This window comes from Bradyrhizobium sp. SZCCHNRI3052 (assembly GCF_032484895.1).
GTDB lineage: Bacteria > Pseudomonadota > Alphaproteobacteria > Rhizobiales > Xanthobacteraceae > Bradyrhizobium.
In genome coordinates this window covers 909806-1115803 of sequence record NZ_JAUETW010000001.1, presented here as the reverse complement: position 1 = coordinate 1115803, position 205998 = coordinate 909806, and the positions used below count along the sequence as shown (strand labels likewise).

Genomic DNA, 205998 nt, shown 5'->3' with positions numbered 1-205998 from the left:
TCCATGTCAGGATGGCATTGCTCGTGAGCTCGCTGCCGTTGTCGCTCACCACCATCTTGGGCTTGCCGCGCTCGGCGACCAGCCGGTCCAGCTCCCGAGCGACCCGGGCGCCCGAAAGTGAGGTGTCGGCCACCAGCGCCAGGCACTCGCGGGTGCAGTCGTCGACCACGGTCAGGATGCGGAAGCGCCGGCCATCGGTCATCTGATCCGACACAAAGTCGAGTGACCAGCGATCATTCGGGAGCAGCGGCACCGTCATCGGCGCTCGCGTCCCGATAGCGCGCTTGCGGCCACCTCTGCGGCGCACCGTGAGCCGTTCCTCCCGGTACAGCCGGAACAGCTTCTTGTGATTGACCAGGTAGCCCTCCCGCTTGAGCAGGACGTGCAGGCGACGATAGCCGAAGCGGCGACGCTCATGGGCGATCGCCTCATGCGCTGCCGCAGCCCGGCATCATCGGCCCGGCTCGTCCGATATCTGACCGTCATGCGGCAACATCCGATGGCTTTACACGCCCGCCGTTCGCTCATCCCGTGAACGCGCGCGAGATGTGCGACAGCTCTCCGCTTCGCCGCAGGCGTCACCACTTCTTTCCCAGGAGATCCTTCAGGGCGGCATTGTCCAGCATGGCGTCCGCCAGCAGCCGCTTGAGCCGCGTGTTCTCGTCCTCCAGCGTCTTCAGCCGCTTGGCCTCCGAGACGTCCATTCCGCCGAACTTGGCCTTCCACTTGTAAATGCTGGCGTCGCTCACGCCATGCTTGCGGCAGAGATCGGCGACCGGAACGCCGGCCTCGTGCTCCTTCAAAATCCCAATGATCTGCTCTTCCGTAAAGCGGCTGCGCTTCATGCTCTGGTCCTCGTTGGGCCAGAACGAACTTCAAACTGGATTAAGCCCCAGGGGCAAGGTCACCACGAGCAGTTTTTGTCCCGCAGTCGGACTGCGGCGGATCTCCCTCGCGATCCTCGCCTTGTGTTCTGCCGACAGCAAGGACGGCCACGTGACGGTTATCTTGCACTTGGGACAGAACACCGACAGGCGTGCATGTTCCACTGCGCTATTCACGGCCGCCTTCGCCTCGATCAGCTTCAGCCCCGCCCGCGATACGGCGCGACGCCCTGATCCGGCACCCACAATCCCTTCGGCAGTTTGCCGGTCTGCCAGAACACGTCGATCGGGATGCCGCCGCGGGGGTACCAGTAGCCGCCGATGCGCAGCCATTTCGGCTTGAGCTCGGCGGCGAGGCGCTTGCCGATCGCGACGGTGCAATCCTCGTGGAAGGCGCCGTGGTTGCGGAAGCTCGCCAGATAGAGTTTCAGCGACTTGGATTCGACCAGCCATGGGCCGGGGGCATAGTCGATCACGAGATGGGCGAAATCCGGCTGGCCCGTCACCGGGCATAGCGAGGTGAACTCCGGCACCGTGAAGCGGGCCAGGTAATCCGTGTCTTTCTGCGGATTGGGAACGCGATCGAGCTTCGCCGTTTCCGGACTGTCCGGCTGCGCGACCGGACGGCCCAGTTGGAGCTCTGCTGATGTGTCGGATTTGATGGGTCTTTTCGCCATGTGTCGCGTCGCGAGGAGATTGGCGGCCCTCTTAGCCAATCGCGGCGTCTGCGTCATCCGCTTCGTGATCCGGCTGCGACTTGATTTGGTCGCGACTTGGCCTTTTCGGCCTCCCGTCCCTGCGGTAGAAGCGGCGCAGCAACGTCCACCCAGAAACGCCCGTAAGAGGACCTCATGACCGCCATCGTCGACATCATCGGCCGCGAAATCCTGGACAGCCGCGGCAATCCCACGGTCGAGGTCGACGTCGTGCTGGAGGACGGCTCGGTCGGCCGCGCTGCCGTGCCGTCCGGCGCTTCCACCGGCGCCCACGAGGCGGTCGAGCTGCGCGACGGCGACAAGCACCGCTATCTCGGCAAGGGCGTGCTGAAGGCCGTCGAAGCCATCAACGACGAGGTCTATGAGGCGCTCAGCGACATGTCGGTGCAGGACCAGGTCCAGATCGACCAGATCCTGATCGAGCTCGACGGCACCGAGAACAAGAGCCGGATCGGCGCCAACGCCATTCTCGGCGTCTCGCTCGCCTGCGCCAAGGCGGCGGCGATCTCCTACGACATGCCGCTGTATCGCTATGTCGGCGGCACCTCGGCCCGCACCCTGCCGGTGCCGATGATGAACATCGTCAATGGCGGCGTCCACGCCGACAATCCGATCGATTTCCAGGAGTTCATGATCATGCCGGTGGGCGCGCCGAGCTTCGCGGAGGCGCTGCGCTGCGGCTCGGAGATCTTCCACACGCTCAAGGCCGAGCTGAAGAAGGCCGGTCACAACACCAATGTCGGCGACGAGGGTGGCTTCGCGCCGAACCTGCCGTCGGCGGACGCAGCCCTCGACTTCGTCATGAGCGCGATCGGCAAGGCCGGCTACACCGCCGGCGAGGACGTGATGCTGGCGCTGGACTGCGCCGCGACCGAGTTCTTCAAGGACGGCAAGTACGTCTACGAGGGCGAGAACAAGTCGCGCTCGCGCTCCGAGCAGGCCAAGTATCTTGCGGATCTGGTCGCCCGCTACCCGATCGCCTCGATCGAGGACGGCATGTCGGAGGACGACATGGACGGCTGGAAGGAGCTGACCGACCTGATCGGCCACAAGTGCCAGCTCGTTGGCGACGACCTGTTCGTCACCAATGTGAACCGTCTCGAGGACGGCATCCGCAACGGCCGCGCCAATTCGATCCTGATCAAGGTCAACCAGATCGGCACGCTCACCGAGACGCTGGCCGCGGTCGAGATGGCCTACAAGGCCGGCTACACCGCTGTCATGTCGCACCGCTCCGGCGAGACCGAGGATTCCACGATCGCCGATCTCGCCGTCGCCACCAATTGCGGGCAGATCAAGACCGGCTCGCTGGCGCGCGCCGACCGCACCGCCAAGTACAACCAGCTGCTGCGCATCGAGCAGGAGCTGGATGCCCAGGCCAAATATGCGGGCAGGGCGGCGCTGAAGGCGCTGGCCTGAGTCTGGACAAGCTAACCAAAGAAAAAAGGGAGGCACGCATGGGTGTCGAGACACAGGGCCTGCAACTGCGGACGTTGATCAGGCGCAGCGGCGAGCTCGAGCTCTCGCTGGTCGACGTGCCGACCCCCGAGCCGGGGCTGGACGAGGTGGTGGTGCGGATCGAGGCGGCGCCGATCAATCCGTCCGATCTCGGGCTCCTCGTCGGCGCGGCCGATCTGTCGACCCTGCAGGCGTCCGGCACCAAGGAGCGGCCCGTGATCACCGCCAAGGTGCCGGAGGCGGGGATGCGGGCGATGGCCGGCCGGCTCGACGAGTCCTTGGCCGTCGGCAACGAGGGCGCGGGCGTGGTGGTCAAGACCGGCTCCTCGGATGCCGCCAAGGCGCTGATGGGCCGTACCGTCGCGGCCATCGGTGGCGCGATGTACAGCCAGTATCGCTGCCTGAAGCTCTCCGAATGCCTGCCGCTGCCGGCCGGCACCACACCGGAGGAGGGCGCCTCCTGCTTCGTCAATCCGCTGACGTCGCTCGGCATGACCGAGACGATGCGGCGCGAGGGCCATACCGCGCTCGTGCATACCGCGGCCGCGTCCAACCTCGGGCAGATGCTCAACAAGATCTGCCTCAAGGACGGCATCCCGCTCGTCAACATCGTGCGCAGCGCTGATCAGGCCGAGCTGTTGCGCGGCATCGGCGCGAAATACATCGTGGATTCGACGGCGCCGACTTTCATGGACGACCTGATCGCGGCGCTGGTCGAGACCGGCGCGACCATCGCCTTCGATGCGATCGGCGGCGGCAAGCTCGCCGGCCAGATCCTCAACGCGATGGAAGCCGCGATCAACAAGTCCGGCAAGCATCCCTACAGCCGCTACGGCTCGAACGTGCACAAGCAGGTCTACATCTACGGCAGCCTGGACGTCAGGCCGACCGAGATCACGCGCGGCTTCGGCATGACCTGGAGCGTCGGCGGCTGGCTGCTGTTTCCGTTCCTGATGAAGATCGGCAAGGCGGATACCGAGCGGCTGCGCCAGCGCGTCGTCGACGAGCTGAAGACGACCTTTGCGAGCCACTACACCAAGGTCGTTTCCTTGTCCGAGGCGCTCGATCCGGCCAACCTCGCCGCGTACGCCAAACGGGCCACCGGCGAAAAATTCCTCATCGACCCCAACAAAGATAAGTGACCTAACGTCGCTCCTCGGACGTTGCTGACGGGCTTGCGTTTGGCCCGCATGCGGAGACAATCCGCCCCGTTTGTCTGGGGGCGGTGTCAGCCGCATGGAGCACTGAGGAGAGATTTGTCATGACCCGATTGGATCGCCGTCGATTTCTGGCCGGTGCGGCCCTCGCCGGAGTTGCAACCGCTTTGCCGCCGCTGGCCGGACAGGCACGCGCAGCGGTTGCACCCGCCGGCGCACAGGCGCCCGGCTTCTATCGCTACAAGGTCGGCGACTATGAATGCACCTCCGTCAATGACGGCGCGCGCACCTTCCCGATGCCCGACACGTTCGTCGTCAACACGACGAAGGACGACGCGCTCGCGGCTGCCGAAAGCGCCTACATGCCGAAGGGCATGATCACGATCCCCTTCAATCCGCAGTTGATCAACACCGGCTCCAAGCTGGTCCTGATCGACACCGGCAACGGCGCTGGCGCCTTCGAGGCCAGCAAGGGCGCGGTTGGCCGCACGCTGCAGAACCTCGCTGCCGCCGGCGTCGATCCGAAGAGCATCGATGTCGTCGTGCTCTCCCACATGCATGGGGACCACATCAACGGCCTCAAGCTCGCGGACGGCTCGCTGGCGTTCCCGAACGCCGAGCTGAAGGTGCCGGCCAAGGAGTGGGCGTTCTGGGCCAGCGACGAGAACGCCGCCAAGGCGCAGACCGACTTGATGAAGGGCAACTTCGCCAACTTCAAGAAGGTGTTCGGCGGGCTCGAGAGCAAGGTCACCCAGTACGAGTGGGACAAGGAGGTCGCGCCCGGCATCACCGCGCTCGGCACGCCCGGTCACACGCCGGGACACACCTCGTTCGCGGTCGCGTCCGGCAACGCCAGGGTCCTGATCCAGGCCGACGTCACCAACGTCCCCGAGCTGTTCCTGCGCAACCCCGACTGGCATGTGATGTTCGACACCGATGCCGAGATGGCGCAGGCCACACGGCACAAGTTCTATGACATGGCTGCCGCCGAGAAGGCCAAGGTGATCGGCTTCCACTTCTCGTTCCCTTCGGTGGGCTATGTCGAGAAGGACGGCGCCAAGTACCGACTGATTCCGGCGCCGTGGAATCCGGTGATCTGATTATCGGTTAGCGTCATTGCGAGGAGCCCCCGGGTCTCGCCTCCGGCGAGCCCGAGGACAGGCTCCGCGACGAAGCAATCCAGAGTCCCAACCGAGCCCTGGATTGCTTCGCTTCGCTCGCAATGACGGAGGAGAGAGGGGGCCGCCTTCGGGCGGCCTGAGCGTTTTTGCATATGCGAAATGCCGGGCTTTCCGGGCCTGTTGCGAACCCCTATGTCGAGCACCTCGGAAATCCCGCAGGATTCGTATGTCGACCGATCCCTCTCCCTCCAACGCCGATCTCTCCAACTGGCGCACTGCGCCGTTCAGCCGCTGGGCCTTTCACAACATCCGCGCGATCCTGCCGGTCGCCGACATCGAGAGCGCGCCGGGCAGCGCCTGGACGCTGCCGGCGAGCCTCGTGTCGTTCGACGATTTCAGCGTGCGGCTGCCCAAGGGCGGCACGCTCGATCTCGACGGTTTCCTGAAGGCGACGGCGACCGACGGGCTCCTGATCCTGCAGGACGGCCGCATCGTCTTCGAAATGTATGACGGCGGCACCGACCGCGACACGCCGCACATCCTGATGTCGGCGACCAAGTCGATCACCGGCCTCATCGTCGGCATCCTGGCCGGCCGCGGCGAGCTCGATGTCGACGCCGAGGTCACGCGCTATGTGCCGGAAGTGGCCGCCACGGCCTATCGCGGCGCCACGATCCGGCAGCTGCTCGACATGCGTGCGGGCGTCGTGTTCGATGGTGCCGGCCTGCAGGCCTATGCCGACGCCGCGGGCTGGGAGCCGGTCGCGCCGGGCACGACGCCAAACCTGCACGATTTCTTTGCGACGATGCGCGCTCAGGCGGCGCCGCATGGCGGCGCCTTCAGCTACGTCTCGTCCAACACCGATCTGCTGGGATGGGCGATCGAGCGCGCCACCGGCCGCAGCTTCGCGAGCCTCGCCGGCAGCCTGCTGTGGAAGCCGATGGGGGCGAGCGGCGAGGCCTTCATCACCCTCGACCGCGACGGCGCGCCGCGCTGCACCGGCGGCTTCTGCGCCACCTTGCGCGACGTCGCCCGGCTCGGCCAACTCGTGCTGTCAGGCGGGCGGCGGGGCTCTCACACGATCATTCCCGAAGGTTGGATCGACGACATCAGGCACAATGGCGATGTGCAGGCCTGGCGCGAGGGCCAATGGCGCGACAGTTTTGCCGCCATCAGCCGCAACATGCACTATCGCAGCGGCTGGTACGTCACAAACGACGCGCCGCAGCTGATGTTCGCGATGGGCATTCACGGCCAGAACCTGTTCGTCGATGCCGCCAACGGCATCGTGATCGCCAAGGTCTCGTCATGGGCGCAGCCGGTCGACGGGCAGGCGATCTGGCTCACACATCAGGCGGTGGCGGAATTCACGCGCTGTCTCAAGGGGACCGGCTGAGCTCCACGACGCGGGCAAGGGTCGGGAACACTCGGGCGTTGCTTGCGATGAAACGCAGTGTTTCGCGTGAGGATGGTCCATGCACTTGCATGTTCCTGCTCGCGCGCCTTAAGTGCGCTCCACACCCCGCTCCTCAAAGGATTCCCCATGCCCGCACCTTATTCGATCGTCGCCCTCGTCGGCAGTCTCCGCAAGGAGAGCTTCACCCTGAAGATCGCCAATGCGCTCGCCAAGCTGGCGCCGGCCAGCCTGAAGATCGACGTGACCACGCTCAACGGCCTGTCGTTCTTCAACCAGGATCTCGAAGCCAATCCGCCGGCCGACTGGCTCGCCCTGCGGGAGAAGCTGAAGGCCTCGAACGGCGTGCTGATCCTGACGCCGGAATACAACCGCTCGATTCCCGGCGTGCTCAAGAATGCGATCGACGTCGCCTCGCGTCCCTATGGGCAGAGTTCGTTCCTGGGCAAGCCGGTCGGCCTCATCTCCAATTCGCCGGGCCCGCTCGGTGGCGTGGCGGCGGCCAAGCATCTGCAGAACATCATGCCTGGCATCTCTGGCCCGGTCATGGGGCAGCCGGAAATCTACCTGAATGGCGTCGGCGACGCCTTCGACGCCCAGGGCGAGCTGGTCAAGGATTCGCTCAAGACGGTGTTGCAGCAATATCTGGATGCATTCGCCGCATTCGTGGCCAAGCAGAACGGCTGATCGCGTTCGCCGCCGCCGCGTCTACCTGCGGCGGTCGGCAACTGCATGACGGGTATGATGCGGGCAGGGCGTTGACGCGCCTTGCCCGATCCGTTTCAAGGCGATGCCGGACCTGCGCAAGGATGCGCGTTGCCAAGGACAGATGATGGCCCATTCGTTCACACCCGCGTCGTCGTCGAGGCCCGGCCCGAACCAGCCGGATCTCGACTCGGAGGCCGTCTGGCAGGCGCGGATCGACCTCGCGGCCTGTTTCCGGATGGCGGCGCGGCACGGGTTCGAAGAGGGCATCTGCAACCACTTCTCGGCGCTGGTCCCCGGCTATGACGACCTCTTCATCGTCAATCCCTACGGCTATGCGTTCCGCGAACTGACGGCCTCGAAGCTCCTGGTGTGCGACTTCGACGGCAACGTCGTTGCCGGCGACGGCCGCCCGGAGGCGACCGCCTTCTACATCCACGCCCGCATCCACAAGGCGCTGCCGCGCGCCAAGGTCGCGTTCCACACCCACATGCCCTACGCCACCGCGCTGTCGATGACCGAAGGCGACCCGCTGATCTTCGCCGGGCAGACGGCGCTGAAATTCTATGGGCGAACCGCGGTCGACGAGAATTACAACGGGCTGGCGCTCGACGCGCGGGAGGGGGATCGCATCGCCGGGGCTGTCGGTGATGCCGACATCGTCTTCATGAAGCATCATGGCGTCATGGTTCTGGCGCCGACCATCGCCGAGGCCTGGGACGATCTCTATTACCTCGAGCGCGCCTGCCAGGTGCAGTGCCTGGCGCTGTCGACCGGCCGCAAGGTCATCGCGGTCGAGCCTGCAATCGCGGAAGCCGCCTCTCGCCAGATGCGCGAAGGAGATGCGGAATCGGCTCGGTTGCACCTCGAGGCCGTCAAGCGCATGCTCGACCTCGAAGAGCCGGTCTACCGGAGCTGAGGACGGATCGTCTGGAGGCTGGTTCGATGTCCAAATTGGAGCTTTCTGCCGAGCAGCACGCAGCGCTGGATCGCCCCGTCTGGTCAGCCCTGACCACCGGGCACCGAGCGCTTGCGGAGGGCGCCGCGCATGCTCGTCGCTATCCGGCGGCGATTGCGCCATTTGCCGCCATGTCGGACGACGGCGATGCGGCGTGGTCTGAACTCGCCGACCTTGCCAATGAGGATGTCGTTGCGATCGTGACCCCTGCACCCCCGGGCGAGGTGCGTGGCCTTGACGCCCGGCTCAGAGCCAGCGTCCGCCAGATGGTTGCCGTCGGGGCGGTCGATCCCGTGGGGGATGCCGCGGTCGAGGTGCTGGACGAGCGCGACATCCCTGCGATGCTGGAGCTGACTGCACGGACCAAACCCGGTCCGTTCCTGGCCAGGACCCGCGAGCTGGGCCGCTACATCGGCATTCGTGACGGGGAGCGACTGGCCGCCATGGCCGGGGAGCGCATGCGCCTCGACGGGTTCACGGAAATCAGCGCGGTCTGTGTCCATCCGGACTATCGCGGCCTTGGCTATGCCCAGAGGCTCGTCACGGTCCTGATGACGGCCATCAGGGGCAGGGGCGAGACGCCGTTTCTCCACGTCATAGACGACAATCATGCCGCGATCGCGCTGTATGAGCGTCTCGGCTTCGTGTCGCGAGCCACCTTGTGTTTCACGGTGCTTCGGCAATCCGTCAGCCAGTGACGCGTGATGGGACCTTCGGAACGAAGCCGCGCGGCGTAGATTAGCAGATCCTTAACCAAGGCGCCCCATCTTCCGGCCCATGGTCTCCCGCGCGCGGCTCAAATCGTTCCTGACCGGGCTCGCCCTCTACACGATGGCGGCCGCCATCATCGGCTATTTCGGCATCAACGCCTATACCGGCCGCTACGGCCTGACCGCGCGTCAGGAGCTCGACCAGGAGATCATTGCGCTCACCTCCGAGCTCGCCCGGCTGAAGCAGGAGCGGGCGGAGGGTGAGAAGCGCGTGTCGCTGCTGCGCTCCGACCGGGTCGATCCCGACATGCTCGATGAGCGCGCCCGCTTCCAGCTCGGCTACGCTAACCCGCGTGATCTGATCCGGATCAATCGGCCGAACTGAGCGAGCCGGTCTCCGCGATGCATCCGTTGTGAGACTCGCCTCGCGTCTGCGTAACGAACGCAGGCACGACAAGCCCATGACGAGGAAGACCCGCGCTGCGCGCGGGCCTTCGACGATCGCTGATGGGCTGCCCCTTATGCGGCCCGCACGGTGGCGAGGAACTTGTGGACCTCGGCCTTCAGGCGGTTGCTGTCCTGGGACAGTGACTGCACAGCGTTGAGCACCTGGGACGAAGCCGTCCCCGTCTCGGTTGCTTCGCGCTGGACGTCGGCAACATTCGCGGAGACCTCTTTCGTACCGCTGGCGGCTTGCTGGATGTTGCGCGAGATTTCCTGGGTTGCGGCGCCCTGTTCTTCGACAGCGGCTGCGATGGTGGCGGCGATTTCCGACATCCGGCCGATCGTGTCGCCGATTTCCTTGATGGCGGTCACCGAATGCTGAGTGGCGGTCTGGATGGCGCCAATCTGCTGGCTGATCTCTCCCGTCGCCTTGGCAGTCTGCTCGGCGAGCGCCTTGACCTCCGAGGCGACAACGGCGAAGCCGCGACCAGCTTCACCCGCCCGCGCCGCCTCGATGGTGGCGTTCAAGGCCAGCAGGTTGGTCTGGCCGGCGATGGTGTTGATGAGCTCCACCACGTCGCCGATGCGAGCCGCCGCTTGCGACAATTCGCCCACGCGTTCATTGGTCTTGCGGGCCTGCTCAACGGCTTCACTGGCGATCGCCGAAGACTGCTGCACCTGTCGGCTGATCTCGTTCACGGAGGAGGACATTTCCTCGGTGGCGGCGGCGACCGACTGGACGTTGTTGGAGGCGGCGCCTGAGGCGCCGGCTACGACGGTGGCAAGACCCTTCGAGCGCTCGGCCGTTGCGCTGAGCGACTGGGCCGATGACTCCAGATCGGTCGCTGCCGACGACACCGTCTCGATGATCTGGCCGACCGCTGTCTCGAAATCGTTCGCAAGGCGCATCGTATCGATCTTGCGCTGCTCGGCCTGGCGTGCCTCCAGCTCGTTCTGCTCGGCCTCGAGCCGCTGGCGGGCGACGGCATTGACCTTGAACACCTCGACGGCACGGGCCATCTCGCCGACCTCGTCGCGCCGTTCCGAGTTCGGGATCTGCACAGCGAGATTCCCGTTCGCAAGCTCGGTCATCGTCCGGGTGATCGCTTGCAGCGGCCGGACCAGGCCGCGCGCGATCATCAGGGTCGCAACGCACAGCAGGGCGATCAGTCCGACGGCCCAGATCAGCGTCACCTTGACGGAGGCGTAGAACGCCTCGTCGAGATCGTCGACATACACGCCTGTGCCCACAACCCAGTTCCACGGATCGGCCTTCATGGTGTAGCCGAGCTTCGCCACCGGGACGCTGCTGCCGGCGCGCGCGAACATATAGCTGACGAAGCCGCCACCAGGCTGGGTCGAAGCCGCGATCAACTCGCGTACGAAGGGCAGACCATTGGCGTCCTTTTCGTTGAGCAGACCCTTGCCCTCCCAATCCGGCTTCGGGCCAAGCACGAGGTTCACGCCGTCCGGCTGGTAGACGAAGATGTAGTCGTTCTTGCCGAACCGAATGCCGCGGAGCACGGCCTTGGCGCGGTTCTGCGCCTCGTCCGCGGTCAGGGCCCCCTTCGCCGCCGCATCGGCAAAGCCCTTCACGATCGACACGGCAGATTGCACCTGTCCGACGACTGCAGCCTTACGCTCTTCGACCAGGGCTGTTCGGGTGGCCAGCAGCTGGCTGACCACGGCGACGATACAGACGCCGATGGATAACGCGACCAGAACCGCAAAGCGGCGAGGGATGGTGAGAACCATGTTCGTTCCTGTCAGAGGGCCCAGGCAGCCGGACAGTCCAGGCAGCCAGGGATTTTCGTTGAGTTGTTTGATTTCGTTGATGAATTCGGAAAAATTGTGCGCTGCGGAGGGTTTAGAATTGATTGATTCGAAGGCCCGTAGGAACACGGAGACCCCCTGCCGCTGCTCGGTCGGAATATCCGTTATGCCGATGTTCGATATGTCGGGTTTTTTGGTCGCTGTCGGCGTCGTCGAGATCCCAACGATGAGGGTGTCGTCGAGGGCGTCGCCGGCTTGGCCTCACGCGTCCCATCCGCTGAGATGGCTGCTCTTTTTTGTAGCGGCCTGCGGTCGGATTCCAAAAATGGTGGAATTGTATTTGCAATATTTCGTGTGCATTGCAGCGCGGCACGCCAAAGCCTTCGGACGCGCCACGCGGTCCTTTTACGTCTCCTGGAGTTGAGCTAGAGAGAGCTACTTTTTCTCTCATCCGGAATTGCCATGGCCGCACCGAAGAAGACCGCCGCAAAGGAACAAGGGCAGGACAGAGACAACGGCCCGCCGCCGGAATTCACCAGAGAACAGGAATTGGCTGCGCTTCGCGACATGCTGCTGATCCGCCGCTTTGAGGAAAAGGCCGGTCAGCTTTATGGCATGGGTGCGATCGGCGGCTTCTGCCATCTTTACATCGGCCAGGAAGCCGTCGTGGTCGGCATGCAGATGGCGCTGAAGCCGGGCGATCAGGTCATCACCGGCTATCGTGATCATGGCCACATGCTGGCCACCGGCATGGACGCCAAGGGCGTGATGGCCGAGCTCACCGGGCGCCGCGGTGGATACTCCAAGGGCAAGGGCGGCTCCATGCACATGTTCAGCATGGAGAAGAACTTCTTCGGCGGCCACGGCATCGTCGGCGCCCAGGTCTCGCTCGGCACCGGCCTTGCGCTCGCCAACCGCTACCGCGGCAACGACTCGGTCAGCGTCGCCTATTTCGGCGATGGCGCGGCCAACCAGGGGCAGGTCTATGAGAGCTTCAACATGGCGGAGCTCTGGAAGCTGCCGGTGATCTACGTCATCGAGAACAACCGCTATGCGATGGGCACGGCGGTGTCGCGCGCCTCGGCGCAGACCGACTTCTCCAAGCGCGGCATCTCCTTCAACATCCCGGGCGAGCAGGTCGACGGCATGGACGTCCGCGCCGTGAAGGCTGCGGGCGAGAAGGCCGTTGCCTGGTGCCGCGAGGGCAAGGGCCCGTACATTCTGGAAATGCAGACCTACCGCTATCGCGGCCACTCGATGTCGGACCCGGCGAAGTATCGCACCCGCGAGGAGGTGGAGAAGGTCCGTCACGACCAGGATCCGATCGAGCAGGTGCGCAACCGCCTGCTGGCGGCCAAGGTCAGCGAGCAGGATCTCAAGACGATCGATGCCGACGTGCGCAAGATCGTCAACGAGGCCGCCGATTTCGCGCAGGCCGATCCCGAGCCCGATGTCGCCGAGCTCTACACCGACGTTTACCGCTGAGCGCGCGCAAGCTGTTTCTCTGGAGCTGATATGCCTATTCAAGTTTTGATGCCTGCGCTGTCGCCCACGATGGAAAAGGGCAATCTCGCCAAATGGCTGAAGAAGGAAGGTGAGGCGATCAAGTCGGGTGACGTGATCGCCGAGATCGAGACCGACAAGGCCACGATGGAGGTCGAGGCGACCGACGAGGGCACGCTCGGCAAGATCCTGATCCCCGAAGGCACCGCCGACGTCGCGGTCAATACGCCGATTGCGACCATCCTCGCGGATGGCGAGAGCGTGGCCGATCTCGGCAAGGCGGCACCCGCTGCCGAGATGAAAGCCGCGCAGTCGGCGCCGCCGGCCGAGCCGGCTGCTTCGGTGTCGGCATCGCCTGCGCCGACCGGCGTGGCTGCGCCGCAGAGCGTGGCCGAGCCCGATCCCGAGGTGCCAGCGGGCACCGAGATGGTGACGCAAACCATCCGCGAGGCGCTGCGCGACGCCATGGCCGAGGAGATGCGCCGAGACGGCGACGTCTTCATCATGGGCGAGGAGGTCGCCGAATATCAGGGCGCCTACAAGGTCACCCAGGGCCTGCTGCAGGAGTTCGGCGCCCGCCGCGTGATGGACACGCCGATCACCGAGCACGGCTTCGCCGGCATCGGCGTCGGTGCGGCGATGGCCGGCCTGAAGCCGATCGTCGAGTTCATGACCTTCAACTTCGCCATGCAGGCGATGGACCAGATCATCAACTCCGCGGCGAAGACACTCTATATGTCCGGTGGCCAGATGGGCTGCTCGATCGTGTTCCGTGGTCCGAACGGCGCCGCCGCCCGCGTTGCCGCGCAGCATAGCCAGGACTACGCGTCCTGGTACTCTCACGTTCCCGGCCTCAAGGTGATCGCGCCGTACTCCGCGGCGGACGCCAAGGGCCTGCTGAAGGCCGCGATCCGCGATCCGAACCCGGTGATCTTTCTCGAGAACGAGGTGCTCTACGGCCACTCCGGCGAAGTGCCGAAGCTCGACGACTATGTGATCCCGATCGGCAAGGCGCGCATCGCCCGCAGCGGCAAGGACGTCACCATCATCTCGTGGTCGAACGGCATGACCTACGCGCTGAAGGCCGCCGATGAGCTTGCCAAGGAGGGCATCGAGGCCGAGGTGATCGACCTGCGCACGCTGCGTCCGATGGACACCGAGACCATCGTCGCCTCGGTCAAGAAGACCGGCCGCGCGGTGACGGTGGAGGAGGGCTGGCAGCAGAGCGGCGTCGGCGCCGAGATCGCCGCGCGCATCATGGAGCACGCCTTCGACTATCTCGATGCCCCAGTCGCGCGCGTGTCCGGCAAGGACGTGCCGATGCCGTATGCGGCGAATCTCGAGAAGCTCGCGCTGCCCTCGGCCGCGGAGGTCGTTCAGGCCGCCAAATCCGTCTGCTACCGGTAAGCCGTCGAGGACGCCCAGATGGCCGGACCCAAGGAGCAGCCGCTGCCGCCCGATGTAATCGGCCGCGAGGACGCCACCGAAGTGTTGCGCGCCTTCGTGCTCGATGGCGGGCTCTCGATCGCCTTCCAGCGCGCGTTCGAGGAGCCCGACGTGTGGGGGCTGCTCCTGGTCGACGTCGCCCGTCATGCTGCGCGCGCCTATGCGCGCGAGAGCGATTATTCCGAAGACGAGGCGCTGCAGCGCATCGTCGAGATGTTCGAAGCCGAGCTGGCTCGGCCGACCGATACGGGCACCACCAGCCCCAGGTCGAAACAAGGTCACTGATCATGCCGATCAACATTCTCATGCCCGCGCTGTCGCCGACGATGGAGAAGGGCAACCTCGCCCGTTGGCTCAAGAAGGAAGGCGACCAGGTCAAGTCAGGCGAGGTCATCGCCGAGATCGAGACCGACAAGGCCACGATGGAAGTCGAGGCGGTCGACGAAGGCACCCTCGCCAAGATCCTGGTGCCGGAAGGCACGCAGGACGTGCCCGTGAACGACGTGATCGCGGTGCTCGCCGGCGAGGGCGAGGACGTCAAGGCCGCCGGCAGCGCACCGGCTGCGGCAGCTCCCAAGCCCGAGGCCAAGCCCATCGCATCGGCGGCTCCCGCTGCGACGGCTGCACCGGCCGCGGCGCCCGCGCCGAAGTCGGCTACGGCTCCTGCGCCAGCCGCGCCTGCGGCGGCCCCTCAGGTCAACGGTCATGCGCGCATCTTCTCGTCGCCATTGGCGCGACGTCTCGCCAAGGATGCCGGCATCGATCTCGGCCGCATCACCGGCACCGGCCCGCACGGCCGCGTCGTTGCGCGCGACGTCGAGGACGCCAAGTCCGGCAAGGGCCTGAAGGCCGCGCCGTCGGCGGCACCTGCCGCGACAGGCGCGCCCGCGCTGGCGCCGTCGATGTCGGACAAGCAGATCCTGGCGCTGTTCGAGCCCGGCTCCTACGAGGTCATCCCGCACGACGGCATGCGCCGCACCATCGCGCAGCGCCTCACGGCGTCGGTGCAGAACGTCCCGCACTTCTATCTCACGATCGACTGCGACATCGGCAAGCTCCTGGCTGCGCGCGAGGAGATCAATGCGGCGGCTCCCAAGGACAAGGAGAAGAAGCCGCTCTACAAGCTCAGCGTGAACGATTTCGTCATCAAGGCGATGGCGGTGGCGCTGCAGAAGATCCCGAACTGCAACGTCAGCTGGACCGAAGGCGGCATGGTCAAGCACAAGCATTCCGACGTCGGTGTCGCCGTCGCAATGCCCGGCGGACTGATCACGCCGATCATCCGCAAGGCCGAGACCAAGACGCTATCGGCGATCTCCAGCGAGATGAAGGACTTTGCCGCGCGCGCCCGCTCGCGCAAGCTGAAGCCGGAGGAATATCAGGGCGGCACCACGGCCGTCTCCAACCTCGGCATGTACGGCATCAACCACTTCACCGCCGTGATCAATCCGCCGCATGCGACGATCCTCGCGGTTGGCACCTCGGAAGAACGCCCCGTGGTGCGCAACGGCAAGATCGAGATCGCGAGCATGATGAGCGTGACCCTGTCGTGCGATCACCGCGCGATCGACGGCGCGCTCGGCGCCGAGCTGATCGGCGCCTTCAAGCAGCTGATCGAGAATCCCGTGATGATGATGGTGTGATCTTGCTTTCCGGAGCGGGATGGCAAACGGGGCCAACGCATGCGCATCAGAACGCGATGGCCCTGGATCACGGCGCTGGCGAGCGCCGCGCTGTTCGCCAATCCGCTCGGGATCGACGTCATCCATTCTGCCTTCTTCTCCGGCGAGGCGCTGTCGCGCGGCATCTGGGCGCCGATCGCGCTCGCCGGATTCGCTATCTGCACCCTGCTGATGCTCCTGGAAGCCGTCATGCGAGCCATGATCTGGCGACGCTCCGTCCGCAGCCCCACCGTCTGATTTCCGACTGCTTAAGTTGAATGGGAGCCGTCATGGCCGACACATCCTTCGACATCATCATCATCGGGTCCGGCCCGGGCGGCTACGTCGCCGCGATCCGCGCCGCCCAGCTCGGCTTCAAGACCGCGATCATCGAGAAGTCCTATCTCGGCGGCATCTGCCTGAACTGGGGCTGCATCCCGACCAAGGCGCTGCTGCGCTCGGCCGAGATCTATCACTACATGCAGCATGCCAAGGACTATGGCCTGTCGGCGGAGAAGATCTCCTACGATCCGAAGGCGGTTGTGCAGCGCTCGCGCGGCGTCTCGAAGCGCCTCAATGACGGCGTCGGCTTCCTGATGAAGAAGAACAAGGTCCAGGTGATCTGGGGCAAGGCTGCGATCGACGCGCCCGGCAAGATCACGGTGACCAAATCCGACGTCGAGGCGCCCAAGGGCGCGCTGGGCGAGGGGACCTATCAGGCGAAGCACATCATCGTTGCCACCGGCGCGCGGCCGCGCGTGCTGCCGGGGCTCGAGCCGGACAAGAAGCTGGTCTGGACCTATTTCGAGGCGATGGTTCCTGACAAGATGCCGAAGTCGCTGTTGGTGGTCGGCTCTGGCGCGATCGGCATCGAATTCGCCTCGTTCTTCCGCACGATGGGCTCTGACGTCACCGTGGTCGAGGTGCTGCCGCAGATCCTGCCCGTCGAGGACGCCGAGATCGCCGGCCTCGCGCGCAAGCAGCTGGAGAAGCAGGGCCTCAAGATCATGACCGGCGCCAAGGTCACCAAGCTCGACAAGAAGAGCGACAGCGTGGTCGCCACGATCGACGACGGCAAGGGCAAGATCGAGGCGGTCGAGTTCGATCGCGTGATCTCGGCCGTCGGCGTCGTCGGCAACATCGAGAATCTCGGGCTGGAGAAGCTCGGGGTGAAGACCGATCGTGGCTGCATCGTCATCGACGGCTACGGCAAGACCAACGTGCCCGGCATCTACGCCATCGGTGACGTCGCCGGTCCCCCGATGCTGGCGCACAAGGCCGAGCATGAGGGCGTGGTCTGCATCGAGGCGATCAAGGGCCTGCATCCGCACGCGATGGACAAGAACCTCATTCCGGGCTGCACCTACTGCCATCCGCAGGTCGCCTCCGTCGGCCTCACCGAGGCCAAGGCCAAGGAGCAGGGCCGCGACATCCGGGTCGGCCGCTTCCCCTTCGTCGGCAACGGCAAGGCGATCGCGCTCGGCGAGGACCAGGGCCTGGTCAAGGTCATCTTCGACAAGAAGACGGGCCAGCTGATCGGCGCCCACATGGTCGGCGCCGAGGTCACCGAGCTGATCCAGGGCTATGTCGTGGCGATGAATCTCGAAACGACGGAAGAAGAGCTGATGCACACGGTGTTCCCGCATCCGACCCTGTCGGAGATGATGAAGGAAGCCGTGCTCGACGCCTATGGCCGCGTGCTGAACATGTAGCTCCGTCCCCGCTCGTCATGCGCGGGCTTGACCCGCGCATCCATCGCGCTTCGGGAAACTTTGCGAAGCGGATGGATTGCCGGGTCAAGCCCGGCAATGACGACAGCAGCCAGAAAGTCACTGCCGTGAAATCCAGCGACAATCTCACCATCGAACGTCCGACCTTCGTCACCCATCTCGAATGCGCGATGGAAGGCGATCACTATCCGGCGGATCAGGTCCACAACCTCTCCAAGGCCGGCAAGCCGCTCTTGGTGCGCTACGATCTCGCAGGCGTGAAGCGGGCGCTCACGAAGGACGCGCTGGAGCAGCGTCCGGCCGACATATGGCGCTATCGCGAACTGCTGCCGGTGCGCAAATGCCAGGACATCGTCAGCCTCGGCGAAGTCATGACACCGCTGATCAGCCTGCCCAAGCTGTCGAAGAAGCTCGGCGGCGGCGAGATCATCGTCAAGGATGAGGGCCGGCTGCCGACCGGCTCGTTCAAGGCGCGCGGCCTCGTGATGGCGGTGTCGATGGGCAAGGCGCTCGGCATCAAGCACATGGCGATGCCGACCAACGGCAATGCCGGTGCTGCGCTCGCGGCCTATGCGACCTCCTGCGGCATCAAGACCACGATCTTCTGTCCGGCCGATACGCCGGAGGTGAATGTCAGCGAGATCGAGCTGCAGGGCGCGACCGTCTACCGCGTCAACGGACTGATCGACGATTGCGGCAAGATCGTCGGCGAGGGCAAGGCCAAGGTCGGCTGGTTCGATACCTCGACCCTGAAGGAGCCGTATCGCATCGAGGGCAAGAAGACGATGGGCCTGGAGCTTGCCGAGCAGCTCGGCTGGGACGTGCCCGACGTGATCTTCTATCCGACCGGCGGCGGCACTGGCCTGATCGGCATGTGGAAGGCGTTCGACGAACTGGAGAAGATCGGCTTCATCGGCGCAAAGCGTCCGCGCATGGTCGCGGTGCAGGCCTCGGGCTGCGCGCCGATGGTGCGGGCCTTCGAGCAGGGCGTCGAGCATGCGACCCGGTGGGAAGACGCCCACACCATCGCGTCCGGCATCCGCGTGCCTCAGGCGGTGGGTGATTTTCTCATCCTGCGCGCGGTGCGCGAGAGCAAAGGTTTCGCCATTGCGGTCGATGATGAGAAGATTTCATCTGCGCTCAGCGAAGTCGCGCGCGAGGAGGGGCTGCTGTTGTGCCCGGAAGGCGCGGCGACCTATGCCGCCTACAAGCAGAGCCTGGCCGACGGGCGCGTAACGAAAAACGATCGCGTCATGCTGTTCAATTGCGCGACAGGACTTAAATATCCGCTGCCGCCGGTCACCCGCACGCTCGATCGTCACCAGCCGATCGACTTCGGGCAGTTCTAACTAACAACCAGCACCGCGGCCTCGGGCACATGCTCCGGCGCAGACGCATTCGCGTCTGCCGCCGGTGCGTGCGACACAAGGGAGGACGTGATGCGACGAGCTCTTTGCGCCGTGCTGTTGGTGTGTCTTGCGCTGATGCAGCCGGCGCGCGCCGACAATTATCCCTCGCGCGCGATCACCGTGATCGTGCCATTCGCTGCCGGCGGCCCATCGGATGCGATGATGCGCATCCTCGCCGAGCACATGAGACAGACGCTCGGCCAGCCCGTTCTGATCGAGAACGTGACAGGGGCGGGCGGTTCGATCGGCGTGGGCCGTGCCGTCCGCTCGAAGCCCGACGGCTACACCGTGAGCTTCGGCCATCTCGGCACCCATGTCGCCAACGGCGCCGTCTACCGGCTCGGCTATGACCTCGAAGCCGATCTCGAGCCGGTGGTGCTGCTGCCGAGCAATCCGATGATCATCGTCAGCAGGAACAATATCCCGGCGAAGTCGCTGCCGGAGTTTCTCGCCTGGGTGAAGTCGCAGCCGAATCCCGTGTCGGCCGGCACCGCGGGCAATGGCTCCGGCAGCCATATCGCGGGGCTCTATTTCGAGCAGATCACCGGCCTCAAGCTGCAATATGTGCCGTATCGCGGCACGGGACCGGCGATGAACGATCTGGTCGCCGGCCAGATCGATCTGATCGTCGACCAGACCTCCAACGCCATCAACCAGGTTCGCGCCGGGACGATCCGCGCCTACGCCGTCACCGACGCCAAGCGGCTCGAGTCCGCGCCGGAGATTCCGACCACCGACGAGGCCGGCCTGCCGGGCTTCCACATGACCCTGTGGTCGGGCCTCTGGCTGCCGAAGGGCGCCAGCAAGGAGATCGTCGACACCCTCAATGCTGCGGCGGTGGCTGCGCTGGACGAGCCGGATGTGAAAAATCAATTGAAAAACCTGGGGTTGCAGATGCCCGCGGCCGACCAACGGGGCCCCGCCGCGCTTGGAACCCTGCAACGCGCCGAGATCCGCAAATGGTGGCCGATGATCCGCGCCGCCGGGGTGGTGCCGGAGTAGGCTCACCCTGCCACGCCCAATCGCACATGGTTGCGCATCGGCCACGAATGTTGCGACGTCGCCACAGTTTACGAAGTTTTGGTAACAATCTCCGGCGCTCCGCAAACGCGCCGCTTTTTAGCCACACCTGGTCGTGAAATACTTTGATCAGAACATAACCAGTGCGTGTGAGGCTGCCGAAAATCCACTTGCCGGATTTTGAGCGTTCTCCGCAGCACCGGGAGGCCAAAACAGCGATGGACGCGAAGACCGACATCAAGCGCAGGCTGCCCAGCCGTCATGTGACGGAAGGGCCCGAGCGTGCGCCGCATCGGTCCTACCTCTACGCCATGGGCCTCACCACGGCGCAGATCCATCAGCCCTTCGTCGGCGTCGCCTCGTGCTGGAACGAGGCTGCGCCCTGCAACATCGCGCTGATGCGGCAGGCCCAGGCGGTGAAGAAGGGCGTCGCCCACGCCGGCGGCACGCCGCGCGAATTCTGCACCATCACCGTGACCGACGGCATCGCGATGGGCCATGACGGCATGCGCTCCTCGCTGCCGTCGCGCGAGGCGATCGCCGATTCGGTGGAGCTGACGATTCGCGGCCATTCCTACGATGCGCTCGTCGGCCTCGCCGGCTGCGACAAATCGCTGCCGGGCATGATGATGGCGATGGTCCGGCTCAACGTGCCCTCGATCTTCATCTATGGCGGCTCGATCCTGCCCGGCAATTTCCGCGGCCAGCAGGTCACCGTGCAGGACATGTTCGAGGCTGTCGGCAAGCATTCGGTGGGCGCGATGTCGGACGACGACCTCGACGAGCTCGAGCGCGTCGCCTGTCCGTCGGCTGGCGCCTGCGGCGCCCAGTTCACGGCCAACACGATGGCGACGGTGTCCGAGGCGATCGGGCTGGCGCTGCCTTATTCGGCCGGGGCCCCGGCGCCTTACGAAATCCGCGATGCCTTCTGCATGACCGCCGGCGAACAGGTCATGGAGCTGATTGCCGCCAATATCCGCCCGCGCGACATCGTCACGCGAAAATCCCTGGAGAATGCCGCTGCGGTTGTGGCGGCGTCCGGCGGGTCGACCAATGCTGCGCTGCATCTACCTGCGATTGCGCACGAGGCCGGCATCAAGTTCGACTTATTCGACGTCGCCGAAATCTTCAAAAAGACACCTTATATCGCGGATTTGAAGCCGGGTGGCCGCTATGTCGCCAAAGACATGTTCGAGGCTGGTGGCATTCCGCTCTTGATGAAGACGTTGCTCGACCATGGCTATTTGAACGGCGACTGCCTCACAGTCACCGGCCGGACGATCGCCGAAAACCTCAAAGGCGTGAAGTGGAATCCGCACCAGGACGTGGTGGTGCCGGCTGACAAGCCGATCACTGCAACCGGGGGTGTCGTCGGTCTGAAAGGCAATCTCGCGCCAGAGGGCGCGATCGTGAAAGTCGCGGGCATGTCGAACTTGAAATTCTCTGGGCCGGCCCGCTGCTTCGATCGGGAAGAGGACGCCTTTGACGCCGTCCAGAAGCGCACCTATCGCGAAGGCGACGTGATCGTCATTCGCTACGAGGGGCCGCGCGGCGGTCCGGGCATGCGGGAAATGCTGCAGACCACGGCGGCGCTGACAGGGCAGGGCATGGGCGGCAAGATCGCGCTGATCACCGACGGCCGGTTCTCGGGCGCGACCCGGGGCTTCTGCATCGGCCATATCGGACCGGAGGCGGCGGTCGGCGGACCGATCGCGCTGGTCGAGGATGGCGACATCATCGAGATCGACGCCGAGGCGGGCATCCTTAACGTGAAGTTGAGCGATGCCGAGCTGGCGACACGCAAGACCAAGTGGACGCCGCGTGAGACGCATCACACGTCAGGTGCACTTTGGAAATATGCCCAGCAGGTGGGGCCGGCCGTGGCGGGCGCCGTGACCCATCCAGGTGGTGCGCAAGAGAAGTATTGCTATGCGGACATCTGATCGGATCCTTTTCGCATTGATGCTGGGGGTTGCCCCGCTCGCGTTGCCGACGCCATCGTTCGCGTTCGATGGCGCTCCGGTCAACCAGGAGCCGGCGATCCCCGTGGCTGGACAGCAGGCTGGCGCCGGCGCGCTGCGCAAGGCGCTGCCCGCGACGACGTCCTCGACCTCACCCACGCAGTCCCTGACGGCGCTCCAATACGCGGCGGAGGAAGGTCACCCGATTGCGCAGTTCAAGCTCGGCCGCATGTATGCGGCGGGCGATGGCGTTGCGCGCGACGACATGCGCGCCTTCGACTATTTCAGCCGCATCGCCAATGCGCATGCGGAGGACAGCCCGTCGGCGCCGCAGGCGCAGATCGTCGCCAATGCCTTCGTCGCGCTCGGCCGCTATTACCTGAGCGGCATCCCCAACACGAAGGTCAAGGCCGATCCGGATCGCGCGCGGGAGATGTTCTCCTATGCGGCGTCCTACTTCGGCAATGCGGACGCCCAGTACGACCTGGCGCGGATGTACCTGAAGACCGCGGATGCCTCGCGCGACGACTTCCGTTATGGTGCGCGCTGGCTTGGCCTCGCCGCGCAGAAGGGCCAGCACCAGGCCCAGGCGCTGCTTGGTCAGATGCTGTTCAACGGCGACCGGTTGCCGCGCCAGCCGGCGCGCGGACTGATGTGGCTCACGCTGGCGCGCGACAGCGCCGGTCCGGACGAAGCCTGGATCAAGGAGAGCTACAACCGCGCCTTCGCCAAGGCCTCGGACGATGACCGCGCCTCGGCGCTGCAGATGCTCGAGAGCTGGGTGCAGGGCAAGCGCGAGTAGCAGGAGCGGAATGCATCGCGTTCCCTCCGTTCGAGAGAGGGGCTGCGATGATCATCCGCGATGCGACGGCTGACGATGCCGAGGCGGCCTGCGCCGTGTTGCGGGCCTCGATTTCCGAATTGTGCAGGGACGACCACCGCGGCGACCCGCAGATCCTGGCGCGCTGGCTGGCCAACAAGACACCCCAGAACGTGGCGCAGTGGGCGGACGGGCAGGGGCGCTCACTGCTGGTCGCGGTCGAGGATGGTGCGATTCTCGCGGTCGGCGGGCTCGCCCATCCCGGCGAGATCACGGTCAACTACGTGTCGCCGCAAGCCCGGTTTCGCGGCATCAGCTCGGCGCTGGTGGCCGAGCTGGAGCGGCGGGCGGTCGCGCTTGGTGCAAGGGAGATCGCCTTGTTGAGCACCGAGACCGCGCATCGATTCTATCTCGCCCGCGGCTACGTCGATGTCGGCGTGCCCGCCGGCAAGTTCGGCACCGCGGCCTCCTATCCGATGCGCAAAACCCTCGGTCCCGCGCGGTGAGTCGCGGGTCGCGACGACACATCGAGGCCAAGGCAGCGGATGCCTAACGAATAGGCGTCGGCGCGCCGATGTTCTGACCAGCGTCAGGTTCCAGAACCAAAATCGGCGAACTTTGGTACCGAACGACCGCGATGACGCCAAAACGCGCTTGGCACGATTCGTGAGTGCAAATCCTCGGCAACAGCAGAGGCGGCACGTTTGCACAGCGTTCGGATCGGCCTGATCATTCCTCAGCGCGGCTCGGCGGGGTTGTGGGCACCCTCCGCGGAAGCCTGTGGGCGGCTGGCCGTGACCGAGCTGAACCAGGCCGCCGGCATCCGCCGCCGACAGGTCGAGCTGATCGTCATCGACGCCGGCGCAACCGCCGCCAGCGCGGGTCGGGCCGCGGTCGAAGCGGTCGACGAGTTCGCCGTCGACGGCCTCGTCGGCATGCTGCCGAGCTACGCGCGAGATCCTGTCGCGCAAGCCGCGCGCGGCCGCGTGCCGTTCGTCTACACGCCCCAGTTCGAGGGCCTGCCGGCGAACAGCGATGTGATGACCACGGGCGAGACCGCCGGCGAATTGCTGGCACCCGCGATCCAATGGCTCTCGGAGTGCAAGCGCGCCCGGCGCTTCTTCCTGTGCGGCAACGACTACATCTGGCCGCGTTCCTCGCTCGACATCGCCAAGCGCCTGATCGCGCGATACGGCGGCGTCGTCACCGGAGAGCACTACGTGCCGGTCGGCGTGCATGATTTCGACGAGATGCTCGATCGTATCAAGACCACGCGCAGCGACGTCGTTCTCCCGGTCTTTCTCGGCTTCGACTGCATCGTGTTCAGCCGCGCCTTCTGCGCCGCCGGGCTCAGCCGCCACGTTCTGCGCTTCTCCTCGGCCTTCGACGAGACCATCGTCTATGGACTCGACAGCAGCGAGACCGAGAACGTGTTCGTCGCCTCCAGCTACTTTGCATCGCTGCGCTCGCGCAACAACGGCGCCTTCCTGGAGCGTTACTACACGGCGTTCGGCGACAACCCGCCGCCCGCGAACGGCTATGGCGAGTCCTGCTACGAGGGCATTCACGCGCTCGCCGCGCTGATCGAGCGCGCCGAGAGCTTCGATGCGCGCGTTCTCAGGCGCTTCTTCGGGCGCACGCTGCAGCGGCGCACCGCGCGCGGCACGGAGGCACAGCCGGTGGTTGGCGGCCGGCACCCGATCCACCTCGCCGAGCTGGACGGCTACGACTTCGCGGTCGTCGCCTCGCGCTGACGCGCAAGGTGCGCCCCAAAAAACACTTGCCTTTTCAAATATTGTAATTTTAAACTTTGCGCGACTTGTGCAACAGCATCACCAACCGATGGGGACCCCTGATGATTTTTTCCCGCCGTCGTTTTCTGCAACGCTCGGCCATCGCGACGTCGACCTTGATCGCGGCACCTGCGGTGTTCCGCTCAGGCGCGCTCGCGGCCGAGAACCCGATCACGGTCGGCAGCCTGCACGACCAGTCGGGCCCGATCGGCACCTCCGGCACGCCGATGGTCTACGCGCTGCAGCTTGCCGTCGATGAGATCAATGCCGCCGGCGGCCTGCTCGGCCGTCCCTTGAAGGTGATCCACTACGACACCCAGTCCAACATCCAGCTGTACTCGCAATATGCCCAGCAGCTGGCGGTGAAGGACAAGGTCGACGTCGTCCATGGCGGCATCACCTCGGCCTCGCGCGAGGCGATCCGGCCGACCTTCGACCGCTTCAAGGTGCTGTACTTCTACAACACGCTGTACGAAGGCGGCGTCTGCGACCGCAACACGTTCTGCACCGGCACCACGCCGGCGCAGACGGTCGAGAAGCTTGTGCCGAGCGCGATGAAGAAGTCGGGCAAGAAGGCCTACATCATCGCGGCCGACTACAATTACGGTCAGATCACCGCGAAGTGGATGACCAAGTACTGCAAGGACAATGGCGGCGAGATTCTCTCGACCGACTTCTTCCCGCTCGACGTCACCAATTTCGGCTCGACCATCTCGAAGATCCAGGCGGCCAAGCCCGACCTCATCCTGTCGGCGCTGGTCGGCGGCAACCACACCGCATTCTACCGGCAGTGGACTGCCGCCGGCATGAAATCGAAGATCCCGATCGCCTCGACCACCTTTGGGCTCGTCAACGAGCCCTCGACGCTGGACGCGGCGGAAAGCGATGGGGTCATTGGCGCCTACGGCTATTTCGAGGAGCTGACCACGCCGGCCTCCAAGAGCTTCGTCGAGAAGATCAAGAAGGCGCATCCGGATTCGCCTTACATCAGCGAGCTCGCCTCGTGCACCTATGAAGGCGTGATGCTGTGGGCCGAGGGCGTCAAGAAGGCCGGCAGCATCGACCGCATGAAGGTGATCGAGGCGCTCGAAAGCGGCCTCGTCTTCGACGGCCCCAGCGGCAAGGTCTCGCTGGACAAGCCGACCCATCACACGGTTCGCAACGCGTTCCTTGCCGAGGTGAAGGACCGCAAATGGTCGGTGCTGGAGACCTACACCGACGCCAAGCCGGCGGACACCGCGAGTGTCTGCGACCTCGTCAAGAACCCCACCGACACCAAGCAGTACATCATCAATCTCTGACGCCTGCCGGGTCCCGCCATCCGGCGGGGCCCGGTGTCCCTGGACTGCCCTGAAAGACCTGACGCATGGCGATCTACGTCATCCTCGCGCTCGACGTCCTCAATGGAATCTCGTCGCTGTTCCTGCTCTGCCTGGGACTGGCGATCATCTTCGGCATGATGAAGATCATCAATCTCGCCCATGGCGAATTCATCATGCTCGGCGCCTATGCGACCGTCATTTCCGCCAATGCCGGTGTGAACATCTGGATCGCGATGCTGATCATCGCGCCGCTGTTCGTCGGCATCGTGGGCCTTGTCATCGAGCGCTGCCTGATCCGCTTCCTCTATGGCCGTCTCGTCGATTCGATGCTCGCGACCTGGGGCCTCAGCCTCCTGATCATCGGGATCATCACGACGATCTATGGCAACACCCAGCAGGGCGTGCCGACGCCGCTCGGCGGCTTTTCGATTGGCTCGTATCAGTCGAGCTACTACACGCTGTTCCTTGCCTTGATGGCGGCCGTCATGATGGCGATCATCTACGGCGTGATGCGCTACACCCGTTTCGGCCTGGTCGCCCGCGCCACGATGCAGAATCCGGCGATGGCGGCGACGCTCGGCGTCAACCCGGCCCGGGTCTACATGAGCACCTTCGCGCTCGGTGCGGCCGTGACCGGCCTCGCCGGCGGCCTGCTGGCGCCGGTGTCCGGCATCACCCCCGTGATGGGCGGCGCCTATGTCGCGAAGGCGTTCATGACCGTGGTCGGCGGCGGCGCCGCGATCCTCTCCGGTACGCTCTCGGCCGCGAGCCTGTTCGGCTCGGTCAACCAGATCGGCGCCTATTTCACCACGCCCGTCTATGGCGAGGTGATCGTCTTCACCACCGCGATCGTGCTGATCCGCTTGCTGCCGCAGGGCATCTCCGGGCGCTTCTTCAAGGGAAACCTGTGATGGACAAGCACCTCCGTCTTTCCGGCCAGGTGGGCGCGATCGTCCTTGCCATCGTAGCGATTGCGATCGTGCCGAGCGTGATCGAGCTGTTCGCGCTGATGCAGCTGACGCTGTTCGCTGCAATGGCGGTGCTGGCGCTCAGCCTCGCCTTCATCTGGGGCTTCGGCGGCATCCTGTCGTTCGGACAGACCGCGTTCTTCGGGCTCGGCGGCTATGCCTATGCGATCGCGGCCATCAATTTCCAGGACTCGACGCCTGCGATCCTGGTGGCCATCGCGGTCCCGGCGACGTTCGCGGCGATCCTCGGCTATTTCATCTTCTTCGGCCGCATCTCCGACGTCTATCTCGGCGTCATCACGCTCACGGTGACCCTGATCCTGTTCAACTCGGTCAACTCGACCTCGGGCGATGCGTACAAGATCGGCAAGGCGCTGCTCGGCGGCTTCAACGGCATGCCGGCGGTGCCGACCTTCAACATGCCGTTCGATCCCTCGACCGTGCTGTCGCCCGAGCAGTCGTGGTGGACCACGGCCTATGTGCTGCTCGGCGTGTTCCTGCTGCTGCGTCTGCTGCTGGCGTTGCCGGCCGGGCGCATCATCGTCGCGGTGCGCGAGAACGAGGTGCGGGCCTCGCTGCTCGGCTACGACCCGCGGCTGGTGAAGTGCCTGACCTTCATCCTCGGCGGTGCGATCGCTGGGCTTGCCGGCGCGCTCTACGTCAACTGGGGCGCCTTCGTCAGTCCGACCATCTTCAGCCTGTCGCTGTCGGCGGAGATCATCATCTGGATCACGGTCGGCGGGCTCGGCACCTTGTTGGGGCCGATCATCGGCTGCGTCGTCATCGAATACATCGTCGCCTATATCGGCTCGCAGCAGCTGTTGAACTCCAACCTCGTGCTCGGCGGCGTGCTGGTGATCTTCGTGCTGCTGCTGCCGAAGGGCATGGTGCCGACCGCCCGCGATCTCGTGATGCGGCTGATGCCGGCCTCCAAGCCGAAAGCCAATGGTCCACCGGTGCAATCCGCTGCGGCGCCGCATCCTGCAGGAGCCGAATGACATGGCGGACCTCGTTCCTCTGCTCAAGGCCGAGCACCTGACGATGCGCTTCGGCGGCGTCGTCGCCAATGACGACATCACCTTCACCCTGCAGGAGATGGAGTTGCGCTGCCTGATCGGCCCGAACGGCGCCGGCAAGAGCACGTTCTTCAAGACGCTGACGGGACAACTGGTGCCAACGTCGGGCAGCATCGCGTTCCGCGGCATGCCGATCGCCGGCAAGCTGTCGCACGAGATCGCGCGCATGGGCATCGGCATCAAGACCCAGGTCCCGAACGTATTCAACGGCCTCTCGGTGCGCGAGAACATCTGGATGGCGGTGCGCCGCAAGGCGACCCCGCGCCAGCAGGGCCCGGCGGTCAATGCCGTGCTCGAGATGATCCGGCTGACCGACTACGCCGACAGCATCGTCGCGACGCTGTCGCACGGCCAGCGCCAATGGGTCGAGATCGGCATGGTGCTCGCCGCCGAGCCCGAGCTGATCCTGCTCGACGAGCCCGCCGCGGGGATGACCGACGAGGAGACCTTCCACACCGCTGCGATCATCCGCGAGATCAACCAGACCCGTGCGATCGTGGTCGTCGAGCACGACATGGAGTTCATCAAGCAGATCGCCAAGCGCGTGACGGTGTTCCACCAGGGCCGCGTGCTGGTCGAGGACACCGTGGACAAGGTGCTCGCCGACCAGCGCGTCCGCGACGTCTATCTCGGCAAGAAGGTGGCGGCATGAGTGCGCTTCTCGAAGTCAACGGGCTCAAGTCCGGCTATGGCCGGATCCCGATCCTGTTTGGCGTCGACCTGACGGTCGCCGACGGCGAATATCTCGGCATCCTCGGCCATAACGGCATGGGCAAGACCACGGCGTTGCGCACGCTGATGGGGCATCTGCCAACCACCGACGGCTCGGTGGTGTTCGCAGGCCGAGCCATCACGCATCTGAAGCCGCACGAGCGCTCGCGGCTCGGCATCGGCCTGGTGCCGCAGGGCCGGGAGATCTTTCCGGACCTTTCGGTCATGGAAAATCTGCGCATGGGGCTCGCCGCGGCTCCCAAGGAGGACCGTAGCGTCATCGATGCCGTGCTGCAGGATTTTCCGCGGCTGGTCCGCCTGCTCGACCGCCGCGGCGGCGCGCTGTCCGGCGGCGAGCAGCAATTGCTGGCGCTGGCACGCTGCCTGTGCACCAAGCCGAAGCTGATCCTGTTGGACGAACCGACCGAAGGCATCCAGCCGTCGATCATCGAGGAGATCATCGAGACGCTGCTGGCGTTGAAGTCGCGCTGGAAGATGTCTTTGATCGTGGTCGAGCAGAACCTCGAATTCATCACGTCGATATCGGACCGCATCCTGCACATCCAGAAGGGGCGTATCACCGAGGAACTCGACCGTGAGACTCTCCTGGCCCGGGAAGGTCAGATGGTCCCGAGCTAGAGCCCGTACCGGCGCAGCTGCGCCGGCCCATTGAACTGACAATCTGCTGTCTCTGCCCAGCTTGTCCTCACAAGAAAGGATGACTCATGTCCATCAAACGCCCGAATGCCGAGGAAGTCGCCGATCTCGCCGCCAGCCTGCACATGAACATGACGGTCGAGGAGGCCGCCGAATATCTGTCGCTGATGGGCGGCATGTTCGACCAGTACGATATCATTGACGAGCTGCCGAACCCGCTGCCGCCGGTGAAATATCCGCGCACGCCGGGCGCCAAGCCGATGCCGAAGGAGAACAAGTACAACGCCTGGGCGATCAAGACCGAGGTCAAGGGCGCAGCGGGCGGCAAGCTCGCCGGCCGTAGCGTCGTGCTGAAGGACAACGTCGCGCTCGCCGGCGTTCCCATGATGAACGGCTCGACCACGCTCGAAGGTTTCATTCCCGCCGCCGACGCCACCATCGTCTCCCGCATTCTCGATGCCGGCGGCACCATCGTCGGCAAGGCGGTGTGCGAGCACTTCTGCCTGTCCGGCGGCAGCCACACCTCCGATCCGGCGCCGGTGCACAACCCCTGGAAGATGGGCTATTCGGCCGGCGGCTCGTCGTCGGGCAGCGCCGCGCTGGTGGCGGCCGGCGAGGTCGACATGGCGATCGGCGGCGACCAGGGCGGCTCGATCCGCATTCCAGCTTCCTATTGCGGCATCTACGGCATGAAGGCGACCCACGGCCTCGTGCCCTACACCGGCGTGATGCCGATCGAATCGACGATCGACCACACCGGGCCGATGACCAAGTCGGTCGCCGACAATGCGCTGCTGCTCGAAGTGCTGGCCGGCGCCGACGGTCTCGATCCCCGGCAATATGCGCCGAAGGTCTCGGCCTACACCGAGGCGCTCGGCAAGGGCGTCAAGGGTCTCAAGATCGGCGTGCTCAAGGAAGGCTTCAGCGCGCCCAACATGGAAGAGGGCGTGGTCGCCAAGGTCAAGGCTGGCGCGGAGCGCTTCGCCAAGATGGGCGCGAGCGTGTCGGAAGTCTCGATCCCCGAACACATGCATGCGCTGGCGGCATGGAATCCAATCACGCTCGAAGGCTTCCTCGTGCAGATGATGCTCGGCAACGGCATGGGGTTCAACTGGAAGGGCCTCTACGACGTCGGTCTGCTCGATGCGCATTCCGGCTGGCGCACGCGCGCCGACGATCTGTCGGTGACGTTGAAGCTGACCATGCTGGTCGGGCAGTGGGGCCTCGAGCACTATCGCGGCCGCTATTACGCCAAGTCGCGCAACATCGCGATTCAGGCCAAGGCGGCCTATGATGCCATGTTCGGCTCCTACGACCTGCTGCTGATGCCGACCCTGCCGTGCGTCGCCACGCCGATCCCGGCCAAGGATGCGCCGCTCGCCGAGGTGGTGCAGCGCGCCTTCGAGATGACCGCGACGACCAGCCCGTTCGACGTGACAGGCCATCCGGCGATGACCCTGCCGTGCGGCCTCTCGGACGGCCTGCCGGTCGGCCTGATGCTGATCGGCAAGGACTACGCCGAATCCACCATCTACCAGGCGGCGGCGGCGTTCGAGGCCGACGGCGACTGGAAGACCTTCTGATGATCACCATCACCGCGGTCATCAGGGCCAAGGCGGGACACGAGGCCACGATGCGCGACGCTCTCGTCGCCGTCGCGGCCCATGTCGCGGCCAACGAGCCGGAGACGATCGGGTTCTTCATCTCGCAGAGCGAGACCGAGCCCGGTCTGTTCACCACCTACGAGCGCTTCGCCGACAAGGCCGCGATGGACCGCCACAACGGCTCCGCCGCGGTGGCGACCTTCTTCGGCGTCGCCAAGCCGATCCTCGACGGCGAGGTCATTCTCGTGACGTCGCAGGAGGTGTCGGCGACGCTGCGGTAGTGCGCTGGGAGGTACCAACCGTCTCCACAGTCATTCCGGGGCGATGCGACAGCATCGAACTATGGTGCGCAATTGCGTACCTGAGGATCTCGAGATTCCGGGTTCAGCCCTGGCGGGCTGCCCCGGAATGACAGTGATGACGTCAACGAGAGGAAATCACGCCGATGCTCCGTTTGCACGGCATCATAGGACGCGCCGACGACAGGGCCTATGCCGGCCGGCTCCATGCGCTGGAGCATCGCGGCGGCATCGAGCTGTTGTTCGTGCCGCCGGAGGACGCCGGCCGCAGGCGCTTCCGGCTGACCACCGATCGCGGCACCGACTGCGCCGTCAGCCTCGATCGAGACGAACAGCTCGTCGACGGCGCGCTGCTGCATCTCGATTCCGATCGCGCGATCATCGCCCGCTTCGGTGAGGAGCAGGTCTGGCACCTGCGCGCGCGCGATCCGGCCTGTGCGCTGAAGCTCGGCTGGCACGCCGGCAACCTGCACTGGCGCGTCCGCTTCGAAGACGATCATCTGATCGTGCTGCTCGATGCCCCGCTCGACACCTATCGCGCCCGCATCCAGCCGCTGCTCGATGCCGGCGAGGTCGTGGAGCGCGATCATGTTTGACCGCGGCGAGGTGCTCGCGCTGCTGCAGCTCGGCGACAGTGCCTTTCCCGCCGGCGGCTTTGCGTTCTCCTGGGGCATCGAAGGCCTCGCGGCCGACGGCCTGCTGTCCGGTCGCGCCGACCTCGACGGCGTTATTGCCGATCACCTCGCGCAGCGCTGGGCCAGCATGGATCGCATCCTGCTCCGCCGCGCCTGGCACGCCGACGACATTGCCGCGATCGCCGCCGTGGATCGCCTCGCCGAGGCGACAACGCCGTCGGCCGAGATGCGCGAGGGCTCGCGGCGCGCGGGCAGGGCGCTGCTCGGCGTCTGGGTCAAGCTCGCCGGTCCGTTGTCTCAGGCGTACCGTGCCCGCGCTTCTGCCGATGCGCGGCTCGGACATCTGCCGGTGGTACAAGCCATCACCGGCCGCGATGCCGGCCTTGGCCTCGACGCGGCCGAACTGGTCTCCGGCTGGACCCTCGTCGCCGGCCTCGTCAGCGCCGCCGTGCGGCTCGGCCTGATCGGCCACATCGAGTCGCAGCGCAGCCTCGCGCTTGCCCGCGCACGGCTCGCTGATCTGCTCGACGAGACACCCGACGACGACGCGATGCCGTCGAGCTTCACGCCCTTCATCGACATCGCCGTGTCGCGCGGTCCGCTGCGGCACGTGCGCATGTTCACGACCTGACCAGAGGTGCCGCGCCATGATGAACCTGTCGCCGACCGAGATGGATCGTCTCGTGATCTTCAACGCCGCGCAGATGGCGCGGCGCAACCGCTTGCTCGGCATCAGGCTCAGCCATCCGGAGGCGGTGGCCTACATCACCGACGAGGTGATGACCGCGGCGCGCCGCAATCTGCCCTATGCCGAGATCCGCGACATGGCGGGACGGCTGCTCACGACCGACGACGTCGAGCCCGGCGTCGCCCAGATGATCCCGATGCTCTATGTCGAGCTGATGTTTGCCGAGGGCACCAAGGTGATGGCGCTGTTCGAGCCGATCCAGCCGGCCGACGGCACTGCGGGTGACGAGTTCGTGCCCGGCGAAATCATTGCGGGCGGCGACGACATCGCGATGTTCACTGAGCTGCCGGCGGTCACGCTCGACGTCGTCAACACCGGCGACCGGGACATCCAGGTGCGCAGCCACACCCATTTCTTCGAGGTCAACCGCGCACTGTTGTTCGATCGTGCCGCCGCCTGGGGCATGAAGATTGATCGTCCGGCGGGACTCGGCGTCCGCTTCGAGCCGGGCGTCACCAAATCGGTACGCCTCGTGCCGATCACCGGCGACCGCATCGTGCGCGGCCAGGCCGGACTCGTCAACGGCCCGCTCGACGCGGCCGGCGCGCGCGAGACCGGGCTGAAACTCGCGCAGTCGCGCGGCTATCTGGGAGCTTGAACTCATGGCCACGCTGACCCGCCGCGCCTATGCCGAGCTGTATGGCCCCACCAAGGGCGATCTCATCCGGCTCGCCGACACCAGCCTGCTCGCCGAGATCGAGCACGACTACACGACCTACGGCCATGAGCTCCTGGTCGGCGCCGGCAAGAACCTGCGCGACGGCGAGGCCATCGCCGGCCACCGCACGTCGTCCCACAAGATCCTCGACGTCGTCGTCAAGAACGCGACCATCGTCGACGCCGTCGCCGGCATCGTGAAGGCCGACATCGGCATCCGCGACGGGCGTATCGTCGGCATCGGCAAGGCCGGCAATCCCGACGTGATGCCGGACGTGCATCCGGATATGGTGGTCGGCCACACCACCGCGCCGATCGCCGGCGGCCCGTTCATCGTCACCGCCGGCGCGATCGAAAGCCACGCGCATCTGATCTCGCCGGAACAGTCGGACCATGCGCTGGCCGGCGGCACCACGACGATGATCGGCAACGGCTCCGGGCCGGTGTTCGATGTCGGCTCCGGCTCGGGGCCGAATTTCGGGCACTTCCTGAAATCGATCGAGTTCTCGCCGCTGAACTACGCGCTGTTCGGCCGCGGCGGCTCCGATCCCGAAGCTGTCGAGGAGGCGGTTGCGGCCGGCGGCATGTCGGTCAAGATCCACGAGGACTTTGGCGCCGCGCCCGACGTCATCGACAAGAGCCTGATCGCCGCCGACCGCAACGACTTCGCCGTGCATCTGCACACCGACTCGATCAACGAATACGGCTTCTGCGAGGACACGATGGCGGCGGTCGACGGCCGCACCATCCACATGTATCACGTCGAGGGCGCCGGAGGCGGCCATGCACCCGACCTGCTCAAAGTAGTGTCCTGGCCGAACGTGATCCCGTCCTCCACCAATCCGACCAATCCCTACACCTCCTACGGCATGGAGGAGGGCGTGCCGATGACGATGATCTGTCATCAGCTCAACTACAACGCGCCCGAAGACGTCATGTTCGGCGAGGCGCGGGTGCGGGCGCAGTCGATGGCGGCCGAGGATTTCCTGCACGACATGGGCGCGATCTCGATCTTCGGCACGGACACGCAAGGCATGGGACGTCTCGCCGAGAACGTCGCCAAATGCTGGCAGCTCGCCAGCGTGATGAAGGACCGCATCGGTCGGCTGCCCGAGGAGACCACCGCGCGCGCCGACAATGAGCGCATCAAGCGCTACGTCGCCAAGCTCACGATCAATCCCGCCATCGCCGTCGGCATCGATCATGTCGTCGGTTCCATCGAGGTCGGTAAGATGGCCGATCTCGTGCTGTGGCCGCGCGCCTCGTTCGGCCTCAAGCCCTACATGGTGATCAAGAACGGCTTCCCGGTGTGGGCCGCGATGGGCGACGGCAATGGCAGTCTGGGTCTCTCCGAGCCGATGATCCAGAAGCGGATGTGGGGTGCGCTCGGCGCAGCGCCACAGCGGCTCGGCGTCAACTTCATGTCGAAGCTCGCGGTCGACGTCGGCATCCGCGCCAAGCTTGGGCTCGGCCGTGAGACCGTGCAGATCAAGAACGTGCGCCGGCTGCGCAAGACCGACATGGTCCGCAACGCGGCGATGCCGCATGTCGAGGTCGATCCGCAGACCTTCGAGGTCCGTGCCGACGGCAAGCTGCTGATGTGCCCGCCTGCGACGACCGTGCCGCTCGCGAGGAGGTTCATGCTGCGATGAGCCGTCTCGCTCTCACCCGCACCGATGCGCCGATGACCGCCGCGCGCGTCGGCATCGGCGGTCCGGTCGGCTCCGGCAAGACCGCTCTGGTCGAGCGCCTGATCCCGGCGCTGCAGGCGCGCGGCATCGACATCGCGGTCATCACCAACGATCTCGTCACCGCCGAGGATGCCGAGCGCGTCCGCCGCTCGGGATTGATCGACCCGGCGCGCGTGTCGGCGGTCGAAGCCGGCGCCTGTCCGCACACCGTGATCCGCGAGGACCCGACGCTCAACATCGAGGCCGCCGACGAATTGGAGCGGCGCTTTCCCGGCGTCGAGCTGATCCTGCTGGAGAGCGGCGGCGACAATCTCGCCTCGACCTTCTCGCGCGACCTCACCGATTTCTGGATGTTCGTGATCGACGTCGCCGGCGGCGACGACATCCCGCGCAAGCGCGGCCCCGGCGTGATCCGCGCCGATCTCCTGGTCATCAACAAGGTCGATCTTGCCCCGCATGTCGGCGTCGATCTCGATCGCATGCAGCGCGAAGCGGCCGAGGTGCGCGGCGGCCGTCCGGTGCTCTTGACCAACTGCCGACGCGGCGAGGGTATTGATGCGATCGTCGATCTGCTCGAGCGCGAGGTGCTGTTCCGCACGTGAGCGCTTCAGCCCCAGAGCCGCCGCGGCTCGATCTCTCCTTCGTTCGCCGCGGCGGCCGCACGGTGATCGACCGCCGGCTGTTCGCGTGGCCGTTCGTGCTGACACGCAGCTTTCACACCGATGCCGAGCGGCCGGACCTGCTCAGCGTGATCCTGCAGACCGGCAGTGGCGCGGTGCATGGCGAGGACCGGTTGACGCAGCGCTTCACGCTCCATGCGGGTGCAGCCGTTTGCGTGACCACGCAGGGCGCCACCTCAGTCCATCGCGCCGAGCCGGGCGCACGTGCCATGGAGCAGGTGCTGCTCCGGGTCGAGACCGGCGCCAGGCTCGATTATCGGCCGGAGCCGCGTATTCTGTTTCCCGGGGCTGCGTTATGCCAGGTGCTCGAACTGCACTGCGCCGCCGATGCTTTGGCCCTCGTGACCGACGCCTTCACGATGCATGATCCGGACGGGCAGGGGCGCTTGTTCCGCGAGCTCGACTCCGCGCTCGTCGTGCGCCGGACGGGCGAGGCGCCGCTCCTCATCGACCGCATGCAGCTGCGCGATCCTGATGTCGCCGTCTTCAACGGTCATCGCGCATTCGGCTCGGCCGTGCTGATGCTGCCGCTGACGAACGATCTCACCGCGCTCCGCCAGCGTCTCGCCGATGCGCTGTCCTGCATCGACGGCCTCTACGCCGCGGCAAGCCTGCTGCCGGAGAGCGCCGGTCTCGGCGTGCGCCTCGCGGGCCGCCAGATGCGCCAGCTGCGCACCGGATTCGACGCGATCGCCGCGATCTATCGCGAGGCTCAGGCCCCGAGCGCGCCGGCGACGGCTCGGCCGACCGCTGCGTGAACCGCGTTGCGCTTGTCGTCGCTGGCCTTGGTTTCGGTGAGATAGCTGCTCACGACGACCGGCGCGCGCCCTGTCGGCCAGATCACAGCGACATCGTTGCTGCTGCCGCGCTCGCCCGCGCCGGTCTTGTCGCCGATGCGCCATTCGCCGGGCAGGCCGGCGCGCAGCTTGGCGCCACCGGTCTTGCAGGCGATCAGCCAGCCATTCAGGATGTCGCGCGATGCCGCCGACAGCGCCGTGCCGGTCGTCAGCTTCGCCAAGGTCTGCGCCATCGCCGCGGGCGTCGTGGTGTCCCTGGGATCGCCGGGCACGCTTTCATTGAGCGCAGGCTCGATGCGGTCGAGCCGGGTGATGGCGTCGCCGAAGCCGCGGATGGCGCGGGTCAGGCCGGCGGGGCCGCCGAGGCTCGCCAGCAGCAGATTCGCCGCCGTGTTGTCGCTGAGCGTCACGGTCGCCTCGCACAATTCGCCGACCGACAGGCCCGACGTCCCCACATAGGCCTTGGTGACCGGCGCGTAGGACAGGATGTCTCCTTGCGCGATGGGAATGCGGCGCGAGAGCTGCTCGGTGCCGGCATCGACCTTGGTGAGGATCGCGCCCGCCAGCAGCGCCTTGAAGGTGCTGCACATCGGGAAACGCTCGTCGAGCCGATGGCCGCTGAGCGCCCCGCTCGCGGTGTCCAGCAGCGCCACGCCGAGTCGCCCGCCGCTGTCGGCTTCGATGCCGGCGATGGTGGCCTGCAGGTCGGCGGCAAGCACCGGCTTCGCCGCCAGCAGCGGCACGATTGCGAGCGGAAACAATTGCCGCCGTGTGTAGATTGTCATGGACCGTCCTCGAGTTACGCCGTCTCGAGATCGAAATCGGCCCACACCGGCACGTGATCCGACGGCTTCTCCCAGGCCCTGACATAGCTGTCGATGCCGACCTCGACCAGCCGGTCGCTGGCCTGCGGCGACAACAGCAGGTGATCGATCCGGATCCCCGCGTTCTTCTGCCAGGCGCCGGCCTGATAGTCCCAGAACGTGTACTGCCCCGGCGCATCGGTGACGGCGCGCAGCGCGTCGGTGAGCCCGAGGCCGAGCAGCGACTGGAAGCTCTCGCGCGTCTCCGGGCGAAACAGCGCGTCCTCGACCCAGGCCTCGGGGTTGGAGACGTCGGCGGCAGCGGGGATCACGTTGAAGTCACCTGCGAGGATCAGCGGCTCCTCGGTCTTCAGCCGCTCACGCGCGTAGTCACGAAGCCGCGACATCCATTTGAGCTTGTAGGGATATTTTTCCGTGTTCGGCGGGTTGCCGTTGGGCAGGTAGAGGCAGGCGATGCGCACCACCCCGCTCTTGAGGCTGACCACGCCCTCCAGGAACCGCGCATGCACGTCCTCGGCATCGCCGTCGAGCCCGGACTTGGTTTCGTCGAACGGCAGCTTCGACAACAGCGCGACGCCGTTGAAGGTCTTCTGGCCGTGCGTCACCACGTTGTAGCCGAGCGCCTCGATCTCGAGCCTTGGGAATGCGTCGTCCGTGCACTTGATCTCCTGCAGGCAGACGATGTCCGGGGAGCATTCCTTGAGCCAGGTCAGGAGGTGATCGATCCGCTGCCGGACCGAATTGACGTTCCAAGTGGCGATACGCATTGGCTTGAGGTTCCCGGGGGGAAGGAGAAACGGCCCCGGTTAGATCAAGCCGCGACCACTCCGGTCAAGGCGGATGGCGTGGGAATCACAGGCGGGCGCAACATTCCGCAGGTGGCGCTGAACTGGCTGCTGCAGCGCCCGACGGTCGCGACCATCATCGTCGGCGCCCGCAACGAGAGCCAGCTGATCGAGAATATCGGCGCGGTCGGCTGGAGCCTGACGGCGGAGCAGGTGGCCACGCTCGACGCCGCGAACGACACGCCGGCGGCCTATCCGGTCTGGCATCGGCGCGGCTTCCCGATGCTGAACGAGCGTCGCTAGTCCAGGACGAGCGGAACTGCTGTGGATCATCAGCCTGAGGCCTCGTGCCTGCAGTGCCGATCCATTTGACGACGACGCCGGACGGGAAGTAAAATTAGGTTCGATCGTCACGTGGCCGCGCTCCGGTCATTCTGGAGCCGCCACAACGGGGGGCATCGACCCCGGACCGATCGGCGGTTGAGCCTCACGACTGTGCCGGACCCGCAGTCTTCAATGTGACGATGTTTGGCTCACTAAGTCGTCCCGGCGGACCGCATCAGATTTTCCACTGACTTGGAGGGTGGGCAAAGGCGCGCAGCGCCGTGCCCACCGCGCACCACGATCAGATCGTCCACCCCTCCGCCGGATACGCCAGCCCGTCGCTTGGCAATATCTCCGCGCCCAGCCCATTGCGAAACCGGCTGGCGTAGAATGCCAGCGGCAGGCCGTCCTGGTGGCGGCACCAGCGGACCTCGCCGATGAACACCGTGTGGTCGGCGATCTCGACCGTGCTCACGACCTCGCAGCCGAATTGCGCGATGGCCGCCGGCAGCAGGAAGAAGCCGTCACGCGCGTCCAAGGCAGGCGCGCCCTGTGCGAGGGCCGCGCCGGCGAAATGCCGGCCGATCGCGACATCATCGGCCGCGAGCACATTCACCGCATAGCGGCCGGACGCGCTCACCGCCTGCCAGGTGCGGCCGCGCTTGAGCGAGACCAGCACCGTCGGCGGCTGCGTCGAGACCGTGGTGAAACTGTTGGCGGTCATGCCGACCGGCGCGCCGTCGCCATCGCTGCTGGTGACGACGGTCACGCCGGTGGAGAACCGCGACGCGGCTGCGCGAAAACCCGCGGCATCGGGATGATGGCTCATCGGCCGCTCTCCGTCATCACGCCTCACGCCGCGAGCCGCGTCCGCTCGTCGATCCAGGCATGAATGCGCCGCTCGCTCGCCAGCCGGTCCCACTGCCGCTCCGGGTAGTTGAAATTGTCGGTGAACTCGTCGCAGAGCCCGCGATCCTGCGCCATGGTGAAGATCAGCCGGCCCATCGCCTCCGACGGCGGCTGCAGCATCAGGTTGGTCCAGCGCGCCGCGGCGAGCACGCGGTTCTCGCGCGCGCGATCGACCGTCTCGACGAAGCGGTCGTCGAACGCCACCGCCTCGGTGATCGCCTTGCCGAGTTCGAACGCGGCATAGGAGGCCATGTTGGCACCCTGGCCCATCATCGGATCGACCACGGAGTGCACGTCGCCGAGCGCAATCGCGATCTTGCCGTCGTCGAAGGTGACCGAGGAGCGCCGCACGGTCGGCACCACGGCGCCCTGCAAGAGGTCCAGCGGCTGCAGATCGAAGCGGTGCGTGTCGATCCGGTTGTAGGTGTGCGGATGGTGCTTCTCCAGCTTGTCGAGCAGCGTCTGCCGGAAGGCTGAGGGATCGGCGTCGTAGTTGAGCGACACCAGCTCGGCCATGTCACCGCCGGGAATGTTCTCCATCAGCAGCGCCGTCTTCATGCCGCCGAAGGTGAGCGTCGGAATCACGATCATCTCGCCATGGCCCGGAGAGACCGACAGCGTCACGCCGCGCGGATCGTCGCCCTCGGGGCTGCCGTGGTCGACGCCGTCATAGAGGCCGACGCAGAGCAGGCGCTGCGGCTGGTTGTAGGGCGACAGCTCCGGCCGGTGGCTGAACATCCGCCCCAGCGCGCCCTTGCCGGTCGATACCACCAGCAGGTCGAAGCGCGCCACCAGCGCCGGAATGTCGTCGTCCTGGATGCTGGCATATTCGATCGCGCCGCCGCGGTCCTCGAAATCCTTCATCAGCGCCGGCAGGTAGATCCGGTAGTCGACCGCGCGGCTCGGCTGCTTGAAGGCCCCGCGAAAGAGCAGGGGGCTGCCGGGGAAATTGAAGTAGTGATCGTGGTGGTGATAGACGAATTCGGGACTGTCCCAGTGGTTCACGCCGAGCTCGTTCTCGCGCGCCACGGTGATGCCGTGATGGGCCACCGTGTTCATCAACCGCGTTGCAGCATACTGTTCCGGCTCGCGGTCGGTCAGAACCGTGGCCTGGATGCCTTTCTTCTGCAGATACAGCGCCAGGTGCAGCCCGCCGATGCCGGCCCCGACGATGCCAATCGACTTCTCCATGGTCTCCCTCCGTTTGATTTTTTGAGAGGCTAGACCGGCCCGCCTCCTGACGTATACGGAATGACGAGAATAAAACTCATTCCGGGGAGGAATGGATGGACCGGATCGACGCGCTGCAGACCTTCATCCGCGTCATGGAAGCCGGCAGCTTCACCCAGGCCGCGGCCGATCTGGGCCTGGGACAGCCGGCGATCACCAAGCGCATCGCGCTCTTGGAGGAGCAGTTCGGCTGTCGCCTGTTCGTCCGCACCACGCGCAAGCTCCGGCCGACAGCCGAGGCCGATCGCGTCCTCAAGCTCGCCAAGGACATCGTCAGCTTGTTCGAGAGCGCGGGCATGCCGTCGCCGAAGCGCGTCGGCGCGCCCTCGGGCACCTTGCGGATGACGGTGCCGACCTCGTTCGGCCGCCATTTCTTCAGCGACGTCTTCGCCGAATATGGCCGCCGTTATCCCGAGGTGCGGCTCGACATCCGCTTCACCGAGCAGTTCGTCGACCTCGTGGAGACCGGGACGGAGCTCGCCATCCGCATCGGCGTGCTCAGCTCCAGCTCGCTGGTCGCGCGGCGCGTCGGCACGGTCAAGCGGCTGCTGGTTGCGGCGCCATCGCTGCTCGCAAGACACCGCCCGCCGCGGTTGCCCAATGATCTGCGCCAGCTCCCCTGCGTGACCTATTCGCGGCTGTCGCCGAAGAACGAGTGGAGCCTCGAATCCGAAACCGGCCGCCACGTCGTCGGCATCACGCCCTCGCTCACCTGCGACGACGCCGACATCATGACCCTGGCGGCGCTGGAAGGCCTCGGCGCCGCCGTGCTGCCGGACTGGTGCGCGGTTCAACACATTGCGTCAGGCAGGCTCATCCATCTGCTACCCGACTACGACGTTCCGTCGCTGCCGCTTCACGTCGTCTATCCCGACCCGCAATGGATGTCGCACCGCGCCCGCCTGTTCCGCGACCTGATCATCGAGCGCGCGGATGTGTTCGCGATCGGGGCGCTGCAGTGAGGGAATTTTCGCAACCACCAAGGGAGCAGTGCCCTCGCGACAAACGCGACTGTCTTCGCCGGGCTCGACCGGGCGATCCAGTGCGCCGAGGCGGTTGTGGCGATACCGATGGACCGCGGCGTACTGGATGCCCGCCTGCGGGGGCTGACGGCAAGGATGTGGCTGCATGGGAGCTGAAGACGCGCAGCGACGCCTCAGCGTCGTAGGCGCCGAGGCCACCGCTTCCGCTGCAGTATAGATGGAGCGAGGAGGCGCCGCGCTCTAGTTCATCCGGCGTCTCCACCGTCGTTGCGAGCGATGCGAAGCAATCCAGGGCCGCCAAGGACTCTGGGTTGCTTCGCTTCGCTCGCAATGACGAGGATGCTAGAGTTCTACCTCACGCGACTGAAGAGAGACGGGACTGCGAGGGGGCGACAATGCGGCTGGCTGTGATTTCCGACGTGCATGGCAATCTGCCGGCGCTGGAGGCGGTGCTCGCGGACATCAAGATGCGCGGCGTCGACGCCACGGTCAATCTTGGCGACTGCGTGACCAGCCCGCTGTGGCCGCGGGAGACGTTCGATCTGCTGCAATCCCTGGCGCTGCCGACGGTGCGCGGCAATCATGACCGCTGGATCGAGGAATGGCCGGAGGAGAAGTTGTCGCCGGCCGGCCGCTTCGCGCGTGCGGCGGTCACGCCTGAGCAGCGACGCCAGTTGCATGCCCTGCCGGCGCGGATCGCGCTGGAGCATGGCATCCTCGCTGTGCATGGCACGCCAGACGATGACTGTGCCCTCCTGCTCGAAGAGATGCTGGACGATGGCCGCTACGTCCCGGCGCGCCGCGACGTGCTCATCTCACGTCTCACCAACATCGGCGGTGCCACGCTGGTCCTGTGCGGCCACAGCCATCGGCAGGCGGTGGTGCAGGTGCCCCGTGGGCCGCTGGTGATCAACCCCGGCAGCGTCGGCTGCCCGGTGTTCGGCGACATCCCGATCGCAGCCCAGCTCGAACATCGCTCGCCGCACGCGCGCTACGCGGTTCTGACCGAGCGACGCGGACATTGGCAGGCCGACCTGCTGGCGCTGACCTATGACTGGGATCACGCGGCGGCGCGTGCCGCCGAAAACGGTTTTCCGCATTGGGCCAGTGCCTACGCCTCCGGCGCGGTGCTGTGAGGGATCAGCGAACAACGACGTGGTGATTGCGGTCCCGCGTGCACGTCGGGCAAATCGATCCACCGCATGACCCATGTTGGCGATGCCAATTGGGCGCAGCCGGCGTCGAATAGCGTGCGCCGAGAGATTAATTTCACGAGCGCCTTCAAGCTGATTTGCCCTGTCCAGTCCCGGTGCGAAAAATATCGTGGTTTCGCTTTTACAGAATTCATGCTCCTATGTCGCCGTCCCGCCCCGGCACGAGGGGCGTATCGCGATCGTCACGACACGCGGGGTGGGATGCGATGGGCGTCGTGGGCCGCAGCATGGCGTGATGCCGTGCGGACGAACGGCACAGGGCGCACGCCGAAATCGCATGGTCCTGGTCTCCCGACGCTGAGGCCACGCCGGTGGTGACGATGATCCGCCGGTCACGGGGGCAAGACAGCCCGGTCCCCGGGGAGAATGCGTATAAGGCGTAGAGCCGTCGTGCAGGGAATGCCGGTTGACCGGCTGGACCTGTGGTGACTGCCGCCTGCTTTCTTTCTGCAGGCGGGCCATGGGTTGCGGCCAGCGCCCGGCATTCCCTGCGCCCTCGACCTGAACGAGGGGGAAACGGACGATCATGACTCGGGCACATCGTGCCGCGGGAACGATGAGTTGCATCCGGCGCTGCCAGCGCGGGCATTCGGAGTTTCCGTAATTCTACGGGCGGAACAATTAACGCGGCTGAAGCAGCCGATCAGGCATGGCAAGGGACCACAAGGAAAGCATCGCGCCCTCATGAATTGGCCTGGGGATCCCACGAGTTCGAAGCGAACCGCAAGCGCCAGTCCGCTGGGCGCGTTCTTCCTTTGGATCGGCGGCTTCGGCGCCATCGAGGGTCTCGACGACGAAGCGCTCACCGAGCGCGATCGCCGGCGCATCCGGGCGCGGCAGGTCGATGCCGTCGCGCGCCTCGTCCCCGTGACAATCGGCATCAATTTCGCGAACGCGGCCATCATTCTCGGCGTGTTCTGGAACACCGTCTCCAATCTCTTCCTCATCGCGTGGGGCACTGCGATCGGCGTGGCCGGCGGCATGGCGCTGCGCGGCTGGTGGCGCGCGCGCAAGTCGCGGCCGCAGGAGGCGTCCGAGCGCGCCATCTCCCGGATGACGCTGCAGGCGTTCTTCTTGGCGACGATCTGGGGATCGCTGCCGCTGATCGTGATGCCGCAGGTCGATCCGCATCTGCAGATCATCGTGGGTTCGCTGATGACCGGGATGATCTCCGGTGGCGCGTTCGCGATGTCGAGCGTGCCGCGGGCTGGTCTCGCCTACACCTGGACCTTGATGCTCGCCTCGGTGGGCTCGCTGTTTCTGTGCGGCGGCGCGACCTATCTCGTGCTCGTCGTGTTCCTGCTGCTCTACACGTCGTTCATGGTGCGGCACCTGGTGTCGCACGGCAACGTGTTCCTGGAGAACCTGAAGGCGCAGATCCGGCACGAGCGCCAGAACGAGACGATCTCGCTGCTCCTGAAGGAATTCCAGGAGAACGCCGCGAGCTGGCTGTGGCAGACCGATGCCGAGGGCCGGCTGATCGACGCGCCGCAGCGTTTCGCCGACGTGGCCCAGCTTCCGCTCGATCAGCTCAAGGGCGAGCGGCTGATCGATACGCTGAAATATCTCTGCCCGACCGATACGGCGACGCTCAAGACGTTGGCCGATCGCATGGCGCAGCGGCTGTCGATCCCGGAAATTCTGATCCATGTCGTGGTGGCTGGCGGCGAGCGCCGCCGTTGGGCGCTGACGGCGCGGCCGGCGCGGGATCACGAGGGCAAGTTCGCAGGCTATCGCGGCTTCGGCCGCGACGTCACCGAGCGCTGGCGGGCCGAGCAGGCGGAAGCCGAAAGCCGTGCCAAATCCGACTTCCTGGCGATGATGAGCCACGAGATCCGCACGCCGATGAACGGCGTGCTCGGGCTCGCCTCGACCTTGCTGGAGACCAAGCTCGACGACGAGCAGCGTCACGCGGTCATGACGATCCGCGAGTCCGGCGACAACCTGCAGCGCATCCTCAACGACATCCTCGATCTGTCCAAGCTCAACGCCGGCAAGCTCGAATTCGAGACGGTGGATTTTTCGCCGGCGGCGCTGGTCGAGGCGGTCACCGCCATCATGGGCGTCAACGCGAAATCGAAGAGCCTGCTGGTCAATGCGGATATCGATCCGAAGCTGCCGCCGGCGCTCAAGGGCGACGTGGCGCGCATTCGTCAGGTGCTGATCAATCTTGCGTCCAACGCGGTGAAGTTCACCGAGCAGGGAGGCATCACCATCGCCGTGGCCTGCCGCACGCGCGACGACCACAGGGCGACGATCGAGTGGCGCGTCTCCGACACCGGCATCGGCATTCCCGCCGATCGGGTCGGCAAGCTGTTCACGGATTTCGCCCAGGCCGATGCCTCGATCAACCGCCGCTTCGGCGGCACCGGGCTCGGGCTGGCGATCTCCCGGCGGATCATCGAGCAGATGGGCGGGGTCATCGCGGTGTCGTCGGTGCAGGGCGAAGGCTCGACCTTCCGCTTCAGCCTGACCTTGCCGTGGAGCGACAAGCAGGTGTCCGATCAGCGCGGCGACCGGGTCGGCGCCGGCGACCTCAAGGCACGGATCGAGGCACTCGGCCGTCCCTTGCGCGTGCTGATCGCCGAGGACGACGCCACCAACCGCATGGTTGTGTCGAAGATGCTGCAGGAGTTCCCGGTCGATAAATGCATCGTTCCGGATGGCGTGCAGGCGGTGAAGGCGGCCGACGAACAGGAGTTCGACCTCGTGCTGATGGACGTTCGCATGCCGGAAATGGACGGCATCGCCGCGACCCGGGCCATCCGGGCCAAGGGTGGACGGCTCGCCGAGCTGCCGATCATCGCGCTGACCGCGAACGCCTTCCCGGACGACATCAAGCAATGCCGCGAGGCCGGCATGACCGACTTTCTGGCCAAGCCGTTGCGCAAGCCGGCCATGGTGGCGGCAATGCTGAAGGCGATCGGAACGCCCGCGCCAAACGTCGAGGCGCCGGCGCTTGCGCCGTCAGATGTCCCGGCTGCGACGGCGGAGGCCTGAGCCGACAACGAGGGGACGCTAGACCGAGAAGCTGGTGCCGCAGCCGCAGGAGGCGGTGGCGTTGGGATTATTGACCCGGAACGAGGCGCCCATCAGGTCGTCGACGAAATCCACCTCCGAGCCGGCGAGGAATGGCACCGAGGCCGGATCGACCAGCACGACCGCGCGATCGCGCTCGATAACGAGATCGTCGTCGGCCTTGGCGCGGTCGATGTCGAACTTGTACTGGAAGCCGGAGCAGCCGCCGCCTTCGACCGAGATGCGCAGCATCGCGCCGGCGCTCTCCTTGCCGAGGATCTCTCCGATGCGGCGGGCGGCGCGTTCGCTGATGGTGACGGGGCCGGTCGAGGCATCAGTCATGGCAGGAGGTCTCCGAGGTAGCGCGTCATGCCCTATTCATTTGGTGCCGGGCGCTCCCCATAGTTAAGTGGGCTCCGCCGAGGAATCAAACCGCAAAAGGAACAATCGCCCGTGTCGGTCGGAATGGCTGCCCCCCGCGCTCCCTATTCCTGCGATCCCGATCGCAGCCGGGGCCGCCTGTTCGCCGAGCCGCCGTCCCGGACCCGCAGCGCGTTCCGCAGGGATTGCGACCGCGTCATCCATTCGACCGCCTTCCGCCGGCTGAAGCACAAGACCCAGGTGTTCGTCTTCCACGAAGGCGACCACTACCGCACCCGCCTGACCCATTCTTTGGAAGTGGCCCAGATCGCCCGCGCGCTGGCCCGGCAGTTCGGCCTCGACGAGGACCTGACGGAGACGCTGGCCTTGGCGCATGATCTCGGCCATCCGCCGTTCGGCCATGCCGGCGAGCGCGCGCTGAACCGCTGCATGGCGGACCATGGCGGCTTCGACCACAATGCCCAGACATTGCGCATCGTCACGTCGTTCGAGCAGCGCTACCCGGATTTCGACGGACTCAACCTGACCTGGGAATCGCTCGAGGGCATCGTCAAGCACAACGGGCCGTTGCAGGAGCCGATCCCGCCGGGAATCGCCGAGTTCAATACCCGGTTCGACCTGGAGCTGTGGAGCTACGCCTCGCTCGAGGCCCAGGTCGCGGCGCTCGCGGACGACATCGCCTATGACGCCCACGACATCGACGACGGGCTGCGGGCCGGCCTGTTCACGGTCGACGACCTCAAGGAAATTCCCCTGCTGGCCGCGATGATCGCCGAGATCGATCGCCAATATCCGGCGCTCGATCCGATCCGGCGCGGCGCCGAGCTGGTGCGCGAGCTGATCTCCTACCTGATCGCCGCCGTGGCGGCCGAGGCCGAGCGCCGGATCGCGCGGGCGCAGCCGATGTCGCCTCACGACATCAGGCGGCACAGCGGGCCGCTGGTGGCATTTCCGGCCGATGTGGCCGAGCATGAGGCGACCATCAAGGGGTTTCTCTGGCAGCGGATGTACCGCCATGAGCGGGTGATGCGGGTGATGCGCGACGCCGAGCGCATCGTCGCCGACCTGTACGGCCGCTACCATGAGGACGGTTCGACGCTGCCCGCGGGCTGGCTGGACGGTTGCGACGGCGAGGGCGATCGGGCTCGCCGCATCGGCCATTTTATCGCCGGAATGACGGACCGTTTCGCCTTAACGGAGCACCACCGGCTTTTTGACTCGACTCCGGATTTGCGTTAGGCGGCGGCATGGTTGAACAAGCGTCCACCCCCTATCTTTTCGCCGACATGCTGGCCCGCGTGCACGCGATCTGCGCCGCGCTCGCCAAGGATGGCGGCTGGCCCGAGGGCATCGATTTTTCGCGCGTGGTCGTCGAGCCGCCGCGCGACCCGAGCCATGGCGACATGGCCACCAACGCGGCGATGGTGCTCGCCAAGGAGGCGAAGGCCAAGCCGCGTGATCTCGCCGAGCAGATCGCCCAGCGCCTGCGCGAAGATGCGCTGGTGGCGAAGGTCGACGTCGCCGGTCCGGGTTTCATCAATCTCACTTTGCAGCCGACGGTTTGGGCGAAGGCGCTGGCGACGATCCTGCGCGAAGGCGCCGCCTACGGCCGCGTTGCGCCGGTGCCCGGCGCGCCGAAGGTGAACGTCGAGTACGTGTCGGCCAATCCGACCGGGCCGATGCATGTCGGGCACTGCCGCGGCGCGGTGTTCGGCGATGCGCTATGCAGCCTGCTGCAGTTCGCCGGCCGCGATGTCACGCGCGAGTACTACATCAACGACGCCGGCGCGCAGGTCGACGTACTCGCGCGCTCCGCCTTCCTCAGATATCGCGAGGCGCTCGGCGAGGACATCGGCGCCATTCCGGAAGGGCTCTATCCCGGCGACTATCTCAAGCCGGTCGGGCAGGCGCTCGCGGCCGAGCACGGCGACAAGCTCAAGGCGCTCGCTGAGACCGAGTGGCTGCCGATCGTGCGCGACAAGGCGATCGCGATGATGATGGCCGAGATCAAGGATGATCTCGCCGCGCTCAACATCCGTCATGACGTGTTCTTTTCGGAACGCTCGCTGATTGCAGGCAGCACCAACAAGGTTGCCGACACGATCGAGTTCCTGCGCGAGCGGGGCGACGTGTATGAAGGCCGTCTGCCGCCGCCCAAGGGCGCGCCGGTGGAGGATTGGGAGGATCGCGAGCAGCTTCTGTTCCGCGCCACGGCCTATGGCGACGACGTTGATCGGCCGCTGATCAAGTCGGACGGCAGCTACACCTATTTCGCCTCCGACATTGCCAACCACCGGCACAAGTTCGAGCGCGGCTTCGCCGACCTGATCGACGTGTTCGGCGCCGATCACGGCGGCTACATCAAGCGCATGCAGGCGGCGGTGAAAGCGGTGACGGCCGGACAGGCCGTGCTCGACGTCAAGGTCGTGCAGCTCGTCAAGCTGTTGCGCAATGGCGAGCCGGTGAAGATGTCGAAGCGCTCCGGCGACTTCGTCACCTTGCGGGAAGTTGTTGATGAAGTGGGGCGCGATGCGGTCCGTTTCATGATGCTCTACCGCAAGAACGACGCCGTGCTCGATTTCGACCTCGCCAAGGTCATCGAGCAGTCGCGCGACAATCCCGTGTTCTATGTCCAGTATGGCCACGCGCGGGGGCATTCGATCTTTCGCAATGCGCGGGAGAGCCTCCAGGACCTGCCGGAGGACGAGGGCGCGCGGTTAGCGTTCCTCCGCGAGGCCAACCTCGAAAAACTCTCCGACTCGGCCGAACACGACCTCTTGAAACGCCTGGCACTGTACCCACGTACGGTGGAGAGCGCAGCGCTGGCGCATGAGCCGCACCGGATCGCCTTCTACCTGTATGAACTTGCAAGCGAATTTCACGCCCTCTGGACGCGGGGGCGGGATTTGCCCTATTTACGCTTCATTATCGATGATGATGCAGAATTGACCAAGGCACGTTTGGCCATGGTTCAGGGCGTCGTCTCGGTTCTGGCGTCGGGACTTGCGATCTTGGGCGTTAATGCTCCTGATGCAATGCGCTGATTGGGGGAAACACACGACTTCAGTTGGGGGCCTCAATCTGGCAGGGTCCGCCTTAGGACGCATATGCGGCTCACCCGCAGGGACGCTTCATCACGATGGCTGATCGTTACCAGGACAGACCCTTTCCCGCTGATGGTTTTGGCCGTGGTGGAAACCAGCAGGCCGATGCCGATCCGCTCGCCGAACTCGCTCGCCTGATCGGGCAGAACGATCCTTTTGCCGCCTCGGGCCGGGCAACTCCGCAATCTCAACCGCGTCCGATGGCGCGCCCCGCGGCGCCCGCGCCGGAACAGCCGGTTCCCGGCATGCCTCCGGCCGGCGCTCCGGCCTGGATGCAACGTGCCCAGCCTGCCGCCGCCAACCCCTTCGCCGACATCGGCCGCGAGCCGCCGCAGCCCGCGCCTGCACCGCCGGCCTTTCCGGCGGGCTATCAGGATCCGCGCGGCCAGCCGGGTTTCCCGGACCAGGATTTCGCGCCCGCGCCCGCTCCCCGGCAGCAGCAGGGTTATCCGAACGCGGAGTTCGCCGATCAGTTGTCCAAGCTCGACTACAGCGTCGGGGAATCGCGCCACGGGTTCGCCGAGAATGACCGCGACTACAACCGCGACAACGGCTTCGACGACAACGAGCCGGACTCCTCGCGCTATGACGATGCGCTGTTCGGGCAGATGGGCTCGGGACAGCAGGGGTTTCAGGGCGACAACGATTTCCAGGACGGCCAATACGGCTATCAGGACGGTTACGACGAGGGCGAGGAAGAGGAGCGGCCGCGGCGGCGCAGCGGCATGAGCACCGTGCTCGCGGTGCTGACCCTTGCGGTGGTCGGCACCGGCGGCGCCTACGGCTACAAGACCTACATCTCGTCCGGCCGTACCGGCGAGCCGCCGATCATTCGCGCCGACAACAGTCCGACCAAGATCATGGCCCAGCAGGATCCGACGCCGAAGGTGCCGGATCGTCTGCTCGGCAATGACGGCGGCGAGAAGCTCGTGTCCCGCGAGGAGACGCCGATGGATCTGAACGCCCGCGGCGGCAATCCGCGCGTGGTGTTCCCGCAGATGAACCAGAATGCGGGTCCGCCGCCGGTCAGCGCCGGGGCGGCCCCGATGTCGCAGATGGCCAACGCCAACGGCATTTTGCCCAACAGCGATCCGCGTCCGATCAAGACGCTGTCCGTGACGGGGGGCAATCAGGCCGCTGCGGCTGATCCGCCGATGCCGGCGACGCCTGCAACCAAGCCGGCGGCGACGCCGAAGGGCCGAAAGTCGCCGGCCAACGCCAACGCGTCGGCCGCCAACGACAGCCCGATGCCGCTGACACCGCAGCCGGCCGCACCGGCGCGCATCGCCGCGGCCGTGCCGGTCACCGAGCAGACCCAGACCGATCGTACCGGCGGCTACCTGGTCTCGATCTCGTCGCAGGCCAGCGAGGCGGAGGCGATGTCGTCCTACAAGGCGGTGCAGGACAAGTACGGCGCCGTGCTGGGCAAATATGAGCCGATCATCAAGCGGATGGATCTGGGTGAGAAGGGCGGCGTCAGGTACCGCGCAGCCGTCGGGCCCTTCGCGACGAAGGAAGAGGCCAACAAGATGTGCGGATCGTTGAAAACTGCCGGCGGACAGTGTTTCCCGTTTAGCAACAATTAAGGCCTGCTTGACCGCCCCCGAGGCGGGGTCTATGCGGCCCGCATGACCATGCGGGCTTTCATTACCGGCATCTCCGGGCCTGATCTCACCGACGCCGAGCGCGCGTTCATCGGCGAGTCCAGGCCCTGGGGCTTCATCCTGTTCAAGCGCAACGTCCAGTCGCCCGCCCAAGTGACTGCACTGGTTGAGGAATTAAGGGCCTGCGTCGGCCGCGCCGACGCTCCGGTCCTGATCGACCAAGAGGGTGGCCGGGTGCAGCGGCTGGGGCCGCCGCATTGGCCGGTCTATCCCGCCGGCGTGGTGTTCGACCGTCTCTACGACCTTGATTCGGCCGCAGGTCTCCGTGCCGCCTGGCTCAGCGCTCGCCTGATCGCCGACGACCTGCTCGCGCTCGGCATCACTGTGGATTGCCTGCCGCTCGCAGACGTCCCTGTCGCCGGCGCCGATGCCGTGATCGGGGATCGAGCCTATGGCACGACGCCAGAAAAGGTGGCGGCGATCGCCCGGGCGGTGACGGAGGGGCTGGAGCAGGGCGGCGTGCTGCCGGTGCTGAAGCACATTCCGGGGCATGGCCGGGCCACCGCCGACACCCATGTCCGGCTGCCGACCGTGGACGCGCCAGAAGCGGAGCTCGACGCAACCGATTTCGCCGCGTTCAGGCCGCTGGCCGACCTCCCGATGGCGATGACTGCACATGTTGTGTTTAGCGCGATCGACGCCGCCCATCCGGCCACGACTTCTGCGACAATGATCGAACGGGTGATTCGCAAACGGATCGGGTTCCAGGGTTTGTTGATGAGTGATGACGTTTCCATGAACGCGTTGGCCGGATCGATCGCCGAGCGCACGCGCGCGATCGTGGCGGCTGGCTGCGACATGGTTCTGCATTGCAACGGCAAGCTCGACGAGATGCAGGCCGTGGCCGCCGAGACGCCTGAGCTTGAAGGGCAGGCTCTGATCCGCGCCGATCGCGCGCTTGCGGCGCGCAAGGCACCCACAGGCTTCGATCGTGACGCCGCGCGCCGCGAGCTCGACGCCTTGATCAACCGGCTGGGATCCGCTAGCGCATGACCGCTGAAATTCTGTCGTTTGAAACCGGCCGTCCCACGACGGAGCTGGCCGAGGCCGAACCGGCGTTGGTCGTCGACGTCGAGGGCTACGAGGGCCCGCTCGACCTGCTGCTCGCGCTGGCGCGGCAGCAGAAGGTCGACCTTGCCAAGATCTCCATCCTGGCGCTCGCCGACCAATATCTCCAGTTCATCGAGGCTGCCCGCAAGATCCGGCTGGAGCTCGCCGCCGACTATCTCGTGATGGCGGCCTGGCTCGCTTTTCTGAAGTCGCGTCTCCTGTTGCCCGAGCCGCCAGCGCAGGAAGGTCCGAGCGCTGAGGAGATGGCGACGGCACTTGCCAACCGGCTGCGCCGGCTGGAGGCGATCCGCGAAGCCGCCAATCGCCTGATGAACCGGCCCCAGTTCCAGCGTGACGTGTTCCCGCGCGGCAACCCGGAGGCCATAGCGGAGGTCCGTCGTCCCAAGTTCACCGCGACCCTGTTCGACCTGCTGTCGGCCTATGCCATCCAGCGGCAGTCGCGGGTCGTCACGTCCGTTCATATGGCCAAGCGCACGGTCTGGTCGCTTGCTGAGGCCCGCGCCACGCTCGAGCGTCTGGTCGGTATGACCGAGGTCTCGGACGATTGGGGATGTCTCGACGACTACCTGCTGGACTACGTCGTCGAGCCTGCACAGAAGGCCACCGTCTTCGCATCGAGCTTTGCGGCCGTCCTCGAGCTGGTTCGCGAAGGCAAGCTCGAGCTGAACCAGAAGCAGGCGTTCGCGCCGCTGTACTTTCGTAAGCGTCCACCGATCCAGCCCGGCGCCATGGCTGCGCCGGACTTGACGGTTGAGTAACGAACAAGGAGACCCTGCCATGGCAAGCTTGGCGGAACTGCGCATGGAAGAGCCCGACGAGATCGCGATCGAGCCTGTAGCGCGCCCCGAAGAGTTGCGCATCCTCGAGGCTCTCCTGTTTGCCTCGGCCGAGCCGCTCGAGCAGGCTGCGCTCGCCAAGCGTATGCCTGAAGGTGTCGACATCAAGGCCGCACTGGCGCAGCTGCAGGCGGAGTACGCCAATCGCGGCGTCAATCTCGTGCGCGTCGCCAACAAGTGGACCTTCCGTACCGCCGGCGACCTCGCCTGGCTGATGACGCGCGAGAGCACCGAGACGCGCAAGCTGTCGCGCGCGGCGATCGAAGTTCTGGCCATCGTTGCCTATCACCAGCCGGTGACGCGTGCCGAGATCGAAGAGATCCGCGGCGTCGTCACCTCCAAGGGAACGCTGGACGTTCTGCTGGAGACCGGCTGGATCAAGCCGCGGGGGCGCCGCAAGACGCCGGGCCGTCCGTTGACCTTCGGAACCACCGATGCGTTCCTGGCTCAGTTCAGCCTGGAGACCCTGGGCGATCTGCCTGGCCTGGAAGAGCTGAAGGGGACCGGCCTGCTGGATTCCCGGCTGCCGACCGGCTTCACCGTCCCGACGCCATCGGACGATCCGACGCTGCGGGAGGACGAGGAGCCGCTGGATCCCGGCGATCTCGACCTGGCGCTTGCGCCGGCGGTGGAGGCCGAGCCTGGCGAGGCCGAAGCCGCGGAAGACGAAACGGCCGAGATGGAAACGATCGCAGCCGACACGGCTGCGGCCGAGGTCGCCGAAGGCCAGATGGCGACCGCTGAGGCCGCCGTTCGGGACGACACCTCGTCGCAGGTCGCCGTTGGCGATCTGGAACTGCCGGGCGCCGATGCGGAAACCGAGATCACCGAGGTGGACTTGGCCGTCGAGCAGATCGAGGTCGAGCCGGACGACGAGGCCGTTATCGAGCTCGTCGAGCTGTCTGCCGACGCCGACGCTCAGGCAGACGACGAGGCAGAGGCCGAGGCCGAGGTCGACATGGCGGATGAGGAGATCGACGCGGCCGATGACGCGCACGACCGCGATACCGACGACGACGGCTCGCCGCACCAAAGCTAGCGGCCGGGGCTGTTAACACTCGCGTTATTACGTAGGTCCGGCCGCGAATTGTCGGACCTTAAGTGCTTGTTTTTGGGGGCGTTGGCGCCTACCTTCCGGCCAGATTGGGCTGTCCGCGGGCCGTTTTCGGCTGATGCGCCGCGTTCGTGTTGATGTTTCGCAATCGAATGCTAGAAGCGAAGTGTCGCGGTCAAGTCCATGGATATGACGCGGTTTCGGCGGTAGCGTCGACGGGCAGTCGGGTGAAGGCTGCGCCGGTGTTTGGAGGGTTGCAGGATGGGTTCGCTTAGCATTTGGCACTGGATCGTCGTGATCGCGGTCGTCCTGCTGTTGTTCGGGCGCGGCAAGATTTCCGATCTGATGGGCGACGTCGCGCAGGGCATCAAGGCGTTCAAGAAGGGCATGCAGGACGACGACAAGGCGCCGGAGAAGACCGAGCCCGTCAAGTCGATCGATCACGGCGCCACGCCTTCGGCCACCCGCACGGATGTCGGCAGCAAAGCCGTTTGATCTGCGCGTGAAAGGCGCCGGCGGCGCGCTCCCGCAGGGACGGCACCGGGACCTGTTCAGACAGGCCCGGATAGGCGGGATCAGAGGCGTCGTCGCGTAGGCGGATTGTTTCATGTTCGATATCGGCTGGAGTGAGCTGCTCGTCATTGGGGTCGTCGCGTTGATCGCGATCGGTCCCAAGGAGCTTCCGGGCGTCCTGCGCATGGTCGGGCAATGGATCGGCAAGGCGCGCCGGATGGCCTCGGAGTTCCAGGGCCAGTTCCAGGAGGCGATGCGCGAAGCGGAGATGGCCGACCTCAAGAAGAGCTTCGATGAGGTCCGCGAGGCGGCCAGCGGTTTCACCCCGACCGGCGTGATCTCCTCGTTGCAGCGCGACGTCGACAAGGCTCTCGATATCGAGGGGATCGACAAGCCCGCCGAGCCGGCGCCCGCATCGGATGTGGCTGCTGCTTCGCCCGAGCCTCCTGTGATGACCCCGACCACCCCCGAACCTCCAGTGGCCGAGACCTTCGCAGAGGCTGAAGTCCATCAATCCGTGGGCGAGCCGCTGGCGATCGTCCGTGAAATCAAACCCGAGCCACAGCCTGAAATGTCTGCGTCAGCAGAAGCTGACCGCCCGAAGGACGCCAAAGCGTCATGACCGTCGAAGATATCGAGGCCAGCAAGGCCCCGTTGATGGACCACTTGATCGAGCTGCGGTCGCGGCTGATCAAGGCGCTGATCGGCTTCGGCGTGGCCTTCATCTTCTGCTTCTTTTTCGCCAAGCAGATCTACAACATCCTGGTGCTGCCGTTCGTCTGGGTCGCAGGTGCCGAGAACAGCAAGTTCATCTACACCCAGCTGCTCGAATATTTCATCACGCAGTTGAAGCTCGCGATGTTCGGCGCTGGTTTCATCTCGTTCCCGATCATCGCGACGCAGATCTACAAGTTCGTGGCGCCGGGGCTGTATCGCCACGAACGCAATGCTTTCCTACCCTACTTGATAGCGACCCCCGTCTTCTTCGTGCTTGGCGCCATGCTGGTCTATTTTGCGGTGTGGCCGATGATCGTGCGCTTCTCACTGGGCATGCAGCAGCTCGGCGGCCCCGAGACGGCGCAAATCGCGCTGATGCCCAAGGTCGGTGAATATCTGTCGCTGATGATGTCGCTGATCTTCGCCTTCGGCATCGCGTTCCAGCTCCCGGTCATCCTGACCCTGCTCGGCCGCATCGGCATCGTCACCTCGCAGATGCTGAAGGAGAAGCGGCGCTATTTCATTGTGATCGCCTTCATCATCGCCGCCGTGCTGACCCCGCCAGACGTGCTCAGCCAGGCCTCGCTGGCGCTGCCGCTGCTGGCGCTCTACGAGGGCGCGATCATCGCGGTCGGCATCGTCGAGAAGCAGGCGGCTGCGGCCAAGTCCGGCTCGTCGTCCGGCTCGGGGAATCTCCCGGCCGACCCTTCCGAATAGAACGGTTGCGCTCGGGGACATCCGAGGGCGTTGCCTGTTCCCATCCGGCGCCATTCGCGGTAGTGCAGGCCGGCCCGCGAGCCCAGGCGACTCGCCGATACTCTTCGTTCCCAGGACCGAACGACCATGCACGACATCAGATCGATCCGTGACAATCCGCAAGGTTTCGATGTGGCGCTGACGCGCCGGGGTCTGGCACCGCTGTCGTCGCATCTGCTCGCCATCGACGAGCGGCGGCGCGCGGCGATCCTGGCCTCCGAGCAGGCCCAGGCCCGGCGCAACGCCGCCTCCAAGGAAATCGGCGAGGCCAAGAAGGCCAAGGATGACGCGCGCGCATCGGCGCTGATGGAGGAGGTCGCCAAGCTCAAGACCACCATGCCGGAGCTGGAGGCAGCCGCGAAGCAGGCGGATGAGGAGCTGGCGCGCGAGCTCTCGGCGATTCCCAATTTGCCGCTCGACGAGGTGCCGGACGGCAAGGACGAGCACGACAATGTCGAGCGCCACATGTTCGGCGCCCGGCGCAACTACGCCTTCGCGCCGAAGCCGCATGATGATCTCGGTGCGGCTCTTGGCACCATGGACTTCGAATCGGCTGCGAAGCTGTCGGGCGCGCGCTTCGTCGTGCTGAAGAGGGGCCTGGCGCGGCTCGAGCGCGCGCTCGGGCAGTTCATGCTCGATCTTCATACCAATGAGCACGGCTACACCGAGATCAATCCGCCGCTGCTGGTACGCAACGACGTCATGTTCGGTACCGGCCAATTGCCGAAATTCGAGGACGACCAGTTCTGGGCCGTGAAGGGCGAGCTGATTGCAGAGCCGGATGATCGCCTCAAGACCGAGCGGCTGGGTCTCATTCCAACTGCCGAGGTGGCCCTGACCAACCTGGTGCGCGAGTCCATCGTCGATGAGAAGGAGTTGCCGATGCGGCTCACGGCGCTGACGCCGTGCTTTCGCGCCGAGGCGGGCGCCGCCGGCCGCGACACCCGCGGCATGATCCGTCAGCATCAGTTCACCAAGGTCGAGCTGGTCTCGATCACGACGCCGGAGACCAGCACGGACGAGCACGAGCGCATGCTGGCCTGCGCCGAGGAAGTGCTGCGCCGGCTCGATCTGCACTATCGAGTCATCACGCTGTGCACCGGCGACATGGGCTTCTCCTCGCAGAAAACCTACGACATCGAGGTCTGGATGCCCGGGCAGGGCGATGGCGGCGCCTTCCGCGAGATCTCCAGCTGTTCGGTGTGCGGCGAGTTCCAGGCGCGCCGCATGGATGCACGCTATCGCGGAAGCGATGGCAAGCCGCGCTTCGTGCACACGTTGAACGGTTCGGGCACGGCTGTCGGCCGTGCGCTGATCGCGGTCATGGAGACCTATCAGCAGGCCGACGGTTCGATCGCCGTCCCCGATGTGCTGCAGCCCTATATGGGCGGCCTCAAGGTGGTGACCGCGGAGCCATAGCGCCGCGGCAAATTGCATCCGCCCAGGTCGCCGCCATTGCGTGCGCGCCGGCGGGTCGTATCCTCGGTTCTGTTCAGCAATTGCTTTTCAGATACCGGCATCATGGCTCTGCATCGGGATATTTTCTGGATCGGACGGCAATGGGCCGTCACCGGCTCCGGCATCCAGGCGGTCGATCAGCGCCTGAAGGGAGCATTCGATATCGAATCCTCAAGGGTCTGGGACGAGGGCCTGCACGACTCGCTGTGCGATCAGGCTTGGTTCAACCCCGTCGACTTCGAGAAGGCGTTGAGTGTCGCGCGGGCCCGGTTTGCGGCGGTGCCGCGGACGGAGCCTTCAGCGGTGCCGGCGCCTCCTGTCCAGCAAGCGCCCGGCGCATCCAGCCTACCGTTGAGGCTGGGCACGCGAGGGCAGCTCGCCAGGTTCCTGCCGCAGTGGCGGATCCGGCATTGACCGGGTGGTGCCGCAGCGCGCTCAGGTTTGCCTCGATGCTGCACAGCAGATAAGACACCCCCGAACGATGCTTTCGGAGGGACGGAAGGTTGGCCATGCGGATTCTCTGCACCAATGACGACGGAATCCATGCGCCGGGTCTCAAGGTGATCGAGGAGATCGGACGCGCCCTGTCCGACGACGTCTGGATCGTGGCTCCCGAACTGGACCAGAGCGGCGTGTCCCATTCGCTCTCGCTCAATGACCCCCTGCGGCTGCGTGAGGTCGGCCCGCGGCATTTCGCAGTGCGCGGCACGCCGACCGACTGCGTCATCATGGGATCCCGTCATATCCTGGGGGCGAAGCTGCCCGACGTGGTGCTGTCCGGCGTCAACAAGGGCCGCAACGTTGCCGAGGACGTGGTCTATTCGGGCACCATCGCCGGCGCGCTCGAAGGCACCATTCTCGGTCTGCCGTCGTTTGCCCTGTCGCAGGAATTCAGCGTCGCAACGCGTGACAAGCCGTCTTGGGACACCGCGCTCAAATTCGGCCCGCAGATCGTGCGCAAGGTGCTCGAAGCCGGCGTGCCGAGGAATACAGTGATCAACGTCAACTTCCCCGCCTGTGCACCGGAAGAGGTCAGGGGCGTCGTGGTCACCCGCCAGGGCAAGCGCAATCTGGGCTTCTTGAAAGTCGATGAGCGGCGCGACGGCCGCGGCAACCCCTATTTCTGGATCGGCTTCGACCGGGCTGCCTCGCTCGATGTGCCCGACGAGGGGACGGACCTCGCAGCTCTCGCGGCGCGCTACGTATCAGTGACCCCGCTTCGCCTGGATCGCACGGACGAGGCGTTCTCCGGCAAGCTCAGCGACATTCTCGGCTGAAGCGCCTTCTACCCCTGTGGCCCAGCGCCACGCAGGGCATGGTCGATCGCCTTTCCGAGCGTCTCGAGCTGGAATGGCTTCTGCAGGGCCGGCCGGTCGCGATATTCTTCCGGCAACCCCGACGAGCCGTAGCCGGTTGCGAAGATGAAGGGACGGTTGCGCGCCTTGATGAGATCGGCCACCGGCGAGATGACCTTGCCGTTGACGTTGACGTCGAGAATGGCGACGTCGAAATAGGTGCTCTCGGCCAGCCGCATCGCTTCGCCGATTTCGCCGGCTTCGGCCGCGACGGTGTAGCCGAGCTCTTCCAGCATGTCGGCGACCATCATTCGGATCATGACTTCGTCTTCAACCAAAAACACAGAGCCGCGCGGCGGCCGCGGTGCAGTCATGATGTCAGTCCTTGCCCATACCCGATTTGACGCTCGCAAATAACGGCTTATGGCGCAACGTCAACAATGTCGTCTTTCACGGTCGTGCGGCGTGGGCACGATCGCCCATAAGGTGAACGAACCGGACCCGACTTGGTTCCTCGTGCGGAACGCGGTCGTCGCCGGGACCATGACGGTGCATCCGGTTGCGACGGGTGTGCGGAAAATCGGTGCGCAACCCTCGCCCGGCAGGTAAATTGCGCACGAGCCCACCAACCGACATCCCGATGCCCCCAGCTGCTCCTCCCGAGAAAATGATGTTTCAGCTGACCCTGCGTCGGCGGGGGATCAGCGATCAGGCGGTGTTGCGCGCGATGGAAGAGGTGCCGCGGGAGGAGTTCGTTCTGCCGGCCGACCGCCCGGAGGCCTATCGTGACAGCGCGATGGCGATCGCCTGCGGGCAGACCATCAGCCAGCCCTTCGTCGTCGCCTACATGACCGAGCAGCTCAAGCTGCAGAAGTCCCATCGTGTACTCGAAATCGGGACGGGGTCAGGATACCAGGCCGCGATTCTGTCCAGGCTGGCCACCAACGTCCTGACGGTGGAGCGCTTCCGGACATTGGCCGACAAGGCCAGGGAGCGGTTGGAGAGGCTCGACTGCTTCAATGTCGAGGTCATGCTCGGCGATGGCTACGCGCTGCCCCCGGGGGGCGGCCAATTCGACCGCATCATCGTAACGGCGGCGATGGACGAGATTCCCCAGAGCCTGCTCGACCGGCTGGAGCCGGACGGTATCCTGATCGCGCCGGTCGGGCCGCAACACGGGGTGCAGACGCTCGTCAGGATCACGCGAACGGGTGATCGTTTCGACCGAAAGGAGCTCGTCGACGTGCGATTTGTGCCGGCAATTCCGGGGATTGCGCGCGAACTTTAAACGTGCGGATCAGCAGGCCGCACAACGCTTTATTCGCGGCTTAAGCGCTTATTTACCGCGGCTGTGTTTACTCGAATTCGTTGTTTGTTGCGTACGAGTGAGTAACCATGCCCGCCACCGTCGAGTTGCTTCGCTCGCGCCGCCTGCCGCAAGTTGCGGCGTTGGCGCTGATGTCGTTCGGCGTCGCCGGCTGCAGCGCCGACATGTCGACGCGGCTGTCGCAGACGCAAAATCCGTTTTCAAACCCCTTTGCATCCGATTCCACCGGGTCGGTGCAGGCGCAGCCGCCCCGGCAGCACCAGCAATATAGCCAGTCCTACACGCCGGCTCCCGCGTCGGCGCCAGCCTATTCGTCCTCGGCGCTGCCGCCCCCGGCGGTCGGGGCTCCGCAATCCTATCCGACTGGTGGCGGCGCCGGAGGCATGTCGTCGGGCGGGCGCGGCGTCGCGTCCTATGCGCCACCCGCTGCGGTCCCCGTCGCGGCGCCCGCCGTCGCCGCACCCCCGGCCTATGCACAGCCCGCGCATTCCTATGCTCCGCCGGCCCAGCCGCGCCTCGAGACCACCGGCACCGTGCCGCCGCGTTCGGTCGCGGCCGCGCGTCCTGCCAGTGGCACCAAGATCATCGTCGGTACCAGCGATACGCTCGACATCCTCGCCAGGCGCTACCGCGTGACGCCGGCTGAGATCCTGGCTGCCAACGGCTACAAGGGCCCGCGTGCGTTGTCGCCAGGCCAGCAGCTGATCATTCCGCATCCTGGCGCGGTGGCGGCTGCGCCCGCGGCCCAGCCCGTTGCCGCGGCGCCAATGGTCGCGCCGAAGCCGGTGGCGGCCGTCGCACCGTCCACCGTCCATTTCGTCAACCGCGGCGAGACACTCGCCAGCATCGCCCGCCAGAATCATCTGACGGCGGCTGAGCTCGCCCGCGCCAACAATCTCGATCAGGCTTCGCCGCTCAAGCTCGGGACCAGGCTGACCGTCCCTGGCAGGGCCGTGGCGGCAGCTGCGCCGGTGGCTCCGGTCGCAACCGTTCCCCAGGCGGTTGCGACCGTGCCGGCGCCAGCGCCGACAACGCGGGTCGCGACGGCCACCGGTCCGGTCCAGACCGCCCGCCTGGCCCAGGCCAATCCGGCGCCCGAGAAGGAAGAGGAGCCGGCACGGCCGGCCGAGACCACCAGCTCGCTACCGACCTTCCGCTGGCCGGCGCGCGGCAAGGTGATCACCAGCTACGGCGCCAAGACCAACGGCAAGTCCAACGATGGCATCAACATCGCCGTGCCCGAGGGCACCCCGGTGAAAGCGGCCGAAGATGGCGTCGTCGCTTACGCCGGCAATGAATTGAAGGGTTATGGCAATCTGGTCCTGGTGCGGCATTCCAACGGCTATGTCACCGCATATGCCCATGCGAGTGAGCTGATGGTGAAGCGCGGTGATCCGATCAAGCGCGGCCAGGTCATTGCCAAGTCGGGTCAATCGGGAGAAGTCGGATCGCCGCAGCTCCACTTCGAGATCCGCAAGGGATCGTCTCCGGTTGACCCGCTGCAATTCCTCAACGGGGCGTGAGGTCCGGTCGTTTGACCCCACGCAATCGTGGACGACACAGGGCCGCGCAGATTACTGCGCGGCTTTTTGCGTTGTCAGCCGCACGCCGAGGCGGCCCGCCAGATCTTGCGTGAACTGCCACGCGACGCGGCCCGAGCGCGAGCCGCGCGTCGTGGCCCATTCCAGCGCCTCGCGCTCCAACTGATCCTCGGCGACTGCGATGGCGAAATGGCTGCAATAGCCTTTGACCATCGCGAGGTATTCGTCCTGGCTGCAGCGGTGGAAGCCGAGCCATAGGCCGAAACGGTCGGACAGCGAGACCTTTTCCTCGACCGCTTCGCCCGGATTGATCGCGGTGGAGCGCTCGTTCTCGATCATGTCGCGGGCCAACAGATGGCGCCGGTTGGAGGTGGCGTAGAGAATGACGTTCTCCGGGCGTCCCTCGATGCCGCCTTCGAGCACGGCTTTCAGCGATTTGTAGGACGCATCATTGCCGTCGAACGACAGGTCGTCGCAGAACACGATGAAGTGGAACGGTGCGGCACGCAGGATGTCCATCAGGGCCGGCAGGCTCTCGATGTCCTCGCGGTGGATCTCGATCAGTTTCAGCCGGTCGGCCGGCTTGCGCGTGACGTTGATGCTGGCATGGGCGGCCTTCACCAGCGATGATTTGCCCATGCCGCGCGCGCCCCACAACAAGGCGTTGTTGGCCGGCAGGCCGTTGGCAAAGCGCTCGGTGTTCTCGATCAGGATGTCGCGCATCCGGTCGATGCCCTTGAGCAGGTCGATCTCGACACGGCTGACGCGCGGCACCGTCGAGAGCCGGCCGTTCGGATGCCAGACGAAGGCGTCGGCCGCGTTGAGGTCCAGCGCGGGCGTGGCACCCGCATGGGTTGTCGCCAGATGCGCGGCAATTGCTTCCAGCGCACGGGCAATCCGGTCAGCCGTATCATCGGAGGCGGGGCCGGCGGGACGCTTTGCCGCGATCTTTGGTGGCTTTTGCGCTGCAGGCCGGGGGCCTTTGGCGAGCGGTCTGAGGGCGTTTTTGGCGGGGGCGCGGGACGAGGCTTTGGCTGGTTTTTTCGACATGCTGCAAGTTCCTGATGGGGCAGCCATATCGGGCCTCGCCGGCTGCCGCAAGCGGGGCGAAATGAAGGGGCGGGGCGCCTTGCTATTGGGACTGCTGCCGCTATATTCCGCGCGAAATTCGCAAGAGGCCGGCCCGCGCCGAGACAAGCGTGGTTCGCCGGCTATTCCCGTCTCACCGGGCGCTGCCCACGAGGATCGACCACATGCTGATCACCCCTGCCTATGCCCAGGCCGCCGGCGCTGGCGACACCAACAGCATGCTGATGTCGCTGCTGCCGTTCGCGCTGATCTTCGTGATCATGTATTTCCTGATCCTGCGGCCGCAGCAGAAGAAGGTCAAAGAGCACGCCGATCTCGTCAAGAACGTCCGCCGCGGCGACACCATCGTGACCCAGGGCGGCCTGGTCGGCAAGGTGACCAAGGTCGTCGACGACGACCAGGTCGAGTTCGAGATCGCCGACGGCGTGCGCGTGCGCCAGATGCGCCAGATGATCACGGGCGTCCGCACCAAGGGCGAGCCCGCGAAGGCAGACGCAAAGGACGACAAGAAGGACGAGAAGGCCGCGAGCTGATCGCCGGCCTGGCCGGTTGAACGCCGGCCTTCGCTCTTTGTGATGTTCTGATTTTCCGGGCCGGCTACGGCCCTTACGGACAACCTCCATGTTGTATTTCACGCGGTGGAAGGCGCTGGGCATCATTCTCACGGCGCTCGTCGTGTGCCTGTGCGCGGTGCCCAACTTCTTCTCCGAAGCGACGGTCAAGACCTGGCCGGCCTGGGCGCAGCGCCGGCTGGTGCTCGGCCTCGACCTGCAGGGCGGCTCCTATCTGCTGCTCGAGGTCGACTCCAACTACATCAAGAAGGAGCGGCTCGATGCCGTGCGCGACGACGTTCGCCGCACGCTGCGCGATGCCAAGATCGGCTACACCGGATTGGTGAGCCGGGGTGATGGGGTCGAGGTCCGGATCACCAAGGAAAGCGACACGGGAACTGCGATCTCCAAGCTGCGCGATCTCTCGCAGCCGCTCGGCGGGCTGCTCGGCTCCAGCGGCCAGCGCAGCCTCGAAGTCAGCGATGCCGGCGGCGGACTGGTCCGGCTGACGATCCCGCCGGCGGCCATCACCGAACGCATCCGCCAGACCATCGAGCAGTCGATGCAGATCGTCGAGCGCCGCGTCAACGAGCTCGGCACCGTCGAGCCCGTGATCCAGCGCCAGGGCAACGATCGCATTCTGGTGCAGGTGCCGGGCTTGCAGGATCCGACGCAGCTCAAGAACCTGCTCGGGCGCACGGCCAAGATGGAATTCCGGATGGTCGACACCTCGGTGCCGGCGGATCAGGCGGTGCAGGGGCGGGTGCCGCCGGATTCCGAGGTGCTCCAGAGCGCATCGCCACCCAACCAGCCCTATGTCGTGAAGAAGCAGGTGCTTGTCTCCGGCGGTGATCTCTCCGATGCGCAGACCGGCTTCGACCAGCGCACCAACGAGCCGATCGTCACCTTCCGCTTCAACTCGGCCGGCTCGCGCAAGTTTGCGCAAGCCACCACCGAGAATGTCGGGCAGCCGTTCGCCATCGTCCTCGACAACAAGGTGATCTCGGCGCCGGTCATCCGCGAGCCGATCACCGGCGGCTCCGGCCAGATCTCTGGCAATTTCACCGTGCAGTCCGCCAACGAGCTCGCGATCCTGCTGCGCGCCGGCGCGCTGCCGGCGCCGCTCACTGTCATCGAGGAGCGTACCGTCGGTCCGGGCCTCGGCGCCGATTCGATCGCCAAGGGCGAGCTCGCATCCTATGTCGGCTCGATCCTCGTCATCGTGTTCATGCTGGTGACCTACCGGCTGTTCGGCGTGTTCGCCAACATCGCCGTGGCGGTGAACGTCGCGATGATCTTCGGCGTGCTGTCGCTTTTGAATGCGACGCTGACGCTCCCGGGCATCGCCGGCATCGTGCTGACGGTCGGCATCGCCGTGGACTCCAACGTGCTGATCTATGAGCGCATCCGCGAGGAGCTGCGGGGCGGCCGCAATGCGATCTCGGCGATCGACGCCGGCTTCAAGCGCGCATTGGCGACCATTCTCGACTCCAACATCACCACCTTCATCGCCGCCGCCGTGCTGTTCTATATCGGCACCGGCCCCGTGCGCGGCTTCGCCGTGACCTTGGGCATCGGCATCCTCACCACGGTCTTCACCGCCTTCACGCTCACCCGTCTGATCGTCGCGGGGTGGGTGCGGTGGAAGCGGCCGCAAAGCGTGCCAATCTAGGAGCTACTGTGACACACTGGGTTCTCATCGGGCTTGGCATCCTGATCGCGGTGCTGACGGTGGTCAGCGCGCTCGGCCTGCTGCCGTCGCTGCGCATCGTTCCCGACGACACGCATTTCGATTTCACACAGTTCCGCCGCATCAGCTTTCCGATTTCTGCGGCGCTGTCGATCCTCGCGATCGTGCTGTTCTTCACCCATGGCTTGAACCTCGGCATCGATTTCCGCGGCGGCACCTTGCTCGAGGTGCGGGCCAAGTCCGGCACCGCCGACATTGCGGGGATGCGCGCGACGCTGGCGACCCTCGGTCTGGGCGAGGTGCAGCTGCAGCAGTTCGGCACTGCGGCCGATGCATCGGTTCTGATCCGAATTGCCGAACAGCCGGGCGGCGACGCCGCTCAGCAGGAGGCCGCCAACAAGGTCAAGGCGGCGATCGGCGATTCCGTAGAGTATCGCCGGGTCGAGGTGGTGGGGCCGCGCGTTTCCGGCGAGTTCCTGGCCGTCGGCATGCTCGGCCTGATGCTCGCGATCATCTCGATCCTGATCTATCTCTGGTTCCGGTTCGAATGGCAGTTTGCGCTCGGTGCCATGATCGCCAACGTCCACGACATCGTGCTGACGATCGGCTTCATGTCGATCAGCCAGGTCGATTTCGACCTCACCAGCATCGCGGCGCTGCTGACCATTCTCGGCTATTCGCTCAACGACACCGTCGTCATCTACGACCGTATCCGCGAGATGCTGCGGCGCTACAAGAAGATGCCGATGCCGCAGCTGCTCAACGAATCGATCAACTCGACCTTGTCGCGCTCGATCATCACGCACGTCACGGTGACCCTGGCGCTGCTGGCATTGCTCTTGTTCGGCGGCCCGGCGATCCACAGCTTCACCGCGGTGATGATGTTCGGCGTGGTGCTGGTCGGCACCTACACCTCGATCTTCATCGCCGCGCCGATCCTGATCTATCTCGGCGTCGGAACCGTTCGGGGTGATCAGGTCGACGAGCCGAAGAAGAAGCCCTGATCAGCCGTTGGACCCGGATCGGGGTTGAGATGTTGGTCTCGCATGGCAACTGACGCCCCGCATTTCCCGCGGTCCGCGCCGATCGACGGTTATGGCAAAGGCGGCTTCGCCTTTGCCGGCATGTCGCATCGCGGCTCGCTGCTGTGCCTGCCCGACTCGATCTGGGCCTGGGACGTCATCCAGCCCGACCAGATCGACCGCTATTCGTTGCAGCGCGTTTTTGATGCGGCGAACAGGATCGACACGCTCATCATCGGCACCGGAAACGAAGTCTGGATCGCGCCGGCACCGCTGCGCGCGGCCCTGCGTGGCGTGAACGTCGTGCTCGATGCGATGCAGACCGGCCCCGCGATTCGCACCTACAACGTCATGATCGGCGAGCGGCGCCGGGTTGCGGTAGCGCTCATCGCCGTCCCATGAGCGAGACGAACGCCAACAGCGACGCCGCGTTCTGTGCAGGCCTTGTCCGCGAGCACGATTTCGACCGCTACGCCTCGACGCTGTTCATGTCGCCCGAGCCCCGGCGTGCGCTGTTGTCGCTGTACGCATTCAACGTCGAAGTCAGCCGCATTCGAGATCTCGTGTCGCAGCCGCTGCCGGGCGAAGTCCGCCTGCAGTGGTGGCACGACACGCTGACGGGTCACGAACATGGCGGCGCGGAGGGAAATCCCGTTGCGGCCGAATTGCTGCTCACCGTGCAGCGCTTCGCGCTTCCGGTCGAGCGGCTGACGCGCCTGGTCGATGAGCATCAGTTCGATCTCTACAACGATCCGATGCCGACGATGGCGGCGCTAGACGGCTATCTCGGCGACACGCGTGGCGCGCTGTTCGCGCTGGCCGCGCAGATCATTGCGCCGCCGTTTGCGGACGCCGATCATCTCGCGCACCATGCCGGCATCGCGCAAGGGTTGCTCCAGGTGATCGCGGCGCTGCCGCGCGATGCGGCCCACCGGCAGCTCTATGTCCCGCTCGATCTTCTCGCGCGGCATGGCGTCGGCCAGGAGGAGATGTTCTCCGGCAAGGCGTCGCCGGCGATCCAAGAGGTGATCATGGACCTGCGCGGGCAGGCCCGGCAGCATCTCGATCACACCCTCGAGCTGGCGCGTCAGGCGCCACCGGCCGTGCGGCCGGTTCTGCTGCCGCTCGCGCTGGTCCGGCGCGACCTTGCGCGGGCCGGACCCCGCGACGATCCGTTTCAGCCGCGCTCCCGCTCGCGCCTCGCGACGCTGTGGACGCTGTGGCGGGCCGCGGGGACGACGAGTTTTTGCGCGCGCTGACCCCGTCGCGGGCTCAAGCCGAGGGCATCGTGCTCCAGAGCGGCGGGCTGTGCAGGAGTCTCGGCATGTCCGGCGGCTCGTGCCGGTGGATCGTGCAGCGGGTGTCCCAGACGACGAGATCACCCGGTCGGCAGGTGTGGGTCCAACTGAACTCGGGCCGTTCGGCAAGCTGCCAGAGATCGTCGAGCAGCGCGTCTGATTCGTTCTGCTCGAGGCCGACGACATAGGAATGGCGACGCTGCCCCAGCGCGAGCATCGAGCGGCCGGTATCGATATGATTGCCGACCAGCGGATGCACCGGGCCTGCGATGACGGTGCGACGGCCATCATCGGCGGTGTCGGTCGCGAGATGACGAACCTTCAGATGAGCGACGCGGCTGCGCAGCGCCGGTGAGAGCGCGTCATAAGCGGCGTAGAGGCTGCAGAATGACAGTCTGTCGCCCAGCAAGCCTCCGGGGGAGGTGTAAAATAGATCCGCGTGACCGAAGCGACGGCTGAAGGCCGCGATGTCACGTTCACCAAGCCGCTGGCCGCGCACCAGTAGGACCTGATGCTTGAGCAGCGCGCGCATGAACGAGGCGAACGCCCAATCGTCGAAGGATCCGAGATCGACATTGCAGACCTCGGCACCGAGCGTCTTTCCCGTCGGGATGACCTGGATGAGGCTGCTTTCGGCGCTTCGAGCAACGTTGCTTCTGAGACTCACTTGCGTCATCTCCCAAGTTTCACCAGCGCCTGCAAATCAACCATCGTAATTTGTCGGGGGTGTTTCGGCTCGGAGGCAATTCGCGGAAGGATCGCGGCACGATCTGCCGATTGTCGGCACACTCTGCCGCTCTGAGTCGGAAGTTGGACGCTTCAAGGCGATGCGCGAGGAAATATCCAGCAACCTGCAACTCATTCGCAGGCAATCTGGCGCTTGATCGTGCTGATCCCGCGCGCAAGCGAATCAGTGTGGGCGATCTGTTCCCTTGATCTGGGTCCGATGCATGATTCGCCGCGCATGATCATCGAACGGATCGCGCCGATGCATGGTGCAGCGATTGTCCCAGATGACGAGATCTCCGACCTTCCAGACATGCTCCCAGGAGAATTCCGGACGGGCAACATAGGCCCACAACGCGTCGAGCAATGCTTCCGACTCGGCGAGCTCGAGGCCGACCAGATAGGCATTGCGCCGGCGGCCGAGATAAAGCATCCGCAGGCCGGAATCGGGATGCGTGCAGACCAGCGGATGGATCGCGCCCGGCGATGTGCGCGGATCATCGGTCGGCGTTACGCCCTGTCGGACGAAGCCGCCGCTGTTGTAGGTGCCGTCGTGCTTGATCTTCAGATCTGCGACGCGGCGCTTCAGTTCAGGAGGAAGCGCGTCGTACACGGCATACATGCTGCAGAACGACGTGTTGCCGCCGACGGGGGGAATTTCCAGCGCGTAGAGCGCGCTCGCGATCGGCGGCGTGTCGAGATACGACATGTCCGTATGCCACACCGCTTCGCCCGCGCCGAGGCTGCCGATCGCCTCGCCATTCACCTTCACGTTCGAGACGATATAGATTTCGGGTAGACCGTCGACGAAGCGGCGCCCGTTCTCCTGCACCGGCGCCCAGTCGAGATCACCGAAGCGGCGGCTGAAGGCGATCAAGTCCTGGTCCGTCAGACCCTGGCCGCGCACCAGCAAAACGGAGTGCGTGTGAAAGGCACGGAGCAGGGAGCTGAAGCCCGCATCGTCCAGATGCTTGAGATCGACATGTCGAATCTCGGCACCGAGTTGCCGGCCGGTCGGGATAATCTCGATGTTCGACGACCGAGACGTTGTGGCCGCGCGGGTTTCGACGTTCATTGCCAATCCTCCCAAACGACATTGCAACCAAAGGATACAATGGTCGGTCCGCGAAGTCTCGTCCGCTCAGGCCGAAGGCAGGTTCAGGTCCGCCTCGAAATTGAACCGGTCGCGCAGGTTCTTGCGCGAGTCCAGGATGTCCTTGAGGAAAGCGCGATCGCTGTCGCTCGTGAGCATCGGTTCGATCAGGTCGATCTGGTTCATCGCGACCAGCTGCAACAGTTCAGTGCGTGGCCTGCCGCTGGCGTCGCGCGGCAGGGCATGCACGACCTGGATATGCTCCGGCGGCTTCGGGCCCTTGGCTGAAGCAAGCTCGTTTTGCAGCTGAGTTTCAAGCGTCGGCTGCTCTCCCTCGACGAACGCATAGAGCCCGACGCCGGTCCGGCGGTCTGCGAAGGCAACGATCGCCGCGTCGCGCACGGCCGGGTTCTTCCGGATCATGTCCATCAGCACCGGCGCATCGTTGACCAGACGTCGTCCGCCACCCTCGCGGTCGGTGAAATTGAAGATGCCGCGCGTGACGGCGCGATACACCTTCTTGCCAGTCATCAGCCAGACGCGCGCGAACAGCGATTTGCGTGCCAGGATCTTGCGCTCCTTCGGCGTCAGCGCCTCGGGCGCGTAACTCCGCTTATGCTTGAGCAGATGACGCAGGTCCTCATAGGCCGCGATCCGGAACAGCCGGCTGCGGCTCTCGAAGCAGGCGGCCAACTGAAAATCGGTGACGTAGCAATGGCCGTCGTGACCGACGAGCCAATTCTGCTCCTTGGCGAGATCGTTGTGCGTGATTCCGGCGCGATGCAGCCGGCGCATCATCCGCTTGGCCGAGCGGAAATAGGCGACGTTGCCGTGCGGCTTGGCCAGATGCAGCGCCACGCCATTGATGAAGCCGCGGACCAGCGCGCGATCCCCAGCCCATAGCAGATCAGGGCCGGCGTTGAGCCCCTTGGCGCGCATCAGCGCCTTGCACTCGCGCGCGAACAAATGCCGCGCCAGCACGAACGACCACCACGGCACCTCATCGAGCCGGCGCAGCACGGCGTCGACGTCACCGGCCTCGCTCTTGAAGCGGCCGCGCTCGACGGTCGAGAACACGTCGCGCTTGAGCAGAACGCCTTCGCTCCAGCGCGCCGCCAGCACGGCGAAATCAGTCTTCGGCAAACTCATGGGGCTCTCACGCAGCGGCCGCGACGGGCAGGTGCTCGGCGATCCAGCGGTCGAGATCGGCCAGCGCGCGGGCGCTCATCGCCTGCTTCTTCGCCACCGTCTTCTCGTTGCCCTTCAGCCGCGTGCCGTCCGGCTTGCGGGTCGGGGTTGTCGCCAGCGGCGGGAACAGACCGAAATTGATGTTCATGGGCTGGAACGAGCGCGTCGCACCGTCGATCGTCTCGATGTGGCCGCCGGTGATATGGCCGAGCAGGGCACCGAGCGCTGTGGTTGGTGGTGGCGGCAGCAGATTGGCGCCACGCACCTCGGCGGCGGCGTAGAGGCCGGCGATCAGGCCGATGCTCGCCGATTCCACATACCCCTCGCATCCCGTCATCTGGCCGGCAAAGCGCAGCCGTGGCTGGACGCGCAGGCGGAGCTGCGCATCGAGCAGCTTCGGCGAGTTGAGGAAGGTGTTGCGATGCAGACCCCCGAGCCGCGCGAATTCCGCGTTCTCGAGGCCAGGGATGGTGCGGAAGATCTGCTGCTGCGGGCCGTATTTCAGCTTCGTCTGGAATCCGACCATGTTGTAGAGCGTGCCGAGCTTGTTGTCCTGGCGCAGCTGCACGATCGCGTAGGGCTTGACCGTCGGATTGTGCGGATTGGTCAGGCCGACCGGCTTCATCGGGCCGTGACGCAGCGTCTCGTGGCCGCGCTCGGCCATTACTTCGACCGGCAGGCAGCCGTCGAAATAGGGCGTGTTGGTCTCCCACTCCTTGAAGTCGGTCTTCTCGCCGGCGAGCAGCGCCGCGACGAAGGCGTCGTACTGCTCCTTCGTCATCGGACAGTTGATGTAGTCAGCACCCGTGCCGCCCGGACCGACCTTGTCGTAACGCGACTGGAACCACGCCTTGGTCATGTCGATCGTGTCCTTGTGCACGATCGGCGCAATGGCGTCGAAGAAAGCAAGCGCCGTCTCGTCGGTCAGGTCACGGATGGCCTCGGCGAGCGGCTGCGAGGTGAGGGGACCGGTGGCGACAATGACGCGATCCCACTCCGCCGGCGGCAAGCCGGTAACTTCGCCGCGGCGCAGCGCGATGCGTGGATGCCCTTCGAGAGCCGCTGCGACGGCCGCCGAGAAGCCGTCGCGGTCGACGGCCAATGCGCCACCGGCCGGAACCTGATTGGCGTCGGCAGCGCGCATGATCAGCGAGCCCAGCCGGCGCATCTCGGCATGCAGCAGGCCGACGGCGTTGTTGGCCGCATCGTCGGAGCGGAAAGAGTTCGAGCACACCAGTTCGGCCGCGGTGGCGGTTCGGTGCGCCTCGGTCATGCGGTCCGGCCGCATCTCGTGCAGCACCACATCGACTCCAGCCTCGGCGAGCTGCCAAGCGGCTTCAGAGCCGGCGAGGCCGGCACCGACAACGTGGACGGTATTCGAAGGTGATTTGGAGCCTGTCATGCGCGGGACAGGTAGCGCTTTTCCCGAGCGCTGCAAATGCGCCAATGAGGCTCGGCGCGAGAAAGCGGGCGCATGAGTTTCGCTGCGCCAGGCCTAGATGCGGCAACGCCCGCAGCGAGGCGGGCGATGTCCGGTAGATATCGGAAGAAGGCCGATCAGCCGTTGTAGTGACCGGCGGCAACGCGCGGGATGTCCGAGCGATCGAGACCGATGTCGGCGAGTTCGCGATCGCTGAGCTGCGACAGCTCGGCAACGTTGCGCTGATACTCACGGAACGCCTGAACCATGCGGATGAGCGAGAGCAACATGAGAAATCTCCTTTAGTTCACGATTCAGTTCTTCATTGGAACCTCATCGTTGAAATGAACATAGAAGAGATTGTTGCGATGCGGAAGCGCTGATGTTGCGATGCAGCTAAACCTCCGGCGCATAGCTTGGGTAACGCTTGGGTAAGAATCGGGCAGGGGGATCAGAGGGGGCGGATCTGTCGGAAACCTCCGTAATCATGCTGTTTTTCAATCGTTCGTTTGAAAAGCCCGATCGATAGCCTGCCACCACGGCTGTGAAGCCGTTAGGCGTTGAGCATCTCGCGAGCCCCGACGAAGTGCATGGGTCGATCGGCGTGAATTTTTATTCACTCTTTGATGTCGCGACGGTGAACCGATGTCCACGATCACGCGCGGCTCGCAGTGATTTCATTTCGCGAGAATATCGCGGTGGTGCGACAAATTGTCGCGGCGTCCGGCAATGATGCCTGCGCCGTCGCACCAGCGAGGAAAAACAATGAACAGCAAACTGTTGGGGGCCGCGCTCGTCATCGCGGCGATGACCGCGTTCGGTCCGGCTCAGGCGGCGCGGATGCACGGCGCCGGCTGCAGCGGGGCCAACCTGGAGAAGACTGAGACGGCGATCGAGGCGATGGCTGATGGCGATGCCAGATACACGGCACAGCGAGAGATCGCGGCGGCCCAGGATGCGCTGCTGAGCGGCAAGATGGGCGCCTGCAGCGTTCATCTGACGAAGGCGATGCAGGCCGGGATGATCAAGTAGCGCGTCAGTCGTTCGCATCGTTGAACCAAGGGCCGATCGCGTCACCGCGATCGGCCTTTTTCCGGGCAGGCTATGGCGCCCGCGCCAGCTGCGTCGCGAAGGTCGCGATCGTCCGCGCATAGACCTCGCTCTTGTTCCACTGCTGGATGACCGCAAAATTCGGGCCGCCGGGCTCCCAGTCCTTGCCCTTCTGCCAGCCATAGCCCTTCAAATAGTTCGCCGTGGAGGCGAGAACGTCGGGCGCGCTGCGGATCAGGTCGCGCCGGCCATTGCCGTCGAAATCGACGGCATATTTGATCCAGGACGACGGCATGAACTGGGTCTGTCCGATCTCGCCGGCCCAGGCGCCGCGCATCTCGGCCGGCTGGAGATCGCCGCGGTCGACGATCCGCAGCGCATCCAGCAACTCGCCGCGAAACTGCTCGGCGCGGCGGCAGTCATAGGCCAAGGTCGCGAGCGCACGGATGGTCGGGAACTTGCCGACATTGACGCCGAAATCGGTCTCGAGGCCCCAGATCGCGACCAGCACCTCGCCGGGCACGCCGTAGCTCTGCTCGATCCGCGACAGCACCGAGCCGTATTGCTTCAGCATGTTGGAGCCGCGGGTCAGGCGCGGCGGCACCATGCGCCCGGAGAACTCCTCGAAGGTCTGGCTGAACACCTTCTGACCGCGGTCGCGGTTCAGCACGCTTTGGTCCGGCGTCACGCCCGTCAGCGCCGCATTGATCGTGTTTTGCGAGATGCCCTTGGCTGCAGCCTCGGTCTTGAACTCGGCGAGCCAGCCGTCGAAATTGCCGTTGCCGCAAGGTACCGCGGCGTGCGCTGGCGCTAACAGGGGGGTAAGGGCAGCGAGACAGGCCAGAGCGGACACGGCGAGAACGCGAGCAATCATCGAAACACCTGGACGGCAATGGATTCAAAAAGCGTTGCTGGGCGTGCTCCATGTCGGGCGTAACCGCGGCAGCAGCAAGGCCTTTCGATCACATTGGCGTCGGATTTCGTGAGCGCCGCCACACTCTGCGGCCCCTCGACGCGACCGCCGGCCCGGAGGCCGGCGGCAGTGAAAACTCATCGCTGCGTCCTCACATCTGGTCACGCGAGCGCCATGGGAACAGGTTCGCCGGGAAATCGGCCGCGGGCTTGGAGCTGCGGGGGACCGGCGGCACGATCCGGGTGGCGTCGGGGTGGATCGCGATGGCCTCACGGTAGAGATGCCAGGTGGCGTGGCCGAGCACCGGGATCACGACGGCGAGACCGAGGAAGAACGGGATCGTGCCGGCCACCAGAAGCACTGCGACGATGAGGCCCCAGGCCGCAACCGGAACTGGATTCTTGGCCGCCACGCGCAGCGAGGTGACGACCGCTTCGAGCGCTCCGGCGTGACGGTCGAGCATCAATGGGAAGGACACGATGCTGAGGCACAGCGCCAGCAACGCGAACAGGAAGCCTGCGCCACAGCCGACCGCGATCAGCCACCAGCCTTGCGGCGTAGTGAAGACCCGCTGCAGGAAATCACTGACACCGGTCGCGCCGCCATAGCCGAACACTGCGACGTAGATCGCCTGCGCGGTCGCGACCCAGGTGACGAACAGCGCGAGCAGCAGCGTGCCCAGTCCGAGCATCGAGCCGAACGACGGCGACCGCAGCACCTCCAGGGCATCCCAGGCACTGGTGTCCTCGCCGCGGTCACGGCGGCTGCTGAGCTCATAGAGACCGAGCGCGGCGAACGGGCCGAGCAGGGCGAAGCCGGCCGCCAGCGGAAACAACAGCGGCACCACCGCATAGCCGAACACTACGCGCGCCAGCACCAGGCCGAGAACCGGATAGATCGCACATAGCATCACGGCGTGACTCGGCACCGCCTTGAAGTCATCCCAGCCGAGCCGCAGCGCACGCATCAGGCTCGACATGTCGATCGTGCGAATCGTCAGCTCAGCCGCGACCTCGTCTGCCGCCCGAACGTGGGAGGCAGCATTGCTGTGGTAGGTAGCCATCGTCGTGTGCTCCCTCAAACTGCGTAGGGCGCTTCCCAACCACGCAGGCGGGCTGCGCTTCTCGTTGGAACAAATTCGCGGATGGCCAGACGCGACGAACCTCGGGGCGGCCATTCGCGAACGGAAGTCATCAGGATAGTGGCAAAACAGCCTACGCCTACTCACGCCTCGGTGAGGGCTGTGAATGTCGCAGTGCATTGGCCTGCTACGCCCACGCAGAAGCTTGAGCATGGTCCAATAAAGTCGTTCCGCCGTCATTCCGCCTTGGGTAAGCTTCACATTCGTCGCCGTGTTCGCGTTTGGCAGGCCACGGCGGTGGCGGAGCGGCTCCGACGGGCGTCTCTGCAACGGAACACCGCCGGCCGAGTTCTTCTTACGATCACCATCCATTGGGAGCCATTGATGAGCATTTTCGGAAAGATCATGGGCGCGATTTTCGGCCATCATGCCGAGGCGGCACCGGCCGGCGGCAGCACGCCCGCCGCGGGCGGTGCCGCGCCGGCAGGCGGCGCGGCTGCGTCCCCGACGGCGGCCCCGGCTGCTGCGCCGCAAAATGTCGATGTGGCTGCGATCGTCGACAAGGCGGCGGCTGCCAAGCACGAGAAGCTGGAGTGGCGAACCTCGATCGTCGACCTGATGAAGGCGCTCGATATCGATTCGAGCCTCGCTGCGCGCAAGGAGCTCGCCAAGGAGCTCGGCTATGGCGGCGACACCAACGACTCCGCCAGCATGAACGTGTGGCTGCACAAGCAGGTGATGAGCAAGCTCGCCGCCAATGGCGGCAAACTGCCGCCGGAGATCAAGCACTGAGCGTGCGCCGCTCACGGCAAGAACAAGAAGCGAAAGGCCCGCCATCGTGCGGGCCTTTGTCGTCTTGGATCGCGTCTGGCGTGAGGCTGTGCCAGCGCCTCAGACGTGCACGAAGCCGGCGCGTTCCCAGGCCTCCGCATGCAGCTGGTCGCGGTCGAAGCCGATGTCGCGCAGCGTGCGCTCGTCGAGCTGGTCGAGATAGGCGAGCTGCGTGCGGTAGTGAACGTAGCGCTTGAGAACGTCGAAAATGGCTGTGATGAACATCTGCCTCTCCCCATGGGTCTGGTTGCTTGCTCGGCGGGGGATTGCTGATTCATCTAGGTAGCCATTGCGTTAAGGCGCGCCGTCCAATCGTCTCGCCCGGTAATTCCACGGCCCATCAGGCCATGATGTCCCGGTTCTCCGGATGGTCTCGGAGGTAGTCGGCGACGAAGCTGCAGCCCGCGATGACCTTGCGGCCGTCGGCGCGGATCAGCGCGAGGGCACCTTCCACGAGCTGCGAACCGATGCCGCGGCCTCGCAGCGGTAGCGGGGTCTCGGTGTGGGTGATGATCACCCCCTGCGGCGTGGCCCGGTAATTGGCAAACGCGACGTGGCCGTTGATGTCGAGCTCGAAGCGGCTCCCGGCCTTGTTGTCACGGACATCAGTCATGCGCCTCTACTTTCGTTTAGGTTTCTCGGTGATCTTGAGGAACTCCGCCAGCAGTGCACGGATCGACCATGGCTTGCCATCGACCGCCCCCCGGATGTCGTCGATCTTCCATTGGCCCGCTTCGCGCACGAGGTCGTAACGGATGATGTCGTCGGCCTGTTCCTTGCGCTCGGTCCGGTGGCCGCGAATACTGACCGCGACGGTTGCCTTGTCGCCGTCCTGCATTTCCGACGTCACCTTGAACGAGGCGACATCGGGATCCTGCGAATTCGTGACGGGATCGAAATCGATCGCCCCGACCTCGCCCTTGGGCGTGCGGGCGTCCATCTTCGCCCATTGGGCGGCCAGCGACTTCGACAGATATTTCGCGCGCGCTGCCTTGTCCTCGATGACGAAGGTGCCGCCATCCTCCCCCTTGCCCTTGGCGACGCGGGTGTAGATCGCAGTCATGATGCCGACAGGCTCGCTGGAAGCAGGCGCCTGCGCGTGCAGCGGAGAAGCGGCGAGCACGCCAGCGAGGCCGAGAAGCAGGAAGCGACGATCGATCATGGTTGTCCTCAAATCAGATTCGGCGCGCGGTGATATGAAGAAATGCGCGGCCGGCCACGGTTTGTCGCGCGGCATCCGCATCCGTTCGAAACACGCCACCGCATGGGTGGGATGGGGAGGCCGGCCTTGCGAGGGCGAGCAGGACCGGGATAAACAGGCCCAAAGGTATCGGGCGGCTGAGATCGCCTGAAGGATCGATCGAGGGGACGCTTCCATGGGTCTGTTCGTCAGCAGCAGCGGCGCGAGAGATTGTCGATGACACCGGCACCCCTGCGCATGTCCCGCCGGGTGATGAACCTCGCGCATATCGTCACGCAAAATGGCCGCCGGCTCGGCGACCGCGTCGGCTTCGTCTGGGGCGAGAGGTCGTGGACCTGGCGCGAAATCGACGCGATGGTCTCGGCGCTCGCGGCGGCGCTGGCCGAGCAGGGGATCGCCAAGGGCGATCGCATTCTGGTGCACTCCAAGAACTGCGAGGAGATGTTCGTCTCGATGTTCGCCGCGTTCCGGCTCGGCGCGGTCTGGGTGCCCACCAATTTCCGACTGATGCCGGACGAGGTCGCCTATCTCGCGACCGCCTCGGGCGCGAAGGCGTTTCTCTGCCACGGCGACTTTCCGGATCATGCTGCCGCAGTGACGACTGCTGACTTTACCTGGCGCATCGGTGAAGGCGGCAGCTTCGGCACGGGGGCCGTGGCCGACGCAATGAAGGCGCATGTCGGCGCACACGTCGCGAACGCGGCCGTCGAGCATGACGATCCCTGCTGGTTCTTCTTCACCTCCGGCACGACCGGTCGCTCCAAGGCGGCGGTGCTGACGCATGGCCAGATGGCGTTCGTCATCACCAATCATCTCGCGGATCTGACGCCGGGCACGACCGAGTACGACGCGTCTCTCGTCGTGGCGCCGCTGTCGCACGGCGCCGGCGTGCACCAGCTGATGCAGAGCGCGCGCGGCGCCAAGACCGTGCTGCTGCCGAGCGAGAAGTTCGACATCACCGAAGCCTTCCGCCTGATCGAGATGCATCGCGTCAGCAACCTGTTCACGGTCCCGACCATCCTGAAGATGATGGTCGAGCATCCCGCGGTCGACCAGTTCGATCACTCCTCGCTGCGCCACGTGATCTATGCCGGCGCGCCGATGTATCGCGAGGACCAGAAGCGCGCGCTGGCGCGGCTCGGCAAGGTGATCGTGCAGTATTTCGGCCTCGGCGAGGTCACCGGCAACATCACTGTGTTCCCGGCCGCGGCGCACGAGGAAGAGGATGGACCGGAGGCGCGGATCGGCACCTGCGGCTATGAGCGCACGGGCATGCAGGTCTCGATCCAGGACGATCAGGGACGCGAGCTGAAGCCGGGCGAGACCGGCGAGATCTGCGTCATCGGTCCGGCCGTGTTCGCGGGCTACTACGACAATCCCGACGCCAATGCGAAGGCATTTCGCGACGGCTGGTTTCGCACCGGCGATCTCGGCCACATGGATGCGCAGGGCTTCGTCTACATCACCGGCCGCGCCTCGGACATGTACATCTCCGGTGGCTCCAACATCTATCCGCGCGAAGTCGAGGAAAAGATCCTGACGCATCCCGACATCGGCGAGGTCGCGGTGCTCGGCGTGCCCGATCCGGTGTGGGGCGAGGTCGGTGTTGCCGTCTGCGTGGCGCGCGAAGGTGCGGCCGCGCCGAGTGAGAGCGCGATCGCCGGCTATCTCGCCACCAAGCTGCCGCGCTACAAGATGCCGAAGCGCTTTTTCTTCTGGGACGCGTTGCCCAAATCGGGCTATGGCAAGATTCCGAAGCGTCTGGTGCGCGACGAGCTCGAGGCGCGCGGCCTGCTCGATCTCACCAGGCAGGGCTGACGCGTGATGCGATCCATCACCCAGCCCGGTGCGCCCGTCGCGGATCGCATCCAGTGGGTCGAGGCCCGCGGCCGTGTGTTCACCTTCACCATGGAGCAGGGGTTGCCGCTCTTGGACGCCGCGCGCCGCGGCTTTGCGGCCAATGGCTTTGCCGGCGGTGTGCTCGATATCAAAGGCGGTGCGCTCGGACCGTTCGCCTATGTGATGCCGGCGCTGTCGAAGACGGCGGATCATGCCGCGTTCTACAGCGACACCTATCGTCCCGCCGGTGTGACGCGCCTGTCGACGGGGACGATGACGCTCGGCGTGCGCGACGGCGCGCCATTCTTCCATTGCCACGCGCTGTGGATGGAGGAGGGGAGCCGCGACGGCGGCGGGCACATCCTGCCGGAGGAGACCATCGTCGCCGAGCCGTTCGAGGTCGACGCCTTCGGGCTCGACGGCGCGATCTTCACGGCAGAGCCGGACGTCGAGACCGGCTTCAAGCTGTTCGGGCCGGTAGCGGCCGCACCAAGCGGCGCCACGACGGACTGCCGCGCCTTCGCGCTCCGGCTGCGGCCGAACCAGGATTTCGCCGGTTGCCTGGAAGCATTCTGCCGGGCGCAGGGGATCAGCAAAGCGCGCATTCGCGGCGGCGTCGGCTCGACCATCGGGGCGCGCTTCGAGGACGGCGTCGTTGTCGAGCCGTTCGCGACGGAGCTGACGATCACCGCCGGCGCGATCGCGCCGGGCGACGACGGCCTTGAAGCCACTGTTGACGTCGCGCTGGTCGACTACACCGGCGCGCTCGCGCGGGGGCGCCTCGTCCGCGGCGACAATCCGGTGCTGATGACGATGGAGCTGGTGCTGGAGGTCGTGGCGTAGCCCGCGTGGGCCGGTGGCCGATGCGGGCGCGATGTGCGAGATTGCCGGTGATGTCACCGAGGTTGTGAAGGCGTCATGGCGAGGAAGCAACGCGAGATCCGGCTGCCGGCCCCTTATCTGAAGCGGCTGTGGCTCGATCCGGCGAAGATCTCCGATCGCGCGGCCTATCCGTTTTGCCTGCCGTTCCTGCAGGACGCGTTCGAGCTCAGCTTCACCAACGCCATCACCATCATTGTCGGCGAGAACGGCACCGGCAAATCGACCCTGCTCGAAGGCATTGCCGCGCTCGCGGGCTACGACGAAGCTGGCGGCGGCAAGGGTTACATGCCGGTCGACCATGGGCGTGCGATCGAGCGTATGGGCGGCGCACTCGCCGCCGCGCTGCGCGCGAGTTGGTTGCCGAAGATCACGCAAGGCTGGTTCTTCCGCGCCGAGAGCTTCTTTTCGGTGGCGCGCTATCTCGATCAGGCCGCACTGGACGATCCGTTCGGCGGGCCGCCGCCCGACTTCCTGTCCCATTCGCATGGCGAGGGGTTCCTGCGCTTCTTCGAGGAACGCTGCCAGCGCCAGGGCATCTACATTTTCGACGAGCCGGAATCGGCACTGTCGCCGGCGCGCCAGATCGAGTTCCTGAAGCTGATGCGGCGCATGGATGACTCCAGCCATTGCCAGGTGCTGATGGCGACGCATTCGCCGGTCCTGATGGCCTATCCCGGCGCGACCCTGTTGCGGCTGACCAAATACGGCCTGGAGAAGGTCGCGGTGCAGGACACGGATCATTTCAAGGCGATGCGCGAGTTCTGCGCCGACCCCGACGGCTTCGTGCGGGCGGTGCTGGCGGAGTGAGGCCGGGATGATAGGTGAGCAGAGCGAAGCCTGCTCGGCCGTCATTGCGAGCGAAGCGAAGCCATCCAGGACCCACGAGGACTCTGGATCGCTTCGTCGCTTTGCTCCTCGCGATGACGGAGAGACATGACTTCGCGTTCTCGCCGTGCCAGGTGCACCCGAGCTTTGACGTTCATTCCGCCCTCCTCAGTGAGAGGGCGCAGGGAAGGCCGGGTGCAGGCCGCACCCATGGCCCGCCTGCGAAAAAAATGCAGGCGGCAGGAACCACAGGATTGGCCGAACAACCGGCGGATTCAATTGGTCGTCGCAACACTCGATGAGGAGGTTGCGATGGGCATTCGAAAGAAACGGTCAACGCGGGGCAAGCTGGGATCATTGGGGCGCCCACCAGTTGCGGGGCGTGCGGAACAGCAGAAATTTTGGCGTGGGATTGCCGCTGGGTTGAACAGCGAGAATGCTGCGCTGGCTGCTGGATTATCGGATGCTGTCGGCCCCCGATTATTTCGAAAAGCGGGCGGCGTGGCACCGGCAATGTTCCGACCTTCAGCGAAGCCGCTCTCCGGACGGCACCTCTCTTTTTCTGAGCGCGAAGAGATTGCGCTGCTGAATGCGCAGCGCCATTCTGTACGAGAGATAGCGCGGCGTCTCAATCGATCTCCCTCGACCATCTCCCGTGAACTCGATCGCAATGCGGCCACGCACGGCGGCAAGATGGCCTATCGGGCGACGGCCGCCCAGTGGCATGCAGATCGATCGGCCCGGCGTCCTAAGCCGAGCAAGCTTGCAAGCAACGCCGCCTTGCGCGCTTATGTTGAAGAGCGGCTTGCAGGGTTTGTCGCACCTCCAGGCGGCGTTCGGCGGAAGGCCGGTCGTGCGGGCTCTAGCCAGGATCAGGGGTGGACGAAAGCGTGGAGTCCCGAGCAGATTGCCCGGCGCTTACCGATCGACTTCCCGGATGACGAGGCGATGCGCATCAGCCACGAAGCCATTTACCAGGCGCTTTTTGTTCAGGGCCGAGGAGCGCTGAAACGCGAGTTGTCGTCCTGTTTGCGAACGGGACGTGCGCTGCGCGTGCCCCGAGCGCGTACGCGGAAGCGCAGCAAAGGCTTCATATCGCCAGAGATCATGATCAGTGAGCGTCCGGCCGAAGTCGCGGATCGAGCTGTGCCGGGACATTGGGAAGGAGATCTGATCGTCGGCTCCGCCAGCTCGGCAATCGGCACGCTGGTCGAACGCAGCACGCGGTTTACAATGCTCCTGCACCTTCCACGGCTGCCGGGGTTTGACGATGGCCCACGTACGAAGGGTGGGCCTGCGCTCTCCGGACACGGAGCTGAAGCGGTACGCGATGCGATCACGCGCACCATCGTCACCTTGCCCAAAGAACTCCGCCGCTCGCTAACCTGGGATCAGGGGACCGAAATGGCTCAACACAGTGACCTCAAGATCGATACAGACCTTCAGATCTACTTCTGCGATCCAAGAAGCCCCTGGCAACGTGGCACGAACGAGAACACGAATGGCCTGCTGCGGCAGTACTTCCCGAAAGGTACCGATCTGAGCGTCTACGATGCTGACGAGATCGCCGCCGTGGCCGCAGCGCTCAATTCCCGACCGAGAAAGACGCTAGGATGGAAAACTCCAGCAGAAGCGCTTGACGAGCTGCTGTCACGAATGAAAACACTTGGTGTTGCGACCACCGCTTGAGCCCGCCACCGGCCTTCCCTGCGCGACGGTTTCTACCGGCTTATACGCGCTCTCCTCGGTGCGCCGGGCCTTCTGGCCACCGTCATCGGCGCGACGCCTTGAAGGCATCGACACCCACTTGACCTCAGCGTCGGGAGGTCAGGACCACACGATTTCGCCGTCCGCCACAAAACCCGTCGTCTGCGCAAAAGCGCCGGGCCCGTGACGTCCATCGCATCCCGCCCTCCACGCCCGTGACGACCGCGAAGCGCCCCTCTCGTGAGGACAGGACGCATGCAGGAAAACAGAAATTCCGAAATGGCGAAACAGGAATATTTTTCACGGCAGGACTGGACAAGGGTGATGCCGCTGATCCCGTGCGCAAATTTAGGTTTTGCGCGCATGGCCGTTTTGGTGTCAAAACGGCCGCGTCGTGGCTCGGCCATGTGCGCGCCGTGCCCGTCGGGCGACTCGGAACGTGACAGGAGCGAAGGAAGAGGGGCTGCATGCCGGAGCAGATCGGTCGCCACGACAAGCTCGAACAGGCGCTCCTGGCCCTGGATGATCGCGCCATGGTGCTGGAGGAGCTCGACGGCTTCATCGCCGGCCTGCTCGTGCTCCCTGAGCCGATTCCGCCGGGCGAATGGTTCGCGGCGGCCTTCGGGCTCGGCAAGGGCCGTCGCTCCGTGTTCACCAGCATCGACCATGCCAACGAGGTGCTCGGGCTGGTCATGGACTATCACCGGGAGATCGCGCTGACGCTCGCGCATCATCCGGAGCAGTACCAGCCGCGCTTTCCCATCGACGGCTTCAACGGCGAGGTCGTCTGGGAGCTGTGGATCGACGGCTTCGCGGCGGCCACGAACCTGCGTCGTGACAGGTTCGATGCGTATGAGCGGGTGGGCGGCGAAGTCGCCATGGCTGCGGTCGGTCTGATGATGATGATCGGTGCAACTCTCGACGAGAACCCGGATCCCGTCGAATATCGAAATCTCAGTCGCAACGCGCCCCAGAATATCCGCGAGGCGGTGCTGACGCTGCATCAATACCGGCAGAGCGGGGCTCCGCTGCCCGCGTCCACCAGCTTCGCCCGGCAGCCCAATCCCTTCGCGTCGTTCGGCAGGGTCGGCCGCAACGACCCCTGTCCCTGCGGTTCCGGCCAGAAATACAAGCGCTGCTGCGGCGCGAATTGATCGGCCACGACACGGTCTTTTTTGTTGCAACAATCGGGAGCGGTGCAAAGATGCGCCGCCGCGCGCCGGATGCGCCGGCCAATGAGAGTGACTGAGGAAACGACATGAGGATGGTGTTCGGCAAGGCGCTGGCCGTGACGGCGGCGCTCGCGATCGCAACGACGGCCCTGACCACAGCGGATGCGCATGGTCCGACCCGGCGCAAGGTGCAGGAGCACGTCGAGATCAACGCCGCGCCCGCCAAGGTGTGGGCCGTGATCGGCAACTTCCAGGACATGAGCTGGCTCGGCGTCGTCGACAAGACCGCGGGCGACAAGGGCAACGAGATTGGCGCCACGCGCAAGCTGACCCTGAAGGGCGGCGCTACCGTCGACGAGGAGCTCTACAAATACGACGCCGAGAAGATGAGCTATTCGTACCGTATCACCGCCGTCGACGTGAAGGTGCTGCCGGTGACGAACTACTCGTCGACCATCGCGGTGACGCCGAGCGCGGACGGCAAGGGCAGCGTGGTCGAATGGACCGGCGCGTTCTACCGCGGCTTCCCCAACAACGATCCGCCGCCGGAACTGAACGACGAGGCTGCGGTCAATGCGGTGACCGGCCTGTACAAGGCTGGACTCGAAGGGTTGAAGAAGAAGGTGGAAAGCGGGAGCTAGCGTGGATTGACGATGTTGCTTGGTCGGCGCTCTCCATCTCACCGGACTGCTGCGAGCAACCCGGCCATGGCGGTCTTGGCGCAGACGAGCGCCAAACTCCGATTGCCATATGCGATCGCATTTCCGTCCATGGGCAGATGCCAAGCCAGCGCGCATCGTCTCCCGCATCATCTCCGTGCGCTTTTGTCCGGTATCTTGCTCGCGTCCGCCACAATCATCGCCCATGCCGAGGAGGCCTTCGTCACCAACCAGCTCAGCGACGATCTGACGATCGTCGACCTCGCGACCTCGAAGCCGGTGGCGACGATCCCGATCGGCGGCAAGCCGGCCGGCGTCGCGGTGGCTGCCGACGGACGCTTCGCCTATGTGGCGAGCCCGGACGACAAGAGCGTGAGCGTCGTCGACGCTGTCGCGCGAAAGGTGGTTGGACGGGTCGAGGTCGGTGGCGGGCCGCTCGGCATTGCCGTGACGCCGGACGGTTCGACGGTCTACGTCGCAGACTGGTACAACGCCGCAATCCGCGTGATCGATGCGAAGACCCGGACCGTGACCGGCAGCATCGCGGTCGGCGCCTCGCCGTCGGGGCTTGCGGTGACACAAGACGGCAAGCTGCTGCTCTCCGCCGACCGCGATGACGACATGGTCTCGGTGATCGACACGGCGACGCGCCAGCGCCTTGCGACCATCAAGGTCGGCACGCGGCCGTTCGGTGTCACCATCGACGCCGAGGGCAAGCGCGCCTACACGGCAAATGTCGCCTCCAACGACGTCTCGGTGATCGACCTCGCCGAGCGCCGCGAGATCGGCCGGGTCAAGACCGGTTTGCGGCCCTATGCGGTGGCGCTGGCGCAGGGCAGGGGCTTCGCCACCGACCAGTATGACGGCACGGTCAGCGTGTTCGACCTGGCGAGCCTGCAGCCGCTCAAGCGCATTAGCGTCGGCGACTATCCGGAGGGCATCGAGGCGACCGCCGACGGCCAGCGCGTCATCGTCGCCAATTGGGAGAGCAACATTCTGAGCGTCATCGACGTGGCCGCGCTGAAGGTCACCGGAGAGATCAAGGTCGGCGACGGTCCGCGCGCATTCGGCGCGTTCCTGCGGCGGTGAGCAGGTCCGCCGGTGGCGGAAATGGAGTTGCATCTGCAGCCTCCGTCACTGCGAGCGCAGCGGCGCAGCGAAGCAATCGAGGCCGCGCGAAGACTCTGGACTGCTTCGCTGCGCTCGCAATGACGCGGTGAGGTTATCGAGGCTCGTCACTATCCCTGCATGTCGCCGGCGGCGCTGATGCAGGCTACGAATCTCGTCTGGCGGGCACCACCAACCGCTCCACGATCTCGTCCATCCGGGTGAACAGCATCTCCGGCTGGTGGTCGCGCAACGCCTGCTCCGCGGCATAGCCCCATGTCACCGCGCCGAAGGCGATGCCGGCGGCGCGCGCCGCCTCGATGTCGCGGGTCTCGTCGCCGATCGCGATGGCCTGGGCTGGGTCGACGCGCAGCCGCTTCAGCACCCGGCGAAACTTCCGTGCCTTGCCGAACACCGAGGCCGAGCAATCGAAATCGGCGAACAGACCGGCGCGCGATCCGAGCTTCTGCCGCGCGTTGGCCTCGCTGTCCGACGACACCAATGCGAGCATGGTGCCGTTCGCGGCAAGCGTGTCGAGCATGATGTCGACGCCTGCAAACAGCGGGATGCTCGCTGCATGCGCCGTCTTCAGTCGGCGCACGTGGCGCGCGATGAAGGGCAGCTTCCAGCGCGGCACCTGAAGGAAATCGAGGATCTCACGGGTCGAGGCATGGCGGAGCCCGTCGATGTCCTCGTCCTTCACCTGACGAAAGCCGAAGCGCTGCGCGACGACGTTCACGTGGGTGCGAAACCACGGGAAGCTGTCGGCGAGGGTGCCGTCGAGATCGAAGATGACGAGAGAATATGGCATCCGGGCGCGGGGTGAGCGTGGCGAGGAGCTGATGATCGTCGAGGCGTGTCGTCCTGCGACAGCCCTGCGCCATAGCAATGGGAGGGGCGGCGCGCAAATGAGATGCGATCATTGCGTGTCGCAGCTCCACGGTGACGTTCGATGATCAGGGGTTGAACATGTTGTGATGTGCACCTGGAGATAACGCGGTCTATCATCCCGGCGGGCCGGCGGATCATGGTCTGCCTGCCCGATTTGATCGAAATTGTTTTCATCATTCAAGCCAGAGAGATTTCACATGGCCCTCAACAAGGTTGCTGCAGCGTATCTGTCCTACTTCGCCTATATCGACGACGCGCTCGATGTGGTTCAGCCGAGCGATTTCGTGGCGATGCTGAAGTCCGTCCCATCGGGTGCGGCGAACGGTCCGTGGTCGCTATGCTGGGGCCCGGCGGTCAACAACGGCGTGCTCGCCTACGTCGCGCAAGGCAACGACGGCAGCTACGCGGTGGCGTTCCGCGGCACCGATGTCGATGGCTCGGTCGCCGGCGCGTTCGAGAACGTGCTCGCCGATGCCGATGCTGTCTTCCAGGTGCCGTGGCTGTATCCGCAGCAGGCCGGAGCGCCGCTGCAGATCAGCGCCGGAATCAACGACGCGCTGGCGCTGGTCATCGCGCTCACCGATCCCACGACGGACCTGTCGCTGCTGGACTATCTGCGCGGCCTTGCGGCCAAGCAGAACCTGCAACTGATGGTGACCGGGCACAGCCTCGGCGGCGCGCTCGCCGTGGTGGCGACGGCGTGGCTGCAGGACCAGTTGCCGAAGCTGAACTCGTCGCTGACGTTCACGCTGTGGCCGCACACCTTCGCGGCTCCGACGATGTGGAACGCGGGCTTCGCGACGACCTTCGCAAAGAGCTACACCTATTACGCGGCGGTCAACAGCAACGACATCGTGCCGATGGCCTGGGCCAACCTGAACGGAATTCTCGGTACCTATCCGCCGCCGGCGCCGGTCCTGAAGGACACCAACTACTACTCGATCTACAAACCGCTCGAGTGGCTCAGCGCAGCGATCCCGACCTATACGTCGATTGCGCCGAGCAATCCGGATCTGTTCACGATCACGCCGATCGTCGAGGCGAACGACTCCTGGACCGCGGAAGCCGGCTACATGCATTCCATGCAGCTGCAGTATTTCCCGCATGCGACCGGCACGAAGGCGCCGCCGCTGCCGGGAGTCACCAAGACCGGCGTGGCGCGGCCACGGGCGGTCGCCATCGCGGCCTGAGCGCCGCAGGGCAGCTTTTGCAGGGCTGGGTTCGCTCAGTCCTGCAAGGGGGGCTCAGTGCGTCGGCCAATCAACCTTTCATCACGTTTTTTGTGAGTGTGCGCTGCGGGAACGCCTTGCGCCGTGCGGTGGTTGACCCCGCACAGAAGCAAGGAGAGAGACATGCAACGCACGATCAAGATGGCCGCGCTGGCCGGAGCCACGCTGGTGATCGGCACCGTCGCTGCGTCCGCGCAGGGCTATGCCCGATTCGGCGACTCGATGGCCTGGGTGCCGCCGGCGCAGACCTCCGATTCCGAGCCGGTGTATGGCGCAGCGCCGGCGCCGGCCTACGCGCCGGGTCCGGTGGCTGGCCCAGTGGCCTGGGGCGGCGGTTACAACGGCACCAACCATCCGACCCCGGGCTCGACCCAGGGCGATGTCGGCCCGTCCGGCAACAACAACGGCACGCTGACCGGCGCCTACCGGCAATGGTAGTTGCCGTCTGGCGCTGAAGCGAGTCGATCAAGCCCGCCGCTCGGACAAGAGCGGCGGGTTTGTCGTCTGAGAGGGCGCCCAGGCGCTTGCGAGACGATGCGACCAGCTTCCGGATCATCTGATCGCGGCAACGTGAGCGCCACGTTGTGTCGCACACATGTTGTGGCGGGTGGCGGAACTGCCGGGGCATGACGATGGTTTGTTCCTCGATGAATTGGGAACAACGGAGCAAGTTCATGACACGCACGTTTGGATTGGCCGCGCTGGCCGCCGTCACGCTGGTCGCCGGCACGATCGGCGCCTCGGCCGGCGAATACGGGCCGGGCGGCTACGGCTATGGCGGCCAGGTCACCAGCACCTATGCCTACCGCGACTCCTTCGCCTGGGCGCCAGGGCCGGTCTATGAGGAAGGCTACGTCGCCGTCGCGCCGGGCCCGTATGACGGCCCGGGCTGGGGCGCCGGCTACAACGGCACCAACCACCCGACCCCAAGCTCGACCCAGGGCGACGTCGGACCGCGCGGCAACAACAACGGCACGCGGAGCGGGTATTATCGCCAGTGGTAATCTGAGTTCGTTGCAGAAACATCGAGCCCGCCGCTCTGCAGGGAGCGGCGGGCTTTGCTGTGATGAACCGGTATCGACCACATGCGTCATTGCGAGGAGCGCAGCGACGAAGCAATCCAGAGTCGCGTACGCGGCCCTGGATTGCTTCGCTTCGCCCGCAATGACGATCGATACAAGGGAGTTTAGGGCAACTACTCCGCTGCCTCGCTGGCGGCGCCGCGGCCGCGCTTCTTCGGCTTGGCCGACTTCTCCAGCACCGGCTTGAGGAACTGCCCGGTGTAGCTGCGCGGCGCCTTGACGATATCTTCCGGCGGGCCCCAGGCGACGATCTCGCCGCCGCCGTCGCCGCCCTCGGGGCCGAGGTCGATGACCCAGTCGGCGGTCTTGATGACCTCGAGATTGTGCTCGATCACGACCACCGTGTTGCCCTGCGCGACCAGCTCGTGCAGCACCTCCAGGAGCTTCTTGACGTCGTGGAAATGCAGGCCCGTCGTCGGCTCGTCGAGGATGTAGAGCGTGCGGCCCGTGGCCCGCTTCGACAGCTCCTTGGCGAGCTTGACGCGCTGAGCTTCGCCGCCGGACAGCGTGGTGGCCTGCTGGCCGACATGGATGTAGTCGAGGCCGACGCGGCGCAGGGTCTCGAAGGTGTCGCGCACGCGCGGCACCGCCTTGAAGAACTCCGCGGCCTCCTCGACGGTCATGTCGAGCACGTCGGCGATCGACTTGCCCTTGAACAGGACGTCGAGCGTCTCGCGGTTGTAGCGCTTGCCCTTGCAGACGTCGCAGGTGACGTAGACGTCGGGCAAAAAGTGCATCTCGATCTTGATGACGCCGTCGCCCTGGCACGCCTCGCAGCGGCCGCCCTTGACGTTGAAGGAGAACCGGCCGGGCTCGTAGCCGCGCGCCTTGGATTCGGGAAGGCCGGCGAACCATTCGCGGATCGGCGTGAACGCGCCGGTATAGGTCGCGGGGTTGGAGCGCGGCGTGCGGCCGATCGGCGACTGGTCGATGTCGATGATCTTGTCGATATGCTCCAGCCCCTCGATGCGGTCGTGCGGCGCGGCTGCCTCGTTGGCGCCGTTGAGCTTGCGTGCGATCGCCTTGTAGAGCGTGTCGATCAGGAGCGTCGACTTGCCGCCGCCGGACACGCCTGTGATCGCGGTGAACAGGCCGAGCGGGATCTCGGCCGAGACGTTCTTCAGATTGTTGCCGCGGGCGTTGACGACCTTGATGGTGCGGCGATGGTTCGGCGGCCGCCGCTCGGGCACCTCGACCTCGAGCTCGCCGGTGAGATATTTGCCGGTCAGCGACGCCGGATTGCGCATGATCTCGGCCGGAGTGCCCTCGGCGACGATGTGGCCGCCATGGGTGCCAGCGCCGGGGCCGATGTCGAGCACGTAGTCGGCCAGACGGATGGCGTCCTCGTCATGCTCGACCACGATCACGGTGTTGCCGAGGTCGCGCAGCCGTTTCAGCGTGTCGAGCAGACGGGCATTGTCGCGCTGGTGCAGGCCGATCGACGGCTCGTCGAGCACGTAGAGCACGCCGGTCAGCCCGGAGCCGATCTGAGACGCCAGGCGGATGCGCTGGCTCTCGCCGCCGGACAGGGTGCCGGAGGAGCGCGCCAGGGTCAGGTAGTTGAGGCCGACGTCGAGCAGGAAGGTGAGGCGGTCGCGGATCTCCTTCAGGATTCGCGTGGCGATCTCGGTCTGCTGCGCGTTCAGGGCCTTCGGCACCTCGGCGAACCACTCGCCGGCCGCCTTGACGGAGAGGTCGCTGATCTCGCCGATGTGCTTGCCGCCGACCTTGACGCACAGCGCCTCGGGCTTCAGGCGGTAGCCGTTACAGCCGGCGCAGGGCACGTCATTGAAGTATTTGCCGAGCTCCTCGCGCGCCCACTCGCTCTCGGTCTCGCGGAAGCGGCGCTCGATGTTGGTGATGACGCCCTCGAACGGCTTCTTGGTGTCGTAGGCGCGGACGCCGTCCTCATAGGTGAACTTGATCTCGTCGTCGCCGGAGCCGTGCAGCAGGGCGGTCTGCGTCTTCTTCGGCAGGTCCTTCCACTTGGTGTCCAGCGTGAACTTGTAGAACTTGCCGAGCGCGGTCAGCGTCTGCAGGTAGTAGGGCGACGACGACTTGGCCCAGGGGGCGATCGCACCCTTGCGCAGGGTGACGTCCTTGTCGGGAATGACGAGGTCGGCATCGACGTGCTGCTCGACCCCCAGGCCGCCGCATTCCGGGCAGGCGCCATAGGGGTTGTTGAATGAAAACAGCCGCGGCTCGATCTCGGGGATGGTGAAGCCGGAGACCGGGCAGGCGAACTTCTCCGAGAACAGGATGCGCTCGGGCCCGCTCTTGTCGTGGATCTTTGCGACCTTCTTCTTGTCGTCTTGCTTCTTCTCGTCATGGCCGGGCTTGACCCGGCCATCCATCTCCTTGGAGGAGGATGGATCACCGGGTCTCGCGCCTTCGGCGCGGCCCGGTGATGACGATGCAGGCGCGTCGGCGAACTCGATCACGGCGAGTCCCTCCGCGAGCTTCAGCGCGGTCTCGAAGCTTTCTGCGAGACGCTGGCCGATGTCGGGGCGCACGACGATGCGGTCGACAACGACGTCGATATCGTGCGGGAACTTCTTGTCGAGCGTGGGCGCCTCGGCGAGCTCATGGAAGGTGCCGTCGATCTTGACGCGCTGAAAGCCCTTCTTGAGATATTCGGCGAGCTCCTTCTTGTACTCGCCCTTGCGTCCCCGCACGACCGGCGCCAGCAGATAGAGGCGGGTGCCCTCGGGCATCGCCAGCACGCGGTCGACCATCTGCGAGACGGTCTGGCTTTCGATCGGCAGGCCGGTCGCCGGGGAGTAGGGAACGCCAACGCGCGCCCACAAGAGGCGCATGTAGTCGTAGATCTCGGTGACGGTGCCCACCGTCGAGCGCGGGTTCTTCGAGGTCGTCTTCTGCTCGATCGAGATCGCCGGCGACAGGCCGTCGATCTGGTCGACGTCCGGCTTCTGCATCATCTCGAGGAACTGACGGGCATAGGCCGACAGCGATTCGACGTAGCGGCGCTGACCCTCGGCATAGATCGTATCGAAGGCGAGCGAGGATTTGCCGGAACCGGACAGGCCGGTGAAGACGACGAGCCTGTCGCGCGGGATCTCGACGTCGATGTTTTTCAGATTGTGCTCGCGGGCGCCGCGGATGGTGATGGCCCGCAGGCTCGACTGGTTGGCTTGCGCGCGCTGCTTGGCCTTGAGCACTTCATCCATGACGATCGTCCCACGGCGCAGAGTTGCGCCATCGTTGCAGGCGCGTTCGCCGGAAGCCGGCCATCGGACGCCAGGGGGAAAAGGTATGGTCGGAACGTAGGAAGAACGGAGCTGGATTTCCAGTGCCGTCAGCGAATCATCAACAATGCGCTCAGGGAATGGCAGCGACTGGCAGGAGACTGCCGGTTCCGTACTGTTTTGTGCACGATCCCACAAAGAAAAAGCCTCCGCTCTGACAGAGCGAAGGCTGTGTGCGTTGGCCCGTAGGCAAAGACTTAGAAGTGGTAGTTGATGCCGACCTGACCGGAATGCACGTTGAGGGTGCCGGTTGCGAGCGTGCCGAGGCCGGTGAAGGTGTAGCTCTCGCCACCGAAGCTCTTGTAGAGGTACTCGCCCTTCAGCGACCAGTTCGGGGCGAACATGTACTCGACGCCAGCGCCGACGGTCCAGCCGGAGTGGATCTTGCTGTCGGCAGCGGCGAAGCCGGGGGCCGTCAGCGAGATGCGGTTGTCGGCCCAGGCGTAACCACCGGTCGCGTACAGCAGGGTCGGGCCGAAGGCGTAGCCGATGCGGCCGCGGACAGTGCCCCAGTCGCGGATCTTGGACTCGGCGTTGACACCGAGCGCGCCAACGTTTGCGTTGATGTCGGCCCAAGCGGCGTCGGCCTCGAGGCCGAACACGACAGCACCCTGCTGCCAGTTGTAGCCGACGGTGCCGCCGGCGAAGCCGCCCTTCATGGCCGCGAAGTCAGCATCCTCGTTGGCATAGCCGCCCATGGCACCGATGTAGAAACCGGTCCAGGTCAGCACCGGCGCGAGAACCGGGGCCTTGGTGTAGGTCGGGCGCGCGGCAAGATCAGCGGCGGCAGCGGGAGCGGCCAGGGCGGCCAAGGCCACGGTCGCGAGCAGGATCTTCTTCATTCCAGTCTCCAGTTTTTTATTCCTCGAAGTCCGCATCGCACCGATAAGCTTACGCACGAAACAGACTCACCCGTTCAAGTTGACGAGGTTCCTATAGCCCGGTTCCGTACGGATTACCGTCACCCTGAAGACACACTCGCGGCCAAACCGCGTTTCTACGGGGGAGTTCCAGATTGTTCATGTAACTCAAATGCTTGGTTCCAAGTGTTGCAGGGCGGCAAAGGCGGCTTCTGAGCAACAAAAAGGCCGGCTTGCGCCGGCCTTTGGAACTTTCGGTTGTCGAACGATCAATCAGTATTTGGCGACGACCGGACCGCCGAAGCGGTAGTTCAGGCGCGCCGTGAACAGGTCGACGTCCTGCTTGATGGTGTCGGTCTGGGTGAACACCGCACCGCGGAACGGGACGTTCGTGTTGCCCATGAACAGGTGGTCGTACTCGAAGCCCACCGACCAGCCCGGCGAGAAGGCGTATTCGACGCCAGCGCCGACGGACGCGCCCCACTTGTGCACGGTCGTGGTAGCCAGCACGGTGTTGATCACGCCGGAAAAGATCTCGTACTTGGTGTCGGTGACGGCCGCGCCGCCCTTGGCGTAGAGCAGGACATTGTCGAAGGAATAGCCGATCTGGCCGGTGAACAGGCCGAAGGCGCTGAGCTTGGTGCGGTTGCGATCGGGCGCGAACACCGGGCTGACGTTGTTGCCGGTGAGGTCGGCCCAGTTGCCCTGCGCCTCGAGGCCGAACACGACCGAGCCCATCTGCCAGCGATAGCCGAACTGACCGCCGATCGTGCCGCCGGTGGCGTTATGGCAGCCCTCGGCTGGGCCATTCACGAGCGTCCAGCAATTGCGGCTCGTTCCGTAGCCGCCGTTGATGCCAAGGTAGAAGCCGCTCCAGTCGTTGATGGCAACCATCATCGGCGGCGCCTTGGTGTACGGGCGGGCCGCCATGTCGGCCGCCGACGCGGATGTGGCGGATGCGATGCCGACGAGCGCCGTCGTGATCACAAGCAACTTCTTCATCAAATTCTCCCCCGGGAGGTTGGAATGACAAGCGATGGGCAAGTCATACACAGGGCATCCCGGAGAGGCTGTAACGCGCCCGCCACAGAAATGAAAAAGCGTTATAAATCATATATTTAGCACGAAAAAGCCGCGACGCTGCCGGGCTGTTGACACGAAAAAGGCCGGCGCGACGGCCGGCCTTTCCGAATGCGTGCGAGCGGTGACTTTCTTCAGTAGCGGGTGCCCATCGGCGCTCCGAAACGATAGTTCACCCGGACGGTCGCCATGTCGATGTCCTGCTTGATGGTGTCGACGCGCGACAGCACGGTTGCGGTGGCCGGGAAGGTGATGTCGCGCGAGCCCATGAACAGGTGATCGTACTCGACGGCGACCGACCAGTTCGGTGCGAAGCCGAACTCGACGCCGGTGCCGACGGTGCCGCCCCAGCGGGTCTCACTGGCGGAATCCAGCAGCGTGCCGACCGGGAAGGGCGCGGCCGCATTCGCCGTGCCGGTGTATTTGTTGTGGGTGACGGCGGCACCGCCCTTCACGTACCAGAGCACGTTGCCCCAGGCGTAGCCGACCTGGCCGGTGAACAGGCCGATCGCATCGGTCTTGGTGGTGTTGGTGATGCCCGCGGCCAGCGCAGCCGTGCTCGCATTGGACGACTTCAGGCCGGTCCAGTCGCCCTGGGCCTCGACGCCGAACACCCAGCTCGCCGCTTGCCAGCGATAGCCGACCTGGCCGCCGACCAGGCCGCTCGAGGCGTTGTGGCAGCCTTCGGACTGGGTCGGCACCACCGGCACGCCGCCGACGCGATTGAGCGTCCAGCAATTGTGGCTCCAGTCGGCGCCGCCATTGACGCCGAGGTAGAATCCGGCCCAGTTCGGCAGCGGCGTGACATAGGCCGGCGGCGGCGCCTTGCTGTAAGGGCGCGTCGCGAAGTCGGCCGCTGAGGCCGGCGCCAGCCCCAGCGCCGCGGCGCTGGCGGTCAAGATCAAGGTCGTCTTCTGCATTCGTCTCTCCCCAGTCCCAATACACCACGCTCCGGATCCCTCCGATCCGGGCCCACGCGAAGGTGGCCTGTGGCTGGTTGTAAGGGAGACTGCTTTCCAAACTCGTGACCGGGACGAGCCGCGTGGCGGGATGTGCCGATCGTGCTTAAGCGCGGGTAAAGACGGCGACTGCCAGTGCCGACGGGGGAGCTGTGTCACAGCGTGAGTGACGACAGGCCGGGCAAGCGCCGCCGCGTGAGATCCCGAGTGTCAGCCCTCGAGGGTCAGTGCTTGGAAACGACGGGACCGCCCCAGCGATAGTTCACGCGGACCGTCGCCATGTCGACGTCCTGGCCGACCGCATCGGTCCGGCCCGCAGCTCCAAGGGGAACACCCGAGAAGCCGAGGGTGCGGTTGCCCATGAACAGGTGCTCGTATTCGGCTGCGACCGACCAGTTCTTGGCGAAGCCGACCTCGACACCAGTCCCGACCGCAGCCCCCCAGCGCGTGGCGCTGGACTGGTCGAGCACCACACCCGTGGCCGTGGAGAGGCCGTTGTACTTCTCACCCGCGACCGCGGCGCCACCCTTCACGTACCAGAGCACGTTGTTCCAGGAATAGCCGATCTGGCCGCTGAACACGCCGATGCCGTTGATCTTGGTCTGGTTGGTCACGGCCGGGGCGAACTGGCTGGTGTTGCTGCCCTTGAGGTTGGCCCAGTTGCCTTGACCTTCGATGCCGAACACCCAGCCGCCAGCCTGCCAGCGATAGCCGATCTGGCCGCCCGCCAGCGCGCCGGTCGCATCATGGCAGCCTTCCGCGTTGGTTGCGGCCACGCCGGCAAAGCTGACCTTGTTGGTCCAGCAGGTGCGGGCCGCTGCGCCGCCGGCATTCAGGCCGATATAGAAGCCACTCCAATCATAGATCGTCGTGATCATCGCAGGCGCTTTGGTGAAGGTGCGCGCGGGCAGATCGGCAGCGATGGCCGGCGCAATCCCCAGCGCCAGCGAAGTTGTCGCCCCCAGCAACAGCCTTCTCATCGCATTCCCCAAACCACGTCCGACGCCCGCACGCACGCTCTCACCAACGCCCACCCGCCGGACGTTGATAGCTCCTTCCGCCGTAAAAAGCCGTCACCCAAAGGACACAACGGCTCGGCAAGTGCCGGTTCTGGCACACAAAAAAGGCCGGCGCGAGGCCGGCCTTTCGACATATTCGCTTTTTGCGTGCAATCAGTAGCGCGACACGATCGGGCCGCCGAAGTGATAGGAGACGCCCGCCTTGACGGTGTGCACGGTGTCGCTCCACTCGGAGCGGTTGGTCGGAACCGCGCTGTACTGAATCGAGCTCTTGCCGAAGTCGAGATAGTTGTATTCGACCTTGGCCGACCAGTTCGGCGCGAACATGTACTCGGCGCCGGCACCGATCGTCCAGCCCCAGCGCCAGTTGTTCTGAGCGAAGCTATTGGCCGCGCCACCATTGAGCGCCGCGTCGTAGCGGTGCTGGAGATCGCCGACGGCAGCGCCGCCGCTGACAAAGAACAGCGCCGGACCCGCAGCCCAGCCGAGGCGGCCCTTGATGTCGCCGAAGCCGCGCAGCCTGGTGAAGTAGGTATCGCCGAGACCGGCGTTGACGACGCCCGACCGGCCGTTGATGTCGGCCCAGTGATAGTCGCCCTCGAGACCGAACACGATGTTGTCGACCTGCCAGTTGTAGCCGACCACACCGCCGACGAAGCCGCCGCTGGTGTCATAGTTCTGGGTGCCGGCAAAGATCGCCGTATTCGGCGCCCCGAAGAAGGTCTCGTTGCTGCGGCCCCAGCCGCCGCCGCCCTGCAGGCCGAGGTAGAAGCCGGCCCAGGTCGGAAGCGGCGCCGGCGCCATCACCGGGGCCTTCGTGTACGGGCGGGCGGCGAGATCGGCGGCTCCCGCCGGCGTCAGCGCCCCCAAAACCATCAAGCTGACAGCTCCGAGAAAAATTCGTTTCATCCCAAGTCTCCCGCGTTGGGCGTCTCCAAAATGGTCCCCGGAGACGCTCGTCTGTGAAGTTGGTGCGACCACGCTTGCGGCCCCAATCCATCCTCAAATATACGCGATTCAACCCTGGATACCGTCTCCCAAAAGCCACAGCCGAGGAGGAAGTGAGGCCGGCTAACTTAATGAAAATTAATCCCTTTTTCGTGAATAAGGGAACTTTTTCCGGGTTCCATTGCGAGAACTTGCGGTTCCATCGAGTTCCGTGGAACTCGACGCACGGTTGTAGACATATGCGCGCGAACAAAACTGGAACAATGGCCTTCCGCCTGCTATATGTGGATAAGCAATGGACAGGGCGGGTGGACCGCGCGGCAACCGTATAGGGTCCGCCGCGAGAGGAAGGGTTAGCCACCGGACGCCGTGAGGCCGGTGTGGACGGCCGGTCCGATGATCGAGAACCGCGGGAGAGTGGTGATGGCGGGTAGTGTGAACAAGGTGATTCTGGTCGGCAATCTCGGCAAGGACCCCGAGATCCGGCGCACGCAGGATGGGCGGCCGATCGCCAATCTGAGCATTGCGACGTCGGAAACGTGGCGCGACAAGGCGACAGGCGAGCGCAAGGAAAAGACCGAGTGGCACCGCGTGGTGATCTTCAACGAAGGTCTTTGCAAGGTCGCCGAGCAGTATTTGAAGAAGGGCGCCAAGGTTTACATCGAGGGCGCGCTGCAGACCCGCAAATGGACCGATCAGAGCGGTGTCGAGAAGTACTCGACCGAGGTCGTGCTGCAGGGCTTCAACTCCACCCTGACGATGCTCGATGGCCGGGGCGGCGGTGGCGGCAGCTTCTCCGATGACATGGGTGGCGGTGATTTCGGCAGCAGCGGTCCGTCGATGGCGCCGCCGCGCCGCGCGGTTGCTTCGGCGGGCGGTGGCGGACGCAACAGCGACATGGACGACGACATTCCGTTCTGAAATTCAGGGCGCGCCTTGGTGTGAAGGAGAAGGCGCGATCTCGGTGAAGCTGTGGGGTGTACGCGCCGCCGGCGGCGCGTCGCCTCCAGGTGGTTTCGGGCGCTCACGATGGGAGTGCCCGGTGATGTGGGAGAGGGGTTCTACCGCCCTGTTGTCGCCATCAGGTGCGGGGGATAGCGTTCTCCCTCAACCTTGATCGCAACTGCGGCCTGCTCCATCTGGGCGAGATCGTCCGCAGTGAGCTCGACGTCGGCGGCCTTGAGATTCTCGTCGAGGCGATGGAGCTTGGTCGTGCCCGGAATGGGAACGATCCACGGCTTTTGCGCGAGCAGCCAGGCGAGCGCGATCTGGGCCGGCGTGGATGCCTTGCGTTCGGCGATCTGCTTGAGGAGATCGACCAGCGCCTGGTTGGCCTTCATCGCCGCGGGCGTGAAGCGCGGCAGGGTGCTGCGGAAGTCGTTGTCGGCCAGCGTGGTCGTCTCGTTCATCGCGCCGGTCAGAAAGCCTTTTCCCAGGGGACTATAGGGCACCAGGCCGATGCCGAGCTCCTCGCATGCCTGAATGATGCCGTTGCTCTCGGGACCTCGGGTCCACAGCGAATACTCGTTCTGGAGCACGGCAACGGACTGGACGGCATGCGCGCGCCGTACGGTCTGGGCGCTGGGCTCGGACAGGCCGAAGTGCCTGACCTTGCCTTGCCCGATGAGATCCTTGACCGCGCCGGCGACGTCCTCGATCGGCACGTCCGGATCGACGCGGTGCTGATAGAACAGATCGATGCGATCGGTCTTGAGCCGCTTCAGGGATGCCTCCGCGACCGCGCGAATGCGCTCGGGGCGGCTGTTCATCCCTGATGACCGGCCGGTCGCCGGGTCGATCGCAAAGCCGAACTTGGTGGCGATGACCACCTTGTCCCGAACGGGAGCCAGGGCGTCGCCGACCAGCTCCTCATTCGTGAACGGTCCATAGATTTCGGCGGTGTCGAAAAATGTCACGCCGCGATCGAAGGCGGCGCGGATAAGGTTGACCGCGTCGTCCTTCTCGAGCGCGTGACCGTAGCCGAAGTTCAGGCCCATGCAGCCGAAGCCGATGGCCGACACTTCGAGGCCGCTCTTGCCCAGGGTTCTCTTCTTCATCCGGTTCTCCTGTCCGTCCCGGTCAACGCCGGCATCACGCGTCGTCAACCTTGCCGTCCGGGCTGAACCTAAGGCTGTGACCGCGATAACATTAGAGGCTAGAATGCGCATACTTTTATGAAATGGAATCATGAATGCTGCGCGAGAACCTGAACGACGTCCTTGGTTTCCTCGCTGTCGCCCGGGAGGGAAGCTTCACGCGGGCGGCTGCCAGGCTCGGCGTCAGCCAGTCGGCGCTCAGCCATGCCCTTCGCAATCTGGAGGCCCGGCTCGGCGTGCGGCTGCTGGCGCGCACGACGCGCAGCGTCGCCCCGACGGCCGCCGGTGAACGTCTGCTGCGGAGCATCGGACCCCGGTTCGATGAGATCGAAACGGAACTGGCGGGGTTGAGGGAATTGCGCGACAGGCCCGCCGGCACGATCCGGATCACGGCGGGAGAGCATGCCGCGGACTCCGTGCTCTGGCCGGCGCTGAAAAAGCTGCTTCCGCTGTATCCCGACATCAAGGTCGAGGTCGTGACCGACTATGGACTGACCGATATCGTCGCCGAGAGATTCGATGCGGGTGTCCGCCTCGGCGAGCAGGTCGCCAAGGACATGATCGCCGTCAGGATCGGGCCGGACCTGCGCATGGCCGTGGTCGGCTCACCGGCCTATTTCGCCGTGCGGTCGCGGCCAAGGAAGCCGCAGGATCTCACGGACCACAATTGCATCAACATCCGACTTCCGACCCTGGGCGGGATCTATGCGTGGGAGTTCGAAAAGCGTGGACGCGCGCTGAAGGTGCGCGTGGACGGGCAACTGGTGTTCAACAACATCGCGATGCGCATGAACGCGGTGCGCGCCGGGCTCGGGCTCGCTTATCTGCCCGAGGATCAGGTCCGGGACGACCTTGCGCGAGGCAAGCTCGTTCGCGTCCTGGAAGACTGGTGCGCGCCGTTTGCCGGCTATCATCTGTATTTTCCCAGCCGCCGGCAGCCCACATCCGCGTTCACGGTGCTGGTCGACGCGCTGCGCTATCGCACATGACGAGCCCGGTTCGCGAGATCGTTTCGCCGGACAAACGGATTTTGCTGAAGAATCAACGGCTCTCGCGCGCCGCTGGCAGTCTCTCTGCAACTGCGGCGCTGAGGCGGGAAAACAAGTGCGGCGGCACGGCTGAAGTCCAGTCCGCGGGGGGGCGTCCGGGGCACCGTCGGTCGCAGCGTAAGACCTCGTTAAGTCGCTGGAAATGCGGCCAAAAAATCCGTCTTGCCGGTGCGTCAAGGGGTGGCCTGCCGTGACGCGATGCGCTATATGATTCCAAGCGATTTTCGCGTGTCAAAACCGACCGGTATCCCCTTTGTCCGATAAAGAAGATGAGAAGCCCGGCGAGCCGGGCGGACCTTCCGACATTCGTCCCGTCTCCATCCTCGATGAGATGAAGCGCTCCTACCTCGATTACGCGATGAGCGTGATCGTGTCGCGAGCGCTGCCCGATGCGCGCGACGGCCTGAAGCCGGTGCATCGGCGCATCCTCTATTCGATGTACGAGCAGGGGCACACGCCCGACAAGAAATACGTCAAGTCCGCGCGCGTGGTCGGTGACGTCATCGGTAAATACCATCCGCATGGCGACCAGTCGATCTACGACGCCATGGTGCGCATGGCGCAGGACTTCTCGATGCGCGTGCCGCTGATCGACGGCCAGGGCAATTTCGGCTCCGTCGACGGCGATCCGCCGGCCGCCTACCGATACACCGAAGCGAAGCTCGCCAAGTCGGCGATCCCGCTGCTCGACGACATCGACAAGGACACCGTCGACTTCCAGCCGAACTACGACAATTCGGACAAGGAACCGTCGGTTCTTCCGGCCAAATATCCGAACCTGCTGGTCAATGGCGCCGGCGGCATCGCGGTCGGCATGGCCACCAACATCCCGCCGCACAATCTCGGCGAGGTGATCGATGCCTGCATCGCGCTGATCGACAATCCGGCGCTCACGATCGACGAGCTCATCAACATCATTCCGGGGCCGGATTTCCCGACCGGCGGCATCATTCTTGGACGCGCCGGCGTCCGCTCGGCCTATCATCTGGGCCGCGGCTCGATCATGATGCGCGGCAAGGTGACGATCGACACGATCCGCAAGGATCGCGAGGCGATCATCATCTCCGAGATTCCCTACCAGGTGAACAAGGCCACGATGGTCGAGCGCATCGCCGAATTGGTGCGCGAGAAGAAGGTCGAAGGCGTTGCCGACCTGCGCGACGAGAGCGACCGCGACGGCTACCGCGTCGTCGTCGAGCTGAAGCGCGACGCCGTGCCGGACGTCGTGCTCAACCAGCTCTACAAGTTCACGCCGCTGCAGACGAGCTTCGCCGCCAACATGCTGGCGCTCGACGGCGGCCGCCCGCAGACGATGACGTTGAAAGACCTGCTGACGATCTTCGTCGCGTTCCGCGAGCGTGTCGTCACGCGCAGGACCAAGTTCCTGCTCAACAAGGCGCGCGACCGCGCCCACATCCTGGTCGGCCTCGCCGTGGCCGTGGCCAATATCGACGAGGTCATCCGGGTCATCAGGACCTCGCCCGATCCTGCGACCGCGCGCGAGGCGTTGATGTCGCGCGACTGGCCGGCGCGCGACGTCGAGGCCATCATCACGCTGATCGACGATCCGCGCCATCGCCTCGCCGAGGACGGCACCATCCGGCTGTCGTTCGAGCAGGCCAAGGCGATTCTCGACCTGCGTCTGCAGCGCCTGACCGCGCTCGGCCGTGAAGAGATTTCCGACGAGCTCGACAAGCTCAAGGTCGAGATCAACGACTATCTCGACATCCTGCGCTCGCGGGCGCGGGTGCAGGGGATCATCAAGGACGAGCTCGCCGCGATCAAGGCGGAGTTCGGCACGCCGCGCCGCACCGTGATCGCCGAGCAGGAAGGCGAGGTCGAGGACGAGGACCTGATCCAGCGCGAGGACATGGTCGTGACCGTGTCGCATGCCGGCTACACCAAGCGCGTGCCGCTGTCGGCCTATCGGGCGCAGCGCCGCGGCGGCAAGGGCCGCTCGGGCATGCAGACCCGCGAGGAGGATTTCGTCAGCCGGCTGTTCGTGGCCTCCACGCACACGCCGGTGCTGTTCTTCTCGTCGCGCGGCCAGGTCTACAAGGAGAAGGTCTGGCGGCTGCCGATCGCGGCGCCCAACGGGCGCGGCAAGGCGCTGATCAACATCCTGCCGCTGGAGCAGGGCGAGCGCATCACCACGATCATGCCGCTGCCGGAGGATGAATCCTCCTGGGCCAATCTCGACGTGATGTTCGCCACCACCGGCGGCAACGTCCGCCGCAACAAGCTGTCGGATTTCGTCGACGTGCGCCGCTCCGGCATCATCGCGATGAAGCTCGACGAGGGCGAGGAGATCGTCAACGTGCAGATCTGCACCGAGCGTGACGACGTGCTGCTCACGGCGTCGGGCGGGCAGTGCATCCGATTCCCCGTCACCGACGTGCGCGTCTTCACCGGGCGGACCTCGATGGGCGTGCGCGGCATCGCGCTCGCCGGCGGCGACAAGGTGATTTCGCTGTCGATCCTGCGCCATGTCGAAACGACCTCGGACGAGCGTACGGCGTACTTGAAGATGCGCCGGGCGATGTCGGGCGATGCTGCCACCGAGGAGCCGGTCGAGACCGAGGGCGAGGAGGCGGCCGCTGGCGCGATCCAGCTGTCGCAGGAACGCTATGTCGAGATGTCGGCGCAGGAGCAGGTGGTGCTGACCGTCTCGGTCAACGGCTACGGCAAGCGCACCTCGTCCTACGAGTACCGCACCACCGGCCGCGGCGGCAAAGGCATCGTCGCGATGTCCGTCAACAACCGCAACGGCAAGCTCGTCGCCTCATTCCCGGTCGAGGATGGCGATCAGATCATGCTGGTGACGGACAAGGGGCAGTTGATCCGTTGCCCCGTCGACGGCATCCGCATCGCGGGACGCTCGACCCAGGGCGTCATCGTGTTCGACACCGCCGATGATGAGCATGTCGTGTCGGTGGAGCATATCGGCGAGGAGGCCGAGAACGGCAACGGGGCCAGCGAGCCGGCGAATGGCGAATAGGGAGCAGCGAATAGGGACGAATCAGGTTTCGGGCTATTCGCTCTCTCCTCACTGCGTCCGGTCGACTTCAATGATCCGCGCCTCACGAATGGTCCCCCGGGTTCCGGCGCTGCGCAGGCAGCCCGCTTCGAAGTTCGGCCAGGCCTGCTGCGAGCAGTCGCGGCCGATCGGTCGAATGTCCAGGCGGTCCGCCTTGGCGAGCGGACGCGGCACGCTGGCTTCGACCTGAGGAGCGAAGCCGGGCAGGAGGGTGATGCCGGCAGCCACCAAGCCGGCCGCTGCGACTGCAGATAGCGCTTTGATCATGACGGTCCCCTGTCCGGGCCGTTCGGCCCGTTGTTCGTTAAGGATTTGATAATCAGTTCGGGTTTCGAGACGTCTTCGCGGAACGGGCGAATTGGTTTCGTCTCGGCGCGAGCGTGTTTCGTGTCCCGAGTTCCGATGAAACAATCGCGGTAGCCGACCACAGTTCCGGCTCCCCGGTGTCGCAACCCATTTCATTGCGGTGCGGTCTCTCGGCCGCTCTTTGCCCATCACAGCCACGCCAGCGGGCCTGACGGCGGCTTGCCGGCCTGTTCCGGGCGGTATAGGACGGGCGCATGCAACGCATTGCGCTCTATCCGGGCTCGTTCGATCCCGTCACCAACGGCCATCTCGATGTGGTCCGGCAGGCCGTTCATTTCTGCGATCGCCTGATCGTCGCGGTCGGCGTGCATCACGGCAAGAAGCCGCTGTTCTCGACCGAGGAGCGGCTGGCGATGGCGCAAGAGATCTTCGGTCCCGTCGCAGCCGCGGCGGGCTGCGGCTTCGAGGCTTCGACCTACGACAATCTGACCGTCACCGCCGCGCAAGAGGCCGGTGCGATCATGATGATCCGGGGCCTGCGCGACGGCACCGATTTCGACTACGAGATGCAGTTGGCCGGCATGAACCAGACCATGGCACCGCAGGTCCAGACGGTGTTCGTTCCAGCCTCGGTGGGTGTCCGTCCGATCGCGGCCACGCTGGTTCGCCAGATCGCCGCCATGGGCGGCGAGATCTCGCATTTCGTGCCGCCGTCGGTGGCCGAAAGTCTCAAGGCCAAGTTCAAGTGATCCTTCGGGCACCGGCCGCTTCCGGCGGTGCCTTCCTCTCCTCATCGTCTCATGTCATCGGAGTTGCCATGATCCGCGCTCTCGCTTTCGTCTTTGCTCTCGTGTTCGCGTTGCCGGCGCTGGCCCAGTCGCTGCCTGCCGGCCTCGACAAGCAGAATGCCCTGGTCATCGACACCACCAAGGGCCGCATCATCATCAAGCTGCGCACCGATCTGGCGCCACAGCATGCCGAGCGACTGAAGACGCTGGCGCGCGAGGGCTTCTACAACAACGTGCCGTTCCACCGCGTCATGGACGGCTTCATGGCGCAGACCGGCGACGGCCAGAACTTCAATGGCACCGGCGGCTCGAAGTACCCGAACCTGAAGCAGGAGTTTTCGAGCACGCCGTTCAAGCGCGGCACCGTGGGCATGGCGCGCCGGGGCGACAGCGTCGATTCTGCCAACTCGCAGTTCTTCATCTGCTTCGGCGATGCGTCCTTCCTCAACGGCCAATACACCGTGATCGGCGAGGTCGTGCAGGGCATGGACGTCGTCGACAAGCTCAAGAAGGCGCCTCCGGGCTCGTCGGGCGGTGCCGTCACCGATCCGGACAAGATGGTGAAGGTTCAGGTCGCCTCGGACATCAAGTAGGCAGGCAGAGCGGGGGCATGCCCGGGTCTCGCGCCCGGGTTCCCCCGGGCCTTAAGGAACCTTTTGCCACGTCGCGGAGGCATGGCGATTCTGCCGCCCCGTCACATCGACAGGGCCGGTGGCTTCAGCTTTAAGCGCATTGGGTCTATTCTGGGCCAGCATCGCGGGCCTCGTCGTGCTCGGATTGCCGTCAGTAGGGGTGACGGCCGCACATGGGAAGGCGCCGCGACATTTCAGACCCAGGATTTGCTTTGTCCTGACCCCCGTCAATTCTACAAAACCGAGAGACCAGAATGGCTGTGACCGAAAATACCTTGATCCTCGAGACCACTCAGGGGCCCGTCGCGATCGAGATGCGTCCCGATCTCGCGCCCGGCCATGTCGCGCGCATCAAGGAGCTCGTCCGCGAGGGCTTCTACGACGGCATCGTCTTCCACCGCGTCATCGACGGCTTCATGGCGCAGACCGGCTGCCCGCAGGGCACTGGCACCGGCGGCTCCGGCAAGAAGCTGAAGGCCGAGTTCAACGCCGAGCCGCATGTTCGTGGCACCGCCTCGATGGCGCGTGCGGCCAATCCTGATTCTGGCGACAGCCAGTTCTTCATCTGCTTCGACGACGCCCGCTTCCTGGACAAGCAGTACACGGTCTGGGGCAAGGTCACCGAGGGCATGGAGAACGTCGACAAGATCAAGCGCGGCGAGCCGGTGCAGAACCCGGACAAGATCGTGAAGGCCTACATGGCCGCCGACGCGGCTTAGACTTTGCGATCCTCACGGTGAGGCGCGTGCGCAGCAGGCGTCTCGCACCATGAGGCAGACAGTCGGGCCTTCATCCTTCGCGACGCGTGCTGTCGCACGCTCCCCGGAATGAAGGGCCGATGGTCGTCCCAGAACGACGATGCGCACTGACCTGTTCGATTTCCATCTTCCCCCCGAAAACATCGCGCTCCGCCCGGCGAGCCCGCGCGAGTCCGCGCGCATGCTGGTGGTGCAGGGCGACGGTGTCCTGCGCGACCGCACGGTCGCCGACCTGCCGGACTGGCTGGAGCCCGGTGATCAGCTCGTCGTCAACGACACCAAGGTGATCGCGGCGCAGCTGTCCGGTCGGCGCATCAGCCGCGAGACCGAGGCGAAGATCGAGGCGACCCTGATCAAGCGGCTCGACGGCTCGCGCTGGCAGGCGCTGGTGCGGCCCGCCAAGAAGCTCGCGCCAGGCGATACGATCCGGTTCGGCAACGAGGGCAAGGTCTGCCTGCTCGGCCATCTCGACGCCACCGTCGAGGCCAAGGGCGAGGAGGGCGAGCTGACGCTGTCCTTTGTGTTCCATGGGCCCGCGCTCGACCAAGCGATCGCCGATCTCGGCCGGCCGCCGCTGCCGCCCTACATCGCCGGCAAGCGGCCCGCAGACGAGCAGGACGCGACAGATTATCAGACCATGTTCGCGGCCAAAGAGGGCGCGGTGGCTGCGCCGACGGCTGGGCTGCATTTCACGCCGACGCTGGAGCAGCGGCTGCGCGAGCGCGGCGTCGGGCTGCAGCGTGTCACCCTGCATGTCGGCGCCGGCACGTTCCTGCCCGTGAAGGTCGATGACACCGAAGGCCACCGCATGCATGCGGAGTGGGGTAGTCTCACGCCGGACACGGCGGCCGCATTGAACGAGGCGCGCGCCAAGGGCGGCCGCATCGTCGCGGTCGGCACGACGTCGCTGCGGCTCGTGGAGAGCGCGGCGCAGCCCGACGGCACGATCGCGCCGTTCGAGGCGGAGACGTCGATCTTCATTACGCCCGGCTATCGCTTCCGCGCGGTCGATATCCTGATGACCAACTTCCATCTGCCGCGCTCGACGCTGTTCATGCTGGTCTCAGCCTTCGCCGGCTTGGAGACGATGCACGCGGCCTATGCGCATGCGATCCGCAGCGGCTATCGCTTCTATTCGTATGGCGATGCGTGCCTGTTGTTTCGTCAGCCAGACGAGCGCATCGTCGAGCCGTAGGGTGGGCAAAAGGCCCACCCTGCAAGTTCGCCCTGAGAGCTACGCCATCGCCCGCTCGGGCAGGAGCTCGGCGATCTGCACCGCATTGAGCGCAGCGCCCTTGAGCAGCTGATCGGCGGCAACGAACATCGCGATCGAGTGGCCTGACGGATCGGACAGATCCTTGCGGATGCGACCGACCAGCACGTCGTCCTGGCCGGAGGCGTCGACGGGCATCGGGAAGTAGTTCTTGGCGCGGTCGTCGACCACGCGCACGCCGGGCGCGGTCGCCAGGATGCGGCGGACGTCGTCCTCCGAGATCGGCTTCTCGCATTCGAAGTTGATGGATTCACAATGGGCGCGCAGCACCGGCACGCGGACGCAGGTGACGCCGATGGCGATGCCTTCGTCCTCAAAGATCTTGCGGGTCTCGTTGATGACCTTGGTTTCCTCGTCGTTGTAGCCGGTCTCGGGATCGATGGCGGTGTTGTGGCTGAACAGGTTGAAGGCGAACGGATGCGGCATCACCTTGGGCGCATAGATCTGGCCGTTGAGGCTCGCGCGGGTCGACTGCACCAGCTCGTCCATCGCCGCCGCACCGGCGCCGCTGGCGGCCTGATAGGTCGAGATGATCACGCGCTTGATGCGATTCTTCTGATGGATCGGCCACAGCGGCACCAGCGCCGTGATGGCCGCGCAGTTTGGATTGGCGATGATGCCCTTGTGGTCGCGGATTCGGCGGGCGTTGATCTCCGGGATCACCAGCGGCACGTTCGGATCCATGCGGAAGGCCGAGGAATTGTCCACCACGACGGCGCCGGAGCGCACGGCGATCGGCGCGAACTTCTTGGAAATGCCGCCGCCGGCCGAGAACAGCGCGATGTCGACGCCCTCGAAGGAGCGTTCGGTCAGCTCCTCGATCACGATGGTCTGGCCGCGGAAGGTCAGGGTCTGGCCGGCCGAGCGGGCGCTCGCCAGCGCCTTGAGCTGGCCGACGCGGACGTTGCGGCGGTCCAGGGTGGCGATGAATTCGGCGCCGACGGCGCCGGTCACGCCGACGATGGCAATGGTGGGATCGTGGGGCACGTCTCAAGTCTCCGGTTGAAATTCGGGCAATAAAAAAGCCCCGGACCTTCATCAGGCGGGGCTTCGGTTCGAAGATGGTCGCAATCGAGTTCGACTACGCGCGCACGCCTCCCGAGGCCCTCGTGGGCTTGGTGGTTTTCGTCGTGCGTTTGGTCGAGATCGACATGGCGCGGGACCATAGGGGCGGTCGGAACCGCCGTCAACGGCCGAAATGGACGAAAACGGCGCCATCGCGGTTGAATCGGGGGCCATCCTGACGCAATAAGCCGGCCATGAGCTCCTCGGCCAGCGACCTTCCCAACCATTTCGAACTGCTCGGCAATGACGGCGCGGCCCGCACCGGCCGGCTGACGACGCCGCATGGCGTGGTCCGCACCCCGGCCTTCATGCCGGTCGGCACCGCCGGCGCCATGAAGGGCATCCACTGGCGCGACGTCCGCGAGGCCGGCGCCGACATCGTGCTCGGCAACACCTATCACCTGATGCTGCGGCCCACGGCGGAGCGCATCGCCGCGCTCGGCGGCCTGCAGCGCTTCACCGGCTGGGGCGGGCCGATGCTGACCGATTCCGGCGGCTTCCAGGTGATGTCGCTGTCGGGTTTACGCAAGGTGACCGAGCAGGCGGTGACGTTCCGCTCGCACATCGACGGGGCGAAAATCGAGCTGTCACCGGAGCGCGCCATCGAGGTGCAGCGCCTGCTCAACTCCGACATCGCGATGCAGCTCGACGAATGCGTGCGGCTGCCGGCCGAGCGCGACGATATCGAGCGCGCGATGCGGCTGTCGCTGCGCTGGGCCGAACGCTGCCGCCGCGCGTTCGAGAGTGCGCCGGCAGGCTACATGCTGTTCGGCATCGTGCAGGGCGGCGATGTGCCCGCACTGCGCGTCGCCAGCGCGCAGGCGCTGGTCGACATCGGCTTCCACGGCTATGCGATCGGCGGCCTGGCCGTCGGCGAGCCGCAGGCGGTCATGCTCGAGATGATCGAGGCGACCGCGCCGGTGCTGCCGGCCGACCGTCCGCGCTACCTGATGGGCGTCGGCACGCCTGACGATCTCCTGGAGTCGGTCCGGCGCGGCATCGACATGTTCGACTGCGTGCTGCCGACCCGCAACGGCCGCCACGGCGTCGCCTACACACGCTTCGGGCCGGTGAACCTGCGCAATGCGCGTCATGCCGACGATGACAGGCCGCTGGATGAGGAGAGCCCGTGGCCGGCGGCGCGCAGCTATGCCCGCGCCTATCTGCATCATCTGATCAAGGCCGGCGAGGCGCTCGGCGCCACGCTGCTGTCGGAAATCAACATTGCCTACTTCCAGCAATTGATGGCCGGGATGCGCGCGGCGATCGCACAAGGGCGCTTCACGGAATTCTACGAGCGCACCAAGGCCGATTGGGCGCGCGGCGACATCGCCCCGCGCGCCGGCTGACAGCCGCTTCAGGTGAAGGCCGCCAGCTCGTTGTGAGCCCGGCCCTATGCGCCGGCCCTCTTGAAATTGTGCTGATCATGCATTGCCGACCTGCCCGACGGTCGCGTTATCCTCAGCGACGGAACGGCCGCGACATCACGTCGCGGAACTCTCTCGCCCTGGCGCCGTTCAGTTGCAGACCGTTCAGTTGCACACGAAGCGGCTTTTCACGGAGTGCTTGGTGACGAAGCCATAGCCGCAGGTGTCGCAGGTCCAGAGATAGCTGATCGCATTGTCAGCCAAATATGCCGACGCCTCCGCGGCAATCATGGAGTCGGCGCAGACCGGGCATGTCGGCAGATCGCAGCCGCGAGGATTCGGGCGTGCGGTTGCGGTCGACACGAGATCAGCGAGTGCTGACATATTGACCTCCTGGACGATCTCTTTGTTGGCGATCTCTGCTTGAACGACGTCAATTTCGAAAAGGGTCGATTTCGAACGAGTCGCGTTCGAACGGGTCTATTCCGACGAGTCCAACTTTCGCGGATATCAAGTCCGTCACACAAAGAGTTTGTTTGGGTGGTCTGTTCTTATGTCTATTCTACAACGGTGCTGTCGTTTGGCACGAACGCCCCGATTGTATCACTCCGAAGATGACATCTTGCTGATGTCCGCCCGGGTTGCAGTCGACCTGCACCGTGAATCTTCGTCCGGCTGCAATCAAGCATACACCGAGTTTATTGACCTTGTCGCAACACAAATGCGTTGGTTTTTCGCAATTTAGCCACGACTTGTTGTGCGCCGCGATCGTCCTAAGATCGCGCAAACGTGCTTGCGCAGCGCAACAGGCTCGCTGAAGATGGTCGGAATCGTTGTCGACGTCGCGCGGGGCGCGCAGAGGAGTGATTTCATGGAGTCGTCAGCACAGCGTCCCGGACGCGGGCGCGTATTTGATTCAATTGTCGACGCGTTCGGCAATACGCCGATTGTGCGGTTGCGAAAGCTGCCGGAGCAACATGGCGTCAAGGCGACCATCCTCGCCAAGCTGGAATACTTCAATCCCGCCGCGAGCGTGAAGGATCGGATCGGCGTCGGCATGATCCTGGCGATGGAGCAGGCCGGCGTGATCAAGCCCGACACCGTGCTGATCGAGCCGACCTCGGGCAATACCGGCATCGCGCTGGCCTTCGTTGCTGCGGCGCGCGGCTACAAGCTGAAGCTGGTGATGCCGGAGTCGATGTCGGTGGAGCGGCGCAAGATGCTCGCGTTCCTCGGCGCTGAGATCGTGCTGACGCCGGCTTCGCAGGGCATGAAAGGCGCCATCGCCACCGCCGAGGAGCTGTTGCGGACGACGCCGAACTCGGTGATGCCGCAGCAGTTCAAGAACCTCGCAAACCCGGACATCCATCGCCGCACCACCGCCGAGGAGATCTGGAACGACACGGCGGGCAATATCGACGTGTTCGTCGCCGGCGTCGGCACCGGCGGCACCATCACCGGCGTGGGCCAGGTGCTGAAGGCGCGCAAGCCCGGTCTCAAGGTCGTCGCGGTCGAGCCGGAGGAGAGCCCGGTGCTGTCGGGCGGCCAGCACTCGCCGCACAAGATCCAGGGCATCGGCGCCGGCTTCGTGCCCGACATTCTCGACCGGTCCGTGATCGACGAGATCGTCAAGATCAACAGCACCACCGCCATCGAGACCTCGCGCGCGCTGGCCCGCAACGAGGGCATTCCCGGCGGTATCTCCTCGGGCGCGGCGATTGCGGCCGCGATCGAGATCGGCAAGCGACCGGAAAGCGCGGGCAAGACGATCCTGGCGATCGTGCCCTCGTTCTCCGAACGTTATCTGTCCACCGCGCTGTTCGAGGGGATCTGACCATGGCCGACCAGCCGCGGCGGCCCCGCACGCTCGCTGACGCCCGTACCGAGGCTGAGGCCGCGTTCAAGAAGGTGACCACCAAGCCGGTGGAGGCGCCGCCGAAGAAGGCGGCGGTTCCTGGCGTGCGCGAGCAGGTGACGTTGCGGATCGACCAGGACGTTCTCGAGCACTTTCAGTCCGAAGGGCCGGGCTGGCAGGACCGCATCAATGCGGCGCTGCGCAAGGCGGCAGGGCTCTGAGGGCCGGCTGCATTCTAACGAACAAGCCCGGAGCTCGTGCTCCGGGCTTTTTTTACGCGGGAAAGACGAAGACGTTTACCGGCGGAGCGCGCTGCCGAGCACACCGCCCATCATGCCACCGATGAAGGCGGCGCCGGCGGCGTTGCCCGCGTTGTCCTGCGGCGGCGGATTGCGATAGACCGGCGCACCCTGCGGCGGCGGGCCGCCGGCCGCGACGTTGCCCGCCGGCTTGGCGCGGCGCGGCCTGGCCTCATCGCCGACTGCGGCGGTCGCCGGCGCCGGCTGCGGCTCTGCCAGCAGCGCCTTGTGCTGCAGCTTGGTCAGGAATCCGGTCGACGGATAGCCTCGGGCCGCCTGCCAGCGCTTCATGACGCCGCGGGTCTGGTCGTCGAACACGCCCGTCATCTTGGTGTCGAAGCCAAGACCGGTCAGCCGCCGCTGCACGTCGCGGCGCTTGGTCTTGTCGAGGCCGATCTGATCCTCGCTGACCTGAGTGCCTTCCTCGGTGTAGGTGGCGGGATCGACGCCCTTGGCGACGTTGCGGGTGGCGGTGTTGATGGCCCCGCTCTCGATCGCGGCGATGCGCGCCATCGCCAGCGACTTGAACTGCCCGTTCGGGTAGGTCGAGAGATAGGCGTTGAGCTCTTCCGGCTTGTTGGAGTCCTTCACCGAGCGCCAGAATTCGAGCTCGGCTTCGCCTGCGGTCACGGTGGCCGTCGCGACGGCCGGCGTCGTGCCGGCCGTGGCGGCCGTTGCAGCGGGGGCAGCCGCCGGGTTGAGGTAGACCGCGCCGATCAGGTTGGTATGCCCCCAGGGCAATTGGCCCTTGCTGGTCTCCTCATTGACCTGGGCGCGCACGGCGGTCATGGCCTGCTGAATCTCGACGCCGGGCTGGGCGATGTGCGAGATCAGCGCGCGGGTGAACGGGCTGTTGGCGCCGGCCTCGCCGTCGAGGGCGGTCTGGCCCGGGCCGGTGGCGAACGCGATCAGCGTGCCCTCGCCGGACTTCATCTCGGCCAGACCGGTCTGCACCGACACGCTGCGGGTTGGCGAGTTCGACTTGATCTTGGCGGCGAACGGATTGTCGCGGCAGGCATCGAGGAAGACCAGCTTGACCTTGGCGTCCCCCATCGTCTGGTCGAGCGTCACGTCGATATTGATGGCTGAGCCCAGCTTGACGTCCATTTCCGACTTCAGGTCGGCGTCGACCGGCAGCAGGTAGTTGGTGCCCGCAATGGCGATGCCGTGCCCGGCGTAATAGAACACCGCGATGTCGGCGCCCTGCGCCTTGCGACCGAAATCGAGCAGCTTCTCGGTCATCTTGTCGCGCGTGAGATTGGTGCCCTCGACGACGTCGAAGCCGACGTTGCGCAGGGTGGCCGCCATGGCCTTTGCGTCGACCGGCGGGTTCGGCAGTTGAGCCACGCTCTTATAGGCGCCGTTTCCGACGACGAAGGCGACGCGGCGGTCGGCTTTGGCGGCTTCAGCGGTCAGCACCATGCAGAGCAGGGACAGGGCGACGGTGAGATAGCGCATCAGGAGATCCCCCAACGATCAAGCGAAGCGTTCACTGCAGCATTTGTCGCGGATCGGCGCGAAAAGTCTTGTTCCCAGGCAAAAAATCACGCTTCCGCCACAAACCAGTTCGCGGGTGTTGCGCCCGATCCACGACGATCGCGTGTAGCGCGCCGGTTCCGTGATCCGGATCACGCCGCTTGAGGGCTCCCCGGCGCCTCAGGTCCCAGCCGAACTGCCCATCGGCACGGCCCGAGGCTGCGGCGGACGCAGGTTCAGCAGGTTCCCGGCGAGAATCAACGCAGCGCCGACCACGGTCAATCCGTCGAGACGCTCCGCATAGACCAGCCAGCCGACGGTGGCGGTCAGCGGAACGCGGAGAAAATCCATGGGCACCACGATGGTGGCGTCGGCGTAGAGCAGCGCCCGCGTCATGCAGAAATGCGAGAAGGTCCCACAGAAGGCGACGAGGAGGATCCAGCCCCAGGTCGCGGCCGAGGGCGGCGTCCAGAATACGAGCGAAGGGATGAGGCCGGCGATGGACTGCACCACCAGCATCCAGAAGATGATTGACACGGTGGGCTCGGTGCGCGTCAGCAGCTTGACCAGCGCGATCGAGATACCGAAGCCGACTGCGGCGGCCAGCGCGATGAGCTGTCCCGGATTGATCGCCCCGGTATCCGGGCGGACGATCACGACGACGCCGACGAGGCCGAGCCCGATCGCCGCCAGCTTGAACAGGGTGATGCGCTCGCCGAGGAAGGCCGCCGCCAGCAGCGCCGTCCAGATCGGCATCGTGAACTCGATCGCCACCACCTGGCCGATCGGGATCAAGGTGAGCGCGAAGAACCAGCCAAGCTGCGCGCCGTAATGGACGAGGTTGCGCGCCGCGTGCTGTTTGAGGCGCGAGGTGCGCAGCCTGGCAAAGCCGCCGCTCAATGCGATGACCGGCGACAGCATCACCAGGCCGATCAGGCAGCGCAGCTCCATCAGCTCGAACACGTTGAGCTCGCGCATGGCTTCGCGTCCGGCCACCGCCATCACCAGCATCAGGCCGAGCCAGCCCGTCATCCACAGTGCGGCGATCAGTTTCGAAGCGGGACGATTCATGAGGTGGCGGGGAGAGGGAGGAGGGCGGCGAAGGCGGGCTGTATCACCTCGCGTGCAGAGCAATGCAAATGAAATCAACGGTGCAGTGCACCAACGCCGCGCCAGGTTCGCTCGCGACGGACGCGTGTCATCGAGAAAAACGTGGAGTGTGGCTGTGTTTCGTCCTAAAGCGACCGCCGCGATACAGCCCAAGGCAGCCAGAGACACGACATGACCGAACGCGCCGCTTCAGCCGACTTCGTGACCGCCTTTGCCACCGGCTGGCCGGAGCGGGAGCCTCATCTCATGGTGCTGTCGCTGACCACCCATAAAGGTGTGCAGGACTTCGCCATGACGCGGGAGCAGGCGCTGCTGGTCGCCAAGACCATCAAGCGCACCGCCGCGCAGCTTGCTCCGGCGCCCTCCGCAGGTGCAATCCCCGGCGCCAAGCGTGGCGGTTGATCGAGATCACCGCGACAGTGAAATGTTGGCTGCGCGGAACTGGCTGTCGGCCCGGATCGACACGGACTGCCTCTTGCCGCGGGTGGCGAGCGCGATGTTGGCGTTGAAGCCGGCGGTGGTCGCGAGCAGCTGGAAGTTGCCGCCGCCGCCACGGCCCTGCAGCACGCCATTGATGCCGCGGCTGGTCTCACTCCAGGTCCCCGAGATGGCCGAGCCCTCGGCGATCACCTCGGCCTGCAGCCCGAACTTGTAGGCATCGCTGGCGCAGGTCAGGACGAGCGTCATCCGCGGTCCCGAGACGCCGTAATTGGCCCGGCACCGGATACGCTCGGTTGAGCCGTCCTCAAGGGCAACCGTGCCGCTGCCGCCCCACGTTCCGGCCATGCCGGTGAACGGGCCCGGATCGGCGTGTCCCGGCGAGGCGGTCATACCCGCTGTCAAAACGACGGCGGCGGCCGCGGCCCGCCGCACCATCTTCAGGAGCGTGTGCGCGCCGTTACAGGCGCGAAGCCTGCCAGCGGCCGCTACAGGGGATGCCGGCCGAGGCGCCGTTCCACTTGCCCGAGCCAGAATTGCCGTTGAGCTGCCCATTCGCATATGCGCCATTGATGGAGACCTTGACGAGGCCTTCGCGTCCAATCGAACCCGACACATTGGCGCCAGCCGCAGAAATCTTACCGTCTGCGACGATCAAGGTCGAGCTGGCCGTGGGCTCGCAGCTGCCACTGTTGGTGACGATCGTCACCTGCCACTGACCGTCATAGGGCGACTGGGCGAATGCGGGGGCGGCCAAGCTACCCACCAGGATCGACGCGGCGAAAGCCATTCCAATGCGGTCGAGACGCATGAATCGTTGTCCCTCAATGTCGTTTGATCGGTACCTTATTTGGAGGAATTGTGACGAAAATTTGCCGCAGCGCCGCAACGAATTTTTATCGAGCAATTTCAGTCCATTAACGATTAATGCGGAACCCGGCTTTGAGCCATTCGGGCGGCATTGTGCGCAAACTGCGCCTTCGCCCACCCCATGAGCGGACGACCGCCCTCATCCTTCCGCTGACCGCCCATGCTGCCGTTCGCAGGGCACCGCGAAGGCGCCAGCGGGGAGGATGTCCACAACTTATCGGGGCGATGCGATCAGATGTTCAGTGCGGGGTGAGGCTGGGCGCGTTGGTCGCGAACTGCTCGTCCTGCGGCTTGGCCGGAATCGTGCCGGTCGCCTTGGCCGATTCGACGACATCGCCGAGCAACTTGAGCCCGAGCGGTGCGAGAGCGCGCTCCCACAGCTCGCGCGCGGTCTCGCCCTTCTTGACGAAGCACCATTCCTGGGCGGCGATGGCGCCGGCATCCATGCGGTCGGCGAGGTGGTAGATGGTGCCGCCCGCGATCGGATCGCCCTCCTTGATGGTCCACTCCACTGCGGCGATGCCCCGGTGGCGCGGCAGCAGCGAGGGATGGTAGCCGATGCCGCCGAGCCGGGCGGCTGCGACGGCCTCGTGGGTGACGCGGGCGTGGCTATGTGCCGTGACGATCAGGTCCGTGTCGGGGGCGATCTCACCGGCGGGCACGACCTTCGGATTGGCCTGGACCACGACCTCGATCCCGGCTGCTCGCGCCGCGGCTGCGAGCCGGTCCTCGCCATCATGAACGACGACCCGCGCGATCTCGATTCCTCTCTCGCGCAGCATGTTCAGTGTGGCGACACCGAAATGGCGGGAGCCGACGAGAGTGATGCGCATGGTCAGGGATCTTCCACGGTTGGGGGCTGGATCCGGTCGGGCTCTGACCGGATGAAACGGGTCAAACCAAGCCTTGGCCTCCAGGTCAAGCGCCTGCTGGGCCGTCGTCACAGTCTGGCTTCGTCCGGCCGGTGGAGGCGCTGGGGGATTCAAACGGGAAAGGAGAAAGCTGCTGCGAGCCAGAGTTGGGCGGGCGCTTCAACCTCGCCGAATGCCGTGGGGCGCCATCAAGGTGCAGGCCGAGATGACCGTGGCGGATGACACACCCTCGTTGGGACCGGCGTCAGCATCAGATGGACCGCGAGGCAGGACCGATACCCGAAACTCGCCGAAAGGTTGTGTCCGGACCGGTGCCGCATCGCGGCATGCCCGTCGACAGGCCTCAAACCCCACAGGAGCGAACTATCAATTGAACTGATAAGGACGACCGAAGGTGCTATCCTGGTGGCTTTTGGGTTCGATTTGGCCGGTCTGCGAACGCAATTCGCCTCAGCCAATGGCTGAGTGGATAGATAAACCCTTGATTGTGTAATTAGTTGTCGGTCTGCGTATTAAAACTGACGCTTCTGCATATGACGAAGATAATTTCTTAAAGGCCACGGAGCACAATGCTCCGGCCGCTCCGCCGCGCGGCCGGATAGCCGGGTGCCGCGCCTGTCACCAATCCCTGGGCAACAGCACCCGGTTATTTGCCGGCGGTCATGTGGATTCCGGCGGCGGAAGGTCGATGCCGAGGGCTTCGCAAAGCGGTCCAAGATGTTTCTCGTAGCGGCGCCAGCTTCCGATCGACCGGCGGTAGATCGGCTCGCGCACCTGCATCAGGCTCGCCGTGCGCACCATGCGCTCGGTGCGATGGAAGTCGAGGCAGGCATCCTCCCAGTCGAGGCCGCAATGATCGAGCACGCGGCGCGACACGCCCTCGAGGTCGTCGACCAGATCCTCGTATCGAACGTCCATCAGGACGCCGGGCGGCAGCACCTGGTGCCAGTGTTCCATCACGCCCTCATAGCCCCGGTAGTAGTGGCCGAGCTCGGTCAGGTCGTAAGCAAAGGGCTGTGAGCCGGTGAACAGCAGCGAGTAGCAGGAAACGCAATTGTCGAGCGGGTCGCGCCGCGTGTTGATGATCCTGGCGCGCGGGAACGCCGCATGGATCATCCCGACGAACAGGAAGTTCAGCGGCATCTTGTCGACGATGCGCTCGGCCTCGGGCGCCAGCGTCCGAACGCGGGCGGTGTACTCCTGACCGATCTTCGTCATCTCCTCGGGTGGCAGCAGCGTGATCAGATCGGGATACGCCGGAACGACCTTCTGGCGGTTGGCGCATTCGCCGACGAGATCCTTGAAGGTCTCGAGCTCGCCCGCGCCGAAGACCTTGGAATGGCTGGCCAGCACCTGCTCCATCAGGGTGGTTCCGGAGCGCGGCATGCCGACGATGAAGATCGGGGCCCAGGAGTCGTCGCCGTGCCCTGCAACCATGCGAAAGAACTCGGGCGTGAAGCGCGCCGCGACATTTTTCATCATGCCGAGCCGCTGCTCGGAGTCGTAGTCGAAGGTCTTGCGCTTGAGGGTGTTCGCCTTGTGCAGATGCGAGAAGGCCTGGTCGTAGTCCTTCAGGTCGGACAACGCCTTGCCCATCGCGAAATGGGCTGCGATTTGCTTCTCCTGATCGAGACGGTCGACGCGTTCGAGGAGCTGCCGCAGACCAGGAAGCCGGCTGTCGTCCGGCTTGAACTTCGACATGTTCGCGAGATTGAGATGGATCGGCGCGTCGTCCGGCGCCAGCTCCAAGGCCTTCTGGAACGCCGCCGTCGCCTCGTCGAAGCGGCCGAGCGCCTGGTAGGCGACGCCGAGATTGTTGTAGGAGCCGAAGCGTTCCGGCTTGATCTTGATGGCCAGCAGGTTCTGCTCGATCGATTCCTCGAGCCGGTTGAGCTCAAGGAAGGCATTGCCGAGATTGCCATAGGCGTCGGCATAGTCGGGCCGGCTCGCGATCGCCCGCTTGTAGTGCTCGATGGCGCGCTCGCGATGGCCCTGGCGCAGCAGCACGTTGGCGATGTTGTTGTGGGTCTCGGCGTGTTCAGGACTGAAGTCGAGAACCTTGAGATAGTGCTTCGCCGCCTCGATATCCTTGCCCGCCGTATAGAGCAGGTTGCCGAGCGCAAAATGCGCATCGAGGTGCTGCGGCTTGTTGTCGATCGCCCGCCGGAGCAGGGCGATCGCCTCGTCGATCAGCCCCTGGTTCTGGCGCACCATGGCGAAGGCATAGAGGATGCCGGCGTGGCTCGGCGCCAGCGCAAGTGCCGTCTCGTAGTGCTGGACGGCCGTCTCATAATGGCCGGCGGAGGCCTCGACGGCTCCGATGCTGCCATGGGCCTCGGCGGACTTGTCGTTCACCGCGACCGCGCGCCGGAAGAACTCCTTGGCCTCGTCGAGCCGGTTGGCGGTGGTGCAGACCATGCCGAGCCCGACCAGCGCGTCGAACTGGTTCGGCTGCCCCGCGAGGATCAGCTTGAAGATCGTCTCGGCATCCTTGAAGTCACCGCGGCCTTGCAGCTTCTTTGCCACGGCGGCGGCGCCTTCGGCCAGAGTCTGCAGCGATCCGGCCTGCTGCGAAGCGAAGGAAAGCGATGCTGTCGTCGGCGTCACCACGGGCGGAGCGACGTTCACCGGCTGGGGCGGCTTGGCGCCCGCGATCGCCTCGGCAATCGTCGGCCGCACGGCCTCGCTGCCGAGCGCATCGAGCAGCGGCTTGAGCCGGTCGCCATACATGCGCCAGCGGCCGACCGATCCGGAGAACAGCGGCTTACGGACCTGGACCAGGCTGGCGGTGTTCACCGGACGCTCGTTCTCGTGGAACGACAGGCAGGCATCATCCCAATCGAGCCCGCAATGCGCAACGATCTTGCGGGCATGCGCATCGAAGTCGCGCACCATGTCCTCATACGTCACCTCCAGCATGACGCCCTCTGGCAGCACCGAGCGCCAATGGCTCATCAAGGCGTCGTAGGCCCGGTAGTAGCGGCCGAGCTCGGCCAGATCGTAGGCGAAGGGCTGCGGCTCGGCGAACAGTTGGGTGTAGCAGGACAGGCAGGTGTCGATCGGATTGCGCCGGACGTGAATGATCCGGGCATTCGGCAGCGCGAGATGGATCAGCCCGGCGAACAGGAAGTTCGACGGCATCTTGTCGACGATGCGCTTGGTGTCCGCCGGCAGGTCCGTGAACCGGTCGAGATAGGCGCGCGCGAGGGTCGTGATGTCGGCGTCGGACAGCTTGGCGAGCATCTCCGGATAGTCACCGCGGTCACGATCGGTGAACAGCCCCGCGGCGGCCGCGAAATAGTTGACCTCGCCGGCGCCATGCACGGCGGAATGGCTGGCGAGGAGCTGCTCGACCAGGCTGGTGCCGGACCGGGGCATGCCGATGACGAACACCGGCGCGTGCGATGGATCGCCATGGCCTGCGCGCGCCTGTAGCATGTCCCTGGAGAACACCGCGCGGATGCGCTCGATCTGGCGCAGCGTCTGGTTCTCGTCATAGTTGATGCGGCGGCGCTCGAGAGCATTGCCGGCGTTGAGGTGCACCAGCGACCGTTCGCCGTCCTTGATGTCGGCATAAGCCCGCCCGAGGGTGAAGTGCAGGGCGATGCGCGCATCCTCGGTGAGTGTCTCCGATCTCGCGGCCAGATCCTGCAGAGGTGCCCAGCGCGCGTCGTCGACCGCGAACGGCTTGACCACGCCGTAATTGAGGTGCGTGCCGATACTGCGCGGGTTGACAGCCAGGGCCGATTCATACGCGAGCGCCGCCTCGTCGAGCCGCCCCAGGATCATCAGCACGCCAGCGAGATGGTTCATCGTCGTGGCATCGCGGGGATCGTGGGCGAGGGCGGTTCGATAGCTCGCGACGGCGTCCTCGTAGCGCTGGATGTCGCGCAGCGCATCGCCGCGGTTGCGGTGGGCGACGGCATAGTCGGGGCGCCGGCGTACCGCCTCGTCGTAATGCGCGAGCGCCAGGTCGTGCTTGCCGCGCGATCGCAGCGCATTGGCGAGGTTGTTATGGGCCTCCGGGAAGTCCGGCCGCGCGGCGATGGCACGCTCGTAATGGAAGATGGCGGCAGGGCCGCTCTTCATCTCCAGGTGCAGATTGCCGAGATTGTAGTGCGCCTCTGCGAGCCGGGGGTTCAGGGCAAGGGCCTGCTGATAGGTGTGGATCGCGGCGTCGAGCTGACCGGTGGCCTGCTGACAGCCGCCGATGTTGAGCAGCACGACCGGCGCGTTGGGCTGGATCGCGAGCGCGCGCGAGTAGTGGACAATGGCTTCCGAGTGCCGCCCAAGCATGCGGCAGGCGTCGCCAAGGCTGGCGGCGGCTGCGGCGAAATCCGGCCGCGCGTCGAGTGCGGCCTCGTGATGCGCGAGCGCGCGCTCGTACTGGTCGAGGCGCTGCAAGGCAAAGCCGAGCGCCTGGTGCGCATCGGCGCTGCCCGCGTCCGCAGCCAGCAACAGCTCCAGATGCCGAACCGCGCCGGCAGGATCGCCGAGGCTGGTGAGCGCGCTGCCGAGCAGAAGCCTGGCCTCGGTCGAGGTCTCGTCGAGCGCGACGGCGCGCTGCAGATGCGCGCTCGCTTTGGCGAGGTCGCCGAGGCCTGCGAAGGACTTGCCGAGCGACAGGTGCCGATCCGCGGCGTCACCGGCTTCCTCTGCGGCCTGGTCGAGCAGGTCGCGTGCCTCATGTGTGTCGCCGAGCTGCAGGCGGACCATGGCGAGGCTGCACAGGGTGCGGAAATGACGGGGCTGAAGCGAAAGAACCTTCCGGTAGGCCTGCTCGGCGATGCGCAAGGCTTGATCATTGAGCGCGGCCGCCGACGGCTGTCTGCCGTCGGACGCTGCGGGGACGAGGCGGGGACGGAAGGCGACGGCGAGCTCGTTCATGATGGCAACTTGCTGAATGTTCGACGAATGCCGTTGTCGAGGCGGATTGAAGCGAAACGGAGGCTTAGGTGAGGCCGATCGCAAACGGTCGGCTAGAACCCTTCGAGCAGCGGATGGAGCTTGTCCGGCCACGTGCAGCGTCGATGGCCGGTGCTGCCACAACGCAACGAGCCGGCGTAGACCCAAGGGATCTGCGCCGGCCAATGTTGGTCAGGTTGCTGAAGGCGTCAGCCCCACATGTGGTGCATCGCGTGGTGGTGGGACATGTCCGGACCGCTCGAGGCTGCTGCCGCCGTTGCGGCCGTGGCCGCGGCTGCCGCCGTGTGGTGGCTGCTATGATGGCTGTGGTGGCCGCCGCAGTGATGCGTCGTGGTGGTGTTGTTGCCGCCGGTGGTTCCTCCGCCGGCCGTTCCACCGCCCGTCGTGCCGCCACCGGTCGTCCCACCACCCGTGGTGCCGCCGCCCGCAGTGCCGCCTCCGGTGGTGCCACCACCGGTCGTGCCACCTCCGCCCATGCCGCCGCCGGGCGTGGTCGTGCTCGTAGGCGTTCCGCCCGTGCCGTTGGCGATGTTCGGATTGGCGCCCGCCGGCATGCCGGTGCCCTGGGCAATGCCATTGACCGCAGTCGCTGTCACGAAGCTCGTCGCTGAGGTCACGTAGGCCGATCCGCCGATCGCGATGTTGTTGCCCGCAATGTCTCCGGCATTGCCGATGTAGTTCGCGGCGGCAGCCTTCAACATCGCCTGATCGGTCGCCAGGGCTGTACCCGTGTCGCCGTTCATGATGCCCATCAATGCCTTGGTGGCCATGATGGTGTCAGACTGCAGAGCTCCGGCGGCGAGCTCGTCGTCGAACCGTCCCTTGAACACCGCCCCCTGCGCCGCATCGAACGCGGCGCCAAAGTTCTGGTAGTTCGTGATCTGGTCGATCAGGGCCTGTGACGCCGTACCTGTTCCATTTGCGACCGCAACCAACTTCGCACCCAGCGTATTGCCCTCGGCGAGGAACGACGCCCAGAAATTGGTCTGCGCCTGATTATCCTGGAACTTCGTGACGGTCCCGGTCAGGCCGCCGGGCATTTCGGAGAACCCGCCGATGTGACCAGGCGCGCCGGTGCCGCCCGCCGCTGCGTTGAGCGCCGCGTCGTTCTGAAACACGTCGATCATGTCGACGATGTTGTCGGCGGAGCCGCGCAGCGCCGTCGGATTGGCCATCGTCTCGGCGACATCGTATTTGTTCAGCTGAAGGTTTGCTTGGCTGAGCAGCGTCATCAGGTGAAGTGTCGTCGTTTGGGCCGCAACGGCGGTTTCACCGGCTTCAATCGCAGCGAGCTTCGCGGGGTCATTCAGGATCGCCTGAAGGCCCTGCGTCACGGCCGTAAAATCAGCCTGGATCTGGTTGATGTTGTTGGCGCTCATGCCGCCCAGCGAAAGGTCAGCGGCGGCATTGAACACCGTTCCGATGGCGGTCAGGTCGCCCGCGGCCGCTGCAGCGAGATTGGTGGCGCTGTCGTTGCCGGCGGGAAGGCTCTGGAACGCCACGTCCATGGCACCCGTGTTGGCCAGGAAGGGAACGTTGTTGAGCGCGGCGGAAAGATGCGCGTCACCCTGGATCTGCGCCAGGATCTGCATCTGCACGTTGTGGATGGTCTGGTCGGCCTCGGCGAGGGTCGCCGGATTGGTCGTGTTGGGTGCGGCGTTGATCAGCGTCGTGATCTCGTTCGAGACCTGGGTGAGCACCGCGGTGTCGGTCGCGTTGAGCGTGAATGCCTTGCCGCCGATCGTGACATCTCCGGGATTGGCCAGCATCGCGTTGATGTCGTTCTGCACGGCATGCAGGTCTGTGGTGTAGCTGCCGAGGAACGGGTTGGAGTTGCCGCTGTTCTGGGGCGTCGAGAACAGACCGGTCGAGATGCGAACCGCGTCGTTGAACACGACGCCGGCCTGGACGAGGTCGGTCGACGGGTTGAGCGCAGAGGCGCGAACCAGCAGATTGGACGTGCCATTCGCCAGCGCCGTCGGGTTGAAGGTATTGGCTGCCATTGATCATCTCCCCAAGTTTCAACCCGGCGTCTGCTGCTTGGCGTATGGGCAGCACGCGGGCGTTGATCGGGCAGCGACGTCTCGTTCGCTCCTTCGCGGAACGGGCGAAATGTCGCAGCCTCAGAGCACCTGGGAATTATTTGCTCCAATGGGGCCAAAAGAAGCGCCGCGGAGTCCTCAAATATGATGTTGTTCGGGCAAATGGCTCCTGTCGCAGCCGGGTCACGGCGGCGGTCGGAAGCTTACTAACTCGTTGATTTCCGTCGTGGCATCCCCGCAACATCGTCGCTCAGCGGCGCTTCGACGCACGGTCCAGACAAGAAGTTGCCCCGATCTTGCGACCGGTCACCGATCTCTCCTTAGAAAAGTTCCAGCGTGACGAGCCTCCGCGGTGCGGAACGGAACGTGCATCTTTGTTGATCTTCCGAGGCCTCCTTCTTCAACGCGTGTCGTCTCGCCCGGCTCATTGTCCTTCTCATTTCCCCCGGGAGCACTGCGCGAGTGGACCTCATCTGCTTGCTCCCGGGTATCCGTATCCCAGCCGCAGCAGCTGCTGCGGCTGCCTCGTCAACCCCACATGTGATGCATCGCGTGGAGATGCGACATGTCGGGCCCGGCAGCCGCGGCCTGGCTCATATGCGCGCCCTGGCTTTGATCGTGATGATGGTGATGATCGCTGTGATGCGTGGCGTTGCTGCCGTTGTTGGCCGTGGTACCCGTCGACGTGCCGCCAGCCGCCGTTCCGCCAGCCGCCGTGCCGCCAGCCGCGGTTCCGCCGGTCGACGTGCCTCCGTTCGCCGCGGTGCCACCGGCTGCAGCGCCACCGGCGGCGGTGGTTCCTGCCGCAGCAGTGCCGCCGGTGCCGTTGGCCAGGTTCGGTGTCGCGGTGACCGGAATGGTGCCGTGCGCGGTCCCCTTGATTGAGGTCGCCGCCGAGACCGTCGTGGCCGTCCCAACATAGGTGCCGCCATTGACCGGAATGTTGTTGCCGGAGACGTCCATGGCGTCGGCGGCAAAGCCCTGGCCGGCCGCGGCGACCATCGCCTTGTCTGCCGCAAGTGCTGCGCCGGTGTCGCCGTTGAGGATGCCTTGCAGGCCCTTGACCGCGTTGGCGGTGTCGGCTTCGAGCGTGCCGCTGAGCAGTTCGTTGTCGAACCGACCCTGGAACACGGCCCCCTGGGCGGCGTCGAAATTGGCGCCGAACTGCTGGTAGTTCTGGATCTGCGTGATCAGGGCCGCGCTCGCCTGCGCACCGCCGGTCGAGATTTTCTGCAGCGTGGCGTTGATGGTGTTGGCCTCGGCCAGGAATGCGGCCCAGAAATTCGTCTGCGCCTGGTTGTCCTGGAATTTGGTGACCGTCCCCTTGAGCCCGCCCGGATCCTCGGCAAAGCCGCCCGCATGGCCGGCGTTGCCGTTGCCACCTGCCGCCATGTTGAGGTTGGTGTCGCCCTGGATGATGTCGATGATGTCGAGCAGGTTGTCGGCCGTGCCGCGGAGAGCGGCCTGATTGCCGGTGGTCGCAGCCTGATCATACTTGCCCAGCTGCAGGTTGATCTGGCCGAGCGCTGTCTGCAGATGGATCGTCGTCAGCGCCGCGGCGTTGGCAGTCTCGCCAGCCTCGATCTGCGCGAGCTGGGTCTTGTTGTTGAGGATGGCCGTCAGTCCGTGCTGGACGGCGGTGAAGTCCGCGGTCACCTCGGCAAGGTTACCGGTGTTGATGCCGCCCGAGGCGACCTCGACGGCCTTGTTGAAGACCAGACCAACGTCCTTCAGGCTGTTGCCGGCGGTAGCGGCGGCAAGACTCGCCGGATCGTCCGCGCCCGCGGGCGACGTCTGGAAGGCGACGTCCTGGCCGCCGGTATTGGCGAGGAAGGGGACGTTGTTCAACGCGTTCGCCAGATGCGCGTCGTTGTGGATTTCGCCGAGGATTTCCTGCTGCAGCGCATGGATCGTCTGGCTTGCCGCTGCCGATGTGCTGGCGTTGGCGAACTGTCCCGCCGCCTGCAGCAGTGTGCCCAGTTGCCCCTCGACATTGGTCAGCACCGCCGTGTCGGTCGCGTTCAGGGCGAAGGTCTTGCCGCCGAGCGTGACCTGACCAGGGTTGGCCAGCATCGCCGCAATATCGGTCTGCACCGCCGTGATGTCGGCCTGGTAGCTGGTGAGGAAGGCCGGCGAGTTGCCGCTGTTGGCGAGGCTGAAGAGGCCGAGCGAGGCGCGCACCGCGTCGTTGAAGACGACGCCAGCCTGCACCAGGTCGGTCGAATGCTGGATCGCCGTGGCACGGGTCAAAAGGTTCGAGGTGCCGTTGGCAAGCGCGGTCGGGCTGAAATTCACCGGCGTGGCGCCACCAGCCGGCGGCGTCGACGATGAGCCGCCGGTGCCGTTGGCAATGTTCGGGGTTGCCGTGACCGGGATCGTGCCCTGGGCGAGTCCGTGCACCGACGTGGCCGTCGAGACCGTGGTCGCCGAGCCGACATAGGTCGCGCCGCCGATCGCGATGTTGTTGCCGGAAACGTCCATGGCGTCGGCCGCGAAGCCCTGGCCGGCCGCGGCGAGCATCGCCTTGTCCGCGGCAAGCGCAGCGCCCGTATCGCCGTTCAGGATGCCTTGCAGGCCCTTCACCGCGGCCGCCGTGTCGGCTTCGAGCGTGCCGCTCAGAAGCTCGTTGTCGAAGCGGCCACGGAAGACGTTGCCTTGCGCGGCATCGAAATTGGCGCCAAATGCCTGATAGTTCTGGATCTGAGTGACCAGTGCGGCGCTGGCCTGCGCTCCGCCGGTTGCGATCTTCTGCAGGGTCGCGTTGATGGTGTTGCCTTCCGCCAAGAAGGCGGCCCAGAAATTCGTCTGCGCCTGGTTGTCCTGGAACTTGGTGACCGTGCCGGTCAACCCGCCCGGATCCTCCGCGAAGCCGCCGGCATGGCCGGGCATGCCGTTGCCGCCCGCGGCCTTGTTCAGATTGGCGTCGTTCTGAATGATGTCGATGCTGTCGAGCAGATTGTCCGCCGTGCCGCGCAGCGCAGCCTGATTGCCGGTTGTTTCCGCCTTGGCATACTGGTTGAGCTCGAGATTGATCTGCCCGAGCACCGTTTGCAGATGGATGGTCGTGAGCGCGGCCGCGTTCGCCGTTTCGCCATTCTCGATCTGGGCAAGCTGGGTCTTGTTGTTGAGGATCTTGGTGAGACCTTGCGAGATCGCGGTGAGGTCGTTCGTTACCTCCTGCAGGTTCGCGGTGCTGATGCCGCCGGAGGCGAGGTCGACGACCTTGTTGAAGACGAGGCCGACATCCTTCAGCGTGTTGCCTGCGGTCGCTGCGGCCAAGGTCGCCGCATCATCGGCACCGGCCGGCGTGTTCTGGAAGCCGACGTCCTGGCCGCCGGTGTTGGCGAGGAAGTTGACCTTGTTGAGCGCGCCGGACAGATGCGCGTCGCCGTTGATCTCCTGCAGGATCTCCTGCTGGACCGCGTGCAGGGTCTGATCCGCGGCTGTGATCGTCGCAGCATTCGTGGTCTGCGGTGCGGCCGTGAGCAGCGTCGAGATCTGCGCCTGCACGTTGGTGAGAACGGCGGTGTCGGTCGCATTCAGCGTGAAGGCCTGGCCGCCCAGGGTCACCTGGCCGGGATTTGCGAGCATCGCGGCGATGTCGTTCTGTACGGCGTGGAGATCGGTCGTGTAGCTGCCGAGGAACGGGTTCGAGTTGCCGCTGCCTGCCTGCGTGAACAGGCCGAGCGAGGCGCGCACCGCATCGTTGAACACCACGCCGGCTTGGACGAGGTCGGTCGACATCTTGAGCGCTGAGGCGCGCACCAGCAGGTTCGACGTTCCGTTGGCCAGCGCCGTCGGGTTGAAGGTGTTATTCGCCATAGATCATCTCTCCCCAAGTTCATCCGACGCCCGGCAGGGCCCCGTACCGAAACTGGCCGGACGATGCGGAAGCGCATCGGCCCTGCGTCGGACGTGCTGCGCCGCGCCTCACGCCCGTGCGCCGCTGTGTCGCGCGCTTTTCTGACGCGCGCTACTTTGTCGCACCTCGCTATATGCTCGGAGCAATCGGGCCAAAAAAGGCGTGGGGGAGTCCGCAAATATGTTGTTCTCGGGACATCGCGGATCTGTGACAGATGCGCCGCGATCGCGTGCCAAGTGATTGATTTCTGGCGGCAAGCAGCAAATGCGGGGTGCGGCGATCGGGCGCGAATTGCATGTTGTCGTCAAGATGCTGCCTGCATCTCGCCGGTGAGTGGCCGGTCTCCGGAGATCAGACGCAGGGTTGGTCTGATGCGCTCGAGGTTGCCCGGCGACACGGGCGCGCGGCATTGTCGCAGCGCGATCGCTGGAAAAACGCCACGATGGATCGTCTGTCCGGGGGAGTGAGAGGCGAAGGCGCCTGGGCGTATCGGCCGACCTCGCCGTGCGCCGTTCAGGACGGCGGCGCGGCCTGACGCTGTGCCAGGAGCGCAGTCCTGATCTTCTGCAGCAGTGTAGTGTAGAGCTGATTCCAGGCCGGGTCATTCTGCCCGTTCGCGTCCAGCCCTTGCTTGGTCAGGCCCAGGCTGATCCGGTAGACGGCGAGCGCGCCGTCGATGTTGCCGAGTGGAATGAAGGCATCGCCCAGACTCTGGTAGGAATTTGCAAGCGCCTGCTGCAGCGACGGATCGTTGGCGACCGTGTTGGCGAGGTGGGTGATCAGCGCGGTATTGGCGCGACGCTGCTCGAAGGCTTCGGCATGGCGGCCCTGGGCGGCGAGCACGTCCGCCAGCAGAGCGTGGCACCAGGCGAGGTCGCGCTCAAAGCTGAGATTGCCGCGGTGAGCTGCGGTCAGCTTCCGGATGATGGCGAGGCTGGCGGAATAGGCGGCATGCGCAGCCTCGAGGTTTCGCTGAACGAACAACACGGCGCCAATGCGGTTCAAGGCGACCGAGAGGTTGCGTTGAAACCCGGCGTCGTCCGGATTGGCTACGGTCAGGTACCTGACGATGGCGATGCTCTGCTTGTAGTTCTGCAGCGCGCCCATGAGATCGCTCGCGGTGGCTGCGCGATCGCCTTCCGCGATGCCGGCGGCAGCCTGATCCAGCAGCCTGCCGGCGGCGACCGTGACGCCGACTGCAAGGCCCCCGCGGGCAACGTCGCCGCACGGTTGCGCCAGCAGTGCTGCGAGCGCGACCGGTTCGTCGCTCTCCACGGATTCCGGCGCCGACTCTGCCCTCGAGGTTCGATGCCGATCAAAGGGCGCAGGCGCCGCCTGCTGCTGAGAGGTGCGCGGTTGCGGATGCAATCCCTGTCCGAAGCCGGGAATTCGGCGCAACATGCCCTCGACCTGCGCGGCCGTGATCAGGCGCGTGCACTCGAACTGTCGGGACGTGCCCTGCCATCGCGGGCACCACAGAAAGTCCTCATGGTCGAAGCGATGACTGGCATCATTCCAGCAACTGTTGCAGGCGTGATGGTTGATGACCCGATAGGGGGTCGCAAACTCGTTGGTGGGGTGGGTGAAGCCGCTGATCAGCACGACCGGAGTGCCGACCGCCCAGGCCAGCCATGACAACCCCGAGGAAAGGCCGATGAAGAACGCGGCGTGCTTGAGCCAGCGGGCGCGCTCGGGCAGCGGCCGGTCGCCGGTCTGATCCTCGGCTGCGGCGGGAATTTGCGTCCGGTAGGCGCCGTGGCTGCGCTCCGCGGTCTGATCGATGCAGATCACGCGATAGCCGGTCTCGCGGAGGAAGGCCACGATGCTCTGCCAGCCCTCAGGATTGTTCCAGTGCTTGCACGCGGTCGTTGCTTGCATGGCGATGCAGACATAGGGGTCCTCGATGGGACGGCTGTCTTCGCTCAACGCGACGCGAGGTGGACGCTCGGCCGGATCCACGCCGAGAATGTGAGCTGCGGTCCGATGCAGGCCGACCTGCCTGAAATCATAGGGCTGATGGACCAGCTCGGCATCGTCGAAGAACAGCCCGACCGAGTAGGTTGCGTAGTATCGCTCCGGCTGGACCGTCTCGTGGCTGAGGAATGCGATGTCAGGGTAGGCGTCGCGGAACAGCGGGATCAGCGGCTCGCCCATCGCACAGCTCAGGCGGCACCGATGCAGGTCCTTGAACTTCACTGCATAGCTCATCCAGCCGATGATGTCGCCGATCGTGCCGACCGGGAATTGGATCAGGACGTCGCGGTCGGTGGCGTCATAGTCGTGGCACAGCAGCAGCTCGGGCCCTGACCACACTTCGAGCCTGAACGGGACAAAGTAGCGTTTGCTGCTGTTGACGTGCCCAGAACGCAGGTCGATGTCGAACAGGACGTTGGCGGTCTCGAGATCGCTCAATCGGACGTGCCAGGCGTGTCCGGTGTCGGGCAGCATGACACGACAGCCGTCGTTGAAGTCGAAGCGCAGCCCCTGGGGACCCTCCTGGGTCGGCACGGCCGCTGGCGGCGGCAGTCGCGGCTTTCGTGCGTGATCAGACGCCTCGGTGCGGGCGCCGGGCTGGGCGGACGGTAACGCACTTGCCGGCACCATCGCCGGGTCTGAGGTGCGGGGAAAATTTGCAACGTTCATGTCGAGGTGCCGACGCGGTCTGCGTTCATTCGTGAGCGATGACGCCGACCGCGGCCGTTCGGTCTTGTTACTCCACGAAGGCGCGGCGCCACTGATCGAGAACCGGCTTCATCAGATAGCTGAGCATCGTCCGGCTGCCGGTTTGAACGTAGACTTCGGCCTGCATGCCGGGCATCAGGTTGACGTTGCCGAGCCGCTTGCGCTCCTCGTCGGACAGCGTGATCCTGACCGTGTAGAAGGTGGAGCCGGTTCGCGGGTCATTGGTGATATCAGGCGACACGAACGAGACCTGGCCGCTCAATTTCGGCGTGGTGCGCTGGTTGAAGGCGTTGAAGTGGACCATCGCATCCTGCCCGGTGTGAACGTGATCGATATCCTTGGGCTGGACGTGCCCTTCGACCTGCAGTTCGTCCGAATCGGGGACCAGCTCCATGACGGTCTCACCCGGCTTGATGACGCCGCCGATGGTGTGGATCGCGAGCTGGTGGATGGTGCCGGAGTTCGGCGCGCGCATCTCGATGCGATCGAGCTGGTCGCGCGCGGCGACGCCCTTCTCGACCAGATCGCCTTCCTTGGCCTGGGACTCGCTGAGGTCCTTGACCACCTCACTGCGGAAATCCTGATCGATCTTGACGGTCTGGAGCTCGGCTTCGCTGATCTTGGACCTCGTCTCCGCCACGCTGGACACCAGCTGGCCGCGTTCACCGTCGATCCGAGCGGCTTCCCGCTGCAGCGTGGTCAGTCGCGTCAGCGGAACGAGCCGCTTGTCATAGAGCTCCTGCACGCCGGCCAACTCGCCCTTGATCAGCTCGATCTGCTTGTTCTTGGATTCGAGCTGAGACTCCATGCCGCTGATTTCGTTGTTCAGCTGGACGATGCGGCCCTGCAGCAGCTCTTTCTGGCTCTTGCGGGTCGTGGCACGGGCCTTGAACAGCGCGTTCTCCGACGCGATCACGGTGCGGACGTTCGGATCGTCCTGACGTGAGGTCAGAGTGGACGGATAGTCCGGCTGATCGAGACCGTCACGCTCGGCCGAGAGCCGCGCAATCTTGGCGCGCTGCTCGTTCAATTGCTTGGTGATCGCCTGGAGCTGGGCCTGGCTCTGCGTAGCGTCGAGCCGCACGAGCAGATCGCCCGCCGCGACGCGCTTGCCGTTGTCGACCTTGATTTCCGCGACAATGCCGCCGGTCGGATGCTGAATGGCCTTCACGTTGGATTGCACCACGAGATTGCCGGGAACCACGATCGCGCCGGCGAGCGGCACGAGGGTCAGCCAGCCGCCGCCGAGAACGCCGGCGACAAGCAGCACCCGCAAGCCGAGACGCAACTCGTTCTCGAACATGCGGCTGACGCGCGGCACCAGCGATTCGTCCGAACCGTCGTCGAGATCGGCCGCCGTTCCTTGCGTCGCAATGAAGGTCATGCCGGTGGTCAAGGCCGTACCGGCGGTACCGACCAGGCGGCCGACACGGGTTTGCGGAACGGCAGGCGCATGCGCCAGACGGGCGGGAAGGTTCTGCTGCCCGACCGCGCGCGGCGCGCCGACGCCGAAATTGCCGTCGCGTCGTGCATCCTGCAGGTCGAGCAGGGGCGCCGAATTGCTGCCCGCCATGCGCGCGGGCGGATGGCGCGGCGGCGGCGACAGCTCCGGCTCGTTGCCGCGCATCGGTGCGGGCTGCTGCCAGTCCATCTCGCGGATGCCTTCACCCCGGCGTGTCCGGGGCGCCTGGGCGCCGAGACCGAACAGCGACAGCGACGCACCGAGGGCGCGGCCCATGGTGCTGCCCTTCTTCTTCGAACGCGGCTTTGGCCTGCCTGGCGACGGTGGCGGACGCCGTCGCTTCTTGCCGCCGTCCCGTGTGCCGTGGCGCTGCCGCGGGTCCTCGTCGGAGCCGTCGTCGAATGCGCCCTGCAGCCGCTGCAGCTCGAGAATCAATGCATCGCCCTGCGGACCGACCGCGCGAGTCTTCGGTCGCACATAATCGTCGTCGTCGAACGGCCTGAAGTCGTTGATGTGTTTCATTGATCAAGCGCTTTCTGCTGGGGCGGCGCGACGAAGCGAGCGGGCGTTCGGATTTGGCGCCGCTGCGGGAGCAGCAACCCTGGGCGGAGCGGGGGCATGCGCGACGGCGGGTCCCGCGGCCTTGTTGGCTCCGGCGACGCGGGCAAAGATCTCCTGGCAGGGACCGAATGCGATCGCCTTGCCCTCGTACAGCACCAGCGCCATGTTGAGCGCATTCAGCGCGCTGGGACGGTGCGAAATCACGATCACGATGCTCTGGTTCTGCTGCCGCATGATCTGAATGGCGCGGCTGAGCGCGTTCTCGCCGTCGGTGTCCAGATTGGCATTCGGCTCGTCGAGGACGATGAGAAAGGGATCGCCATACACCGCGCGGGCCAGACCCACGCGCTGCCGCTGACCGGCCGACAGCGACATGCCGCCTTGGCCGATTCGCGTCGAATAGCCTTCCGGCAGCCGCAGGATGATGTCGTGCACGCCGGCGATCTGCGCCGCCTTCAGAATCGCATCCGAGCTCGCATTCTCGTCGAAGCGGCAGATGTTGTCGGCGATGCTGCCGTCGAACAGGGCAACGTCCTGCGGCAGGTAGCCGATGTGGCGGCCGAGATCCTCGTTGCTCCATTGGTCGAGCGCTGCGCCGTCGAGGCGGACGGATCCATGCTGTGCAGGCCAGATGCCGACCAGCGCCTTCGAGAGCGAGGTCTTGCCGGAGGCACTCGCGCCGAGCAGTGCCAGACCCGTGCCTGCCTTGATCGAGAACGACACGTTTTGAACAATCGGCCGATCGGTGCCCGGCGCGGTGACCGTCAGCTCCTGTACGGTCAGCTCGCGGAACGGGCGGGGCAACGCGACCGGCGGCGCTTCCGGCCTGGCGGTGGCCTTGCAGATATCGCGCAGACGCGCGATGCCCTGGCGCGCGGCGACCAGCTGTTTCCAGCTGCCAAGTGCGATCTCGATCGGGGCGAGCGCGCGGCCCATCAGGATCGACGAGGCCATCATCACGCCGCCGGAGGCCTGCTCGGAGACGACGAGCGCCGCGCCGATGCCGAGCATGCCCGACTGCAGGATGAAGCGCAGCACTTTCGCGGCGGCTCCGAGATTGGCGTAGACATCGCTCGCGCGAATGTTGTCCTTCAGATAGCGCTCGTTGACGGCGTTCCAGCGTGCCGAGAAGCGATCCAGCATTCCGAGCGCGCGAATCACCTCGGCATTGCGCTGGGTGGCGTCGGCGAGAACCTGCCGCGCGGCGCTCGTATCGCTGGCGGATTTGCTCGCCTGACGCGACAACCGGTCGGTCACCAGCGTCATCGAGATGATTCCGGCCGTGCCGATGACGGCCGTGATGCCGATCAGCGGATGAAACAGAAACATGCCGATCAGGAAGATCGGTATCCATGGCATGTCGAGAAAGGCGGTTGGTCCCATGCTCGACATAAAGGCGCGCAGCTGGTCGAGATCGCGCAGCGGCTGCTGCATCAGCATCGGCTTGGTGCCGCGCAGGGGCAGGGTGGCCAGAGCGTGATGAATCGCGTCCTGCAAGCTCGCGTCGAACACGGTCGCCACCCGGCACAGCATGCGGGTGCGCAACGCGTCGAAATAACCCTGAATCAGATAGACGGCTAGAATCATCACCGACAGGCCGACGAGCGTGGCGAGATTCTTGCTCGGAACGACGCGATCATTGACCTGCATCATATAAACCGAGCCCGAGAGCATCAGGATGTTGATGACGCCGCTGAACACGCCGATGCCGGCCATGCGTTTGACAGCCTGGCGCAACCCGCGCGTCACCGGATCGTCGCTTCCCGAGAGAAGGTCGTTGAGGGCAGCCGCGGCTTTCGTTCTCGGGCGGTCTTGAGCCAGACTCATCCAGGCGCGTCTCCCAAACACAGTGCTTCACTCCGCGCTATTGACAGTCGATACCGACGATTTTCCGGCAACAATTGGACAAGTGGGCAATTCCGTCGCAGCGTCGCGGGCAAACGACCGGCACGAGGCGCGATGCGCCGGGGCGGCTCTGAAAAAGTGTGGCATCGTTCAGCGCGATCGGGTCCGTGCGAAATCCGTCCGCGATCGTCGATAGTTGCAGCGTGATAGCAGCCATCGGCACGCGACGCGTGTCACACATTCGTCCGTCTATCACCTTGGTTCCGTACTCATTGGTCGCGGTCCGGGCCGAATGACGCCACGAAGCCGAATAAATCTTCCTGCGGTGCAACGCACAGGCGTTGTCATCTCGATCATGCGGTATTCGATGATGGTGCGGAGAACGATCATGATGGCGGCGGCAACACAAGGACATGCGGCTCCGCGCACCAATCCAAGACGTGCAATCAGCTCAGCCGGGCATGGCGACCGACGATGTGTTCTATCATCGAACGTGCGGCCGCTGTGGAACCGGTGACCCGCCAAGCATCGGGCGCACGAGATCAACATCAACTCCAGGGAGGACGAAGCAGATCAGTCCGCGTGCGATCCGAGCAACTCGTCACCGGCTCGGGCCACGGCAGCTGATCAACCATAGGCGTGATCCAACCGATCACGCTCAAGCGTAGCGGGGCAACGATTGGGTGCAGAACGGCGCCGTAACGCCGAAGTCGGACGAAGTTGCTCACTTAGTAAAGCGTATCCGGGGGACGACAAAGTTGCTGGACGACATCACCATCGAGACGCGTGATGCGGGAATGGATTCGGGTCGAGGGGCGGCCCGCAGGGTTGAATACTTGATCATCCTGCGCCGGATCGGTCCGCTGAGACGAAATACGGTCGCCAGGTCGGCGGTGAATCGCGCCGATCGCGTGCGCGCAGCTCTGGAGGCGCACGCATGAAGATCCGCAAGACCGACTATGGAACGATCATCCTGCACTGGACCCTGGTTGGGGCCACGGTGATCGCGTTCCTGACGGGGCTTCGCATGGCGACCGAAGCGCCTGGACACGCATGGATCGCCAACAATCTCGATTGGCTGCTGCCCCGGCACCGGACCTGGACCTGGCACATGCCGGCTGGGGTCGTGCTCGCGAGCGTCGCCGTCGCCTACATGATCTATATCTCGAAGTCAGGGCTCGGCCGTCGCGTCACCATCGACAAGATGCGCTTCAAGGGCTTGCTCGGCCGCCGGCCGGCGCGGCTGGGCTCGATCAGCGTGATGCTGCATTGGGTGCTTTTCATCTCCATGGCGATCCTGATCGTCACCGGAGGCATGCTCTTCTTCGGCGTAGCCTCCGGCTACGTCACCATGATGATCCACTGGTACGCGACCTGGGTGATCCCGGCCTTCGTGGTGCTGCACGTCCTGGTTCACTTCAGCATCGGCGGAAAGATGCAGCTCTATCGCGTGTTCCGGCCGGCGCCCTTGCCGCCGCCGCCGCCAAAGCTCGATCCCGTCGAACTCCTCACGATGCTGGTCGAGCAGTCGGAAAAGCTGGAGGAAGCGGAGGCGCCTCCGAGGAGGCCGGCGCCAGCTGCGCGGCCTGCAGCGCGTGAGCCGATGCCGGCGCCGCGGCGCATGGAGGAGCCGATGCGGGCCCGGTCCGAGCCGCGTGTGCCGCCGGGCCGCATGCGTCCGCCGCCGACACCTGCCAAGGGCAATTCCCGCCGCCGCAATCCGAGCTTCCAATCCAACCCGTTCATGGTCGCGATCGCCGCAGCCATCGTGATCGGTTCGGCGATGTTCGCCGCCGACTACTACGCCGAGGACACCGTCACGGTGTATCGAATCGCGACATCGGATGCGCCGACGCTTGACGGCGATTCGTCGGATCGTGTCTGGCGCAACATCCAGCCGCACATGGTGACGACCAACCAGGGCGACAATTTCGACGGTACCGGCGAATCGCGCGTCTGGATCAAGGCGGCGCATGACGGCACGTGGGTCTACTTCCTCGTCATCTGGGAGGATCCGACGCGATCGTTGAAGCAGCTGCCGCTGATCAAGAAGGCGGATGGCTGGCATCTCCTGCAGAATGGATTCGACAAGGGCGACGAGAACGATTTCAACGAGGACAAGTTCTCGCTGTTGTTCACGACGCTGCCGATCACCTTGGCCGCGGACCGAACGTTTCACATGAGCTCGCAGCCGATGCCGGACAAGCCGCCGACGCTGTCGGGTCGCGGCATCCACTACACGCCGGCGCCGAATCTCTATGCCGACGCCTGGCTGTGGAAGGCGACGAGCGGCGGCCCGACCGGATGGATGGACGATGATCATTTCGGTCCGCCTGCGGAGCCGACACCGGATCAGGTCAAGGGACTCACGCCCTACAAGGGCGGGTTCGCACCGGATCCGGGGACTGCGAACTATTCGGACAATTTCGTGATCGACAGGGAGGCCGCAAGACTGGGGAATCGGGGCGTGAGACCGAAGCGCCTTCCGAAGGACGTCGCCGCGATGACCGCGGCGATGGGCGAGATCAATCTCGATCCCAACATCGGCGAGAGTGAAGGCGCGCGCTGGTTCATGACAGAGGCCGAATCGGTGCCCTATTCGGCCGAGGCGGATGCCCAGACGCCGATCGGGACCGTGGTGCCCGGTGTTCTCGTCAGCGGCGAGTTCACCGGTGATCGCGCGGACATCCGTTGCGCTGCGCGTTGGGCCGCGGGCCACTGGACGCTCGAAATTGCCCGCAAAATGGACACGAAAAGCAAGTACGACGTTCCGATCAAGAATGGCGTGTTCATGCGTGTCGCAGCGTTCGACCATACCCAGATCAGACATACCAGGCAGATCCGGCCGATGCGACTTGAGGTGCAGTAATGGGTAAGATTTGCAAGATCCAGTACAACAGGGAAACGTTCTACGCGAATGTGGGCGATATCCTGCTCGACGGCGCCATCAACAGTGGCGTGGATCTGCCCCATGACTGCCGCAGCGGAATCTGCGGCTCCTGTAAAGTGACGGTCATCGACGGCAAGCTGTTCGGCGGCATGGAAGGCGACATGGCGCATGCGTGCCAGGCGCGTGTCGTGTCCGACCTCAAGATCATCACGGAGCCCGTGCCGGATACGGTGACGATGAACTGCGAGGTGGGCGATCTCGTGCGGCTCGCGCCCGACGTCGTCGGTGTCACACTCGAGATGCCGAAGCCGCTGCGATTCTTCCCCGGACAATACGCCAAGGTCCAGTACCGCGGTTTTCCGACACGCTGCTACAGCCCGACCTATCCGATGGTCGGCGCACCCGATAGCCATCTGCTGTATCTGCACATCCGCATCCTGAAGGATGGCCTGGTGTCCTCGGCGCTCGGCCGTGACATCCAGGTCGGCCATCGCGTCAAGCTGACGGCTCCGCTCGGCACCGCGTTCTTCCGTCAGAAGCATCGCGGCCGGATCATCCTGGTGGCGAGCGGCACCGGCTTCGCGCCGATGTGGGCGATCGCGGTCGCCGCCATCACGGAGAATCCGAAGCGCGAGATCGTCTTCATCGTCGTGTCGCGCACCTTGCAGTCGTTCTACATGCATCAGGCGCTGTGCCGCTTGGCGCGCTTCCCGAACGTGAAGATCATCCCGATCGTATCGGAGCCGCAGAACGTCTCGCCGGCGATTCGCAGCGGCCGACCGACCGAACACATGCCGGAGCTCACGCCGAACGACGTCGTCTACACCTGCGGCGCGCCGGCTATGACGGAGGCGGTCGCGAAGATGTCGCGCGCGGCCGGAGCGAAGTGTCATTGCGATCCGTTCGTCTCGTCGGCGCAGCCCTCCGAGTCGAGCGGCGGACTCATGGATCGGCTGGTCGGGTGGCTCGACAGCCAGCGAGGCCGGCCGGCCATGTTCCAGCCGGCGGAATGAGATCGTTGCGGCCGCGACGCGCGCGGCCGCAGTCCGGCGCTCAGCCGGCCATGAAAGCGAGCAGAGTGCCGGTGGCCGACGCGGGCGGAACGATCAGGCTCGCGCCACTGCGCACCGCTGCCGCGCCCAGAGCCTTTTCGGTGGCGGTCAGATCGTGTGAGGCCAGCACCAGGCCTGCGCCGCCTCGCTCCGGCAGGCCGGCAAGCGACACACCCGGATAGCGCGCTGCGAGCTGGTCCCTGGTCAGGAATACGAAATCGGCGCGGTCACCGCCCGAGGTGACGGTCACGGCGCCGTCGGCTTCGTCCCGGCCGTCGCGATCGATCAGGCGCGACAGGTGAGCCGCGTCCTTGGCCGGATCCGGCGTCACGATCAGCGCCTGCTTCAGTTGCTTGGCGGCGTTGGCATGGCGCATCAGTTCCGGGATCCACACCGTTTCGCGCGTCTTGTGCTGGCAGGCGAAGATGCGCAGGCCGCCCGGAGCCTCCGCGACCGGCCATTGAAACACGCGGAATTTCGCTGCCGAGATGCTGCCGTCGGGCAGCGGCACCGGACGCTCGAAGTCGATGGGACCAATCGGCTCAAAACCTTTCGCGCGGATTTCCTCGGCGCCGGCCGCGGAATCGGTCGCCGTGAAGGCGATGCGCTCGATGCCTTCGCCGCGCTGGGCAAGGAAATTGCGGGTTGGAACGTTGTGATCGGTCTCGGCGAGGATGCCGAGCAACTCGATGTAGTCAGGATCGAGCATGATGGTGTAGTTGCCGGATCCCATCTTGGCACTGTGCGTGCCGCGCGGAGACAGCGTAAAACCAAGCCGCTTCCAGGTCTCCGCCGCGGCGTCGAGATCCTTCACCACGACGACCGCGTGATCGATACCGATGACATTCTTGAGGGCCACGCGTTTGTCTCCTTGCAGCGAACTTGGCATATTGGCGGCCGAACTATGCCCAATCGACCCATGCGCCGCAACCGGCGCTGCGGGGCGCTGGGCGCAAGGCAAGATCGATCTCCGGCAGGGTGGTCGACCAGCAAGGATGAGCTGTCCGCGATGAGCACCACCACAGATTCCGTTCAATGGCCGCCATCCCTTTGGGCGGCGCAGACCCCGCCTGGACCCGACCTGTCCGAGCTTCAGGGCAGTGTGCAGGCCGACGTGGTCATCATCGGCGGCGGCTTCACGGGGCTGTCGACGGCGCTGCATCTGCGCGAAGCTGGGACGGACGTCGCCATCGTCGAGGCGATGGAGCCCGGCTGGGGCGCATCCGGCCGGAACAACGGTCAGGTCATTCCGACGCTGTCACGTCCCGATCCGGACGACCTCGTCGCGCGTCATGGCGCCGCCGGCGAGCGCTTCGTGGCGATGTTGCGCGACAGCGCGTCCAATCTGTTCGATACCGTGAGACGGTACAACATCGACGCCGAGCATGAACAGGCCGGCTGGGTCCAGCCGGTGCATACGCCCGGCCGCATCAAGATCGCCGAGCGCAGGTTCAAGCAGTGGTCGAAGTTCGGTGCGCCGGTCGAGCTGCTGTCGCGCGATCAGGCGCGAGACATGCTCGGCTCGGACGCCTGGCATGGCGGTTTCTGGAACAAGACCGGCGGCCACATCAATCCGCTCGCGCTGGCGCGTGGCTTGGCGCGGACGGTGCTGAGCCTGGGCGGCCGGATCTATGCGCGCTCACCGGTCATCGACTTCGCCCGGCGGGGGGATCGCTGGATCGTGCGCACCGCACGGGGGGAGCTGTCGGCGCGCGCGCTGGTGCTGGCGAGCAATGCCTATAGCGGCGAGTTCTCCAAGGCGCTCGCACCGGATATCGCGCACGAGGTGATGCCCGTGCTGTCGTGGCAGATGGCGACGCAGCCGCTGTCGGACAATGTCCGCAAGACCGTCATCCCGGCGCGGCAGGCGATGTCCGATACCCATGGCGAACTCTATTTTGCGCGCTACGACGCCCGCAACCGACTGGTCACCGGCGGCGCCGTGATCGGCCCCGGCAATAAGGCCGAGCGGCTGAAGGCGCGGGTCGCCGAACGCCTGCAGCGCCTGTGGCCGCAGATCGGCGAGGTCAGGTTCGACTATGTCTGGAACGGCTATGTAGGCATGACCACGGACTACATGCCGCGGATTCATCGCCTCGGTCCTGATGCCTATGGCTGGACCGGCTGCAACGGCCGCGCGGTCGCGCTCACGATCCCCCTCGGTGCGGAGCTTGCGAAAGCGGTGCGGGGCGTGCCGGCCAACGAGCTGGCGCTGCCGTTCACGGAGCCGGTCACCATTCCGGCGCACGCCCTGCTGCGTCCGTTCGCGCCGCTGATGCTGCTGTTGTACCGATATCGCGACGCGCGTGAGATCGGCTAAGACGTGGGATGTTCGGTCCGGGCGAAGTCGCCGCCCGGAATGGCCTCGAGCAGAGCCTGCGTATACGGATGCTGCGGGTTGCCGAACACGTCGTGCGTGGGTCCATGCTCGACGACGACGCCGTCCTTCATGACCGCGACCAGATCGCAGATCTGGGCTGCGACGCGCAGGTCGTGCGTGATGAAGATGATCGACAGGTCGAGGCGCTCGCGCAGGCTGGTCAGCAGCTTCAACACCTGCGCCTGAACGGAGACGTCGAGCGCGGACACCGGTTCGTCCGCGACCAGCACCTTGGGCTTCAGTGCCAGCGCGCGCGCCAGCCCGATGCGCTGACGCTGACCTCCGGAGAACTCATGCGGGAAGCGATCGGCGGCCGACGGGTCGAGCCCCACCAGGCTGAACAGCTCGCGCGCCTCCGTCAGCGCCTGCTCTCGCGAGGTGCCGTGCACGATAGGTCCCTGCGCCACCAGATCGACCGCCTTGCGCCGCGGGTTCAGCGAGGCGAACGGGTCCTGAAACACCATCTGCATCTGCTGGGTCCGGTTTCTGACCTCGCTGCGGGAGAGGGGCGCCCAGTCCTCACCGTCGAGCAGGATCGTTCCTGCGTCGGGATCGATCAGGCGAATGATGCAGCGGGCGAGGGTGGATTTGCCGGAGCCCGACTCGCCGACGATGCCGAGCGTCGCGCCCTTTGGCAGCGCGAGCGAGACGTCCCTGACCGCATGGGTGACGCGCTCGCCGCGGCCGAGGAAGCCGCCGGTGCGATATGTCTTCGAGACAGCGGAGATGGTGAGGATCATCCGGTCCGACAGCTTGCGTGCCGGGGGCGCCGCTACCGGCGGCACCGCGGCGATCAGTTGCCTGGTGTAGTCATGCTGCGGCCGTTGCAGGACATCCGCCGCCGCGCCCTGTTCGACGACGCTGCCATGTTGCATCACGACGACGCGGTCGGCGATCTCGGCGACGACCCCGAAATCATGCGTGATGAACAGCACCGCAGTCTTGCGCCTCTGCTGCAGCTCGCGGATGAGCTTGAGGATCTGGGCCTGCGTCGTGACGTCGAGCGCCGTCGTCGGCTCGTCGGCGATCAGCAGCTTCGGATCGAGCGCCAAGGCCATGGCGATCATTGCGCGCTGGCGTTGTCCGCCGGACAACTCGTGCGGATAGGCCTTCGCCGCGCGCGGCGGATCGGGAATGTTGACGTCCGACAGCAGCGACAGCACGCGTGATTTGATCTCGACTTTCGACAGATCGGTATGGATGTCCAGAACCTCGCCGATCTGGTCGCCGATCGTGCGCAATGGATTGAGCGCGGTCATCGGCTCCTGGAACACCATCGCGATTTCGGCGCCGCGGATGCGGCGCATCTCGGCCGCCGTGGCGGTGCAGAGGTCGTGGCCGGCAAACAGGATGCGGCCGCCGTCGGTGGTCACGCCGTCCGGCAGCAGCCGCATGATCGTGTTGGCCATCATCGACTTGCCGGAGCCGGACTCGCCGACGATGCAGACGATCTCGTTTTCGGCGATCGAAAGCGAGACCTCCGAGATCGCATGCATGCGGTCGGCGCCTTTCGGCAGACGTACGCTGAGGCGGTCGACGGTCAGAACGGGCTTGGCTGGACTCATCGCTGCTTCAGCCGGGGGTTCAGTGCATCGTTGAGGCCCTGGCCGACCAGCGACACCGCAAGCACGGTGATGAGGATGGCAACACCGGGGATCGCCGATACGTACCACTGCACGCGCAGCACATCGCGTCCCAGGCCGATCAGATTGCCCCAGGAGGCGACGTTGGCGTCGGACAGCCGCAGGAAGGCGAGTGCACTCTCCAGAAGGATCGCAACCGCCATCACGACGCCGGCATAGACGATCACCGGCGGCAGCGCGTTGGGCAGGATCTCGCCCAGCATCAGCTGGGTGTCGCGCATGCCGAGGGTGCGGCCTGCCTGGACGAATTCGCGGCTGCGCAGCGAGAGGAACTCAGCCCGCGTCAACCGCGCCGGCGCCGGCCATGAGACGATGCCGACGGCGATCGTGACCGTCGTCAAGGTCGAGCCGAACACCGCGACCAGCACCAGCAGCAGCACGAAATTCGGCAGTGTCTGGAAGGCCTCGGTGATGCGCATCAGGATGTTGTCGACCCACCCGCCGTAGTAGCCGGCGAGCGCGCCGACCATGATTCCGATCGCCACGGCAATGAACGTGGCGACGCCGCCGATCAGGAGCGAGATGCGGGCGCCGTGAAAGATCTGGGCGGCGATATCGCGGCCGGAATTGTCGGTGCCGAGCAGGAACCGTGGATTGGCGAACGGCCAGATCAGCGGCCGGCCGGCGAGGGCGAGCGGATCGCGCGGATACAGATAGCCGGCGCTGATCGCCATGCCTACGACGATCAGCAGCAGGATCAGGCCCAGCACCGCAGCCGGACTGCGAAAGTAGCGCTTCGCGGCGTCCAGTTTCAGCCCTCCGCCGTGATGCGCGGATCGAGCCGCGCGTAGAGCAGGTCGGTGACGAAGTTGACCAGGATCACCAGCAGCGCGGAGACGAAGACGATTCCGAGCAGCGTGTTGAGATCGCGCTGGACCACCGATTCATAGGCGAGGCGCCCAAGGCCGGGCAGCGAGAATACGGTCTCCACCACGACCGAGCCGCCGAGCATCGTTCCGGCCTGGAGTCCGATCAGCGTCACCATTGGCAGCAGCGCGTTGCGCAACACGTGGCGGGTGATGATGCGGGTTTCGTCGAGGCCCTTGGCACGCGCGGTGCGGACGAAATCGAGGTTCAGGACCTCGAGCATGGATGCGCGCATGATGCGCAGATAGATGGCCAGGAAGATCAGGCCGAGCGTCAGCGACGGCAGCACCAGATGGCTCGCAATGTCGAGCACGCGCCAGATCCCGGTGCTGACGGCGCCGATGTCCTCGAAGCCGCCCGCGGGCAGCCATTGCAGATAGATCGAGAACACCACGATGGCCATCAGGCCGAACCAGAACGAGGGCGTGGCGTAGAAGATCAGGCCGACCGTCGAGATCAGCGTATCCGGCCAGCGATTGACGCCGCGCGCCGCGATCACGCCGAACACGAGGCCGAAGAAGAACGCAAAGGAGAGAGCGGAGGTCATCAGCAGCAGGGTCGGCGGCAGCCGCTCCAGGATCACGGCGGCGACCGGCTTGCCGTAGATCGCGGAGAAGCCGAGATCGAGACGCACCAGCCGCCACAGGTAGTTGGCGAGCTGCATCGGGACCGACAGATCCAGCCCGTAGAAGCGGCGCAGCTCACGGGCGGTCGCCGCATCGCCGCCGCCCATCTGAGCCATCATCGCGTCGACCGTATCGCCCGGCGCGAGCTGCAGCAGGAGGAAGACGCCGATCAGGATCAGGAACAGGGTGGGGATCGAGGCGGCGAGCCGCCGCCCCGCAAGGCTCAAGATGCGCATGGCCTTATCCTGACGGATTCCGGCTCAGGCGGAAAGCCACAGATCGTGCCAGCTCGACGATCCCCAGCGCGGCGTGTTCGAGTGGTTGCGCGCCTTGGCCGTGATCACGGTGACGAAGATCTGCTCGATCGGCATCCACACCGGCAGCTCGGTATTGGCCTCGCGCACGAAATCTGCGTAGAGCGCCTTGCGCTTGGCCGGATCGACCTCGGTCGCCGCGTCATCGATGATCTTGTCGATCTTGGCATCGTCCCAACCCCACTGATTGGTCCACGGCGCGCCCTTGGGCTGACCGGAGCGATACCAGACCGTGGTCGAAACCGCGGGGTCGTTGCGGTACTGGTGCCAGCCGGTCGCGAGATCGAAGGCGTGCTCGTCATAGACCTGCTTGAGGAAGCCGCCGCCATCGTTGCGCACGATCTCAATCGCGATGCCGACCTCGCCCAGCGACTGCTGGAGGAAGGTCGCCCACAGCGAGATGTCCTCCCCCCATGGCGCGGGCAGCAGCCGCAGCGAGAAGCGGGTGCCGCCAGCGCCGGGCTTGTAGCCGGCCTCGTCCAGGAGCGCCGCCGACTTGGCCTTGTCGTAGGGATATTGCGGCGTATTGGCGCCGGGGTAGAAGTCGGTCGAGGTCGACGGGATCGGACCGGTGCCCAGCTTGGCGAAATCGCCGAGGAAGTTCTCGATGAAGAAGGGAACGTTGATCGCGTGCGCGATGGCGCGGCGGACCTTCACGTCCGCCAGCTCCTTGCGGCGGACGTTGAACTCGAGCGTATTGGTGCGCGCGTTGCCCTCATTGCCTTTGGTCGAGACAATGAAACGCTTATCCTTGCCGAGCCGCGCCATGTCGGAGATGGTCAGGCCCGAGAACGGGCTGTAGTGCAGCTCGCCTGCCTCCATTTGCGCCGCCGCCGCTGCACGGTCAGTGATCACCTTCCACACGATGCGGTCGAGATAGGGCGCGTTCGGCCGCCAGTAGTCGGCATTGCGCTCGGCGATGATATACTGGCCGCGTTCGTACTTCACGAATTTGAACGGACCAGTGCCAATGGGGGCGAGGTTCGCGGGGTTCTGCCTGATGTCGCCGCTCTCGTAGATGTGCTTGGCCGAGACGTAGCCGAGATCGGGCAGGGCGCGCAGCAACAGGTTGAGCGGCATCGGCCGCTCGTAGCGGAAGATCGCGGTTTGCGGATCTGGCGTGTCGACCGCAGTCAGGAACAACTGCAGGGTCGATCCGTAGTTCAGGATCTTCTTCCACATGTTCATCGCGGTGAAGGCAACGTCCTCCGACGTGAACGGCTTGCCGTCATGCCAGGTGATGCCCTTGCGCAGCTTGAAAGTGACGGTCTTGCCGTCCGGCGTCGCCTCCCAGCTCTCGGCAAGTACGCCGACCGGCTGGCCGTTGGCATCGAGGTCGACGAGGTTCTCCTGGATCTTGCCGCCGATGATGTAGACGCCGGTCGAAGCCTGGAGGCTCGGGTTGAGCTGGCGCTGCTCGGCGCCGTAGTGAACGTTGAACACGCCACCCTTGCGCGGCGTCTCCTCGGCGAAGGCGCGGAATGGATTGACCACGTTCGCCGCGATGGCAGCGGAGGTCAGGAGGGCGGTCCGGCGGCTGATCTCGAAACGGCTCGAATTCATCAAGGTCTCCCGAAGGCCAAGCGGGACGCTGGCCGATGGCGCAATCGGCGCGAAGATTACGCGGATCGCGGGTCCAAGTCATTTGCGAATTGCCATGCAGTTCTGCGGCATTCTCGGCCGGCCCATGCAGCCGGCGGCACCGTGGCATACATTGCTCGTATACGAACGATTGGGAGAAGATATTCGCCGACAGGGACTTGACTGAGGTGGGGATTGCCGGCTGCCACGAACAACCGGAGGCAACTCTGACGCGGCGCCAATAGACTGCGCTATCTCAGATCGACGTCATGGGGCGCCTTCGATCGGCAGCCGCAGCTCGAACGCGACACCTTTGTCGCCCGGCCCCAGCGAGATCTCGCCGCCATGGCTTGCCATGATGGCGCGCACGATCGCCAGCCCCATGCCGGTACCGCCGCTGTCGCGCCGGGTCGTGAAGAAGGCATCGAAGATGCGGTCGCGGTTCTCCGGCGAGATCGGATCGCCGTCATTGCTGGCGATGACGATCAGCATCCCTTTGCTCTCCTCGGCCTCGAGGCGGATGCGCCGGGCGCCATGCCGGACGGCGTTGTCGACGAGATGCGTGAGCACGATCAGCACGGTCTCGTTCGGGAGCCTAGTGCTGCGCTCGACCGGGCCGGACGTCTCGATGACAGTCGAGGGGAAACGCACTCGCAGCGTGCCGACGGCCTCGGCTATGCTACCGGCCTCGACCGTCGACACCGTCTCCGCCCGTGCCAGCTCGCGCAAGCGTTGGGCCAGCGCCGCGAGCCGGTCGGCGTCGCCAAGGATGTTGGTGAGGAATTTCTCCTGCTCGGCGCGGGTCAGGGTCTCGGAAGGGCTGGCCAGAGAGTCGAGCAGCAGCTCGGCTGCGCCCTTGATCGAGGTCAGCGGCGATTTGAGCTCGTGCGTCAGATGCGCGGAAAAGCTCCTGATGTAGTTGGAGCGTTGCGCCAGTTGCTCGGCCATGGCGAAGAAGTGCTCGGCGAGCTCCGCGAAGTCGCGGGTGCCGTAATGGGCAAGCGGACGGAAACCCGCGGGATCGTTGCGTCCGATCCTGCCGGCGCGATCGACCAGCTCGCGCATCGGCCGTGTGATCGTGCGTGCCACGACGAGGCCGACCAGCAGCGTCGTGAGGACAATGGTGGAGCCGGCAGCGATGAACTTGCCGCGCTCCTGATAGAGATGCTCGAAGATGTTGCGGGGCGTGCGCGAGGTATAGATGACCCCGGCAACGTGATCGTCGACGATCACGGGCATGGCCGAGAACACATGGACGCCGACGCCGCGGCTGATCGAATAGATCGGTGGCGGGGCCTTGTCCGGAATGCGAATGCGGAGCGCGGCGCTGTAGCGTCCCTTCAGGGCGGCAGCCACCTCGTCGATATGAGCGAGTGATTTGCCCATCTCATCGCGGCCGGCGATCACGACCCCCTGGGGATCGAGCACGCGATACCCGGCCAAGGTGACCTTCTGCGTCTCCCTGACGATCGGCAGCAGCCGCGTGCCGATCGCGACGTAGGCAGGATCCGCAGGATGGACCGCGTCGCGGGCGTCCGGGCGGCGGACGAAAAGATCGTTGGCCAGAAGATCGAGCAGGGGGCGAATGGGCGTCACCTCGTCGGACGCATCCGGACGTGACTCGGGCGGGACCTCGGCGCCGAGCGGAACGCCGGTGGCAAGGCGCGCGGAAACCTCCTCGGCGAAGACCGCCGCGAGGACACGGCTCTGCGCGATCAGTTCCGCCTGTGTCTGGCGGATCAGCTGGTTGTCATAGATGCGAAAGAAGAACAGCCCGACGAGCGGCAAGGTGCCGACCAGCGCCAGCACGCCAAAGACGATCTGTCCTAACGACGGCCGCCATTTTGCCTTGGGCTTGGGCGCGATCATGGGGTGCCGCAGCGGCCGAGCCGGAAGCCCACGCCATGGACCGTCTCGATCGCGTCCTCGCAATGCGCGGCTGCGAGCTTCGCTCTGATGTTGCGGATGTGGCTGTCGATCGTTCGGTCGGAGACCTGAATGTTGAGCTGATAGGCGGCGGCCATGATCTGCTCGCGGCTGAACACGACCGCAGGACGCGTCATCAGCGTGCGCAGGATGCTGAACTCCAGCGCGGTGAGCGTCAGCGGCATGTCATCGAAACGGGCCAGGTGCTGCTGCGGGTCGAGCCGGAGCCGGCCATGGACGAGCTTCTCCGGCTCGGCCGAGCGATCACCTCCGCCGTTCGCGACCCGGCGGAGAATGACGTTGACGCGGGCAACCAGCTCGCGCGGACTGAACGGCTTTGTCACGTAGTCGTCGCCGCCGATCTCGAGCCCGAGAATGCGGTCGATCTCCTCGTCGCGGGCCGACAGGAACAGGATCGGCACTTGCGAGGTCCGGCGAATGCGCCGGCAGACCTCGAGGCCGTCGAACTCCGGCATGCCGACGTCGAGCACGATCAGGTCCGGACGGTCTTCGGTGACCCTGGCCAGCGCGGCGCGGCCGTCGGCGGCTTCCCTCACCGCCATGCCGGCCTTGCTCAAGGCCACGCGCAGGACTTCGCGGATATGCGGGTCATCGTCGACGATGAGGATTCGGGGAGACACGAGCTTTACTCCGCGGCGAGGCATCAGCTTGGTTTCTGCGACACAGGATGTGTATCGAGATAGCGCTGCAGGCGCCAGCCGCGAAAACTCCAGGATCGCCAGGACGCCATGCTGCTTTCCTGTTGCTCAAGGAGCCGATCACGGTCGCTGGCCAGCCCTCGGTCCGTCGGTCGCAACAGCATCGCCCGCTCGATGGCCGGCAGTGCCTCGGGCCCGAGCCAGACGAGATAGGAGCCGTCGATGAGAGGGCCGCTCTGTCCTGCCTCACGACTATGGGAGACATTGAAGTCTGCGATCGGTCGGTCGAAATTGATCAGCGCACAGCCGTAGATGGTCGCCGAGAGCACGAGCAGGTTCATACGGATGAGCCATGCGTTGGACTTGTCGAGAGCGATCCTGAGCACGATGAGGATCAGGCCGATCGCGACCAAGATCATCCATATCAGGGCCGCGATTCGCCAATAGGTCAGAGCATAAGTCTCGATATACATGTGAAGCCGTTGAATCGAGGACACGACCAGCATCACGTTCTGAGCCACCCAGAGACAGACCAGCGGCCGGACCAGTCGCGACTCGTTTGCCGTGGTCTCGGAGCGGACGGCGACGATGACGAAGGCAGCCGCGAGCAGCGCCGTGACGATCAAGGGGTAGGCGCCTCGGTGCGCATAGGTCGCATAGGTCATGCCGTCCGGAAGCGCAGCATGTCCCCACAGATATGCGCCGTCGAGCGCCGTCTGGAGGGCAAACAGGATGTTGAACAGGATCAGTGCCCGGATCACGGTTTCAGGGCCGAGCACGGTCGTCAGCATTGACGGCTGATCGGGCTCGCTTTCGATCGGCGGGCTCGAGGTCTTGGTCCGCTCGCGCCAGCGAAGGTTGACGAATGGCCAGACCATGGACAACATCACGAGCCAGAAGATCGTGTGCCCCATCGTGAGTTGGGAGGCGACGCGCTCGGGACTGAGGACGGCGAACCACCGCTCAATGACCGGATTGGCTGCTGCGAACAGAGCCAAGAACACGCAGCCGAGTGCCAGCGGGATGCTCCAGACAACGAGAGTTCGCGTGATCATGTTCGTGCGCAGCGTCACGATCGCATCAGGTATCAGTCGAAACGGCCCGATCAGGAGCAACTGCCGCGCGGCGGTCAGCGGAAGCCGGAAGCCGCGCGCGGATCGGTTGGTCGCCAGCGTGATAGCCGACAGCGTCGTGAGCAGCAGGACAGGAAAAGAAAGCAGGTTCAGCTCCTCGATGGCGGGAGCCAGGCCGGCAACGAAGAGAACTGCAGCTCCGACCAGACGGTTTCGATCGGTCTTGGCAAGATTGGCGAGAATGCTCGCTGCGGCGAGCGCGGCGAAAAACAGCGGGAATGCCAGGCCGATCGGCCGGCCGTTGTAGAGCAGCGTGTCGGCGAGGCCGACGAGGCCGGCAGTGATGGCGAATTTGAGCCACATGGAATCGGGCGCGACGGGCGCAGCCGTCGGCTCGGCGAGAGTCGTCATGGAGGAATCCTTGGTTTGGGTCATCGTTCGGGCCGGGAGGCACAAGCCGATGAGCCAAGCATGACGCCTGCCCATGCAGCAGCTCACGAGGGGATCTGCAGCATTTCAGGATTTGTTTGCAGATTTCGTGCAGACGCGATTCCACATCTGGCGCAGGGAAAACGTGGTTGTTACGGCAATGGCCGTCTTTCCCCTCGGATGATCGGCTGCACACATGCTCGGACTTATCAGGACCGCGGTTCTCTGGATCCTCGCTCTGCTCTTCATTTTCGTCACGCTGAACAGCAACGAGCCCTATCTGGTTCGGCTGCGGGGCAGCGGCCACGCAGCCCTGCTCCTCATCGGGCTTGCCGTTCCGCTGCTGCTGATGCTCGGCGGTCGGTGGCGGCGGGGGCCCGCCGGACGCGCTCTGGTCGTAGCATGGTGCGTTCCGCTGATCATGCTGACGTCGACGCAGTTCATGTTTGCCTGGCGCAAGTACGAGACGTTCCGGACGCCCCCCGACGTGGCGCATCTGCTCGGCCGGCATTTCATCGTCGGTTACACGGCCGTCGATGACGCAGCCGCGTTGGCCCGGCAGGGGTTGATCGCGGGCGTCTATGTGACACACCACAACATCCGCGGCCGGACCGAGCCTCAGCTGCGCGCCGAGATGGCGCGATTGCAGGACGCGCGCCGGAGTGCCGGGCTGCCGCCTCTGCTGGTTGCGGCGGATCAGGAGGGAGGCGCCGTCGCACACCTGTCTCCGACCCTGCCGAACATGCCCGGCCTCGCAACGCTGGCCGATCTGCCGGCCTCGCGGCGCGCGCAGGATGCGTTCGCGATGGGGCGCGCCCAGGGTGAGGCTCTCGCGGCTGCCGGCATCACCTTCAATTTGGCTCCGGTCGTCGACCTTCGCCCGAGCTGGACACGCAACCGACTGGACTTTCACACCTTGATCGGCCGCCGCGCGATCTCCAACGATCCCGCGGTGGTTGGCGACATTGCGCTCGGTTACGTCCGTGGCCTGGAAGCAAGCGGTGTCCGCGCGGCCGTCAAGCATTTCCCTGGTCTGGGGCGCGTCGCAGCCGATACGCATCATTTCTCGGCACAGCTCGGCACGCCGGCAGATGTCTTGGAACGGTCGGATTGGCGGCCGTTCCGACAGGTGCTGCAGGGCTCGCACGCGGCGATGATGGTCGGTCACGTGACGGTCGATGCGATCGATCCAGAGCGGCCTGCCTCACATTCCAAAGCCGTGCTCGAGGGACTCATTCGCGGCCGCTGGAACTATCAGGGCGTGATCGTGACGGATGATCTCGTGATGGGGGCGATCTACGGCCGCGATCTCTGCAAAGCTGTCGTGGAGGCTCTCAACGGCGGCGCCGATCTGTTGCTGGTGGCCTATGACGGCACCCAGTTCCACCGCGCGCTCGCCTGCGCCAAGGAGGCTCTGGCGGAAGGACGCATCGACCTCGATGCAATCAGCAGGAGCGATGAACGGCTGAAGCGCTGGGCGCCGACGGTTGACAAATCACAGCCGTCGAATGTGTCTACGGTTATGCAACAGCCTGGAGGCGTGCATCAGAAGATCGTGGACTGAATGGCAGCGAGCCCTCAGCGCGGGCCATTGCCGGTCCAGTTGCGCCAAGCGACATTCGAGAGGCTTCGCAGGTCGGTCGCCAGCGGGCGTCGCGTCTGCTTGTCGTGCTGAGCGATGAGGTGCTCGGATTCGCGGATCTTGACCTGGAGTTCCGCAACCTGCCGCTTGGTCTGTTCAAGCGCCTTCGCATCGGCGCTCTCGCCCACCGTGAACCGCGCCGTCTCGATCTGTTTCAAGGTCGCGCGATTCTTTTTGAGCTGGGCGCGATGCCAGGCAACCTTGCTGTCACTGTCCGCAACCATGGTGGACTCCCGCGAAATGCCGCGGAGACTAAACGACCGATTTCTGATTCGCGACAGCTTCGGACCGGCATCGCCAACATTGGAATACCGATCTGCCGACCCATCGTCCTGGTGAGTCGAATATGCCGGTTCAATCCAACCCTGCGGCGCGTCTCATCTCATCAATCAGTTCGAACGCTTCAGCCTTCGTCATCTCCGCTCGCGTGGGATCGGATCGGCCAGCCTGCTCGCTGAGCGTTCTCAAGTAGGAAGCTTGGGTATCCGTCATCGGATCGGCTCCGGACACCCAGTCCTCGGGATCTTTCTGCAGCTGTTCGGCCATGGGGATCTCCCGTTGTTGCCCGGCTTCAACGGGAAAGCTTGCAAAGTGTTCCTATTTTGTTCTATTGTGCGATCCTACTCTTGCTCGGGTGCTTCATGCGCGATCTATGTGTGGTTCGAGCCGAAATCGACCGTATGCGTCTCCGGGTCGGGCGGCAGCGCCGTGAAATCGTGCAGCTACGGCGAGCTCGGCCCTCGACGGCGGCCGCCGAAGTGCTTTTGCACCACATGCTGGAGACGCTTCACCGGCTGCGGCAACAGCGAGAGCGGCTCAAGCTGGAGGAAGCGAGCCGACTGCCTCGCAAGCAGCGCGGCGCCCGGCGCGCATGAGACGCTGGCGGTAAGGCCGAGTGATCCGCCGCTCGTCCGTAGTCCGATGATCAGGCCTGGAACCGACATGGCCGACGATCACCTGAGCCGCAAAGGCCAACCTGCGCCGGGTCATGAGGACGTCCGCATCTTCAATTTGGCCGGTGAGGAGAAAGATTGGTCGGTCGTCCGGCTCCCTCGATCAGCATCGGGCGTGTGAGCTTCGGGCAATACGATGTCCGGCGGCGCGGCGGTAAGCTCTTCCGGTGTGGCCTCGCATGATCTGATCTCGAAATTGTTGTCGAGGATTTTCTCGCCATGCGTGCCGAGCGTGATGAGATCGGCCTGTTCCGCGGCCTCCCAGACCTCGCGCTCGGTGCGAAACGGGCGGGTCATCTGTTCGTCATTCTCAAACAATGCGTAGGGCACGAGCGCCTCCAGATTGCGATCCGCCGATGCAGCGATGCCGTGCCGCTCGACGCCGCCCATCCATTCAAGGCAGGGACGTCCAAACAAACGGCGCCATAGGCAGGCTGGTTCCACCCAGGCGAGCGCTGACTCGATCGACCAGTTGTGACGATCCGCCCGGCCTGCCAGGCGGAACATGGAGACCAGCGCGAGGTTGCCGGCGGTGTCGAATGGCCAGGAGAGTCCAATGGATATCAAGGGAAAGAAGATCGCGATCCTCGCAACCAACGGGTTCGAGCAATCCGAGCTCGAAGTGCCGCGCGATCGGCTCAAGCAGGCGGGCGCGACCGTCGAGATCATCTCGCTCGCGCCGGGCGAGATCAAGGGCTGGGATGAGAAGGACTGGGGACGGACCGTCAAGGTCGACAAGACGTTGGACCAGGCGTCTGCTTCGGACTACGACGCCGTCGTGCTGCCGGGCGGTCAGATCAATCCGGATCTGCTGCGGCTCGAGCCGAAGGCGCTGCGGTTCATCAAGGAGATCTTTGAAGCCAAGAAGATCGTTGCGGCGGTCTGTCATGCGCCGTGGCTCCTGATCGAGACCGGAATTGCCAAGGGGCGAAAGATGACGTCCTACAAATCGATCAAGACGGACGTTGCCAATGCCGGCGCGCATTGGCAGGACGCGGAGGTCGTGGTCGATCAGGGCGTGATCACTTCGCGCAATCCCGGAGATCTGGAAGCCTTCAGCGCCAAGATCATCGAAGAGGTCAAGGAAGGCCGCCATCTCAAGCGCAGCGCGGCTTGATGCTGAGATCGGAAGCCGGGAGAAAACCCGGCTACCTCAGTGGGACGGGCCCAGCGCCCGAGGGGTCGAACGCTGGGCCGCAGTCCACACGGAGTGCCTCCAGCGAGATGGGGGACGCCGCCAGAGGCATGGAAATGACTCGCGGCGGGCCGGGTCGTTCCCAATTCCTAGCGCGGACCTTCGCCCGCGGGACTTCGACGATAGCCTCGCAACGTTCAGTGAGGAATCGGAACTTCGCTGCTCATCCCGGGTTTGCCGCTTTTGAACAGGCCGCGGAGAGCGTCGTGAGCGAGAAAGCAAAAATCCAGGACTACAGGGCTCCGGCCGGCGGATGGGGTTCGGTGCACGCGGTCGCCAGCATCCTGACGCAGGAGGAGGTGACCCTGCTTGGCAGCGAGATCCTGTTGAAACAGAACAAGCCAGGCGGCTTCATGTGCGTCAGCTGCTCCTGGGCCAAGCCGGCAAAGCCGCACCCGTTCGAATTCTGCGAGAATGGCGCCAAGGCGACCGCGTGGGAAATCACCGGCAAGACAGTCGGACCGGAGTTCTTTGCTCGGCACAGTCTGACAGAATTGCGATCCTGGTCGGATCATCAGCTCGAAGAGCAGGGGCGTCTTGCTCATCCGATGCGCTATGACGCTGCGGCGGATCGCTATGTTGCCGTGAGCTGGGACGAGGCCCTTCGCGACATCGGGGCGGAGTTGAACAGGCTCGATCCACGCTCGGTCGTCATGTACACGTCGGGCCGGGCCTCGCTCGAGACGAGCTACATGTATCAGCTTTTCGGCCGCATGTACGGCACCAACAATTTTCCCGACAGCTCCAACATGTGCCACGAATCCACATCAGTTGCTCTGCCGGAGGTGATTGGCGTCCCCGTCGGTACGGTGCTCCTTGAGGATTTCGACAAGGCGGATTGCTTCTTCTTCTTCGGCCAGAACACGACCACCAACTCGCCGCGCATGCTGCATCCGTTGCAGAAGGCGGCACAACGCGGCGTGCCCATCATCACGTTCAATCCGCTGCGGGAGCGTGGGCTGGAGCGCTTCACCAATCCGCAAAATCCCATTCAAATGGTGCTGACGGGGGGAACGCGGATCAGCACGCAGTATCATCAGCTGCGCATTGGCGGCGATGGTGCGGCACTACTCGGATTGTGCAAGGCCGTGATCGAGGCGGATGATGCCGCGGTCGCGACCAAGAGCCCGCCCGTGCTCGATGTCGCCTTCATCGAGCGGCACACGTCCGGCTTCGAAGCTTTCGCAACCTGCTGCCGGCAGGCGTCGTGGAGCGATATCGAACGCTCCTCCGGCCTCACGCGCGGCGCCATTCTGGAGGCTGCCAAGGTCTACGCAGGCTCGCACGCCGTGATCGCCAATTATGGGATGGGAATAACCCAGCATCGGCATGGCGTCGAAACCGCGAAGATGATTGTCAACCTGCTGCTGTTACGCGGCAACATCGGAAAGCCGGGGGCCGGCATCTCGCCGGTTCGTGGCCATTCCAACGTTCAGGGGCAACGCACCGTCGGCATCTCCGAGAAGACCAAGTTGGTGCCGCTCGACAAGCTTGCCGAGCTCTATTCGTTCGAGCCGCCGCGTTGGGACGGTCTCAGCACGGTCGATGCCTGCCAAGGCATCATCAAGGGGGACGTCAAGGGCTTCGTCAGTCTCGGCGGTAACTTCCTGCGCGCCGTCCCTGAACGCTCGCTGATGGAGCCGGCGTGGTCGAAGCTGCGGCTGTCGGTGCAGATCGCAACCAAGCTCAATCGCAGCCACATCGTCCCAGGCGAGGTGACCTATCTGCTGCCGTGCCTCGGCCGCATCGAAATCGACCGGCAGGCAGGCGGAGATCAGGCGGTCTCGATGGAGGACTCCACCACCTGCATTCACGGCTCGCGCGGGCAGCGCCAACCCGTCGCAGAGACCCTGTTGTCGGAACCAGCCATTGTCGCCGGTCTCGCCAAGGCCACCCTGAAGCCAAATCCGCGCGTCGATTGGGATGCCTGGGTGGGCGACTACGCGCGCGTCAGAGACGCGATCGAGCGGACCTATCCCGAGCAGTTCAAAGACTTCAACAAGCGCCTGTTTGAGCCCGGCGGCTTTCCGCGGCCGCTTGGTGCCCGCGAACGCAAATGGAAGACGCCGACCGGCAAGGCGAACTTCACCGTGCCCAAGGCGGCGCTCAATCCGCCGGAGGAAGGCAATGGCGTTTACCAGCTGATGACCTTGCGCGCCGACGGCCAGTTCAACACCACCATCTACAACGAGGACGACCGGTTTCGCGGCGTCACCGGTGGCCGTCAGATCGTCTTCATGAACGCGAGCGACATGGCTGATCTGGGCATCAAGCAGGGCGAGCCGGTTCGGCTCTCGACCGAGGCCGATGACGGCGTGGAGCGCTCGCTGGGCGGGCTCCAGGCAGTGGCGTTCGACATTCCGCGCTACAGCGTTGCGGCCTACTACCCCGAATGCAACGGATTGATTCCGCTATGGCACTACGCGGAAGGGAGCAAGGTGCCCGCCGCCAAGTCGATCCCGGTCCGGATCTCGCGCGACATGGCCTGAGCTATCCGGAGCGGTCAGCCAGCAGCCCGTTGTCGTGCGTCGCCCGGCGCCGCCGTTGCGCAAGGGCTCGTGATCTCCGGCGGGGTCGCGCCGGGGCGGAGCGGGACGACCAGCCGGCACACCAATCCCTCGGGACGCCAGTCGAACGAGGCGCGCCCACCGAGCTGGCTTTCCACACTGGCCATCAGGCTGCGCGTGCCGAAGCCGCGCGAGGTCGGCGCGCGCACCAAGGGACCGCCGGTTTCAATCCAGATCAGATCCAGGCGCTCATCCTCGATGCTCCATTTGACCGAGAGATGCCCGGAGCGGACCGACAGCGCGCCGTATTTGGCCGAGTTTGTCACCAGCTCGTGCAGCGCCAGCGCCAGCGTCTGCGCGGTCGCAGGCTCAAGCTGCAGATCGACGCCGTCAAAGGCGACTTGGCCGCCGGTTGCATAGGGCGCGAGCTCTTCGGCCACCAACCTACCTATTTTCGCACCTTCCCAGCTTGATAGCGAGAGGATGGTGTGAACGCGGGCCAGTGCGCTGATGCGCCCCTCTACCGCGTTGACATAGGTCTTCACGCTGTCGGCTTTGGTCAGGCGAACGATCGACTGAGCCAAGGTCAGCGCATTCTTGGCACGATGATCGACCTCGCGGGTCAGCAGGTTCTGGCGTTCCTCGGCGCGCTTGCGCTCGGTGATGTCGATCGTGACCCCGCTGACGCGGACCACGCGGCCGGTCCTGTCGGTGGTCGCCGCGGCCGTTCCCACGCACCACCGCTCTTCGCCATCGGGCCGGTGGATCCGGAACTCAGCCTCATACGACGTCGCGCCACGGCTGAATTCCGCGACCACCTGGCGGGCGCGCTCGGCATCCTCCCGGTGCAGCAGCGCCATGATGTTCACGGTGTTCAGCTCGAAGTTCTGCGGCGTGACGCCGAAGATGCGGTACTGCCCCTCGTCCCACATCCAGTCGCCATTGACACCGTCCCAGTCCCACGAGCCCATCCTGCCGGCCGCGATCGCCATGCTCCGACGCTGCTCGCTCTCGACGAGCTTTGCTGTCGATCGCTCAAGCTCGGCGGTGCGGGCCCGTACCCGGTCCTCCAGCTCAAGGTTCAGATGTTCCAGCTCGCGTGTCTTGCGATAGAGCTCGGCAAAAACCTTGATTTTGGCGCGCAGCACCTCCGGCACGACAGGAACCGGCACGTAGTCGACGGCGCCCATCTCATAGCCACGAAGGCGATCGAAGTCGCTCACCTGGATGGCGGAGATAAAGATGATCGCAATCTTCTGGAACCTCGGATGCTCACGGATCATTTGCGCCAGCTCGAAGCCGTCGAGCTCAGGCATGCAGACGTCGACGAGAATCACCGCGATCTCGTTCTTCAGCAGAATTTCGAGCGCCTCGCGACCAGACGTGGCGACTACGAGGTTTTCGCCGAGTTCCTTCAGGATGACCTCGTAGGCCAGCAGCTTCGCCGGCTGATCGTCGACCAAGAGGATGTTGACCTTCGCATGTTCCATCATGATGAGCCGTTCAGCGGTGCAGCCACATGCGGATCGCAAGAAGCAGCTGCTCGGTGTTGACGGGTTTTGCCAGATAATCGGAGGCGCCAGCTTCGAGACACTTTTCGCGGTCTCCCTTCATGGCTTTCGCGGTCAACGCGATGATGGGGAGCCGGACGAAGGCGGGGTTTTGCCTAATGACGCCGATCGTCTGATAACCATCCATCTGCGGCATCATGATGTCCATGAGGACGATCGCGATCGCGGGATTGCTCTGCACCAGGTCGATCGCTTCGCTGCCGGTGGTGGCCGTCAGCACTTTCATGCCGCGGCGTTCCAGCACGCTGGAAAGAGCAAAGATGTTGCGGGCGTCGTCGTCGACCAACAGCACCGTCTTGCCGATCAGATCCTCGTCGGAACTGTTCAGCTTCTCGAGCATGCGCTGCTTCTCGAGCGGCAGTTCCGTAATCACGCGGTGAAGGAACAACGACGTCTCGTCGAGCAGCCGCTCCGGCGATTCCACGCCCTTGACGACGATGCTCCGCGCCATCGTATGCAGTTCCGCATCCTCTTCGGCCGACAATTCCCGCCCGGTGAAGACGACCACCGGAACGCTCGACAAGAACTCGTCGGAGCGCAATTGATCGAGCACGTCGAACCCGCTCATGTCGGGCAGCCGCAGATCGAGAACCACGCAGTCGCACGGTGCGCTGCGCAGCGTCTCGAGCGCCGCAGCTCCCGTATCCGCCGCGATGATCTCGATGTCGTCGTGATCCAACAGCTGGCGGATGCTGAGCTGCTCGGCCGCGTTGTCCTCCACGATCAGCAGCCGCTTGCGTCGCGGCTTCGCGTATTCCTTGATCTGCGACAGGGCCGCGCTGACGCCTTCCGTTGTCGTGGGCTTGCTGACGAAGGAGAAGGCCCCACGCGCCAAAGCGTGCTGGCGGTCTTCGTCGAGCGTGATGATCTGCACCGGGATGTGCCGCGTCAGCGGATTATGCTTGAGCTGGCTCAGAACGGTCCAGCCGAGCATGTCCGGCAGGAAGACGTCGAGAGAGATCGCGGCCGGTTGATACTGTTTGGCGAGATCCAGCGCCTCGGCGCCGCGGCTGGCGGTCAGGACCTTGAAGCCCCTGTCGCGCGCGAGGTCGATCAGGACGCGCGCGTAGTGTGGATCGTCCTCGACCACGAGCAGGATCGTATCGCCGGGTTCGAGATCGAGACGATCGTCCGGCGGGGACTCGATCCCGCGCTCTGGCGCGGCCGCTTGCTGTAGGGCTGGAGGTTGAACGTAGGGAACGGGCGATGCCGGACTGACGCGCGGCGCCGTTGCGGGACCTGAATATTTGAGCGGCAGATACAGCGTGAAGGTGCTGCCCTTGCCGGGGGCGCTCTTGAGGTGGATCTCGCCGCCCAGGAGGTTGGCGAGCTCGCGGCTGATCGCGAGCCCGAGACCAGTGCCACCATATTTGCGGCTCGTGCCGGCATCCGCCTGCTGGAACGCCTCGAAGATCAGCTTCTGCTTGTCTTGCGGAATGCCGATGCCGGTGTCCGAGACTTCGAACGCGATCACGGCCGGTGCCGTGTTGAGCACCGGATGTTCTGCGCTCCATCCGCCGAGCGCCGCAGACACCTTCAAGCGTACCCCTCCTTCGGCGGTGAACTTGAAGGCGTTCGAGAGCAGATTCTTCAGCACCTGCTGCAAGCGCTTGGAATCCGTGACGATGCTACGCGCAAGGTTCGGGTCGACGTCGATGTTGAAGGCGAGCAGGCGATTTTCCGCCTCGTGGCGGAACGGACGCCCCACGGTCTCCAGGAGGTTGGTGGTGAGGATCTCCTCGGCATCGACCGTCACGGTGCCGGACTCGATCTTCGAGAGATCGAGGATGTCGCTGATCAAATTGAGCAGATCGGTGCCGGCGCCATGGATGGTGCGGGCGAACTCGACCTGCTTGAGGGTGAGATTGCCGTCCGGATTCTCGGTCAGCTGCTGGCCGAGGATCAGGATGCTGTTGAGCGGCGTGCGCAGCTCGTGCGACATGTTGGCGAGAAACTCGGACTTGTACTTGGACGTCAGCGCGAGCTCGGTCGCCTTTTCCTCGAGCGCGCGGCGGGCCTGCTCGATCTCCTGGTTCTTGCGCTCGACCTCGACGTTGCGCTCGGCGAGCTGTTGCGCCTTCTGCTCGAGCTGCTCGTTGGTCTGTTGCAGCTCGCGCTGCTGGGTCTGAAGCTCCGCGGCGAGCTGCTGCGACTGCTTCAGCAGTCCCTCGGTCTGCATCGTGGCTTCGATCGAATTGAGCACGATGCCGATGGAGTCGGTGAGCTGCTCGAGGAACGTCATCTGCGACGTCGTGAACGGACTGAGCGACGCCAGCTCGATCACCGCCTTGACCTGGTTCTCGAACAACACCGGCAGCACCACGAGGTTCTTAGGGACGGCGCGGAGCAGGGCGGAGCCCACGGGGATGACGTCGGATGGTATCTCCGAGACCAGCCGCTGGCGTTTGTCGATCGCGCATTGCCCGATCAGCCCCTCACCGAACTGGACGTGCGTCCGGTGAGGATAGATGCCGTCATCGGCGTATGAGGCGAGCAGGCGCAGCTGTGGCGCGGACTCGGTCTCGACCTGGTAGATCACGCCGCGGTGGGCGTTCACCAGCGGCGTCAGCTCGGTCAGCAGCAGGCGGCCGACGGTGGTCAGGTCGCGCTGGCCCTGAAGCATGTTGGTGAACTTGGCGAGGTTCGTCTTGAGCCAGTCCTGCTCGGTGTTGAGGTCGGTGGTGAGCCTCAGATTGGTGATCATCGTATTGATGTTGTCTTTGAGCTCGGCCACCTCGCCGCGGGCATCGACCTGGATGGAGCGGGTGAGATCGCCCTTGGTCACGGCCGTAGCGACCTCGGCGATGGCGCGCACCTGGGACGTCAGGTTGGCCGCGAGCAGGTTGACGTTGCCGGTCAGGTCCTTCCACGTGCCGGCCGCGCCGGGCACGTTGGCCTGGCCGCCGAGCCGGCCCTCGACGCCGACCTCGCGGGCCACGCTCGTCACCTGGTCGGCGAAGGTCGCCAGCGTCTCCGTCATGTTGTTGATGGTGTCGGCGAGCGCTGCGACCTCGCCCTTCGATTTGACCGTGAGATTCTGCTTGAGATCGCCGTTGGCGACGGCGGTCACGACCTTGACGATGCCGCGGACCTGCTCGGTCAGGTTCGCGGCCATGAAGTTGACGGTATCGGTGAGGTCTTTCCAGGTGCCGGCAACGCCCGGCACCTGCGCCTGTCCGCCGAGCTTGCCTTCGGTGCCGACCTCGCGTGCCACGCGCGTCACCTCGCCGGCGAAGGCGTTGAGCTGATCGACCATGGTGTTGATGGTGTTCTTCAGCTCCAGGATCTCGCCCTTCACGTCGACGGTGATCTTGCGCGACAGGTCGCCGCGCGCCACTGCCGTGGTCACCTCGGCGATGTTGCGGACCTGCGTGGTCAGATTGGCCGCGAGCAGGTTGACGTTGTCGGTCAAATCCTTCCAGGTGCCGCCGACGCCGGGCACAACGGCCTGGCCGCCCAACCGGCCCTCGGTGCCGACCTCGCGCGCGACCCGCGTCACTTCGGCCGCGAACGAGCGCAACTGCTCCACCATCGTGTTCAGGGTGTCCTTGAGCAGCAGGATCTCGCCGCGCACGTCGACCGTGATCTTCTTCGACAGGTCGCCCCCGGCGATCGCGGTCGCGACCTCGGCGATGTTGCGGACCTGCGCGGTCAGGTTCGAGGCCATGAAGTTGACGCTGTCGGTGAGGTCCTTCCAGGTACCTGCGACTTCGGGCACCTCGGCCTGGCCGCCCAGCTTGCCTTCGGTGCCGACCTCGCGCGCCACGCGCGTCACCTCCGATGCGAAGGCGTTGAGCTGATCGACCATGGTGTTGATGGTGTTCTTCAGCTCCAGGATCTCGCCCTTCACATCGACGGTGATCTTGCGCGACAGGTCGCCGCGCGCCACCGCCGTGGTCACCTCGGCGATGTTGCGGACCTGCGCCGTCAGATTGCCGGCCATCGAGTTGACGCTGTCGGTGAGATCCTTCCAGGTGCCGGCGACGCCGGGCACGTTGGCCTGGCCGCCGAGCCGGCCCTCGGTGCCGACCTCGCGGGCGACGCGCGTCACCTCGCCCGCGAAGCGGTTGAGCTGATCGACCATCGTGTTCAGCGTCTCTTTGAGACTCAGGATCTCGCCGCGCACGTCGACCGTGATCTTGCGCGACAGGTCGCCGCCGGCGATGGCCGTCGCCACCTCGGCGATGTTGCGCACCTGCGCCGTCAGATTGCCGGCCATCGAGTTGACGCTGTCGGTGAGGTCCTTCCATGTGCCGGCCACACCGGGCACCTCGGCCTGGCCGCCGAGCTTGCCGTCGGTGCCGACCTCGCGCGCCACGCGCGTCACCTCACCGGCGAAGGCGTTGAGCTGGTCGACCATCGTGTTCAGCGTCTCCTTCAGCTGAAGGATCTCGCCGGAGACGTTGACCGTGATCTTCTTCGACAGGTCGCCCTTGGCGACGGCGGTGGCGACCTCCGCGATGTTGCGGACCTGTCCGGTCAGGTTCGAGGCCATCGAGTTGACGCTGTCGGTCAGGTCCTTCCAGGTGCCCGCGACTCCGCGCACCATGGCCTGCCCGCCGAGCTTGCCCTCGGTGCCGACCTCGCGGGCGACGCGGGTCACCTCGCCGGCGAACGCGTTGAGCTGGTCGACCATCGTGTTGATGGTGTCCTTCAGCTCCAGGATCTCGCCGCGCACGTCGACGGTGATCTTCTTCGACAGGTCGCCGTTGGCGACGGCGGTCGTCACCTCGGCGATGTTGCGGACCTGCGCCGTCAGGTTCGACGCCATCGAGTTGACGCTCTCGGTGAGATCCTTCCAGGTGCCGGCAACGCCGAGCACGTTGGCTTGGCCGCCGAGCCGACCGTCGGTGCCCACCTCGCGCGCCACGCGCGTGACCTCGCCGGCGAACGCATTGAGCTGGTCGACCATCGTGTTCAGCGTCTCCTTCAATTGAAGGATCTCGCCGGAGACGTTGACCGTGATCTTCTTTGATAGATCGCCGCTGGCGATGGCGGTCGCGACGTCGGCGATGTTGCGGACCTGTGCCGTCAGGTTCGACGCCATGAAGTTCACGTTGTCGGTGAGATCCTTCCAGGTGCCGGCAACGCCCGGCACCTGCGCCTGGCCGCCGAGCTTGCCCTCGGTGCCGACCTCGCGCGCCACGCGCGTCACCTCGGATGCGAAGGCGTTGAGCTGGTCGACCATCGTGTTGATGGTGTCCTTCAGCTCCAGGATCTCACCGCGCACATCGACCGTGATCTTGCGTGACAGGTCACCGCGGGCGACCGCAGTGGTGACGTTGGCGATGTTGCGGACCTGAGCGGTGAGGTTGCCGCACATCGCGTTGACGGAGTCGGTGAGGTCCTTCCAGGTGCCGGCAACGCCGGGAACGATGGCCTGACCGCCGAGCTTGCCGTCGGTGCCGACCTCGCGGGCCACGCGCGTCACCTCCGACGCGAACGAGCGCAGCTGGTCGACCATCGTGTTGATCGCCTCCTTCAACTGCAGAATTTCACCACGCACGTCGACCGTGATCTTCTTCGACAGGTCGCCATTGGCAACCGCGATCGTCACCTCCGCGATATTGCGGACCTGGCCGGTGAGGTTGTTGGCCATCGAGTTGACGCTCTCGGTCAGGTCCTTCCAGACGCCCGTGACTTCGGGAACCTGGGCCTGTCCGCCGAGCTTGCCCTCGGTGCCGACCTCGCGCGCCACGCGGGTCACTTCGGACGTGAAGACGCTGAGCTGCTTGATCATCGTATTGACGATGGTCGCCGACTGCAGGAACTCGCCGCCCAGAGGCCGGCCATCGACATCCAGCTTCACGGTCTGCAGGAGGTCGCCTTGGGCCACGGCGGCGACCGCGCGAGTCACCTCGCGCGTGGGCCATAGAAGATCGTCGATCAACGTGTTGATCGAGCTCTCCATATCCGCCCAGGAGCCGCTGGCGATGCCGAACCGCACGCGCTGGCGCGTCTTCCCCTCGCGTCCCACGACCTGGCCGACGCGCTCGAGCTGCTGCGCCATCCGCTCGTTGGCTGCAATGATCTCGTTGAACGTGTCAGCGATTTTGCCGTCGATGCCGAGATAGTCGCCGCTCATGCGCACGGAGAAATCTCCGGAACGCATGGCCTGGAGGACGCGGAGCAGATCCTGGCTGGCATCGGCCGCCTCGACTCCGTTGCCGTGGCGACCGAACCCCTGGCGCATGGGCATCGCACCGGCAGCAGCATCATCGCTCATCAAGTTCCCCCAAGTCAGAATCGTCTACCATCAAGAATCTGAGACACTTATGACGGGCGGCATAGAAGCCGCGGCAACTAATCAAATCAAGCCGGGAGGCCGATTTCTCCGGCTGATGGAACCGGCATTTGCCGGCACAAATGGCTCAACTCCACTCCAGGCGGAACGTTCCAGAATTCTTTTTCTCTCTTGCGAGGATGAGCCATCCCTTTCCGGAACCAAGCCAGAGATTAGCCTTCGCTGGTCGTGCCGAGGGGTTACGAGAAGCACGATTCTCAACTCAGTGTCGTGGCCGCCTTCATGGTCGTCCACCGCCAAGTCCCGCGGCCCGGGAGCGACGGGCGATGCGCCCGCCAGTTCCGCAACGCTCCGACCGCAGCGCAGCAAGTAGCGGGTGCAGCGGGGACCTCGTTGTTCGGAGCGCGGGATGACAATGCAGTCCAGGGCTGCGCCGCGATCCCGAAGGGGAAGAGGTCAGAGAGTCAGCAAACCACGGCAGAGCGTTGTGATGCTCGGTCTCACGACCATCTTGCAACTTGGAACAGAACGTACTGCTCCCCGCTTTCGATAGAGAACTGCCGACAGTTCCATGATCATTAATATCGTGTAACACGATTGCATCGGCGCGCGGCGCCCACCAGCTAAATTTGTATGAAACAATCAGATCTTTTCAGAGAGAACGCGGACAACTGCCTCCAGCTTGCGGAGCGCACGCAGGAAGAGCCGGCCTTCCGGCGCTATCGGCGCATGGCCCAGGGCTGGAATGCGCTCGCCCTCCAGCAGGACTGGCTCGACGGCGAGATTGCGCCGCTCGGCGAGCCGAAGGCTGCGCGGCACGAGTAACCAATTGGAATGCAGGAGCGTCCGATGACCCCACGAACGATTCTCATTGCGCTACTGACTGCGTTCAGCTTGGCGTCGGCTGTCGCTGCGTTCACAACGATCCGTCAGGTGCATACGGAAGCGTATTCGCTTCCGCAGCCTGTCACCCGCATTTGAGCGAGGCGGGCGGCTTCAGGGCTGCCCGGACCCTCCCGAAGATCCATAGACCTGCCCGTTGGCGTAGCTCGCGTCCGCAGCGGCCAACTGGACGTAGATCGATCCAAGCTCCACCGGCTGGCCAGGACGACCGAGTGGAGTCTGACCACCAAATTTTTCGAGCTTCTCCATAGTGGCCCCGCCTGAGACCTGAAGGGGCGTCCAGATCGGCCCGGGAGCGACGGCGTTCACGCGAATGCCCTTCGGCCCGAGCTGTTTGGCCAGGGACTTCACGTAGTTCATGGTCGCCGCCTTGGTCTGCGCGTAGTCATAGAGGTCGGGAGAGGGATCGTAGGCCTGCTCGGACGAAGTGCCGATGATGACCGATCCCGGCTTCAGATGGGGCAGGGCGGCCTTGATGATCCAGAACGGGGCATAGATATTGGTTTTCATCGTCGCGTCGAAATCTTCGGACGAGACATCCAGGATCGACTGGCGTGCCTGCTGCCGCGCGGCGTTGTTGACGACGATGTCGAGTCCGCCCAGCGCTTCGACGGCCTGTTGCACCAGCCGCCGGCAGAACTCCTCGTCGCGCAGATCGCCGGGGATGGCGACGGCCTTTCGCCCCTCGGCCTCGATCAACGCGATGACCTCCTGCGCATCCGGCTCCTCGGTCGGGTAGTAGTTGATCGCGACGTCGGCCCCTTCCCGCGCATAGGCGATGGCGGCCGCGCGTCCCATGCCGGAATCGCCTCCAGTGATCAGCGCCTTGCGCCCGGCGAGACGCCCGGAACCCTTGTAGCTGGTTTCACCGTGATCCGGCCGCGGCGACATCTTGCTCGCAAGACCCGGCCAGGGCTGCGACTGGTGTTCGAACGGCGGCTTCGGATATTTGTCCTTGGGGTCGACGAGCGGTTCGGGCGGGGTTGAATTTGCGGCCATCGTCTCGCGTCCTTTCGCTGTTGCCGAGGTCAGCGATGCGGCCGCAAGCGTTGCGGTGCCTCCGACCATCTGGCGGCTGGACATCGACGTTGTGCGATCACCTGCCATGCGGTGTCTCCTCTCGAGGGACGTGGTCAACGGCCTGAGACCACCAACGTTTCATTTGGATCGCTGAAAGCACCGTGTCGCGCGCCAGATGCACTGGTCGGCTCTGCGGCCTGTTGGCTCAGGGAGGAACGAACGGGCGCGGCCCGCGTCGTTTTCGATCGAATCGGAGTGGCGTCGGCACTATCCAATCCGACGCCCTTCGTGGATCACCAACCAAGGAGAGCCATCCGATGGCGAAGCAAGGCCAAGGCATCGTCAGGACAGGACGCGGGGAGGATCAGCCCGCCGACAAGGAGCGTGCGCAGCAGGTTCATAGGACCACATCTCCCGATGCTCCGTCCCGCGAGGCGACACGTCATCCCGAGCAGGACGGTAACCCGTCGGCGGGTGACTGAGAGCCCTTTAGGCCCTTGGGAACGGCCGGTGACGGCCGAACGTTATCGATCCACTAGCACCGGGAGGATCACATGACATCGATGCTCGATGAACGCGAATATGGCAACCTGATTGGAAGCGACAAGGTCGAAGGCACGGCCGTCTATGGCGCCGACGACACCAAGATCGGCACCATCGAACGCGTGATGATCGACAAGCCGAGCGGGCGGGTCTCGTATGCCGTCCTGGGCTTCGGCGGTTTCCTCGGGCTTGGCAATGATCACTACCCGTTGCCCTGGCAATCCCTGAAGTACGACACGCGACTCGGCGGCTACGTTACCGGCGTGACCGAGAACCAGCTGCGGGGCGCGCCGAAATATTCCGACGAGCGTGAGTGGGACTGGGGGGATGCCGGGGCGGGGCGCAAGGTCGACGACTATTACGGCGTCCAACTCGCTTAGGACCGCCGACCTCGTTCATTGCGCTTGCGAGGCTGCCGACGAACCTCGCGTATCGCGGCCTTGTCCGCGACTCCCGATGAAATCTCAGGCGGCCGGCGGCTGAGCGCCGTTTTCGGCCGCCGATCCAGCCATCATGCTGCGGCGGCTCGATAGCCAGATCGGAATCTCGCGGTAGCAGGTGCCTTTTTCATTCATCTCTGCGACCGTCCACCGGCTCGGATGCCGTTCCTTGCCGACGAAGACCCAGTCATCGGCGATGGGGGGAGGCTCATTCGGCCTCGTCCTCAGCCATGCCGAACGGGCTCCTTTCGGCAAGCGATCCTGCTTCATCTGATAGAGATCATATACTGGTGAACGCATGACGCTACTCGTCCTCAAGCAACCGCAATTCTCAACAGCCCCAGCGTGTCGCGTCGTCGCGGCGGAATTGTGGGAGCGGCGCGGCCAGGCTGTGCAAAAGCACGATCAAGCGTGTGATTGACGGCATCTGCCATATTCTTCGCGTGGCGCGTATCGCTTCGAAAAGGCGACGCGCGGGGCCGTTCAATAACCCCGCGAGTCGGGACCGACGCCGATCGCGTCCGGCAATGAAGAGTCGCCAGCCCGCGACCGGTTGACTGATCAAATCAGAAGAAGGCGTAGCTGAGATCGAGACCGTAGGTGGCGTGGAGGATGAAGCCAAACGCCGTGGCGCCGCAGAGCATCAGGATCGTGCGCAGCTTCTCGGTGTCGATACGGGTCTCTTCGAGATGGGTCGGGAGAGCCTTGATGAGTGTTGTCATTGTGGGACCTCTGTACGCGAAACGAAGACGGAGAGTGAGTTATGAAAAGTATATCCGAGGTTGTTAGATCCCGTTTCTGGGGAGGTGGTTTTTGTAGAGTCCCAGAAGAGTTCTAATTGTGAAAGAGGAACCCAGCATCGTGCAGTTTTTGGGGCAAAGTTGCGGAAAGTAAATGATCAGTAAATTAAATCTGAGGTTGATATTAGTTGCGTGCAGTATTGTTGCACGTCTTGGCTGTTGAAAGAAGTTGCCAGGTTGCGGAGACGCGGCGCCGCACGTTTTTAAGCTTAATTCCTTCAGGGAGGCGGTTTGAGCGTGCTCAGCCTGCGCGGCTCGGTGGCGACGAGCACCATCCGGGCTACGGCGCCAATGCGGTTGCAAAAGCAACTCCAAGTATAGAGGCAGCTCACCTCGACCTCGGCCAATTTGTGGCGAGGTATTAACGGCTATGGCGATGTCGCCACTCGCTCGCCGGTTTCTTTGGCATGACTGGTATCATGTGGGTGGTGACGACGGAAGCCGGTCGCCGAAATCTCGCTGGCGGGTGTGCTCATCATACAACAGCCCCACATTCATCGAGCAGGGATCGCACGGGCGTCTCGTGTCGAGCCCAGTTGAGGCGCCAGCATGATGGGCAGTTCATGGATGATGATGGAGGAAGCGCGCGGTGATGAAGGCGCGTTGCTAGGCTTGAGCAAGAAGAGAAGGCCCAAGGTTGAGCAGTTACCGACACCCGAGCGGCCGTCGGGTCGAAGGCTGCGTTGGGCAGCGCGCGCGAGCGCGGCGCATGGATCTGGCTTGCTCGCAAGGTGGGCCTGGACGGATGCTGCGCGTTCTCGCTGCTCTGTCGAGCTTTCGATCACCGTCCCCATGTCAGTACCGGGATGTCGCGACCGATCGCCAATCCTCCTGATGCGAAGCGGATGACGCCGCAGGCGGAATGGGCGCCGGCCGTGCCCGCTATCCTCCAGCATCCCCGCGTGATGGGCTCCTGAGGCGGTGCGGCAATTCGGATACACCAACCAACAACGGTATTTCCGTGTGTTTCTGAACGTTGCAATTCATTTTGGAACATGTCAGCAGGTAATCTGTTAGGGCGAACGGCCCGCCCAGGCTACCAGCATGACGCGCACAAAGGTTTTGGAGTACCGGCCGGACATAGATTGGCTGCGCGCCGTCGCCGTGGTTTCGGTCATTGGATTTCATTACGAGCTGCCGGGCTTTGGCGGTGGGTTTGTCGGCGTCGACATCTTCTTCGTCATCTCCGGTTATGTGATCTCCCGGCTCATTTGGACGGGCATTCAATCCGATTCGTTTTCCTTCATTGAGTTCTACGAACGGAGGGCGAGGCGGCTGCTTCCGGCGCTCTATTTGATGATCGTCGTCACCGCGATGGTCGCGTGGTTCTTGGCGCCTCCAGGCGACTACCGAATGTTCTTCGGAAGCGCGATCTCCACGGTGCTGTTTTCGTCGAACGTCTTCTTCTGGTCGCAGACCGGCTATTTCGATCTACCAACGATCGGGAAGGTTCTCATCCACACCTGGTCATTGTCGGTGGAGGAGCAGTTCTACTTCCTGTTTCCGGTCGTGACTTGGCTCTGGAGCCGGCTGTTTCCCGATCCAACGTCGAAGCCGTCGCTCGGGCTGGTCATCCTCGGAACGATCGCGCTGTGTGTGCTCGACGAGCTTTGGATCAAGCAATCGCCCTCGACCGCCTTCTACATCGCCCCGCTGCGGGCCTGGGAGTTCCTGATCGGAAGCATTGCGTTTTTCCTGCATCGATGGTCGCCGGTTGGAAGCGTGACGCGCCTGGCCTTCGCGGCCGCGGGCATGGTCTCCATGCTGCTTGCCGTGGTCATCTTCCGCGCAGAGACCCGCTTCCCGGGATTGCACGCGCTGGTCCCCTGTGTCGGTGCTGCGGTCTACATCGTCGCGTTCAATCAGGAGAAGGGCAGACCCGGGCTGCCATTCAGTGAGCTCGGAGCATTCCTCGGCCGTTTGTCCTACTCGCTCTATCTTTGGCACTGGCCGGTTTTCGTCCTCGGCAGGGCCGCGCTGCCGCTGGATGTGGCGACCTCGGCGGCAGCTACGGTTGGACTCCTGCTGTGCTCGCTGCTGCTGGCCTATCTGTCCTACGTCATCGTCGAGCGGCCTGCGCGCGCACGAACGGTATGGGGTGGCGTGCGTGGCTCCCCGGTGATCGCGGGCATTGCCACCGTCATGGTCGCGGTCGGAGTTCACGGCGTCGCGCATGACGGCTACGCCGATCGCTTCCCGCAATCACAGGCACGAATGCTCCGGTACGATTCCCGGACGATGGAGCCGTTCTATCGTGCGCACAGCTGCTTCTTGCAGCCCGATGAGCCGGCATCGGCCTACGATTTCGAGGCGTGCCTGAAACCGGCTGCGAACAAGCGCAACATTCTGCTCGCCGGCGACAGCCTTGCCGCGCATTATGCCTGGGCGTTGCGCAGCTACCTGTCGTCCGATGCCTACCATCTTCTGCAGCTCACGTCAGGGGGCTGCCCGCCGTTCGTCGAGCTCAAGCTGAGCAGCTCGCGAAACTGTAACGACGTCAATCAGCTGCTGCGCGATCAGATCAAGGCGCACCGCTTTGACGCCATCATTCTTTCCGGCAATTGGCGCGCCTATCTCGAAACCTATGGCCGGCCTCCCGCACGGCGCGTCGACGGTTATTTGAACGCGCTGCTGGCGGTCGCTCAGGAAACGGGCGTTCCCGTCCTGCTGCTCGGTCCCTCGATCGAGTTTCCAGTTCCCTTGGCTTCGACGTTGTTCAACCATGAGCAGACGCACGTCCCGATCGGCAATTCGCTGGTGCCGAAAGATGCGTCGTTCGAGGCGGACGATCGTCTGAGAGAGATCGCCCGCGCGTATCCGCTCGTTCAATACGTTTCCATTCTCGACACGATTTGCAGCAAGAGGCGTTGTCCGCTGACGATTGACGCGGAAACCCCGATCGTCTGGGATACCATCCATTTCACCCCGGAAGGCTCGAGGTTCGTCGTCTCGCAACTCGCGCCGCAACTGGATGCCTTCTTGCGAAGGCTGGAGCAGCCCTCCGAGACCGGAACGAACGAGCTCATGGCTGGTGACGGTCCGGCGGCAACCCGGAACCTTGCCCCCTCCCGCGTTCAATGATGGAAGCGACCGAGCACGGGACCTCGGGAGCCATGAACTTCGGCGGGTGTCGTGCGTTCGCCTGCCGTTGATGTCGGACATTGCCTTCGGGCGGCCGCGAAAGTGATCCAACGTCATCGTGTTCTCAAGCCGTTCGGGACGACACACATGAATCCGATCATCAAGGCGATGGCAGTGCTTGCGTGCGCCGCCTGCGGGAGCACCGCCGCGACGGCCCAATCGGTTCGCTGGAACACCTATAGGATCCCGGAGACCGGCACATCGGTCGACATTCCGGTCTCGATCTTCAGCGACACGGCGGGCCAACCCGAGGGCTACGGCCAACGCTTCCAGACTGCCGACGGCCGCGCCAATCTGACCGTGCAGTCGGTATCGAATAACGCGCGGGAGTCACCTGCGCGGTTCCTTGCCAGGAAGAACCCTCCGCCGAATATTCAATACAAGCGCGTCACCTCGCGATTCTTCGCGGTGTCGAGCTACAAGGGCGACTATGTCTGGTACAATCGCTGCAACTTCGTTGGCGGCTACGTGCATTGCGTGCTGATCAACTACCCCCGGGTCTGGGAGCGCGCTTGGGACGGCATCGTCACCCGCATCAGCCTGTCGCTGAACCGAAGCTGAGGGGGGCGCTTAGTGAAGTCTTCGGCTGGCGGCTTTGATCCACCTCAATGATACCGTCGGGCTCCTCTGAATAAGCTTCGGCTTCATTTCAGCCGCCGCTTACAGATGAGCCAGTCCTTCATGGCCGCAGCGTCCTTCACCGTACGGGCCGAAAGCGCCAGCGCGATCGCCACCATCAGGTGCCGCAGCGCGCAGGACGCGCTGCTGACGGCCAATGCCTATCTGCGTCTCGGCGCCGCCTGCGTCAGCATCGAGATGCCCGGCGGACAAAGCATGAGCCCGGACCGGCTCGATGCGCTGCTTAACGATTCTGGCGGGCGCATCGGCTTCTGAAATCGGGCGTCGGGCGCACCGCCACTCTTCCCTGGCGTGATCGCGACGGCTTGTGCGGGAGCATTTCGGGAGTGCGTCCAGGCTCAGGATGACGACGCTTCGACGCGGTCGTCGGGGAGCGCCGTCCGCCACGAGACATCGGTAATGTAGGGGCCGTACAGGACATCCTGGCGCCGCTGGTAAATGATCGTGAGGGCGACGGCGGCGATGAAACAGATTGCAGTCAAAATGGCTAGTTCGAACATGGTTCAACTCCATCGCACAGCACGTGGCGGATGAAGGGCGTCGGCGTCAAATGGAAGCCGGCGTTAAGCTGAAGAGGAAAGCTTAATGCACGCGAGGCATCCTGCGTCGCAGGCGAACAGCCAAAGCAGAACCTCTGGGTCCGCGCGGCTGAACCTCGGGTCGAGAGTCCGGCCGCTCGGCGCGCGCTACTCAGCGACGGTCGACTGACCGGTATCAAGCTCCGGAAACATCGCCCGGCAGCTCAGGCAATAGGATTCGAAAATAAAGCTCAGCAACGTGGACATCGGTAACCCCCATCAGTCGATGTGATGCTGGGCAACTTGCCGGGGGACTGTTTCAGGACGACTTCGTGCGCCCGGCGAAGTGGTTTCGATCGGTGCCAGGAAAGCTTCGTGGTCACAGGACGTCGGCGCGCGCACGCTCCTGAAGATGAAGTTGTTGCAATAGTCCTTCCGCTTCCAGAACCATTCGCCATCGGCGCGCTGATGGATTTCCGGGTCGAAGGCAGACAACGGAAGCAATCTCCCGCGGCTCAGGAATTGGCCCCGATAGCCGAGACCCCGCAGGAGCAAGAATGTCTCCTTCACCCTGTCGAGCGTCGCCAGGCGGCGGTCGCACTCGACCACGATCAACGGCCGGCATCGGCGCAAGGTGCGCTCGGCGCCGCGCAGTACGTCGAGTTCGGCACCCTCGACGTCGATCTTGATCGCAGAGACGTTTGCGGTGTCAGGGAGATAGTCGTCCAGCGACGTCGTCTGCACCTGGATCGCCTTCGAGGTCTCGGCGGGCCGGAGCAGCGAAGCTCCGGGCTGATGCCCTTCGGGAACGAACAGGGTTTTCCTGCTGGAGCGCGAATAGACGGCGCGCGGTTCGACGACGACATTGTCGAGCGAGAACCGGGAGCAGAGCCGCGCCAATCGTTCGGCAAGATCCGGCTGGGGCTCGAAGGCGATGACCCGCCCCGGCGCCGACCACCGTGCCAGCCAGTAGAGAAAACTGCCCTTGTTGGCGCCGATGTCGCAGACGATGTCGCCGCGCCGGATGTGACGCTGCAACTCGGACAGCTCCGTCTTGTGGTCGCGGAATCGGGACCGCAGGATTCTGACCAGAAACCGGGATGCCTCATGTTTCGCCAACCGAGCCCCCCAACGCCATGGCTACGCGCCCGCCAAACGAGGGCGGGCTCGGGTGCGCACGCCCTGTCGTTCACGGCAATGCTTCAAAATGGACGAGTGGCGGGGCGCCAGGATGGCGCTGGCGTGGCGATTGGCGATCCCAGCAGGACTCGAACCTGCAACCCGCGGAGTAGAAATCCGCTACTCTATCCAGTTGAGCTATGGGACCGGCGTCGCGAGACGACTATCGCCCGGTGACCATCCCAAGATGAACGTCCGGAGGATGAGCGTCATGGGATGGGTGCCGAGGGCAAAGCCCGGCCGGCGCGCTTTCCATAGCACGGGTCATATGAAAAATCTTCCGTTTCGCCAAGAGCGGCCGAACCCGACGGAGGCCCGGCGAGACCAAGCGGAGGCGGAGGTGGGTCTATCGCCCCATTTGCGCGTCAGCGGCGCCGGATCGACGGCCGCCGCGGCTTGTCTGTATGCCATGTCCTGTGAATTGCCCGTTGATGAACAGATTTTCCTGTCGCATGTGCGTGCCGATGGTCGCGCCTGGGACGGGCCGCTCGCCGGTCCGCTGCAACCTTTGCCATCAGTCCGTCACCATTTCGCGTCCATTCTCGCCACGAATCGGCCAAACACGGACATCTCTCCGCGTGTCCGGAACAGCCGCCCCAATCGCCGTCCAAGGAGCTGCCCCATGATCGGTCTGGTTCGCGCCGCCGTCCTCTGCGCCATCATGGCGCTCGGTCTTGCTTCTGCCCTTGCCGCCGACAAGGCGTTCAAGCGCGACGACCTCGCCGATGCCGCGATCAAGCTGGAGGCGCAGATCAAGAGCGAGGCGGGGGCGGTGAACAAGCCGCTGGCGACGCTTCGCACCGATGCCGACGCGGCGCTGCGGCGGAACGACCTACGGACCGGCCTGCAGATCCTCGGGCAGATCGCGACCGCTGCGCCGGATGATTCCGGTAACTGGCTGCGGCTGGCGCGCACCGTGCTCAACCAGATCAAGCCGATCAATCCGTCGGAGCAGACCTTCCTCCTGGAGCGGGCCTCGACGGCGGCCTACATCGCCTATCAGCGCGCCGGAAATGCCGGCGAGGAGGCGGATGCGCTGGCCGTGCTCGGCAAGACCATGGCCGAGCGCAAGCTGTGGCGGCCAGCGCTGGATTCGCTCAGGATGTCGCTCGAGCTGCGTGAGGTGGCCGATGTCCGTGGGCAGTATGAGCGGATGCGCGACGAGCACGGCTTCAAGCTGCTCGACTACACCGTGGATTCGGACTCGGCGAGCCCGCGCGCCTGCTTCCAGTTCTCCGAGGATCTCGCCAAGCGCACCGACTTCTCGCCGTTCGTGGCCCAGGCCGGCAATGACAAGCCGGCGCTGACCTCGGAGGACAAGCAGCTCTGCGTCGAGGGTCTCAAGCACGGCGAGCGCTACAACATCAATCTGCGCGCCGGGCTGCCGTCGGGCGTCAAGGAGAGCCTGCCGAAATCGGCCGAGTTCAACATCTATGTTCGCGACCGCAAGCCGTTCGTGCGCTTCACCGGCAAGGCCTATGTGCTGCCGCGCACCGGGCAGAAGGGCATTCCGCTGGTCAGCGTCAACACGCCGGCGGTCACCGTCAACGTGTTCCGGATCGGCGACCGCAATTTGATCAACACCGTCATCGACAGCGACTTCCAGCGGCCGCTGTCGAGCTATCAGCTCACCGATCTCGGCAATGAGCGCGGCATGAAGGTGTGGAGCGGCGAGCTGTCGACCGCGATGACCCTGAACCAGGACGTCACCACCGCCTTCCCGGTCGATCAGGCGCTGAGCGACATGCAGCCCGGCGTGTATGTGATGACGGCGGCGCCGAAGGGGCCGACGAGCGGCAATGACGAGGACGGCGGCCAACTCGCGACACAATGGTTCATCGTCTCCGATCTCGGAGTCGCCGCGTTCTCCGGCAATGACGGCATTCACGTGTTCGTCAATTCGCTGGCCTCGACTGATCCGGTCGCGCGCGCCGAGGTGCGGCTGGTGGCGCGCAACAACGAGATCCTCGCGACGCGCAAGACCGACGACGCCGGCCACGTGCTGTTCGAGACGGGCCTGGCGCGTGGCGAGGGCGGGCTGTCGCCAGCGATGCTGACCGTGTCGGGCGAGAAGACCGACTATGCCTTCCTCAGCCTGAAGACGTCAGCCTTCGACCTGTCCGATCGCGGCGTCGCCGGGCGCGAAGCGCCCACGGGGCCGGACGCTTTCGTCTATTCCGAGCGCGGCGTCTACCGCTCCAACGAGACGGTCTACCTCACCGCGCTGCTGCGCGACGGCAAGGGCAATGCCATGACCGGCACGCCGCTGACGCTGGTCGTCGAGCGTCCCGACGGCGTCGAGTTTCGCCGCGCGGTGCTGCCGGACCAGGGCGCCGGCGGCCGTTCGTTCAGCGTGGCGCTGAACTCGGCGGTGCCGACCGGCACCTACCGCGTGCGCGCCTTCACCGACCCAAAGGGGACGGCGGTCGGCGAGACCACCTTCATGGTCGAGGATTACGTCCCCGAGCGGCTGGAATTCGATTTGAGCTCCAAGGACAAGCAGATCAAGGCTGAGACTCCGGTGGAGGTGAAGGTCGACGGCCATTTCCTCTACGGTGCGCCGGCCTCCGGCCTGCAGCTCGAGGGCGACCTGCTGGTGACGACCGCGCCCGAGCGGCCGGGGTTCCCGGGCTACCAGTTCGGCGTCGCCGACGAGGAGAGCGCCTCCAACGAGCGCACCCCGATCGAAGGCATGCCGGAAACGGACGAGAAGGGCGCGGCGACGTTCCCGGTCAGCCTGCCCAAGCCGCCGTCCTCCAGCCGGCCGCAGGAGGCGCAGATCTATGTGCGCCTGGCTGAGACCGGCGGCCGCGCCGTCGAGCGCAAGCTGGTGCTCCCCGTGGCGCCCAAGGCCGCGCAGATCGGCATCAAGCCGTCGTTCTCGGGAAAAAGCGTCGGCGAGGGCGAGAAGGCCGAGTTCGACGTCGTGTTTGTCTCGCCCGAGGGGAGGACGCTGGCTCGCAACGGGCTGCGTTATGAGCTGCTCAAGATCGAGTCGCGCTATCAATGGTATCGGCAGAACTCCTATTGGGAGTATGAGCCGGTGAAATCGACGCGGCGCGTGGGCGACGGCGACGTCACGATATCAGCCAACAAGCCGGCGCGGCTGAGCTTCCAGCCGGAGGCCGGGCGCTATCGCCTCGACGTCAAGTCGGCGGATGCCGACGGCCCGGTGACGTCGCTGCAGTTCGATGTCGGCTGGTACACCGACGGCAGCGCAGACACGCCGGATCTCTTGGAGACCTCGCTCGACAAGCCGCAATACCAGTCCGGCGAGAACATGGTCGTGACGGTCAATGCGCGCACTGCCGGCAAGCTGACGGTCAACGTGCTCGGCGACCGGCTACTGACGACGCAGACCACCGAGGTCAAGGAAGGTACCAACCAAGTCAAGCTTGCGGTCGGCAAGGATTGGGGCACCGGCGCCTATGTCGTCACGACGCTGCGTCGTCCGCTCGATGCGGCCGCGCAGCGCATGCCGGGCCGCGCGCTCGGCGTCGCCTGGTTCGGCATCGACAAATCAGCGCGCACGCTCAACGTGGCTCTGACGCCGCCTGCGCTGGTACGTCCGGGCTCGGCGTTGAAGATTCCGGTCAAGGTCGGCGGGCTCAATCCCGGCGAGGACGCCAAGATCGTGATCGCGGCGGTCGATGTCGGCATTCTCAACCTCACCAACTACAAGCCGCCGGCGCCCGACGATTACTATCTCGGCCAGCGCCAGCTCTCCGCCGAGATCCGCGACCTCTATGGCCAGCTGATCGACGGCATGCAGGGCACGCGCGGCCAGATCCGCTCGGGCGGTGACAGTGGCGGAGCCGAGCTGCAGGGCTCGCCGCCGACGCAGAAGCCGCTGGCGCTGTATTCGGGCATCGTGACCGTCGGGTCCGATGGCACCGCCGAGGTCAGCTTCGATATTCCGGAGTTCGCAGGAACTGCGCGGGTGATGGCGGTCGCGTGGAGCGCCACGAAAGTCGGCCGGGCCAATGTCGACGTCACCGTGCGCGATCCGGTGGTGTTGACCGCGACCTTGCCGCGCTTTTTGCTGAGCGGCGACCGCGGCACGCTGTCGTTCGACCTCGATAACGTCGAGGGTGCGCCCGGCGACTATGTCGTCGACGTCAAGGCCAGCGGCCCGGTCGGGGTCTCCGGCAATGCCAACGTCACGCTGAAGCTCGCCGCCAAGCAGCGGGCGTCGTCGACGCTGCCGCTGGATGCCAGCGGCACCGGTACGGCGCAGCTCGACGTCGATATCAAGGGCCCCAACGGGCTGGCGCTGGCGCGGCACTATCAGCTCGACGTCAAGCCGGCGACCCAGGTGCTGGCGCGGCGCTCGATCCGCACGCTCGCGAAGGGCGAGAGCCTGACGCTGACATCGGACATGTTCAATGATCTCGTGGCGGGCACCGGTACGGTGTCGCTGTCGGCGGGACTGTCGACAGCGCTCGATGCGGCGACCATCCTCAAGGCGCTCGACCGCTATCCGCATGGCTGCTCGGAGCAGATCACCAGCCGCGCGATGCCGCTGCTCTATGTCAACGAGCTCGCAGCCGGCGCGCATCTCGCGATGGACACCGAGGTCGACCAGCGCATCCGCGACTCGATCGACCGCTTGCTGGCGCGTCAGGGCTCCAACGGCTCGTTCGGCCTGTGGTCGGCCGGCGGCGACGATCCCTGGCTCGATGCCTACGTGACGGATTTCCTGACCCGCGCCCGCGAGAAGGGCTTTGCCGTGCCGGACGTGCTGTTCAAGAGCGCGCTCGACCGCGTCAGGAACTCGGTGGTCAATGCCGAGGAGCCAGAGAAGAGCGGCGGCCGCGATCTCGCCTACGGCCTCTACGTGCTCGCGCGCAACGGCGCGGCGCCGATCGGCGACCTGCGCTATCTCGCCGACACCAAGCTCGGCAATCTCGCAACTCCAATTGCCAAGGCGCAGCTCGCCGCGGCGCTCGCGCTGGTCGGCGACCGCGCCCGCGCCGAGCGGGTCTATGCGGCAGCCGCCGACAGCCTCGCGCCGAAGCCCGTGCTGGTGTTCGGCCGCACCGATTACGGCTCCGACCTGCGTGATGCGGCGGCATTGGTGTCACTGGCCGGCGAAGGCAATGCGCCGCGCGCGACGCTGACGCAGGCGGTGACCCGCGTCGAGGCAGCGCGTGGCCTGACGCCGTACACCTCGACGCAGGAGAATGCGTGGATGGTGCTGGCGGCGCGTGCGCTCGCCAAGGAGACGCTGACGCTCGATGTCAACGGGCAGGCGGTGAAGCAGGCGCTGTACCGCAGCTACAAGGCGGCTGAGCTCTCGGGCCAGCCGCTGAAGATCACCAACACCGGTGATGCGCCGGTGCAGGCGGTGGTCTCCGTCTCCGGCTCGCCGCTGACGCCGGAGCCGGCGGCATCGAACGGCTTCAAGATCGAGCGTGGCTACTACACGCTCGACGGCAAGCCGGCCGATATCAGAACCGCGAAGCAGAACGACCGTTTCGCTGTCGTGCTGAAGGTCACCGAGGCCAAGCCGGAATACGGGCACATCATGGTGTCCGACTATCTACCGGCGGGGCTGGAGATCGACAATCCGCATCTGGTGTCGTCGGGCGACAGCGGCACGCTGGACTGGATCGAGGACGGCCAGGAACCGGTCAATACCGAGTTCCGCGACGACCGCTTCACCGCCGCGCTCGACCGCGCCGCGGATTCCAAGTCCGTGTTCACGGTCGCCTATGTGGTGCGGGCGGTGTCGCCGGGCAAATACGTGCTGCCACAGGCCTATGTCGAAGACATGTACAATCCCTCACGCTATGGTCGGACCGGTACGGGCTCCGTGGAGGTCCGCGCGGCGAAATGAGCGAGGGTGGAACGAGTGATCGTGAGTTGGGTGGCCGGACGGTGCCGCACACTCCGTCATGCCCAGGCTTGACCCGGGCATCCATCGCTCGCGGCGACGAAGGCGCGGCTGGCCGGGACAAGCCCGGCCATGACCCGAGGAGAGGGCGGAGCGTCAAACGGCTGCTCGCGGGCGCGCTGTTCTTGTTCGTCGCAGTCGTCCTTGCCTTCACCGCCTACACCATCTCTCTCGGCCCGCTGCCGCTGCGCGAGGCCAGAGCCGTGTCCACCACCGTCGTCGACCGCCACGGCAAGCTGCTGCGCGCCTATGCGATGGCGGATGGGCGCTGGCGGCTGCCGGTCAGCGCGAAGAAGGACGTCGATCCGACCTATTTGAGACTGCTGTTCGCCTATGAGGACCAGCGCTTCTACGACCATCACGGCGTCGACCCCCGCGCGCTGGCGCGCGCCACGATCCAGCTCGGCGCGCACGGCCACATCGTGTCGGGCGGCTCGACCATCACGATGCAGCTGGCGCGGCTGCTCGAGCCCAGGCGGCAGCGCTCGCTGCACGCCAAGCTCAGGCAGATCGTGCGCGCGCTCGAGCTCGAGCATGAGCTGAGCAAGGACGAGATCCTCGATCTCTACCTGACGCTCGCGCCCTATGGCGGCAATCTCGAAGGCATCCGCGCCGCCTCGATCGCGTATTTCGGCAAGGAGCCGAAGCGGCTGTCACTGGCGGAAGCGGCACTCTTGGTGGCGCTGCCGCAGTCACCGGAGACGCGGCGACTCGACCGGCATCCCGAGGCCGCTCGACGCGGCCGCGACCGCGTTCTCGACCGCATGGTGTCGGAGAACGTGATCTCCGCCGAGGACGCGGCGCAGGCGAAGGCGCAAGCCGTGCCGGCCTTCCGCCAGCCGATGCCGATCCTGGCGCCGCATGCTGCCGACCAGGCCTCGGCGACCGTCAAGGATCAGCCGATCATCCGCCTTACGCTGGACGCCTCGCTGCAGAAGGTGCTGGAGCCGCTGGCGCGCGATCGCGCCATCGCATTGGGACCGAACGTCTCGGTCGGCATCATCGTGGTCGACAATGACAGCGGTGACGTGCTCGCCCATGTCGGATCGGCCGACTATTTCGACGAGAGGCGGGCAGGGCAGGTCGACATGACCCGCGCGGTGCGTTCGCCAGGCTCGACCCTGAAGCCGTTCATCTATGGGCTCGCCTTCGAGGACGGCTTCGTGCATCCGGAGAGCCTCATCGAGGACCGCCCGGTGCGCTTCGGCTCCTACGCGCCGGAAAATTTCGACATGACGTTCCAGGGCACGGTGCCGGTGCGCAAGGCGCTGCAACTGTCCCTGAACGTTCCCGCCATCGTGCTGCTCGATCGTGTCGGCGCCAGCCGGCTGTCGTCGCGACTGAAACAGGCCGGCGGCAATTTGGTGCTGCCGAAGGACGAAGCCCCAGGCCTCGCCATGGGCCTCGGCGGCGTCGGCGTGACCCTGCAGGACCTCGCCCAGCTCTATGCCGGATTCCCGCGCCTGGGCACCACCAGGCCGCTGCGCGAGATCATGACCGGCGAGGGCACCGACGATGCCCGCGAGCCGTTGCGGCTGATGGATTCGGCGGCCGCCTGGCAGGTCGGCAACGTGCTGCTGGGGACCCCGCCTCCGGAAAACGCAGCCCGCAACCGGATCGCCTTCAAGACCGGTACCAGCTACGGCTATCGCGACGCCTGGTCGGTCGGTTTCGACGGCCGCGTGACGATCGGCGTCTGGGTCGGCAGGCCCGACGGCGCGCCGGTGCCCGGCCTGATCGGCCGCGTCGCCGCGGCGCCGATCCTGTTCGACGCTTTTGCCCGCAGCGGCAAGCTGCCGGCGACACTGCCAAAGCCGCCCAAGGGTGCGCTTGTCGCCAGCAATTCAAAGTTGCCGCTGCCCCTGCGCCGGTTCCGGCCGGTCGGAGAACTGGTGCGGACCGGCGCAGAGCAGGCGCCGCACATTCAGTTCCCGCTGAACGGCTCCCGCATCGATGTCGACCGGTCCGCCGGTCCCGAGGCGTCGGTGATGCCGGTGAAAGTGTCCGGGGGCGTGCTGCCGCTGACCATGCTGGTCAATGGACTAGCCGTCGGCGAGATCGACAGCCGGCGCCAGCGCCTGATCGATCCGCCCGGGCCGGGCTTTGCCCGCCTCACCGTGATCGATGCCACGGGCGCTGCGGACACAGTTGTGGTCAGAATCCAGTGAGGGTTCGCTAAGCGGTTGTCGACATAGCGGTTTCAGCGTATTCGGAACCCCATGGTCGAGACCTTTGCCCGCCCCCGTTTTGGAGAGCCGCGCGAGCCGAAGAACCTGGTCAATCCAGGCAATCGGCTGGTGCGGATGATCGATGTCGTCACCGTGAGCCACACCAGGGCGGTGACGTTCCTGCTCGTCTGCGGGCTGCTGTTGTTCCTGCCGGGCTTCTTCACCATCCCGCCGATCGATCGCGACGAGGCGCGCTTCGCCCAGGCGACCAAACAGATGGTCGAGAGCGGCGATTACGTCGATATCCGCTTCCAGGACGACGTGCGCTACAAGAAGCCAGTCGGCATCTACTGGTTGCAATCGGCTGCGGTCGAGACGGCGTCGGCGATCGGTCTGCCGCGTGCGCAGCTGCGCATCTGGGTCTACCGCATTCCCTCGCTGATCGGTGCCATCGGCGCGGTGCTGCTGACCTATTGGACCGCGCTCTCCTTCGTGACACGGCGCGGCGCCGTGTTCGCCGCCCTGCTGATGTGCTGCTCGGTGCTGCTCGGGGCGGAAGCCCGGCTCGCCAAGACCGACGCGATGCTGCTGTTCACCGTGGTGGCTGCGATGGGTGCGCTGGCCCGCGTGTATCTGTCGTGGCAGCGCGGCGAGGATCCGGTGCATCCACCGTGGGGACCGCCTGCGATCTTCTGGACGGCGCTCGCCGGCGGCATCCTGATCAAGGGCCCGCTGATTCTGATGTTCGCAGGACTGACGATCGTGGCGCTGGCGATCATGGATCGTGGTGCCGGCTGGCTATCGCGTCTGCGCCCTCTATGGGGACTGATGTGGATGCTGGTGCTGGTGCTGCCCTGGTTCGTGCTGATCTTCCTGCGCGCCGGCGACACCTTCTTCGCCGATTCCGTCGGCGGCGACATGCTGAGCAAGATCGGCGCCCAGGAGTCGCACGGCGCACCGCCGGGACTTTATCTGCTGCTGTTGTTCATCACCTTCTGGCCCGGCGCGCCGCTGGCCGCTATGGCGGCGCCTGCGGTATGGCGCGCGCGGCGCGAGCCGGGGGCGCAGTTCCTGCTGGCCTGGCTGCTGCCGTCCTGGGTCGTGTTCGAGGCCGTCCTGACCAAGCTGCCGCATTATGTGCTGCCGCTCTATCCGGCAATCGCCATCCTCACCGTGGGCGCGCTGGAGCGGCGGGTGCTGGCGCGCAACTGGCTGCGGCGCGGCGCCGCCTGGTGGTTCGCGATTCCCGCCATCACATCGGTGGTGGCCGTGATCGGCGCCATCATCGTCACGCACCAGCCGGTGTTCCTGGCCTGGCCGTTCGTGGCGGCGTCGCTGATTTTCGGCCTGTTCGCCTGGTGGCTCTATGACGACGGCCGTGCCGAGCGCTCGCTCTTGAATGCCGGCGTGGCGGCGATGTTCCTGGCGTTCGTGGTGTATGGCGCCGTGCTGCCGGCGCTGACACCGCTGTTTCCCAGCGCGGAGATTGCGCGCGCGCTGCGCAACGTGGTCTGCGTCGGGCCGAAGGCGGCAGCGGCAGGTTTCCACGAACCTAGCCTCGTGTTCATGACAGGAACCTCGACGCAGCTCACCGACGGCTCGGGGGCGGCCGACTTCCTCAACCATGGCGCGTGCCGCTTCGCGCTTGTCGAGCAGCGCACCGAACGGGCGTTCGTGCAGCGCGCCGAGGCCATCGGGCTGCGCTACAACGTCGCCAAGCGCATCGACGGCTACAACATCTCGCAAGGCCGCCCGGTCTCGATTGCGATCTATCGTTCGGAAGGCACCGAGTAGATGTCGGCGCCAGACACGCCCTCGCTGTCGTCAGGCTATCTCGCCCAGCTCGCGCTGGTCGGCAAATTCTCGTTCGGCCGGCTGGTTCGGCGGCCGCAGACCGCGCCGGACGCTGCGGGCCGGCAACGCCTGCGACGCGAGCTTCTCCTGCTCGGTGCCATCGGCCTGAGTGTGGTCTTGATGCTGATGTTCACCTTCGATGCCTACGAAATCGGGCTGATGCCGGCGCGTGGAACACCGAGCCTGTGGCCGGTGCGCATCATCACCGAATTCGGCCAGGACGAATACGTGCTGGGACTGCTGGCAGTGGGGGTCGTCGCGACGATCCTGATCGCGCCGTTGTGGCCTGAGGCTTCGCGCAGCCGCCTTCTGAACTTTGCGACGCATGTCCAGTTTTTCTTCTTCGCGGTTCTGCTCTCCGTGCTGTCGGCCCAGGTGTTGAAATACATCATCGGGCGCGGCCGTCCCTTCGTCGGCGGCAAGGCCAATGCGTTCAATTTCGAACCCTTCAACGGCACGCCGGCCTATTTCAGCATGCCGTCGGCGCATGCGGTGACCGCCTTCGCGCTCGCATTCGCCATTGCGGCCGTCTGGTCGCGGCTGCGGATACCAATGTTCATCTATGCCGTCGTGATTGCCCTGAGTCGGCTGGTGCTGCTGGCGCATCATCCAAGCGATGTGGTCGCCGGCGCCGTGGTCGGATTGGCCTGCGCCATGCTGGTCCGCTACTGGTTCGCAGCACGACGGCTGGGCTTCCGCCTGGGCAAGGACGGCCAAATCGTACCGCGCTAAAGGGGTTGATAGGCGGCCCCAAGCCCCATAATAAGCCTCCGCCGCATCGCCCGGGGCAGGAACCGGTCCAGTCACGCCATCGCGAGTCTCATCTTGTCGACCGAAACCCCCGTTGCCGTCTCCATCGTCGTTCCCGTGCGCAACGAGGCCGGCAACATCACGCCCCTGATCACCGAGATCGCGGCCGCGCTCGACGGTCTCTGGGCCTATGAGATCATCTACGTCAACGACGGCTCGACCGATGACACCGCGCAACGGCTCGCCGAGGAGATGGCGCGGCGGCCGAACCTGCGCGTGCTGCGCCATGAGAAGTCGTCCGGGCAATCGGCGGCCGTGAGAAGCGGCATCCGCGCGGCCCACGGCGCGATGGTTGCGACGCTGGACGGCGACGGGCAGAACAATCCCGCTTTCCTGCCCGACCTCATCGCTGCGCTCGAAAAGGGCGGGGCGGGTGTCGGCCTCGTCGCAGGCCAACGCGTCGGTCGCAAGGACACCGGCTTCAAGAAACTGCAATCGCGGCTTGCCAACAAGATCCGCAATGCGGTGCTGCATGACGGCACCCGCGATACCGGCTGCGGCCTCAAGGCGGTCCGCCGCGACGTCTTCCTGATGATGCCGTATTTCGATGGTCTGCACCGCTTCCTTCCCGCCCTGGTGCGGCGTGAGGGCTACGACATCGCCTACATCGACGTGACAGATCGACCCCGGCACTCCGGTGTCTCGAACTACGGGTTCTTCGACCGGCTCTGGATCGGGATCATGGATCTCGCCGGCGTGTGGTGGCTGATCCGCCGCAAGAAGCCGACGCCGGTTGTGATCGAGGTAAAGTAATGCTGATTCAATTCGGGCAGGCGTTCAGCAACTATCTCTACGACATCTTCATCGCCAAATTTGATTTCTGGCTGGTGTTCGGCCTCGCCGCCCAACTGGCCTTCGCCGCGCGCTTCCTTGTGCAGTGGATCGCCAGCGAGCGCGCGGGCAAGAGCGTGGTGCCCCTTGCCTTCTGGTTCTTCTCGATCGGCGGCGGCCTCATGACGCTGATCTATGGTCTCGTCAAACGCGAGCCGGTCATCATCTTCGGCCAGTTGCTGTCGAACATCATCTACGTCCGCAACGTGATGCTGATCTTCAAGAACCGTCAGCGCGAGTCGCAGACGCTGAGCAATTGACCGGAGCGGGCTTCAGGTTCACAGGGCGGATGTGCCGTCGCCCGTTCGTGGGGCCGTCCTGCGCTCAGCGCGGCAGCGGCTGGGCCGAGGATGGGGGCAGGGTCACGGTCGTCGCCACGCTGTCAGCCGCCTCGCCGCGGCGCGTCGCAATCTCGCCGGCGGCATCGAGCACGGGATAGGCGACCGAGCAGATGTGCGAGTGGATCCGCCTGAGGTCACGCAGCACGTCGAGATGCAGTGAGGTGGTTTCGAGCGTCTCCGAGCGGCCGTCGCGCAGACGTTCGAGGTGCCGCTCGGTCGCGCCGAGCTCGGCGTTGCGGAGCTCGGCTTTCTGATCGAGCAATTGGTGCGCCTGCTGCGCATCGCCGGACATGAAGATGCCGAACGCGACGCGGAGCGCCTCCATGATCTGGCGGTGAAAGGCCTGCAACTCGTCGGCGCCCTCCGCGGAGAACTGGAACCTGCGCTTGATCTTCTTGGTTGCGAGCTCGCTCAGGTTCTTGTCGATGATGTCGCCGATGTGTTCGAGGTTGATCGCGAAGGAGATGATCTCCATCGCCCGCTTGCCCTCGCGATCGTCCAGGCTGCCCCGCGTCAGCTTGGTGATGTAAAGCTTGATGGCTTCGTCGAGCCGGTCGACGACATTGTCCGCGCGTGACACCTGATCCACGAGGCCACGGTCGTTGGTCATCATCGCGGTCATGACATTGCGCAACATGGTCTCGACCAGATCGCCCATGCGCAGCGCCTCGCGCGCCGCGTCCGCAAGCGCCAGCGACGGTGTCTCCAGCGCGGTCTCGTCGAGGTAGCGCGGCTTGGCGGGATCGACTTCGGCCGGGCGGTCGGGGAACAGTCTGACGAGCAGCTTCTCGATGCTGCCGAGCAGACCGATGAAGACCAGCGCCGTGCCGAGGTTGAATGCCATGTGAAACTGCGCGGTCAGCTTCGACAGATCCGGCTGCCATTGCTGCAGCTGAGCCGCGAGCGGATGCAGGAAGGGTGCGATCAGCGCGACGCCGATGATGCGGTTGAGGAGATTGCCGACGGGCAGGCGATAGCTCGCGGGATTGTCGCGCCGGGCGCCCTCGAACACCGGGTTGACGGCGCTGCCGAGATTGGCCCCGAGCACCAGTGCCATGGCCGCATCGGCCGTGATGAAATGCGCATAGGCCAGCGACATCACCAGCAGCACGCTCGCGACGCTGGAATGCACGATCCAGGTGACGGCGGCGCCGAAGATGATGCACAGCGTGACGTCGGCGGTGATCGCCTGCATGAACACGCGCATCGCCGGCGCCTCCTCGGCCGGCGCGAGCGTGTCGATCAGGATATGGAGCGACAGCAGCATCAGGCCGAGGCCGATCGACACCCGGCCGAGATCCTTGATGCGCGATCGCGGCCCGCTGCGGAACGCCACCAGGCCGAGCACGAACAGGATCGGCGCGACGGCCGCGACGTTGAACGACAGCACCTGGACGATCAGCGTGGTGCCGATATTGGCGCCCAGCATGATCGCCATCGCGGGGATCAGGCCGACGAGGCCTTCCGCAGCAAAGGAGGTGGTGATGAGCGCCGTTGCCGTGCTGCTCTGGAGAAGCGCGGTGAGGCCGAGTCCGGCCGCGAGGGCGCTGAAACGGTTCCGCAGCGCTCGCGACAGCAGCAGCCTGAGATCCGGGCCGAAGGCGCGCAGGATGCCGCTGTGGACCATGTGAAGGCCCCACAGCAGCAGCGCCACGCCACCCATCAGATCGAGCAGAACCATGATTCCCGTTCGTTCCCGCTTGTCTTCAGACCAAGGCTACGCCCAATCGGCCGGGGATCAACGCCAATTTGGCGGCCCCGGTTGCCCGATCGCGCGGCGCTCCGCCCCTGCAGGCGTGGTCAAGCGGCGTTGAACGCGGCAAAGCCGCGATCGAGATCGGCCTTGAGATCCTCGGTATTCTCGAGACCGATGTGCAGCCGCAATGTCGGACCGCCGGGTGCCCATGTGGTCGCCGTACGGTAGCTTGCGCAGTCGAACGGGATCGCCAGGCTCTCGAAGCCGCCCCAGGAATAGCCCATGCCGAACAGCGTGAGCGTGTCGAGCATGGCGTCGACGGCGGCCTGCGCCTTTGGTTGCAGCACGATGCTGAACAGGCCGGAGGCGCCGGTGAAATCGCGCTTCCAGATCGCGTGCCCCGGATGGCTTTCCAGCGCGGGATGCAGCACCTCGATCACCTCAGGACGCGCGGCGAGCCAGCGCGCCATCTCCAGGCCTGACCGGTGATGCTGCGCCAGGCGCACGCCAAGCGTCCGTACGCCGCGCAAGGCCAGGAACACGTCGTCCGGTCCGGCGCAGACGCCGAGCAGGCGGATGCCCTCGGAGATCAGCGGCCACGCCTTCGCATTGGCCGAAATCGTCCCGAACATGATGTCGGAGTGGCCGCCGATATATTTGGTGGCCGCCTGCATGCTGATGTCGACGCCCTGATCGAGGGAGCGATGGTAGAGCGGCGTCGCCCAGGTGTTGTCGTCGATGACCAGCGCGCCGTGCGCATGCGCAACCGCGGCAATGACGGGGATGTCCGGCATTTCGAAGGACTGCGAGCCCGGCGCCTCGACAACCACCGCGCGTGTATTCGGTTTGAGCAGTTGCTCAATTCCTGCGCCGATCAAGGGGTCGAAATAGGTCGTCTCGACGCCATAGCGTGCCAGCATGCCGTTGCAGAAATTGCGGGTTGGACGATAGATGCTATCGCACACCAGAACGTGGTCGCCGGCCTTGAGCACCGACAGCAGGGTGGTCGAGATGGCGCCGAGGCCTGACGGCGCGATGCCGACGCCGGCGCATTGCGGCCCCTCGAGCGCCATCAGCACTTGCTGCAGCGCCTTCGTGGTCGGGGTGCCGTGGCGGCCGTACTGGAATTCGCCGCGGTGTGCATGCAGATCTTCAGCCGTTGGATACAGGACCGTTGAACCATGAACGACAGGAGGATTCACGAATCCGTGCTGCGCTTTCGTGTCCCGCCCCGCCGTGACCAGCCGTGTCTCGACGTTTTGTCGCACCGCCGCAGCGGGGTCGTTCGATGATGCCATTCGCGTGTCTTTTCTCTTTGAACCTGCCGGGATAGCTGGAAATCAGGCCGCACTGCGGTCGTTAATAACAGAATGCAGAACAGGCCCGTCAACCCCTTGACCCGGACCGCCAGTCGTTCTGTGATGCCGGCGCAATTCGATCGCTGCACGTTGAGGGGCTTGCCGCGATTTCCGCTTCATCTCGCATGCACGGCTCCGTCGTGCATGGCGCGCGCCATATTCTTGGTATGGCGTTTGCAGAGGCGGATTCAGGTCGGCCCCTCCTACGCGCTGAGATTCATCGCTCCCCAAGGACGACCCGCGAAAGGCTGTATTTATGAAACGCGTCACTCTGGCTCTTACTCTTGCTCTCGCCCCGGTGCTGGCGAGCGTCGGCGCCCAGGCCGAAACGCTCAAGACCGTCAAGGATCGCGGCATGCTCGCCTGCGGCGTCAGCCAGGGCCTTCCTGGCTTCTCGGCGCCCGACGACAAGGGCAACTGGACCGGGCTCGACGTCGACGTTTGCCGCGCCATTGCCGCCGCGATCTTCAACGATCCGACCAAGGTCAAGTTCGTTCCACTGTCCGCCAAGGATCGCTTTACTGCACTGCAGTCGGGCGAGATCGACGTGCTGTCGCGCAACACCACCTGGACCCTGTCGCGTGACACCTCGCTGGGCGCCAATTTCGCCGGCGTGACCTATTACGACGGCCAGGGCTTCATGGTGAAGAAGGCCCTGAAGGTCAATTCGGCGCTCGAGCTCAACAGCGCCTCGATCTGCGTGCAGACCGGCACGACGACTGAGCAGAACCTCGCCGACTACTTCAAGGCCAACAAGATGAAGTACGAGGTGATCGCATTCGCCGGCCAAGACGAGACCATCAAGGCGTACGAATCTGGCCGTTGCGACGTCTTCACGACCGACGTTTCCGGCCTCTACGCCGAGCGGCTGAAGCTCGCCAATCCGGCCGATCACGTGGTGCTGCCGGAAGTGATCTCGAAGGAGCCGTTGGGCCCGATGGTCCGCCATGGCGACGACCAGTGGTTCGACATCGTCAAGTGGACCTTGTTCGGGCTGGTGACGGCCGAGGAGCTCGGCGTGACGCAGGCGAACGTCGATGAAATGGCCAAGTCGGACAAGCCGGAGTTCAAGCGCGCCTTCGGCACCGACGGCAATCTCGGCGAGCAGCTCGGCCTCACCAAGGACTGGTTCTACCGGATCGTGAAAGCGGTCGGAAACTACGGCGAGATGTATGATCGCAACGTCGGCGCCGGCTCCAAGCTGCAGATCGCGCGCGGTCTGAACCAGCTCTGGAACAAGGGCGGCCTGCAATACGCGCCGCCGATCCGCTGATCACTGCGCGATAGCGGGGCTGCGGCGAATGAGCATCGAAGCAAGGTTACCGCCTACGCAATATGGGCTTCGGCTGAAGCGTATGCTGGGTGGCAAGGCAGGATGGAACGGCATCATCCTCCAGATCCTGTTCGTCGCAGTGCTGGTGTGGGTTGGCTACGAGATCGTGGCCAACGCACGCAGCAACCTCGCCACCCAGCGGATCACGTCGGGCTTCGGCTTTCTCAACAATACGGCCGGCTTCGACGTCAACCAGACCCTGATCAGCTACTCCGGCTCCGACAGCTACAGCCGCGTGCTGATCGTCGGCGTGCTGAACACGCTGCTGGTCTCCGTCATCGGTATCGTGCTGGCGACCATCCTTGGCTTTCTGGTTGCGCTTGGCCGCTTGTCACCGAACGTATTGCTCTCGCGGGTCTCCGGCGCCTATGTCGAGCTGATCCGGAACCTGCCTCTCCTGTTCCAGATCCTGTTCTGGTATCTCGCGGTGTTGGCGGCTCTGCCCGGACCGCGGCAGAGCATCTCTCTTTTCTCGACCTTCTTTCTCAACAACCGCGGCTTCATCGTTCCGCGCCCGATCGAGGAGCCCGGCTTCACGCCGTTCGCGATCGTGCTCGGTGTGGCGATCGTGGTCTCGATCGGTCTGCACTATTACGCGCGGCGTGAGCTGTTCTTGCGCGGCCATGTGATCCGGATTTGGCCCTACGTGCTGGGGCTGCTGATCGGCCTGCCGCTAATTGCAATGCTCGTGTTCGGCGTGCCGATTTCGTTCGAGGTGCCGGCGCTCAAGGGATTCAACTTCGCCGGCGGCTCCCGCATCATTCCAGAGCTCGTTGCGCTGACCCTGGCGCTCACCATGTACACGGCGTCTTTCATCGCCGAGGTGGTACGGGCGGGAATCCTCTCGGTCCACAAGGGACAGATGGAAGCGGGGCTCTCGCTTGGACTGAGCCGCGGCACCGTGCTGCGCCTGATCGTCGTGCCACAGGCGCTCCGCGTCATCCTGCCGCCGCTGACGAACCAGTATTTGAACCTGACCAAGAATTCCTCGCTCGCGGTCGCTATCGGTTATCCCGATCTCGTGTCGGTGTTCGCGGGCACGACGATGAGCCAGACGGGGCAGGCCATCGAGATCATCGGAATCACGATGGGCGTCTATCTGGCGCTGTCGCTGATTACGAGCGCGATGATGAGCTTCTATAGCTGGCGGCTTGGGAAGAGACTTGGCGCATGACCGACATCACGGCCTCAACCTTCATCCGTCAGGACATGGCCGGAGAACGCCCGGCGCCCATCAAGACGACCGGTTTCGTCGGCTTCGTCCGCACGAGGCTGTTGAACTCGCCGACCAATATCCTGCTCACCCTGGTGAGCGCGCTGTTGATCTGGTTCACCGTGATCCCGGCCGTCAAGTTCCTGCTGGTCGACGCGGTGTGGGTCGGCAAGGACCGCGATGCATGCCTGGCGCAGAACGCCGGCCATCCGGTCGGCGCCTGTTGGCCCTACATTTCGGCGAAGTTCAGCCAGTTCATGTACGGCTTCTACCCGGAGGCCGACCGCTGGCGCGTCAATCTGACCTATGTGCTGGCGGTGGTGCTGCTCGTGCCGCTGCTGATTCCGCGCCTGCCGGCCAAAGGCCTTAATGCGGGTCTGTTCTTCTTCGCGCTGCCGGTGGTCGCGTTCTTCCTGCTCTATGGCGGTGGGCTGGAGGGCTTCGGCGTGAGCTGGACCACAGGCACCCTCCAGCTGTTCGTCGAGAGCATCGATACGGCCGGTAACGCGCTGGTGCGCGCCGGCGATAACGTGCCGGTGGTCGGCATGCTGCTGTGGCTGCTCGGCAAGCTGGTCGTGCTGATCGGAACGCTCGCATCGCTCGTGATCTGGCCGCTGGTCTGGATCCGCAATGAACTGCAGCAATCTCACCAGCCCGTGTGGAATGATCTCGCGCTCTCCGCGATCATTGTCACCGCGCTGGTGTTCATCATCGGCGGCGGGAGCAGGGCGCTGCGCAGCGTCATCGCCACGGCCGCGACCTTCGCCGGCATCGCCATCGTCATTGCGATCATGGGCCTCGATCGCGGCGGCCTTCCCATCGTCGACACAAGGCTGTGGGGCGGCATGCTGGTGACGCTGGTCGTCTCGGTGATCGGCATCGTCGCGTCGATGCCGATCGGCATTGCGCTTGCGCTCGGCCGCCGCTCGACCATTCCGCTGATCCGCGTCTTTTCGATCGCCTTCATCGAGCTGGTGCGCGGCGTGCCGCTGATCACGGTGCTGTTCTTCGCCACCTACATGCTGCCGCTGTTCCTGCCCGGCAATGTCAGGGTCGACGGCCTGGTACGGGCGCTGATCGGCGTTGCGCTGTTCTCCGGCGCCTACATGGCCGAGGTGATCCGCGGCGGCCTGCAGGCCATTCCGCGCGGCCAGGCGGAGGCGTCGAGCGCGCTCGGCCTGTCCTGGTGGAAGACGACGAGCTTCATCGTGCTGCCGCAGGCGCTGCGCCACGTCATCCCCGGTATCGTCAACAGCTTCATCTCGCTGTTCAAGGATACCTCGCTGGTCTCGATCGTGGCGCTGTTCGACTTGCTCGGCAGCCTCAAGGCTTCGTTGGCCGATCCGGTCTGGGCGACACCGACCACGGCTTTCACCGGCTTTGCCTTCACAGGAATGATCTACTTCGCCTTCTGTTTCGGCATGTCACGCTACTCCATGCTGGTCGAGCGCCGCCTCAACGCGCACCGGCGCCATTGACCCAGATATCGTCGAGAGATCCATGACTGCAAATTCGATCGTCAGCATTTCCGCCCTCAACAAATGGTACGGCGAATTCCACGTCCTGCGCGACATCAACCTCTCCGTCGGAAAGGGTGAGCGCATCGTGATCTGCGGGCCCTCGGGCTCGGGCAAGTCGACCTTGATCCGCTGCATCAACGCGCTGGAGGAATTCCAGGAGGGCGAGATCAATGTCGACGGCATCGATCTGGGTCCGAATCTCAAGCGGGTGGACGAAGTCCGCCGTGAGGTCGGCATGGTGTTCCAGAGCTTCAACCTGTTTCCGCATCTGACGGTGCTGGAGAACTGCACCTTGGCTCCGATCTGGGTGCGCAACATCCCGCAGAAGGAAGCCGAGGCGACTGCGATGAAGTTCCTGGAGCGGGTCAAGATCCCGCATCAGGCGCAGAAATATCCGGGCCAGATGTCGGGCGGTCAGCAGCAGCGCGTTGCCATCGCGCGCGCGCTGGCGATGAACCCGAAGGTCATGCTGTTCGACGAGCCGACCTCAGCGCTCGATCCCGAGATGGTGAAGGAGGTGCTCGACACCATGGTCGATCTCGCCAAGGAGGGCATGACCATGCTGGTCGTGACCCACGAGATGGGCTTTGCACGCGAGGTCGCCAACCGCGTCGTGTTCATGGACGCCGGCCAGATCATCGAATCGAACACGCCGCAGGAATTCTTCGCCAACCCGCAGCATGCGCGCAGCAAGCTGTTCCTGAGCCAGATCCTGCGGCATTGATGAGGAAGCGAATCGGGACTTGCGAATAGCGAATAGGGCGAGAAATTCTACTCGCTACTCGCCCTCAAACGAAAGGCGGCTTGATCCCGCTGCGCCGCTCCAGCCAGGCCGGCACCGGCAGGTTCTTCGAACGCATGAACTCCGGATTGTACAGCTTCGACTGATAGCGCGCACCGGAGTCGCACAGGATGGTCACGATGGTGTGGCCGGGGCCGAGCTTCCTGGCGAGTTGCACCGCGCCAGCGACGTTGACGCCGGTCGAGCCGCCCAGGCACAGGCCTTCATGCTGCACGAGGTCGTAGATGGTGTTGACGGCGTCCTCGTCGGACACCAGGAACGCGTCGTCGACCTTGGCGGTCTCGATCACGGGCGTCACACGACCGATGCCGATGCCTTCGGTGATGGAATCGCCGGGCGTCGATTTGACGACCCCGTTCTTGAACCATTCGTACATCGCGAAGCCGTGCGGGTCGGCACAGGCGGTGACAATGTCCTTGTTCCTGTCCTTCAAATAGCGGCTCGTGCCGGCGATCGTGCCGCCGGTGCCGACCGCGCAGATGAAGCCGTCGACCTTGCCGTCGGTCTGCTCCCAGATCTCGGGTCCCGTGGACTCATAATGCGCCTTGGCGTTGTCGAGGTTGTTCCACTGGTCGGCGAACAGCACGCCGTTGGGCTCGGTCTTGCGCAGTTCGTCGGCGAGCCTGCGGCCGACATGCTGATAGTTGTTGGGATTGCTGAACGGCAACGCCGGCACCTCGACCAGCTCCGCGCCGCACAGCCGCAGCATGTCCTTCTTTTCCTGGCTCTGCGTCTCCGGAATCACGATCAGTGTGCGATAGCCACGCGCGCTGGCGACCACGGCCAGACCGATGCCGGTGTTGCCGGCAGTGGCCTCCACCACGAGGCCGCCGGGCTTGAGATCGCCACGCCTCTCGGCCTCCAGGATCATCCACTTGCCGGCGCGGTCCTTGACCGACTGGCCCGGGTTCATGAACTCGGCCTTGCCGAGAATGGTGCAGCCCGTCGCCTCCGAGGCGCGCTTGAGCTTGATCAGCGGTGTGTTGCCGATCGCCGCGACGACGTCGTTATGAATGGTCATTTTGCAGATACCGTAGGAGTTTCCTCGAGCACACTTAAGAGGACCCTAGCCTGATATCCAGGGGAGCGTAAGCCGGCTGGATCAGCCCCCCGATTTCGCAAAGACGACCTGGCGAACATCGATATTCCCGGAGAGGAAACCTGCTTCGCAGTAGGACAGATAATATTCCCAGAGCCGCCTGAAGCGCTCGTCGAATCCGGCGGGCGTGAGGTCCGGCCAAGCCTCTCGGAAGTTATTTCGCCAGATCGCAAGCGTCCTGGCATAATCTTCCCCGAAGATCCGCTCGCGGATGACGGGTATGCCAAAGCGGTCGCCGAGCGACTTCAGAATCTGCGGTGTCGGCAACATGCCGCCGGGAAAGACATAGCGCTGGATGAAGTCGACCTCGCGGCGGTAGTGCTGGAACAGGCTGTCCTGGATGGTGATTGCCTGGACACCGGCCAGTCCGCCCGGCAGCAGGCGGTCTCGCAGTTGCGAGAAATATTTCGGCCAGAACTGTTCGCCGACCGCCTCGATCATCTCGATCGAGGCGATGCGATCGTAGTGGTCACGCTCGTCCCGGTAATCCTGCAGGCGGATTTCGACTTTCTCGGCGAGCCCGGCATCCTGGATGCGGCGCTGCGCGAAGTCGCGCTGCTGTTGACTGATCGTCAACCCAACGACCTTGGCGCCGAACGTCTTGGCGGCATATTCGGCAAAGCCGCCCCAGCCGCAGCCGATCTCGAGCAGCTTCTGCCCGGGCTTGAGATCGATCGCCTCGGCCAGCCGCTTGTACTTGTTGGTCTGCGCGGCAGTGAGGTCGGTGGTGTGCTCCTCGAACAAGGCCGAGGAATAGGTCATGCTCGGATCCAGCCATGCCGAGTAGAACGAATTCCCGATGTCGTAATGGGCATAGATGTTGCGCTTCGCCTGACGCTTGGTGTTGCGGTTGAACCAGTGCCGGACCAGCTGGGCAAACCGGATCAGCGGCTTGTCTTCCAGCATCGACTGCAGCAGGTGCTGGTTGACGCAGAACAGATAGAGAAACTGCGTCAGGTCCGGCGTATCCCAGTCGCCGTTCAGATAGGCCTCGGCGATGCCGATGTCGCCGCCATTGAGAAGACGCGATGCGAAGCCGTAATTGGCCAGGATCATTGCGGCGGCCGGCCCGGGCTCAACGCCGCCGAGCCGGATCACCCGCCCGTCCGGCAGGGTCACGTCGAGCGTGCCTTTTCGCAACCGCGAGCCGAAGCCGAGGGCAAGGCGGGGCAGGCGGGGAAGATCGGCAAGCACCTTGTCGATGGTATCAGGGGTGACTGGGATGACGTCCGGCATGGCAGGTCCACTCACGCAAACAGCTCCAGCCCACGTCCCCGTCGGCTGGCCGGTGCGGCACCTGTGCGGGCAGGGATCACGGACGCAGAGCGAGCCGGCCGTTTCCGGTCAGCGTCGTGACATATAAGCGTGGCTGCCGTTCCCCGCCAAGCCGGTATTGGTTCCAGGGCTTGCACTGATTTCGCCACGCGGGACGAGGCGGACGCCTTTGGCCCACAGCCGCAGTGCCTCCCAATGGATCGCGGCGAAGATTTTGACAGTCACCAGCGGGAGCGAGACGAAGGCTGCGAGCAGGGAGCCAGACGTCAGCCCGCGACGGCGGCCAGAGAAGGTTGCAGCGAGCAGGGGCCCGTCGGAGCCAGTTTCCAGAATCCGCAACTTGACCTTGTCGCCCGGCGGCATGACCCGGAAATGGTAGCGCATCGCCATGTCGATGAACGGCGAGACGTAGAAGGTCTTGTCCTGCGTCTGGCGCAGCCCTGCCGCGGACAGCTCATTGGATCTGACCGGCAGCACATAGGGCTTGATCTCGCCGAAGGTGTTGCGGACCTCGTAGATCATCAGCGCCAGGGTGCCGTCGCTGCGATAGCAGAAATAGACCGACAGCGGATTGAACACGTAGCCGAGCAGCCGCGGATAGCACAGCAACAGCACGCGTCCGCCGCCGAGATCGATCCCCTGATTCGCCGCGCAGGTCTGCGCATAGGCCAGCAGCGACGAGCCGTCGCGCGGACCGTGGTCGGCCTCGTGGAAGCTGTAGAGCGCTCGCCGATTGACCCCGAACAGCGAGGCCTGCCGGTCCGCCTGGTCGAGCCGGCCGAGATCGATCAGCAGGCTCATCACGCGATACCGGAAGCGGTGCGTGGTCGGCCGCATGCGGGCATGCATGACCTCTCCGACATAGAGCGCGGCCGCTTCCGTTCGGTCATCCTGTCCCGAGTGATCCATGTCCATATCGCGCCTATTCCGCAGCCTCGGCGAGCTCGGTGGGAAACCCGCGCCATGGCACGCTCGCGCCGAGCGCCTCCGCCACGGCGAGACCCGAGCGCAGCCCGTCCTCATGGAAGCCGTAGCCGGTCCAGGCCCCGCAGAACCAAGTATGGCGCTGCCCCTGAATCGCTGCCAGACGCTTCTGCGCCGCAAAGGCGGCAGCCGTATATTGTGGGTGCTCACAGATATATTTGCCAAAGGTCAGCTCCGGGGCCGGAGCGAAGGGTGGGTTGAGGCTGACGAACAGCGGCTTGGCGTCGTCGATGTCCTGCAGGTTGTTCATCCAATAGGTGACGGCGACGTCGTTCATGGGAACGCCCTCACGCTGCCAGCGCAGGAAATTCCACGAGGCCCAGGCGCGGCGGCGCCTCGGCATCAGCCTGCTGTCACGGTGCAGATAGATCGTGTTGGGCGAATATTTGATCGCACCGAGGATGCCGCGCTCCCGCTCGTCCGCGTCGGTGAGCATCGACAAGGCCTGGTCGCTGTGTGCGGCAATCACCACGTGATCATAGGTGTCCCGACGCCCGCTGCTGTCTTGAACGACGACGCCGTGGGCGGTGCGTTCGATGCTGGTCACGGCGCTGCCGAGCCTGATCTGGTTGCGGAAGCTCGACGTCAGCTTCTCCACATAGCGGCGGCTGCCGCCCTTGACGGTGCGCCAGACCGGACGGTCATATTGCAGCAACCTGTGATTGCTGAAGAACGCGACGAAGTTCTCGGCCGGGAAGTCCAGCATCTCGGACGCCGGGGCTGACCAGATCGCGGCCCCCATTGGCGCCAGATAGTCGGTGAGCAGTCGCGGGGCGAAATGGTTGCGCCGGAAATAATCACCGAGCGTAAGGCCATGCAGGCGGCCGGCCTTGAAGTCGGCTGTACTCTGCTCGTTGAAGGTCAGGATGTCCCTGAGCATCCAGAGATAGGATGTCGACAGCAGGTTGCTCGGCTGCGCGAACAGCCCCTTGGCGGTGTCGAGCCAGGTGTTTCCGCCACCTTTCCATTCGAAGCGGCCGGCATCCGCGGTGACGGCAAAGCTCATGCTGCTGTCGACCGTCTCGACCCCCAGATGGTCGAACAAGGCGGTGAGCTCAGGATAGTTCAGCTCGTTGTAGACGATGAAGCCGATGTCGACCGAGACCGGAGCGCCGTCATAGTCGATCGTCACGGTATGGCTGTGGCCGCCCGGACGGAGATCACGCTCGTAGACGGTGATCGGATAACGTTTCGCCAGGGACCAGGCCGCGGCGTTACCCGCAATACCCGTTCCGACCACCGCAACTCGCATGAATGCCCCCTGAAGTTCACGTGCAAGTTACGGAGTCCCAGCCAAAGGGTTTCACGGGCGCGCTCGCCGCGTCACACCCCGGCCAAAACGGCATTCGACAGATGAAATCTTGGTAAGGCGGCAGCCGGGGGCCCGTGGCTCTGCCTTCACGAAACTCCGCTGATTTACGGGAGATTCGTCGATTCGGTGGACTTTATCGGCACCATCGCTGCTGGGGCGACGGGGGGGCTGCAGGGCTGTCCGCCGCCGTGGGCTGCGGCTAGAATGATTCCCAAGACTACAGGGAAGCATCACGCCAGTGTCCATCGTGCCGATCGCCGTCGACGAGCCTTGCCGCGCGTCCGCTGACCCGCGGATCGTCGCCGGGATGCGGGAGCGCCGTGTGCCGGCTACCCTGCGGCGATTTGTCCACTGGCTGGCGGCGATCGGATTGGCGGCGAACTCGGCCGGCTGCCTGCTGACCCAGGATATTCCCGATCCGGCCCTCGACTTGCCCCAGCGCTACAAGGCGGCGTCCGGTTCCGATATGGCGGCGCCGCCGCCGCTGGATTGGTGGCGCGGCTTCGGATCACGCGAGCTAACCCAGCTGATGGAGGAGGCGCAGAGCGTCAACCTCGACATTGCCGCTGCTGTGGCAAGGTTCCGGCAGGCCGATGCGCTGGCGCGGCAGGCCGGCGCGGCGCTGCTGCCAAGCCTGTCGAGCACGGGGCAGGAGACCTATTCGCGCACGTCCGGGTCGAGCTCCAGCGGGCTCACCAATGGCGGCCGCGAGGTCGTCAATTACCAAGCCTCGCTCTCTGCGAGCTACCAGCTCGACTTCTTCGGCCAGAATCGCGACGCGCTGCAGGCGGCCGAGGAAACCGCGGTAGCCAACCGCTTCGACCGCGACGTCACGCAGTTGACGACGCTCGCCACCGTCGCCAATGCCTATTTCCAGGTGCTGGCCGCGCAGGATCGGATTCGGACGGCTGAGCGCAACATCGCCAGCGCCACGCGTGTGCTCGATGCCATCCGCGAGCGGCAGAAGGCTGGCACCGGCAATGATCTCGACGTCGCGCAGCAGGAGAGCGTGCTCGCCAATCAGAAGGCGGCGGTGCCGCCGCTGCGCCAGACGCTCGATCAGAACGTCAATGCCCTGGCCGTGCTGGTCGCGCGATCGCCCGAAGGCATTCGGGTCATTGGCGGCTCGCTCGATCAGATCAGGACTCCGCGGGTCACGCCTGGTCTGCCGTCGGAGATCCTGACGCAGCGTCCGGACATCCGCCGGCAGGAGGCCCAATTGGCATCGGCAACGGCCAATGTCGGCAGCGCGCGGGCGCAGTTCTTTCCGAGCATCCAGCTCACGGGCAACGGCGGCTACCAGAGCGCGGCACTGGTGTCGCTGTTTCAGCCGCATGCGGCGTTCTTCAGCCTCGCCGGCAGCCTGACCCAGCCGATCTTCGACGGCGGCCGGATTCTGGGCAACTTCGAGAACGCCAAGGCGCGGCAGGATGAACTGCTGCAGACCTACCGCAAGACCGTGATCCAGGCCTTCACCGACGTCGACAATGCGCTGTTCTCGATCAAGCAGACCACGATCCGACTGCAATTGCAGCGCCAGGTCGTCGCCGCCTCGCGGCGTGCGTTCGAATTGTCAGAGCAGCAGTTGCGCGCGGGAACTGCCGACATCGTGACCGTCTTGAATACGCAATTGACGCTGTTCCAGGCCGAGGACGCGCTATCGCAGGCGCAACTGGCGCGCCTGCAGGCGTTTGTGAGCCTCTACCAGGCGCTCGGCGGCGGCTGGGAGCCGCGCATGGAGAAGTCGGCCGATGCTCTTTAAACCGGACGAGAAGGGAGCAGCGGCAGTGAAGCGCGCGCGGTCCAGCGTGGCACGGCGACTGGTGTCGATCGCGATCACGCTGCTGATCCTCGGCGGCCTCGGCTATATCGGCTGGTCGGCGATGCAGCAGAAGCAGCAGGCCAATAACCGCTTCGCGCGGCCCGACCTTCCCGTTCCGGTCCTGGCTGCCTCGCCTGCCATCAAGGACGTGCCGGTCTATCTCGACGGCGTCGGCGCGGTGCGCGCGCTGAACACGGTCACGGTGCGCTCGCAGGTCGACGGCAAGCTGATCGCGGTCAATTTCGTCGAAGGGCAGGACGTCAAGAAGGGCGACGTGCTCGCGGAGATCGATCCGGCGATCTATCAGGCGCAGTACGATCAGGCCGTTGCCAAGAAGGCGCAGGACGAGGCGCAACTCGCCAACCAGAAGCTCGACCTCGCCCGCTACGAGCAGCTCGCCGCCAGCAATGCCGGCTCCAAGCAGCAGGCCGACACGCAGCGCGCGGTGGTGGCGCAGCAGCAGGCGCTGATCAAGGCGGATCAGGCCGCGATCGACAATGCGGCGACGACCTTGAGCTACACCAAGATCGTGGCGCCGCTCTCCGGCCGCGCCGGCCTGCGCCAGGTCGACCAGGGCAACATCGTTCATGCCTCTGACGCGACCGGCCTCGTCGTCATCACGCAGCTGCAGCCGATTGCGGTTCAGTTCAGCCTGCCCCAGCAGCAGATCATGCGCGTCAATGCGGCCGCCGCCAAGGGACCGCTCGCCGTCGACGTGTTCGGCAATGACGGCGTCACCGTCATTGACACCGGCACGTTGCGGGGCATCGACAACCAGGTCGATCAGACGACGGGCACGCTGAAGCTGAAAGCAGAATTCCCCAACGGCAGATTTCAGCTCTGGCCGGGACAGTTCGTCAATGTCCGCCTCAAGGTCGAGACCCTGTCGCAGGCGATCACGGTGCCGACGTCGGCCGTGCAGCGCGGGCCGGCAGGTACGTTCAGCTACGTGATCGGCGAGGGCGACATCGTCTCTGCGCATCCGGTGGCGGTCGTGCAGCAGAATGAGAGCGAGGCCGTGATCGCGAGCGGCTTGAGCCCCTCGGACCGTGTGGTGACGACAGGCTTTGCCAACCTCGCCGAGGGCGTCAAAGTGGTGGTCGGGCGCGCCGAGCAGACGCCGCAGGCCGATCTGGCGCCACGCAAACGCGGCCGCAATCCGCAAGCAAAGGATCAAGGCAAGGACCAGGCCAAGGAGGGCGGAGCTCCGCCTGACGGCGCGCCGAAGGACGGCGAGCTGCGTCGCAGGCCTCAGGCCGCGGGCCAGACCGATGCCGGTGCAGCGCCCCAGGGAGGGAGTGAAGCAGGTCGCGGCGCGAAGGCGCAGCCATGACGCGACCGCAAGAGTGACGAGCAGTCGCGATGAGCGTCTCCGAACCCTTCATCCGCCGTCCTATCGCGACCTCGCTGCTCGGCGTCGCGCTGCTGATCGGCGGGCTGCTCGGCTATCTCGCGCTGCCGGTCTCGGCGCTGCCGCAGGTCGACTTCCCGACCGTCCAGGTGACGACGCAACTGCCGGGCGCCAGCCCCGATGTGATCGCCTCGCTGATCACGGCGCCGCTGGAGCGCCAGCTTGGCCAGATCCCGTCGCTCTCGGCGATGAACTCGACGAGCTCGTTCGGCGTCAGCCAGATCTCGCTGCAGTTCGATCTCGGACGCGACATCGATGGCGCCACGCAGGACGTCCAGGCGGCGATCAATGCCGCCGCCGGCGTCTTGCCGAAGTCGCTGCCCTATCCGCCGACCTACGCCAAGGTCAATCCGGCCGACGCACCGGTCATGACGCTCGCGCTGACCTCGGACACGATCTCTTTGCGCGCGATGAGCGACATGGCCGACACGATCCTGGCGCAGCGGCTGAGCCAGGTCTCCGGCGTCGGCCGCGTCTCGGTGCTCGGCGGACTCAAGCCCGCGGTGCGCGTGCAGGCCGACCTGGCGCGGCTCGCCGCCTATGGCATCTCGATGGAGGACCTGCGCGCCGCCATCGCAGGCGCCAACGTCTCCGGTCCCAAGGGATCGCTCGACGGTGCCCAGCAGGCCTATCTGATCACGGCCAACGACCAGATCGGAGCCGCCGACGCCTACAAGCCGATCATCATCGCCTACCGCAACGGCTCGCCGGTCACGATCGGCGATGTCGCAACGATTATCGATGGTCTGGAGAACGATCGGACCGGCGGCTGGTACCAGGGTGTCCCTGCGGTCATCCTCGACATCCAGCGCCAGCCGGGTGCCAACGTCATCGAGGTCGTCAAGCAGATTCGTGCCGAGATCCCGAAGCTGCAGCGCACGCTTCCCGCCGGCGTGAAGCTCGCCATCGTCAGCGATCGCACCGTGACCATCCGCGCCTCGGTGCACGACGTGCAGTTCACGCTGGTGCTCAGCGTGGTGCTGGTGACGCTGGTTGTGCTGCTGTTTCTGCGCTCGCTGCGCGCCACGATCATCGCCGGCGTCGCGCTGCCGCTGTCGCTGATCACGAGCTTCGGCGTGATGTACTTCGCCGGTTTCAGTCTCGACAATCTCTCGCTGATGGCACTCACCATCGGCACCGGCTTCGTCGTCGACGACGCCATTGTGATGATCGAGAACATCGTGCGCCACATGGAAAATGGCGAGAGCGCGATGAACGCTTCGCTGCGCGGCGCGCGCGAGATCGGCTTCACCGTGATCTCGCTGACCGTGTCGCTGATCGCGGTGTTCATTCCGCTGCTGTTCATGTCCGGGCTTGTCGGTCGCATGTTCCGCGAGTTCGCGTTGACCTTGACGATCGCAGTCGTGACGTCGGCGGTGGTCTCGCTGACCCTGACGCCGATGATGTGCTCGCGGCTGTTGAAGCATGCCAGCGAGGAATGGGTGCTGCCGGGGCTGAACGCCATCAGCCGCTTCATCGACCGCACGGTGGCGGTCTATCACCGCAGCCTGCTCTGGGTGCTCGACCGCCAGACCGAGACGCTCGTCGTGACCTTCGCGACCTTGGCGGCGACCTTGGCGCTCTACGTCGTCGCGCCCAAGGGCTTCCTGCCGCTGCAGGATACCGGCTCGATCACGGCGGTGACCGAAGCCGGCCCTGACGTGTCGTTCGCCGAAATGAAGAAGCGCCAGGCGGACGTCGCCGCCGCGATCCAGGCTGACCCCGACGTCGTCGGCGTCGTCTCGGTGATCGGCGCCGGATCGGTCAACCCGACCACCAATGTCGGCCGTCTCGTCATGACCTTGAAGCCACTCGGCGAGCGGCAGGACGGCGTCGCCGAGGTGATCGACCGGCTGAAGCAGAAAACCTCGGGCGTGCCCGGCATGACCGTGTACTTCCAGCCGGTCCAGGACGTGCAGATCTCGACCCAGGCGAGCCGCTCGCAGTACCAGTACACGCTGACCGGTGCCGATGCCGCCGAGGTGTCGAAATGGGCGAGGCAGCTTGTCGGAGAAATGCGCCGCGACCCTCTATTCCGCGACGTCTCCTCCGAAGCCCAGGAGGGCGGCCTGCGCGCGGAGCTGACCATCGACCGCCAGCGCGCCGGCCAGCTCGGCGTCAGCCTGCAGGGCGTCACCGACACGCTCAATGACGCCTTCGCGCAGCGGCAGATCTCGACGATCTACGGCCAGGCCAACCAGTACCGCGTGGTGCTGGAAGCGCTGCCGATGTATCAGCGCGACCCGTCGGTCCTGTCGAAGCTCTATCTGCCCGGCGCCGGCGGCCAGGTGCCGCTCTCGGCGGTGGCAAGCCTCAAGCGCACCACGGCGCCGCTGGCGATCTCGCATCAGGCGCAGTTTCCGGCGGTGTCGCTGAGCTTCAACCTCGCGCCCGGCGCGGCGCTCAGCGAGGCGGTCGACGCGCTTCATGCGACCGAGAACCGCATCGGCATGCCCGGCAGCATCATCGGCGTCTATTCGGGCGATGCCGCCGAGTTCGCCAAGTCGCTGGCCGGCCAACCCTGGCTGCTGCTCGCGGCCGTGATTACGATCTACATCGTGCTCGGCGTGCTCTATGAGAGCTACATCCATCCGATCACGATCCTGTCGACGTTGCCGTCGGCCGGCGTCGGCGCCATCCTGGCCCTGATGCTGTTCGGCCAGGATCTCTCGGTCATCGGCCTGATCGGCATCATCCTCTTGATGGGCATCGTCAAGAAGAACGCGATCATGATGATCGACTTCGCGCTCGAGGCGGAGCGTCACGAGAACCGCACCCCCTACGACGCCATCGTGCAGGCGTGTCTCCTGCGCTTCCGCCCGATCATGATGACGACCCTGGCCGCTCTGTTCGGCGCGCTCCCGCTGGCGATCGAGAGCGGCACCGGCTCGGAGCTGCGCTTTCCGCTCGGCATCTCCATCATCGGCGGCCTGCTGCTCAGCCAATTGCTGACGTTGTACACGACGCCGGTCATCTATCTCGCGCTCGACCGCATCAATCGTCGCTTCAAGCGCGCGCTGCCGCCGGCGCCGGACCTGCCGTCGCCGCCGATCGCAGGTGCGACCGAAGGCATCCAGTGATGGCCTCGATCTCCGAGCCGTTCATTCGCCGGCCGGTCGGCACCACGCTGCTCTCGATCGGCCTGTTCCTGGTCGGGATCGTCGCCTATATCTTCCTTCCCGTCGCACCGGTGCCGAACGTCGACTTCCCCGCGATCTTCGTCAGCGCGTCGCGCCCGGGTGCGGACCCGTCCGTCATGGCGGGGACGGTCGCGGCGCCGCTGGAGCGGCGACTCGGCGAGATTGCGGGCGTCAACCAGATCACCTCGACGAGCTCGCTCGGCACCACCAACATCCAGATCCAATTCTCGATCGGCCGCGACATCGACAAGGCCGCGCGCGACGTGCAGGCAGCCATCAATGCCTCGCTGTCGGACCTTCCGAGCGACCTTCCGGCGCTGCCGCGGTTCCGCAAGGCGAACACGGCCGCGGCTCCCGTATTCGTTCTGGCGCTGACCTCGAAGACGATGACGACGAGCGCTATGTACGACGTCGCCGACACCGTGCTGGCGCAGCGGCTGTTCCAGGTGCCCGGCGTCGGTAACGTCACTGTCAGCGGCGCCGATCAACCCGCCGTGCGCATCGCGCTCAATCCGGTCTCGCTCGCCAATGCCGGCATTTCGACCGACGATGTCCGGACGGCGATCATCAATGCCAATCCGATCGGGCCTGTCGGCATCTTCGAGGGCGGCCGCCAGAGCGAGACCATCGCCATCAACCGGCAGATGCGCAGCGCGGCCGAATTCCGCGACATCCTGATCAAGAGCAGCAATGGCAGCTTCGTGCGGCTGTCGGATGTCGCCGACGTCGAGGATTCCGTACGCAACGTGCGTTCGATCGCCTGGTTCAACAAGCAGCCAGCGGTGCTGATCCAGATCGCCAAGCAGGGCGATGCCAACGTGATCGAGACGGTCGACCGTGTGAAGGCGCTGATCCCGGAGCTCAAGCAATGGCTGCCGGCGGGCATCGAGATCTCCACTCTGGTCGACCGCACCGGGACCATTCGCGCCTCGGTCGACGACATGCAGTGGACCTTGCTCGCGACCGCCGTGCTGGTGATGGTCGTCGTATTCCTGTTCCTTCGCCGCTTGGTGCCGACGGTCGCGGCCGGCGTCTCGGTGCCGCTGGCGCTCGCCGGTACCTGCGCGGCGATGTGGCTCGCAGGCTTCTCGATCGACAATCTGTCACTGATGGCGCTCGCGATCTCCGTCGGCTTCGTCGTCGACGACGCCATCGTCATGATCGAGAACATGTACCGCAATCTCGAGCATGGCCTGTCGCCGATGCGCGCCGCGCTCGATGGCGCCCGCCAGATCGGCTTTACCGTGTTGTCGATCAGCCTTTCCTTGATTGCAGCTTTCGTGCCGTTGATCTTCATGGACGGCGTCGTCGGCCGTCTCCTGCGAGAGTTCTCGCTGACGCTGACCTTCGCAATCGTCGTGTCGACGTTGGTGTCGCTGACGGTGACGCCGATGATCTGCGCGCATTACATCAAGGAGACGCTGTCCGATCGTGCCACCTGGTTCGACCGTATCGTCGAAGGCGCGCTGTCCGGCATGGTCCGCTTCTATGCCTGGACGCTGCGCGGCGTGCTGGTTTATCCGTTTCTCACCCTGATCGTGTTTTTCGCCACCATCGCGCTCACGGTGACGCTCTACATCAAGGTGCCCAAGGGCTATTTCCCGACCGACGATTCCGGCTTCGTCATCGGTGCGACGCGCGCCTCGGCCGACATTTCGTTCCAGTCCATGCTGGGCCTGCAGCAGCGGCTCGCCGACATCGTGATGGCCGATCCCGCCGTGGCCGGGATCGGCTCGACGATCGGGGGCGGCGGCGGGCCCGGTGGCGCGACGTCCAACCGCGGCACCATGTTCATCAATCTCAAGCCCCCGGCGGAGCGCGAGGGCGTCTCCACTGAGCTCGTGATCAACCGCCTCAGGCGGAGCCTCGCGACGGTCCCCGGCATTCGGCTCTTCATGTTCGCCGCGCAGGACGTGCGCACCGGCGGCCGTCAGAGCGATTCCGACTACCAGTACACGTTGAGCAGCCCCGATCTCGACCTTCTGCAGAAATGGGCGCCGATCGTCGCCAAGCGCCTGGAGACGGTCGACGGCATCACCGACATTTCCAGCGACCGCGATCCCGGTGGCCTGCAGCTCGCGCTGCGGATCGACCGACAAAAGGCGGCGAGCCTCGGCGTCCGCGTCCAGGATATCGACAACGCGCTCAACAACGCCTTCGCGCAACGCCAGATCTCGATCGTCTACAGCCAGCGCAACCAGTACATGGTCGTGCTGGAGATCGACCCGAAATTCCAGACCGATCCCTCCCATCTCGACCGCATCTATGTGGCCGGGGCAGGGGACGCGCAGGTGCCGTTGTCGGCGCTGGTCAAGGCCGAGCGCGGCCTGTCACCGCTGGCGGTGTATCACTCGCAATCGTTCCCTTCGACCACCGTGTCGTTCAACCTGCTGCCGGACGTGCCCTTGCAGACCGCGACCGCCAACATCCAGCGCGCCGTCGACGAGCTGCACATGCCGGAGGGCATCCGCGGCAGCTTCGACGGCAATGCCGGGGACTTCAACAAGAGCAGCGGCCGCCAGCCGCTCTTGATCCTGTTCGCCCTGGCCGCGATGTATATCGTGCTCGGCGTGCTCTATGAGAGCCTGGCGCATCCGCTGACCATCATTTCGACCCTGCCGTCGGCCGGGCTCGGCGCGCTGCTCGCTTTGCAGGTCACCAACACACCGCTGACAGTGATCGCCTTCGTCGGCATCATCCTGTTGATCGGCATCGTCAAGAAGAACGGCATCATGCTGGTCGATTTCGCGCTCGAGGCCGAGCGCCAGCGCGGCATGTCCTCGGCCGATGCGATCTTCGAGGCCTGCCGGGTGCGCTTTCGCCCGATCCTGATGACGACCCTCGCCGCGCTGTTCGCCGGCCTGCCGCTGGTGATCGCGACCGGTCCGGGTACCGAGCTGCGCCGCCCGCTCGGCATCACCATCATCGGTGGGCTGCTGGTATCGCAGATCCTAACCCTCTACACCACGCCGGTGATCTACCTGCTGATCGACCGGCTGCGCCGCCGCTCTACGCCGGAGCCGCTGGCGGCCCCGGCCGAATGAGGCGTTGGGGCGGTGTCCTGCGGCGCGTCGTGTTAGTCTCATTAGGTTTCGGATCATTGAGCGAGACAGTCATGCACGATGCAACCCATGCAATGAAGATCCTACATGAAGTCGTGACTGTGATAGACTGTTGCTTCGGCTCAGATCCGGCGTTGTTAGTTGAAGCCTCGAACAAAGCGTAAGTAGCTATGGCCAACTGCCGCTCTACCTGACGAACGGCATTCAAGAGGGGCTCTCATGATTCGCTTCTTATCCGAGCATGAACGAGAAGAACGAAATCGAAACTGGCAATGTTTCGACACCTTATTGATGTGGACCAAGGCAATTCCGGCGCAATATTGCATGAATCTGCGCAGGACGAGTGGATGACCTGGAATACGAAATATAGCGAAAGGGGTTTGTCAGCAACAGAGAGGACGTCGCGTCAAGACAAGGTGAGATCTGCGTTTCACGTGATGACTATAGCTCGACAC

170 protein-coding genes, 1 tRNA gene and 2 pseudogenes (1 of these 173 running past the window's edge) are annotated in these 205998 nt (G+C 65.1%); 106 read left to right on the top strand and 67 right to left on the bottom strand.

Translation table 11 applies throughout. The annotated features are described in order from the left end of the window. A pseudogene (locus QW887_RS05140) lies at positions 1–845 on the bottom strand (IS3 family transposase); the annotation flags it as partial. Positions 846–1084: 239 nt separating this feature from the next. Continuing rightward, positions 1085–1561, bottom strand: coding sequence for a preQ(1) synthase (gene queF / locus QW887_RS05135; protein ID WP_316175292.1), 477 nt, complete (start codon positions 1559–1561; stop codon positions 1085–1087). A gap of 174 nt (positions 1562–1735) precedes the next feature. On the opposite strand from queF, the gene eno reads away from it, so the two are divergent. From eno to QW887_RS05095, 8 genes are all read left to right on the top strand, one after another. Further along, a complete protein-coding gene (eno, locus tag QW887_RS05130) occupies positions 1736–3019 on the top strand; it encodes a phosphopyruvate hydratase (protein WP_316170145.1) in 1284 nt (427 codons plus the stop codon). A 38-nt stretch (positions 3020–3057) separates the two neighbouring features. Further along, positions 3058–4200 (top strand): zinc-binding dehydrogenase, encoded by a 1143-nt coding sequence (locus tag QW887_RS05125; protein WP_316175293.1) that lies wholly within the window; start codon positions 3058–3060, stop codon positions 4198–4200. Positions 4201–4319: 119 nt separating this feature from the next. Beyond that, positions 4320–5315, top strand: a complete 996-nt coding sequence (locus tag QW887_RS05120; RefSeq protein WP_316175295.1) for an MBL fold metallo-hydrolase — start codon at positions 4320–4322, stop codon at positions 5313–5315. A 247-nt stretch (positions 5316–5562) separates the two neighbouring features. Further along, positions 5563–6732 carry a serine hydrolase gene (locus QW887_RS05115; RefSeq protein WP_316194225.1) on the top strand — a complete coding sequence of 390 codons (1170 nt, stop codon included), beginning with the start codon at positions 5563–5565 and terminating at the stop codon, positions 6730–6732. Between the two features lie 147 nt (positions 6733–6879). After that, a complete protein-coding gene (locus QW887_RS05110) occupies positions 6880–7437 on the top strand; it encodes an NADPH-dependent FMN reductase (protein ID WP_316165286.1) in 558 nt (185 codons plus the stop codon). A gap of 145 nt (positions 7438–7582) precedes the next feature. Beyond that, complete coding sequence (locus tag QW887_RS05105; RefSeq protein WP_316194224.1) at positions 7583–8374, top strand: aldolase; 792 nt, start codon at positions 7583–7585, stop codon at positions 8372–8374. Positions 8375–8400: 26 nt separating this feature from the next. Further along, positions 8401–9111, top strand: coding sequence for a GNAT family N-acetyltransferase (locus tag QW887_RS05100; RefSeq protein ID WP_316194223.1), 711 nt, complete (start codon positions 8401–8403; stop codon positions 9109–9111). 79 nt (positions 9112–9190) lie between these two features. After that, complete coding sequence (locus QW887_RS05095) at positions 9191–9508, top strand: septum formation initiator family protein (protein WP_315711657.1); 318 nt, start codon at positions 9191–9193, stop codon at positions 9506–9508. A 134-nt stretch (positions 9509–9642) separates the two neighbouring features. Here the strand turns inward: QW887_RS05095 and QW887_RS05090 are convergent, their stop codons facing one another. Next, on the bottom strand, positions 9643–11322 hold the full coding sequence (locus QW887_RS05090) for a methyl-accepting chemotaxis protein (protein ID WP_315711658.1): 1680 nt from the start codon (positions 11320–11322) through the stop codon (positions 9643–9645). 480 nt (positions 11323–11802) lie between these two features. Here QW887_RS05090 and pdhA point away from each other — a divergent pair, with 480 nt between their 5' ends. The 25 genes from pdhA (at position 11803) to QW887_RS04965 (ending at position 36489) form a co-directional block, all read left to right on the top strand. Next, positions 11803–12825 (top strand): pyruvate dehydrogenase (acetyl-transferring) E1 component subunit alpha, encoded by a 1023-nt coding sequence (pdhA, locus tag QW887_RS05085; RefSeq protein ID WP_315711659.1) that lies wholly within the window; start codon positions 11803–11805, stop codon positions 12823–12825. A 30-nt stretch (positions 12826–12855) separates the two neighbouring features. Next, positions 12856–14250, top strand: coding sequence for a pyruvate dehydrogenase complex E1 component subunit beta (locus QW887_RS05080; RefSeq protein ID WP_315827496.1), 1395 nt, complete (start codon positions 12856–12858; stop codon positions 14248–14250). Between the two features lie 18 nt (positions 14251–14268). Continuing rightward, positions 14269–14574 carry a DUF5076 domain-containing protein gene (locus tag QW887_RS05075; RefSeq protein ID WP_015666657.1) on the top strand — a complete coding sequence of 102 codons (306 nt, stop codon included), beginning with the start codon at positions 14269–14271 and terminating at the stop codon, positions 14572–14574. 2 nt (positions 14575–14576) lie between these two features. Further along, positions 14577–15932 (top strand): pyruvate dehydrogenase complex dihydrolipoamide acetyltransferase, encoded by a 1356-nt coding sequence (locus QW887_RS05070; protein ID WP_315711661.1) that lies wholly within the window; start codon positions 14577–14579, stop codon positions 15930–15932. A 39-nt stretch (positions 15933–15971) separates the two neighbouring features. Further along, the gene (locus QW887_RS05065) at positions 15972–16208 is read left to right on the top strand and encodes a hypothetical protein (RefSeq protein ID WP_315711662.1); all 237 of its coding nucleotides are present in this window, start codon (positions 15972–15974) and stop codon (positions 16206–16208) included. 32 nt (positions 16209–16240) lie between these two features. Continuing rightward, positions 16241–17662, top strand: coding sequence for a dihydrolipoyl dehydrogenase (lpdA, locus tag QW887_RS05060; protein ID WP_316194222.1), 1422 nt, complete (start codon positions 16241–16243; stop codon positions 17660–17662). Positions 17663–17787: 125 nt separating this feature from the next. Next, a complete protein-coding gene (locus QW887_RS05055) occupies positions 17788–19029 on the top strand; it encodes a threonine synthase (protein ID WP_316194236.1) in 1242 nt (413 codons plus the stop codon). Positions 19030–19119: 90 nt separating this feature from the next. Continuing rightward, entirely contained in the window at positions 19120–20091 is a 972-nt protein-coding gene (locus QW887_RS05050; protein WP_316194221.1) for a tripartite tricarboxylate transporter substrate binding protein BugD, read from the top strand. A gap of 236 nt (positions 20092–20327) precedes the next feature. After that, positions 20328–22052 carry a dihydroxy-acid dehydratase gene (gene ilvD / locus QW887_RS05045; protein WP_315711667.1) on the top strand — a complete coding sequence of 575 codons (1725 nt, stop codon included), beginning with the start codon at positions 20328–20330 and terminating at the stop codon, positions 22050–22052. A gap of 103 nt (positions 22053–22155) precedes the next feature. Continuing rightward, complete coding sequence (locus QW887_RS05040) at positions 22156–22872, top strand: tetratricopeptide repeat protein (RefSeq protein WP_409977886.1); 717 nt, start codon at positions 22156–22158, stop codon at positions 22870–22872. 47 nt (positions 22873–22919) lie between these two features. After that, complete coding sequence (locus tag QW887_RS05035) at positions 22920–23396, top strand: GNAT family N-acetyltransferase (protein WP_316170153.1); 477 nt, start codon at positions 22920–22922, stop codon at positions 23394–23396. Between the two features lie 198 nt (positions 23397–23594). Further along, the gene (locus QW887_RS05030) at positions 23595–24644 is read left to right on the top strand and encodes a substrate-binding domain-containing protein (protein WP_316194220.1); all 1050 of its coding nucleotides are present in this window, start codon (positions 23595–23597) and stop codon (positions 24642–24644) included. Positions 24645–24745: 101 nt separating this feature from the next. Next, entirely contained in the window at positions 24746–25984 is a 1239-nt protein-coding gene (locus QW887_RS05025; RefSeq protein ID WP_316170155.1) for an ABC transporter substrate-binding protein, read from the top strand. Between the two features lie 65 nt (positions 25985–26049). Continuing rightward, the gene (locus QW887_RS05020) at positions 26050–26916 is read left to right on the top strand and encodes an ABC transporter permease subunit (RefSeq protein ID WP_315711674.1); all 867 of its coding nucleotides are present in this window, start codon (positions 26050–26052) and stop codon (positions 26914–26916) included. Beyond that, positions 26916–27971, top strand: a complete 1056-nt coding sequence (locus QW887_RS05015) for a branched-chain amino acid ABC transporter permease (RefSeq protein ID WP_316194219.1) — start codon at positions 26916–26918, stop codon at positions 27969–27971. The genes QW887_RS05020 and QW887_RS05015 overlap by 1 nt, the downstream gene beginning before the upstream one ends. 1 nt (position 27972) lies before the next feature. Beyond that, complete coding sequence (locus QW887_RS05010) at positions 27973–28701, top strand: ATP-binding cassette domain-containing protein (RefSeq protein WP_315711676.1); 729 nt, start codon at positions 27973–27975, stop codon at positions 28699–28701. Continuing rightward, a complete protein-coding gene (locus tag QW887_RS05005) occupies positions 28698–29399 on the top strand; it encodes an ABC transporter ATP-binding protein (RefSeq protein WP_316194218.1) in 702 nt (233 codons plus the stop codon). The genes QW887_RS05010 and QW887_RS05005 overlap by 4 nt, the downstream gene beginning before the upstream one ends. Before the next feature lie 86 nt (positions 29400–29485). After that, positions 29486–31000, top strand: coding sequence for an amidase (locus QW887_RS05000; protein ID WP_316170157.1), 1515 nt, complete (start codon positions 29486–29488; stop codon positions 30998–31000). After that, positions 31000–31302 (top strand): putative quinol monooxygenase, encoded by a 303-nt coding sequence (locus tag QW887_RS04995; RefSeq protein WP_316170158.1) that lies wholly within the window; start codon positions 31000–31002, stop codon positions 31300–31302. Before QW887_RS05000 ends, QW887_RS04995 begins: the two co-directional genes overlap by 1 nt. 164 nt (positions 31303–31466) lie before the next feature. Then, on the top strand, positions 31467–31916 hold the full coding sequence (gene ureE, locus QW887_RS04990; RefSeq protein WP_316170159.1) for an urease accessory protein UreE: 450 nt from the start codon (positions 31467–31469) through the stop codon (positions 31914–31916). Beyond that, on the top strand, positions 31909–32586 hold the full coding sequence (locus QW887_RS04985) for an urease accessory protein UreF (RefSeq protein ID WP_316186111.1): 678 nt from the start codon (positions 31909–31911) through the stop codon (positions 32584–32586). Before ureE ends, QW887_RS04985 begins: the two co-directional genes overlap by 8 nt. 16 nt (positions 32587–32602) lie before the next feature. Then, a complete protein-coding gene (gene ureB, locus QW887_RS04980; protein ID WP_315711684.1) occupies positions 32603–33301 on the top strand; it encodes an urease subunit beta in 699 nt (232 codons plus the stop codon). Positions 33302–33305: 4 nt separating this feature from the next. Continuing rightward, on the top strand, positions 33306–35012 hold the full coding sequence (gene ureC / locus QW887_RS04975) for an urease subunit alpha (RefSeq protein WP_316172803.1): 1707 nt from the start codon (positions 33306–33308) through the stop codon (positions 35010–35012). Beyond that, positions 35009–35653 (top strand): urease accessory protein UreG, encoded by a 645-nt coding sequence (gene ureG / locus QW887_RS04970; RefSeq protein WP_316194217.1) that lies wholly within the window; start codon positions 35009–35011, stop codon positions 35651–35653. The genes ureC and ureG overlap by 4 nt, the downstream gene beginning before the upstream one ends. Continuing rightward, complete coding sequence (locus tag QW887_RS04965) at positions 35650–36489, top strand: urease accessory protein UreD (RefSeq protein ID WP_316194216.1); 840 nt, start codon at positions 35650–35652, stop codon at positions 36487–36489. Before ureG ends, QW887_RS04965 begins: the two co-directional genes overlap by 4 nt. On the opposite strand, the gene bla is transcribed toward QW887_RS04965, so the two are convergent. Together bla and xth are read right to left on the bottom strand one after the other, a co-directional pair. Then, entirely contained in the window at positions 36444–37313 is an 870-nt protein-coding gene (gene bla / locus QW887_RS04960) for a class A beta-lactamase (protein ID WP_316194215.1), read from the bottom strand. The two genes, QW887_RS04965 and bla, sit on opposite strands and share 46 nt — an antisense overlap. 14 nt (positions 37314–37327) lie before the next feature. Further along, positions 37328–38119, bottom strand: coding sequence for an exodeoxyribonuclease III (xth, locus tag QW887_RS04955; protein ID WP_316186114.1), 792 nt, complete (start codon positions 38117–38119; stop codon positions 37328–37330). Positions 38120–38197: 78 nt separating this feature from the next. Here xth and QW887_RS04950 point away from each other — a divergent pair, with 78 nt between their 5' ends. Beyond that, positions 38198–38440 (top strand): aldo/keto reductase, encoded by a 243-nt coding sequence (locus tag QW887_RS04950; protein ID WP_316165307.1) that lies wholly within the window; start codon positions 38198–38200, stop codon positions 38438–38440. Between the two features lie 322 nt (positions 38441–38762). Here the strand turns inward: QW887_RS04950 and QW887_RS04945 are convergent, their stop codons facing one another. Together QW887_RS04945 and styA are read right to left on the bottom strand one after the other, a co-directional pair. After that, a complete protein-coding gene (locus tag QW887_RS04945) occupies positions 38763–39290 on the bottom strand; it encodes a flavin reductase family protein (protein WP_316165309.1) in 528 nt (175 codons plus the stop codon). Positions 39291–39313: 23 nt separating this feature from the next. Next, a complete protein-coding gene (gene styA, locus QW887_RS04940) occupies positions 39314–40561 on the bottom strand; it encodes a styrene monooxygenase subunit StyA (protein WP_316165311.1) in 1248 nt (415 codons plus the stop codon). A 95-nt stretch (positions 40562–40656) separates the two neighbouring features. Here styA and QW887_RS04935 point away from each other — a divergent pair, with 95 nt between their 5' ends. The 3 genes from QW887_RS04935 to QW887_RS04925 all read left to right on the top strand — a co-directional run bounded on the left by QW887_RS04935 (position 40657) and on the right by QW887_RS04925 (position 45797). After that, a complete protein-coding gene (locus tag QW887_RS04935) occupies positions 40657–41562 on the top strand; it encodes a LysR family transcriptional regulator (RefSeq protein WP_315827517.1) in 906 nt (301 codons plus the stop codon). Positions 41563–41978: 416 nt separating this feature from the next. Further along, positions 41979–42719: a metallophosphoesterase family protein gene (locus QW887_RS04930; RefSeq protein ID WP_316175338.1), complete on the top strand. Its 741-nt coding sequence runs from the start codon at positions 41979–41981 to the stop codon at positions 42717–42719. Positions 42720–43481: 762 nt separating this feature from the next. Beyond that, positions 43482–45797 (top strand): ATP-binding protein, encoded by a 2316-nt coding sequence (locus QW887_RS04925; RefSeq protein WP_315750995.1) that lies wholly within the window; start codon positions 43482–43484, stop codon positions 45795–45797. Positions 45798–45815: 18 nt separating this feature from the next. Here QW887_RS04925 and erpA read toward each other — a convergent pair whose 3' ends face one another. Next, positions 45816–46157 (bottom strand): iron-sulfur cluster insertion protein ErpA, encoded by a 342-nt coding sequence (erpA, locus tag QW887_RS04920; RefSeq protein WP_315711699.1) that lies wholly within the window; start codon positions 46155–46157, stop codon positions 45816–45818. Positions 46158–46268: 111 nt separating this feature from the next. On the opposite strand from erpA, the gene QW887_RS04915 reads away from it, so the two are divergent. From QW887_RS04915 to surE, 12 genes are all read left to right on the top strand, one after another. Further along, on the top strand, positions 46269–47435 hold the full coding sequence (locus QW887_RS04915; RefSeq protein ID WP_315711700.1) for a deoxyguanosinetriphosphate triphosphohydrolase: 1167 nt from the start codon (positions 46269–46271) through the stop codon (positions 47433–47435). An 8-nt stretch (positions 47436–47443) separates the two neighbouring features. Continuing rightward, the gene (gene argS / locus QW887_RS04910) at positions 47444–49240 is read left to right on the top strand and encodes an arginine--tRNA ligase (protein ID WP_315711702.1); all 1797 of its coding nucleotides are present in this window, start codon (positions 47444–47446) and stop codon (positions 49238–49240) included. Between the two features lie 95 nt (positions 49241–49335). Further along, the gene (locus QW887_RS04905) at positions 49336–50886 is read left to right on the top strand and encodes an SPOR domain-containing protein (RefSeq protein WP_316188280.1); all 1551 of its coding nucleotides are present in this window, start codon (positions 49336–49338) and stop codon (positions 50884–50886) included. A 42-nt stretch (positions 50887–50928) separates the two neighbouring features. Continuing rightward, positions 50929–51957, top strand: a complete 1029-nt coding sequence (gene nagZ, locus QW887_RS04900; protein ID WP_316188281.1) for a beta-N-acetylhexosaminidase — start codon at positions 50929–50931, stop codon at positions 51955–51957. Next, positions 51954–52793: a ScpA family protein gene (locus QW887_RS04895; RefSeq protein WP_315711705.1), complete on the top strand. Its 840-nt coding sequence runs from the start codon at positions 51954–51956 to the stop codon at positions 52791–52793. The genes nagZ and QW887_RS04895 overlap by 4 nt, the downstream gene beginning before the upstream one ends. A 19-nt stretch (positions 52794–52812) precedes the next feature. After that, positions 52813–53910: an SMC-Scp complex subunit ScpB gene (scpB, locus tag QW887_RS04890; protein WP_316175347.1), complete on the top strand. Its 1098-nt coding sequence runs from the start codon at positions 52813–52815 to the stop codon at positions 53908–53910. A 276-nt stretch (positions 53911–54186) separates the two neighbouring features. Beyond that, positions 54187–54420: a twin-arginine translocase TatA/TatE family subunit gene (locus QW887_RS04885; protein ID WP_006614346.1), complete on the top strand. Its 234-nt coding sequence runs from the start codon at positions 54187–54189 to the stop codon at positions 54418–54420. A gap of 112 nt (positions 54421–54532) precedes the next feature. Then, a complete protein-coding gene (gene tatB / locus QW887_RS04880) occupies positions 54533–55060 on the top strand; it encodes a Sec-independent protein translocase protein TatB (protein WP_315711712.1) in 528 nt (175 codons plus the stop codon). After that, positions 55057–55872, top strand: a complete 816-nt coding sequence (tatC, locus tag QW887_RS04875; RefSeq protein ID WP_315827526.1) for a twin-arginine translocase subunit TatC — start codon at positions 55057–55059, stop codon at positions 55870–55872. The genes tatB and tatC overlap by 4 nt, the downstream gene beginning before the upstream one ends. Before the next feature lie 126 nt (positions 55873–55998). Beyond that, the gene (gene serS, locus QW887_RS04870; RefSeq protein WP_316188282.1) at positions 55999–57330 is read left to right on the top strand and encodes a serine--tRNA ligase; all 1332 of its coding nucleotides are present in this window, start codon (positions 55999–56001) and stop codon (positions 57328–57330) included. Between the two features lie 102 nt (positions 57331–57432). Then, positions 57433–57783 (top strand): hypothetical protein, encoded by a 351-nt coding sequence (locus QW887_RS04865; protein WP_316188283.1) that lies wholly within the window; start codon positions 57433–57435, stop codon positions 57781–57783. Positions 57784–57878: 95 nt separating this feature from the next. After that, the gene (surE, locus tag QW887_RS04860; protein ID WP_315711718.1) at positions 57879–58646 is read left to right on the top strand and encodes a 5'/3'-nucleotidase SurE; all 768 of its coding nucleotides are present in this window, start codon (positions 57879–57881) and stop codon (positions 58644–58646) included. Positions 58647–58654: 8 nt separating this feature from the next. Here surE and QW887_RS04855 read toward each other — a convergent pair whose 3' ends face one another. Then, the gene (locus QW887_RS04855; protein WP_315711720.1) at positions 58655–59038 is read right to left on the bottom strand and encodes a response regulator; all 384 of its coding nucleotides are present in this window, start codon (positions 59036–59038) and stop codon (positions 58655–58657) included. Positions 59039–59304: 266 nt separating this feature from the next. Here QW887_RS04855 and QW887_RS04850 point away from each other — a divergent pair, with 266 nt between their 5' ends. Together QW887_RS04850 and QW887_RS04845 are read left to right on the top strand one after the other, a co-directional pair. Continuing rightward, positions 59305–59952, top strand: a complete 648-nt coding sequence (locus tag QW887_RS04850; protein ID WP_316194235.1) for a protein-L-isoaspartate(D-aspartate) O-methyltransferase — start codon at positions 59305–59307, stop codon at positions 59950–59952. 107 nt (positions 59953–60059) lie between these two features. Then, positions 60060–61514 carry a LysM peptidoglycan-binding domain-containing M23 family metallopeptidase gene (locus QW887_RS04845; RefSeq protein WP_316194214.1) on the top strand — a complete coding sequence of 485 codons (1455 nt, stop codon included), beginning with the start codon at positions 60060–60062 and terminating at the stop codon, positions 61512–61514. Positions 61515–61565: 51 nt separating this feature from the next. Here QW887_RS04845 and QW887_RS04840 read toward each other — a convergent pair whose 3' ends face one another. After that, positions 61566–62582: an ATP-binding protein gene (locus QW887_RS04840; protein WP_316194213.1), complete on the bottom strand. Its 1017-nt coding sequence runs from the start codon at positions 62580–62582 to the stop codon at positions 61566–61568. A gap of 203 nt (positions 62583–62785) precedes the next feature. Here QW887_RS04840 and yajC point away from each other — a divergent pair, with 203 nt between their 5' ends. The 5 genes from yajC to QW887_RS04815 all read left to right on the top strand — a co-directional run bounded on the left by yajC (position 62786) and on the right by QW887_RS04815 (position 67143). Next, on the top strand, positions 62786–63154 hold the full coding sequence (gene yajC, locus QW887_RS04835; RefSeq protein WP_006614336.1) for a preprotein translocase subunit YajC: 369 nt from the start codon (positions 62786–62788) through the stop codon (positions 63152–63154). 88 nt (positions 63155–63242) lie between these two features. Further along, on the top strand, positions 63243–64844 hold the full coding sequence (secD, locus tag QW887_RS04830; protein ID WP_316194212.1) for a protein translocase subunit SecD: 1602 nt from the start codon (positions 63243–63245) through the stop codon (positions 64842–64844). Positions 64845–64852: 8 nt separating this feature from the next. Continuing rightward, entirely contained in the window at positions 64853–65866 is a 1014-nt protein-coding gene (gene secF, locus QW887_RS04825) for a protein translocase subunit SecF (protein WP_315711726.1), read from the top strand. A gap of 42 nt (positions 65867–65908) precedes the next feature. Then, entirely contained in the window at positions 65909–66286 is a 378-nt protein-coding gene (locus tag QW887_RS04820; protein WP_316194211.1) for an Mth938-like domain-containing protein, read from the top strand. After that, a complete protein-coding gene (locus QW887_RS04815) occupies positions 66283–67143 on the top strand; it encodes a phytoene/squalene synthase family protein (RefSeq protein ID WP_315751016.1) in 861 nt (286 codons plus the stop codon). Before QW887_RS04820 ends, QW887_RS04815 begins: the two co-directional genes overlap by 4 nt. 13 nt (positions 67144–67156) lie before the next feature. Here QW887_RS04815 and QW887_RS04810 read toward each other — a convergent pair whose 3' ends face one another. The 5 genes from QW887_RS04810 to QW887_RS04790 form a co-directional block, all read right to left on the bottom strand. Further along, positions 67157–67849, bottom strand: coding sequence for a TauD/TfdA family dioxygenase (locus tag QW887_RS04810; RefSeq protein ID WP_315751017.1), 693 nt, complete (start codon positions 67847–67849; stop codon positions 67157–67159). A gap of 243 nt (positions 67850–68092) precedes the next feature. After that, positions 68093–68983 (bottom strand): TauD/TfdA family dioxygenase, encoded by an 891-nt coding sequence (locus QW887_RS04805; RefSeq protein WP_315751018.1) that lies wholly within the window; start codon positions 68981–68983, stop codon positions 68093–68095. A 66-nt stretch (positions 68984–69049) separates the two neighbouring features. Beyond that, positions 69050–70150, bottom strand: coding sequence for a serine/threonine protein kinase (locus tag QW887_RS04800; protein WP_316194210.1), 1101 nt, complete (start codon positions 70148–70150; stop codon positions 69050–69052). Between the two features lie 7 nt (positions 70151–70157). Continuing rightward, positions 70158–71591, bottom strand: a complete 1434-nt coding sequence (gene trmFO / locus QW887_RS04795; RefSeq protein WP_315711734.1) for a methylenetetrahydrofolate--tRNA-(uracil(54)-C(5))-methyltransferase (FADH(2)-oxidizing) TrmFO — start codon at positions 71589–71591, stop codon at positions 70158–70160. A gap of 155 nt (positions 71592–71746) precedes the next feature. Continuing rightward, positions 71747–71899, bottom strand: a complete 153-nt coding sequence (locus QW887_RS04790) for a DUF1127 domain-containing protein (protein ID WP_006614327.1) — start codon at positions 71897–71899, stop codon at positions 71747–71749. A gap of 475 nt (positions 71900–72374) precedes the next feature. On the opposite strand from QW887_RS04790, the gene QW887_RS04785 reads away from it, so the two are divergent. Then, positions 72375–72641, top strand: a complete 267-nt coding sequence (locus tag QW887_RS04785) for a hypothetical protein (RefSeq protein ID WP_315712608.1) — start codon at positions 72375–72377, stop codon at positions 72639–72641. Positions 72642–72711: 70 nt separating this feature from the next. On the opposite strand, the gene QW887_RS04780 is transcribed toward QW887_RS04785, so the two are convergent. Both QW887_RS04780 and QW887_RS04775 read right to left on the bottom strand, forming a co-directional pair. After that, positions 72712–73533 carry a lytic murein transglycosylase gene (locus tag QW887_RS04780; protein WP_316194209.1) on the bottom strand — a complete coding sequence of 274 codons (822 nt, stop codon included), beginning with the start codon at positions 73531–73533 and terminating at the stop codon, positions 72712–72714. A 190-nt stretch (positions 73534–73723) separates the two neighbouring features. After that, complete coding sequence (locus QW887_RS04775) at positions 73724–74635, bottom strand: DUF2189 domain-containing protein (protein WP_315751023.1); 912 nt, start codon at positions 74633–74635, stop codon at positions 73724–73726. A gap of 402 nt (positions 74636–75037) precedes the next feature. On the opposite strand from QW887_RS04775, the gene QW887_RS04770 reads away from it, so the two are divergent. Further along, a complete protein-coding gene (locus QW887_RS04770; protein ID WP_316194208.1) occupies positions 75038–75445 on the top strand; it encodes a DUF3597 domain-containing protein in 408 nt (135 codons plus the stop codon). A gap of 99 nt (positions 75446–75544) precedes the next feature. Here the strand turns inward: QW887_RS04770 and QW887_RS04765 are convergent, their stop codons facing one another. From QW887_RS04765 to QW887_RS04755, 3 genes are all read right to left on the bottom strand, one after another. Further along, on the bottom strand, positions 75545–75709 hold the full coding sequence (locus QW887_RS04765; RefSeq protein WP_315751025.1) for a DUF1127 domain-containing protein: 165 nt from the start codon (positions 75707–75709) through the stop codon (positions 75545–75547). A 115-nt stretch (positions 75710–75824) separates the two neighbouring features. After that, positions 75825–76097: a GNAT family N-acetyltransferase gene (locus tag QW887_RS04760; RefSeq protein ID WP_315711742.1), complete on the bottom strand. Its 273-nt coding sequence runs from the start codon at positions 76095–76097 to the stop codon at positions 75825–75827. A 6-nt stretch (positions 76098–76103) separates the two neighbouring features. Beyond that, entirely contained in the window at positions 76104–76646 is a 543-nt protein-coding gene (locus QW887_RS04755) for a DUF3828 domain-containing protein (RefSeq protein ID WP_315827630.1), read from the bottom strand. 255 nt (positions 76647–76901) lie between these two features. Between QW887_RS04755 and QW887_RS04750 the strand changes: the two genes are divergently transcribed. The 7 genes from QW887_RS04750 to QW887_RS04720 all read left to right on the top strand — a co-directional run bounded on the left by QW887_RS04750 (position 76902) and on the right by QW887_RS04720 (position 84858). Further along, positions 76902–78503 carry an acyl-CoA synthetase gene (locus QW887_RS04750; protein ID WP_316188285.1) on the top strand — a complete coding sequence of 534 codons (1602 nt, stop codon included), beginning with the start codon at positions 76902–76904 and terminating at the stop codon, positions 78501–78503. 6 nt (positions 78504–78509) lie between these two features. After that, positions 78510–79367 carry a PCC domain-containing protein gene (locus QW887_RS04745; RefSeq protein ID WP_316194207.1) on the top strand — a complete coding sequence of 286 codons (858 nt, stop codon included), beginning with the start codon at positions 78510–78512 and terminating at the stop codon, positions 79365–79367. A 75-nt stretch (positions 79368–79442) separates the two neighbouring features. After that, the gene (locus QW887_RS04740) at positions 79443–80213 is read left to right on the top strand and encodes an AAA family ATPase (protein WP_316194206.1); all 771 of its coding nucleotides are present in this window, start codon (positions 79443–79445) and stop codon (positions 80211–80213) included. A gap of 330 nt (positions 80214–80543) precedes the next feature. Beyond that, positions 80544–81920, top strand: a complete 1377-nt coding sequence (locus QW887_RS04735) for an IS30 family transposase (RefSeq protein WP_316194234.1) — start codon at positions 80544–80546, stop codon at positions 81918–81920. 485 nt (positions 81921–82405) lie between these two features. Further along, positions 82406–83092 (top strand): UPF0149 family protein, encoded by a 687-nt coding sequence (locus QW887_RS04730; RefSeq protein ID WP_316165338.1) that lies wholly within the window; start codon positions 82406–82408, stop codon positions 83090–83092. 104 nt (positions 83093–83196) lie between these two features. Continuing rightward, positions 83197–83751, top strand: coding sequence for an SRPBCC family protein (locus tag QW887_RS04725; protein WP_316165339.1), 555 nt, complete (start codon positions 83197–83199; stop codon positions 83749–83751). 129 nt (positions 83752–83880) lie between these two features. Beyond that, the gene (locus QW887_RS04720) at positions 83881–84858 is read left to right on the top strand and encodes a cytochrome D1 domain-containing protein (protein ID WP_316165340.1); all 978 of its coding nucleotides are present in this window, start codon (positions 83881–83883) and stop codon (positions 84856–84858) included. Positions 84859–85042: 184 nt separating this feature from the next. Here QW887_RS04720 and QW887_RS04715 read toward each other — a convergent pair whose 3' ends face one another. Continuing rightward, positions 85043–85687: an HAD hydrolase-like protein gene (locus QW887_RS04715; protein ID WP_316188286.1), complete on the bottom strand. Its 645-nt coding sequence runs from the start codon at positions 85685–85687 to the stop codon at positions 85043–85045. 277 nt (positions 85688–85964) lie between these two features. On the opposite strand from QW887_RS04715, the gene QW887_RS04710 reads away from it, so the two are divergent. The 3 genes from QW887_RS04710 to QW887_RS04700 all read left to right on the top strand — a co-directional run bounded on the left by QW887_RS04710 (position 85965) and on the right by QW887_RS04700 (position 88000). Beyond that, positions 85965–86957: a lipase family protein gene (locus QW887_RS04710; protein ID WP_316194205.1), complete on the top strand. Its 993-nt coding sequence runs from the start codon at positions 85965–85967 to the stop codon at positions 86955–86957. Between the two features lie 162 nt (positions 86958–87119). Further along, complete coding sequence (locus tag QW887_RS04705) at positions 87120–87434, top strand: hypothetical protein (RefSeq protein WP_316194204.1); 315 nt, start codon at positions 87120–87122, stop codon at positions 87432–87434. A 236-nt stretch (positions 87435–87670) separates the two neighbouring features. Continuing rightward, entirely contained in the window at positions 87671–88000 is a 330-nt protein-coding gene (locus tag QW887_RS04700) for a hypothetical protein (protein WP_316175353.1), read from the top strand. Positions 88001–88191: 191 nt separating this feature from the next. Here the strand turns inward: QW887_RS04700 and uvrA are convergent, their stop codons facing one another. The 6 genes from uvrA to QW887_RS04670 all read right to left on the bottom strand — a co-directional run bounded on the left by uvrA (position 88192) and on the right by QW887_RS04670 (position 96171). Beyond that, on the bottom strand, positions 88192–91266 hold the full coding sequence (gene uvrA, locus QW887_RS04695; protein WP_315711756.1) for an excinuclease ABC subunit UvrA: 3075 nt from the start codon (positions 91264–91266) through the stop codon (positions 88192–88194). 275 nt (positions 91267–91541) lie between these two features. Continuing rightward, entirely contained in the window at positions 91542–92186 is a 645-nt protein-coding gene (locus QW887_RS04690; RefSeq protein WP_315711758.1) for a porin family protein, read from the bottom strand. Between the two features lie 291 nt (positions 92187–92477). Next, positions 92478–93206 carry an outer membrane protein gene (locus QW887_RS04685; protein ID WP_315711759.1) on the bottom strand — a complete coding sequence of 243 codons (729 nt, stop codon included), beginning with the start codon at positions 93204–93206 and terminating at the stop codon, positions 92478–92480. A 212-nt stretch (positions 93207–93418) separates the two neighbouring features. Further along, positions 93419–94204, bottom strand: a complete 786-nt coding sequence (locus QW887_RS04680; protein WP_316194203.1) for an outer membrane protein — start codon at positions 94202–94204, stop codon at positions 93419–93421. A gap of 263 nt (positions 94205–94467) precedes the next feature. Beyond that, positions 94468–95223 carry an outer membrane protein gene (locus QW887_RS04675; RefSeq protein ID WP_315711762.1) on the bottom strand — a complete coding sequence of 252 codons (756 nt, stop codon included), beginning with the start codon at positions 95221–95223 and terminating at the stop codon, positions 94468–94470. A 192-nt stretch (positions 95224–95415) separates the two neighbouring features. Beyond that, positions 95416–96171 carry an outer membrane protein gene (locus tag QW887_RS04670; RefSeq protein WP_315711763.1) on the bottom strand — a complete coding sequence of 252 codons (756 nt, stop codon included), beginning with the start codon at positions 96169–96171 and terminating at the stop codon, positions 95416–95418. A gap of 462 nt (positions 96172–96633) precedes the next feature. Between QW887_RS04670 and QW887_RS04665 the strand changes: the two genes are divergently transcribed. Further along, on the top strand, positions 96634–97131 hold the full coding sequence (locus QW887_RS04665) for a single-stranded DNA-binding protein (RefSeq protein WP_315711764.1): 498 nt from the start codon (positions 96634–96636) through the stop codon (positions 97129–97131). A gap of 140 nt (positions 97132–97271) precedes the next feature. Here QW887_RS04665 and QW887_RS04660 read toward each other — a convergent pair whose 3' ends face one another. Continuing rightward, entirely contained in the window at positions 97272–98267 is a 996-nt protein-coding gene (locus QW887_RS04660; RefSeq protein WP_315711765.1) for an aldo/keto reductase, read from the bottom strand. Positions 98268–98401: 134 nt separating this feature from the next. Here QW887_RS04660 and QW887_RS04655 point away from each other — a divergent pair, with 134 nt between their 5' ends. Then, positions 98402–99295 carry a LysR family transcriptional regulator gene (locus QW887_RS04655; protein ID WP_315711766.1) on the top strand — a complete coding sequence of 298 codons (894 nt, stop codon included), beginning with the start codon at positions 98402–98404 and terminating at the stop codon, positions 99293–99295. A 313-nt stretch (positions 99296–99608) separates the two neighbouring features. Next, complete coding sequence (gene gyrA, locus QW887_RS04650; RefSeq protein WP_315711767.1) at positions 99609–102353, top strand: DNA gyrase subunit A; 2745 nt, start codon at positions 99609–99611, stop codon at positions 102351–102353. Positions 102354–102401: 48 nt separating this feature from the next. On the opposite strand, the gene QW887_RS04645 is transcribed toward gyrA, so the two are convergent. Next, positions 102402–102659: a hypothetical protein gene (locus QW887_RS04645; RefSeq protein WP_315711768.1), complete on the bottom strand. Its 258-nt coding sequence runs from the start codon at positions 102657–102659 to the stop codon at positions 102402–102404. A 293-nt stretch (positions 102660–102952) separates the two neighbouring features. Between QW887_RS04645 and coaD the strand changes: the two genes are divergently transcribed. The 4 genes from coaD to queA all read left to right on the top strand — a co-directional run bounded on the left by coaD (position 102953) and on the right by queA (position 106071). Then, a complete protein-coding gene (gene coaD, locus QW887_RS04640; RefSeq protein ID WP_316194202.1) occupies positions 102953–103447 on the top strand; it encodes a pantetheine-phosphate adenylyltransferase in 495 nt (164 codons plus the stop codon). Between the two features lie 68 nt (positions 103448–103515). Then, entirely contained in the window at positions 103516–104079 is a 564-nt protein-coding gene (locus QW887_RS04635; protein ID WP_315711771.1) for a peptidylprolyl isomerase, read from the top strand. Positions 104080–104372: 293 nt separating this feature from the next. Then, complete coding sequence (locus QW887_RS04630) at positions 104373–104837, top strand: peptidylprolyl isomerase (protein ID WP_315711773.1); 465 nt, start codon at positions 104373–104375, stop codon at positions 104835–104837. Positions 104838–104976: 139 nt separating this feature from the next. Continuing rightward, complete coding sequence (gene queA, locus QW887_RS04625; RefSeq protein WP_315711775.1) at positions 104977–106071, top strand: tRNA preQ1(34) S-adenosylmethionine ribosyltransferase-isomerase QueA; 1095 nt, start codon at positions 104977–104979, stop codon at positions 106069–106071. A gap of 39 nt (positions 106072–106110) precedes the next feature. Here queA and QW887_RS04620 read toward each other — a convergent pair whose 3' ends face one another. Further along, positions 106111–107136, bottom strand: a complete 1026-nt coding sequence (locus QW887_RS04620; RefSeq protein ID WP_315711778.1) for an aspartate-semialdehyde dehydrogenase — start codon at positions 107134–107136, stop codon at positions 106111–106113. A gap of 272 nt (positions 107137–107408) precedes the next feature. Here QW887_RS04620 and tgt point away from each other — a divergent pair, with 272 nt between their 5' ends. Beyond that, positions 107409–108563: a tRNA guanosine(34) transglycosylase Tgt gene (gene tgt / locus QW887_RS04615; RefSeq protein WP_315711780.1), complete on the top strand. Its 1155-nt coding sequence runs from the start codon at positions 107409–107411 to the stop codon at positions 108561–108563. A 183-nt stretch (positions 108564–108746) separates the two neighbouring features. Here tgt and QW887_RS04610 read toward each other — a convergent pair whose 3' ends face one another. Further along, complete coding sequence (locus QW887_RS04610) at positions 108747–108965, bottom strand: hypothetical protein (RefSeq protein WP_315711782.1); 219 nt, start codon at positions 108963–108965, stop codon at positions 108747–108749. 487 nt (positions 108966–109452) lie between these two features. Between QW887_RS04610 and cysK the strand changes: the two genes are divergently transcribed. Both cysK and QW887_RS04600 read left to right on the top strand, forming a co-directional pair. Next, positions 109453–110415: a cysteine synthase A gene (gene cysK / locus QW887_RS04605; protein WP_315711783.1), complete on the top strand. Its 963-nt coding sequence runs from the start codon at positions 109453–109455 to the stop codon at positions 110413–110415. A 2-nt stretch (positions 110416–110417) separates the two neighbouring features. Next, the gene (locus tag QW887_RS04600) at positions 110418–110657 is read left to right on the top strand and encodes a BrnA antitoxin family protein (protein WP_315711784.1); all 240 of its coding nucleotides are present in this window, start codon (positions 110418–110420) and stop codon (positions 110655–110657) included. Positions 110658–110732: 75 nt separating this feature from the next. On the opposite strand, the gene QW887_RS04595 is transcribed toward QW887_RS04600, so the two are convergent. Both QW887_RS04595 and QW887_RS04590 read right to left on the bottom strand, forming a co-directional pair. Next, on the bottom strand, positions 110733–112193 hold the full coding sequence (locus QW887_RS04595; protein WP_315711785.1) for a caspase family protein: 1461 nt from the start codon (positions 112191–112193) through the stop codon (positions 110733–110735). 198 nt (positions 112194–112391) lie between these two features. Continuing rightward, positions 112392–113282, bottom strand: coding sequence for a DMT family transporter (locus tag QW887_RS04590; protein WP_315711787.1), 891 nt, complete (start codon positions 113280–113282; stop codon positions 112392–112394). A gap of 210 nt (positions 113283–113492) precedes the next feature. Here QW887_RS04590 and QW887_RS04585 point away from each other — a divergent pair, with 210 nt between their 5' ends. Then, positions 113493–113723, top strand: coding sequence for a hypothetical protein (locus QW887_RS04585; protein ID WP_315711788.1), 231 nt, complete (start codon positions 113493–113495; stop codon positions 113721–113723). Positions 113724–113729: 6 nt separating this feature from the next. Here the strand turns inward: QW887_RS04585 and QW887_RS04580 are convergent, their stop codons facing one another. The 9 genes from QW887_RS04580 to QW887_RS04540 form a co-directional block, all read right to left on the bottom strand. After that, the gene (locus QW887_RS04580; protein ID WP_409977878.1) at positions 113730–114197 is read right to left on the bottom strand and encodes a hypothetical protein; all 468 of its coding nucleotides are present in this window, start codon (positions 114195–114197) and stop codon (positions 113730–113732) included. Positions 114198–114219: 22 nt separating this feature from the next. Continuing rightward, positions 114220–114570, bottom strand: coding sequence for a hypothetical protein (locus tag QW887_RS04575; protein ID WP_315711791.1), 351 nt, complete (start codon positions 114568–114570; stop codon positions 114220–114222). A gap of 298 nt (positions 114571–114868) precedes the next feature. Continuing rightward, entirely contained in the window at positions 114869–115462 is a 594-nt protein-coding gene (locus QW887_RS04570; RefSeq protein ID WP_315711792.1) for a formyltransferase family protein, read from the bottom strand. Positions 115463–116161: 699 nt separating this feature from the next. Then, a complete protein-coding gene (locus QW887_RS04565) occupies positions 116162–120388 on the bottom strand; it encodes a sulfotransferase (protein ID WP_315711793.1) in 4227 nt (1408 codons plus the stop codon). Positions 120389–120615: 227 nt separating this feature from the next. Beyond that, complete coding sequence (locus QW887_RS04560; RefSeq protein WP_315711794.1) at positions 120616–122430, bottom strand: hypothetical protein; 1815 nt, start codon at positions 122428–122430, stop codon at positions 120616–120618. Between the two features lie 567 nt (positions 122431–122997). Further along, positions 122998–126291 carry a hypothetical protein gene (locus QW887_RS04555; protein WP_315711795.1) on the bottom strand — a complete coding sequence of 1098 codons (3294 nt, stop codon included), beginning with the start codon at positions 126289–126291 and terminating at the stop codon, positions 122998–123000. Between the two features lie 553 nt (positions 126292–126844). Then, the gene (locus QW887_RS04550) at positions 126845–128974 is read right to left on the bottom strand and encodes an autotransporter strand-loop-strand O-heptosyltransferase (protein ID WP_316186143.1); all 2130 of its coding nucleotides are present in this window, start codon (positions 128972–128974) and stop codon (positions 126845–126847) included. A 67-nt stretch (positions 128975–129041) separates the two neighbouring features. Beyond that, complete coding sequence (locus QW887_RS04545) at positions 129042–130997, bottom strand: HlyD family type I secretion periplasmic adaptor subunit (protein WP_315711799.1); 1956 nt, start codon at positions 130995–130997, stop codon at positions 129042–129044. Between the two features lie 3 nt (positions 130998–131000). Beyond that, positions 131001–132863 carry a type I secretion system permease/ATPase gene (locus QW887_RS04540; RefSeq protein WP_315711800.1) on the bottom strand — a complete coding sequence of 621 codons (1863 nt, stop codon included), beginning with the start codon at positions 132861–132863 and terminating at the stop codon, positions 131001–131003. A 776-nt stretch (positions 132864–133639) separates the two neighbouring features. Between QW887_RS04540 and QW887_RS04535 the strand changes: the two genes are divergently transcribed. From QW887_RS04535 to QW887_RS04525, 3 genes are read left to right on the top strand one after another with little or no spacing between them, the layout of a single operon-like run. Then, on the top strand, positions 133640–133822 hold the full coding sequence (locus tag QW887_RS04535; RefSeq protein WP_315711801.1) for a hypothetical protein: 183 nt from the start codon (positions 133640–133642) through the stop codon (positions 133820–133822). Continuing rightward, a complete protein-coding gene (locus QW887_RS04530; protein ID WP_316165358.1) occupies positions 133819–135750 on the top strand; it encodes an ethylbenzene dehydrogenase-related protein in 1932 nt (643 codons plus the stop codon). Before QW887_RS04535 ends, QW887_RS04530 begins: the two co-directional genes overlap by 4 nt. Beyond that, positions 135750–136784: a 2Fe-2S iron-sulfur cluster-binding protein gene (locus QW887_RS04525; RefSeq protein WP_315711805.1), complete on the top strand. Its 1035-nt coding sequence runs from the start codon at positions 135750–135752 to the stop codon at positions 136782–136784. The genes QW887_RS04530 and QW887_RS04525 overlap by 1 nt, the downstream gene beginning before the upstream one ends. 40 nt (positions 136785–136824) lie before the next feature. Here the strand turns inward: QW887_RS04525 and QW887_RS04520 are convergent, their stop codons facing one another. Then, the gene (locus QW887_RS04520; RefSeq protein ID WP_316165359.1) at positions 136825–137682 is read right to left on the bottom strand and encodes a VOC family protein; all 858 of its coding nucleotides are present in this window, start codon (positions 137680–137682) and stop codon (positions 136825–136827) included. Between the two features lie 150 nt (positions 137683–137832). On the opposite strand from QW887_RS04520, the gene QW887_RS04515 reads away from it, so the two are divergent. Then, positions 137833–139143 (top strand): FAD-binding oxidoreductase, encoded by a 1311-nt coding sequence (locus QW887_RS04515; RefSeq protein WP_316192962.1) that lies wholly within the window; start codon positions 137833–137835, stop codon positions 139141–139143. Here QW887_RS04515 and QW887_RS04510 read toward each other — a convergent pair. From QW887_RS04510 to QW887_RS04480, 7 genes are all read right to left on the bottom strand, one after another. Then, the gene (locus tag QW887_RS04510) at positions 139140–140768 is read right to left on the bottom strand and encodes an ABC transporter ATP-binding protein (RefSeq protein WP_315711809.1); all 1629 of its coding nucleotides are present in this window, start codon (positions 140766–140768) and stop codon (positions 139140–139142) included. The two genes, QW887_RS04515 and QW887_RS04510, sit on opposite strands and share 4 nt — an antisense overlap. Next, positions 140765–141595 carry an ABC transporter permease gene (locus QW887_RS04505; protein WP_315711810.1) on the bottom strand — a complete coding sequence of 277 codons (831 nt, stop codon included), beginning with the start codon at positions 141593–141595 and terminating at the stop codon, positions 140765–140767. Before QW887_RS04505 ends, QW887_RS04510 begins: the two co-directional genes overlap by 4 nt. A 2-nt stretch (positions 141596–141597) precedes the next feature. Continuing rightward, positions 141598–142575 carry an ABC transporter permease gene (locus QW887_RS04500; RefSeq protein ID WP_315711812.1) on the bottom strand — a complete coding sequence of 326 codons (978 nt, stop codon included), beginning with the start codon at positions 142573–142575 and terminating at the stop codon, positions 141598–141600. 24 nt (positions 142576–142599) lie between these two features. Further along, on the bottom strand, positions 142600–144216 hold the full coding sequence (locus QW887_RS04495) for an ABC transporter substrate-binding protein (protein ID WP_316165361.1): 1617 nt from the start codon (positions 144214–144216) through the stop codon (positions 142600–142602). Between the two features lie 285 nt (positions 144217–144501). Then, on the bottom strand, positions 144502–146103 hold the full coding sequence (locus tag QW887_RS04490; RefSeq protein WP_316165362.1) for an ATP-binding protein: 1602 nt from the start codon (positions 146101–146103) through the stop codon (positions 144502–144504). Next, a complete protein-coding gene (locus QW887_RS04485; protein ID WP_315751067.1) occupies positions 146100–146801 on the bottom strand; it encodes a response regulator transcription factor in 702 nt (233 codons plus the stop codon). The genes QW887_RS04490 and QW887_RS04485 overlap by 4 nt, the downstream gene beginning before the upstream one ends. A 23-nt stretch (positions 146802–146824) precedes the next feature. Then, the gene (locus tag QW887_RS04480) at positions 146825–148303 is read right to left on the bottom strand and encodes a DUF4173 domain-containing protein (RefSeq protein ID WP_316194201.1); all 1479 of its coding nucleotides are present in this window, start codon (positions 148301–148303) and stop codon (positions 146825–146827) included. Between the two features lie 214 nt (positions 148304–148517). Here QW887_RS04480 and QW887_RS04475 point away from each other — a divergent pair, with 214 nt between their 5' ends. Continuing rightward, positions 148518–149885 (top strand): glycoside hydrolase family 3 N-terminal domain-containing protein, encoded by a 1368-nt coding sequence (locus tag QW887_RS04475; RefSeq protein WP_315711817.1) that lies wholly within the window; start codon positions 148518–148520, stop codon positions 149883–149885. A 14-nt stretch (positions 149886–149899) separates the two neighbouring features. On the opposite strand, the gene QW887_RS04470 is transcribed toward QW887_RS04475, so the two are convergent. The 3 genes from QW887_RS04470 to QW887_RS04460 form a co-directional block, all read right to left on the bottom strand. After that, entirely contained in the window at positions 149900–150187 is a 288-nt protein-coding gene (locus QW887_RS04470; RefSeq protein WP_315711818.1) for a hypothetical protein, read from the bottom strand. Between the two features lie 130 nt (positions 150188–150317). After that, the gene (locus QW887_RS04465) at positions 150318–150509 is read right to left on the bottom strand and encodes a DUF3072 domain-containing protein (protein ID WP_316175373.1); all 192 of its coding nucleotides are present in this window, start codon (positions 150507–150509) and stop codon (positions 150318–150320) included. A gap of 440 nt (positions 150510–150949) precedes the next feature. After that, complete coding sequence (locus QW887_RS04460; protein ID WP_316175374.1) at positions 150950–151483, bottom strand: hypothetical protein; 534 nt, start codon at positions 151481–151483, stop codon at positions 150950–150952. On the opposite strand from QW887_RS04460, the gene QW887_RS04455 reads away from it, so the two are divergent. Together QW887_RS04455 and QW887_RS04450 are read left to right on the top strand one after the other, a co-directional pair. Then, the gene (locus tag QW887_RS04455) at positions 151473–152033 is read left to right on the top strand and encodes a type 1 glutamine amidotransferase domain-containing protein (protein WP_315711823.1); all 561 of its coding nucleotides are present in this window, start codon (positions 151473–151475) and stop codon (positions 152031–152033) included. The genes QW887_RS04460 and QW887_RS04455 overlap by 11 nt on opposite strands. Before the next feature lie 284 nt (positions 152034–152317). Further along, a complete protein-coding gene (locus QW887_RS04450) occupies positions 152318–154600 on the top strand; it encodes an FdhF/YdeP family oxidoreductase (RefSeq protein ID WP_315711825.1) in 2283 nt (760 codons plus the stop codon). 14 nt (positions 154601–154614) lie between these two features. Here the strand turns inward: QW887_RS04450 and QW887_RS04445 are convergent, their stop codons facing one another. Both QW887_RS04445 and QW887_RS04440 read right to left on the bottom strand, forming a co-directional pair. Next, complete coding sequence (locus QW887_RS04445; RefSeq protein ID WP_315712612.1) at positions 154615–156108, bottom strand: HWE histidine kinase domain-containing protein; 1494 nt, start codon at positions 156106–156108, stop codon at positions 154615–154617. Positions 156109–156121: 13 nt separating this feature from the next. After that, positions 156122–162382, bottom strand: coding sequence for a HAMP domain-containing protein (locus QW887_RS04440; RefSeq protein ID WP_410052600.1), 6261 nt, complete (start codon positions 162380–162382; stop codon positions 156122–156124). Positions 162383–163066: 684 nt separating this feature from the next. Here QW887_RS04440 and QW887_RS04435 point away from each other — a divergent pair. Then, the gene (locus QW887_RS04435) at positions 163067–163258 is read left to right on the top strand and encodes a hypothetical protein (protein WP_315711826.1); all 192 of its coding nucleotides are present in this window, start codon (positions 163067–163069) and stop codon (positions 163256–163258) included. Between the two features lie 171 nt (positions 163259–163429). Here the strand turns inward: QW887_RS04435 and QW887_RS04430 are convergent, their stop codons facing one another. After that, on the bottom strand, positions 163430–164443 hold the full coding sequence (locus QW887_RS04430) for an SDR family oxidoreductase (protein WP_316175376.1): 1014 nt from the start codon (positions 164441–164443) through the stop codon (positions 163430–163432). 467 nt (positions 164444–164910) lie between these two features. Here QW887_RS04430 and QW887_RS04425 point away from each other — a divergent pair, with 467 nt between their 5' ends. Then, complete coding sequence (locus tag QW887_RS04425; protein WP_315711829.1) at positions 164911–165279, top strand: PRC-barrel domain-containing protein; 369 nt, start codon at positions 164911–164913, stop codon at positions 165277–165279. Between the two features lie 84 nt (positions 165280–165363). Here the strand turns inward: QW887_RS04425 and QW887_RS04420 are convergent, their stop codons facing one another. Beyond that, positions 165364–165639 (bottom strand): hypothetical protein, encoded by a 276-nt coding sequence (locus QW887_RS04420; protein ID WP_315712614.1) that lies wholly within the window; start codon positions 165637–165639, stop codon positions 165364–165366. Between the two features lie 266 nt (positions 165640–165905). Next, on the bottom strand, positions 165906–166061 hold the full coding sequence (locus QW887_RS04415) for a hypothetical protein (RefSeq protein WP_315711831.1): 156 nt from the start codon (positions 166059–166061) through the stop codon (positions 165906–165908). Between the two features lie 1122 nt (positions 166062–167183). Here QW887_RS04415 and QW887_RS04410 point away from each other — a divergent pair. The 3 genes from QW887_RS04410 (at position 167184) to QW887_RS04400 (ending at position 170174) form a co-directional block, all read left to right on the top strand. Then, positions 167184–169220: an acyltransferase family protein gene (locus QW887_RS04410; RefSeq protein ID WP_316194200.1), complete on the top strand. Its 2037-nt coding sequence runs from the start codon at positions 167184–167186 to the stop codon at positions 169218–169220. Positions 169221–169367: 147 nt separating this feature from the next. Next, entirely contained in the window at positions 169368–169841 is a 474-nt protein-coding gene (locus QW887_RS04405; RefSeq protein ID WP_316175380.1) for a hypothetical protein, read from the top strand. Between the two features lie 120 nt (positions 169842–169961). Further along, complete coding sequence (locus tag QW887_RS04400; protein WP_315711835.1) at positions 169962–170174, top strand: hypothetical protein; 213 nt, start codon at positions 169962–169964, stop codon at positions 170172–170174. 83 nt (positions 170175–170257) lie between these two features. On the opposite strand, the gene QW887_RS04395 is transcribed toward QW887_RS04400, so the two are convergent. The 3 genes and pseudogenes from QW887_RS04395 to QW887_RS04385 all read right to left on the bottom strand — a co-directional run bounded on the left by QW887_RS04395 (position 170258) and on the right by QW887_RS04385 (position 171764). After that, positions 170258–170419, bottom strand: coding sequence for a hypothetical protein (locus tag QW887_RS04395; protein ID WP_315751088.1), 162 nt, complete (start codon positions 170417–170419; stop codon positions 170258–170260). 402 nt (positions 170420–170821) lie between these two features. Beyond that, a pseudogene (locus QW887_RS04390) lies at positions 170822–171556 on the bottom strand (FkbM family methyltransferase); the annotation flags it as partial. Positions 171557–171687: 131 nt separating this feature from the next. Continuing rightward, positions 171688–171764 (bottom strand) — tRNA-Arg (locus QW887_RS04385). A gap of 474 nt (positions 171765–172238) precedes the next feature. Here QW887_RS04385 and QW887_RS04380 point away from each other — a divergent pair. From QW887_RS04380 to QW887_RS04355, 6 genes are all read left to right on the top strand, one after another. Continuing rightward, positions 172239–177455: an alpha-2-macroglobulin gene (locus QW887_RS04380; RefSeq protein WP_316194199.1), complete on the top strand. Its 5217-nt coding sequence runs from the start codon at positions 172239–172241 to the stop codon at positions 177453–177455. Beyond that, complete coding sequence (gene pbpC / locus QW887_RS04375; protein ID WP_316194198.1) at positions 177452–179680, top strand: penicillin-binding protein 1C; 2229 nt, start codon at positions 177452–177454, stop codon at positions 179678–179680. Before QW887_RS04380 ends, pbpC begins: the two co-directional genes overlap by 4 nt. Before the next feature lie 51 nt (positions 179681–179731). Continuing rightward, complete coding sequence (locus tag QW887_RS04370) at positions 179732–181474, top strand: glycosyltransferase family 39 protein (protein WP_316194197.1); 1743 nt, start codon at positions 179732–179734, stop codon at positions 181472–181474. Beyond that, positions 181475–182266, top strand: a complete 792-nt coding sequence (locus tag QW887_RS04365; RefSeq protein WP_315751095.1) for a phosphatase PAP2 family protein — start codon at positions 181475–181477, stop codon at positions 182264–182266. Between the two features lie 93 nt (positions 182267–182359). Continuing rightward, positions 182360–183097, top strand: a complete 738-nt coding sequence (locus QW887_RS04360) for a glycosyltransferase family 2 protein (protein ID WP_315711843.1) — start codon at positions 182360–182362, stop codon at positions 183095–183097. Continuing rightward, positions 183097–183435 carry a lipid-A-disaccharide synthase N-terminal domain-containing protein gene (locus QW887_RS04355; RefSeq protein WP_172109779.1) on the top strand — a complete coding sequence of 113 codons (339 nt, stop codon included), beginning with the start codon at positions 183097–183099 and terminating at the stop codon, positions 183433–183435. Before QW887_RS04360 ends, QW887_RS04355 begins: the two co-directional genes overlap by 1 nt. 64 nt (positions 183436–183499) lie before the next feature. Here QW887_RS04355 and QW887_RS04350 read toward each other — a convergent pair whose 3' ends face one another. Together QW887_RS04350 and metC are read right to left on the bottom strand one after the other, a co-directional pair. Further along, on the bottom strand, positions 183500–185197 hold the full coding sequence (locus QW887_RS04350) for a Na/Pi cotransporter family protein (protein ID WP_316170207.1): 1698 nt from the start codon (positions 185195–185197) through the stop codon (positions 183500–183502). A 119-nt stretch (positions 185198–185316) separates the two neighbouring features. Then, entirely contained in the window at positions 185317–186510 is a 1194-nt protein-coding gene (gene metC, locus QW887_RS04345; RefSeq protein ID WP_315711845.1) for a cystathionine beta-lyase, read from the bottom strand. A 316-nt stretch (positions 186511–186826) separates the two neighbouring features. On the opposite strand from metC, the gene QW887_RS04340 reads away from it, so the two are divergent. From QW887_RS04340 to QW887_RS04325, 4 genes are read left to right on the top strand one after another with little or no spacing between them, the layout of a single operon-like run. Then, positions 186827–187843, top strand: coding sequence for an amino acid ABC transporter substrate-binding protein (locus tag QW887_RS04340; protein ID WP_315711846.1), 1017 nt, complete (start codon positions 186827–186829; stop codon positions 187841–187843). 28 nt (positions 187844–187871) lie between these two features. Beyond that, a complete protein-coding gene (locus tag QW887_RS04335) occupies positions 187872–189077 on the top strand; it encodes an amino acid ABC transporter permease (protein ID WP_315751097.1) in 1206 nt (401 codons plus the stop codon). Then, complete coding sequence (locus QW887_RS04330; RefSeq protein ID WP_315751098.1) at positions 189074–190594, top strand: amino acid ABC transporter permease; 1521 nt, start codon at positions 189074–189076, stop codon at positions 190592–190594. The genes QW887_RS04335 and QW887_RS04330 overlap by 4 nt, the downstream gene beginning before the upstream one ends. A 22-nt stretch (positions 190595–190616) precedes the next feature. Continuing rightward, positions 190617–191360, top strand: a complete 744-nt coding sequence (locus tag QW887_RS04325) for an amino acid ABC transporter ATP-binding protein (protein WP_315711850.1) — start codon at positions 190617–190619, stop codon at positions 191358–191360. Positions 191361–191424: 64 nt separating this feature from the next. Here the strand turns inward: QW887_RS04325 and QW887_RS04320 are convergent, their stop codons facing one another. The 4 genes from QW887_RS04320 to QW887_RS04305 all read right to left on the bottom strand — a co-directional run bounded on the left by QW887_RS04320 (position 191425) and on the right by QW887_RS04305 (position 196048). Then, complete coding sequence (locus tag QW887_RS04320) at positions 191425–192459, bottom strand: cysteine synthase A (RefSeq protein ID WP_315711852.1); 1035 nt, start codon at positions 192457–192459, stop codon at positions 191425–191427. A gap of 81 nt (positions 192460–192540) precedes the next feature. Next, positions 192541–193773 carry a cyclopropane-fatty-acyl-phospholipid synthase family protein gene (locus QW887_RS04315; RefSeq protein WP_316194232.1) on the bottom strand — a complete coding sequence of 411 codons (1233 nt, stop codon included), beginning with the start codon at positions 193771–193773 and terminating at the stop codon, positions 192541–192543. A gap of 108 nt (positions 193774–193881) precedes the next feature. Further along, on the bottom strand, positions 193882–194727 hold the full coding sequence (locus QW887_RS04310) for a DUF1365 domain-containing protein (RefSeq protein ID WP_316194196.1): 846 nt from the start codon (positions 194725–194727) through the stop codon (positions 193882–193884). Positions 194728–194734: 7 nt separating this feature from the next. Further along, positions 194735–196048 (bottom strand): NAD(P)/FAD-dependent oxidoreductase, encoded by a 1314-nt coding sequence (locus tag QW887_RS04305; protein WP_315827580.1) that lies wholly within the window; start codon positions 196046–196048, stop codon positions 194735–194737. A 367-nt stretch (positions 196049–196415) separates the two neighbouring features. On the opposite strand from QW887_RS04305, the gene QW887_RS04300 reads away from it, so the two are divergent. The 5 genes from QW887_RS04300 to QW887_RS04280 all read left to right on the top strand — a co-directional run. Continuing rightward, positions 196416–197870 (top strand): efflux transporter outer membrane subunit, encoded by a 1455-nt coding sequence (locus tag QW887_RS04300; RefSeq protein WP_315712618.1) that lies wholly within the window; start codon positions 196416–196418, stop codon positions 197868–197870. Then, positions 197860–199263, top strand: a complete 1404-nt coding sequence (locus QW887_RS04295; protein ID WP_316170210.1) for an efflux RND transporter periplasmic adaptor subunit — start codon at positions 197860–197862, stop codon at positions 199261–199263. Before QW887_RS04300 ends, QW887_RS04295 begins: the two co-directional genes overlap by 11 nt. Positions 199264–199292: 29 nt before the next feature. Beyond that, positions 199293–202421: an efflux RND transporter permease subunit gene (locus tag QW887_RS04290; protein ID WP_316165429.1), complete on the top strand. Its 3129-nt coding sequence runs from the start codon at positions 199293–199295 to the stop codon at positions 202419–202421. Next, complete coding sequence (locus QW887_RS04285) at positions 202421–205525, top strand: efflux RND transporter permease subunit (RefSeq protein WP_316165430.1); 3105 nt, start codon at positions 202421–202423, stop codon at positions 205523–205525. The genes QW887_RS04290 and QW887_RS04285 overlap by 1 nt, the downstream gene beginning before the upstream one ends. A 290-nt stretch (positions 205526–205815) precedes the next feature. Further along, on the top strand, positions 205816–205998 hold the beginning of the coding sequence (locus QW887_RS04280) for a hypothetical protein (protein WP_316194195.1). 510 nt of this gene lie beyond the right edge of the window; 183 of the gene's 693 nt are visible here — the first part of the coding sequence; the start codon lies at positions 205816–205818; the stop codon falls past the right edge of the window.

Coding starts and splice junctions, on each gene's coding strand:
- queF (WP_316175292.1), bottom strand. CDS start 1,561: ATGGCGAAAAGACCCATCAAATCCGACACATCAGCAGAGCTCCAACTG.
- eno (WP_316170145.1), top strand. CDS start 1,736: ATGACCGCCATCGTCGACATCATCGGCCGCGAAATCCTGGACAGCCGC.
- QW887_RS05125 (WP_316175293.1), top strand. CDS start 3,058: ATGGGTGTCGAGACACAGGGCCTGCAACTGCGGACGTTGATCAGGCGC.
- QW887_RS05120 (WP_316175295.1), top strand. CDS start 4,320: ATGACCCGATTGGATCGCCGTCGATTTCTGGCCGGTGCGGCCCTCGCC.
- QW887_RS05115 (WP_316194225.1), top strand. CDS start 5,563: ATGTCGACCGATCCCTCTCCCTCCAACGCCGATCTCTCCAACTGGCGC.
- QW887_RS05110 (WP_316165286.1), top strand. CDS start 6,880: ATGCCCGCACCTTATTCGATCGTCGCCCTCGTCGGCAGTCTCCGCAAG.
- QW887_RS05105 (WP_316194224.1), top strand. CDS start 7,583: ATGGCCCATTCGTTCACACCCGCGTCGTCGTCGAGGCCCGGCCCGAAC.
- QW887_RS05100 (WP_316194223.1), top strand. CDS start 8,401: ATGTCCAAATTGGAGCTTTCTGCCGAGCAGCACGCAGCGCTGGATCGC.
- QW887_RS05095 (WP_315711657.1), top strand. CDS start 9,191: ATGGTCTCCCGCGCGCGGCTCAAATCGTTCCTGACCGGGCTCGCCCTC.
- QW887_RS05090 (WP_315711658.1), bottom strand. CDS start 11,322: ATGGTTCTCACCATCCCTCGCCGCTTTGCGGTTCTGGTCGCGTTATCC.
- pdhA (WP_315711659.1), top strand. CDS start 11,803: ATGGCCGCACCGAAGAAGACCGCCGCAAAGGAACAAGGGCAGGACAGA.
- QW887_RS05080 (WP_315827496.1), top strand. CDS start 12,856: ATGCCTATTCAAGTTTTGATGCCTGCGCTGTCGCCCACGATGGAAAAG.
- QW887_RS05075 (WP_015666657.1), top strand. CDS start 14,269: ATGGCCGGACCCAAGGAGCAGCCGCTGCCGCCCGATGTAATCGGCCGC.
- QW887_RS05070 (WP_315711661.1), top strand. CDS start 14,577: ATGCCGATCAACATTCTCATGCCCGCGCTGTCGCCGACGATGGAGAAG.
- QW887_RS05065 (WP_315711662.1), top strand. CDS start 15,972: ATGCGCATCAGAACGCGATGGCCCTGGATCACGGCGCTGGCGAGCGCC.
- lpdA (WP_316194222.1), top strand. CDS start 16,241: ATGGCCGACACATCCTTCGACATCATCATCATCGGGTCCGGCCCGGGC.
- QW887_RS05050 (WP_316194221.1), top strand. CDS start 19,120: ATGCGACGAGCTCTTTGCGCCGTGCTGTTGGTGTGTCTTGCGCTGATG.
- ilvD (WP_315711667.1), top strand. CDS start 20,328: ATGGACGCGAAGACCGACATCAAGCGCAGGCTGCCCAGCCGTCATGTG.
- QW887_RS05035 (WP_316170153.1), top strand. CDS start 22,920: ATGATCATCCGCGATGCGACGGCTGACGATGCCGAGGCGGCCTGCGCC.
- QW887_RS05025 (WP_316170155.1), top strand. CDS start 24,746: ATGATTTTTTCCCGCCGTCGTTTTCTGCAACGCTCGGCCATCGCGACG.
- QW887_RS05020 (WP_315711674.1), top strand. CDS start 26,050: ATGGCGATCTACGTCATCCTCGCGCTCGACGTCCTCAATGGAATCTCG.
- QW887_RS05015 (WP_316194219.1), top strand. CDS start 26,916: ATGGACAAGCACCTCCGTCTTTCCGGCCAGGTGGGCGCGATCGTCCTT.
- QW887_RS05010 (WP_315711676.1), top strand. CDS start 27,973: ATGGCGGACCTCGTTCCTCTGCTCAAGGCCGAGCACCTGACGATGCGC.
- QW887_RS05005 (WP_316194218.1), top strand. CDS start 28,698: ATGAGTGCGCTTCTCGAAGTCAACGGGCTCAAGTCCGGCTATGGCCGG.
- QW887_RS05000 (WP_316170157.1), top strand. CDS start 29,486: ATGTCCATCAAACGCCCGAATGCCGAGGAAGTCGCCGATCTCGCCGCC.
- QW887_RS04995 (WP_316170158.1), top strand. CDS start 31,000: ATGATCACCATCACCGCGGTCATCAGGGCCAAGGCGGGACACGAGGCC.
- ureE (WP_316170159.1), top strand. CDS start 31,467: ATGCTCCGTTTGCACGGCATCATAGGACGCGCCGACGACAGGGCCTAT.
- QW887_RS04985 (WP_316186111.1), top strand. CDS start 31,909: ATGTTTGACCGCGGCGAGGTGCTCGCGCTGCTGCAGCTCGGCGACAGT.
- ureB (WP_315711684.1), top strand. CDS start 32,603: ATGATGAACCTGTCGCCGACCGAGATGGATCGTCTCGTGATCTTCAAC.
- ureC (WP_316172803.1), top strand. CDS start 33,306: ATGGCCACGCTGACCCGCCGCGCCTATGCCGAGCTGTATGGCCCCACC.
- ureG (WP_316194217.1), top strand. CDS start 35,009: ATGAGCCGTCTCGCTCTCACCCGCACCGATGCGCCGATGACCGCCGCG.
- bla (WP_316194215.1), bottom strand. CDS start 37,313: ATGACAATCTACACACGGCGGCAATTGTTTCCGCTCGCAATCGTGCCG.
- xth (WP_316186114.1), bottom strand. CDS start 38,119: ATGCGTATCGCCACTTGGAACGTCAATTCGGTCCGGCAGCGGATCGAT.
- QW887_RS04945 (WP_316165309.1), bottom strand. CDS start 39,290: ATGAGCCATCATCCCGATGCCGCGGGTTTTCGCGCAGCCGCGTCGCGG.
- styA (WP_316165311.1), bottom strand. CDS start 40,561: ATGGAGAAGTCGATTGGCATCGTCGGGGCCGGCATCGGCGGGCTGCAC.
- QW887_RS04935 (WP_315827517.1), top strand. CDS start 40,657: ATGGACCGGATCGACGCGCTGCAGACCTTCATCCGCGTCATGGAAGCC.
- QW887_RS04930 (WP_316175338.1), top strand. CDS start 41,979: ATGCGGCTGGCTGTGATTTCCGACGTGCATGGCAATCTGCCGGCGCTG.
- QW887_RS04925 (WP_315750995.1), top strand. CDS start 43,482: ATGAATTGGCCTGGGGATCCCACGAGTTCGAAGCGAACCGCAAGCGCC.
- erpA (WP_315711699.1), bottom strand. CDS start 46,157: ATGACTGATGCCTCGACCGGCCCCGTCACCATCAGCGAACGCGCCGCC.
- argS (WP_315711702.1), top strand. CDS start 47,444: ATGGTTGAACAAGCGTCCACCCCCTATCTTTTCGCCGACATGCTGGCC.
- QW887_RS04905 (WP_316188280.1), top strand. CDS start 49,336: ATGGCTGATCGTTACCAGGACAGACCCTTTCCCGCTGATGGTTTTGGC.
- nagZ (WP_316188281.1), top strand. CDS start 50,929: ATGACCATGCGGGCTTTCATTACCGGCATCTCCGGGCCTGATCTCACC.
- QW887_RS04895 (WP_315711705.1), top strand. CDS start 51,954: ATGACCGCTGAAATTCTGTCGTTTGAAACCGGCCGTCCCACGACGGAG.
- scpB (WP_316175347.1), top strand. CDS start 52,813: ATGGCAAGCTTGGCGGAACTGCGCATGGAAGAGCCCGACGAGATCGCG.
- QW887_RS04885 (WP_006614346.1), top strand. CDS start 54,187: ATGGGTTCGCTTAGCATTTGGCACTGGATCGTCGTGATCGCGGTCGTC.
- tatB (WP_315711712.1), top strand. CDS start 54,533: ATGTTCGATATCGGCTGGAGTGAGCTGCTCGTCATTGGGGTCGTCGCG.
- tatC (WP_315827526.1), top strand. CDS start 55,057: ATGACCGTCGAAGATATCGAGGCCAGCAAGGCCCCGTTGATGGACCAC.
- serS (WP_316188282.1), top strand. CDS start 55,999: ATGCACGACATCAGATCGATCCGTGACAATCCGCAAGGTTTCGATGTG.
- QW887_RS04865 (WP_316188283.1), top strand. CDS start 57,433: ATGGCTCTGCATCGGGATATTTTCTGGATCGGACGGCAATGGGCCGTC.
- surE (WP_315711718.1), top strand. CDS start 57,879: ATGCGGATTCTCTGCACCAATGACGACGGAATCCATGCGCCGGGTCTC.
- QW887_RS04855 (WP_315711720.1), bottom strand. CDS start 59,038: ATGACTGCACCGCGGCCGCCGCGCGGCTCTGTGTTTTTGGTTGAAGAC.
- QW887_RS04850 (WP_316194235.1), top strand. CDS start 59,305: ATGCCCCCAGCTGCTCCTCCCGAGAAAATGATGTTTCAGCTGACCCTG.
- QW887_RS04845 (WP_316194214.1), top strand. CDS start 60,060: ATGCCCGCCACCGTCGAGTTGCTTCGCTCGCGCCGCCTGCCGCAAGTT.
- QW887_RS04840 (WP_316194213.1), bottom strand. CDS start 62,582: ATGTCGAAAAAACCAGCCAAAGCCTCGTCCCGCGCCCCCGCCAAAAAC.
- yajC (WP_006614336.1), top strand. CDS start 62,786: ATGCTGATCACCCCTGCCTATGCCCAGGCCGCCGGCGCTGGCGACACC.
- secD (WP_316194212.1), top strand. CDS start 63,243: ATGTTGTATTTCACGCGGTGGAAGGCGCTGGGCATCATTCTCACGGCG.
- QW887_RS04820 (WP_316194211.1), top strand. CDS start 65,909: ATGGCAACTGACGCCCCGCATTTCCCGCGGTCCGCGCCGATCGACGGT.
- QW887_RS04815 (WP_315751016.1), top strand. CDS start 66,283: ATGAGCGAGACGAACGCCAACAGCGACGCCGCGTTCTGTGCAGGCCTT.
- QW887_RS04805 (WP_315751018.1), bottom strand. CDS start 68,983: ATGAACGTCGAAACCCGCGCGGCCACAACGTCTCGGTCGTCGAACATC.
- QW887_RS04800 (WP_316194210.1), bottom strand. CDS start 70,150: ATGAGTTTGCCGAAGACTGATTTCGCCGTGCTGGCGGCGCGCTGGAGC.
- trmFO (WP_315711734.1), bottom strand. CDS start 71,591: ATGACAGGCTCCAAATCACCTTCGAATACCGTCCACGTTGTCGGTGCC.
- QW887_RS04790 (WP_006614327.1), bottom strand. CDS start 71,899: ATGTTGCTCTCGCTCATCCGCATGGTTCAGGCGTTCCGTGAGTATCAG.
- QW887_RS04785 (WP_315712608.1), top strand. CDS start 72,375: ATGAACAGCAAACTGTTGGGGGCCGCGCTCGTCATCGCGGCGATGACC.
- QW887_RS04780 (WP_316194209.1), bottom strand. CDS start 73,533: ATGATTGCTCGCGTTCTCGCCGTGTCCGCTCTGGCCTGTCTCGCTGCC.
- QW887_RS04775 (WP_315751023.1), bottom strand. CDS start 74,635: ATGGCTACCTACCACAGCAATGCTGCCTCCCACGTTCGGGCGGCAGAC.
- QW887_RS04770 (WP_316194208.1), top strand. CDS start 75,038: ATGAGCATTTTCGGAAAGATCATGGGCGCGATTTTCGGCCATCATGCC.
- QW887_RS04765 (WP_315751025.1), bottom strand. CDS start 75,709: ATGTTCATCACAGCCATTTTCGACGTTCTCAAGCGCTACGTTCACTAC.
- QW887_RS04760 (WP_315711742.1), bottom strand. CDS start 76,097: ATGACTGATGTCCGTGACAACAAGGCCGGGAGCCGCTTCGAGCTCGAC.
- QW887_RS04755 (WP_315827630.1), bottom strand. CDS start 76,646: ATGATCGATCGTCGCTTCCTGCTTCTCGGCCTCGCTGGCGTGCTCGCC.
- QW887_RS04750 (WP_316188285.1), top strand. CDS start 76,902: ATGACACCGGCACCCCTGCGCATGTCCCGCCGGGTGATGAACCTCGCG.
- QW887_RS04745 (WP_316194207.1), top strand. CDS start 78,510: ATGCGATCCATCACCCAGCCCGGTGCGCCCGTCGCGGATCGCATCCAG.
- QW887_RS04740 (WP_316194206.1), top strand. CDS start 79,443: ATGGCGAGGAAGCAACGCGAGATCCGGCTGCCGGCCCCTTATCTGAAG.
- QW887_RS04735 (WP_316194234.1), top strand. CDS start 80,544: ATGGGCATTCGAAAGAAACGGTCAACGCGGGGCAAGCTGGGATCATTG.
- QW887_RS04730 (WP_316165338.1), top strand. CDS start 82,406: ATGCCGGAGCAGATCGGTCGCCACGACAAGCTCGAACAGGCGCTCCTG.
- QW887_RS04725 (WP_316165339.1), top strand. CDS start 83,197: ATGAGGATGGTGTTCGGCAAGGCGCTGGCCGTGACGGCGGCGCTCGCG.
- QW887_RS04720 (WP_316165340.1), top strand. CDS start 83,881: ATGGGCAGATGCCAAGCCAGCGCGCATCGTCTCCCGCATCATCTCCGT.
- QW887_RS04715 (WP_316188286.1), bottom strand. CDS start 85,687: ATGCCATATTCTCTCGTCATCTTCGATCTCGACGGCACCCTCGCCGAC.
- QW887_RS04710 (WP_316194205.1), top strand. CDS start 85,965: ATGGCCCTCAACAAGGTTGCTGCAGCGTATCTGTCCTACTTCGCCTAT.
- QW887_RS04705 (WP_316194204.1), top strand. CDS start 87,120: ATGCAACGCACGATCAAGATGGCCGCGCTGGCCGGAGCCACGCTGGTG.
- QW887_RS04700 (WP_316175353.1), top strand. CDS start 87,671: ATGACACGCACGTTTGGATTGGCCGCGCTGGCCGCCGTCACGCTGGTC.
- uvrA (WP_315711756.1), bottom strand. CDS start 91,266: ATGGATGAAGTGCTCAAGGCCAAGCAGCGCGCGCAAGCCAACCAGTCG.
- QW887_RS04690 (WP_315711758.1), bottom strand. CDS start 92,186: ATGAAGAAGATCCTGCTCGCGACCGTGGCCTTGGCCGCCCTGGCCGCT.
- QW887_RS04685 (WP_315711759.1), bottom strand. CDS start 93,206: ATGAAGAAGTTGCTTGTGATCACGACGGCGCTCGTCGGCATCGCATCC.
- QW887_RS04680 (WP_316194203.1), bottom strand. CDS start 94,204: ATGCAGAAGACGACCTTGATCTTGACCGCCAGCGCCGCGGCGCTGGGG.
- QW887_RS04675 (WP_315711762.1), bottom strand. CDS start 95,223: ATGAGAAGGCTGTTGCTGGGGGCGACAACTTCGCTGGCGCTGGGGATT.
- QW887_RS04670 (WP_315711763.1), bottom strand. CDS start 96,171: ATGAAACGAATTTTTCTCGGAGCTGTCAGCTTGATGGTTTTGGGGGCG.
- QW887_RS04665 (WP_315711764.1), top strand. CDS start 96,634: ATGGCGGGTAGTGTGAACAAGGTGATTCTGGTCGGCAATCTCGGCAAG.
- QW887_RS04660 (WP_315711765.1), bottom strand. CDS start 98,267: ATGAAGAAGAGAACCCTGGGCAAGAGCGGCCTCGAAGTGTCGGCCATC.
- QW887_RS04655 (WP_315711766.1), top strand. CDS start 98,402: ATGCTGCGCGAGAACCTGAACGACGTCCTTGGTTTCCTCGCTGTCGCC.
- QW887_RS04645 (WP_315711768.1), bottom strand. CDS start 102,659: ATGATCAAAGCGCTATCTGCAGTCGCAGCGGCCGGCTTGGTGGCTGCC.
- coaD (WP_316194202.1), top strand. CDS start 102,953: ATGCAACGCATTGCGCTCTATCCGGGCTCGTTCGATCCCGTCACCAAC.
- QW887_RS04635 (WP_315711771.1), top strand. CDS start 103,516: ATGATCCGCGCTCTCGCTTTCGTCTTTGCTCTCGTGTTCGCGTTGCCG.
- QW887_RS04630 (WP_315711773.1), top strand. CDS start 104,373: ATGGCTGTGACCGAAAATACCTTGATCCTCGAGACCACTCAGGGGCCC.
- queA (WP_315711775.1), top strand. CDS start 104,977: ATGCGCACTGACCTGTTCGATTTCCATCTTCCCCCCGAAAACATCGCG.
- tgt (WP_315711780.1), top strand. CDS start 107,409: ATGAGCTCCTCGGCCAGCGACCTTCCCAACCATTTCGAACTGCTCGGC.
- QW887_RS04610 (WP_315711782.1), bottom strand. CDS start 108,965: ATGTCAGCACTCGCTGATCTCGTGTCGACCGCAACCGCACGCCCGAAT.
- cysK (WP_315711783.1), top strand. CDS start 109,453: ATGGAGTCGTCAGCACAGCGTCCCGGACGCGGGCGCGTATTTGATTCA.
- QW887_RS04600 (WP_315711784.1), top strand. CDS start 110,418: ATGGCCGACCAGCCGCGGCGGCCCCGCACGCTCGCTGACGCCCGTACC.
- QW887_RS04595 (WP_315711785.1), bottom strand. CDS start 112,193: ATGCGCTATCTCACCGTCGCCCTGTCCCTGCTCTGCATGGTGCTGACC.
- QW887_RS04590 (WP_315711787.1), bottom strand. CDS start 113,282: ATGAATCGTCCCGCTTCGAAACTGATCGCCGCACTGTGGATGACGGGC.
- QW887_RS04585 (WP_315711788.1), top strand. CDS start 113,493: ATGACCGAACGCGCCGCTTCAGCCGACTTCGTGACCGCCTTTGCCACC.
- QW887_RS04580 (WP_409977878.1), bottom strand. CDS start 114,197: ATGGTGCGGCGGGCCGCGGCCGCCGCCGTCGTTTTGACAGCGGGTATG.
- QW887_RS04575 (WP_315711791.1), bottom strand. CDS start 114,570: ATGCGTCTCGACCGCATTGGAATGGCTTTCGCCGCGTCGATCCTGGTG.
- QW887_RS04570 (WP_315711792.1), bottom strand. CDS start 115,462: ATGCGCATCACTCTCGTCGGCTCCCGCCATTTCGGTGTCGCCACACTG.
- QW887_RS04565 (WP_315711793.1), bottom strand. CDS start 120,388: ATGAACGAGCTCGCCGTCGCCTTCCGTCCCCGCCTCGTCCCCGCAGCG.
- QW887_RS04560 (WP_315711794.1), bottom strand. CDS start 122,430: ATGGCAGCCAATACCTTCAACCCGACGGCGCTGGCGAATGGCACGTCC.
- QW887_RS04555 (WP_315711795.1), bottom strand. CDS start 126,291: ATGGCGAATAACACCTTCAACCCGACGGCGCTGGCCAACGGAACGTCG.
- QW887_RS04550 (WP_316186143.1), bottom strand. CDS start 128,974: ATGAACGTTGCAAATTTTCCCCGCACCTCAGACCCGGCGATGGTGCCG.
- QW887_RS04545 (WP_315711799.1), bottom strand. CDS start 130,997: ATGAAACACATCAACGACTTCAGGCCGTTCGACGACGACGATTATGTG.
- QW887_RS04540 (WP_315711800.1), bottom strand. CDS start 132,863: ATGAGTCTGGCTCAAGACCGCCCGAGAACGAAAGCCGCGGCTGCCCTC.
- QW887_RS04530 (WP_316165358.1), top strand. CDS start 133,819: ATGAAGATCCGCAAGACCGACTATGGAACGATCATCCTGCACTGGACC.
- QW887_RS04525 (WP_315711805.1), top strand. CDS start 135,750: ATGGGTAAGATTTGCAAGATCCAGTACAACAGGGAAACGTTCTACGCG.
- QW887_RS04515 (WP_316192962.1), top strand. CDS start 137,833: ATGAGCACCACCACAGATTCCGTTCAATGGCCGCCATCCCTTTGGGCG.
- QW887_RS04510 (WP_315711809.1), bottom strand. CDS start 140,768: ATGAGTCCAGCCAAGCCCGTTCTGACCGTCGACCGCCTCAGCGTACGT.
- QW887_RS04500 (WP_315711812.1), bottom strand. CDS start 142,575: ATGCGCATCTTGAGCCTTGCGGGGCGGCGGCTCGCCGCCTCGATCCCC.
- QW887_RS04495 (WP_316165361.1), bottom strand. CDS start 144,216: ATGAATTCGAGCCGTTTCGAGATCAGCCGCCGGACCGCCCTCCTGACC.
- QW887_RS04490 (WP_316165362.1), bottom strand. CDS start 146,103: ATGATCGCGCCCAAGCCCAAGGCAAAATGGCGGCCGTCGTTAGGACAG.
- QW887_RS04480 (WP_316194201.1), bottom strand. CDS start 148,303: ATGACGACTCTCGCCGAGCCGACGGCTGCGCCCGTCGCGCCCGATTCC.
- QW887_RS04475 (WP_315711817.1), top strand. CDS start 148,518: ATGCTCGGACTTATCAGGACCGCGGTTCTCTGGATCCTCGCTCTGCTC.
- QW887_RS04470 (WP_315711818.1), bottom strand. CDS start 150,187: ATGGTTGCGGACAGTGACAGCAAGGTTGCCTGGCATCGCGCCCAGCTC.
- QW887_RS04465 (WP_316175373.1), bottom strand. CDS start 150,509: ATGGCCGAACAGCTGCAGAAAGATCCCGAGGACTGGGTGTCCGGAGCC.
- QW887_RS04455 (WP_315711823.1), top strand. CDS start 151,473: ATGGATATCAAGGGAAAGAAGATCGCGATCCTCGCAACCAACGGGTTC.
- QW887_RS04445 (WP_315712612.1), bottom strand. CDS start 156,108: ATGGAACATGCGAAGGTCAACATCCTCTTGGTCGACGATCAGCCGGCG.
- QW887_RS04440 (WP_410052600.1), bottom strand. CDS start 162,382: ATGCGCCAGGGGTTCGGTCGCCACGGCAACGGAGTCGAGGCGGCCGAT.
- QW887_RS04435 (WP_315711826.1), top strand. CDS start 163,067: ATGAAACAATCAGATCTTTTCAGAGAGAACGCGGACAACTGCCTCCAG.
- QW887_RS04430 (WP_316175376.1), bottom strand. CDS start 164,443: ATGGCAGGTGATCGCACAACGTCGATGTCCAGCCGCCAGATGGTCGGA.
- QW887_RS04425 (WP_315711829.1), top strand. CDS start 164,911: ATGACATCGATGCTCGATGAACGCGAATATGGCAACCTGATTGGAAGC.
- QW887_RS04420 (WP_315712614.1), bottom strand. CDS start 165,639: ATGCGTTCACCAGTATATGATCTCTATCAGATGAAGCAGGATCGCTTG.
- QW887_RS04415 (WP_315711831.1), bottom strand. CDS start 166,061: ATGACAACACTCATCAAGGCTCTCCCGACCCATCTCGAAGAGACCCGT.
- QW887_RS04410 (WP_316194200.1), top strand. CDS start 167,184: ATGACGCGCACAAAGGTTTTGGAGTACCGGCCGGACATAGATTGGCTG.
- QW887_RS04405 (WP_316175380.1), top strand. CDS start 169,368: ATGAATCCGATCATCAAGGCGATGGCAGTGCTTGCGTGCGCCGCCTGC.
- QW887_RS04400 (WP_315711835.1), top strand. CDS start 169,962: ATGGCCGCAGCGTCCTTCACCGTACGGGCCGAAAGCGCCAGCGCGATC.
- QW887_RS04395 (WP_315751088.1), bottom strand. CDS start 170,419: ATGTTCGAACTAGCCATTTTGACTGCAATCTGTTTCATCGCCGCCGTC.
- QW887_RS04380 (WP_316194199.1), top strand. CDS start 172,239: ATGATCGGTCTGGTTCGCGCCGCCGTCCTCTGCGCCATCATGGCGCTC.
- pbpC (WP_316194198.1), top strand. CDS start 177,452: ATGAGCGAGGGTGGAACGAGTGATCGTGAGTTGGGTGGCCGGACGGTG.
- QW887_RS04370 (WP_316194197.1), top strand. CDS start 179,732: ATGGTCGAGACCTTTGCCCGCCCCCGTTTTGGAGAGCCGCGCGAGCCG.
- QW887_RS04365 (WP_315751095.1), top strand. CDS start 181,475: ATGTCGGCGCCAGACACGCCCTCGCTGTCGTCAGGCTATCTCGCCCAG.
- QW887_RS04355 (WP_172109779.1), top strand. CDS start 183,097: ATGCTGATTCAATTCGGGCAGGCGTTCAGCAACTATCTCTACGACATC.
- QW887_RS04350 (WP_316170207.1), bottom strand. CDS start 185,197: ATGGTTCTGCTCGATCTGATGGGTGGCGTGGCGCTGCTGCTGTGGGGC.
- metC (WP_315711845.1), bottom strand. CDS start 186,510: ATGGCATCATCGAACGACCCCGCTGCGGCGGTGCGACAAAACGTCGAG.
- QW887_RS04340 (WP_315711846.1), top strand. CDS start 186,827: ATGAAACGCGTCACTCTGGCTCTTACTCTTGCTCTCGCCCCGGTGCTG.
- QW887_RS04335 (WP_315751097.1), top strand. CDS start 187,872: ATGAGCATCGAAGCAAGGTTACCGCCTACGCAATATGGGCTTCGGCTG.
- QW887_RS04330 (WP_315751098.1), top strand. CDS start 189,074: ATGACCGACATCACGGCCTCAACCTTCATCCGTCAGGACATGGCCGGA.
- QW887_RS04325 (WP_315711850.1), top strand. CDS start 190,617: ATGACTGCAAATTCGATCGTCAGCATTTCCGCCCTCAACAAATGGTAC.
- QW887_RS04320 (WP_315711852.1), bottom strand. CDS start 192,459: ATGACCATTCATAACGACGTCGTCGCGGCGATCGGCAACACACCGCTG.
- QW887_RS04315 (WP_316194232.1), bottom strand. CDS start 193,773: ATGCCGGACGTCATCCCAGTCACCCCTGATACCATCGACAAGGTGCTT.
- QW887_RS04310 (WP_316194196.1), bottom strand. CDS start 194,727: ATGGACATGGATCACTCGGGACAGGATGACCGAACGGAAGCGGCCGCG.
- QW887_RS04305 (WP_315827580.1), bottom strand. CDS start 196,048: ATGCGAGTTGCGGTGGTCGGAACGGGTATTGCGGGTAACGCCGCGGCC.
- QW887_RS04300 (WP_315712618.1), top strand. CDS start 196,416: ATGCGGGAGCGCCGTGTGCCGGCTACCCTGCGGCGATTTGTCCACTGG.
- QW887_RS04295 (WP_316170210.1), top strand. CDS start 197,860: ATGCTCTTTAAACCGGACGAGAAGGGAGCAGCGGCAGTGAAGCGCGCG.
- QW887_RS04290 (WP_316165429.1), top strand. CDS start 199,293: ATGAGCGTCTCCGAACCCTTCATCCGCCGTCCTATCGCGACCTCGCTG.
- QW887_RS04285 (WP_316165430.1), top strand. CDS start 202,421: ATGGCCTCGATCTCCGAGCCGTTCATTCGCCGGCCGGTCGGCACCACG.